Origin of the sequence: Stenotrophomonas sp. LC732, assembly GCF_052446685.1 — a bacterium.
In the GTDB taxonomy this organism is placed as follows: Bacteria; Pseudomonadota; Gammaproteobacteria; order Xanthomonadales; family Xanthomonadaceae; genus Stenotrophomonas; species Stenotrophomonas muris.
Genome location: NZ_CP199214.1, coordinates 1,170,051 through 1,395,222 on the forward strand (window position 1 = coordinate 1,170,051; position 225,172 = coordinate 1,395,222).

Annotated in this window: 199 protein-coding genes, 9 tRNA genes and 2 pseudogenes (2 of these 210 only partly in view); 108 read left to right on the plus strand and 102 right to left on the minus strand. The window is 67.1% G+C overall.

Features of this window, described 5'->3' with window-relative positions:
• On the plus strand, window positions 1-316 hold the 3' portion of the coding sequence (locus ACT6SE_RS05660) for a MerC domain-containing protein (protein ID WP_008264835.1). Its footprint begins 98 nt before the window's first position; 316 of the gene's 414 nt are visible here — the last part of the coding sequence; its start codon lies off the left edge, out of view; the stop codon is at window positions 314-316.
• 110 nt (window positions 317-426) lie between these two features.
• The gene (locus ACT6SE_RS05665; protein WP_004150462.1) at window positions 427-606 is read left to right on the plus strand and encodes a 30S ribosomal protein THX; all 180 of its coding nucleotides are present in this window, start codon (window positions 427-429) and stop codon (window positions 604-606) included.
• Window positions 607-736: 130 nt separating this feature from the next.
• Here ACT6SE_RS05665 and ACT6SE_RS05670 read toward each other — a convergent pair whose 3' ends face one another.
• From ACT6SE_RS05670 to ACT6SE_RS05680, 3 genes are all read right to left on the minus strand, one after another.
• Complete coding sequence (locus ACT6SE_RS05670; RefSeq protein ID WP_046429675.1) at window positions 737-1,987, minus strand: alkaline phosphatase family protein; 1,251 nt, start codon at window positions 1,985-1,987, stop codon at window positions 737-739.
• Window positions 1,988-2,091: 104 nt separating this feature from the next.
• Window positions 2,092-2,583 (minus strand): methylated-DNA--[protein]-cysteine S-methyltransferase, encoded by a 492-nt coding sequence (locus ACT6SE_RS05675; protein ID WP_014646457.1) that lies wholly within the window; start codon window positions 2,581-2,583, stop codon window positions 2,092-2,094.
• Window positions 2,580-4,058, minus strand: a complete 1,479-nt coding sequence (locus tag ACT6SE_RS05680) for a DNA-3-methyladenine glycosylase 2 family protein (protein WP_046429677.1) — start codon at window positions 4,056-4,058, stop codon at window positions 2,580-2,582. Before ACT6SE_RS05680 ends, ACT6SE_RS05675 begins: the two co-directional genes overlap by 4 nt.
• Window positions 4,059-4,528: 470 nt before the next feature.
• On the opposite strand from ACT6SE_RS05680, the gene ACT6SE_RS05685 reads away from it, so the two are divergent.
• From ACT6SE_RS05685 to ubiM, 4 genes are all read left to right on the plus strand, one after another.
• Entirely contained in the window at window positions 4,529-5,692 is a 1,164-nt protein-coding gene (locus tag ACT6SE_RS05685) for a hypothetical protein (protein ID WP_046429680.1), read from the plus strand.
• A gap of 58 nt (window positions 5,693-5,750) precedes the next feature.
• Window positions 5,751-6,296 carry a DUF4019 domain-containing protein gene (locus tag ACT6SE_RS05690; RefSeq protein ID WP_046429681.1) on the plus strand — a complete coding sequence of 182 codons (546 nt, stop codon included), beginning with the start codon at window positions 5,751-5,753 and terminating at the stop codon, window positions 6,294-6,296.
• A gap of 11 nt (window positions 6,297-6,307) precedes the next feature.
• Entirely contained in the window at window positions 6,308-6,697 is a 390-nt protein-coding gene (locus ACT6SE_RS05695) for an MAPEG family protein (RefSeq protein WP_046429692.1), read from the plus strand.
• Between the two features lie 79 nt (window positions 6,698-6,776).
• Window positions 6,777-7,955, plus strand: a complete 1,179-nt coding sequence (gene ubiM, locus ACT6SE_RS05700) for a 5-demethoxyubiquinol-8 5-hydroxylase UbiM (RefSeq protein ID WP_014646462.1) — start codon at window positions 6,777-6,779, stop codon at window positions 7,953-7,955.
• Between the two features lie 11 nt (window positions 7,956-7,966).
• On the opposite strand, the gene ACT6SE_RS05705 is transcribed toward ubiM, so the two are convergent.
• Window positions 7,967-8,188 carry an RNA-binding S4 domain-containing protein gene (locus tag ACT6SE_RS05705; protein ID WP_014036469.1) on the minus strand — a complete coding sequence of 74 codons (222 nt, stop codon included), beginning with the start codon at window positions 8,186-8,188 and terminating at the stop codon, window positions 7,967-7,969.
• 266 nt (window positions 8,189-8,454) lie between these two features.
• Between ACT6SE_RS05705 and ACT6SE_RS05710 the strand changes: the two genes are divergently transcribed.
• From ACT6SE_RS05710 to ACT6SE_RS05735, 6 genes and pseudogenes are all read left to right on the plus strand, one after another.
• Window positions 8,455-10,392, plus strand: coding sequence for a DEAD/DEAH box helicase (locus ACT6SE_RS05710; protein WP_046429684.1), 1,938 nt, complete (start codon window positions 8,455-8,457; stop codon window positions 10,390-10,392).
• 218 nt (window positions 10,393-10,610) lie between these two features.
• Window positions 10,611-13,034: pseudogene (locus tag ACT6SE_RS05715) on the plus strand (putative bifunctional diguanylate cyclase/phosphodiesterase).
• A gap of 109 nt (window positions 13,035-13,143) precedes the next feature.
• Complete coding sequence (locus tag ACT6SE_RS05720; RefSeq protein ID WP_088375491.1) at window positions 13,144-14,808, plus strand: sensor domain-containing diguanylate cyclase; 1,665 nt, start codon at window positions 13,144-13,146, stop codon at window positions 14,806-14,808.
• 34 nt (window positions 14,809-14,842) lie between these two features.
• Window positions 14,843-15,565, plus strand: coding sequence for a pseudouridine synthase (locus tag ACT6SE_RS05725; RefSeq protein ID WP_014646467.1), 723 nt, complete (start codon window positions 14,843-14,845; stop codon window positions 15,563-15,565).
• 117 nt (window positions 15,566-15,682) lie between these two features.
• The gene (locus tag ACT6SE_RS05730) at window positions 15,683-16,753 is read left to right on the plus strand and encodes a sensor domain-containing diguanylate cyclase (RefSeq protein ID WP_014646468.1); all 1,071 of its coding nucleotides are present in this window, start codon (window positions 15,683-15,685) and stop codon (window positions 16,751-16,753) included.
• 142 nt (window positions 16,754-16,895) lie between these two features.
• A complete protein-coding gene (locus ACT6SE_RS05735; RefSeq protein WP_444811113.1) occupies window positions 16,896-18,056 on the plus strand; it encodes an AAA family ATPase in 1,161 nt (386 codons plus the stop codon).
• A gap of 30 nt (window positions 18,057-18,086) precedes the next feature.
• Here ACT6SE_RS05735 and ACT6SE_RS05740 read toward each other — a convergent pair whose 3' ends face one another.
• Window positions 18,087-19,034: a DMT family transporter gene (locus ACT6SE_RS05740; protein ID WP_014646470.1), complete on the minus strand. Its 948-nt coding sequence runs from the start codon at window positions 19,032-19,034 to the stop codon at window positions 18,087-18,089.
• Window positions 19,035-19,113: 79 nt separating this feature from the next.
• Here ACT6SE_RS05740 and ACT6SE_RS05745 point away from each other — a divergent pair, with 79 nt between their 5' ends.
• A complete protein-coding gene (locus ACT6SE_RS05745) occupies window positions 19,114-19,728 on the plus strand; it encodes a Pr6Pr family membrane protein (protein WP_032956806.1) in 615 nt (204 codons plus the stop codon).
• Here ACT6SE_RS05745 and ACT6SE_RS05750 read toward each other — a convergent pair.
• On the minus strand, window positions 19,649-20,524 hold the full coding sequence (locus ACT6SE_RS05750; RefSeq protein ID WP_032956808.1) for a DUF72 domain-containing protein: 876 nt from the start codon (window positions 20,522-20,524) through the stop codon (window positions 19,649-19,651). The genes ACT6SE_RS05745 and ACT6SE_RS05750 overlap by 80 nt on opposite strands.
• Window positions 20,521-20,964, minus strand: a complete 444-nt coding sequence (locus ACT6SE_RS05755; protein WP_014646472.1) for a VOC family protein — start codon at window positions 20,962-20,964, stop codon at window positions 20,521-20,523. The genes ACT6SE_RS05750 and ACT6SE_RS05755 overlap by 4 nt, the downstream gene beginning before the upstream one ends.
• A gap of 110 nt (window positions 20,965-21,074) precedes the next feature.
• Between ACT6SE_RS05755 and ACT6SE_RS05760 the strand changes: the two genes are divergently transcribed.
• The gene (locus ACT6SE_RS05760) at window positions 21,075-22,637 is read left to right on the plus strand and encodes a serine hydrolase (RefSeq protein ID WP_041863194.1); all 1,563 of its coding nucleotides are present in this window, start codon (window positions 21,075-21,077) and stop codon (window positions 22,635-22,637) included.
• 156 nt (window positions 22,638-22,793) lie between these two features.
• Complete coding sequence (gene smrA / locus ACT6SE_RS05765) at window positions 22,794-24,626, plus strand: multidrug efflux ABC transporter SmrA (protein WP_014646474.1); 1,833 nt, start codon at window positions 22,794-22,796, stop codon at window positions 24,624-24,626.
• Between the two features lie 58 nt (window positions 24,627-24,684).
• On the opposite strand, the gene ACT6SE_RS05770 is transcribed toward smrA, so the two are convergent.
• The 4 genes from ACT6SE_RS05770 to ACT6SE_RS05785 all read right to left on the minus strand — a co-directional run bounded on the left by ACT6SE_RS05770 (window position 24,685) and on the right by ACT6SE_RS05785 (window position 27,658).
• Entirely contained in the window at window positions 24,685-25,755 is a 1,071-nt protein-coding gene (locus tag ACT6SE_RS05770) for a TraB/GumN family protein (RefSeq protein WP_158454136.1), read from the minus strand.
• A complete protein-coding gene (locus tag ACT6SE_RS05775; protein WP_164232874.1) occupies window positions 25,743-26,720 on the minus strand; it encodes an LpxL/LpxP family acyltransferase in 978 nt (325 codons plus the stop codon). The genes ACT6SE_RS05770 and ACT6SE_RS05775 overlap by 13 nt, the downstream gene beginning before the upstream one ends.
• Window positions 26,698-27,399 (minus strand): hypothetical protein, encoded by a 702-nt coding sequence (locus tag ACT6SE_RS05780; protein WP_141098659.1) that lies wholly within the window; start codon window positions 27,397-27,399, stop codon window positions 26,698-26,700. Before ACT6SE_RS05780 ends, ACT6SE_RS05775 begins: the two co-directional genes overlap by 23 nt.
• 85 nt (window positions 27,400-27,484) lie before the next feature.
• Window positions 27,485-27,658, minus strand: coding sequence for a hypothetical protein (locus tag ACT6SE_RS05785; protein ID WP_153643487.1), 174 nt, complete (start codon window positions 27,656-27,658; stop codon window positions 27,485-27,487).
• Between the two features lie 420 nt (window positions 27,659-28,078).
• Here ACT6SE_RS05785 and agp point away from each other — a divergent pair, with 420 nt between their 5' ends.
• On the plus strand, window positions 28,079-29,281 hold the full coding sequence (gene agp, locus ACT6SE_RS05790; RefSeq protein WP_414616892.1) for a bifunctional glucose-1-phosphatase/inositol phosphatase: 1,203 nt from the start codon (window positions 28,079-28,081) through the stop codon (window positions 29,279-29,281).
• A 9-nt stretch (window positions 29,282-29,290) separates the two neighbouring features.
• Here agp and ACT6SE_RS05795 read toward each other — a convergent pair whose 3' ends face one another.
• On the minus strand, window positions 29,291-30,289 hold the full coding sequence (locus ACT6SE_RS05795; protein ID WP_046429697.1) for a polysaccharide lyase: 999 nt from the start codon (window positions 30,287-30,289) through the stop codon (window positions 29,291-29,293).
• A 211-nt stretch (window positions 30,290-30,500) separates the two neighbouring features.
• On the opposite strand from ACT6SE_RS05795, the gene ACT6SE_RS05800 reads away from it, so the two are divergent.
• Window positions 30,501-30,737, plus strand: a complete 237-nt coding sequence (locus ACT6SE_RS05800; protein ID WP_046429698.1) for a hypothetical protein — start codon at window positions 30,501-30,503, stop codon at window positions 30,735-30,737.
• Between the two features lie 89 nt (window positions 30,738-30,826).
• On the opposite strand, the gene ACT6SE_RS05805 is transcribed toward ACT6SE_RS05800, so the two are convergent.
• Entirely contained in the window at window positions 30,827-32,635 is a 1,809-nt protein-coding gene (locus ACT6SE_RS05805; protein ID WP_032956825.1) for a DUF885 domain-containing protein, read from the minus strand.
• Between the two features lie 112 nt (window positions 32,636-32,747).
• Between ACT6SE_RS05805 and ACT6SE_RS05810 the strand changes: the two genes are divergently transcribed.
• Window positions 32,748-33,104, plus strand: coding sequence for a GFA family protein (locus tag ACT6SE_RS05810; RefSeq protein WP_046429700.1), 357 nt, complete (start codon window positions 32,748-32,750; stop codon window positions 33,102-33,104).
• Window positions 33,101-33,916: a DUF4349 domain-containing protein gene (locus ACT6SE_RS05815; RefSeq protein WP_032956827.1), complete on the plus strand. Its 816-nt coding sequence runs from the start codon at window positions 33,101-33,103 to the stop codon at window positions 33,914-33,916. The genes ACT6SE_RS05810 and ACT6SE_RS05815 overlap by 4 nt, the downstream gene beginning before the upstream one ends.
• Window positions 33,917-33,947: 31 nt before the next feature.
• Here ACT6SE_RS05815 and ACT6SE_RS05820 read toward each other — a convergent pair whose 3' ends face one another.
• A complete protein-coding gene (locus ACT6SE_RS05820; RefSeq protein WP_005408721.1) occupies window positions 33,948-34,241 on the minus strand; it encodes a hypothetical protein in 294 nt (97 codons plus the stop codon).
• A gap of 68 nt (window positions 34,242-34,309) precedes the next feature.
• A complete protein-coding gene (locus ACT6SE_RS05825) occupies window positions 34,310-35,254 on the minus strand; it encodes a LysR substrate-binding domain-containing protein (RefSeq protein WP_014646480.1) in 945 nt (314 codons plus the stop codon).
• A 115-nt stretch (window positions 35,255-35,369) separates the two neighbouring features.
• Here ACT6SE_RS05825 and ACT6SE_RS05830 point away from each other — a divergent pair, with 115 nt between their 5' ends.
• Window positions 35,370-36,242, plus strand: a complete 873-nt coding sequence (locus ACT6SE_RS05830) for a DMT family transporter (RefSeq protein WP_046429705.1) — start codon at window positions 35,370-35,372, stop codon at window positions 36,240-36,242.
• 588 nt (window positions 36,243-36,830) lie between these two features.
• Here the strand turns inward: ACT6SE_RS05830 and ACT6SE_RS05835 are convergent.
• A complete protein-coding gene (locus ACT6SE_RS05835) occupies window positions 36,831-37,733 on the minus strand; it encodes a peptidylprolyl isomerase (protein WP_046429707.1) in 903 nt (300 codons plus the stop codon).
• 136 nt (window positions 37,734-37,869) lie between these two features.
• Here ACT6SE_RS05835 and ACT6SE_RS05840 point away from each other — a divergent pair, with 136 nt between their 5' ends.
• A complete protein-coding gene (locus tag ACT6SE_RS05840) occupies window positions 37,870-38,235 on the plus strand; it encodes a PadR family transcriptional regulator (protein ID WP_046429709.1) in 366 nt (121 codons plus the stop codon).
• Window positions 38,232-39,221 carry a sensor domain-containing protein gene (locus ACT6SE_RS05845; protein WP_046429710.1) on the plus strand — a complete coding sequence of 330 codons (990 nt, stop codon included), beginning with the start codon at window positions 38,232-38,234 and terminating at the stop codon, window positions 39,219-39,221. The genes ACT6SE_RS05840 and ACT6SE_RS05845 overlap by 4 nt, the downstream gene beginning before the upstream one ends.
• Window positions 39,222-39,331: 110 nt before the next feature.
• Here ACT6SE_RS05845 and ACT6SE_RS05850 read toward each other — a convergent pair whose 3' ends face one another.
• Window positions 39,332-40,639, minus strand: coding sequence for a polyhydroxyalkanoate depolymerase (locus tag ACT6SE_RS05850; RefSeq protein WP_046429713.1), 1,308 nt, complete (start codon window positions 40,637-40,639; stop codon window positions 39,332-39,334).
• Between the two features lie 93 nt (window positions 40,640-40,732).
• Complete coding sequence (locus ACT6SE_RS05855; protein ID WP_046429714.1) at window positions 40,733-41,323, minus strand: class I SAM-dependent DNA methyltransferase; 591 nt, start codon at window positions 41,321-41,323, stop codon at window positions 40,733-40,735.
• A 149-nt stretch (window positions 41,324-41,472) separates the two neighbouring features.
• On the opposite strand from ACT6SE_RS05855, the gene ACT6SE_RS05860 reads away from it, so the two are divergent.
• Window positions 41,473-41,928, plus strand: coding sequence for a CopD family protein (locus ACT6SE_RS05860; protein ID WP_014646486.1), 456 nt, complete (start codon window positions 41,473-41,475; stop codon window positions 41,926-41,928).
• Between the two features lie 139 nt (window positions 41,929-42,067).
• Here the strand turns inward: ACT6SE_RS05860 and ACT6SE_RS05865 are convergent, their stop codons facing one another.
• The 24 genes from ACT6SE_RS05865 to ACT6SE_RS05980 all read right to left on the minus strand — a co-directional run bounded on the left by ACT6SE_RS05865 (window position 42,068) and on the right by ACT6SE_RS05980 (window position 70,215).
• On the minus strand, window positions 42,068-43,027 hold the full coding sequence (locus ACT6SE_RS05865; protein WP_014646487.1) for an acetyl-CoA carboxylase carboxyltransferase subunit alpha: 960 nt from the start codon (window positions 43,025-43,027) through the stop codon (window positions 42,068-42,070).
• Between the two features lie 113 nt (window positions 43,028-43,140).
• Complete coding sequence (locus ACT6SE_RS05870; protein ID WP_014646488.1) at window positions 43,141-44,010, minus strand: hypothetical protein; 870 nt, start codon at window positions 44,008-44,010, stop codon at window positions 43,141-43,143.
• Between the two features lie 64 nt (window positions 44,011-44,074).
• Window positions 44,075-47,665 carry a DNA polymerase III subunit alpha gene (gene dnaE / locus ACT6SE_RS05875; RefSeq protein ID WP_014646489.1) on the minus strand — a complete coding sequence of 1,197 codons (3,591 nt, stop codon included), beginning with the start codon at window positions 47,663-47,665 and terminating at the stop codon, window positions 44,075-44,077.
• 237 nt (window positions 47,666-47,902) lie between these two features.
• On the minus strand, window positions 47,903-48,562 hold the full coding sequence (locus tag ACT6SE_RS05880) for a ribonuclease HII (protein WP_014646490.1): 660 nt from the start codon (window positions 48,560-48,562) through the stop codon (window positions 47,903-47,905).
• Entirely contained in the window at window positions 48,559-49,761 is a 1,203-nt protein-coding gene (gene lpxB, locus ACT6SE_RS05885) for a lipid-A-disaccharide synthase (protein WP_134967132.1), read from the minus strand. The genes ACT6SE_RS05880 and lpxB overlap by 4 nt, the downstream gene beginning before the upstream one ends.
• A gap of 53 nt (window positions 49,762-49,814) precedes the next feature.
• Window positions 49,815-50,606 carry an acyl-ACP--UDP-N-acetylglucosamine O-acyltransferase gene (lpxA, locus tag ACT6SE_RS05890; protein WP_014646492.1) on the minus strand — a complete coding sequence of 264 codons (792 nt, stop codon included), beginning with the start codon at window positions 50,604-50,606 and terminating at the stop codon, window positions 49,815-49,817.
• Between the two features lie 16 nt (window positions 50,607-50,622).
• Complete coding sequence (gene fabZ / locus ACT6SE_RS05895; RefSeq protein ID WP_005415845.1) at window positions 50,623-51,081, minus strand: 3-hydroxyacyl-ACP dehydratase FabZ; 459 nt, start codon at window positions 51,079-51,081, stop codon at window positions 50,623-50,625.
• Entirely contained in the window at window positions 51,078-52,100 is a 1,023-nt protein-coding gene (lpxD, locus tag ACT6SE_RS05900) for a UDP-3-O-(3-hydroxymyristoyl)glucosamine N-acyltransferase (RefSeq protein ID WP_014646493.1), read from the minus strand. The genes fabZ and lpxD overlap by 4 nt, the downstream gene beginning before the upstream one ends.
• A 381-nt stretch (window positions 52,101-52,481) precedes the next feature.
• Window positions 52,482-54,845 carry an outer membrane protein assembly factor BamA gene (gene bamA, locus ACT6SE_RS05905; RefSeq protein WP_014646494.1) on the minus strand — a complete coding sequence of 788 codons (2,364 nt, stop codon included), beginning with the start codon at window positions 54,843-54,845 and terminating at the stop codon, window positions 52,482-52,484.
• Window positions 54,846-54,919: 74 nt separating this feature from the next.
• Window positions 54,920-56,278 carry an RIP metalloprotease RseP gene (rseP, locus tag ACT6SE_RS05910; protein ID WP_014646495.1) on the minus strand — a complete coding sequence of 453 codons (1,359 nt, stop codon included), beginning with the start codon at window positions 56,276-56,278 and terminating at the stop codon, window positions 54,920-54,922.
• Between the two features lie 55 nt (window positions 56,279-56,333).
• A complete protein-coding gene (locus ACT6SE_RS05915; protein ID WP_046429717.1) occupies window positions 56,334-57,524 on the minus strand; it encodes a 1-deoxy-D-xylulose-5-phosphate reductoisomerase in 1,191 nt (396 codons plus the stop codon).
• A 2-nt stretch (window positions 57,525-57,526) separates the two neighbouring features.
• Entirely contained in the window at window positions 57,527-58,363 is an 837-nt protein-coding gene (locus tag ACT6SE_RS05920) for a phosphatidate cytidylyltransferase (protein WP_014646497.1), read from the minus strand.
• Window positions 58,360-59,127 carry a polyprenyl diphosphate synthase gene (gene uppS, locus ACT6SE_RS05925; RefSeq protein ID WP_032956844.1) on the minus strand — a complete coding sequence of 256 codons (768 nt, stop codon included), beginning with the start codon at window positions 59,125-59,127 and terminating at the stop codon, window positions 58,360-58,362. The genes ACT6SE_RS05920 and uppS overlap by 4 nt, the downstream gene beginning before the upstream one ends.
• 5 nt (window positions 59,128-59,132) lie before the next feature.
• On the minus strand, window positions 59,133-59,687 hold the full coding sequence (gene frr / locus ACT6SE_RS05930; protein WP_014646499.1) for a ribosome recycling factor: 555 nt from the start codon (window positions 59,685-59,687) through the stop codon (window positions 59,133-59,135).
• A gap of 96 nt (window positions 59,688-59,783) precedes the next feature.
• Window positions 59,784-60,512, minus strand: a complete 729-nt coding sequence (pyrH, locus tag ACT6SE_RS05935; protein WP_014646500.1) for a UMP kinase — start codon at window positions 60,510-60,512, stop codon at window positions 59,784-59,786.
• Between the two features lie 121 nt (window positions 60,513-60,633).
• Window positions 60,634-62,172, minus strand: a complete 1,539-nt coding sequence (locus ACT6SE_RS05940) for a GGDEF domain-containing protein (RefSeq protein ID WP_046429719.1) — start codon at window positions 62,170-62,172, stop codon at window positions 60,634-60,636.
• Window positions 62,173-62,430: 258 nt separating this feature from the next.
• On the minus strand, window positions 62,431-63,306 hold the full coding sequence (gene tsf / locus ACT6SE_RS05945) for a translation elongation factor Ts (RefSeq protein ID WP_032956847.1): 876 nt from the start codon (window positions 63,304-63,306) through the stop codon (window positions 62,431-62,433).
• A gap of 125 nt (window positions 63,307-63,431) precedes the next feature.
• On the minus strand, window positions 63,432-64,238 hold the full coding sequence (gene rpsB, locus ACT6SE_RS05950; RefSeq protein ID WP_005408748.1) for a 30S ribosomal protein S2: 807 nt from the start codon (window positions 64,236-64,238) through the stop codon (window positions 63,432-63,434).
• A 220-nt stretch (window positions 64,239-64,458) separates the two neighbouring features.
• Window positions 64,459-65,157 carry a fimbrial biogenesis chaperone gene (locus ACT6SE_RS05955; protein ID WP_046429721.1) on the minus strand — a complete coding sequence of 233 codons (699 nt, stop codon included), beginning with the start codon at window positions 65,155-65,157 and terminating at the stop codon, window positions 64,459-64,461.
• On the minus strand, window positions 65,157-65,372 hold the full coding sequence (locus ACT6SE_RS05960; protein WP_032956850.1) for a hypothetical protein: 216 nt from the start codon (window positions 65,370-65,372) through the stop codon (window positions 65,157-65,159). Before ACT6SE_RS05960 ends, ACT6SE_RS05955 begins: the two co-directional genes overlap by 1 nt.
• A 152-nt stretch (window positions 65,373-65,524) precedes the next feature.
• Window positions 65,525-66,562, minus strand: a complete 1,038-nt coding sequence (locus tag ACT6SE_RS05965) for a Csu type fimbrial protein (protein ID WP_046429722.1) — start codon at window positions 66,560-66,562, stop codon at window positions 65,525-65,527.
• Window positions 66,559-68,928, minus strand: a complete 2,370-nt coding sequence (locus tag ACT6SE_RS05970; protein ID WP_046429724.1) for a fimbria/pilus outer membrane usher protein — start codon at window positions 68,926-68,928, stop codon at window positions 66,559-66,561. The genes ACT6SE_RS05965 and ACT6SE_RS05970 overlap by 4 nt, the downstream gene beginning before the upstream one ends.
• 7 nt (window positions 68,929-68,935) lie before the next feature.
• On the minus strand, window positions 68,936-69,685 hold the full coding sequence (locus ACT6SE_RS05975; protein WP_049403820.1) for a fimbrial biogenesis chaperone: 750 nt from the start codon (window positions 69,683-69,685) through the stop codon (window positions 68,936-68,938).
• Entirely contained in the window at window positions 69,685-70,215 is a 531-nt protein-coding gene (locus ACT6SE_RS05980; protein ID WP_032956855.1) for a Csu type fimbrial protein, read from the minus strand. Before ACT6SE_RS05980 ends, ACT6SE_RS05975 begins: the two co-directional genes overlap by 1 nt.
• Before the next feature lie 230 nt (window positions 70,216-70,445).
• Between ACT6SE_RS05980 and map the strand changes: the two genes are divergently transcribed.
• The 6 genes from map to dapE are packed head-to-tail and all read left to right on the plus strand — an operon-like array spanning window position 70,446 to window position 77,336.
• Window positions 70,446-71,231 (plus strand): type I methionyl aminopeptidase, encoded by a 786-nt coding sequence (gene map / locus ACT6SE_RS05985; RefSeq protein WP_005412748.1) that lies wholly within the window; start codon window positions 70,446-70,448, stop codon window positions 71,229-71,231.
• Window positions 71,232-71,233: 2 nt separating this feature from the next.
• Window positions 71,234-73,861 (plus strand): [protein-PII] uridylyltransferase, encoded by a 2,628-nt coding sequence (locus ACT6SE_RS05990; RefSeq protein ID WP_046429726.1) that lies wholly within the window; start codon window positions 71,234-71,236, stop codon window positions 73,859-73,861.
• Window positions 73,861-74,940: a 2,3,4,5-tetrahydropyridine-2,6-dicarboxylate N-succinyltransferase gene (dapD, locus tag ACT6SE_RS05995; RefSeq protein ID WP_014646511.1), complete on the plus strand. Its 1,080-nt coding sequence runs from the start codon at window positions 73,861-73,863 to the stop codon at window positions 74,938-74,940. Before ACT6SE_RS05990 ends, dapD begins: the two co-directional genes overlap by 1 nt.
• 2 nt (window positions 74,941-74,942) lie before the next feature.
• Window positions 74,943-75,809 carry a hypothetical protein gene (locus ACT6SE_RS06000; RefSeq protein WP_046429728.1) on the plus strand — a complete coding sequence of 289 codons (867 nt, stop codon included), beginning with the start codon at window positions 74,943-74,945 and terminating at the stop codon, window positions 75,807-75,809.
• 31 nt (window positions 75,810-75,840) lie between these two features.
• A complete protein-coding gene (locus tag ACT6SE_RS06005) occupies window positions 75,841-76,212 on the plus strand; it encodes an arsenate reductase (RefSeq protein WP_014646513.1) in 372 nt (123 codons plus the stop codon).
• Window positions 76,209-77,336 (plus strand): succinyl-diaminopimelate desuccinylase, encoded by a 1,128-nt coding sequence (dapE, locus tag ACT6SE_RS06010; protein WP_046429730.1) that lies wholly within the window; start codon window positions 76,209-76,211, stop codon window positions 77,334-77,336. The genes ACT6SE_RS06005 and dapE overlap by 4 nt, the downstream gene beginning before the upstream one ends.
• Before the next feature lie 120 nt (window positions 77,337-77,456).
• On the opposite strand, the gene ACT6SE_RS06015 is transcribed toward dapE, so the two are convergent.
• Window positions 77,457-78,335, minus strand: coding sequence for a tetratricopeptide repeat protein (locus ACT6SE_RS06015; protein ID WP_046429754.1), 879 nt, complete (start codon window positions 78,333-78,335; stop codon window positions 77,457-77,459).
• A 338-nt stretch (window positions 78,336-78,673) separates the two neighbouring features.
• Between ACT6SE_RS06015 and asnB the strand changes: the two genes are divergently transcribed.
• Both asnB and ACT6SE_RS06025 read left to right on the plus strand, forming a co-directional pair.
• Window positions 78,674-80,365, plus strand: coding sequence for an asparagine synthase B (gene asnB / locus ACT6SE_RS06020; RefSeq protein ID WP_046429732.1), 1,692 nt, complete (start codon window positions 78,674-78,676; stop codon window positions 80,363-80,365).
• A gap of 101 nt (window positions 80,366-80,466) precedes the next feature.
• Window positions 80,467-81,855 carry a cation:proton antiporter domain-containing protein gene (locus ACT6SE_RS06025; RefSeq protein WP_014646517.1) on the plus strand — a complete coding sequence of 463 codons (1,389 nt, stop codon included), beginning with the start codon at window positions 80,467-80,469 and terminating at the stop codon, window positions 81,853-81,855.
• An 82-nt stretch (window positions 81,856-81,937) separates the two neighbouring features.
• Here ACT6SE_RS06025 and ACT6SE_RS06030 read toward each other — a convergent pair whose 3' ends face one another.
• Window positions 81,938-84,265 (minus strand): penicillin acylase family protein, encoded by a 2,328-nt coding sequence (locus ACT6SE_RS06030; RefSeq protein ID WP_046429734.1) that lies wholly within the window; start codon window positions 84,263-84,265, stop codon window positions 81,938-81,940.
• 124 nt (window positions 84,266-84,389) lie between these two features.
• Here ACT6SE_RS06030 and bfr point away from each other — a divergent pair, with 124 nt between their 5' ends.
• Complete coding sequence (bfr, locus tag ACT6SE_RS06035; protein ID WP_005408763.1) at window positions 84,390-84,878, plus strand: bacterioferritin; 489 nt, start codon at window positions 84,390-84,392, stop codon at window positions 84,876-84,878.
• A 318-nt stretch (window positions 84,879-85,196) separates the two neighbouring features.
• On the opposite strand, the gene parC is transcribed toward bfr, so the two are convergent.
• Window positions 85,197-87,440 (minus strand): DNA topoisomerase IV subunit A, encoded by a 2,244-nt coding sequence (parC, locus tag ACT6SE_RS06040; RefSeq protein ID WP_046429736.1) that lies wholly within the window; start codon window positions 87,438-87,440, stop codon window positions 85,197-85,199.
• A 60-nt stretch (window positions 87,441-87,500) separates the two neighbouring features.
• The gene (locus ACT6SE_RS06045; protein ID WP_046429737.1) at window positions 87,501-88,382 is read right to left on the minus strand and encodes a helix-turn-helix domain-containing protein; all 882 of its coding nucleotides are present in this window, start codon (window positions 88,380-88,382) and stop codon (window positions 87,501-87,503) included.
• A gap of 172 nt (window positions 88,383-88,554) precedes the next feature.
• On the opposite strand from ACT6SE_RS06045, the gene emrR reads away from it, so the two are divergent.
• The 4 genes from emrR to emrB are packed head-to-tail and all read left to right on the plus strand — an operon-like array spanning window position 88,555 to window position 93,275.
• Window positions 88,555-88,998, plus strand: a complete 444-nt coding sequence (gene emrR / locus ACT6SE_RS06050) for a multidrug efflux system transcriptional regulator EmrR (RefSeq protein ID WP_014646521.1) — start codon at window positions 88,555-88,557, stop codon at window positions 88,996-88,998.
• The gene (gene emrC, locus ACT6SE_RS06055; RefSeq protein ID WP_046429738.1) at window positions 88,995-90,488 is read left to right on the plus strand and encodes a multidrug efflux transporter outer membrane subunit EmrC; all 1,494 of its coding nucleotides are present in this window, start codon (window positions 88,995-88,997) and stop codon (window positions 90,486-90,488) included. Before emrR ends, emrC begins: the two co-directional genes overlap by 4 nt.
• Window positions 90,489-90,499: 11 nt before the next feature.
• A complete protein-coding gene (emrA, locus tag ACT6SE_RS06060) occupies window positions 90,500-91,681 on the plus strand; it encodes a multidrug efflux MFS transporter periplasmic adaptor subunit EmrA (RefSeq protein ID WP_046429740.1) in 1,182 nt (393 codons plus the stop codon).
• Between the two features lie 7 nt (window positions 91,682-91,688).
• Window positions 91,689-93,275, plus strand: a complete 1,587-nt coding sequence (gene emrB / locus ACT6SE_RS06065; RefSeq protein WP_005408769.1) for a multidrug efflux MFS transporter permease subunit EmrB — start codon at window positions 91,689-91,691, stop codon at window positions 93,273-93,275.
• A gap of 153 nt (window positions 93,276-93,428) precedes the next feature.
• Here the strand turns inward: emrB and ACT6SE_RS06070 are convergent.
• Window positions 93,429-93,513, minus strand: a tRNA-Leu gene (locus ACT6SE_RS06070).
• Window positions 93,514-93,563: 50 nt separating this feature from the next.
• Window positions 93,564-94,463, minus strand: a complete 900-nt coding sequence (locus ACT6SE_RS06075; protein ID WP_046429741.1) for a LysR family transcriptional regulator — start codon at window positions 94,461-94,463, stop codon at window positions 93,564-93,566.
• Window positions 94,464-94,561: 98 nt separating this feature from the next.
• On the opposite strand from ACT6SE_RS06075, the gene ACT6SE_RS06080 reads away from it, so the two are divergent.
• Window positions 94,562-95,308, plus strand: a complete 747-nt coding sequence (locus ACT6SE_RS06080; RefSeq protein ID WP_014646526.1) for a sulfite exporter TauE/SafE family protein — start codon at window positions 94,562-94,564, stop codon at window positions 95,306-95,308.
• A 56-nt stretch (window positions 95,309-95,364) separates the two neighbouring features.
• Here the strand turns inward: ACT6SE_RS06080 and ACT6SE_RS06085 are convergent.
• Both ACT6SE_RS06085 and ACT6SE_RS06090 read right to left on the minus strand, forming a co-directional pair.
• Window positions 95,365-95,449 (minus strand) — tRNA-Leu (locus ACT6SE_RS06085).
• 207 nt (window positions 95,450-95,656) lie between these two features.
• Window positions 95,657-95,741, minus strand: a tRNA-Leu gene (locus ACT6SE_RS06090).
• Between the two features lie 128 nt (window positions 95,742-95,869).
• Between ACT6SE_RS06090 and rnr the strand changes: the two genes are divergently transcribed.
• From rnr to rlmB, 3 genes are all read left to right on the plus strand, one after another.
• On the plus strand, window positions 95,870-98,335 hold the full coding sequence (gene rnr / locus ACT6SE_RS06095) for a ribonuclease R (protein ID WP_046429742.1): 2,466 nt from the start codon (window positions 95,870-95,872) through the stop codon (window positions 98,333-98,335).
• Window positions 98,336-98,419: 84 nt separating this feature from the next.
• Window positions 98,420-98,902, plus strand: a complete 483-nt coding sequence (locus ACT6SE_RS06100; protein WP_014646528.1) for a GFA family protein — start codon at window positions 98,420-98,422, stop codon at window positions 98,900-98,902.
• 161 nt (window positions 98,903-99,063) lie between these two features.
• Window positions 99,064-99,807, plus strand: coding sequence for a 23S rRNA (guanosine(2251)-2'-O)-methyltransferase RlmB (gene rlmB / locus ACT6SE_RS06105; RefSeq protein WP_005408775.1), 744 nt, complete (start codon window positions 99,064-99,066; stop codon window positions 99,805-99,807).
• 77 nt (window positions 99,808-99,884) lie between these two features.
• Here rlmB and ACT6SE_RS06110 read toward each other — a convergent pair whose 3' ends face one another.
• The 3 genes from ACT6SE_RS06110 to ACT6SE_RS06120 are packed head-to-tail and all read right to left on the minus strand — an operon-like array spanning window position 99,885 to window position 104,517.
• Window positions 99,885-101,324 (minus strand): TolC family protein, encoded by a 1,440-nt coding sequence (locus tag ACT6SE_RS06110; protein WP_046429746.1) that lies wholly within the window; start codon window positions 101,322-101,324, stop codon window positions 99,885-99,887.
• Window positions 101,321-103,279, minus strand: a complete 1,959-nt coding sequence (locus ACT6SE_RS06115; protein WP_014646530.1) for a MacB family efflux pump subunit — start codon at window positions 103,277-103,279, stop codon at window positions 101,321-101,323. The genes ACT6SE_RS06110 and ACT6SE_RS06115 overlap by 4 nt, the downstream gene beginning before the upstream one ends.
• Window positions 103,276-104,517 carry an efflux RND transporter periplasmic adaptor subunit gene (locus ACT6SE_RS06120; RefSeq protein ID WP_014646531.1) on the minus strand — a complete coding sequence of 414 codons (1,242 nt, stop codon included), beginning with the start codon at window positions 104,515-104,517 and terminating at the stop codon, window positions 103,276-103,278. Before ACT6SE_RS06120 ends, ACT6SE_RS06115 begins: the two co-directional genes overlap by 4 nt.
• Before the next feature lie 204 nt (window positions 104,518-104,721).
• Between ACT6SE_RS06120 and ACT6SE_RS06125 the strand changes: the two genes are divergently transcribed.
• The 3 genes from ACT6SE_RS06125 (at window position 104,722) to ACT6SE_RS06135 (ending at window position 110,069) form a co-directional block, all read left to right on the plus strand.
• Complete coding sequence (locus tag ACT6SE_RS06125; RefSeq protein WP_041863210.1) at window positions 104,722-105,450, plus strand: response regulator; 729 nt, start codon at window positions 104,722-104,724, stop codon at window positions 105,448-105,450.
• A gap of 6 nt (window positions 105,451-105,456) precedes the next feature.
• A complete protein-coding gene (locus ACT6SE_RS06130) occupies window positions 105,457-106,866 on the plus strand; it encodes an ATP-binding protein (protein WP_032956880.1) in 1,410 nt (469 codons plus the stop codon).
• A 176-nt stretch (window positions 106,867-107,042) separates the two neighbouring features.
• Window positions 107,043-110,069: a ligand-binding sensor domain-containing diguanylate cyclase gene (locus ACT6SE_RS06135; protein ID WP_041864114.1), complete on the plus strand. Its 3,027-nt coding sequence runs from the start codon at window positions 107,043-107,045 to the stop codon at window positions 110,067-110,069.
• A gap of 161 nt (window positions 110,070-110,230) precedes the next feature.
• Here the strand turns inward: ACT6SE_RS06135 and rnt are convergent, their stop codons facing one another.
• The 11 genes from rnt to pstS (ACT6SE_RS06190) all read right to left on the minus strand — a co-directional run bounded on the left by rnt (window position 110,231) and on the right by pstS (ACT6SE_RS06190) (window position 119,826).
• Window positions 110,231-110,881, minus strand: a complete 651-nt coding sequence (rnt, locus tag ACT6SE_RS06140; RefSeq protein WP_032956522.1) for a ribonuclease T — start codon at window positions 110,879-110,881, stop codon at window positions 110,231-110,233.
• A 131-nt stretch (window positions 110,882-111,012) separates the two neighbouring features.
• Window positions 111,013-111,534 carry an HvfX family Cu-binding RiPP maturation protein gene (locus ACT6SE_RS06145; protein WP_032956524.1) on the minus strand — a complete coding sequence of 174 codons (522 nt, stop codon included), beginning with the start codon at window positions 111,532-111,534 and terminating at the stop codon, window positions 111,013-111,015.
• 24 nt (window positions 111,535-111,558) lie between these two features.
• The gene (locus ACT6SE_RS06150; RefSeq protein WP_046429749.1) at window positions 111,559-112,314 is read right to left on the minus strand and encodes an HvfC family RiPP maturation protein; all 756 of its coding nucleotides are present in this window, start codon (window positions 112,312-112,314) and stop codon (window positions 111,559-111,561) included.
• The gene (locus ACT6SE_RS06155) at window positions 112,307-113,182 is read right to left on the minus strand and encodes an HvfB family MNIO-type RiPP peptide maturase (RefSeq protein ID WP_046429752.1); all 876 of its coding nucleotides are present in this window, start codon (window positions 113,180-113,182) and stop codon (window positions 112,307-112,309) included. The genes ACT6SE_RS06150 and ACT6SE_RS06155 overlap by 8 nt, the downstream gene beginning before the upstream one ends.
• Window positions 113,169-113,522: an HvfA family oxazolone/thioamide-modified RiPP metallophore gene (locus ACT6SE_RS06160; RefSeq protein WP_014646537.1), complete on the minus strand. Its 354-nt coding sequence runs from the start codon at window positions 113,520-113,522 to the stop codon at window positions 113,169-113,171. The genes ACT6SE_RS06155 and ACT6SE_RS06160 overlap by 14 nt, the downstream gene beginning before the upstream one ends.
• A gap of 237 nt (window positions 113,523-113,759) precedes the next feature.
• Window positions 113,760-114,467, minus strand: coding sequence for a phosphate signaling complex protein PhoU (phoU, locus tag ACT6SE_RS06165; protein ID WP_005408787.1), 708 nt, complete (start codon window positions 114,465-114,467; stop codon window positions 113,760-113,762).
• A 76-nt stretch (window positions 114,468-114,543) separates the two neighbouring features.
• A complete protein-coding gene (pstB, locus tag ACT6SE_RS06170) occupies window positions 114,544-115,374 on the minus strand; it encodes a phosphate ABC transporter ATP-binding protein PstB (protein ID WP_005408788.1) in 831 nt (276 codons plus the stop codon).
• 19 nt (window positions 115,375-115,393) lie between these two features.
• Window positions 115,394-116,257 (minus strand): phosphate ABC transporter permease PstA, encoded by an 864-nt coding sequence (gene pstA, locus ACT6SE_RS06175; protein ID WP_014646538.1) that lies wholly within the window; start codon window positions 116,255-116,257, stop codon window positions 115,394-115,396.
• Window positions 116,257-117,225, minus strand: a complete 969-nt coding sequence (gene pstC, locus ACT6SE_RS06180) for a phosphate ABC transporter permease subunit PstC (RefSeq protein WP_005412771.1) — start codon at window positions 117,223-117,225, stop codon at window positions 116,257-116,259. Before pstC ends, pstA begins: the two co-directional genes overlap by 1 nt.
• Before the next feature lie 79 nt (window positions 117,226-117,304).
• Window positions 117,305-118,393 (minus strand): phosphate ABC transporter substrate-binding protein PstS, encoded by a 1,089-nt coding sequence (pstS, locus tag ACT6SE_RS06185; protein ID WP_046429759.1) that lies wholly within the window; start codon window positions 118,391-118,393, stop codon window positions 117,305-117,307.
• A 416-nt stretch (window positions 118,394-118,809) separates the two neighbouring features.
• The gene (gene pstS, locus ACT6SE_RS06190; protein ID WP_014646540.1) at window positions 118,810-119,826 is read right to left on the minus strand and encodes a phosphate ABC transporter substrate-binding protein PstS; all 1,017 of its coding nucleotides are present in this window, start codon (window positions 119,824-119,826) and stop codon (window positions 118,810-118,812) included.
• Window positions 119,827-120,380: 554 nt separating this feature from the next.
• Here pstS (ACT6SE_RS06190) and ACT6SE_RS06195 point away from each other — a divergent pair.
• Window positions 120,381-121,613 (plus strand): porin, encoded by a 1,233-nt coding sequence (locus ACT6SE_RS06195; protein ID WP_046429761.1) that lies wholly within the window; start codon window positions 120,381-120,383, stop codon window positions 121,611-121,613.
• Between the two features lie 81 nt (window positions 121,614-121,694).
• On the opposite strand, the gene nth is transcribed toward ACT6SE_RS06195, so the two are convergent.
• Genes nth through ACT6SE_RS06210 form a run of 3 tightly spaced genes read right to left on the minus strand, consistent with a single transcriptional unit; the run spans window position 121,695 to window position 123,527 of the window.
• The gene (gene nth / locus ACT6SE_RS06200) at window positions 121,695-122,387 is read right to left on the minus strand and encodes an endonuclease III (RefSeq protein WP_014646542.1); all 693 of its coding nucleotides are present in this window, start codon (window positions 122,385-122,387) and stop codon (window positions 121,695-121,697) included.
• Window positions 122,387-122,740, minus strand: coding sequence for a hypothetical protein (locus ACT6SE_RS06205; RefSeq protein WP_041863216.1), 354 nt, complete (start codon window positions 122,738-122,740; stop codon window positions 122,387-122,389). Before ACT6SE_RS06205 ends, nth begins: the two co-directional genes overlap by 1 nt.
• A gap of 4 nt (window positions 122,741-122,744) precedes the next feature.
• Complete coding sequence (locus tag ACT6SE_RS06210; RefSeq protein ID WP_046429765.1) at window positions 122,745-123,527, minus strand: enoyl-CoA hydratase/isomerase family protein; 783 nt, start codon at window positions 123,525-123,527, stop codon at window positions 122,745-122,747.
• Between the two features lie 167 nt (window positions 123,528-123,694).
• On the opposite strand from ACT6SE_RS06210, the gene ACT6SE_RS06215 reads away from it, so the two are divergent.
• From ACT6SE_RS06215 to ACT6SE_RS06225, 3 genes are all read left to right on the plus strand, one after another.
• Complete coding sequence (locus tag ACT6SE_RS06215; protein ID WP_014646545.1) at window positions 123,695-124,396, plus strand: FKBP-type peptidyl-prolyl cis-trans isomerase N-terminal domain-containing protein; 702 nt, start codon at window positions 123,695-123,697, stop codon at window positions 124,394-124,396.
• A 177-nt stretch (window positions 124,397-124,573) separates the two neighbouring features.
• Window positions 124,574-125,377 (plus strand): CoA pyrophosphatase, encoded by an 804-nt coding sequence (locus ACT6SE_RS06220; RefSeq protein ID WP_046429766.1) that lies wholly within the window; start codon window positions 124,574-124,576, stop codon window positions 125,375-125,377.
• Complete coding sequence (locus tag ACT6SE_RS06225) at window positions 125,374-126,276, plus strand: sulfurtransferase (protein ID WP_046429767.1); 903 nt, start codon at window positions 125,374-125,376, stop codon at window positions 126,274-126,276. Before ACT6SE_RS06220 ends, ACT6SE_RS06225 begins: the two co-directional genes overlap by 4 nt.
• 268 nt (window positions 126,277-126,544) lie before the next feature.
• On the opposite strand, the gene ACT6SE_RS06230 is transcribed toward ACT6SE_RS06225, so the two are convergent.
• Complete coding sequence (locus tag ACT6SE_RS06230) at window positions 126,545-127,111, minus strand: N-acetylmuramoyl-L-alanine amidase (protein ID WP_014646548.1); 567 nt, start codon at window positions 127,109-127,111, stop codon at window positions 126,545-126,547.
• Between the two features lie 72 nt (window positions 127,112-127,183).
• Between ACT6SE_RS06230 and ACT6SE_RS06235 the strand changes: the two genes are divergently transcribed.
• The gene (locus tag ACT6SE_RS06235) at window positions 127,184-127,711 is read left to right on the plus strand and encodes an alpha/beta hydrolase (RefSeq protein ID WP_046429769.1); all 528 of its coding nucleotides are present in this window, start codon (window positions 127,184-127,186) and stop codon (window positions 127,709-127,711) included.
• A gap of 145 nt (window positions 127,712-127,856) precedes the next feature.
• Window positions 127,857-129,995, plus strand: coding sequence for a bifunctional 23S rRNA (guanine(2069)-N(7))-methyltransferase RlmK/23S rRNA (guanine(2445)-N(2))-methyltransferase RlmL (rlmKL, locus tag ACT6SE_RS06240; protein WP_046429770.1), 2,139 nt, complete (start codon window positions 127,857-127,859; stop codon window positions 129,993-129,995).
• A 121-nt stretch (window positions 129,996-130,116) separates the two neighbouring features.
• Here rlmKL and ACT6SE_RS06245 read toward each other — a convergent pair whose 3' ends face one another.
• The 6 genes from ACT6SE_RS06245 to ACT6SE_RS06270 all read right to left on the minus strand — a co-directional run bounded on the left by ACT6SE_RS06245 (window position 130,117) and on the right by ACT6SE_RS06270 (window position 136,342).
• The gene (locus ACT6SE_RS06245; protein ID WP_046429772.1) at window positions 130,117-130,446 is read right to left on the minus strand and encodes a DUF3325 domain-containing protein; all 330 of its coding nucleotides are present in this window, start codon (window positions 130,444-130,446) and stop codon (window positions 130,117-130,119) included.
• Entirely contained in the window at window positions 130,443-132,080 is a 1,638-nt protein-coding gene (locus ACT6SE_RS06250; RefSeq protein ID WP_046429773.1) for a PepSY-associated TM helix domain-containing protein, read from the minus strand. The genes ACT6SE_RS06245 and ACT6SE_RS06250 overlap by 4 nt, the downstream gene beginning before the upstream one ends.
• Window positions 132,077-132,391: a DUF3649 domain-containing protein gene (locus tag ACT6SE_RS06255; RefSeq protein ID WP_046429774.1), complete on the minus strand. Its 315-nt coding sequence runs from the start codon at window positions 132,389-132,391 to the stop codon at window positions 132,077-132,079. Before ACT6SE_RS06255 ends, ACT6SE_RS06250 begins: the two co-directional genes overlap by 4 nt.
• A gap of 245 nt (window positions 132,392-132,636) precedes the next feature.
• Window positions 132,637-133,923 carry a DUF445 domain-containing protein gene (locus ACT6SE_RS06260; protein ID WP_046429775.1) on the minus strand — a complete coding sequence of 429 codons (1,287 nt, stop codon included), beginning with the start codon at window positions 133,921-133,923 and terminating at the stop codon, window positions 132,637-132,639.
• Window positions 133,924-134,047: 124 nt separating this feature from the next.
• Window positions 134,048-134,926, minus strand: coding sequence for a hypothetical protein (locus ACT6SE_RS06265; protein ID WP_014646555.1), 879 nt, complete (start codon window positions 134,924-134,926; stop codon window positions 134,048-134,050).
• 63 nt (window positions 134,927-134,989) lie between these two features.
• A complete protein-coding gene (locus ACT6SE_RS06270) occupies window positions 134,990-136,342 on the minus strand; it encodes an aspartate aminotransferase family protein (protein ID WP_014646556.1) in 1,353 nt (450 codons plus the stop codon).
• Window positions 136,343-136,445: 103 nt separating this feature from the next.
• Between ACT6SE_RS06270 and ACT6SE_RS06275 the strand changes: the two genes are divergently transcribed.
• On the plus strand, window positions 136,446-137,942 hold the full coding sequence (locus ACT6SE_RS06275) for an aldehyde dehydrogenase (RefSeq protein WP_046429777.1): 1,497 nt from the start codon (window positions 136,446-136,448) through the stop codon (window positions 137,940-137,942).
• 200 nt (window positions 137,943-138,142) lie between these two features.
• On the plus strand, window positions 138,143-139,444 hold the full coding sequence (locus tag ACT6SE_RS06280) for an MFS transporter (protein ID WP_032961593.1): 1,302 nt from the start codon (window positions 138,143-138,145) through the stop codon (window positions 139,442-139,444).
• Here the strand turns inward: ACT6SE_RS06280 and ACT6SE_RS06285 are convergent.
• From ACT6SE_RS06285 to ACT6SE_RS06295, 3 genes are all read right to left on the minus strand, one after another.
• Window positions 139,425-139,886 (minus strand): bacteriohemerythrin, encoded by a 462-nt coding sequence (locus ACT6SE_RS06285; protein WP_444811114.1) that lies wholly within the window; start codon window positions 139,884-139,886, stop codon window positions 139,425-139,427. The two genes, ACT6SE_RS06280 and ACT6SE_RS06285, sit on opposite strands and share 20 nt — an antisense overlap.
• An 85-nt stretch (window positions 139,887-139,971) precedes the next feature.
• Complete coding sequence (locus ACT6SE_RS06290) at window positions 139,972-141,315, minus strand: diguanylate cyclase (RefSeq protein ID WP_046429784.1); 1,344 nt, start codon at window positions 141,313-141,315, stop codon at window positions 139,972-139,974.
• Between the two features lie 96 nt (window positions 141,316-141,411).
• Window positions 141,412-142,974 (minus strand): MASE1 domain-containing protein, encoded by a 1,563-nt coding sequence (locus ACT6SE_RS06295; RefSeq protein ID WP_046429786.1) that lies wholly within the window; start codon window positions 142,972-142,974, stop codon window positions 141,412-141,414.
• Window positions 142,975-143,463: 489 nt separating this feature from the next.
• Between ACT6SE_RS06295 and ACT6SE_RS06300 the strand changes: the two genes are divergently transcribed.
• Window positions 143,464-143,922 carry a hypothetical protein gene (locus ACT6SE_RS06300; protein WP_230548564.1) on the plus strand — a complete coding sequence of 153 codons (459 nt, stop codon included), beginning with the start codon at window positions 143,464-143,466 and terminating at the stop codon, window positions 143,920-143,922.
• Window positions 143,923-144,080: 158 nt separating this feature from the next.
• On the opposite strand, the gene ACT6SE_RS06305 is transcribed toward ACT6SE_RS06300, so the two are convergent.
• Together ACT6SE_RS06305 and ACT6SE_RS06310 are read right to left on the minus strand one after the other, a co-directional pair.
• Window positions 144,081-145,673 (minus strand): MASE1 domain-containing protein, encoded by a 1,593-nt coding sequence (locus ACT6SE_RS06305; protein WP_046429789.1) that lies wholly within the window; start codon window positions 145,671-145,673, stop codon window positions 144,081-144,083.
• Window positions 145,674-145,898: 225 nt separating this feature from the next.
• On the minus strand, window positions 145,899-147,176 hold the full coding sequence (locus ACT6SE_RS06310) for an NAD(P)/FAD-dependent oxidoreductase (RefSeq protein ID WP_046429788.1): 1,278 nt from the start codon (window positions 147,174-147,176) through the stop codon (window positions 145,899-145,901).
• 161 nt (window positions 147,177-147,337) lie between these two features.
• On the opposite strand from ACT6SE_RS06310, the gene ACT6SE_RS06315 reads away from it, so the two are divergent.
• The 7 genes from ACT6SE_RS06315 (at window position 147,338) to ACT6SE_RS06345 (ending at window position 155,237) form a co-directional block, all read left to right on the plus strand.
• The gene (locus ACT6SE_RS06315; RefSeq protein ID WP_032960941.1) at window positions 147,338-148,099 is read left to right on the plus strand and encodes a gamma-glutamyl-gamma-aminobutyrate hydrolase family protein; all 762 of its coding nucleotides are present in this window, start codon (window positions 147,338-147,340) and stop codon (window positions 148,097-148,099) included.
• The gene (locus ACT6SE_RS06320; protein WP_046429791.1) at window positions 148,096-149,493 is read left to right on the plus strand and encodes a glutamine synthetase family protein; all 1,398 of its coding nucleotides are present in this window, start codon (window positions 148,096-148,098) and stop codon (window positions 149,491-149,493) included. Before ACT6SE_RS06315 ends, ACT6SE_RS06320 begins: the two co-directional genes overlap by 4 nt.
• A 92-nt stretch (window positions 149,494-149,585) precedes the next feature.
• Window positions 149,586-150,695 carry a polyamine ABC transporter substrate-binding protein gene (locus ACT6SE_RS06325; protein ID WP_014646565.1) on the plus strand — a complete coding sequence of 370 codons (1,110 nt, stop codon included), beginning with the start codon at window positions 149,586-149,588 and terminating at the stop codon, window positions 150,693-150,695.
• Between the two features lie 189 nt (window positions 150,696-150,884).
• Window positions 150,885-152,021: an ABC transporter ATP-binding protein gene (locus ACT6SE_RS06330; protein ID WP_014646566.1), complete on the plus strand. Its 1,137-nt coding sequence runs from the start codon at window positions 150,885-150,887 to the stop codon at window positions 152,019-152,021.
• Window positions 152,018-152,950, plus strand: coding sequence for an ABC transporter permease subunit (locus tag ACT6SE_RS06335; RefSeq protein WP_014646567.1), 933 nt, complete (start codon window positions 152,018-152,020; stop codon window positions 152,948-152,950). Before ACT6SE_RS06330 ends, ACT6SE_RS06335 begins: the two co-directional genes overlap by 4 nt.
• Complete coding sequence (locus tag ACT6SE_RS06340; RefSeq protein WP_005415928.1) at window positions 152,947-153,789, plus strand: ABC transporter permease subunit; 843 nt, start codon at window positions 152,947-152,949, stop codon at window positions 153,787-153,789. Before ACT6SE_RS06335 ends, ACT6SE_RS06340 begins: the two co-directional genes overlap by 4 nt.
• An 83-nt stretch (window positions 153,790-153,872) precedes the next feature.
• Window positions 153,873-155,237 (plus strand): NAD-dependent succinate-semialdehyde dehydrogenase, encoded by a 1,365-nt coding sequence (locus tag ACT6SE_RS06345; RefSeq protein WP_014646568.1) that lies wholly within the window; start codon window positions 153,873-153,875, stop codon window positions 155,235-155,237.
• A 166-nt stretch (window positions 155,238-155,403) separates the two neighbouring features.
• Here the strand turns inward: ACT6SE_RS06345 and ACT6SE_RS06350 are convergent, their stop codons facing one another.
• From ACT6SE_RS06350 to ACT6SE_RS06380, 7 genes are all read right to left on the minus strand, one after another.
• A complete protein-coding gene (locus ACT6SE_RS06350; RefSeq protein ID WP_014646569.1) occupies window positions 155,404-156,426 on the minus strand; it encodes a magnesium and cobalt transport protein CorA in 1,023 nt (340 codons plus the stop codon).
• A gap of 6 nt (window positions 156,427-156,432) precedes the next feature.
• Window positions 156,433-157,692 carry a lipoprotein N-acyltransferase Lnb domain-containing protein gene (locus tag ACT6SE_RS06355; protein ID WP_046429793.1) on the minus strand — a complete coding sequence of 420 codons (1,260 nt, stop codon included), beginning with the start codon at window positions 157,690-157,692 and terminating at the stop codon, window positions 156,433-156,435.
• Window positions 157,689-158,570: an HlyC/CorC family transporter gene (locus tag ACT6SE_RS06360; RefSeq protein ID WP_014036584.1), complete on the minus strand. Its 882-nt coding sequence runs from the start codon at window positions 158,568-158,570 to the stop codon at window positions 157,689-157,691. The genes ACT6SE_RS06355 and ACT6SE_RS06360 overlap by 4 nt, the downstream gene beginning before the upstream one ends.
• A 64-nt stretch (window positions 158,571-158,634) precedes the next feature.
• On the minus strand, window positions 158,635-159,201 hold the full coding sequence (locus ACT6SE_RS06365; protein ID WP_014646571.1) for a hypothetical protein: 567 nt from the start codon (window positions 159,199-159,201) through the stop codon (window positions 158,635-158,637).
• 77 nt (window positions 159,202-159,278) lie between these two features.
• Complete coding sequence (locus ACT6SE_RS06370) at window positions 159,279-159,854, minus strand: hypothetical protein (RefSeq protein ID WP_235319589.1); 576 nt, start codon at window positions 159,852-159,854, stop codon at window positions 159,279-159,281.
• 77 nt (window positions 159,855-159,931) lie between these two features.
• Window positions 159,932-160,417 (minus strand): rRNA maturation RNase YbeY, encoded by a 486-nt coding sequence (gene ybeY, locus ACT6SE_RS06375; protein WP_014036587.1) that lies wholly within the window; start codon window positions 160,415-160,417, stop codon window positions 159,932-159,934.
• Complete coding sequence (locus tag ACT6SE_RS06380) at window positions 160,414-161,400, minus strand: PhoH family protein (RefSeq protein WP_032960924.1); 987 nt, start codon at window positions 161,398-161,400, stop codon at window positions 160,414-160,416. Before ACT6SE_RS06380 ends, ybeY begins: the two co-directional genes overlap by 4 nt.
• Window positions 161,401-161,924: 524 nt before the next feature.
• Here ACT6SE_RS06380 and ACT6SE_RS06385 point away from each other — a divergent pair.
• From ACT6SE_RS06385 to ACT6SE_RS06395, 3 genes are read left to right on the plus strand one after another with little or no spacing between them, the layout of a single operon-like run.
• Entirely contained in the window at window positions 161,925-162,881 is a 957-nt protein-coding gene (locus tag ACT6SE_RS06385; RefSeq protein WP_046429797.1) for an HlyD family secretion protein, read from the plus strand.
• A gap of 20 nt (window positions 162,882-162,901) precedes the next feature.
• Window positions 162,902-163,825 (plus strand): ABC transporter ATP-binding protein, encoded by a 924-nt coding sequence (locus ACT6SE_RS06390; protein ID WP_046429798.1) that lies wholly within the window; start codon window positions 162,902-162,904, stop codon window positions 163,823-163,825.
• Entirely contained in the window at window positions 163,822-164,934 is a 1,113-nt protein-coding gene (locus ACT6SE_RS06395; protein WP_032960915.1) for an ABC transporter permease, read from the plus strand. Before ACT6SE_RS06390 ends, ACT6SE_RS06395 begins: the two co-directional genes overlap by 4 nt.
• An 88-nt stretch (window positions 164,935-165,022) precedes the next feature.
• Here the strand turns inward: ACT6SE_RS06395 and miaB are convergent, their stop codons facing one another.
• On the minus strand, window positions 165,023-166,441 hold the full coding sequence (miaB, locus tag ACT6SE_RS06400; RefSeq protein WP_014646577.1) for a tRNA (N6-isopentenyl adenosine(37)-C2)-methylthiotransferase MiaB: 1,419 nt from the start codon (window positions 166,439-166,441) through the stop codon (window positions 165,023-165,025).
• 187 nt (window positions 166,442-166,628) lie between these two features.
• Window positions 166,629-167,246 carry a glutathione S-transferase family protein gene (locus tag ACT6SE_RS06405; RefSeq protein ID WP_014646578.1) on the minus strand — a complete coding sequence of 206 codons (618 nt, stop codon included), beginning with the start codon at window positions 167,244-167,246 and terminating at the stop codon, window positions 166,629-166,631.
• Window positions 167,247-167,326: 80 nt separating this feature from the next.
• On the opposite strand from ACT6SE_RS06405, the gene ACT6SE_RS06410 reads away from it, so the two are divergent.
• From ACT6SE_RS06410 to ACT6SE_RS06440, 7 genes are all read left to right on the plus strand, one after another.
• The gene (locus ACT6SE_RS06410; RefSeq protein WP_014646579.1) at window positions 167,327-168,295 is read left to right on the plus strand and encodes a helix-turn-helix transcriptional regulator; all 969 of its coding nucleotides are present in this window, start codon (window positions 167,327-167,329) and stop codon (window positions 168,293-168,295) included.
• A 46-nt stretch (window positions 168,296-168,341) separates the two neighbouring features.
• Complete coding sequence (locus tag ACT6SE_RS06415) at window positions 168,342-169,247, plus strand: lytic transglycosylase domain-containing protein (protein ID WP_046429799.1); 906 nt, start codon at window positions 168,342-168,344, stop codon at window positions 169,245-169,247.
• A gap of 199 nt (window positions 169,248-169,446) precedes the next feature.
• Window positions 169,447-170,067, plus strand: a complete 621-nt coding sequence (gene petA / locus ACT6SE_RS06420) for a ubiquinol-cytochrome c reductase iron-sulfur subunit (protein WP_004151998.1) — start codon at window positions 169,447-169,449, stop codon at window positions 170,065-170,067.
• Window positions 170,067-171,326 carry a cytochrome b gene (locus ACT6SE_RS06425; RefSeq protein WP_014646581.1) on the plus strand — a complete coding sequence of 420 codons (1,260 nt, stop codon included), beginning with the start codon at window positions 170,067-170,069 and terminating at the stop codon, window positions 171,324-171,326. Before petA ends, ACT6SE_RS06425 begins: the two co-directional genes overlap by 1 nt.
• Window positions 171,319-172,068, plus strand: coding sequence for a cytochrome c1 (locus ACT6SE_RS06430; RefSeq protein ID WP_032960911.1), 750 nt, complete (start codon window positions 171,319-171,321; stop codon window positions 172,066-172,068). Before ACT6SE_RS06425 ends, ACT6SE_RS06430 begins: the two co-directional genes overlap by 8 nt.
• A gap of 134 nt (window positions 172,069-172,202) precedes the next feature.
• Complete coding sequence (locus ACT6SE_RS06435; protein WP_005408842.1) at window positions 172,203-172,838, plus strand: glutathione S-transferase N-terminal domain-containing protein; 636 nt, start codon at window positions 172,203-172,205, stop codon at window positions 172,836-172,838.
• Window positions 172,839-172,922: 84 nt separating this feature from the next.
• Window positions 172,923-173,375: a ClpXP protease specificity-enhancing factor gene (locus ACT6SE_RS06440; RefSeq protein ID WP_014646584.1), complete on the plus strand. Its 453-nt coding sequence runs from the start codon at window positions 172,923-172,925 to the stop codon at window positions 173,373-173,375.
• A gap of 104 nt (window positions 173,376-173,479) precedes the next feature.
• Here the strand turns inward: ACT6SE_RS06440 and ACT6SE_RS06445 are convergent, their stop codons facing one another.
• The 4 genes from ACT6SE_RS06445 to ACT6SE_RS06460 form a co-directional block, all read right to left on the minus strand.
• On the minus strand, window positions 173,480-173,830 hold the full coding sequence (locus ACT6SE_RS06445; RefSeq protein ID WP_046429800.1) for a DUF3301 domain-containing protein: 351 nt from the start codon (window positions 173,828-173,830) through the stop codon (window positions 173,480-173,482).
• Between the two features lie 67 nt (window positions 173,831-173,897).
• Window positions 173,898-174,899 (minus strand): DUF2272 domain-containing protein, encoded by a 1,002-nt coding sequence (locus ACT6SE_RS06450; protein WP_046429802.1) that lies wholly within the window; start codon window positions 174,897-174,899, stop codon window positions 173,898-173,900.
• Window positions 174,900-175,079: 180 nt separating this feature from the next.
• Window positions 175,080-175,931 (minus strand): carboxylating nicotinate-nucleotide diphosphorylase, encoded by an 852-nt coding sequence (gene nadC, locus ACT6SE_RS06455; RefSeq protein ID WP_014646586.1) that lies wholly within the window; start codon window positions 175,929-175,931, stop codon window positions 175,080-175,082.
• Entirely contained in the window at window positions 175,928-176,197 is a 270-nt protein-coding gene (locus tag ACT6SE_RS06460; protein ID WP_014036599.1) for a Trm112 family protein, read from the minus strand. The genes nadC and ACT6SE_RS06460 overlap by 4 nt, the downstream gene beginning before the upstream one ends.
• A gap of 58 nt (window positions 176,198-176,255) precedes the next feature.
• On the opposite strand from ACT6SE_RS06460, the gene purE reads away from it, so the two are divergent.
• From purE to ACT6SE_RS06475, 3 genes are all read left to right on the plus strand, one after another.
• Window positions 176,256-176,759 (plus strand): 5-(carboxyamino)imidazole ribonucleotide mutase, encoded by a 504-nt coding sequence (gene purE / locus ACT6SE_RS06465; protein ID WP_005412808.1) that lies wholly within the window; start codon window positions 176,256-176,258, stop codon window positions 176,757-176,759.
• Entirely contained in the window at window positions 176,756-177,904 is a 1,149-nt protein-coding gene (locus ACT6SE_RS06470; protein WP_444811115.1) for a 5-(carboxyamino)imidazole ribonucleotide synthase, read from the plus strand. Before purE ends, ACT6SE_RS06470 begins: the two co-directional genes overlap by 4 nt.
• Before the next feature lie 112 nt (window positions 177,905-178,016).
• Entirely contained in the window at window positions 178,017-178,358 is a 342-nt protein-coding gene (locus tag ACT6SE_RS06475; protein WP_004152082.1) for a carboxymuconolactone decarboxylase family protein, read from the plus strand.
• Between the two features lie 75 nt (window positions 178,359-178,433).
• Here ACT6SE_RS06475 and ACT6SE_RS06480 read toward each other — a convergent pair whose 3' ends face one another.
• Window positions 178,434-179,012: a superoxide dismutase gene (locus ACT6SE_RS06480; RefSeq protein WP_014646588.1), complete on the minus strand. Its 579-nt coding sequence runs from the start codon at window positions 179,010-179,012 to the stop codon at window positions 178,434-178,436.
• A 120-nt stretch (window positions 179,013-179,132) separates the two neighbouring features.
• Between ACT6SE_RS06480 and grxD the strand changes: the two genes are divergently transcribed.
• The 11 genes from grxD (at window position 179,133) to ACT6SE_RS06535 (ending at window position 192,518) form a co-directional block, all read left to right on the plus strand.
• On the plus strand, window positions 179,133-179,453 hold the full coding sequence (gene grxD / locus ACT6SE_RS06485; RefSeq protein ID WP_005415957.1) for a Grx4 family monothiol glutaredoxin: 321 nt from the start codon (window positions 179,133-179,135) through the stop codon (window positions 179,451-179,453).
• On the plus strand, window positions 179,450-180,226 hold the full coding sequence (locus ACT6SE_RS06490; RefSeq protein ID WP_049419100.1) for an SDR family NAD(P)-dependent oxidoreductase: 777 nt from the start codon (window positions 179,450-179,452) through the stop codon (window positions 180,224-180,226). The genes grxD and ACT6SE_RS06490 overlap by 4 nt, the downstream gene beginning before the upstream one ends.
• A gap of 250 nt (window positions 180,227-180,476) precedes the next feature.
• Window positions 180,477-183,677, plus strand: coding sequence for a TonB-dependent receptor (locus ACT6SE_RS06495; RefSeq protein ID WP_014646590.1), 3,201 nt, complete (start codon window positions 180,477-180,479; stop codon window positions 183,675-183,677).
• A gap of 252 nt (window positions 183,678-183,929) precedes the next feature.
• Complete coding sequence (ppnN, locus tag ACT6SE_RS06500) at window positions 183,930-185,318, plus strand: nucleotide 5'-monophosphate nucleosidase PpnN (protein ID WP_014036604.1); 1,389 nt, start codon at window positions 183,930-183,932, stop codon at window positions 185,316-185,318.
• 161 nt (window positions 185,319-185,479) lie between these two features.
• Window positions 185,480-185,995, plus strand: a complete 516-nt coding sequence (locus ACT6SE_RS06505) for a pilus assembly FimT family protein (RefSeq protein ID WP_041863227.1) — start codon at window positions 185,480-185,482, stop codon at window positions 185,993-185,995.
• Complete coding sequence (pilV, locus tag ACT6SE_RS06510; RefSeq protein ID WP_046429810.1) at window positions 185,992-186,489, plus strand: type IV pilus modification protein PilV; 498 nt, start codon at window positions 185,992-185,994, stop codon at window positions 186,487-186,489. The genes ACT6SE_RS06505 and pilV overlap by 4 nt, the downstream gene beginning before the upstream one ends.
• Window positions 186,490-186,497: 8 nt before the next feature.
• The gene (locus ACT6SE_RS06515; RefSeq protein ID WP_046429811.1) at window positions 186,498-187,655 is read left to right on the plus strand and encodes a PilW family protein; all 1,158 of its coding nucleotides are present in this window, start codon (window positions 186,498-186,500) and stop codon (window positions 187,653-187,655) included.
• A 5-nt stretch (window positions 187,656-187,660) separates the two neighbouring features.
• On the plus strand, window positions 187,661-188,182 hold the full coding sequence (locus ACT6SE_RS06520) for a pilus assembly PilX family protein (protein ID WP_046429812.1): 522 nt from the start codon (window positions 187,661-187,663) through the stop codon (window positions 188,180-188,182).
• 13 nt (window positions 188,183-188,195) lie between these two features.
• Entirely contained in the window at window positions 188,196-191,963 is a 3,768-nt protein-coding gene (locus ACT6SE_RS06525; protein ID WP_049407951.1) for a pilus assembly protein, read from the plus strand.
• A gap of 23 nt (window positions 191,964-191,986) precedes the next feature.
• A complete protein-coding gene (locus ACT6SE_RS06530) occupies window positions 191,987-192,394 on the plus strand; it encodes a type IV pilin protein (protein ID WP_014646597.1) in 408 nt (135 codons plus the stop codon).
• Between the two features lie 47 nt (window positions 192,395-192,441).
• A tRNA-Asn gene (locus tag ACT6SE_RS06535) sits at window positions 192,442-192,518 on the plus strand.
• Window positions 192,519-192,570: 52 nt separating this feature from the next.
• Here the strand turns inward: ACT6SE_RS06535 and ACT6SE_RS06540 are convergent.
• A complete protein-coding gene (locus ACT6SE_RS06540; RefSeq protein WP_046429819.1) occupies window positions 192,571-193,116 on the minus strand; it encodes a GspH/FimT family pseudopilin in 546 nt (181 codons plus the stop codon).
• Window positions 193,117-193,244: 128 nt separating this feature from the next.
• On the opposite strand from ACT6SE_RS06540, the gene uvrB reads away from it, so the two are divergent.
• The 3 genes from uvrB to ACT6SE_RS06555 all read left to right on the plus strand — a co-directional run bounded on the left by uvrB (window position 193,245) and on the right by ACT6SE_RS06555 (window position 195,623).
• The gene (gene uvrB, locus ACT6SE_RS06545) at window positions 193,245-195,269 is read left to right on the plus strand and encodes an excinuclease ABC subunit UvrB (protein WP_046429815.1); all 2,025 of its coding nucleotides are present in this window, start codon (window positions 193,245-193,247) and stop codon (window positions 195,267-195,269) included.
• A gap of 106 nt (window positions 195,270-195,375) precedes the next feature.
• Window positions 195,376-195,450, plus strand: a tRNA-Val gene (locus tag ACT6SE_RS06550).
• A gap of 98 nt (window positions 195,451-195,548) precedes the next feature.
• Window positions 195,549-195,623 (plus strand) — tRNA-Val (locus ACT6SE_RS06555).
• A 132-nt stretch (window positions 195,624-195,755) separates the two neighbouring features.
• Here the strand turns inward: ACT6SE_RS06555 and ACT6SE_RS06560 are convergent.
• Complete coding sequence (locus ACT6SE_RS06560) at window positions 195,756-196,058, minus strand: hypothetical protein (RefSeq protein ID WP_046429817.1); 303 nt, start codon at window positions 196,056-196,058, stop codon at window positions 195,756-195,758.
• A gap of 182 nt (window positions 196,059-196,240) precedes the next feature.
• Here ACT6SE_RS06560 and ACT6SE_RS06565 point away from each other — a divergent pair, with 182 nt between their 5' ends.
• The gene (locus ACT6SE_RS06565) at window positions 196,241-196,381 is read left to right on the plus strand and encodes a hypothetical protein (RefSeq protein ID WP_162838510.1); all 141 of its coding nucleotides are present in this window, start codon (window positions 196,241-196,243) and stop codon (window positions 196,379-196,381) included.
• A gap of 87 nt (window positions 196,382-196,468) precedes the next feature.
• On the opposite strand, the gene ACT6SE_RS06570 is transcribed toward ACT6SE_RS06565, so the two are convergent.
• On the minus strand, window positions 196,469-196,753 hold the full coding sequence (locus tag ACT6SE_RS06570) for a hypothetical protein (RefSeq protein ID WP_014646601.1): 285 nt from the start codon (window positions 196,751-196,753) through the stop codon (window positions 196,469-196,471).
• Window positions 196,754-196,782: 29 nt separating this feature from the next.
• Complete coding sequence (locus ACT6SE_RS06575) at window positions 196,783-197,550, minus strand: MipA/OmpV family protein (RefSeq protein WP_046429818.1); 768 nt, start codon at window positions 197,548-197,550, stop codon at window positions 196,783-196,785.
• A gap of 145 nt (window positions 197,551-197,695) precedes the next feature.
• Here ACT6SE_RS06575 and ACT6SE_RS06580 point away from each other — a divergent pair, with 145 nt between their 5' ends.
• The 13 genes and pseudogenes from ACT6SE_RS06580 (at window position 197,696) to ACT6SE_RS06640 (ending at window position 211,581) form a co-directional block, all read left to right on the plus strand.
• Window positions 197,696-198,367, plus strand: coding sequence for a response regulator transcription factor (locus ACT6SE_RS06580; protein ID WP_005415973.1), 672 nt, complete (start codon window positions 197,696-197,698; stop codon window positions 198,365-198,367).
• A gap of 1 nt (window position 198,368) precedes the next feature.
• Window positions 198,369-199,712: a sensor histidine kinase gene (locus ACT6SE_RS06585; protein ID WP_014646603.1), complete on the plus strand. Its 1,344-nt coding sequence runs from the start codon at window positions 198,369-198,371 to the stop codon at window positions 199,710-199,712.
• 59 nt (window positions 199,713-199,771) lie between these two features.
• A pseudogene (locus ACT6SE_RS06590) lies at window positions 199,772-202,280 on the plus strand (DNA internalization-related competence protein ComEC/Rec2); the annotation flags it as partial.
• On the plus strand, window positions 202,174-202,836 hold the full coding sequence (locus tag ACT6SE_RS06595; protein ID WP_046429823.1) for a MotA/TolQ/ExbB proton channel family protein: 663 nt from the start codon (window positions 202,174-202,176) through the stop codon (window positions 202,834-202,836). The pseudogene ACT6SE_RS06590 and the gene ACT6SE_RS06595, both read left to right, overlap by 107 nt.
• 3 nt (window positions 202,837-202,839) lie before the next feature.
• Window positions 202,840-203,262, plus strand: coding sequence for an ExbD/TolR family protein (locus ACT6SE_RS06600; protein WP_046429824.1), 423 nt, complete (start codon window positions 202,840-202,842; stop codon window positions 203,260-203,262).
• A complete protein-coding gene (msbA, locus tag ACT6SE_RS06605; protein ID WP_014646606.1) occupies window positions 203,259-205,007 on the plus strand; it encodes a lipid A export permease/ATP-binding protein MsbA in 1,749 nt (582 codons plus the stop codon). The genes ACT6SE_RS06600 and msbA overlap by 4 nt, the downstream gene beginning before the upstream one ends.
• Window positions 205,007-206,026, plus strand: coding sequence for a tetraacyldisaccharide 4'-kinase (lpxK, locus tag ACT6SE_RS06610; protein WP_046429826.1), 1,020 nt, complete (start codon window positions 205,007-205,009; stop codon window positions 206,024-206,026). The genes msbA and lpxK overlap by 1 nt, the downstream gene beginning before the upstream one ends.
• Before the next feature lie 75 nt (window positions 206,027-206,101).
• The gene (gene kdsB, locus ACT6SE_RS06615; protein WP_014646608.1) at window positions 206,102-206,875 is read left to right on the plus strand and encodes a 3-deoxy-manno-octulosonate cytidylyltransferase; all 774 of its coding nucleotides are present in this window, start codon (window positions 206,102-206,104) and stop codon (window positions 206,873-206,875) included.
• Window positions 206,872-207,360 carry a low molecular weight protein-tyrosine-phosphatase gene (locus ACT6SE_RS06620; protein ID WP_014646609.1) on the plus strand — a complete coding sequence of 163 codons (489 nt, stop codon included), beginning with the start codon at window positions 206,872-206,874 and terminating at the stop codon, window positions 207,358-207,360. The genes kdsB and ACT6SE_RS06620 overlap by 4 nt, the downstream gene beginning before the upstream one ends.
• A complete protein-coding gene (locus ACT6SE_RS06625) occupies window positions 207,357-208,769 on the plus strand; it encodes a hypothetical protein (protein WP_014646610.1) in 1,413 nt (470 codons plus the stop codon). The genes ACT6SE_RS06620 and ACT6SE_RS06625 overlap by 4 nt, the downstream gene beginning before the upstream one ends.
• Window positions 208,766-210,610 carry an excinuclease ABC subunit UvrC gene (gene uvrC / locus ACT6SE_RS06630; RefSeq protein WP_014646611.1) on the plus strand — a complete coding sequence of 615 codons (1,845 nt, stop codon included), beginning with the start codon at window positions 208,766-208,768 and terminating at the stop codon, window positions 210,608-210,610. The genes ACT6SE_RS06625 and uvrC overlap by 4 nt, the downstream gene beginning before the upstream one ends.
• An 18-nt stretch (window positions 210,611-210,628) precedes the next feature.
• Entirely contained in the window at window positions 210,629-211,255 is a 627-nt protein-coding gene (gene pgsA, locus ACT6SE_RS06635; protein ID WP_012510614.1) for a CDP-diacylglycerol--glycerol-3-phosphate 3-phosphatidyltransferase, read from the plus strand.
• A 250-nt stretch (window positions 211,256-211,505) separates the two neighbouring features.
• Window positions 211,506-211,581, plus strand: a tRNA-Gly gene (locus tag ACT6SE_RS06640).
• 67 nt (window positions 211,582-211,648) lie between these two features.
• On the opposite strand, the gene ACT6SE_RS06645 is transcribed toward ACT6SE_RS06640, so the two are convergent.
• Window positions 211,649-212,425, minus strand: a complete 777-nt coding sequence (locus ACT6SE_RS06645; RefSeq protein WP_136191672.1) for a hypothetical protein — start codon at window positions 212,423-212,425, stop codon at window positions 211,649-211,651.
• A gap of 294 nt (window positions 212,426-212,719) precedes the next feature.
• Here ACT6SE_RS06645 and ACT6SE_RS06650 point away from each other — a divergent pair, with 294 nt between their 5' ends.
• The 6 genes from ACT6SE_RS06650 to ACT6SE_RS06675 all read left to right on the plus strand — a co-directional run bounded on the left by ACT6SE_RS06650 (window position 212,720) and on the right by ACT6SE_RS06675 (window position 218,635).
• On the plus strand, window positions 212,720-213,826 hold the full coding sequence (locus tag ACT6SE_RS06650; RefSeq protein WP_046429874.1) for an NAD(P)/FAD-dependent oxidoreductase: 1,107 nt from the start codon (window positions 212,720-212,722) through the stop codon (window positions 213,824-213,826).
• A gap of 116 nt (window positions 213,827-213,942) precedes the next feature.
• A tRNA-Gly gene (locus tag ACT6SE_RS06655) sits at window positions 213,943-214,018 on the plus strand.
• A gap of 367 nt (window positions 214,019-214,385) precedes the next feature.
• A complete protein-coding gene (locus ACT6SE_RS06660; protein WP_032959318.1) occupies window positions 214,386-215,849 on the plus strand; it encodes an efflux transporter outer membrane subunit in 1,464 nt (487 codons plus the stop codon).
• Entirely contained in the window at window positions 215,846-216,985 is a 1,140-nt protein-coding gene (locus ACT6SE_RS06665; RefSeq protein ID WP_032959316.1) for an ABC transporter permease, read from the plus strand. The genes ACT6SE_RS06660 and ACT6SE_RS06665 overlap by 4 nt, the downstream gene beginning before the upstream one ends.
• A 10-nt stretch (window positions 216,986-216,995) precedes the next feature.
• A complete protein-coding gene (locus ACT6SE_RS06670; protein WP_032959314.1) occupies window positions 216,996-217,724 on the plus strand; it encodes an ABC transporter ATP-binding protein in 729 nt (242 codons plus the stop codon).
• Window positions 217,721-218,635 carry an HlyD family secretion protein gene (locus ACT6SE_RS06675; protein WP_014646637.1) on the plus strand — a complete coding sequence of 305 codons (915 nt, stop codon included), beginning with the start codon at window positions 217,721-217,723 and terminating at the stop codon, window positions 218,633-218,635. Before ACT6SE_RS06670 ends, ACT6SE_RS06675 begins: the two co-directional genes overlap by 4 nt.
• A 2-nt stretch (window positions 218,636-218,637) precedes the next feature.
• Here ACT6SE_RS06675 and ACT6SE_RS06680 read toward each other — a convergent pair whose 3' ends face one another.
• Together ACT6SE_RS06680 and ACT6SE_RS06685 are read right to left on the minus strand one after the other, a co-directional pair.
• Window positions 218,638-219,087 carry a hypothetical protein gene (locus tag ACT6SE_RS06680; RefSeq protein WP_014646638.1) on the minus strand — a complete coding sequence of 150 codons (450 nt, stop codon included), beginning with the start codon at window positions 219,085-219,087 and terminating at the stop codon, window positions 218,638-218,640.
• Window positions 219,080-219,481 carry a hypothetical protein gene (locus ACT6SE_RS06685; RefSeq protein WP_046429875.1) on the minus strand — a complete coding sequence of 134 codons (402 nt, stop codon included), beginning with the start codon at window positions 219,479-219,481 and terminating at the stop codon, window positions 219,080-219,082. Before ACT6SE_RS06685 ends, ACT6SE_RS06680 begins: the two co-directional genes overlap by 8 nt.
• Before the next feature lie 130 nt (window positions 219,482-219,611).
• Here ACT6SE_RS06685 and ACT6SE_RS06690 point away from each other — a divergent pair.
• Together ACT6SE_RS06690 and ACT6SE_RS06695 are read left to right on the plus strand one after the other, a co-directional pair.
• Window positions 219,612-219,687, plus strand: a tRNA-Gly gene (locus tag ACT6SE_RS06690).
• Between the two features lie 224 nt (window positions 219,688-219,911).
• Window positions 219,912-221,849 (plus strand): tyrosine-type recombinase/integrase, encoded by a 1,938-nt coding sequence (locus ACT6SE_RS06695; RefSeq protein ID WP_008264862.1) that lies wholly within the window; start codon window positions 219,912-219,914, stop codon window positions 221,847-221,849.
• A gap of 187 nt (window positions 221,850-222,036) precedes the next feature.
• Here ACT6SE_RS06695 and ACT6SE_RS06700 read toward each other — a convergent pair whose 3' ends face one another.
• Both ACT6SE_RS06700 and ACT6SE_RS06705 read right to left on the minus strand, forming a co-directional pair.
• Window positions 222,037-225,156, minus strand: coding sequence for an efflux RND transporter permease subunit (locus tag ACT6SE_RS06700; RefSeq protein ID WP_003109688.1), 3,120 nt, complete (start codon window positions 225,154-225,156; stop codon window positions 222,037-222,039).
• Window positions 225,153-225,172 carry the 3' portion of an efflux RND transporter periplasmic adaptor subunit gene (locus ACT6SE_RS06705; protein ID WP_003109689.1) on the minus strand. The gene runs 1,498 nt beyond the window's last position, so the window shows 20 of its 1,518 coding nt (coding positions 1,499-1,518); its start codon lies beyond the right edge, outside the window — the gene reads right to left on this strand; it ends in the stop codon at window positions 225,153-225,155. Before ACT6SE_RS06705 ends, ACT6SE_RS06700 begins: the two co-directional genes overlap by 4 nt.

Here is a 225,172-nt window from a genome sequence, read left to right on the forward strand (position 1 = left end):
GGCGGCGGCGCCGTCGCTGGGCCTGTCGTTCTGGCTGAGCGATGGCGTGGAACAGGCGCTGGTGGTGTTCGTGACCCTGCTCGGGCTGTTCAGCCTGGTCTGGGGCTATCGCCGCCACGGTGCGCTGCGTGCGCTCGGCTTCCTGATCCCCGGCCTGGTCGCGCTGTGGGCCGGCGTGCTGTACGACCCGCTGCACCACAATGCGGTGCCGCATGCGGTGGTGATGACCATCGGCGGCCTGCTGGTGGGCGTTGCCCACCTGGTCAACCTGCGCCTCAACCACGGCCACGTGCACGACGCAAGCTGCGCGCACTAGGCACGCCGTGATAGGATTTCCGATCGTGCGCGGGGGCGCCCAGCAAGGCGGCCCCGCCGAACCCGTGTCAGTACGGGGTAACCAGATTTCACACTTGAGGAGTTGAAGACATGGGTAAGGGTGACCGCAAGACCGCCAAGGGCAAGCGCTACAACGCCAGCTACGGCAACGCCCGTTCGCACACCGCGAGCAAGGTCGCCGTAGGCGCCGCCGCCCCGGTTGCCAAGAAGACCGTGGCCAAGGCTCCGGCGAAGAAGGCCGTGGCGAAGAAGGCCGTCGCCAAGGCCTGATCAGGCCGACCGACCGGTCCAAGGAAAACGCGGCGCCTGGCGCCGCGTTTTTTTATGCACGTTCCTGCAGGGCCGAGCCCATGTGCGGCTGGCGTAATGCAGCCGAGCATGGGCTCGCTCTACAGGGAATTCAGCGCAGGGTCTGCTTCAGCGTTTCCGGATTGCCATCGTTCGGCGCGGCCGGCACCTGCAGCAGGTGGGCCAGCAGCGGGTAGACGTCGACATTGTCGAAGCCGTCGATCACCAGGCCCTGGCGGAACGAGGGGCCGCTGGCCACGAACACTGCGCGCATGGAGGGCAGGGCGTTGTCGTAGCCGTGCGAGCCACGGTCCTGCTTCGCGCGCTTGGCGATCTTCTCGCGGTGCAGCGCATCCCAGCCTTCATCCATCGCACAGACGATGGCCGGAACCCGCGGATGCGTGCCGTAGTGCCAGCGCGCCGGCAGGTTCTCCTTCTTCCAGCACTCGTAGTGCGCATGGCGGCCGAGCAGGGCGCGTTCGGCCTCAGCCTCACGACCGGCCACTGGCGCGAAGCCCACCGACTGGCCCTGGCTGACGTTGCGCGCGATGGACGGGTCGGCCATCGATTCGGTGGCGATCACGTGGCCGTCGGCGACGCTGGCCATGCCGTGGTCGGACACCACGATCACATTGGTGGTGGCGGCCAGGCCGCGCTGCTGCAGGCCGTCGAGCACCTGCCCGACGATCAGGTCGGCGCGTGCGATGGCGTCGGCGTACTGCTTCGACCCGGGGCCGTAGTTGTGCCCGGCCTTGTCCACGTGCTCCATGTACAGCGTGGTCAGTCGCGGGGCATCGGCGTCGGTCTGTGCCAGCCAGTCGAGCACGATACCGGCACGCTGCTCCAGCGGTTCCTTGCCGTCGTAGATCCGCCACTGGCTGGGGCGCACACCACGGATTTCCGATTCACTGCCCGGCCACGACGTCGTGGCGGTGCGCACGCCGGCGTTCTCGGCGCCGACCCAGATCGGCTCACCGCCCCACCAGGCACTGGTGGTGACGGCCTCGCGGTTGCTCAGCTCGAAACGGCCCAGCGCTTCATCGTCCATGCTGTTGTTGACGATGCCATGGTGGTCCGGGCGCAGGCCGGTGACGATGGTGTAGTGGTTGGGAAACGTCAGGGAAGGATAGGACGGTGTCATCCAGCGGGCGCGCACGCCGCCGTCGATCATCCGCTGCAGGTTCGGGGTCAGCCCGCGGTCCAGCGCATCGGCGCGCAGGCCGTCGATGGAGATCAGCAGCAGCTTCGGCGGTGCGGCCGATGCGACGGACGTGGGAACGGAGGCGGTAGGGGCAGGCGCAGTGGTGCAGGCAGCCAATGGCAGCAGCAGCGCCAGCGAACAGGTCAGGCGTACGGAAGTCATCCGTGCATGATAAGCCGGTGCAATTACCGGCCCAAGACACGGCGCGCCAGGATCGCCCGGGGTCAGATCCCTTTTCCACGGGAAAAGGGATCTGACCCCGATGTTCAGGCGAACAGCGGGGCCTGGCGTTGTTCCAGCCGCAGCAGCGCCGCCTTGGTTTCCAGGCCGCCACCGAAGCCGGTCAGCGCGCCGTTGCTGCCGATCACGCGGTGGCAGGGCAGGATGATCGGCAACGGGTTGCGCCCGTTGGCCGCGCCCACCGCGCGGGTCGCGCTGGGCTGTCCCAGGTGTTGCGCCAGTTGCAGGTAGCTCCAGGTCTGGCCGAACGGAATCAGCGCCAGCGCCTGCCACACGCGCAGCTGGAACGGCGTACCACGCGGCGCCAGCACAAGGTCGAAGCTGTTGCGCTCGCCGTGCAGGAACTGCAGCAGCTGCTCGCGTGCTTCCGGCAAGGCATCCGGTGCGTAAAGCCAGTCATCACGCCCGCGCGCGGGGTGGCGGTTCTCCGGGAACAGCACGTGTGACAGGCCACGCTCGTCGCCGGCGATGGTCAACACGCCGATCGGGCTGTCGAAACGATCGAACAACAGTGTCATGTCGGTTCTCCAACGAATGTGCCGGACAGGTGCCACAGGTGCAGCACGGCGTAGGCGCGCCAGGGACGCCACGGTTGCGAGCGCGCTTCGGTTGCGCGTTCGCTCAGGCGCTGGCCCTGCGCGTGGCCGAGGACCTGCTGCAGTACAAGATCGCCGGCCGGGAAGGCATCGGGCTGGCCGAGGCCACGCAAAGCGATGTACTGCGCGGTCCATGGGCCGATGCCGGGCAGTGCCACGCAGCGGGCAACAAACTCTTCCAGCGCCTGGCCGGGCCCGAAGTCGAGCTGGCCGCTGGCGCAGGCGGTGGCCAGTGCACGCACGGTCGCGGCGCGGCTGCGCGGCAGGCCGATTGATTCCAGAGGCGCCTCGGCCAATACCTCGGGTGCCGGGAACTGGCGATCAAAGTCGGACGACATGCCCGGCAGGTGCGCGCCATAGGCATCGACCAGCCGCCGCGCGAAGGTGGTGGCGGCGGCAACAGTAACCTGCTGGCCGAGCACGGCGCGCACGCCCACTTCGAAGCCATCCCAGCCGCCGGGCACGCGCAGCCCCGGGCGCTCGGCGATGCCGCGCGCCAGCAAGGGTTCCTCACCCAATGCGGCGTGCACCTGCTGCAGGTCGGCATCCAGATCAAACACGCGACGCACGCGGCGCACGATGTCCGGGATCAGGCGCGGATCCACCGCACCCAGCTGCAGGCGCAGCTCCGGGCGCTTCGGGTCGGCAGTGACGCGCAGCAGGGTGGGGCGCTCCGGCGTGCCCAGCACGCGCTGGTAGCTGTCCTCGCCAATCAGTTCGATGCCGGGCAGGCTGCGCTTGCGCAGGAACGCCAGCATGCGCGGGAAGTCCAGCGGTGGACGGTAGCCCAGGCGCAGCACCAGGCCGCCATCGTCGGCGGCCAGCGGTTGATGCTGGCGGCGCAGTGCGGTGGGGGCCATGCCGCAGCCCTGCAGGAATGCGGTATTGAAGCGGCGCAGGCTGTTGTATCCGGCGGCCAGTGCGACGTCGGTCACCGCCAGCGTGGTCTCGGTCAGCAGTTGCTTGGCCAGCAGCAGGCGATGGGTGGCGTGGATCTGCCCGGGCGTCGCGCCCAGGCGTTCGACGAACAGGCGCTGCAGCTGGCGCGCGCTGAGGCCGAGCTTCGTAGCAAGATCGGCCACCGGCTGCTCCTGCAGGAAGCCGCCGTGGATCAGGGCCAGGGCGCGCCGTACGGTCTGCCCGGCCAGTGCCTGCTGGGCCTGTGGTGCCAGCTCCGGGCGGCAGCGCAGGCACGGGCGATAGCCGGCGGCGGCGGCGGCAGCGGCGGTCGGGTAGTAGGTGATGTTGCGCGGCTTCGGGGGCGGTGCGGGGCAGACCGGGCGGCAATAGATGCCGGTGCTGCGCACGGCGGTGAAGAACACGCCGTCGAAACGTGCGTCGCGGGCCAGGCGGGCGCGGTCGCAGGCGGCGGTGTCGAGGGCGAGGGCGGTGTCCATGGCGGCAGTCTAGGCGGGTGCGGGCGGGGATACTCGCCACATTCGGACATGGATGCTGAAGGGGGTCACGCCGGGCTGCGCCCGGACCCGCGGTAGTGCCGGCCGCTGGCCGGCAACAGCAACAGCAGAAGCGGGATTCCTGTGGGATGGCGTGGTGGGTCCGGTGGCAGGGGACGCCGTGAACCCCCAGACCGGCCCAGCCGCTGGCGGCTGTGCGTTCGGGCGCTTGCGAAGCAGTGCTTCGCAAGCAAAGCGCCCTCACCCCTGGGGACTTGGTCGCGGCATCCATGCCGCTCGCACCCCTGCCACCGGACCCGCCACGCCTTCGACAGGTTCCTGAGGCCGTTGGTAGGTGTCTACCTTGGTCGACACGCTTTCCCAAGGGTCAGAAGGGGTTCAGTGCCACGCGCTGAATGCGCGGCCTGGACGGGTAGACTGTGGCTCTTGGTCCCATGAATCCCGGTTGCCCGATGTCCGCCAAATTCCGCTGGTTGCCCCTGTTGTGCCTGGCCCTGGCGGGCTGCAGTCAGCTGGAGAATCCGGGCAACGTGACCGCTGCCGACAAGGCAGCGCGGGCGCCGGCCAGTGATGGCGAGAACATGGTTTCGATCAATGCCGCCGACGCGCCACCGGCACCGGCACCACCGCGCAGCCAGGCGGGTCGGCCGTGGCCGCAGGCGCAGTTGGAAAATGGGCGTGCGTGGGTCAGTTGCAGCACGGAATATGCGGGCGATGCCGGCGACGGTACCGAACTGGAAGGGCTGCGGCGCGAGCAGATCACCCAGGCCCTGGCGTCGTGCGCCGAACGTGGCCTGATGCGCGTGCGTTACGCCGGCAAGATCAATCCGGGCTTTGCCGAGATGATGTGGCGGTTGGCGGTGGTCGCTGACGAACTGAAGATCCACAAGCGCATCCTCGACCTGGACTCCAGTGGTGGCCAGGTGGAGTCGGCGATCGTGGCCGGTGACAGCATCGGTGAATCGGGCTGGACGATCTGGGTGCGCGAAGGCTCCATCTGCCACAGTGCCTGCGTGTTCGTGCTGGCCGCCGGTGACAACCGCCTGCTGTCGGGCAAGGTCGGCATCCACCGCATGATGCGGATCAGCTCCAAGGCCACCTCGCGCGCCGAGCTCAACCGCGAGCTGCACGAAGTCTACGACAACGTGAAGGATTACCTGCAGCGCAATGGCGTGGCGGTGGGCGTGGCCGATCTGATGATGACCGTGCCCAATCGCAGCCTGCGCCTGCTGACGCCGGATGAGCTGCGCCAGTACGGCCTGGATGGCACCAACGCGGTGCAGGACGATCTGGAACGGATCAAGCAGATGCGCGCCTGCGGCGATGACTTCGTGCAGCGCAAGGACGCGTTCCTGATCGCCTTCGACCAGCAGTGCAAGCGCGACGGCGCCGACATGGAATCGATCAACAGCTGCGGCCAGGCCCTGAAGCAGCGCTTCGGTTTCCCGGATGCGGTATGCCCGGACGAAAGCCCGCTGTCGGAGATCGATGTGGCGACGCTGCCACCGGCACCGTCGGAGCCGCCGCCGGTGGCCGAGCAGCCGCCAGCGAACACCGCCGCGCCCGCCGCGCAAGCTGATGCGGCAGCGGTGGAGGGCAACGCTCCGGCACGCTGACGGCGTAGTCACCGCGCTGGCGTAGACTGCGGTTCTCTCCAGAAAACCGGCGGTGTCCATGAAGCGCGTGCTCCTGCTGCTGTCCCTGCTGCCCCTGACCGTGTTGGCGCAGGCCCCTGCGCCGGCCACGCCTGCGCCGGCCCCGGCACGCCCGGCACCAGCCTCGCCGGCAGCTGCGAAGCCCGCTACCGCCGGTTCCCCTGCGTTGACCGCTGCTCAACAGGCGCAGGTGCAGAAACAGGACGCGGAAATGGGCGCCGCCGCAGTGAAGGCAGCGCAGCTGGTCGACGCCAACCGCGCCGGCGAATTGTGGGATGGCGCTTCGGCCGTCGCGCGTCGTGCGGTGCCGAAGGCCGCTTTCGTCAGCCAGTTGGCCGCCGAGCGTACGCGCCTGGGTGCGCTGGCCGGGCGTGGCCAGCCGACCATCACCCGCGTCAAGTACAGCGCCGGTGCAGCAGTGCCGGAAGGGCTGTACATCAACGTCAGCTTCCCGACCCGTTTCGCCAACAGCGCACAGCCGGTGCGCGAGCTGGTCTCGTTCCGTTTCGACGAGGACCAGGTGTGGCGCCTGGCCGGTTACAGCCTGCGCGCGTCGGCACCCTGAGGAGGTGAATGATGGCAACTGAACTGACGATGCTGGCCTGGTCGGTACTGCTGGGCTTCGTGTACATCTTCGCCACCTCCACGGTGGTCACCCGCGAGCGCGGGATGAAGTGGAATGCTTCGGCACGCGATGGCGATGCAAAGCCGCTCAGCCCGCTGGCCGGTCGCCTGCAGCGTGCGCAGGCCAACTTCCTGGAGACCTTCCCGTTCTTCGCCGCCGCCGCCATCGCAGTGGTCGTGGCCGGGCGCGGCAACGACACCACGGCGCTGGCCGCGCAGGCCTACTTCTGGGCGCGCGTGGTCTATCTGCCGCTGTATGCCGCGGGCGTGCCCTACGTGCGCAGCCTGGTGTGGCTGGTGTCGCTGTTGTCGATCCTGGCGCTGGTGTTCGCACTTCTGTAAGTCGGCCTGATCCAGATCAAGGCCGCTCAGGCGCGCGGCGCTATGCTGGCGCGGACTGGATCAACGGCAGGAGGCGCGCATGCGCAGGTTGGACGTGGTGGTGGTCGGCGCCGGACCGGCGGGCTTGTGTTTCGCGCGTGCGCTGGCGGGCAATGGCCTGCAGGTCGGGCTGGTCGAAGTGCAGCCGCGCCAGGCGCTGGCCGAGGCCGCCTTTGATGGCCGTGAGATCGCGTTGACCCATGCCTCGCGGCAGAGCATGGAGCAGCTGGGGCTGTGGCAGCGCCTGCCGCACGCTGAAATTGCTGATCTGCGCGATGCCAGGGTGATGAACGGCGGCTCGCCGTTCGCGCTGACCTTCGCCAGCAGCCAGGTCGACGGCCAGCCGCTGGGCTGGCTGGTACCCAACCATCTGATCCGTCGCGCCGCGTGGGATGCCGTGCAGGGCCAGGACGGCCTGGAGCTGTTCGACGGGCGCAAGGTGCTGGGCGTGCAGGCCGATGCGCAGGGCCACGTGGTCAAACTCGATGACGGCAGCCAACTGCATGCGCGGCTGCTGGTGGCCGCTGACAGCCGCTTCTCCGCCACCCGCCGCATGCTCGGCATCGGTGCGCAGATGCGCGACTTCGGCAAGTCGATGCTGGTGTGCCGCATGCAGGTCGAGCGCGACCATCACCACACCGCCTGGGAGTGGTTCGGCTACGGCCGCACGATGGCGCTGCTGCCGCTCAACGAGGGCCAGGCGTCGGCGGTGATCACGCTGCCGCCGCGGCAGATCGAGGCGCTGCTGGCGATGGACGAGGTAGCCTTCGGTGAGGCCATCAGTGCCTGCTTCGAACACCGCCTGGGCCGGATGCAGCCGGTGGCCACGCCGCAGGCGTATCCGCTGGTGGGTGTGTACGCGGATCGCTTCGTCGGCGAGCGTTCTGCGCTGATCGGTGATGCCGCGGTGGGCATGCATCCGGTCACCGCGCATGGCTTCAACCTGGGCCTGGCCAGCGCACAGCGGTTGGCGCAGGGCATCGTCGCGCAGCAGCGCCGTGGTGCCGACATTGCCGCCGCCGGCATGCTGGCCAGCTACCAGCGTGGTCATCGGCTGGCGTCGCGGCCGCTGTACGAGGCCACCAATGCGATCGCCAGCCTGTACACCGACGACCGTCGCCCGGCGCGCCTGCTGCGTGCGGCCGGCCTGCGCCTGGCGCAGGGCGTGGCACCGTTCAGGCAGCTGATTGCCTCGCACCTGACCCAGCGCGTGGCCTGAACAGCTTCAGATCAGCCTGCAGCCAGCACCCGGATCTGGCTGTCGGCGAATTCGACCACCTGGCCTGCGCGGATCTTGCAGGCCTTGCGCAGTTCCACTTCGCCGTCGACCCGTACCTGGCCCTCGCTGATGACCATCTTGGCCTCGCCGCCACTGGTGACCAGATCGGCCAGCTTGAGCAGCTGCTTGAGTTCGACGTAGTCACCGTCGAGGTCGAATTCGAGAATCTGCATGGAGCGGGGTTCCTGGGAAGAGGGCGCAGGCCAGCGGCCGGGCCGGGAAGAGGGCGCGTATTGTGCGCCAGCACGGGCCCGACGGCATCTGTGAGGAAAGCTGTATGCCTCGTTCAGCATCAATGCGGTATCATTCCGCTCTGAGCGAGTGAAATCTCCTCCGACCGAGCAGCGCCAGGGCACGCGATAAGAAGGGCGCCCAAAGCGCGGACCATCACCTTTTTTATCGCACTGCCAGGAAGACGGCAGTGCCTTCGGAGTTCCCCATGTCCCAAGATTCCCAAGCGCCGCTGCAGTTTGCGCAGCTCGGCCTGTCCGAGCCCGTGATGCAGGCCGTCACCGCCATCGGCTACGAAACCCCGTCGCCGATCCAGGCCGCCACCATCCCGGCGATGCTGGAAGGCCGCGACGTGCTGGGCCAGGCCCAGACCGGTACCGGCAAGACCGCTGCCTTTGCACTGCCGGTACTGTCCAACATCGACCTGCAGCAGATCAAGCCCCAGGCCCTGATCCTGGCGCCGACCCGCGAACTGGCCATCCAGGTTGCCGAGGCGTTCCAGTCCTATTCGTCGAAGATCCCCGGCTTCCGCGTGCTGCCGGTGTACGGCGGCCAGCCCTACGGCCAGCAGCTGTCGGCCCTGCGCCGCGGCGTGCATATCGTGGTCGGTACCCCCGGCCGCGTGATCGATCACCTGGACCGCAGCACCCTGGACCTGTCCGAGCTGAAGACGCTGGTGCTGGACGAAGCCGATGAAATGCTGCGCATGGGCTTCATCGACGACGTCGAAGCGGTGCTGAAGAAGCTGCCGGAGCAGCGCCAGGTGGCCCTGTTCTCGGCCACCATGCCGCCGCAGATCCGCCGCATCGCGCAGACCTACCTGCAGGACCCGGTGGAAGTGACCATCGCGGCCAAGACCACTACGTCGGCCAACATCCGCCAGCGTTACTGGTGGGTGAGCGGCATGCACAAGCTGGACGCGCTGACCCGCATCCTGGAAGTCGAGCCGTTCGACGCGATGATCATCTTCGCGCGGACCAAGGCCGGCACCGAAGAACTGGCCAGCAAGCTGCAGGCGCGTGGCCTGGCCGCTGCCGCCATCAACGGTGACATGCAGCAGGCCCAGCGTGAGCGGACCATCGCCATGCTGAAGGAAGGCAAGCTGGACATCCTGGTCGCCACCGACGTGGCCGCGCGCGGCCTGGACGTGGAGCGCATCAGCCACGTGCTGAACTACGACATCCCGTACGACACCGAAAGCTACGTGCACCGCATCGGCCGTACCGGTCGTGCCGGCCGCAGCGGCGAGGCGATCCTGTTCGCCACCCCGCGCGAGAAGGGCATGCTGCGCCAGATCGAGCGCGCCACCCGCCAGCCGATCGAAGAGATGCAGCTGCCGAGCGTGGAAGCGGTCAACGACACCCGCATCAACAAGTTCACCTCGCGCATCAGCGAAACCCTCGGCGCCGGTGGCCTGGACTTCTACCGCCAGCTGCTGGAGCGCTTCGAGAACGAGCAGAACGTGCCGGCCATCGAGATCGCTGCCGCGCTGGCCAAGCTGCTGCAGGGCGATACCCCGTTCCTGCTGCAGCCGCCGGTGCGTGCCCCGCGCGAAGAGCGCGCACCGCGCGAGCGCTTCGACCGTGGTGACCGCCCGGAACGTGGTGATCGCTTCGACCGCAACGAACGGGGTCCGCGCTTCGAGCGTGGCCCGCGCCGTGACGACGCCGAAGGTGGTTTTGAACAGCGTCCGCGCCGTGAGGTTCCGCCGCGTGGTGCACCGGAGCAGGGCATGGAGACCTACCGTATTTCGGTCGGTCACCAGCATGGCGTGAAGCCGGCCAACATCGTCGGCGCCATTGCCAACGAAGCCGGCCTGGAAAGCCGCTTCATCGGCCGCATCGACATCCACGACGACTTCTCGCTGCTGGACCTGCCGGCACAGATGCCGCCGGACGTGCTGTCGCACCTGCAGAAGGTCTGGGTGTCCGGCCAGCAGCTGCAGATGCGTGCGCTGGCTCCGGGTGAAGACACCAACCCGGCCCCGCGCCCGTTCAAGCCGCGCTTCGACAAGCGTGGCCCGGGCGGTCCGGGTGGCCCGCGTCGTGGCGGCCCGGGCGGCCATGGCGGCGACCGCGGCGGTGACCGCGACAGTCGCCCGCCGCGTCGTGACGGCTTCAAGCCGCGCGGCCCGCGCAGCTTCTAAGCCGCACCCGCAGCCGTCCAGACCACCGCCAGCCCCCGGGCTGGCGGACAGAAAAAGGGGACGGAGGGGATTAAGTCGTATCTGGCTGGTCATGCGCCTGTGCCAAGAACGACTTAATCTCCTCCGTCCCCTTTTTCGCATGGCCCACACATTGCCGGTCCTAGGCTGAGCCGGTTCCTAAGGAGGTTGTCACCGCAGCACATTCAGGGGGATCCGGGATGGGTAGGAGTGGCACGGACCAACACAGCCGGCGGGTGCCGATGACCCGGGGGCTGGGACTGCGATTTGCGCTGTTGACCGGCATGGCGATCGGACTGGTCGCACTGTCCGCCCTGATCCAGGAACTGCAGGCGGCCTCTACTGCCTGGATCGCCGGCCAGGGCTACTGGTCGCGTGGCCAGCAGGATGCCACTGCCGCACTCAGTCGCTACCTGGCGCGTGGCGATGCCGAGGACCTGGACGACGCACGCCAGGCCCTGCAGGTGCCGTTGGGCGATCTGCAGGCGCGACTGGCGCTGGAACAGGCCGAACCGGACGAGGAGAAGGCCAGGCAGGGCTTCCTGCAGGGCGGCAATGCGCGTGCCGACATCCCACGCCTGGTGTTCTCGTTCCGCTACGCGCGCGACATCGGTGCATTCCGCGAAGCGAGCGCGTTGTGGCGGCAGACCGATGGCGACCTGATGGCGCTGCAGCGACTGATCGATGAACTGCAGCTGCGGCACGACGGCAACCTGGTGCCCGTTGCCGCACGCGACCGCTACCTGCAGCAGCTGCGTGACCTGGACCAGCGGATGAAGGTGCAGAGCCAGGCGTTCTCGCAGGCGCTGCTGCGGATGGCGACGCTGGTGAGGCTGGCCACGTTGATGGTGGCGGGCCTGTCGGTGCTGGCGATCAGCCTGATGGCGGTCGCCCTGGCGCGCCGCGTCGGCAAGGACCTGACCGAACACGAGAGCCGTTTCCGCGCGGCGTTCTACCAGGCCAACGTCGGCATGCTCAAGCTCGATGCCGAAGGCAAGGTGATCGAGGCCAACCAGGCGATGGCCGATATCCTCGACCATCGTCGTGACATGCTGCTGCAGCTGTCGCTGGGCGACCTGCTGATGGACGGCGAGCTGGTGATCGATGGGGTGGGCCGCATCGATTGGGACCGCCAGCTGCGCCCGAGCGAACTGCGCTTCCGCCGTCGCGATGGCAGCCTTGTCTGGGGCCGCTGGAGCGGCACCGGCGTGCGCAGCACCGGCGGTGGCCTGTCGGTGTTCGCCATCATCGAAGACGTCAGTCAGAACCATGCACTGGCGCGCGAGATCGAGCACCACGCCAGCCACGACCCGCTGACCGGCCTGATCAATCGCCGCGAGATCGAACGGCTGCTGGAACGCGCGCTGCTGCAGGTGCGCAGCGAAGGTGGCACGCACGCGCTGTGCTACATCAACCTGGACCATTTCAAGCTGGTCAACGACAGCTTCGGTCACGCCGCTGGCGACCAGATGCTGCGCAGCTTCGCCGACTAACTGGTGGCGGCGGTGCGCGATGGCGACTGGGTGGGCCGGCTGGGCGCGGACGAGTTCGCCGTGTTCCTGGCCCATGCCGGGCAGGACGAGGCCAAGCGCGTGCTGCAGCGGGTAATCCGCAACCTGGGGCAGGCGACGTTCCCGGTCAGCGAAGGCAGCCCGCAGCTGAGCTGCAGCATCGGCGTGGTCGAGGTCAGCGCCGATGCGCCGGATGTGAACTGGCTGATGAGCGCCGCCGACAGCGCGTGCTATGCGGCCAAGCAGGCCGGCCGCAACCGCGTGCACTGCTTCAACGAGAACCGCATGGCGCTGGAGGAACGGCGCCAGGAAGCCGAGCGGCTGCAGGGCGTCAGCCTGGCCATGGCCGAAAACCGCATGGTGTTGTATGCGCAGCGCATCGCCCGCGTCGGCGATCCCTCCTACCTGCACTACGAGGTACTGGTGCGCATGCGTGGCAGCGATGGCAGCCTGCACCTGCCGGGCCAGTTCATGCCGGCGGTGGAGCGCTATGGCATGGCCGTGGCGCTGGACCGGCACGTGCTTGGCCTGCTGTTCCGGCACCTGCAGGTGTGCCCGGCACACGTGCGGCAGCTGGGCCTGTGCAATGTCAACGTTTCGGCGCAGTCGATCGCCGAGCCCGGCTTCCTCGCCTTCGTCTGCGACCTGCTGGAGCGCAACCGCGCGCTGGCCTCCAAGCTGTGCTTCGAGATCACCGAGACCGCTGCGATCAGCAACCTCAGCCAGGCGCGTGCCTTCATCGATGCAGTGAAGGCGCGTGGCTGCCGGATGGCGCTGGACGATTTCGGTTCCGGGCTGTCCTCGTTCGGCTACCTGCGCCAGCTGCCGGCCGACATCCTGAAAATCGACGGGGCCTTCGTGCGCGACATGGATATCGATCCGGTCAGCCATGCCACCGTGCGCGCGATCAGTGAACTGGGGCGCGAGCTGCAGATGGAGGTGGTGGCCGAATGGGTGGAGACTGCCGACGTCGCCGCCGCGCTGACCCGGCTTGGGGTGCAGGGCCTGCAGGGTTATGCGGTCGAGCGGCCGCAACCGCTGGAGCGGATGACCCTGGCCGACCTGCGGCCGGTGCGCCTGGTGGCGGTGAAAGGTCCGCCCGCCGCTGGCTGAACGCCCGTCGGCGACTTTGGTCTACACGTGGGCTGCAGCCGCGGCTGCGATAATGCCCGGCAGGGGCGACGCGCAGTGGGCGCGGGCGTAAGCAGGAACAGGACGTGGCGTGGGCGGCAGGCAGGGGCAGTACGGAACGGGAGCGGTGCTGGTCGTGCTGCTGGTGTGGTTGGCAATGCCGTGGCCGCTGTCGGCGGCCGTAGCCGAAGCCGGGCGTGACTACCTGCTGGTCGGTGCGGCGACCGATGAACCCACCCCGCATCGCGCATGCACGCCGGAGATGCTGGCGGGGCCACGGCAACACGTGCAGGTGTCCGCGCCAGCGGGCGGCTGGTCGGGCCAGCCGCAGGCACTGGACGTGTTCAATGTGTTCGCGGGCGAAGTCCGCGTGCAGCATGGGGATCGCGAAATCTGCGGCAACATGCACGATGCCCGTACCCGTGATTCCCGGTTCCGCGCAGGCATCGGCCTGGTCGCGGTGCCGCCGGCGGGCAGCCATGAACCGTTCCTGGTATCATGGCAGACGCCGCTGAAGGCGCGCTGGGTACCGACCCTGCGGCTGGGCGCGCCCAGTCCCGTGCAGCAGAACGATACCGCCCGCCTGCTGGTGCGCGCGGCCTGCATCGCCGTGGCAATCGCACTGGCGTTGTCGGCCCTGATGGCCTTCCTTACCACCCGCGACCGCAGTTTCCTGGTCTACATCGCCGGTACCACCGTGCTGGTGCTGTGGCAGGCCATTCTCGGAGGGCTGAGCGGCTACCCCGAGCCATGGCTGCCGGTGGGTGAGCGCAGCGCGTGGTGGCTGCTGTCGTTGACCGCTGCATCCCAGGCGCTGGTGCTGCCCGCGTTGTGGCGACTGAACGGCGGCGACCGCCTGCTGCCGCGATCGCGCCCGGTGCAGTTGCTGGCGCTGTGGGGATTGCTGGCGCTGGCCGCGTGGGTGCCCTGGCTGCAGCGGGACAGCCTGGTCTGGGTGGCGCAGGGCCTGCAGGTGTCCTACCTGCTGGGCTGCGGCCTGGCATTGATGGCCGGGGTGTGGGCATGGCTGCGCGGCGACCGCTGGGCGCAGGCGGGGTTGGCGGCGCTGGCACCGATGCTGGTGTTGATCCTGGCCGACGCCTGCCGCGCTGCGTGGTTGCTGGAGTACCGCGTGGAGGCACTGCAACTGTCGGTGACCTGGCTGCTGATGATGGCTGCCTATGCGCTGAACCAGCGGCTGGGCCGCCTGCGCCAGCAGCGCGATGAACTTCGCCAGCTGGCCGAGACCGATGGCCTGACCGGGCTGCCCAACCGCCGTGCCGGGCTGCAGCAGCTGGCACGGCACCTGGAACGGGTCGATCGCGAGCGCGGCCCGCTGGTGATCGGTTTCCTCGATATCGACCTGTTCAAGGACATCAATGACCGCCATGGCCACGCCGTGGGTGACCAGGTACTGGTGGCGGTGGCACGTGCATTGCGTGCCGCGGTCCGCAGCCAGGACCAGGTGGTGCGGATGGGTGGCGAAGAGTTCTTGCTGCTGATGCCGGGCATGCCGCGCGAGGCGGCATCGGCGCGCCTGGATCGCCTGCGCCAGCACCTCACCGAGGCGGCCCGGGCGCTGCAGGTGCCCGGTCTGGAGGTCACCGCCAGCATCGGCCTGGCGCAGTGGCGGCCGGGCGAGGATGATCTCGCCGCGCTGCTGCGCCGGGCCGACCACGCCATGTACGTGGCCAAGCGTGCCGGCCGCAACCGGGTATTCGACGGCGAAGAACTCGATCCGCCGCCCCCGGCATGAAGCGCAGCGGGCGGGGATGCCGGATAATAGGGCGATGACCACCCGACTCAACAAACATATCGCCGACACCGGCTTCTGCTCCCGCCGCGAGGCCGATCGCCTGATCGCCGCCCGCCGGGTCACCGTCAACGGCCATCCGGCCGGCACCGGCGCGGTGGTGGGCGAGGAAGACCAGGTGCTGGTCGACGGCCAGCCGCTGCGCGCGCGCGTGGCCCGCAAGCCCGGTGCCCGCCGCCATGTCTACATCGCGCTGAACAAGCCGGTCGGCGTCACCTGCACGACCGAGACCTCGGTCAAGGGCAACATCGTCGACTTCGTCGGCCATGAACAGCGCATCTTCCCGATCGGCCGCCTGGACAAGGAGTCCGAAGGCCTGATCCTGATGACCAGCAACGGCGACATCGTCAACCAGATCCTGCGCGCCGAGAATGGCCACCAGAAGGAGTACCTGGTGGCGGTGAACAAGCCGGTCACCGACGAGTTCCTGCGTGGCATGGCCCGTGGCGTTCGCATCCACGACCAGATGACGCTGCCGTGCAAGACCTCGCGCATCGCCAAGTTCGGTTTCCGCATCACCCTGCAGCAGGGCCTGAACCGACAGATCCGCCTGATGGCGGCCGAGTTCGGCTATCGGGTGACCCAGTTGCGTCGCGTGCGCATCGACAACATCAAGATCGGTGCGCTGAAGCCGGGCCAGTGGCGCAACCTGACCGAGCAGGAGCTGCAGGGCCTGCTGCCGAGGCAGCTGGACTGGTAAACGGCTTCTGTAGAGCCGAGCCCGTGCTCGGCTGCTCTTTTGTCCGGGTGCAGCCGAGCATGGGCTCGGCTCTACATCAGCTAGACTTCGCGGTGACCTGCCGGAACGTGACGCTGCATGATCAAGCCCGACAAGCCTGCCAATGAAGCCCTTCGGCTTGAGGCGCTGTACCGCTACCGTATCCTCGATTCGGAGCGTGAAAAATCCTTCGACGACCTGGTGGTGATCGCCAAGGCGGTCTGCGGCACCTCGATGGCGGCGGTGACCCTGATCGACGTCGAGCGGCAATGGTTCAAGTCGATCCAGGGCATCGATGCGGCAGAAAACCTGCGCAGCGAATCGATGTGCGGCCACGCGATCCTGCAACCGCAGCAGGTCATGGTGGTCGAGGACGCGCTGCAGGACATCCGCTTCCACGACAATCCGGTGGTGGTGGGCGATCCGCACATCCGCTTCTATGCGGGCGCGCCGCTGATCAGCTCCGATGGCCTGCCGCTGGGCACGCTGTGCGTATTCGATGCGCAGCCACAGCACCTGGCCAGCGACAAGGCTGAAGCGCTGGCGGCGCTGTCGCGGCAGGTGATGCTGGTGATGGAACTGCGCCGCTTCGCGCTCGACATCCAGAAACACATGCTGGAGCGCGATGACTACGAGCGACTGCTGTCTGAGTACCAGGACGTACTGCTCGCGCAGAATGCCGACCTGGCCGAACAGAGCCGCACCGACGCGTTGACCGGCCTGCCGAACCGCCGTGCGATGGCGGCAGCGCTGGAAGAGGCGGTGGCGGTGAACGGAGACCAGCCCGGGGTGGCCTGCGTCGCGCTGCTGGACATCGACCATTTCAAGCACATCAATGATTTCCAGGGTCACGCCACCGGTGACCGCGTGCTGGCCGAACTGGGCGTGCTGCTGCGTTCGCATTTCGCCGGTCGCGGCATGGCCGCGCGCTATGGCGGCGAGGAATTCGTGGCGGTGATGCCGGCTACCGACCTGCGCACCGCCGAACTGCAGTGCGAGTTCCTGCGCCTGGCCGTGGCTGATCTGCCGCTGGGATTCCCGGTCACGATCAGTATTGGAGTGGCCCAGCACCAGCCCGGTGAAAGCGTGGATGACACGCTGGCACGTGCCGACAAGGCGCTGTACCGGGCCAAGGGCAATGGCCGCAACCGGGTGGAAGTGGCCGGCTGAAGCATCTGCCACCCGCGCGGTAAACGGATGCCGCTCCAGTAGATCAACGCGACGCGTGGATGCTGTCACCGATTCACATCGCGTCGCAGCTCCTGCGATCAGAACCGGGCAGCATGATCCCCTGGTTCCCCGGACGCCGACCATGCTGCAGACCCTGGCCATCGCCCACTATCGTTCGCTGCACGGGCTCGTACTGCCGTTGCAGCAGTTGAATGTGGTGACCGGTGACAACGGCAGTGGCAAGTCCAGCCTGTACCGTGCCCTGCGCCTGCTGGCAGAGACCGCGCAGGGCGGCGTCGCGGCGGTGCTGGCCCGCGAAGGCGGGCTGGGCTCGGCGCTGTGGGCGGGTCCGGAAAAGATGGACCGTCGGGTTGCTGCCGGCGAAATCCCCCTGCAGGGCGGCCCACGCCAGGAATCGGTGGGATTGAAGCTGGGCTTCGCCACTGACGAATTCGGCTACGCCATCGGCCTGGGCTACCCGCCGCCCAGTCGATCGGCCTTCGCACTGGACCCGCAGATCAAGGCCGAGGCGATCTGGGCCGGCCCGTTCCTGCGCAGCGCCAACCTGCTGGTCGATCGTCGCGGGGCGATGGTGCGGCAGCGCCATGCGCGCGGCTGGGATCTCGTGGATGACCGGTTGTCGCTGTTCGACAGCCTGTTCACCCAGGTCGGCGATCCGCAGCGCCTGCCGGAAACCATCGCCCTTCGCGAGTACATCCGGCGTTGGCGCTTCTACGATCATTTCCGCAGTGATGCCGATGCCCCGGCGCGGCAACCGGCGATGGCCACGCGCACGCCGGTGCTGCATCACGACGGCCGGGATCTGGCGGCGGCCTGGGTCACCATCCTCGAGATCGGTGACCCGGTGGCGTTGGCACGCAGCGTCGACGATGCGTTCCCGGGCGCCACGGTCGGCTTCGAGGAGCTGGATGGACGCTTGGCGCTGCGTTTCCACCAGCCTGGGCAGCTGCGGCCCTTGTCGATGGCCGAACTGTCCGACGGCACGCTGCGCTTCCTGCTGCTGGCCGCTGCGCTGCACACGCCGCGTCCACCGCCGCTGCTGGTGCTCAACGAGCCGGAGACCAGCCTGCATCCGGACCTGCTGCCGGCGCTGGCGCGGCTGATCATCGCAGCCAGTGCGCGCAGCCAGGTATGGGTGGTGTCGCACGCCAGCCGGCTGATCGCGGCGCTGGAACAGGCGCCAGGGTGCCATTCGCTGCATCTGTACAAGGAACAGGGCCGCACGCTGTTGAGCGGGCAGGGCCTGCTGGATGCGCCGGCCTGGCATTGGCCGCAGCGTTGATGCGGCCATCCACGCCATGCGTGGATGCACTCAATCGGCGATGTTGCGCGCCTCGGCCGTGCCAAGAATCTCCGGATGCTGCACCGGCTTGCGGCGGTTCAGCAGCGGATGCAGGAACACGGCGCCTACGATGATCGCCACGCCGAGGTAGAACCACGGGGTGACTTCGTGCTGCTCGCGCAGCAGCACCACCGCCAGCACCACCGCATAGACCGGCTCCAGGTTGGTCACCAGCTGCACCGTGTAGGCGCTCAGGTGGCGCAGTGCGACCAGGGCCAGGGCAAACGGCAGCAGCGTGCAGAACCCGGCCAGCACCAGCAGCAGGATGCCGTCGTGCAGGTCCGGGACCACCCACAACGGGCTGGCCAGCGCAGGCAGCAGGTAGGGCATCAGCGGCGCCAGCAGGGTCAGGGTGAGGGTGCCCGCACCTAGCTCCAGCGCGGTGACCGTGAGCGGATCGGCGTGGCTGACCATGCGCTTGTTGAGCGAGCCGAACACTGCCACCAGCAGCGCCGAGATCGCGCCGATCAGCACACCCAGGCGCATGCCGTCGGGCACGCCACCGACCACCAGCGCGACACCCGGCAGCACCGCCAGGCCGAACGCCAGTTCACGCAGCTGGAATGGCCGCTTGGCCACCCACGGTTCGATGATCGAGGTGAACACCGGCGCCAGCGCGATGCAGGTGGCGGCCACCGACGCATTGGCCAGCTTTACCGCACCGTAGAACGTCAGCCAGTGCAGGGCGACCAGGGCGCCGATGCCGGCATAACCGGCCACCAGCCGCACTGGCAGCGTACGCAGTCCACGCCAGACCCGCGGCAGCAGCGCCAGCATCGCCGTCACCAGCAGCATGCGCCACCACACCAGCGGCAGTGCGGGCAGGGTGATCAGCTTGCCGAGGATGGCGGTGACGCCCCACAGCAGGACACAGAAGTGAATCTGCCACAACGCTTTGCGGGTGTCGGGTGTGCTCATCCGCCTATTGTGCGGCAATCGCACGGCCGCCGGCGATGCCTGTGGCATGCTCGCGGAAACTCGCCAGGGGAACCCCGCAATGGCTGCCAACCGTTCCGCCCAGCGTGCATGGGCAGCGCTGACTGCACTGATGGCGGCCACCTCGTTGCTGCTGCAATACCTGTTGCTGCTGCATGGCCCCGGGGCGGCTGCCGGGGTCGGCATGGCGACGCTGCGCTTCGTTGGTTACTTCACGATTCTCAGCAACCTGGCGGTGTGCCTGGGATGCGTCCGGCTGATCCGTGCGGGTGTGCTGAACGCGACTGTCGCCGCGGCGATCGCGTTGTGCATCGGGGTGACCGCGTGCATCTACGTGCTGGCGTTGCAGGGGCTGTGGCAACCCACCGGGCTGCAATGGTGGGTCGATGCCGGCCTGCACTACGCTGTGCCGGCGCTGTACCTGCTGGGGTGGTGGTGGCTGCTGCCGCATGGCGCGCTGCGCTGGCGCGCACTGGGCGGGGTGCTGCTGGTACCGCTGGTGTACCTGGGCTGGGCGATGCTGGTGGCCGAAGTGACAGGACAGGCGCCGTATCCGTTCCTCGAACTGCAACGCCTGGGGCTGGCGGCGTTCCTGCTCAACGTGCTGCGCGTTGCGAGCGTGTTCGTGGTGGGGTGGACCCTGCTGTGGGGGCTGGACCGCTGGCGCTGTCGATGAGGCGCTGCAGGGCCATCGCTGCCGCCGGGTTGCGTGCTTTGCCTGCGCCGATGCACAGCAGGTAGACCTCGCGCGGGGCCTCCGCAGCGGGCCCGGCCAGGCAGGGCAGGTCATCCACGGGTTCACCGCGTGACCAGCGGCGTGCGCGTTCGGCCCAGCGTTGCTGCACGGGCGCCGGCAGGCCCTCGTTCAAGCGGGCCTGGCTGCGCTTGATCCGCGCATAGACGAAGCCGGCACTGACATCACCGTGCAATGGCGCCTCGTCGCTGTCCTCGATCACCAGCGCCACGCCATGGCGGCGGGCGGCGTCGACCAGTGCCGGGCCATGTGCCTCGGCGTTGCGGACCTCCAGCGCATGCTGCAGCGGCACCCCGTCCAGCTGCTTAGGCAGCTGTGCCATCAGCGCCTCCAGTGCATCGGCGTCGGCCGGGTGGCGCGGATCGAACTGCCACAGCAATGGGCCGAGCCGGTCACCGAGCGCCAGTGCCGCCTGCAGAAACGGTGTGGCCGCTTCCACGGTGCTGGACAGGTCGCGTCGCTGCACCAGGTAGCGCGGCGCCTTCATCGAGAAGCGGAAACCGTCGGGTGTCTGCGCAGCCCATTGCGCGCACTGGGCCGCAGTCGGCGTGCGGTAGAACGTGCCGTTGATCTCGATGCAGCGCAGGGCGCGGCTGGCGTGGGCCAGTTCCTCCCGCTGCGGCAGGCCTGCTGGATAGAACACACCGCCGCGCCATTCGGGAAACACCCAGCCGCCGATGCCGCAGCGGATCTCTGCCTGCCGGCCGGCCGTGGTCACTGGCCGTGGTCCGTGCGCCACGGGTCGTAGCTGCCGAACCACCACAGGTAGCCTTCCGGGTCGGCGCAGGCGTAGCCGCGTCCGCCATAGTCCTGGTCGGCGATGTCGATGACGATGCGGGCACCGGCGGCCTTGGCCCGCGCGTAGTGCGCATCGGCATCGGTGACGATCACGCAGGCGCTCTGGGTCTGACGTCCGCCGACCTCGTCAGGCAGGGCAGCGTGTTTGCTCCACGCACTCTGGTTGCTGGCCGAGCCCAGCATGATCATGCCGCTGCCGAAGGTGAGCTGCGCATGGAAGACCGTATCGCCATCGGCGTAGACGGCCTGGGCATGGAAGCCGAAGGCGCGCTGCAGCCAGTCGATGGCGGCCTGCGCGTCGCGATAGCGCAGGCACGGAATGATCGTGGAGCCGCTGCTGGGTTGGCCGTTCTCGCCCATGACACCCCTCCTATGGCACAGGGCAGGATGCGCCGCCGGACGTTACCATCCCGCGAAACCCCGGTGACGGCCTGCACATGGCCGCCACCCCTGTTCGGAGATCGTGCTGGATGAAACCCTGGATCGGAGGAGCCGTGCTGCTGGCGTGCACGACCATGGCGAGCGCGGCGACCCCGCCGCCGCTGCAGGACCTGGATGCGACCGTCGAGCGCGTGCGCGCGCAGTTCGACGTGCCCGGCATTGCCGTAGCGGTGGTCAAGGATGGCGAGGTGGTGCTGGAGCGCGGCTGGGGCGTGCGCGAGCAGGGCAAGCCGGAACCGGTGCAGGCCGATACGCTGTTTGCCATTGCGTCCAACACCAAGGCGTTCACGGCCACCTCGCTGAACCTGCTGGCGGAAGAGGGCAAGTTGAAGATGGACGACAAGGTGATCGACCACCTGCCGTCGTTCCGCATGTCCGACCCGTTCGTGACCGGGCAGATGACGATCCGCGACCTGCTGTCGCATCGCAGCGGCCTGAGCCTGGGCGCCGGTGACCTGCTGTTCTGGCCAACCACGTCCTACAGCAACGCCGAAGTGGTGCAGCGGCTGGGCAAGGTGCCGCTGAAGGGCGGCTTCCGCGAAAGCTATGCCTACGACAACATCCTGTACGCGGTCGCCCAGCAGGTGATCGAGCACGTCTCGGGCGTGAGCTACCAGCAGTTCCTGCAGACCCGCATCTTCGACAAGGTGGGCATGGCCGGCACGCGCTACAACGCCGACCACCTGAAGCCAGGTGACACGGCGGCGGTCGGCCACGCCAAGTACGATTTCAAGGACCTGCGCACCGTCGCACCGCTGACCTGGTCGAACAATGCCGGCGCCGGTGGCATTTATTCCAGTGCGCACGACATGGCGCGCTGGATGCAGGTGCAGCTGGCCGAAGGCAAGCTGGCCGACGGCACTGCGCTGTTCAGCGAAAAGAGCCAGCAGCAGATGTGGCGGATGATCACCCCGCAGTCGATCCCGGCGCCGAGCGTGCCGGAGCTGGCACCGGCACGGGCCAACTTTGCCGGCTATGGCGAAGGCTGGAGCCTGAGTGACTATCGCGGCCGGAAACTGGTCTGGCACACCGGTGGCTGGCCGGGCATGGTCTCGCGCTTGACCCTGGTGCCGGGCGAGAAGCTGGGCGTGGTGGTGCTGACCAACCAGGAAGTGGGCGCGGCGTTCAACGCGATCACCCTGAGCGTGCTTGATGCCTATCTGGGCGGCGACAAGCACGACTGGGTGGACGCCTATGCCAAGGCCGTGGCCAAGGGCCAGGACAAGGCCGACGAGGCCTGGGCCAAGCATCAGAGCGCGCGCGACAAGGGCAGCAGGCCGTCGCTGCCGCTGGCCGGCTACACCGGCACGTTCCGCGACCGCTGGTATGGCGACATGCAGGTCAGTGCCGCAGGCAAGGGCCTGCGCCTGCGCTTCATGAAGACCGCGCAGCTGAGCGGCCGCCTGGAGCACTGGCAGCACGACACCTTCATCGTGCGCTGGGATGACCGCTCGCTCAACGCCGATGCGTTCGTGAACTTCAGCCTGGACCCGGACGGCAAGGTGCGCGAGGTGCGCATGCAGTCGATCTCCGACCTGACCGATTTCAGCTTCGATTTCCAGGACCTGCTGTTCACCCCGGTCAACGAATGAAGGTAGTGCCGGCCGCTGGCCGGCAACCTCATGATCTTCCGAAATGCCGCGAGGGTGCCGGCCAGCGGCCGGCACTACCGGAGCGGCGGCGATCATCGGCTGGCGTACACATCCGGCGTGGGATACTTCGCCGCTTGCAAGAGGCGAGGGAGTGCGATGTTCCGTTGGTTTGAATCCCTGATCCCGGTGTTCCCGCCCGTGGATGGGCGCATGCCACCGCGCAAGGTGCTGCCGTTCTACCTGCACTACCTGCGCCCGGTGTGGCCGGTGCTGCTGGCGACCCTGATCGCCGGCCTGCTGCTGGCGCTGGTGGAAGTGGCGATGTTCGATTACCTGGGCCGCATCGTCGACATGGTCGCCGAGCAACCGGGGGCCGATTTCTTCAAGCGCCATGCCAATGAACTGGGCTGGATGCTGTTCATCACGGTCATCGCGCGGCCGATCCTGGTCGGCCTTCACAACCTGCTGGTCAACCAGGCGATCGTGCCCGGCCTGAGCAACCGCTCGCGCTGGCTGATGCACAACTACGTGGTGCGGCAGAGCCTGAGCTTCTTCCAGAATGACTTCGCCGGCAGCGTCGCCAACCGGGTGATGCAGACCGGTACCTCGCTGCGCGAGTCGGCGGTGCAGATGGTCGACTCGCTCTGGTACATCGTGGTCTACACCGGCACCGCGCTGTACCTGTTCGCGCAGGCGGACTGGCGGCTGATGGTGCCGCTGATCCTGTGGCTGCTGGCCTATGCGGTGATCATGGTCTACTTCGTGCCGCGCGCGAAGGAACGGGCCTGGATTGCGTCCGAAGCGCGTTCCAAGGCGATGGGCCGCATCGTCGATGGCTACACCAACATTCCCACGTTGAAGCTGTTCGCCCATGGCGGGCGCGAGCAGGCCTATGTGGCCGAATCGATCCAGGAACTGGCGGTCAAGCACCGCGCGCAGACCCGGGTGACCACCGGCATGGACCTGACCATCGCCATCGTCAACGGTTTCCTGATTGCCGGTACCTGCGGGCTCGCGCTGTGGTTGTGGAATGGCGGCCACATCACCGTCGGTGCGATCACGCTGGCGACCGGCCTGGTGATCCGCATCCACAACATGTCCGGCTGGATCATGTGGACCATCAATGGCATCTTCGAGGACATCGGTACGGTGCAGGACGGCATCACCACCATCGCCCAGCCGCTGACCGTGCAGGACCGCGAGGACGCGGTGCCGTTGCAGGTGACCCGCGGTGGCGTGCACTTCCAGGACATCCACTTCCACTACGGCAAGAAGGGCGGCGTGATCGCAGGCCTGGACCTGGTGGTGAAGCCGGGCGAGAAGATCGGCCTGGTGGGTCCTTCCGGTGCCGGCAAGTCGACCCTGGTCAACGTGCTGCTGCGCCTGTACGACCTGGAAAGCGGCCGCATCCTGATCGACGACCAGGACATTGCCTACGTCACTCAGGAAAGCCTGCGCCAGCAGATCGGCGTGGTCACCCAGGACACCTCGCTGCTGCATCGCTCGATCCGCGACAACCTGCTGTACGGTCGTCCGGACGCAACCGATGAGCAGTTGCGCGCTGCGGTGGCCAAGGCGCGTGCCGAAGCCTTCATCGACACGCTGGTGGATGGGCAGGGGCGTCGTGGTTACGACGCACATGTCGGCGAGCGTGGCGTGAAGCTGTCAGGTGGCCAGCGCCAGCGCATCGCCATTGCCCGCGTGCTGCTGAAGGATGCCCCGATCCTGGTGCTGGACGAAGCGACCTCGGCGCTGGACTCGGAAGTGGAAGCGGCGATCCAGGACAGCCTGGATGAGCTGATGGGCGGCAAGACGGTGATCGCGATCGCGCACCGGCTGTCGACCATCGCACGCATGGACCGGCTGGTGGTGATGGACCAGGGCCGCATCGTCGAGACCGGCAGCCACGCCGAACTGATCGCCGCCGGTGGCCTGTACGCGCGCTTGTGGGCGCGACAGACCGGGGGATTCGTGGCTGCGGAGCAGTAATCCCCAGGGGTGTGTATCGCGACGTGTCACAGTCCACTTCCATGGGTCTGGCCGAACATCAGTTCACGCTGGTCGGATAGCTTGGAAATGGCTGATCGCCAGCGATTGCTCCAGCATCGGAAGTGTATCCTTCTTCCATAAGCGCTGCGGCCATGCCTTTTGAATGGAGAAGGTCCTCCAATGGCAGGGTGGTGAAAACGATGTTGTGGCGGGAAGTGGTAGAGCGAAGCGCTTCGAGCCAGTGAGTTCGGCTCTCGACATCAAGGTTCAGGTTCATCGTGTTGGCGATTGCATCATTGGTTAGGCGGACCCAACACCGAGAGGGTGATGATGGAGCGTGCAGAAGTACGTCTGCTTCAATGTCTCCGTCCGCCCATGCACGACCGATTTCGTCGACCCGATCGAGCCAAGGCTGCAGGCTTGAAGTGGCATCTACGAAACACCTGCGGTCGAGCGCAGGATCAATGTGGAAACGTTGAATCGTCTGTTTGGCGGCCTTTACAGGCACAGAGAAGCGAGCATCGACAATAGGCTTCCGGTGCCTTCGGGCTGCCTGAAGGATAGCCTTGGAAAGATGGCTGTCGGTCCTGATTTCGCTGGTCCTCAGTGCGGTGTCATGAGCCTTCCAGGCCGCGTACATCGGGCGCATTCTCTCAATGCTGGCGTCGCGCAGATGGTAGCGATGCTTGAGCTCGTTCCATCTCGCATACTCGGCGCCCGTAAGTGCGTCACGCAGCGTTCTGTCGCCATCGAGGAACTTGAGTTTGCGGATGGAGGGCCACAGCAAGAGGCCGCCAAAAAATCCGCCATCGTGTTCGATTGTCACCCCTGGCGAGCTTAGAACCACGTCGGATGCTGAAATTGCGGCCTCCACGCTGCGGGTATCTATGAATAGGCCCTTCCTGAGAGGTTGAACCGTGCCCAGGACCAGCACGGTTGAATATCCCTTCGTGAACTTCCAGATGCGTGGCCCTGGCCTCGGAGGGGTCGCATGGACGGTGCGAAGGGGAGTAATGCTGGGCTCTTCTTGATCTCTGGCGTATCCATCGGCGGAAGAAAGCGCAATGAGAATAAGGCCTATCAAGCCGATTGACGAGGTGCGTAGTCCACCCATGTTCAATCCAGGCATGCTGTGAACATGGGGCGCGGATGGGTTCGCTGGTCTTTCGAAAACATGTTCCATGCCGCATCAACTGTGTCGGGGTGAAAGTGCGGGAACCTCGATCTCTGCAGGAGATGCTGTCGGATGTACTGCCAATAGATGATCTGAGGACCCATCTCGCGTTCCAGAAAGCGGAAAATCTCCAATGTGGTCCAGTAGTCAGAAACGTCTGATGGAACCGGCGCTGGCGTGTGGCTCGGATTGATCAGGTCCCCGAGAACAGCGGTTGCCTGAAAATCGTGGTCAACGAGGGATACGACCGGCAGGATGCAACTCCCGGTTCTTCGCGCCATAGCGGCGGTGCCTAGCATGACGTCCAGGCGGCGGCCAAGAAATGGAATGCAAAAGGCTTCTTCGCGCAGGCGGTGAACGTCGGGCATCATGATGACAGCTGCCCCGTTCTTCAGGGCGCGAAGTGCTGTGGCGATTCCTTTTGCATTCGAGTGGACAATTCCAGCGCGACATCCGGCGCGATCGAACAGTCGTCGATAGAGATCGTCGAATAGCTCGTTGCCGGAGTGGTTAGTTGGATCACCGTAGAAGATGTGAACATCACGATGGTGGCGAATGCTCTCCATCAGGCGGATGGCAGACAGGATGTAGTGGCCATGATGCGGAAGGGCGATCACAACTCCTCTGTCGCTCGGGAGTCTTGCATTGATTGACGAATAGTCGGAGCGATCAATGCAACGGATGCCTTCGAGAAGTGAATGGCGGTCAAGCTGTGCCAGTTGGGAGCTGATGGTGCTTTTCTGTCGATACCATCGATAGTATGAGTCCAGATCGAGTCCGCTCATTCTGCATGCCGAGTGGATAGCGACCCTTTCACTGTCGGAGAGATGCAGGCCAAGCTGCTGCTCTGTCTGGATATCGTGTCGAATGGTCGCCATCGGGGCGTACTGATTAATCTCACAGGCCTGGCTGTTGCGCATCGCCGGGTTCCTTTCGTGGTTCCGATGCACGGTAAAAACTCTTCAGTTCTCCGTGGATCTGGTCAAATTTCATGGGATTGAAGTCTGGATGCTTCCAGTACATGTGCATCATGGCCGAGTGGAAAACGCGCTGGCGGATTCTGCTTTCGGAGAGTCGTGTGCCCGGCCGCCGCTGGATCTGTGCTGCTTCTGCGAGCCAGTTGCTGCCTATTCGGCGATTGGCATCCAGATGGTCCGAAAGGACGCGCAGCACGGAAACAAGAGGGGAGCCGGGAGGCAACGATATTGCGCCTTCATGCGTGCATGCAATGAGGCGAAATCCGTGAAGGTTGTTCAGAATCGCCTCGACCAAGGATAGGAAACGCTGCTCACCTCGGCGTGATGTCAGGACAGGCGCGTCAACGCTGGATGTAAGTTGGTCGCTGAACACAACGATGATGTGGCGTCCCGGTTTGCGCTCCAGCTTGTGAAGAGCCTCGGATGGCGCTATCGAGTATGCCGAGTCAGCACCAATGATCCCGGTGACCATTCCTCTGTTTGATAGGTCAATGGCACGGTCGATGCTGGAACGGGTCGTCGCCACAATGATGGCGGTCGACGATGTGCTATCCGTTGGGTACGGGAATATCGCATCACATGGGATATCGGGCTGCTGGGGTGTTGATGCTCTGGTGCTCATTTTGTCTCAGCTGCGTGTGATCTCGAGCCTGAATCCGGCAGGTTGGGTTGATGGCACACGTACGAGCCGTGTGCCATCACCTTCCTTATCGCGGATCTTCGTAATTGTTGGACCCGCAGCAGTCGCTGCTGAATGTCGCAACTTTGATGTCATCAACTTCGGCTTCAAAGATGGTATCCAGCGCGTTTGCGTTTGCGCTGGAGAATTTCATCCACGTTGCGACGGTTTTCGGATCTGAGAGGGTGGTGGATACATTCATGACGTAGTCCCTTTGTCGAAGATAGGTAGAAGACCGGGAGCTATTTCTCGGTCGGCATCAAGAATGTGCCGTGCGCGTGGCGCTTGGCTGTCGGTAACCGCAGTCCTGTGTCGTAGGAATTTCACTCGGAACTTCGTGTGGGCCGAGCAGATGATCTGCTGCTCGACGTTTCGAATCCGTTGATTGATCAATGCCAGGGGCCGATCTGGACAGCGGTTGAAGTCGGAACAGTTCGGCTCTCTTGAAGCTGCCGGTCGGCGGCGCGGCAGGTCTGCTGGCAATCGCCGTGGAGGTGCACAATGCAGAGATGCATCCGCAGGGTCTGCGATACGCTTCTCACCGGAGCAGTGGATAATGCAGGCTCATCCGTTCCAGGTCACCGCAATGAATTTCTGCCGATTGCGTCGTCTACCGTTGGTGATGATGCTGGTCGTGGCTGCGCCGTGCATGGCAGCGAGTGGAGCGGCGGATGGTGTAGGTAATGACCAGCTCGAACAGGTCGTCCTGCTCAGCCGCCACAACCTGCGCGCGCCGGTGGTGGCGTCGGGCGCCCTTGCCCATGCCACGCCGGAACGCTGGCCACGCTGGGATGTAGGCCCCGGCGAGCTGACCACCAAGGGCGGCGTGCTGGAAGTCTACATGGGGCGCTACATCGGCCAGTGGCTGCGCCAGGCGCAATTGTTGCCGGCGTCGGGTTGCCCGCAGCCGGCTGACTTCCACGCCCATGCCAACAGTCTGCAGCGTACCCAGGCCACCGCGCAGTTCTTCATTGCCGGTGCGTTTCCGGGCTGCCATGTTGCGGTCGAACAGCGCATGGCGCTGGGGACGATGGATCCGCTGTTCGACCCGGTGATCCACAACGATGACGCGGCATTCCGCAAGCGCGCGCTGGCGGCAATGCAGCAGGCGCTGACAGCATCGGATCTGGCACCCGCACTGTCCGTGGTGGAGGAAATCACCCGTTACCCGCAGTCGGCGGCCTGTACGGGGCGCAGCGACTGTCATCTGGTGCTGGGCGACACGACCTTCAATGCGGAGCCGGGCAAGGAGCCACGCGCTACGGGTTCACTGGCACTGGCCAGCGGTCTGGTCGATGCCCTGCTGATGGAGCATTACCAGGGAAGTGGCGTTCCACGCGAAGGTTGGGGCCGCTTGAACACGGAAGGCCAATGGATGGCGTTGGCGCAGATCCGCAACCGCTACCAGGACATCCTGTTCGGAACACCCGCGGTGGCGCGTGACGTGGCCGCTCCGCTGTTGGCGCGCGTGGATGCGTCGTTCGGTGATCCGGCGTCGCCGAAGGTGATCCTGCTGGTCGGCCATGATTCCAATATCGGTTCGGTGCTGGCGGCGATAGGAATCGGTGACTACAGCCTGCCAGGCCAGTTCGAGAAGACGCCGATCGGTGGCCTGCTGCAGTTCGAGCGTTGGCGTGACCGCCAAGGCGGTGGCGAGCGTTTCCGCCTGGCCTACGTCTATCCGACCACCGCGCAGCTGCGCGATGCCGTGCCGCTGACCGAGGCGCAGCCGCCGGGACGCGTCGCACTGCCCTTGCCGGGCTGTGACCGGCAGGGCTGCAGCCGTGCGCAGTTCCAGCAGCTGCTACAGCGGGCCCGTCGCTGAAACAAGGGGCTATCGCAGCGGCGTGCGCACGATGCCCTGCGCAGCCATCAACGTAAGGTCGCCGCCCAGCCGTGGGGAACGGAACGGTCCGCGTGCATGCGCGGCATCGAACAGGCCGCCATCGGGTGAGCGCAAGCGGTAGAACTCGACCCAGCCGCTGGCCTGCAGGGGCAGCTGTGCAACGCCGGTGTGTTCGTTGAACCATGCAGGGTCCTTGCTGCCTTCGATGACGCGGCGGGCAAGACGGTCAATGGCGTGATCCCTGCTGGCGTACCAGTCCTGGCCGCGCAGCCGTGCCAGCTCGGCCATCATCACCAGCGGCGCCAATGCGTAGTCGTGGTAGTGCAGGGCGCGTTGCCCGCGCGCCATCTCCAGCGGCAGGCTGCCATCGTCCTGGATGTCATCGACGCCCTTCTGGAAGGCGGCGTGGCCGGCTTGCCACAGGGCATCGTCGTCGGTGGCCAGTCCGGTGGCCAGCACGCCCAGACCGCCCCAGTAGTAGTGGTTGTTGCGGCGCCGTTTCGGATTGTTCCAGTACGCCAGGTTGGCCCGGGCCAGCCTCTGCAACCACGGATCGATGCGCGCGCGCTGCCGGGCATCTGCCTGGTCGTGCACCTTCAGGTAGGCCATCGCTACCGCATCGAGCATCCACTGCCGCATGTAGAACGACTGGTTGTTGTTGACCCGGATCATCTGCCCGAGCATGGCGCCGTCGTCGGCCCACGCACCCAGCCAGTTCAGCGTGCACTGTGCGGCTGCCGGGTCACCGTCGCGCAGGTAGTCGTCGCTCATGCGCGCCACGTCGGCGGCATAGCGGTCCAGCGGCGCAGTGGCGTCCTTGTTCTGCTGGCGAAGTGCCGGGTCGATCACCGAACCAGCCTTGTCGGTGTAGTAGCCCAGGGCACGGATGTCGGGCTGTCCCGCCGGTGGCGGCGGGCAGGCAGCGTAGGCAGGAGTGCTGGCCAACAGCGCGGGCAGCAGCGCAAGACGCAAGAGGGGGAGAGACATGGACGCCGGCGGAAGGGGGAACCTGGCGAAAGATGCGCCCGGAGTTGTTCGCCAGGTGTGAGGTCACGCACGCCCGATGTGCAACGGTTCAGGACCGGAGCGGCTCCAACGTGGCGGGAAGGATGCGTTGCCCTGTAGGCGACGCGTGCCCTTCTGGGCTGCGGGGTTGCGATGTAGTCTGCGGGTGATTCACCTACTCTGGAGATCGACCATGAAAATCACGGACTTTCTGGTAATGGATCACTATGGCGACCAGATCGACGCCGATCCCCATGGCAACAACATTGCATTCTGCTGTTTCGACTGCGGGCATCCCATACTGGCCGTCGCGCTGGAGAACCAACGTGGGTTTGATGAAGTGCATCCGGCGGCATGCCGGGGCTGCAAGGTGAAGTACTTTCTTGATATCCGCAGCAATGCCGGGAAGCTGTACATACACCGGATGTGAGGCCGTCGGGCGCTTCAAACGAGAACGGCCCGGGAAGCCCGGGCCGTGAGGTGCTGCCAGAGCCGCGGGGCATTCAGCCCCGCAGCCGATCACTCGATCGGCTGGTCCAGCATCAGCTGGCGTGCGAAACGCACCGGCGGTGCGCCGTAGGACAGTACCTGGTCGTGGTACGCCTTCAGGTTGAACTTGTCGCCCAGCTTTTCCTGCACCGCCTTGCGGGTGTCGAAGTGTTCCTGCGCACCCACGAAGTAGGTCGGCAGCTGCGCCGAGGTCAGCTGCGCGCGCACCCACTTGCCGGCCGCTTCGCTTTCCTGCTGGAACGCGTCGTGGGTCATCAGGTGCATCGCCTTCTCGCGATCCCAGTTGTCCACGTGCACGCCCTGGTCGAGGATCGCGTTGGAGATCGTGCGCAGGTAGAACTTCAGCTGCACCAGGTGGAACAGCGGGTCGTTGTCGAGGTAGCCCTGCTCCTGCATCATGCGCTCGGTATAGACCGCCCAGCCTTCGGCGAACAGGCCCGAACGCAGCACCGCACGCAGGGTGGAGGGGAACTTGGCCGAGTGCCAGCCTTCCAGGTAATGGCCCGGGGTGCCTTCGTGGATGCTCAGCAGGTGGATCATGCGCGAGTTGTATTCACGCAGGAACGAGTCGACCTGCTTCTCGTTCCAGTCGTCCGGAATCGGCGACACGGCGTAGAAGGTCTTCAGGTTCTTGTCCAGCGGGCCCGGAGAGTCGCAGTAGGCCACGGCCACGCCACGCTGGAATTCCGGCATCAGGATGATGTCCACCGGCGCGTCGGGCAGGGTCACCAGGTCGTGCTCGCGCACGAACGCGGTGGACTGCTCCAGCGCGGCCTTGGCATCATCAACCACCTTGTCGCGCGCCGGCTTGTCGGCGTAGGCCAGTTCCAGTGCGGCCTCGATCGCCTTCTGCTGCTGCTCGTCGGTCGGCTGGGCCGGCATCTCCGGCGCACCCGGCTTGTCCTTCAGTACGGTCTGCGCGATGCCGTACATGTCCTCGCGCACGCGCTTGAGTTCGGCGCGTGCACGCTCACCGATCTCCTGGCGCGACAGCGAGGAGCTCAGCGCGAACTTCAGCTTCTGGTCGTACTTTTCCGCACCAATGCGGAAGTCGCCCTTGGCGTTCGGCACCAGGGTCTTGTCCAGCCAGGTCTGCTGCTCGTCCACGGCCTTCTTCAGGCCGTCGATGGCGGCCTGCAGGCGCTGCTGGTCGGCCTGCGGCAGTTCGCCGATGTGCGGGGTGATGAAGGTATCGACGATGCTGAGGATGCCCTTGTTCTGCTTGGCCACCGTCTCGGCATGGATCTTCGGAACGCGGGCCGGATCCAGGTTCTCGCGTGCCTGGGCGAAGATCGCCGGCAGCTTTTCCATGCGCGCGGTCGCCGACTTCAGGCGTTCCGGCAGCGGCGCGAACTCCCGGGCCATCAGGCCATAGATCGCGCTGCCGGCGATGCCGTTGTACAGCTGCGGGTCCCACTTGCCGGACTGGAGCACTTCGGCGTTCCAGATTTCCGACTGCAGCTGGTTGCGCAGGATCGCCGCGTCCACCTGGTTCTCGCGGCCCAGCTTGGCCACCTCGATCTTGTCCAGCTCGCCCAGCAGCGCCTTGTAGGCGGCCACGGTCTTCTGCTGGCCGGCGGCGCTCAGGTCGTCCAGTTCGCTGTCGTAGCGGTGGTCACCGATCTGGGTGGCGCTGACCGGCGACAGCTGCATCCAGGTGTCCAGGGCGCGCTTGGACAGATCGGCGAAGGCGGCATCGACCGCCGCGTCACCGGCCTGCTGGCTGGTGGCCGGGGTGGAAGCGTTGGTCGGGGCGTCGGCAGGCTGGCAACCGGCCAGCGCAGCGACCAGGGCGAGGGCAAGAAGATGCGGGCGCATCGGCATTCCTGTACGGGGTCAAACCCTGAGCATAGGGCCCCGTCGCTGCTTTGTCCCCGTGCCATAGGATTACCATGGGCGGTTTCAAGGACCCTCCAAAGGAGCGCAGGACATGGAATACCAAGGAAGCTGCCATTGCGGCATGATCGCATTCACCGTACAGGCCGAGGCGCCGATCAGCGACGTCATCGACTGCAACTGCTCGATGTGCCGCCGTCGCGGCAGCCTGCTGTGGTTCGCCCCGCGCGAGGCGTTCCAACTGGCCACCGATCCGGCTGACGTGGCCACCTACCACTTCAACAAGGCGCATATCGACCACCACCACTGCCGCCAATGCGGTATCGCCCCCTACAGCGAAGCGATCGATCCGCGTACCGGCACACCGATGGTGGCGGTGAACGTTCGCTGCGTGCCGCAGGTCGATCTGGCCGGTCTTTCGGTGACCTCCTACAACGGAGCCGCGCTGTGAGGCCGCTGTGCGCGTGGACGCGCACGCTGGCAGTGCCGGTGCTGCTGTTGGCACTGGCAGCCTGCGCCAAGAACGGTGAGCGCGCTGCAGAGGCGGGCGCGACCGCGGCCGATGCCGCTGTTGCTTCGCCGGAAGGCGCATTCCTGGCCTACGAACATGACGTGCAGGTGCAGCTGGAGGCGGCGCAGATCGCACCGCGCATCCAGCAGATCGCCCAGGCCTGCCAGAGCGCGAAGTTCGGCGACTGTGCAGTGTTGCAGGTCGACCAGCGCGGCGGCGAGCAGCCCAGCGGTGAAGTGAAGGTGCGCATCGCGCCGAAGGGCACCGAGCCGCTGATCGCGATGGCCGGTGAGGGCGGCACGCTGCAGTCGCGCAACACGCGCGCGGAGGACCTCGCGCAGGAAGTAGCGGACACCGCGCTGACCAAGTCCCGGCTGGAGAAGGAACACGCGCGGCTGTTGTCCTACCAGGACCGCAAGGACCTGAAGATCGAGGACCTGATGGCGATCACCACGCGGCTGTCGGAGATCGAAGCAGGCGTCGAGCAGGCCAACAAGGATGCCGCACAGCAGCGTCGGCGCATCGATACCCAGCTGGTGACGATCCACTTCGACACCACCTCGGGCCAGCGCAGCCGCAGCGAGATCGGCGAGGCGCTGAGCGAGTCGGGCAGCATCCTCAGCGGCAGCATTGCGTTCCTGATCCGCGCCGTCGCCGCGTTGCTGCCGGTAGGTGTGCTGGCCCTGGTCGTGGCCTGGGGTGTGCGGGCGTGGTGGCGTCGCCGCCGTCGCACGCTGCCGCCCACCCGCTGAGGTGACGGCTGATGCCGGCAGGGAGCCGGCGTCAGCCCTCGTCGGTCTCGTACTCGACGAACACATCCAGCTCCAGCGCCAGTTCCTGCACCGCGTCGCGCACCTTCTGCGCGGTGCTTTCATTGCCGACTTCCACTTCCAGCTCGTGGATGCCCGGGCCGATGTCATCGGACAGCCCGGCCGAACTGGAATCGTCGTCGTCCATGTGCGGCATCAGGTCGTCGGTTTCCTCGACATGTTCGATGCCCTCCAGGCCGAGCAGCAGGTCGCTGATGGCGCGGGCGTCGTCTTCGGTTCCGGTGATGCGCAGTCGCAGCATGGCCATGGCGTAGGTACGTTGTGGAGTTGCCTGCAGCCTAGCCAGCGCCGGGCAAAGAACGGGTGAGGGCGCAGTCAGGCGCGTGTGGCCGGGCGTCCGAGCAGGCTGTCCGGCAATGCGGGAATCGGCGTGCGTTCGTCCTGCGCCTGCTCCAGCAACCAGTCGATGAACAGGCGTGCGGCCGGGCTCGGCGGTTGTCCTTCGGCATGCACCACGTGATACGCATAGCGCGCCTTCAGCGCCGGGCCGGGCAGGCGTACCACCTCGTAGCGCTGCAGGTAGGGCTGCGCGATGTGGGTACGTGCCAGCACCGCGCCCATGCCGTACACCGCTGCACGCATCGCATCGGTGCTGTCGGCGAAGGTGTGCATCGGCGGCAGCGGCGAGGGCGGGCGCACGCCGGCATGACGGAACCAGTCGCGCCAGCCCTGCGGCGACAGGTCGGTCAGCAGCGGCAGGTCGGCGATGCGCGCCGGATCGACCAGTGCTTCGACCCCGGCCAGCGCCGGCGAGGCCACCGGGAACAGGTAGTCGTCCATCAGGTGCTGCGCACGCAGGCCCGGCCACTGGCCCAGACCGTAGCGGATGCCGACTTCCGGCCCATTGTCGTCGTAGCGATCCAGGCCGCTGCCGGTGTGCAGCTCGATGCGGATGTGCGGATGGGCCTGGGTGAAGCGCGGCAGCCGTGGCAGCAGCCAGCAGTAGGAGAGCGAGCGCAGCGTGGTGATCCGCAACGGCACGCTGTCGGCATCCGGCTGCAGGTGATGGGCGACGGCCGCGACATCGGTGAAGGCGGCGCTGGCGGCGTCGGCCAGTTGCCGGCCCTCGGCGGTCAGGCGCACGCCGCGGGCGTGGCGCAGGAACAGGCGTACTTCCAGCACTTCTTCCAGCCGGCGCACATGGTGGCTGACCGCGCTGGCGGTCAGGTGCAGCTCCTGCGCGGCCTGGGCGAAGTTCTGGTGGCGCGCGGCGACCGCGAACACGGCCAGTGCGGGGAGCAGGGAAGGGCGTAGCTGCATGTCGAGCCTCAAACCATATTTGTGGCTGGCAGCGATACTACGCGCTTGTGCGGCAGGCGTCTGCGCCCGATCCTGTCTGCCTTGACGAGGAATTGACGATGGACGGAGGCGAGGCATGAATGCGGTCCCACAGGCAGCCGAGCGCGACTGGCGCACACCGCTGGAGTTGACCCTGCTGGGCGCCATCTGGGGCTGCTCGTTCCTGTTCATGCGGGTGGCGGTGCCGTCGTTCGGTCCGTTCGCGCTGGTCGAGGTGCGGCTGGTGCTGGGCGCGCTGGTGCTGCTGCCGTTCCTGTGGCGTGCCCGCGCGCAGTTCCCACCGCGGCGCTGGCTGTGGCTGGCGCCGATCGGGCTGATCAACTCGGCGCTGCCGTTCGTGCTGTTCGCCTACGCGGCCGAGCGAGCCCCTGCGGCGATCGGCGCCATCTGCAATGCGATGACCGTGCTGTTCGCCGCGCTGATCGCGTTCCTGTTCTTCGGTGAAAAGATCGGCATGCGCCGTGCGGGCGCGCTGCTGGTCGGCTTCGCCGGCGTGGTGGTACTCGCCACGGCCAAGGTCTCGGGCCTGAGCATCGGCACTGCAGTGCTGGCTGGTGCTGCGGCTTCGTTGCTGTACGGCCTGGGCGTGAACCTGGTGAAGCGGCACATGACCGGCCTGCCTTCGGCGGCGGCCGCTGCTGCAACGCTGTCGTGTGCCTCGCTGTGGATGCTGCCGATGGCGGTGACCCACTGGCCGCAGGCGGCGATTCCGCTGAAGGCGTGGGGCGCGGCGATTGCCTTGGGCGTGGCCTGCACCGGGCTGGCGTTCCTGATGTTCTACCACCTGATCGGTCGTATCGGGCCGTCGCGGGCGTCGACGGTGACCTACCTGATTCCGCTGTTCGGCGCGGCGTTTGCGTGGTTGTTCCTGGGTGAGCCGGTGACGTTGCAGATGTTGATTGCCGGTGTGTTGATTCTGGGCAGCGTGGCGGTGAGTCAGAAGGGCTGAGCGCGCCGACGCACTGGTAGTGCCGGGCGCTGCCCGGCAGCTCTTTTCCACGCCTGCGGAGAGGTGTCACTTTCTTTGCTCGTGCAAAGAAAGTAACCAAAGAAACACGCCGCCAGGCCGCGAGCCGGTGCTGCGCACCGGTGCCCTGCGCTCCTCGGCCCGTCGAGGGACGGCGCGGGAACTCGCTGCGCTCAGACACCCGCGCCTCTTCGCCCTCGCCAGACCTGCGGTGCTCGGCTCGCTCAAGGCGGACTGGAAGGTCAAGATCAACAGCAAAAGCATCCACGCATTGCGTGGATCTTCTGGATGCAGCTGTGGCCTTTGAACTGGGTCCGCCTTGAGCGACCCGAGCATCGCAGGGGAATCAGGGGCGAAGAGGTGCCGATGTCCTGTAGAGCCGACTGCTAGTCGGCTGCCTTGTGCACACCGTCCCCTGATTCACCGAGAAGCGCAGGGGACCGACGTGCGAAACACGGCGGCTCGCGACCTGGCGGCGCGTTTCTTTTGGTTACTTTTCTTTGCGTACAAAGAAAAGTAACGCCCATGAACAGTGAAGCACCTTCAGCACGCGTCACGCGCAGGAAACCATCAGCGAACCGGCACCGGAATATTGCACAGATCGATATGCCCGGCCGGGCGCTTGTAGAAATCATCCACGCGGTTGCGCCGCGCCTCCACCGTATCGGCGAAGGTCTTCGAGTCGGTACGCAGTACCTGGATCGGCGTGCGCTCGGCTGCCGGCACGTCGCTGGCGCGGCGGATCGACACGATCGGCGTGCGCAGTGTCGGGTCGGTGTAGAAGCCCATCGGCGCCGGCCCGCGCGGCGTCGCGCTGAGCAGCTCCATGCCCTTCAGCACGCGACCGACCAGGGTGATGTTGCGGTCCAGCTGGCGCGGCGACTGTCCGGTCACCACGTACAGTTCGGCACCGATGCTGCTGTCTTCCTCGTTGCTGCGGCCCGCGCCCAGCATGCCGTAGCAATGTGCCAGCCAGGCCTTGCCGGCCTGTGGGTCCTGGCCGACCGGGAAGCCGTCGACAAAACCGGTCTGCGCGGCCCAGCCATCGCGGTCCGGCAGCACGGTGACCTTCAGGTCGGCGCTGGCGCGCTCGAACTCGGCCGGCAACTTGCGCGCGGCGCTGCCGAACGGCTTGGCCTTGGCTGCGTCATCGGCGTCGGCATCGCCGAACTGCACCACGAAGTTGTCCTGCGAGCGGTAGATGCTGGTGCCGTCCCAGAAATGCTCGTGGGCGAAGGTCTGGATGTTGGCGACATGGCGCGGGGCGAACTGCGGTGCCAGCTCGATGATGACCCGACCGGCCGGCAGGTCCATGTACAGCAGGTTGGCCGGGTCCGGGGTGCGCCAGTCGCTGGCCGCCGAGGCGTCGAGGATCTGCTGAGGGCTGCGGTAGGGCGTGGCCGCGCTGGCCAGGGCGGGCAGCAGGCAGGCCAGGGCGAGGGCGGTCAGGGCAAGGCAACGGCGGTGCGGCATGGGAACCCCGGAACATGAACGAGGCTTCGATTCTGCGCGAGCCGCGCAGCGGCGCCAACCGGGAGAGTGACTAACGACACATTCGCTATACCGAACTTCGCACTACTGTGGACTTCAACGTAGTGGAGGGCCGGTCATGTCCGAGGACGATGTCCACCTGAAGAAGTTCCAGAAGGAGCTCAGCGCCGGAACGGTGTCGCTGGCCCTGCTGGCGGTGCTGGCCCGGGCCGGGGCGCCGCTGTACGGCTACCTCATTGCCAAGGAGCTGGAGCGGGTGGGCGAGGGCGTGCTGAGCGGCAAGCAGAGCGCGCTGTACCCGGTACTGCGCAACCTGGAGGGCGCCGGCCTGCTGGAAAGCCATGTGGAACCTTCCAGCAGCGGGCCGCCGCGGCGCTACTACCGCATCAACGAACGTGGCCGCGAGGTGCTGGCGCAGTGGCGCCAGGCCTGGCAGGCCACCCGCGATTCCGTCGATTCCGTGTTGGAGGGGGTACCGCAATGAACGACCCGAGCCTGGCAGGCCGCGCCCTGCCTACGACCATCCCGCAGTACCTGGCGCAGCTGCGCGCGGCGCTGGAAGGTGCCGATCCGGCGATGGTGCAGGACGCGCTGTACGACGCCGAGGAATACCTGCGCTCGGAGCTGGCGGCGCAGCCCGGCCGCAGCGAGGCCGAGGTGATCGCCGATGTTGCCGGCAGCTATGGCGCGCCGGACGAAGTGGCCGAGATCTACCGCGAGACCGAAGTGACGGTGAACCGCGCGCTGCGTACGCCGCGTGCGGATACCGCGCCGATGCTGCGTGCAGCGGCGGAAGCCAGTGGCGTCGAGCCGGCCGCACCGCCGCAGGCGCCGGTGCAGCGTTCGCTGCTGGCGCGCTTCTTCGGCGTGGTGACCGATCCGCACACCTACGGTGCGCTGTTCTACATGCTGCTGTCGCTGGCCACCGGCATCTTCTTCTTCACCTGGGTGGTGACCGGCCTGTCATTGTCGCTGGGCCTGCTGATCCTGATCATCGGCATTCCGCTGACCGTGCTGTTCTTCGGCTCGGTGCGCGGGCTGGCGCTGCTGGAAGGACGGCTGGTGGAAGCGCTGCTGGGCGAGCGCATGCCGCGCCGCCCGCGTTACACCGACCGCAGCCGCACCTGGCTGCAGCGCATCGGCGACATGTTCACCGATGGCCGTACCTGGCTGACGCTGTTGTACTTCGTGCTGATGCTGCCGCTGGGCGTGATCTACTTCACCATCGCGGTGACGCTGCTGTCGCTGTCGCTGAGCCTGATCTGGGCGCCGGTCGCGGCGATCTTCAGTGGTGACATCCCCGGCGTGTACATCAACGACGTGAATGTGCTGCCGATGGCGGCCTCGCCGCTGGTGGCGATCGCGGTTGCTGCGGCGGGCGCACTGCTGCTGGTGCTGACGATGCACCTGGCACGCGGCATCGGCAAGCTGCATGGGCTGATTGCCAAGAACCTGCTGGTGCGGTTGTAACAGGCCAGGGGTCGGATCCCTGTTCGCAGAACAGGGCTCTGACCCCGGATCCCATCATGCTGGGGTCAGAGCCCTTTCCGTTGGAAAGGGATCCGACCCCGGGCGGGGCATTACCCCGCCTTGCGCCGCAACGGGGTGACGTTGCTCTTCTTCTTCGCGGCCTTCGCCGCCGGGGCTTCGGCATGCGCGGCGAAGAAGTCGCGCACCTTCGGGTACACCACCTCGCGCCAGCGACGGCCGCTGAAGATGCCGTAGTGGCCGGCACCTTCGACGATGAAATGCTCACGGCGGTCCGCAGTGATGCCGGTGCACAGCGCCTGCGCGGCTTCGGTCTGACCAAGGCCGGCGATGTCGTCCAGCTCGCCTTCGATGCTCAGCAGCGCGGTATCGCGGATCGCCGACGGATCGACCTTCTCGCCGTTGACCACCCACTCGCCACGCGGCAGCAGGAAGTCCTGGAACACCACGCGGATGGTATCGAGGTAGTACCTGGCCGGCATGTCCAGCACCGCGTTGTACTCGTCGTAGAAACGACGGTGCGCGTCGGCGTCTTCCAGGTCGCCCTTGACCAGGTCGGTGTAGAAATCCCAGTGCGAGCTGAAGTGGCGGCTCGGGTTCATCGACAGGAAGCCGGCGTGCTGCAGGAAGCCCGGGTACACGCGGCGGCCGGCACCCGGATAGCTGGCCGGCACGGTGTGGATGACGTTGTTCTCGAACCACGACAGCGGGTTCTGCGTGGCCAGGTTGTTCACTGCGGTCGGGCTGCAGCGCGCATCGATCGGGCCACCCATCATCACCAGCGTGCGCGGCGTCGGTTCACCACGGCTGGCCATCAGTGAAACCGCGGCCAGCACCGGTACGGTCGGCTGGCACACGCTCACCACGTGCAGGCGTTCGACGCCGAGGTGGCGGATGAACTCCTGGATGTAGGCGATGTAGTCATCCAACCCGAACTCGCCTTCGCTGGCCGGCACCATGCGCGCGTCGATCCAGTCGGTGACGTACACGCGGTGGTCGCGCAGCAGCGTGCGCACGGTGTCGCGCAGCAGCGTGGCGTGGTGGCCGGACAGCGGCGCCACCACCAGCACGAACGGCTGGTTGAGCATGGTGTGCAGCTGGTCGGCTTCATTGCTGTGGCGCTTGAAGCGCAGCAGCTTGCAGAACGGCTTGCTCACTTCCTCGTGCACGACGATCGGCACGCGCTCGCCATCGACGTCGATTTCGTTGATGCCCCACTCGGGCTTCTCGTAATCCTTGCCGATGCGGTGGAAGAGTTCATTGACCGCCGCCAGGCGATCAGCACCGGGCATCTGCGACCACCAGTGGCCCTGGTTGGCGAAGAATCTGGCGTTGGCCTGGGCCTGGTGCACCCAGGGGGCGAGCAGGTTGCGGGTCAGTTCGTGCAGTTGATAGAGCATGACGACCGAATATGTATGGTCATATGTTGCCGCGCAGCATATCCCATCCGGGGGTCCCGCAGGTTAAGTCGGCTGAAAATAATGAATCCGGATTCACATCCGTTCCAGCGCGGCCGCATCGCCTGCCAGGGCGGGGCCGAGCCAGCAGTGCGACCCTACCGGCTGCAGGCCCTGGCGGGCCAGCGTGCGGCGGTACCAGCGCGCCGGTCGGGCCTGGAAGCCGTCGTGGTCGCCTTCGAACGCGTCCTCGGCGGCGAAGGTCTCCAGGAAGGCCACGCCGCCGGTCAGCTCGGCCACGCCGGCCAGTCCTGCACGCAGCTCGCGGTCGGGCACGTAGTGCATCACGTCCGAACACACCAGCAGGTCAACCGGGGCACAGGGCCGCAGCCAGGCGAAGTCGCCGAAGCGGGCCAGGTGCAGGTTGCGGGTCTTGCCGTAGCGGCGCACAGCGTACTCGCTGCTGTCGAAGCCGAGATATTCGACCTTCGGACGCAGCTTCAGCAGCGGCGCGCGCCAGGCGCCTTCACCGCAGCCGATATCCAGCACGCTGCGGATCGGCCGCTCCAGGTAGTACTCGGCGCTGGCCACGGCCAATGCCACCTTGCGCGCCAGGCGGGCGCTGCCGCCGATGTCGGCACGGCGGTACCAGCGTTGGAAGTAGGCGGCGTCGTAGGTCTTGTCCATGGGGCGGTGCGCGATCGGGGAAAACGGCGCCTATCGTACGGTGTTGCGGCGCGCCATGCGTCGATGTGTCGCGGCGCGCGTGCCTGCGGCGGCTTCGCCACGGCATGCGAGAATGGCCGCCAACCTACGCCAGCCGCCGGAGCGAGCGCATGCAGAGCTACTACTGGGTCAAGACCTTCCACATCGTGTTCGTGGTGGCGTGGATGGCCACGGTGTTCTACCTGCCGCGCATCCTGGTGAACCTGGCCGAGACCGCGGGCCAGCCGGCGGTGACCGAGCGCCTGCAGCTGATGGGCCTGCGCCTGTACCGCTTCGGCCACTCGATGTTCGGCCTGGCGTTCCTGCTCGGCCTGGTGCTGTGGCTGGGCTACAAGGTCATCCCCGATTTCCCGACCATGGTGGCGCCGGGAGCTGCCGGCTGGCTGCACGCCAAGCTGGGGCTGGTGGTGGTGCTGCTGGTGTACTTCGGCTGGACCGGCCGCCTGCTCAAGGGCGTGGCCAAGGGCCGGGCGCTGCCGTCGTCGCGCGCGCTGCGCTGGATCAACGAGATCCCGCTGCTGGCGTTCATTCCGATCGTGTGGCTGGTGCTGGCCAAGCCGTTCTGAGGCGGGGTCACCTGCGTCCGGTAGATCCACGCCATGCGTGGATGCTGTCAGGGCGCAAACGAAGGAGCCGGGCAAATGCCCGGCTCTTTCATTTCTGCAATCACCTCGTGTTGCCGGCCAGCGGCCGGCACTACCGGGCTTAGGCTGCTTCGTACGTGCCGTAACTGCGCAGGCGCGTGTAGCGCTGTTCCAGCAGCTGTTCGGTGGACAGCTTGTCCAGCGCGTCCAGTTCGTTCAGCAGCACGGCCTTCAGGCGCTTGGCCATCTGCGTCGGGTTGCGGTGGGCGCCACCGGTCGGCTCGCGCACGACCTTGTCGACCAGGCCCAGGCTCTTCAGGCGCGGCGCGGTCAGGCCCAGCTGTTCGGCCGCTTCCTTGGCCTTGCCCGCGTCCTTCCACAGGATCGAGGCGCAGCCTTCCGGGGTGATGGTCGAGTACACCGCGTATTCCAGCATCACGGTGCGGTCGCCCACACCCAGTGCCAACGCACCGCCGGAGCCGCCTTCACCGATCACGGTGCAGATGATCGGCACCTTCAGCTCGGCCATCTCGATCAGGTTGCGCGCGATCGCTTCGGACTGGCCGCGCGACTCGGCGTCGATGCCCGGCCAGGCGCCGGCGGTGTCGATCAGGGTCAGCACCGGCAGGCCGAAGCGCTCGGCCATCTTCATCAGGCGCAGTGCCTTGCGGTAACCCTCCGGCTTGGGCATGCCGAAGTTGCGCTTGATCTTTTCCTTGGTGTCGCGGCCCTTCTGGTGGCCGATCACCATTACCGCGCGGCCATTGATGCGGGCCAGGCCGCCCATGATCGCCTTGTCGTCGGCGAAGGCGCGGTCACCGGCCAGCTCCTGGAACTCATCGAACATGACGCGGAGGTAGTCGGCGGTGTACGGGCGCGACGGGTGGCGGGCCAGCTGCAGCACCTGCCACGAGGTCAGGTTGCGGAAGATCTGCGCGGTGCGCATGCGCAGCTTGTCCTGCAGCGCGTGCACTTCCGCCTCGACATTGACCGCCGGCCCGGCACTGGCGTTGCGCAGCTCCTGGATCTTGGCTTCCAGGTCGGCGATGGGTTGCTCGAAGTCGAGGTAGTTCGGATTCATCGGAAGCCGTCGTGTAAAGAAGGGGGGAATTCTAGCCGAATGCGTGCAAACCACCCGTACGCCTTCGTCTGGAAGGCGACGGTAGCGCAGCCGGGCAGGGGGCGCCAGTCAGCTCAGGGCACCACCAGGGCGCTGCGGCCCATCAACTGGCTGCGCTGGGAGACGAAGTCGTTGTAGGCCTCGTTGGCTTCCCGGCCAAGGCCGCTTCCCAGGGTGGCAGTGGCCGAGGTGAAGGCCATCTGCGCGGCGAAATCCTGCTTGCGCAGGGCCTTCTGTTCATCGGCGGTGGTGGCCTTCAGCCAGCGCGCGTAGACCTCGCGCAGGGGCGCGGCGTGGGCCTCGAAGGCCGGCACCAGCGCCGGCAGGCTGGCCGGGGCCGGTTCCAGGCTGTAGGCCGGGGCCACGTAGCCACCTGGTTGCTCGCGCTTGAACGCGCCGGGCTCGCCCATGCCTTCTTCCACGTAAGCGATGAAGTCGGGAGCGGTGAACACCTTGGCCACGATCTGGCCGCCGCTGGAATCAACGTGGGCCACCACCTTTTCCTTGGGGAAGGGTTCGCGCACGCCGTAGGTCCAGGTCTTGTCGATGAACAGGTCGTGGCGCTTCTCGAACGGGCCTTCGAAGTCGACGCCGCCGAGCTGGATACCGCTGTTGCCGACGCCGAAGTTCTTCACCTTGCTCTCGTCGGTGACGTAGATCTCGCGGGCGATCACGTACTCGCTGAGGGTCGGATTGATCAGCCCGCCACGACCGTCGACGTAGACGATGAAGCGCACATCACCGAGCTTGTCGGTATGCAGGCGATGCTCGCCGACAGCGAGCGAGACCGGGCGAGAGCCCTGTGCGGCCACCGGCAGGTCCTGGCCGTCGATGCTCAACGCCAGCGGCGTGTCGGTCGGGTTGTCGATCTGGAACTCGATCTTCGACGGGGAGCAGGCGGCCAGGGCCAGTGCGGCAGCGAACGGGAACAGCAGGGTCTTCATCGGCAATCGTCCTTGATACTTGGAACGGGGAAACAGGGGAGACAGGACAGCGAGGGAGCCAGCCTCAGCTGGCCCATGGCGGGCTGTAGCGCACCTTCAGCGTGCGCACGGCCGGGTCGGCGCGCAGCGCCTCCATCAGCTTGGAATCGATGCGTACCGCGCTCTGCCCGGACACATCGAGCATGCCGGCGACGCCGCCGTGCGGCCCCTTCAGCAGCAGGTCCAGGCGCAGTGGCGTCCGTCCCGGGCGATGGCGGTCGAGCAGCGCATCGATGCGCTCCCAGACCGGGCGCTGCTGGCGCAGGTCCAGGCGCAGCGACAGCCGCGTGGCGTAGTTGGCGCAGACCTCATCGAAGTCCCAGCACTGGCGGATGCGCAGCGCGAAGCCGCCGTTGAACTCGTCCTCGCGCAGGCCGCCCTTGACCACCAGGATGCGGTCCTTGGTCATCAGGTGGCCGAACTCGGCCATCGCGTCGGAGAACGCGCTGCACTCGACGCGGCCACGTCCGTCCTCAAGCTGGATGAAGATCTGGCTTTCGCCCTTGCGGCGCACGCCGACCACCTGGCCGGCCAGCACCGTCTGCACTTCCGGGCGCCAGCGCTTTTCGCCGCCGCCGCCACCACCGCTGTTGGCGCTCCAGATCTTCTCCACCGAACCCAGGTCATTGCCGACCAGGTCGCGCACATCGTCGCGCCAGGGATCGAACGGGTGGCCACTGAGATAGAAGCCCAGCGTGTCGCGCTCGCCGTTCAGGCGCTGCAGCAGCGGCCACTCCTCGGCTTCGGGCAGGTCCAGCTGGATCGTGGTCGCGCTCGGGTCCGGGCCACCGAACAGCGAGTTCTGTCCCGAAGCCCGCTCGCGGGCCATCTGGTCGGTAGCCTTGATCACCTCCGGCAGCTGCAGCATCAGCGAGGCACGGTTGCGGCCGAGCTCGTCCAACGCACCACAGTTGATCATCGCTTCCAGCGTGCGCCTGTTGAGCTTGGCCGAACCAACGCGCGTGCAGAAGTCGAGCAGGTCCTTGAACGGGCCGCCCTTCAGCCGCTCCTCGACCACCGCCTCGCAGGCACCCTGGCCGACGCCCTTGATCGCCCCGAGGCCGTACTGGATGGTGTCCGGCGTCACCGCTTCGAACATGAAGGCCGACTGGTTCACCTTGGGCGGCAGCACGGTCAGGCCGAGGTTGCGCACCTCGTCGAGGAAGCCGACCACTTTGTCGGTGTTGTCCAGATCGGACGACAGCGTGGCCGCCATGAACTCAGCCGGGTAATGGCGTTTCAGCCAGGCGGTCTGGTAACTGACCAGCGCGTAGGCAGCGGCGTGCGACTTGTTGAAGCCGTAGCCGGCGAACTTCTCCATCAGGTCGAAGATTTCGTCGGCCTTGGGGCCATCGACGCCGCCCTTGGCTGCACCTTCGCGGAAGATCTCGCGGTGCTTGGCCATTTCGGCCGGCACCTTCTTGCCCATCGCGCGGCGCAGCAGGTCGGCGCCGCCCAGCGAGTAGCCGCCGACGATCTGCGCCATCTGCATGACCTGCTCCTGGTACACCATGATGCCGTAGGTGTCCTTCAGGATGGCTTCGGTGCGCGGATCGGGATAGATGATCTCTTCCTGCCCGTGCTTGCGCGCATTGAAGGAGGGAATCAGGTCCATCGGGCCGGGGCGATACAGCGACACCAGCGCGATCAGGTCTTCGAAACGGTCGGGGCGCGCATCCTTCAGCAGGCGGCGCATGCCGGAGGATTCGAACTGGAACACCGCGCCGGTGTTGCCGTTGGCGAAGATGTCCCTGTAGGTGGGCGTGTCGTCCAGGGGGATCGCGGCGATGTCCACCGGCGGGATGCCGGCGCGCTCATGGCGCTTGTTGATCGCCTTCACCGCCCAGTCGATGATGGTCAGCGTGCGCAGGCCCAGGAAGTCGAACTTCACCAGGCCCACTTCTTCCACGTCGTTCTTGTCGAACTGGGTGACCGGGTTCTTGCCGAGGCCGTTCTCGTCGTGTTCGGCGTACAGCGGGCAGAACTCGCTCAGCGGCTCGGGCCCGATCACCACGCCACCGGCGTGCTTGCCGGCGTTGCGGGTCAGGTCTTCCAGCTGCAGCGCCAGGTCGATCAGGTCGCGGACATCGTCCTCGGTCTCGTAGCGCTGGATCAGTTCGGCCGACGCCATCTCAGAGCTCGGGCCTTCCTTGCCCTTGCCCAGCGCATCTTTCAGGTGGATGCCCAGAATGTTCGGGATCAGCTTGGAGACGCCGTCGACCAGGCCGTACGGGAAGCCGAGCACGCGGCCGGAGTCGCGCACCACCGCCTTGGCGGCCATGGTGCCGTAGGTGATGATCTGGCTGACGCGCTCGCGCCCGTACTTGCGGGCGACGTAGTCGATCACCTCGTCGCGGCGGTCCATGCAGAAGTCGATGTCGAAGTCGGGCATCGACACGCGTTCCGGGTTCAGGAAGCGCTCGAACAGCAGGTTGTACGGCAGCGGGTCCAGATCGGTGATCTTCAGCGCCCACGCCACCAGCGAACCGGCACCCGAACCACGGCCGGGGCCGATCGGAATACCCTGGTTCTTGCCCCACTGGATGAAGTCGGCCACGATCAGGAAGTAGCCCGGGAAGCCCATCTTGATGATGGTGTTGAGCTCGAATTCCAGGCGCTCGAAATACTCTTCGCGGGTCTTGCCCGGCGCCAGCGGATTCTTCTCCAGGCGCTCTTCCAGGCCATCGCGCGACATCTTCTGGATCCAGGTGTCCAGCGTCTCGTCGTCCGGCACCGGGTAGTTGGGCAGGAAGTAGGTGCCCAGCCGCATCTCGATGTTGCAGCGCTCGGCCAGCGCCAGCGTGTTGTCGATCGCATCGGGGATGTCGGCGAACAGCGCGCACATCTCCTCGGCCGACTTCAGGTACTGCTGGTCGCTGTATTCGCGCGGGCGCTTGGGGTCGTCCAGCACGCGGCCGGTGGAAATGCACACGCGCGCTTCGTGCGCGCTGAAGTCCGACGGCGACAGGAAGCGCACGTCGTTGCTGGCCACCACCGGCAGGCCACGCTGGCCGGCGGCCATCAGCGCGAACTGGTTGAAGGTTTCCTCGCCCTCGCGGCCGGTGCGGGTCAGCTCCAGGTGCAGGCCATCGCCGAACACGCGCTGCCAGTCGGCCAGCTGCTGCTCGGCCAGTTCATGCTTGCCGTCCAGCGCCAGGCGCCCGGCCAGGCTCTGCCGCCCGGCCAATGCGAACAGGTTGGCGTTGCCGGCCTTCAGCCAGTCCGGGTGCACGGCCACGCCGCCCTCGGGGCGATGGCCTTCCATCCAGGCGCGGGTCAGCAGCCGCGACAGGCTCAGGTAACCCTCGCGGTCGCGGCACAGCAGGGTCATCCGCCACGGGTCCTGGCCTTCCTCGGCGATCAGCACGTCGGCACCGGCGATCGGCTTGATGCCCACGCCTTCGGCGGCCTTGTAGAACTTGACCAGGGCGAACAGGTTGTTGAGGTCGGTCACCGCCAGCGCGGGCAGGCCGAGTTCGACCGAGCGCGACAGCAGGTTGGCCTGCTTGGCCTTCTTCGGGTCCGCCTGGTCCGGTTTGGCCGGCACACGGATGGTGGAGTCCGCCAGCGAGAACTCGGTGTGGACGTGGAGATGTACGAAGCGGGAGTTGGACATGCCGGACCAGGTTGGAGCGCGCGGGCCCCGGGTGCTGACGGACGATCGTCGCCGGGGTCGGGAAGCGCTGGAATGCCCGGTCAGGGTAGCGAGGGCAGGGGGTTGCCACAAGGCTTGACAGGGGCACGGCGTGGCGCCGGATTCAGGCGTGCGGGAGGCCGCCTTCTGTAGAGCCGAGCCCATGCTCGGCTGTCCACAGCAGCCGAGCATGGGCTCGGCTCTACAACTCCAGCAGGCTCAGGCGATGGCCGCCGCCTGCGTCAGGCCCAGGCACTCACGCACCGGGGCGAAGCTGCGCCGGTGCTCCATGCAGGGGCCGTGCTCGCGCAGGGCGGCCAGGTGGGCCGGGGTGCCATAGCCCTTGTGCTGTTCGAAGCCGTACTGCGGGTGGCGGGTATGCACGTCCTGCATGTAACGGTCGCGCGAGACCTTGGCCAGGATCGAGGCGGCCATGATCGCGCGGTCGATGCCATCGCCGCCGACCAGCGCCTGCGCCGGCAGCACCAGGCCCTTGGGCACCACGTTGCCATCGATGCGGGCGAAGCCGGCCACATGGGCAACCGCTGCAACGACGTCACGCATGCCCTGCAGGGTGGCCTGGTAGATGTTCAGGCGGTCGATGGTGTCCACGTCCACCAGCACCACGTGCCAGGCCAGGGCACGCTCGATGATGCGGTCATGCAGCTGTTCGCGGCGGGCCGCCGTCAACTGCTTGGAATCGTCCAGGCCGTTGATGCGTGGCCGTGACGGATCGAATACCACCGCCGCCACCGCCACCGGCCCGGCCAGCGGGCCACGTCCGGCCTCGTCGACGCCAGCGACCAGGCGTTCCGGCTCGACCACCGTCGCGCCGTCGAACAGGGCCAGGCTGGCCGCTGCGGCGTGACGGCGGCTCATGCCTGCGCCTGGTCGCGCATCAGCAGTTCGCCGACGGCATCGGCGGCACGCGCCGAAGCATTGCGGCGCAGGCGCTCGTGCAGTCGCACGTACGTGTCCTGCAGGTCGATCACCCGCTGCGGGTGGTCGAACCATTGCTGGATGGCCGCGGCCAGCCTGTCCGGCGTGCAGTCGTGCTGCATCAGCTCCGGCGCCAGGTCCTGGCCGGCCAGGATGTTGGGCAGGGCGAAGCGGTCGACCTTGATCAGGCCCAGCGCCTTGACCAGGCGATAGGTCAGTTCGTTGACGCGGTAACCGACGACCATCGGCCGCTTCACCAGCATGGCTTCCAGGGTCGCGGTGCCGGAGGCCAGCACCACCACGTCGGCGGCGATCATCGCGTTGCGCGCCTGGCCATCCAGCACGTGCGAGTAGGCCACCGGCAACGCCGAGCGCGACAGCTGTTCTTCGATCAGCTGCCGGCAGGCCGGGTTGGCGGCAGGCACCACCACATGCAGGCCCGGAATGCGTTCAGAGACCTGCCAGGCGGCTTCGAAGAAGGGTTCGCCCAGGCGCGAGATCTCGCCGAGGCGGCTGCCCGGCAACACCGCCAGCACCTTGGCCGAGGTCGGCAGCCCGAGCGCGGCACGGGCTTCCTCGCGGTTGCCCTGCAGCGGAATGTCATCGGCCATCGGGTGGCCGACGAAGCGTGCGTCGATGCCGTGCCTGGCATAGATCGGCGGTTCCATCGGGAACAGGCACAGCACCAGGTCCGCGCTGCTGCCGATCTTCTCGGCGCGCTTCTCGCGCCAGGCCCAGACCGAGGGACTGACGTAATGCACGGTGCGCACGCCGCGTTGCTTCAGCCAGCGCTCGATGCCCAGGTTGAAGTCGGGTGCGTCGATGCCGATGAACACGTCCGGCTGCCATTCCAGGGCGCGCTGGCGGAACGCCGAGCGCAGCTTGAGCAGCCGCGGCAGGTGGCGCAGCACTTCGGTCAGGCCCATCACCGCCAGCTCGCTGGCATCGTGCCAGGTCTGGCAGCCGGCGCTGCGCATGGCATCGCCGCCAATGCCGGCGAACTCGGCATTCGGGAAGCGCGCCTTCAGTTCACGCACCAGGCCCGCACCGAGCAGGTCGCCGGATGCTTCGCCGGCAACCAGCGCGATCCGCAACGGGCGCTCGCTGAGCACCCGCTGTGCGGGAACGCTGCCGGCCATCGAGGCCAACGGAATCACCGCGGCGCCGGCCGCCGCCTGGCCGGTCGTGCTGCTCATCGCAGCAAGGGCCTCTCGGCGTGCTCGATGAAGTCCAGCATGGCCTTCACGTCATTGCTGTCACGCGCCTGTTCGGTCAGCTGCTGCTTGGCTTCGGCCAACGGCAGGCCGGCCACGTACAGCGTGCGGTAGGCACGCTTGATGGCCGAGATGCGGTCGGCGTCGAAGCCGCGGCGCTTCAGGCCTTCGCTGTTGATGCCGCGCGGGCGGCCCAGCGAATCGGTACCGACCATGGTGAACGGCGGTACATCGCCATTGGTCAGCGCGCCCATGCCGAGGAAGGCATGCGCACCGATGCGGCAGAACTGGTGGGCACCGGCGAAGCCGCTGATGATCACGTAGTCGCCCACGGTCACGTGGCCGGCCAGGGTGGTGTTGTTGGAGAACACGCAGAAATTGCCGACATGGCAGTCGTGCGCCACGTGCGTGTAGGCCAGCATCCAGTTGTCGTTGCCGATGGTGGTGATGCCGCCGCCGCCGCCGGTGCCACGGTTGAGCGTGACGAACTCGCGGAACACGTTGCGGTCGCCGATCACCAGTTCGGTGCGCTCACCGGCGAACTTCTTGTCCTGCGGCTCGCCACCGATCGCGGCATGACCGACGAAGCGGTTGTCGCGGCCGATCCGGGTCGGGCCGTGGATGCTGCAATGGGGGCCCACCACCGTGCCGGCGCCGATTTCAACATCGGGGCCGATCAGGGTGAAGGCGCCCACCTGCACATCGTCGGCCAGGCGCGCGGCCGGATCGATGACGGCGGTGGGGTGGATCCGCGGTGCGTTGTCAGTCATTGCTGCCTCCAGTGGATCAGCCCTTGGCGCCGGCGCACATGACCTCGGCCGACGCGACGACTTCGCCGTTGACCTTGGCTTCGCCGTAGTACCAGCCCATGTTGCGGATCAGGCGCTTCATCTGCACGTCCAGCATCAGCACGTCGCCGGGCACGACCTGCTTGTTGAAGCGGGCGTTTTCCACCTTGACCATGTAGAACAGCTTGGACTGCGCATCGCGGCCGAGCGTGAGCTGGGTCATGACGCCGCCGGCCTGCGCCAGCGCTTCGATGATCAGCACGCCGGGCATGATCGGGCGGCCCGGGAAGTGGCCCTGGAAGAACGGCTCGTTGATGCTGACGTTCTTCTGCGCCAGGATGCGCTTGGCCTCGACGTCGAGTTCAAGCACCCGGTCCACCAGCAGGAACGGGTAGCGGTGCGGAAGCAGTTCCTGGATCTGGCAGACATCGATCGGAAGCTGCAGCGAATCGTTCATTCTTTCTCCTTGCCAGCAGCCAGGACGCGGCGAGCCAATGCGTCCAGCTGCTTGAAGCGCGCGGCGTTCTTGCGCCACGTGCGGTTGTCGGTCAACGGGGTGCCGGACGAGTACTCGCCTGGCTCATGGATGGAGTTGCGGACCACCGACTTGCCGGTGATCACGACCTTGTCACAGATTTCGAGGTGGCCGACCACGCCAACGTGGCCGCCAAGCAGGCAGTAGCGGCCGATCTTGGCGCTGCCGGCGATGCCGGTGCAGCCGGCGATGGCCGAATGCGCGCCGATCTGCACGTTGTGGGCGATCTGCACCAGGTTGTCCAGGCGCACATCCTCGTCCAGCACGGTGTCTTCCAGCGCGCCGCGGTCGACGCAGGTATTGGCACCGATCTCGCAATCGTCGCCGATGCGGACGCCGCCGAGCTGCGGCACCTTGATCCACTTGCCAGCGTCCATCGCCAGGCCGAAACCGTCGGCGCCGAGCACGGCACCGGGATGCACGCGCACGCGCTTGCCCAGCGTGACCCGGGTGACCAGGGTCACGCGGGCGATCAGTTCACATCCGGCATCCAGGCTGCAGTCCTCGCCGATCACGCTGCCGGTGCCGATGATGCAGTTCTCGCCGACCACGCTGCGCGCACCGACCGAAACGAACGGGCCGATATGGGCGCTGGCGGCCACCTGGGCGCTGGGGTCGATGACGGCGCTGGGGTGGATGCCCGGCGGGCGGGTCGGCGCGATGTCGAACAGCGCGGCGATCTTGGCGAACGCGGTGTACGGGTCCTTGGCGACGAGCGCAGTGCCCGGGGCGGCCTCGGCGTCGTCGGCACGCAGGACCACCAGCGAGGCCTGGCTGTCGGCCAGCTGGGCGCGGTAGCGCGGGTTGGCAAGGAAGGTCAGCTGGCCAGGGCCGGCATGGGCGAGGGTGGCCACGCCATGGATGGCGGTGGCGGGGTCGCCATGGACCTGCAGGCCGAACTGCTCGGCGAGTTGCTGGGCGGTGTAGGTGGGAGTATTCACGGCGGGAGTTTAACGTGTGACGCCATTTCGGTCATGCGGGGGCAGGGCTTGGCGCCTGCCTGGTACGGGCGGGAGGCGGCGGGTGGCCCTGGCCAGGACACGCAAAACCCCCTCCATGGTGCTCGATGGCGCCATCCATGGCGCCAACGGTCCTGTCCAGGGCCACCCGCCGCCTCTGGACAATTTCCCGCGAGCGCGGCCAAAAGCCCGTGCCGTGCAGTGTCATCTGCAAAACGAAAACGCCGGGCAATGCCCGGCGCTTCGCACCCCGTCTGGTGGAGAGCCCCCCTTTGTTAAGGGGGGCGCGCCAGCGGCGCGGGGGATAGGTGAAATGCGCGGGCAATTCACCGGAGGTGGATCAGTTCTGAGGAACAACGTTCCTCAGAACTGGCCACCGAACGTGAATTGCAGACGCTCGATCTTGTCATCGTCTTCCTTCTTCAGCGGGAAGGCGTAGCTGATCGAGATCGGGCCGACCGGGGCGCGCCACAGCAGGGCCACGCCGGTGGACACGCGCAGCTCGTTGGCCTTGAAGTTCTGGGTGCCATTGTAGACGTTGCCGAAGTCGACGAAGGCCGACACGCGTGCCGACGGGCTGTCGAACAGGCGCGGGAAGTAGGCCTCGACCGAACCGACGGTCTTCAGCGAACCACCCAGCGGCTGGCCTTCCGGATAACCGGTGGTGACTTCGCGCGGGCCGAGGGTGTTGTCCTCGAAGCCGCGCACCGAATTGGTGCCACCGGCGTAGAAGTTCTCGAAGAACGGCAGGCCGCTGGCGGTGACGGTGCGGGTGGTGCCATCCGGATTGGTCAGCGTACGGGTGTAGTCGTTGCCGTAGGCATCGCCGTAGCCGATTTCCGCGCGGGTGTTGATCACCAGCGACGGCATGATCGGCCAGTACTTGCTGATCTGGTAGTTCAGCTTGTAGTACTCGATGGTCGAACCCGGCAGCGTGGTTTCCAGGCCGACGCGCTGGTAGGTGCCGCGGGTCGGCATGAAGTAGTCGTTGCGCGAGTCGCGCGCCCAGCCCAGCTCGGTGCGCCAGGCGTGGAAGGTGCGCTTACCGACCGCGTTGATGTAGTCGATGATCGACTGCGGGGTCGAGCCCTGGTAGGTGGTGATCTGGTTGCTGTCGATGCCGAACATCAGCGAGACGGTATCGGTCTCGGTCAGCGGCACGCCGAACACCACCTGCGCCGAACCATTGGTGCTGTTGTACTGCGCGGTATTGAAGTCGGAGTAGTCCAGTTCGCGCCAGGACAGGTTATAGCCCAGCGACACGCCGTCATCGGTGAAGTACGGGTTGGTGTAGCTGAAGCCGTAGCGCTGCAGGTAGCTGCTGCGCGAGGCTTCGACCGACACGCGGTTGCCGCCGCCAAGGAAGTTGTTCTGCGACAGCTGCACCGAGGTGGTCATGCCGTAGGACTGCGAGTAGCCCAGGCCGAACACGAAGCTGCCCGAGGTGGTTTCCTTGACGTTGTAGACGACGTCGACCTGGTCGTTGCTGCCGCTGACGGCCGGGGTCTCCACTTCCACCGATTCGAAGTAGCCCAGGCGCTGCAGGCGGATCTTGGAGCGGTCGATCGCGGCCTGCGAGTACCAGCTGTTCTCGAACTGGCGCATTTCGCGGCGCATCACCTCATCGGAGGTGCGGGTATTGCCACGGAACAGGATGCGGCGCACCGACACGCGCGGGCCGGGCACGACCTGCATGTTGATGGCGACGGTCTGCTCGGCGCGGTTGGTGGTCGGGATCGGGTTCACCTTGGCGAACGCGTAGCCGATGTTGGACAGCGAATTGGTGATGGTGTCCGAGCTGAATTCCAGCAGGGCACGCGAGAACGTGTCGCCGGACTTCTGGATCACCATGCGCTCGACGTCCTCCTGCGGGAGGATGGTGTCGCCGCTGACCTTGATCTCGGAGATCTTGTACTGCGCACCCTCGGTCACGCCCGCAGTCAGGAACATGTCGCGCTTGTCGGGGCTGATCGAGACCTGGGTGGAATCGATGCTGAAATCGACGTAGCCGCGGTCCAGGTACCAGGAGTTGAGCTTTTCCAGGTCACCGGACAGCTTTTCCTTGGAGTACTGGTCGTCACGGCGGTACCACGACGCCCAGTTGTGCTCCTTGGACTCCCAGGTCTCCAGGATGTCCTTGCTCTCGAACTTTTCGGTGCCGACCAGGTTGACGTGGCGGATCTTGGCCGCCTTGCCTTCCTTGATGGCGATGGCGATGTCCACGCGGTTGCGGTCCAGCGGGCTCACCGTCGGGGTGATGTCGACGTTGTATTTGCCACGGTCGTTGTACTGGCGGCGCAGTTCCTGGGTCACGCGGTCCAGGCTCAGGCGATCGAAGGTGCCGCCCTCGGTCAGGCCGATGTCGGACAGGCCCTTGAGCAGCTGGTCGGACTTGATGTCCTTGTTGCCGGTCACGGTCAGCTTGTTGATCGCCGGACGTTCCTTGACGGTCACCACCAGGATCGTGCCCTGGCGGTCCAGCTGCACGTCTTCGAAGAAGCCGGTCTTGTACAGGGCGCGGATCGTCTCGCCGACCTTGTTGTCGGTGACCGTCTCGCCACGTTCCACCGGCAGGTAGGTGAATACCGTGCCCGAGCTGATGCGCTGCAGGCCATCGACGCGGATGTCGCTGACAGTGAAGGGCTCGGCTGCCTGGGCCAGGGCGGGAGCGCCGGTGACGGCGGCGAGGGCGAGGGCCAGCAGGCGGCGATTGGGGAGTCGCGTCATGTCACGTCCGGTAGGAAGGTCGATTTCATTGGTGCGGGATGCCGACGCTGTAGACGGCAACAACATGGAAAAGTTCATCGCGGGACCAGGCCGAGGATGTCGTTGTAGAACGCCAACCCCATCAGCCCGGCCAGCAACGCCAGGCCGATGTATTGGCCGGCGGCGATGGCACGCTCGCTCAGCGGGCTGCCCTTGACCAACTCGATAAGGTAATACAGCAGGTGGCCGCCGTCCAAGATCGGGATCGGCAGCAGGTTGATGATGCACAGGCTGAGGGACAGCAGGGCAAGGAACTGCAGGAACCAGTCGAGGCCGCGCTTGGCCGAGACATTGGCCACGCGGGCGATGGTGACCGGCCCGGAAACGTTCTGCAGCGAGGCCTTGCCGGTGACGATGCGGCCCATCATGCCCAGCGAGTCGGCCGCCAGGCGGCCGGTTTCGCGTACCGCGACGGTGACCGAGTCCAGGGGGCCGTAGCGCAGGAGGGTGTCGTAGGGGGGGCTGAACTTGGTCGGGAACTGAACGCCGATCTGCCACGTGGGGCCGCCCTTGGCGTCCTGGCCCTTGCGTGGCGTCACTTCCAGCGCCAGGCGCTCGCCGCCACGCAGGACCTCGATCATGCCCGGGCCACCGGCACGGCCCAGCGCCTGGATCTCGCCGATCACCTGGTCGGCGCCGTCGATGCGCTGGCCGTCAATGGCCACGATCAGGTCGCCCGGCTGCAGTTGCCCGGCCACCACGGAGTCCGCGGTGAGCGACTCGACCAGCGCGGGCTGCAGCCACGACTGCCAGTACATGCCAGCCAGGATCGGCACCCGCCGCTCATCGAAACCCGCCGGCAGCTGCGACAGCGGCAGGGTGCGCGTGCGCACCTGGTCGGCCGTATCCAGCACTTCCAGCTTCACGTCGCGGCGGTCCATCGCGGCCGCGGTCAGTGCCATGCTGGCCTCGCCGAGGGTGACCACCTGGCGGTCGTCCACGCGCAGCACGCGGTCGCCGCTGGCCAGGCCGGCACTGGCGGCGATGCCGCTGACGCGGCCGACGGTGGGCGAGTAGTCCTGCTTGCCGATCACGAACATCGCCCACAGCAGGAGGATGCACAGCAGCAGGTTGGCGATCGGGCCGGCGGCAACGATCGCGATGCGCTGCCAGACGGTCTTGTGGTTGAAGGCCTGGCCGCGCTCGTGCGGGTGGACTTCGACCTCGCGTTCGTCGAGGAACTTCACGTAGCCACCCAGCGGAATGGCGGCGATGGCGAACTCGGTACCATGCCGGTCGCGGCGCGACCACAGCGGCCGGCCGAAGCCGACCGAGAAACGCAGGATCTTGACCCCGCACAGGCGCCCGACCCAGTAATGCCCGAACTCGTGGAACGTGACCAGCAGCCCGAGGCTGACAATCATCCACCAGACCGATCCGATGAAGTCAGTCATGCAGGCTCACAGTGGCGGGCAGGGGCGGCGGCGTCATGCTGGGCGAGGCGGTCGTTCAGGCGGCGTCGATGGCGTTCAGGGTGAGCTGGCGTGCCCGCTGGTCGGCGGACAACAGGACCTCCAGTGTATCGGCTGCTTGCGTCGGCAGTGTTGAAAGAGCGTTAGCAACCAGCGCCGGGATCGTCAGGAAACCGATCCGGCCCTGAAGAAACGCTGAAACCGCCTCCTCGTTGGCAGCATTCAGCACCGCCGGTGCGGTGCCGCCGGCCTGCATGGCCTGCCAGGCCAGGGCCAGGCAGGGGAAGGCGTCGGTGTCCGGGGCCTCGAAATCCAGCCGGCCCTGGGCCAGCAGGTCCAGCCCGGCCACGCCTGATTCGATGCGCTGTGGCCAGCCCAGGCCAACGGCGAGGGTGGTGCGCATGTCCGGCAGGCCCATCTGCGCCAGGGTCGAGCCGTCGACGAACTCGACCAGCGAATGGACCAGGCTCTGCGGGTGCACCAGCACCTCGATGCGTTCACCGGGCACGCCGAACAGGTGGTGGGCCTCGATGACTTCCAGGCCCTTGTTCATCAACGTCGCCGAATCGACCGAGATCTTCGGTCCCATCGACCACTTCGGGTGGGCAACGGCCTGGGCCGGGGTGACCCGGGCCAGTTCGGCGCGGCTGCGGCCACGGAACGGGCCGCCGGAGGCGGTCAGCAGGATCCGGCGCACGCCGGCGCCGTCGACGCTGGCGTCGCGCGAGCGCAGGCACTGGAAGATCGCGCTGTGTTCGCTGTCGATCGGGATGATTTCGGCGCCGGCACGTTCGGCGGTACGGGTCAGCAGTTCGCCGGCCAGCACCAGCGATTCCTTGTTGGCCAGCAGGATGCGCTTGCCGGCGGCGGCCGCGGCCAGGGTCGAGGACAGGCCGGCAGCGCCGACGATGGCCGCGACCACGGTATCGCAGGCGTCGCTGGCGGCCAGCTGGTCCAGCGCGGCATGGCCGGCATGGGCTTCGGTGGCCAGTCCGGCGTCGCGCAGGCCGTCACGCAGTTCGGCGAACAGCGATTCGTCGGCGATCACCGCGTGCGCGGGCTTGTGCTGGCGGCACAACGCCAGCAGCCCCTGCACCTGGCGTCCGGCGGCGAGCACGGTCGCCTGGTAGCGCTGCGGGTGGCGGGCGATCACGTCCAGCGTGGAGGCACCGATCGAGCCGGTGGCGCCGAATACGGCGACCCGGCGCAGGTCTGCAGCAGCATTCATGGTCAGAACCCGAAGATTTCCTTGCCCAGCGCGAACACCGGGACGGCGGCGAGGACGCCGTCGACCCGGTCGAGCACGCCGCCATGGCCCGGGATCAGGTGGCCCGAATCCTTGGCGCCCGCGTGGCGCTTGATGAGGCTCTCGAACAGGTCACCCAGCACCGAGGCGAACACGGCCACGACCGCGGTGATCAGCAGGCCCGGCAGGTGTGCGGTATCGATCCCGGCCAGCCAGCCCAGGCCGACGGCCACGGCGACACCGGCCAGCAGGCCGCCGAACAGGCCTTCCCAGGTCTTGTTGGGGCTGATCCGCGGGGCCAGCTTGTGCTTGCCGAAATGGCGGCCGGCGAAGTAGGCGCCCGAGTCGGCCGCCCACACCAGTGCCAGTGCAGCCAGCAGCCACAGGTGGCCCTGCTTGCCCGGCGGATCGCCACCGGCATGGATCAGCACCAGCGCGGCCCAGGCGGGCACGATGGCAAGCGTGCCGGCCAGCATCTTCAGGATGCGCGAGGGCGCCGACGGCTGTGCACCGAAATTGAAGAAGCGCAGCCAGACCAGCGCGGCCAGCCACCAGGCAACGCCGGCCAGCGTGGTTATCTGGAACAGCACCAGCGTACTGCCATCGGCCCAGACCAGCAGCACCATCAGCAGCAGGTTCAGCACCAGAAGTACGGTGCGTGCCAGGGTGTCTTCGATACCGGCCAGCTTCAGCCATTCCCACAGGCCGATCAGCAGCACCGCAGCGGCGGCGGCGGCCAGCCATTGCGTGGGCAGCAGCAGGATCGCCGCAATGGCAACCGGCGCCATGATCAGCGCGGCGAGGACTCGGGTCTTGGTCATGGGCTGGAAGTCTCGGTGGCCAGTGCGGCAATCTGGGCGCTGGTCAGGCCGAAACGACGCTCGCGGCCGGCATAGGCGTCCAGCGCCTGCTGCAGCTGCCCGGCATCGAAGTCCGGCCACAGGGCCTCGGTGAACCACAGCTCGGTGTAGGCCAGCTGCCACAGCAGGAAATTGCTGATGCGGGTGTCGCCGCCGGTGCGGATGAACAGGTCCGGCGGCGGCAGGTCGGCAAGGGCGACCTGGCTGCCCAGCAGCGATTCGTCGATCTGCTCGGGCAACAGGCGACCGGCCGCCACTTCGACGGCCAGGGCGCGCGCAGCGCGGGCGATGTCCTGGCGGCCGCCATAGCTGGCCGCGATCGACAGGGTCAGGGTGGTGTTGTCGGCGGTGCGCTGTTCGGCCAGCTGCATGCGGCTGACCAGCCCGGCACCGAAGCGCTCGCGTTCGCCGATGAAGCGTACGCGCACGCCGCGCCGGTGCAGCTCGTCCACCTCGCGGTCGAGCGCGCCGAGGAACAGCTTCATCAATGCATCCACTTCCTCCTGCGGCCGGCCCCAGTTCTCGCTGGAGAAGGCGAACAGGGTCAGCGCCGGAATGCCCAGTTCAAGGCAGCGCTCGATGGTGCGGTTGACCGCGCGCGCGCCGGCACGGTGGCCGATCACGCGGGGGCGACGGCGCTGCTGTGCCCAGCGCCCATTGCCATCCATGATGATGGCAATGTGGCGGGGCAGGGCGGCCGGTAACGGAGGCGGGGCTGAAGGCATCGACTTCAGACCGACAGCAGTTCTTTTTCCTTGTCGGCGACGACCTTGTCGACGTCCTTGATGTTGGCGTCGGTCAGCTTCTGGATGTCGTCTTCGCCGCGCTTCTTCTCGTCTTCGCTGATCGCCTTGTCCTTGACCAGCTTGGCGATTTCCTTGTTCGCGTCCTGACGGATGTTGCGGATCGCGATCTTGGCGCCTTCACCTTCCTTCTGCACCTGCTTGGCCAGCTCCTTGCGGCGCTCTTCGGTCGGCGGCGGCATGTTGATGCGGATCGCGGTGCCGAGGGTGTTCGGGGTGAACTCGGCGTTGTAGAGACCCTTTTCGATCTCCTTGATCATGCCCTTGTCGAACGGCGTGACCAGCAGCGAGTGCGCGTCGGCGTTGGAGATCGAGGCAACCTGGTTCAGCGGGGTGCTGGCGTTGCCATAGGCACTGACCGTCACGCGGTCCAGCAGGGCAGGCGTGGCACGCCCGGTCCGGATGGAGGTGAGGGTGTGCTTCAGAGCGTCGATGCTCTTGGCCATGCGCGTCTGCGCGTTGTTCTTGATGTCGTTGAGCATCGCCCGGTCCTGGATGTATCTGGAATCGGGCGATTATAGGCGAATACGGGACGCTGCCGGGCCTGAATCGGCCCGATCGCCGCTTTGCGCTCAGGCTCAGGCCGGGTCGCGGCCCTGGACCAGGGTGCCGATGTTCGCGCCGTTGAGGATCTTCAGCAGCTCGCCCGGCTGGCCCATGTCGAACACGCGCATCGGCAGGTCGCTGTCGCGGGCCAATGCGAAGGCCGCCGTGTCCATCACTTCCAGGCCGCGGCGGATCACTTCGTCGTAGCTCAGGCTGTCGAAGCGGACCGCATCGCTGTGCTTGTTCGGGTCCTTGTCGTACACGCCATCGACCTTGGTGGCCTTCAGCAGCAGGTCGGCGCCGATCTCGATCGCGCGCAGGGCGGCGCCGGAATCGGTGGTGAAGAACGGGCTGCCGACGCCGGCGGCGAAGATCACCAGGCGGCCCTTTTCCAGGTGGCGGATGGCGCGGCGGCGGATGTAGTCCTCGCACACGTCGTTGATCTTGATCGCGCTCATCACGCGGGCCTTGGCGCCCAGCTTCTCGAGGGCATCCTGCATGGCCAGGGCGTTGATGACCGTGGCCAGCATGCCCATCTGGTCGCCGGTGACCCGGTCCATGCCGCCGGCGGCCAGGCCGGCGCCGCGGAAGATGTTGCCGCCGCCGATCACCAGCGCCACTTCGGCACCGGCCTGCTGGGCTTCGATGACCTCGCGGGCCAGGCGATTGATGACCTTCGGGTCGATGCCGTAGTCCTCGTCTCCCATCAGCGCCTCCCCGGACAGTTTCAGAAGGATGCGGCGATAGGCGAGCTTGGACATGAGGACCTCGGGTGCGTGGAAATCGCGGGCGATTCTACGCGCATGCGGCGTCGTGCCAAAGTGTTTTGTGCACTGCGGCGCAGAATCCGGTCGTTCGCCCCGGTCAAACGGGGCTTCCCGTTCAGCCCAGCTCGGCGCCAGCGGTGGCCGACAGCTCGTCATGGCCGAGGGCACCTGGCGAGCGGGCGATCACCCGGTTGCGGCCCAGGTTCTTGGAGCGGTACAGCACGTCGTCGGCTGCGCGCAGCAGGTCCTGCACGTCGGCGAAGCGCTCGTAGCCACCCTGGGTGGCCACGCCGGCGGAGAAGGTGACGAACAGCGGCCCGCCCTCCAGCTCGGCCATCGGCGTGGCGACGATATTGGCCAGCACCCGGCGGATCACGTCCAGGGCCACGCTTTCGCTGGTGTTTGGCAGCAGCGCGACGAATTCCTCGCCGCCGAAGCGGGCGACGGTGTCACTGTTGCGCAGCTGGCCCTGCAGCTTGCCGGCGAAGGCGCGCAGTACCTCGTCGCCGGTCAGGTGGCCGTGGGCGTCGTTGATCTTCTTGAAGTCGTCCAGGTCGATGAAGGCCACCGACAACGGCCAGCCCTGGCGGCCGGCGCGCAGGAATTCCTGCTCCAGCACCGCTTCCAGCTGGCGGCGGTTGAGCACGCCGGTCAACGCGTCACGATGGGCCTGGTCGGCGAGGCGCTTGGCGCGCGCCTCGAACTCGTCGGCGCGGCGTCGTGCCTGGTCGGCGTCCTGCAGTTCGCGCAGGTTGCGCAGCGTGGCCAGCTCCTGCGCGTGATCGATCAGCTCGCGCACCCGCGCCGGGGAATTGAGGCCGGCATCAAACAGGCTGGCGATGTCGGGCAGGGCTTCACTGATGCGGGCGAGGACCTGGTCGAAGCGCGCGCTGTCCAGCTCCAGGCGGTCGTGCACCTGCTGCAGGGCGCGCTCACGCGCGGCGTCGGCGTCGCTGTCCAGCCAGATGTCGGCCACCGCGCCGGACAGCTGCACGCAGGCCTGGAACGGCGATTCGGCGGCGTCCTCGTCCTCGCTGTGGCTGATGCTCTCCACCAGGTAGCGGGGCAGGCCCCATTGCTCGGCCACCCACGCGCCGACCTCGGCATGGCTGCAGCCCAGTTCCTCGCGTTCGCGGGCGACCAGGTCGATGTTGTCGCGTGCCTCGCGCAGCAGCGGCAGGTAGCGCTCCGACTCGGCCTGGGCCAGGCACAGTACGCCCAGGTCCTGCAGCAGGCCGGCCAGCATCAGTTCTTCCAGCCGGCGCAGGCCGCGCGCCTGGCCCAGCTGGCTGGCAGCCAGGGCGCTGAGGATGCTGCGCTTCCACGCGCGCTGGCGCAGGTCGTGGTCGGCGCCGGTGCCGCCGGTCAGGCCCTGGGTGACAGTGAAGCCGAGGGCGAGGCTGATCGTGGCGTTCAGGCCCAGCATGGTCAGCGCCTGGCCGAGGTTCTCGATCCGGCGGCGGCTGGCGTACAGCGGCGAATTGGCGATGCGCAGCATGCGAGCGCTCAGCGCCATGTCGATGGCGATGATGTCGGCAGCGGTGGCGATGTCCGCTTCCGGGTCCTGGGCCAGTTCGATGATGCGCAGGGCAATACCGGGTGGCGAAGGCAGGTTGCGGCAGAGCGCCAGGGCAGCTGTCAGCTCGGGAGGCATGTCGGGTCGTTCAATTCCATTAGGACAAGAATACCTAGGAATGCATCACAGTCCGCGATTTTCGTTCCTGCTAAATGACTGTGGATTCCCTGCGCCGAGTATCGGCTTGATTCGCGCGCAACGCAAAGGTGCCGGTTGTGCGCACCAACGATGCGCACCCACCGGTGGGCCATGGGTTGATCCCTGGGCCCATGCATAAAAAAAGAGCCGCGGTTTCCCGCGGCTCCTTCTGGTCGCTTCACAGCCGGAAGGCTGGAATCAGACCTGCATCGCCTTGGCAACTTCGGCGGCGTAGTCTTCCACCACCTTCTCGATGCCTTCGCCGACGATCAGCAGCTTGAAGCCTGCCACGTCGGCGCCGGCGGCCTTGACCACCTGCTCGACGGTGGTGTCGCCCAGCACGTAGGTCTGGCCGTACAGGGTCACGTCGCTGACGATCTTGTTGATCTTGCCGCTGATGATCTTTTCCAGGATGTCGGCCGGCTTGGCCTTGTCCTTATCGGTCATCTTGGCCAGCTCGATTTCCTTTTCCTTCTCGACGAACTCGGCCGGGACGTCCGCAGCCTTGTTGTGCGGCGGCTTCAGCGCGGCCACGTGCATGGCCAGGCCACGGGCCAGCTCGACGTCGCCGCCGATCAGGTCGACCAGCACGCCGACCTTGCCGTTGGTGTGGACGTAGGCGCCGATGTTGCCGGTGGTGTCGACCTTGACCATGCGGCGGATCTGGATGTTCTCACCCAGAGTCTGCACGGCGGTGGCGCGGGCTTCCTCGACGGTACGGCCGTCGGCCAGAGTGGCGGCCTTCACGGCTTCGACGTCGTTGGCGCCCGATGCCAGGGCAGCAGCGGCGACGGCGTTGACGAAGGACTTGAAGTTGTCATCGTTGGCGACGAAGTCGGTTTCCGAGTTGACTTCGACCAGCACGGCCTTGCCGCCGTCCTGGGCCAGGCCCAGGCGGCCTTCGGCGGCCACGCGGTCAGCCTTCTTGTCGGCCTTGGCGGCGCCGGACTTGCGCATGGCTTCAGCAGCGGCGTTGATGTCGCCGTTGGCTTCGGTAAGCGCCTTCTTGCATTCCATCATGCCGGCGCCGGTGCGCTCGCGCAGTTCCTTGACCAGGGAAGCAGTGATTTCCACGGGATTACCTCACGAAAGAAAGGGGTTGGGCCGGCATGGTGGCCGGCCCGTGTGACACGGTCCTGTCACGCGCCGATGGCTGCGTGCAGGGAGGGTGGACGCCGGGCGTCCACCCGGGGCCTGGATCAGGCCTGGGCGTCGTCGCCCTTCTTGGCAGCCTTCTTGGCCGGAGCGCGGCGGGCCGGCTTCTCTTCGCCTTCAGCAGCGGCTTCAGCGAATTCTTCCTCGCGCACCGAAGCGGCGTGCGGGGCAGCCGCCTTGCCTTCCAGCACGGCGTCGGCAGCGGCGCGGGCGTACAGCTGCACAGCGCGGATGGCGTCGTCGTTGCCCGGGATGGCGTAATCAACCAGTTCCGGGTTGTAGTTGGTGTCGACCACGGCGATGACCGGGATGCCCAGCTTCTTGGCTTCCTTGATCGCGATGTCTTCGTGGCCGATGTCGATCACGAAGATGGCGTCCGGCAGGCGGTTCATGTCCTTGATGCCGCCCAGCGAGGCTTCCAGCTTGTCGCGCTCGCGACGCAGGCCCAGCACTTCGTGCTTGACCAGCTTCTCGAAGGTGCCGTCGGTTTCACCGGCTTCCAGTTCCTTCAGGCGGGCAACCGACTGCTTGACGGTACGGAAGTTGGTCAGGGTGCCGCCCAGCCAACGCTGGTTCATGAACGGCATGCCGCAACGCTCGGCTTCTTCCTTGATGGTTTCGCGGGCGCTGCGCTTGGTGCCCAGGAACAGGACGGTGCCGCGCTTCTGGGCAACCGACGAGATGAAGTTCATCGCATCGTTGAACAGCGGGACGGTCTTTTCCAGGTTGATGATGTGGATCTTGCCGCGGGCGCCGAAGATGTACGGAGCCATCTTCGGGTTCCAGTAGCGGGTCTGGTGGCCGAAGTGGACGCCGGCTTCCAGCATCTGACGCATGGTGACCTGGGGCATTGCAATACTCCTGATATGGAACCAGCGATTCCGCCCGCGGGGATAGGTATGCGGGACGCGTGGAAGCGCGATCGGTTCCGGGGTTGGGCTTCCCTGTTGCCTCCGTGGCCGAACTCCTTGCGGAGCACCCCGGCACGGATGGGGGCAGCAGGTGTGGATTCACCGGTGACGTCCGGTGTGGACGGGTTCGCGCGCACGCTGGCGGCAGGAATCCGGTCGATTATAGCCCGCTGGGGGCGCTTGCTGCAATTGCAGGGTCAGTTACGGCCAGATCGACCTCGCGGCCGTCCTGCAGGCGTGCCTGGAAGCGGCCGCCTGCATAGCCATCGGCGCGGGCAGGCAGGGGCCAGCGGCGTTCATGGCCCGCCAGAATGTAGCCGGCCAGGCCAGCCGTCAGCAGCGTTGCCTGGCCGTCCGCCGTGATGAAGCGCAGATCGTGCAGGCGGCCGTGCAGGGTACCGGCATTGCTGAGTCGCAGTACGGCCAGAGACCCGTGGGCCTCGACGCGGCCCAGCAGCCGGGCCTGCAGTGCTGGCCCCGCTGGCCCGCGGAAAAGCGGCAGCGAATAGCGCGGCAACCCCGGCAACGTCGGTGCCAGTACGACCCGATAGGCCTGTTCAGCGGCCGCCGCTGCCGGATCGCCCGGCAACAGCCAGACGCGCTGGGTGCTGCCGGGGGCCAGGTCCAGCCGCGCCGGGCTGACCCGGATCTGGTCGCTGGGGTGCAGTCGTTCGGCGTCCAGCTGCTGATCCCACGCCAGCACCTGCACCTGGCCCTGCCAGCGGCCGGGCCCGGGGTTGTGCAACCACAGTTCGGCGCTGCCGCCCTGTGCCGGCAGCTGCAGGGTGGTCGGCAACAGCTCCAGCGCTGCGGCAGGCAGTGCCAGCAGCAGTGCCAGCAGGATCAGCAACGCGCGCATCAGTAGATGAGGGTCACGGAGGGTGTTGCGTTCCCGTCCGTCGCCGGTGGTGCGAGCTCGCGGACCTGGCGCGGCGCTTGGGGTGCGTCACTGCGCTGGTGCGGTGCCGGGCAGCGGATGCCGCCGCCATCGTCGCTGCAGGATTCAACCACGGTCAGCCGGATCTGCAGGGGGCTGCTGGGTTCGGCCCATGCCGGCAGGCTGGCGACCAGCATTGCCCCGATCAGGAATGTGCGAACCACCTGCCATCCACCATGCTGAAAGACTTGCTGCGCGGTATCGGCGGGATGTGCCGGAACTGTAGCGCCGAGCCGGCGCTCGGCACGGCCTTCGTCCGGTGGGTGCCGACCGTTGGTCGGCACGCCGGTCAGTAGGTGATCGTCACCGTCACCAGGTCGTTGTAGGTGCCGGCCGGCGGCTGGCCGCTGACCGGTGGCACCCGGCCATAGATGGTCAATTGCTGCGCGCTGCCGGTACCGGTGCCGCTGGCCGTGTCGACGGTCAGGGTATTGCCCCAGCGCAGGCTCCGCGCCGCGTCCCGGTAGAGCTCGTAGGCGAGGTAATAGGTGCTTCCGCCGAGGGTGGTGGCCATGCGCCGGGTGGTGGTGGCGGTGGGATTGTTCTGGCCGTTGTTGAGGCCGACCTGGAAGGCAGTGTTCTTCAGGCAGGTCAGGGTGAGGGTGGCGGTCCGGTCGATGTTGGCCGGAATGCCGCCGGTGACGTTGCCGAAGTCCATGGTGGTGGTGACGTAGCTGCCACATTGCGGCAGCACGTTGGCGGTGGCGGTGAAGCTGAAGGCTGCACTGGCGCTGTTGGTGCCGGTGGCGCCGCCATTGCAGGTGGCGGGCACGGTGGCGGTACCGAGCAGGACTTCGTTCCAGGCCCAGGTCAGGACCACGTTGGCCCCGCTGAAGGTGCTGCTGTACGCGCCGGAGGCCAGGATCTGGTTGGCCGGGATCTGCCCGAACAGCTGTATGGACTGCGCACCGCTGCCGCCCGTCACCAGCGGCACGTTGTAGGTCATGGTCAGTTCCTGCGCAGGTGGCGTGCCGCGCGGCACCAGTCCGGTGACCTGGCCGAAGCTGGCGTTGTTGTACAGCTGGAAATTCAGGGTGTCACTGCTGGAGGTGGCCATCGTGCGGAAGGTGGAACTGCTGCCGCCGCCACTGCCTGCGCCGATGCCCACGCAGACGCGCACGCCGGTGGTGGCCAGCAGGCTCAGCGCGGCGGTGGTGCAGGTCACCGTGATGTTGAGGTTGGCCGTACTCGGGCCGGGTGCATTGCTGTTGATGTTGCCGAACGGCAGGGTCGGATTGGCGACCGCCGTGCAGACCGCGGTGGCACCGGCGGGCGCCGCTGCCAGCAGGCCGGCCCAGAGCAGCAGGACGAGCAGCAGCACCCTCATGGCGCCACCTCCGGTATGCACTGCTGCGGCGCCGGCTTCGGCCGTGCGCCGGACGCCACCACCTTGGGCAGGTCCGGCACTTTCACGCGGCAGGGGCCGCGGCTGGTGGTGACGTACAGCACGCTGCCGGCGGCAACGTCTTCCAGATAGAGCAGGCCGTCGTAGCCGACCGTGGCCTGGCGGCCATCGGGCAACCGCACCTCGCTGCCGACCTCCAGAGGCTGGCCGTCCATTGCCAGCAGGGTCAGGCTCAGTGACGGCCGCGAGCGCAGCTGGAAGGTCACGCGGGTGCCGGCGCGCTGGCGCGGGGTCACCCAGTCCTCGATGCGGTCGGCGCGCATGTCTTCGGGCAGGTCCAGGGTGTCGATCGAGACCCGGTTGCGCTGCCAGGACAGCAACGGACTGACCAGCAGCAGGCCGCGATCATCGGTGACGCCGATCAGGCGGTTCTCCAGCCGCACCGGGACGCCGCCCACCCCATTGGTGCTGATCACCGCGAACGCATCGGACACCTCGCGCGTGGCGAAGGTGTGCCCGCCCATCCACACCAGGCTGCCGCTGGCGCTGGCGTAGGCATAGTTGAGTCCACCCTGGCGCGAGGCGCCGAACGAGTAGCGACCGACATCGTTGAGGATGCCGACCTCGGCCAGGCCGCCGTTGCCGTCCTCGCCGTGGCGCAGCTGCGCGCGCCAGCCGACGCCGCCGGCGCTGCCATCGCCCGGCACTGGCTGGGTCACGTCCGCCACCCAGCTCTGGCTGTCGCCGTTGCGCTGGCTCGAAAGGCTGGCCTGGCGGTTGTTGCCCAGGCTGGCAGTCACCGACAGGTAGATGCTGCGGTCGTCGCTGCGGTCCAGGTTCTGGTTTACCGAAAGATAGGCCGACCAGCGCTGGCTCCAGGTACGTGACCAGAACAGGCTGGCATAGCGGTTGTCGTCTCCATCCGGGTAGCGCAGGCGCAGATAGCTGGCGCTGAGCGTGCCCAGCCGCAGCAGGTCCAGGCCCAGCGTGGCCTGCTCGCTGATGCTCGGCGGCAGGTTGCCCTGCAGCGCACCCAGGTCGCGGTAGTCGCCGTGGCTGCGCACGCTGCGCAGGTTGACGTTGAAGCGGCGGTTGTTCCAGCTGTAGCCCAGCGCCCATTGCCCACCCTGCAGGCCGTGGTAGCCGCTGTGCGCATAGGCGGCATTGAACACGCCAGCGGCGCCGAGCAGCCACCAGCCACCGACACCGGCCTGGGCCAGGCCGCCGCCGCCTTCGGCATGCGCCTCGCCAGTGAAGGTATCGCTGATGCCTCCGCGCCAGCTGGCACTGGCCACGGTGCGATCGTCGTAGGCGAAGGAGCGCTGGCCGAAGTCCTCGCGCAGGTGGCCGACGCCGGCCGACCAGTCCGAAAGGCCCTTGGCCAGGAGCTGCTGGGTGCCATAGAAACTGAAATCCAGCGTCTGCATGCGGCCGAAGGCATCGGTTACCACCACCTGCGCGTTACCGGTGCCGCTGATGCCGGGCTGCGCCGCCAGCTGGAAGGGCCCGACCGGCACCTGGCCGCTGTACTGGCGCAGGCCATCGACATACAGCTCGACCGTGGAGGGCACCACCGCCTGGCCGAGGAAGCTCGGCGTGGGCGTGAGCACGCGGTAGGGCTGCAGGCCGTAGTTGCGGCCGATCTGCAGGCCGCCCAGGCGCACCGGGCGGGTCCAGTCGACGAAGCCGCTGTAGAAGTCACCGACCTCCAGCGTGGTTGCACTGTCCGGGAAATCCAGGCTCCAGCGTGTGTCCAGGCGCACGCTCTCGCCGCGCCAATGGCGGTCGCCGGGTTGCTGGTAGCGGCGGCTGATGGCGGTGTTTTCGAAGGTGCCGTTGCCGATACCGAACACCCGCAGCTCCGCGCTCAGGCTGAGGTTGCCGAGCGTGTCCACCCGGCTGCCGTAGACGTCGTAGTTGAGCAGCGCGCCGGGCGAGGCGTTGCCGGTAGGCGCGCGCGTCTGCGGGCGGCTGAGCACGGTGGTGGGCAGGATGAGCTGGTCCAGCGGCACGTCCAGTGCCAGGGTCTGCATGTGCGCGTCATAGCGCACCACCGCACCGCTGATCTGGTCCAGGTAGACCGGCGCATCGCCGCTGGCGTTGAAGCCAAGCTGGCGCAGCACTTCGGGGCTGGCCTGCAGCCGGCCGCGGTTCTCGGTGAATGGCAGCAGGCCGCGCGGGGTGCTGTTGAGCGACACATCCAGGTACAGCGCCTGGCTGGCGGTCAGCGGGGTCGGGGGAGGCAGGATGGCATCGGCCGACACGCCGGATACATCAACGGCCGCCACGCCGGACACATCGGCGGCCTCGGTCGCCGCGGGAGCCAGGGCCGCCAACAGCGCGCCCATCAACGCCTCAGCGAGCCGGTGGGGGCGACAGTGGCGTCTGTTCCGACTCGCCATTGAGCTTGGCCGTGATCTGGTCGTTGTCGCGGTCGATCGCCGTGCGTTCGATCGGCCAGCGCATCACCTGGCCCGGCAGCACGTAGCCCAGCAGCCCGGGATGGACAATGCGCGGGCGCGCGGCGCTGCCCAGCGCAAGATCGGCGATCTGTGCGTAGCTGTCGCCCGTATTGGCGACTTCCACGCCATTGCGGCCGTCCGCCAGTTTCACCAGGTGCGCCTGCAGCCGTGGGGCCAGGCGGCCGGCCGAAGGCTGCACGAATACCGGGATCGAATAGCGCAGCACGAACTGCATGCCCTCGGCACGGGTGGCCAGGTCGGGTACCTCGTCCACGATCAGCCGGTAGTGCCGCTGTGCAGGCGGTGGCTCGCTGTCCGGACGCATCACCCGCACCAGCTGCTGCTGGCCGGCGGCCAGTTCCTGCATCGGCGGCGTGGCCATCACTTCATCGGTGGGCAGCAGCTGTTCCTGGCCGTCCTGCTGCACCCAGCGGAACACGCGCACCTGCAGCGTCACCGGTGAGGTGCCGCTGTTGGTCAGCCACAGCTCGCCGGCACGCTGGCGGGCTTCCAGCTGCAGGCTGGTCGGGGCGACCTGCAGGCTGGTGGCGCCGGCACCGGCGGGGGCCAGCAGGTACAGGGCGAGCAGCGCCACGCCGGTGGCGCGCCACGGGCGGGGTCCGGCCATGCGGGCGTGCTCCATCAATAGGTGATCGTGGCGGTAACCGTATCCAGGTAGTTACCGGTGGCCGGGTTGTTGGTGCTCAGGTTCAGGATCTGGCCATAGACGATGTAGGGCACGGCCAGGCCAGTGCCGATGCCGGCCTGGGTATTGGTGCCGGTTGTGGCGCCCCAGACCAGGGTATGTGCGGCATCCTGGTAGAGCTGGTAGCCGACATAGTTGTTGGCGGTCACCGCGGCATTGGTGTTCTTCATGCGCCGGGTGGTGACGTCGTTGGCGGTGCCGGCGTTGGCGCCCGCGTTCAGCGCAATCGTGTAGGGCGTCAGTGCCGAGCACTGCGCGGTCACCGTACCCTGGCCCAGGGTGGGCGTGGCGGTGGTCGAGGCCGCCGTGCCGAAGTCGACGTTGGTGGCGGCCGCCGCCGTGATGGTGCAGGCCTTGGTGACCACCAGGGTGACGTTGAAGGTGGTGGTGTCGGCGGCCAGCGCCGGGCTGGAAAGCAGCAGCCCGGCCATGACCCATGTCAGCGGGGATCGAACTGGGGATCGCATGGACAACCTCCCTGACCCGAAGGTCCGTTGAACAAGGCGAAGACGGCACGTTCGGCGCCGCTTTGACGACAGTGGGTCCAGCTTAGGAGGCGTAAGTGTCTGTAATCCGTGATAAATAGGCAGGCGCAAGAGTGGAGGCCATCACGCTTTCACTTTCCTTGCCGGAATCGTGCATGGCCCGGATCGCCAGTTGGGCGGCGTTCGTTCAGATTGCGGCCGGATCGGCGATAATGGGTGCCATGAGCGTGAATCTGAAAACCCCGCAGGAAATCGAGATGATGCGCATCGCCGGCCGCCTGGCCAGCGAAGTGCTCGACATCGTCACCCCCCACGTCAAGCCCGGTGTCACCACCGAGGAACTGGACCGCATCTGCCACGACCACATCGTGAACGTGCAGGGTGCCATTCCGGCCAACGTCGGCTACCGCGGCTTCCCGAAGACCGTGTGCACCTCGGTCAACAATGTCATCTGCCACGGCATCCCCAGTGAAGGGAAGGTGCTCAAGGATGGCGACATCATCAATATCGACGTCACCGTCATCAAGGACGGCTGGCACGGCGACACCAGCCGCATGTACTTCGTCGGCACCCCGTCGGTGATGGCCCGCCGCCTGGTGGAAACCACTTACGAAGCGATGTGGCGCGGCATCCGTGCGGTGCGTCCGGGCGCCACCCTGGGCGACATCGGCCATGCCATCCAGAGCTACGCCGAAGGCGAGCGTTTCAGCGTGGTGCGCGAGTACTGCGGCCACGGCATCGGCAAGGTCTACCACGACGAGCCGCAGGTGGTGCATTACGGCCGCCCGGGCCAGGGCCTGGTGCTGCAGCCCGGCATGACCTTCACCATCGAGCCGATGATCAACGAGGGCACCCGCTACAACAAGGTGCTGCCGGATGGCTGGACCGTGGTGACCAAGGACCGCAAGCTGTCGGCGCAGTGGGAGCACATGATCGCGGTCACCGAGACCGGCGTGGACGTGCTGACCCTGTCGCCAGGCGAGTCGCAGGTTTCCTGAAGATGCTGCCGGCGAGTTCGCTGCTGGACACGCCGGCCGCGTCGCTCAACGACCCGGATTGGGCTGCTGCCGCGCGCCAGGCGCTGCAGCAGGCCGACGCGCGCCTGTACCGCCGCTTCGACCAGGGCGACAACATCGAGCGCCTGCTGGCGTTGCGCGCGCGCGCTGCCGACCATCTGATCCGCCTGGCCTGGCAGCGCTGCCTGCCGGCCGACAGCGGCCTGTCGCTGTTCGCGGTCGGCGGCTATGGCCGCGGTGAACTGTTCCCGCGTTCGGACATCGACCTGCTGGTGTTCGGCGATCCGCCGGCACAACTGGCGCACGAGGCGGCATTGGCGCGCCTGTTCGCGCTGCTGTGGGACTGCGGATTGGCTGTCAGCCATGCGGTGCGTTCTGCATTGCAGTGCCGGGAGGCGGCGGCTGACCAGACCGTGCTGACCGCGTTGATCGAGGCGCGCCCGATCCTGACCGATGATGCTGCGCGCCGCGCGCTGCGCGAGGCGATCGACGACCGCGAACTGTGGCCGGCACGCGCCTTCTTCCTGGCCAAGCTGGAAGAGCTGCGCAACCGCCACCAGCGCTTCGGCGATACCGCCGACAACCTGGAGCCGGACCTGAAGGATGGCCCCGGCGGCCTGCGTGATCTCAATACGCTGGGCTGGATGGCGTTGCGTGCCTTCGGCGTGCGCGACCTGGAGGCCCTGGTCGGGCTCGGCCACCTGGGCGCCGACGAAGCCGCGGCGTTAAAGCGCGAACGTGCAGTGCTGGCGCGGTTGCGCTTCGGCCTGCACCTGGTCGCGCGCCGTCCGGAAGAGCGCCTGCGTTTCGATTACCAGAAGACCCTGGCCGCGCGGCTGGGCTTCGAAGACGATGCCGAGAACCTCGGCGTCGAGAAGATGATGCAGGGCTTCTACCGCGCCGCGCTGGTGGTGCGCCGGATCAGCGACCGGCTGCTGCAGCGCTTCGAGGAACAGTTCGACGGCGAGGCCCAGCCGGAGCCGCTGACCGTGGGTTTTTCCCTGCGCCGTGGTTACCTGGCCGCCAACGAGGCCGACTGGCCACGCGGCGACATCGGACAGGTGTTCGCCCTGTTTTCCAGCTGGGCCAACAACCCGCAGGTACGCGGCCTGCATTCGCTCACTGCGCGTGCACTGGCCGAGTCGCTGCCGCTGCTGCCGGCCTATGACCAGGCCGATGCCGATGCACGCGAGCAGTTCCTGGCCCTGCTGCGCGGCCAGCGTCCGGTCGATACGCTTTCGCGCATGGCGCGGCTGGGCGTGCTTGGCCAGTGGATTCCCGCGTTTGCCCAGGTCAGCGGGCGCATGCAGTTCGACCTGTTTCATGTCTATACGGTCGACCAGCACACGCTGATGGTCCTGCGCAACATCGGCCAGTTCGCCAGCAGCCGCGCCGACGAGCGCTTCTCGATCGCGCACGAAGTGTGGCCGCGCCTGCGCAAGCCGGAACTGCTGCTGCTGGCCGGCCTGTTCCATGACATCGCCAAGGGCCGCGGCGGCGACCACTCGGAGCTGGGCGCGGTGGACGCGCGCGCGTTCTGCCAGGCGCATGCGCTCAGTGGCACCGATACCGAGTTGGTGGCATGGCTGGTCGAACAGCACCTGCGCATGTCGGTGACCGCGCAGAAGCAGGACATCGCCGATCCGGTGGTGATCCATCGCTTCGCCACCCTGGTCGGCAGCCGCGACCGCCTGGATTACCTGTACCTGCTGACCTGTGCCGACATCGCCGGCACCAGCCCGAAACTGTGGAATGCCTGGAAGGACCGCCTGCTGGCCGATCTGTACTTTGCCACCCGGCGCGCGCTGCGCGAGGGGCTGGAGCACCCGGTACCGGCCGCCGAGCGCGTGGCCGAGGCACGTGACAGTGTGCGCGCACTGGTGCGCGAGCAGGGTTACGACGATGCCACCATCGACCGCCAGTTCGCGGTGATGCCGGATGAGGGCTTCATCCGCCTGCGCCCCGAGCAGCTGGCCTGGCAGGCCGCCGCACTGGTGCCGGTGAAGCAGGGCCAGGCGCTGGTGAAGGTGCGCCGGATCAGCGTCGACGACCCGGCGCTGGAAGTGTTCGTGCACTCGCCCGACCGTGATGGCCTGTTTGCCGCGATCGTGATGACCCTGGACCGCAAGGGCTACGGCATCCATCGCGCGCGCGTGCTGGACGGTCCGGCCGACACCATCTTCGATACCTTCGAAGTGAACCCGGCCGACACCTTTGCCGATGGCAGCAGTGCCAACCTGGAAGCGGCACTGCGCGAGGCACTCAGCGGTGACCTGTCGCGCCTGCGGCCGTCGCGCCGGGTGGTACCGCGGCAGCTGCGGCACTTCCGCTTCGCCCCGCGCATCGAGTTCCGCGATGAACCGGGCGCAACCCGTTTTGCCCTGGTCGCCCCCGACCGTCCCGGCCTGCTGGCCGATGTGGCGTTCGTGCTGCGCAACCAGGGCCTGCGCGTGCATGATGCGCGCATTGCCACGTTCGGCGAACGCGCCGAAGACACCTTCGTGATCAGTGACGAACACGACCTCCCCCTGACTGAACCTGCCCGGCAGCAGCTGCATGACGCGATGCTGGCCTGCCTGGACCCTGATCGAAACGCCGGAGACCCCGCCTGATGGCCACCAAGCCCGCCAAGAAGACCGCCGCGACCCCCAAGAGCGCAGCGGCCCGGAAACCCGCTGCTGCCGCACCGGCCGCGAAGAAGACCCCTGCGCCGAAGAAGGCCGCTGCGGTGAAGGCCCCGGCGAAGAAAACGGCTGCAGTGAAGCGTGCTGTGAAGAAGCCGGCCCCGGCCAGGAGCGCCGAAGCCGTCCGCGCCGAAACCATCGCCCGCAAGTCGCTGCGCAAGCCGTCGGCACCAGGCGTGGAAGAACTCAAGTTCGGCATCGAGAGCGCCTTCGAGCGCCGCGCCACCTTGACCCTGCACGAGCTGGAAGGGTCGACCAAGCCGCTGGTCAACCGCGTGATCGACGGCCTGGAGAGCGGTGAGTTCCGCGTCGCCGAGCCGGACGGCCAGGGCGGCTGGAAGGTCAATGAGTGGCTGAAGAAAGCCGTGCTGCTGTATTTCCGCGTCAACGACATGGCGGTGGTCGATGCACGCCCGGCGCCGTTCTGGGACAAGGTCGAATCGCGCTTCGCCGGCTATGACGAAGCGAAGTTCCGCCGTGGTGGCGTGCGCGTGGTGCCGGGCGCGATCGCCCGCCGCGGTACCTACTTCGGCAAGGACGTGGTGCTGATGCCGAGCTTCACCAACATCGGCGCCCATGTCGGCGAAGGCACCATGGTCGACACCTGGGCCACCGTCGGTTCCTGCGCGCAGATCGGCCAGCACTGCCATCTGTCCGGCGGCGCCGGCATCGGTGGCGTGCTGGAGCCGCTGCAGGCCAGCCCGACCATCATCGAGGACCACTGCTTCATCGGTGCGCGTTCGGAAGTGGTGGAAGGCGTGGTGGTCGGCCACCACAGCGTGATCGGCATGGGCGTGTTCCTCAGCCAGAGCACCCGCATCTACAACCGTGCCACCGGCGAGGTCACCTACGGCTACATTCCGCCGTACAGCGTGGTGGTGTCCGGCTCGCTGCCGAGCAAGGACGGTACCCATTCGCTGTATTGCGCGGTGATCGTCAAGCAGGTTGATGCCAAGACCCGCAGCAAGACCAGCGTCAACGACCTGCTGCGCGGCCTGGCTGACTGAAGATGACGGCGCCGGAGGATCTGGCGCAGTCCGCGATCTACCAGCATCCGTCCGACACCCTGTTCGGGCGGATGCTGCCGCGCCTGCTGCACGCTCCACGCTGGACCCGGCTGCGCCGCGCGCTGTCGCGGCGCTGGCCGATGCCGGCGCTGCTAAGCGATGTGCGCGACGTGGTCTACGTGAGCTGGTGGGTCGACGTACGCCAAGCGCCGATGCCACCACCAGGCCATCACTACGTGGTCCATGCCGGACGCACGCCCTACACCATCCTCAGCTACCGGCACGGCCACTTCGGGCCCGCGCTGGCCGGGCCGCTGCGCTCGCTGATGCCGTCTCCCAGGCAGAGCAACTGGCGCTGGTACCTGCGTCGTGACGACGATCGGGACGGGACGCCGGTGGTGCTGTTTGATCGCAACGTGATGGACCAGCTGGCTTTCGTCGCCGGCGCGCGCGCTTTCAGCGATGCCATGCAGCCGCATCTGTCGGTGCGCTTCGCGCACGTGGTGCGCGCCGATGGCGGTGGGTACACCCTGATCGAGGGCGGGCAGGGCAGTGCGCCGGCGCTGCACCTGCAGTGGCAGGGCGCTGCGGGCTGGGACGATGCCGGGTGGGCGGCGGCCTTCGGCGGCTACCAGGCCCTGCTGCGCTTGCTGACCTGCCAGGACGAGGCCATCGCCCGCACCTGCGACCAGCGCTGGGCCAGCACCCGCATTGCTCTGCCGGTGGACATCGCGCAGCTGCAACCGCTGCAGCTGGAAGGCGAACAGCAGTGCCCGCGCCTGCAGGCGATGGGCGTGGCGCTGCACGAGGGGCTGGCCTTCCAGCTGCCAAGAGTACCTTTCCGGGTCGTGTCCGAGCGCCTGTTGTGAGATTCTGGCCCTCTGTTTTCCAGCATCACAGATGGCCATGAGCACCACTGTCTACGGTTTGAAGAACTGCGATACCTGCAAGAAGGCGACCAGGTGGCTGGACCGCTTCGGCGTGCCGTACACCTTCGTCGACTACCGCGACAACAAACCCAGCCCGGAAATGCTGCTGGCGTGGGCCGCGCAGCTGGGTGGCCTGGCCGCGATGGTCAACAGGTCCTCCACCACCTGGCGGCAGCTGCCGGACAACCGCAAGGCCGCCGATTCCGAGGCCGAATGGAAGCTGCTGCTGCGCGAGTACCCGCAGCTGATCAAGCGCCCGCTGGTGGTCACGGCCGATGGCACGGTCAGCCAGGGCTTCAGCGACAACGGCTTCAAGGCCCGCTTCGGCGTGGGTGACGCATGAGCGCGGTGCTCGACCTGACCTGCGAGCTGATCGCGCGGCCCTCGGTGACGCCCGATGATGCCGGTTGCCAGGCGCTGCTGGCGGCACGCCTGAAGCAGGCCGGGTTCCAGTGCGATCACCTGCGGCTGGGTGAGGTCGACAACCTGTGGGCGACCCACGGCCAGGGCGCGCCGGTACTGGTGCTGCTGGGCCATACCGACGTGGTGCCGACGGGCCCGCGTGAGGCCTGGGCCAGCGACCCGTTCATGCCGCAGATCCGTGACGGCGTGCTGTACGGCCGTGGCACCGCCGACATGAAGGGCAGCGTGGCGGCGTTCGTGGTGGCCGCCGAGCAGTTCGTTGCCGCGCATCCTGATCATCCCGGCACGCTGGCGGTGCTGCTGACCAGCGACGAGGAAGGCGACGCCATCGATGGCGTGCGCCACGTCGCACGCCTGTTCGCCGAACGCGGCCAGCGCATCGACTGGTGCATCACCGGCGAGCCGTCCTCGACTGCGACGCTGGGTGACCTGCTGCGCGTGGGGCGTCGCGGCAGCCTGTCGGCCAAGCTGCGCGTGCAGGGCGTGCAGGGCCACGTGGCGTATCCGGAGAAGGCACGCAACCCGATCCACCAGGCGGCGCCGGCCCTGGCCGAGCTGAGTGCGCGGCGCTGGGATGACGGCTACGAGAGTTTCCCGCCGACCAGCCTGCAGGTCTCCAACATCCATGCCGGTACCGGTGCCAACAACGTGATTCCCGGCGAGCTCGAGGTGGATTTCAACATCCGCTACAACCCGCACTGGGATGCATCGAAGCTGGAAGCGGAGATCACCGCGCTGCTGGAACGGCATGGCCTGCAGTACACGCTGAAGTGGCACCGCAGCGGCGAGCCGTTCTACACCCCGGAGGGCACGCTGCGCGCCACCGCGCGTGCGGTGCTGGCCGAGCACATCGGCCGTGCACCGGAAGAAAGCACCGGCGGCGGCACCTCCGATGCCCGCTTCATCGCGCCCTTGGGCGCGCAGTGCATCGAAGTGGGGCCGGTCAACGCCAGCATCCACCAGGTGGACGAGAACGTGCGCGTGGCCGATCTGGAGGCATTGCCCGGGCTGTACCAGCGGCTGGTGGAGCGGCTGCTGGCGTGAACCTGCGACGCTGGGTGCCGACCGTTGGTCGGCACGCCTTTCGCCGGCATTGCTTTCCTGTAGAGCCGAGCCATGCTCGGCTGCTTCTGCAGGGAATGCCCAGCCGAGCGTGGCTCGGCTCTACTCAGAAAAAATGAAGAACGGCGGCTTGATCGCTTTTTCCCAGTAGCTCGGCGCCGCCATGTAGAAGCGCTGCGCCTCGGCCCGGGCGAACCAGCGTGCGGCTGCGTCGGTGTCCTTCTCCACGCCCGGTGCACCGCGGCCCAGCAGCAGTCCGGCGAAGTACTGGCCGAACACATTGCCCTTCTCGCCGGCACGCTGGTACAGCTGCAGCGCACGTGCGGGATCGCGCGGCAGTCCCATGCCCTTTTCCAGCAGCGCGCCCAGGTCTACCTGCGCTTCGGCATCGCCACGCTCGGCGCGGCGCTGGATCTGCGCAACCAGTGGATGCACGGTGCCATCCTGTGCGGCCACCGCATCCGGTAGCCGTGACGACGAACTCGGGTAGCGCTCGTAGATCATTCCGCGCAGGTCCCAGCGCAGCGCCTGTTGCGCGTCGCCTCGCTGACGATAGGCCTTGGCGAGTTCGTAGAACGCATAGGGATTGCCGTGGTAGGCCGCCGCCAGGTAGGCACGTTCTCCGCGTCGCCAGGACGCACGCAGCACCGGCGCCGGATTGATGTGGGGGCTGTCGGCATGCCGCAGCGTGCCGGAGATCCAGATCCTGCCCAGTGCTTCTTCCGCCTTGGTGTTGTGGAAGGTCCAGGGTGTGACCGCGGCGGCGCGCTCGTAGTAGGCGATGGCGCGCGGATCGTTGAAGCGTTCGAAGGTTTCCGCGGTATCGAAGGCACCCTCGAAGCTGCCGTCGGTGCCGCGTTGTTCCAGGCCCTGCAGCTGGGCCGGTGGCAGGGGCGAGGGTGGGGCCAGGGTCTGGCAGGCGGCCAGGCCCAGGCAGAACAGGGCGGCCAGCGCCGCGTTGCGTCCAGTGCGGTGTTGCATTTCCATTACACGTTTCACGGCCGGCCATTATGCGCGCCGGGGAGTGGTTGCCAACGCAACGGTTGCACCATGCCGGAAACCGGGGTAGGGTCAATGCCATGTCGATCCGCCTGGCCACCGCCGTCAATAACAACAACCGCAATAATCTGCGCGCGAATAATCGTGCGCGGCCGATGCGGGACTGCGCCCTGGGTAGATAGACAGCAACACACGCCCGGACACCAGAAAACCCGCATCGGTCGATGCGGGTTTTTTTGTGCCCGGGCGTAGTCCCACCCGGGCCTGGATGGCCGGTCGAACACCCTCCCACCCGTGAAATCCCCAACAGGAGCTCCCCCATGTGTTCGATCTTCGGAATCTTCGGCCTGCAGGCCGGTGACGATCTTCCCACCCTGCGCCGCCACGCGCTGGAACTGTCGCAACGCCAGCGCCACCGTGGCCCGGACTGGAGCGGCGTGTACCTCGACGAAGGTGCGCTGCTGGTCCATGAACGGCTGGCCATCGTCGATCCGGCCGGTGGTTCGCAGCCGCTGCTGTCGGCCGATGGCCAGCTGGCGCTGGCGGTGAACGGCGAGATCTACAACCACCAAGCGTTGAAGGCGGCGCTGACCACCACCTACGACTTCCAGACCGGCTCGGACTGCGAGGTGATCAACGCGCTCTACCGCCAGGGCGGCGCGCCGGCGCAGTGGCTGGAACAGCTCAACGGCATCTTCGCCTTCGCGCTGTGGGACCGTGACAGTGGACGCGTGCTGGTGGCGCGCGACCCGGTGGGCGTGGTGCCGCTGTACTGGGGCCACGATGCCCAGGGGCGCTTGCGCGTCGCCTCGGAAATGAAGGCGCTGGTCGATACCTGTGCCGATGTCGCGCAGTTCCCGCCGGGCCACTATTTCGACAGTGCCAGCGGTGAGCTGGTGCGCTACTACCAGCAACCGTGGCGCGACTACGCCGACGTGCAGGGCCGCCAGGCCGATCTGGCTGAACTGCGCCAGGCGTTCGAGCATGCGGTGGAGCGCCAGCTGATGAGCGATGTGCCTTATGGCGTGCTGCTGTCCGGTGGCCTGGACTCGTCGCTGGTGGCGGCGGTGGCCGCGCGCTATGCACGTCGTCGCATCGAGGATGGGGGACAGACCGAAGCCTGGTGGCCGCGCCTGCACTCGTTCGCGATCGGCTTGAAGGGCTCGCCCGATCTGGCCGCCGCAGCGATCGCCGCCGAAGCGCTGGGCACCGTGCATCACGGTTTCGAGTACACGTTCGAGGAAGGCCTCGATGCGCTGCCGGAGGTGATCCGCCACATCGAGACCTACGACGTCACCACCATCCGCGCATCGACGCCGATGTTCCTGCTGGCGCGGCGGATCAAGGCGATGGGCGTGAAAATGGTGCTCTCCGGCGAGGGCAGCGACGAGATCTTCGGTGGCTACCTGTACTTCCACAAGGCACCGGATGCGCGTGAATTCCACGACGAGCTGGTACGCAAGCTCGACGCCCTGCACAACTACGACTGCCTGCGCGCCAACAAGTCGATGATGGCCTGGGGCGTGGAGCCGCGCGTGCCGTTCCTCGACCGTGAGTTCCTCGATGTGGCGATGCGCTTCGATGCCGCGCACAAGATGGTCGGTGCCGGCTTTGGTGGCCGCCGCATCGAGAAGGCGGTGCTGCGCGAGGCGTTCGATGGCTACCTGCCGGACAGCATCCTGTGGCGGCAGAAGGAACAGTTCAGCGATGGCGTGGGCTATGGCTGGATCGATGGGCTGAAGGCACATGCCGAGGCGCAGGTGAGCGACCGTGTACTGGCGGCCGCCGACAAGCGCTTCCCGCACAACCCGCCGCAGACCAAGGAGGCGTACTACTACCGCCACCTGTTCGAGCAGTTCTTCCCGAGCCGGGCAGCGGCCGAGACCGTGCCGGGAGGCAAGTCGATCGCCTGTTCGTCGCCCGCGGCCATCGCCTGGGACGCCAGCTTCGCCGCGGCGGCGGATCCGTCGGGTCGCGCGATCGCCGGCGTGCACGAGCAGGCACTGGCCTAAGCACCCCCAAAAGGGGACGGAGGGGATTAAGTCGTTTGTGCCATTAACGCCTTAATCCCCTCCGTCCCCTTTTTGTATGATCGCCCCCTGCACATTGGGGAATGTTCATGGACGTACAGGCAGGCGGCAACGCGCCGCCCACGAAATGGGGATGGCGCTACCTGGCCTGGGCCGGGGTTCCGTTGCTGGCTGGCGTGCTGCTGGCGCGGTATGCCGGGCCGGCGGCGCCCGAGGCGGTTGCCCGTGCCTCCGTCGCCGCCGAAGGCGGCTGGGTGCAGCATCTGGCGTCTCCGCTGGGCCTGTTCCTGCTGCAGCTGCTGGTACTGCTGCTGGTGGCCAAGGGCGCGGGGGCGCTGCTCAAGCGCATGGGACAGCCGGCGGTGATCGGCGAAATGGCCGCTGGCCTGATGATGGGGCCGCTGGTGCTTGGCAGCCTGCTGCCGCAGCTGCATGGTGCGCTGTTCCCGGCCAGTTCGCTGGGCCCGCTGGGCATGCTCAGCCAGCTGGGCGTGCTGATGTTCCTGCTGGTGGCCGGTGCCGAACTGGACCTGGCGGCGCTGCGTGGCCGCCGGCGTTTCGCCTTTACCGTCAGCCATGCCGGCATTGCAGTGCCGTTCGTGCTCGGCGTCGCCTTGGCGATCTGGCTGTATCCGCAGCACGGCCCACAGGGTGTGGGCTTCACCGCATTCGCACTTTTCGTAGGCATCTCGATGAGCATCACGGCCTTCCCCGTGCTGCTGCGCATCCTGGCCGACCGCGGGATCACACAGACGCCGCTGGGGCAGACCGCGATCGCCTGCGCTGCCTTGGGCGATGCCACCGCGTGGTGCCTGCTGGCGCTGATCGTGGCTGCCGCCCAGGCCAGCGGCTGGTTGCCGGCCAGCCTCAACCTGGTGTGCGTGGTCGCGTTCGTGGCGCTGATGCTGGGGCTGGTGAAGCCGTGGTTCGCGCGCCGGCAGATTGCGCCGGGCCGCGAGGGGCGCTGGCTGCTCGGCATCCTGCTGCTGTCGCTGGGCAGTGCGCTGGTCACCGAGATGCTGGGCATCCACGCGCTGTTCGGCGCGTTCGCTGCGGGTGTCGCGGTATCGTCCAACGCGCAGCTGCGTGACCTGCTGATGGCCCGTGTCGAGCCGTTCGCGGTCACGCTGCTGCTGCCGTTGTTCTTCGCCATGACCGGACTGCGCATGCGCGCCGATGCGCTGCAGGCCAGCGACATCGTGCTGTGCGTGGTGGTGATCGCGGTGGCCACGACGGGCAAGCTGCTGGGCACCTTCAGTGCCGCGCGCAGTGCCGGCATGCCCACGCGCGAAGCGTGGCGGCTGGGCGCGCTGATGAACACCCGCGGCCTGATGGAGCTGATCGTGCTCAACCTGGGGTATGAGCTGGGCCTGCTCGGTGACCGCCTGTTCGCGGTGCTGGTGATCATGGCGCTGGTGACCACGGCGATGACCGGGCCGCTGCTGAACCTGATCGAACGGCGCAGGGCCTGAACGTTGAACGGTAGTGCCGGCCGCTGGCCGGCAACCTGATGATGCTGGACACACCTGCATGGATGCCGGCCAGCGGCCGGCACTACCGCGCTGGCACCAGTGTCATCACGTGCTGCGTCTTGCCCGGCAGGAACGGTGTCGGGCGCCCATGCACCCAGTCCTCGTGGCCGGCACCCCAGTACGGTGACAGCGGATGGCCGCTCTGGCCGCCGGGCATGTGCACGATGCCGTCGGCCTCGTGGCCGGGCGAGACCACCATGCGCTCGGAGGCGCCGAAGTTCGGCGTCTGCACGCGCGGCATGTCCCGGTCGCCGGGCAGGCGGTCGGCGGGCATGCACAGCCAGCGCTTGGCGATGTCCGGCAGCGCCCGTGCGATGGGGTGGCAGATCGCCGCGGTATTGCGTTCACCCCAGCTGCGCTTGGCCAGCGGCCCCTGCTTGGCCAGCTCACCCTCGGTACGGCGGGCGGCGTCGATCAGCAGCGCATCCCAGCTGTCGAAGGCCGGTGGCAGCAGGTTGGCCGGGCGCTGTTCCAGCATCGGCCAGGCCACGCCTTCCAGCTGTGCCAGGCGTGGGTCCAGGTAGGCATCGCCCAGCTGCGCGTTGGCCGGGGCCAGCAGTGCATCGGACAGCGTGGCCATGACCTGCGTGCGGAATTCACGCACCACCCGGTAGCTGACCGAACTGGCCGAGGCGCGCCCGCCCCATTGATGGCTGGCCTCCTTCAAACGCTTCAGCGCAGGGTCGTCACTGCGTTCGATGACGTCGTGCAGCAGAGCCCACCAGCGCTGCAGGAACACCGCGCGGTCGTCGAGCTGGATCGCCAGCAGGTCGTGCTCGTCGAAGCGCTCCTGGATTGCCAGCAGGTCGCGGATCTGCCGCGCCCGCGCACCCAGGTCATAGCCGCCGTTGCCGACGCTGGCGAGTGCCTCGCCGTCGAGGACGCGTCCATTGGCGGTCCACAGGCGATGGTTGGGGGGATCGATCAATGCCGGCGAGGCATCGCTGCGGATCGGCCACGGCGCGCAGCCCTGGTTGCTGGCGGCATTGAAGCCGGCCGGTGCACAGCCGGGGCCGCGGTCCGGGCGAGCGCCGATCAGGCGCCAGGCAATGCGCCCGCTGCGATCACCGACCACCAGGTTCTGTGCGGGGATGCCGGCACGGTCGGCGAAGTGCAGTGCACCGTCGAGGTCACCGGCGCGGGCCAGGTCAGCGAAATCCAGGCGTACGGCACCGGGCAGGTGTGCGACCCAGCGCAGGGCGTCGCCACTGCCATCGGCATGGGTATGCAGGATCGGCCCCCAGTCGGTTTCGCGCACCGCGAACAGCACGTCGGCCTGGCCGGCCACGGCGATGCGCTCTTCGTGCACGGTCACGGCGGCGTTGGCCGGTTCCGTGCGATAGTCCGCCGTGTCGATGTAGCTGTTGGTGAAGCCCCAGGCGACGTGCCCGTTGCTGCCGACGATCACCGCCGGCAGGCCCGGCAGGGAGAAGCCGGTGACATCGACCTGGCCGCCGGCGGCCTGCGGGTCGGGGTAGCGCAGGCGCACGCGGAACCACAGGCCGGGTGCACGCAGGCCCAGGTGCATGTCGTCGGCAACGATGGCGCGGCCGTCGGCGGTAAGCGCCCCGGCCACCGCGAAGTTGTTGCTGCCGATGACGTCGCCCTCTTCCTGCTCAGTGCCCGTTTTTCCCTTCAATGTGCGCAGGTCCAGCTGGCTGGCATCGGGCAGGGCGGCGTTGCCGGTGGGTTCGCCAAACAGCGGCGCATCCCATTCGGTGCCGTCGTGGGCGATCAGCGCGTACAGCGCCGGCGGCACCACTGCGCGGATGCGGCTGAGCGCAAGCTCGGTCTGGTTGCCGGGGTCCTGCAGGTCGGCATACATGGCCAGCCCGGTCAGCACGCTGTCGCTGGCCTGCCACGGTTGTGGTGATTGCCGCAGCAGCAGGTAGGCCCATGGGCGCACGGAGAGATCGGCCAGGCCTTCGTTGACGCCATCCACGTAGGCGCGCACGGCCGTGCCGTTGTCGCCCAGTGCGGCCTGCAGATTCGCCTCGGTGCGTGCACGCAGCCGGTGCACGCGCATGCGCTTGTCGGCGTCGATGGCCTTCGGCCCGAACAGCGCCGACAGCTCGCCAGCGGCACTGCGGCGCATCAGGTCCATCTCGAAATAACGTTCCTGCGCGTGTACGCGGCCGAGCGCACGCATCGCGTCGGCCTGGCTGCCGGCAGTGATGGTGACCACGCCCAGCCCATCGCGCTCGATGGTGACCGGCTTGGCCAGCCCCGGCAGCGCATGCTCGCCGTCCAGGTCGGCCAGGCTGCCGCGCAGCAGCAGCCACAGCACCAGTGCGGTGACCAGCACGATGGCGATCAACACGCCCAGCACCCAACGCCATGTACGTCGCATCGCACGTCCTTTCCGAACTCGTGGGCCGATTGTAGCCGCAGGCGCAACTGCGACTGATTCCGATTAGATCACCGTATTTTGAAATGCGGCACCCTATGCCGCATCGATTCACAGGAGCCCCCCCATGAAAGGCAACCCGGACGTCATCGCCTGCCTGAAGGAACTGCTGCGCGGCGAGCTTGCTGCGCGCGACCAGTACTTCATCCATTCCCGCCGCTACGAGGACCAGGGCCTGTTCGCGCTGTACGAGCGCCTGAACCACGAGATGGAAGAGGAAACCCAGCATGCCGATGCGCTGCTGCGCCGGATCCTGTTCCTGGGTGGCGACCCGGACATGCGCCCGCATGCCACCGAGCCGGGCAAGACCGTGGAGGAGATGCTGCAGAAGGATCTCGATACTGAATACGCCGTTCGGAACAATCTCGCCGCCGGCATGAAGCTGTGCGAGGAGAAGGGCGATTACGTGAGCCGCGACATCCTGCTGGCGCAGCTGAAGGACACCGAGGAAGACCACGCCTGGTGGCTGGAGCAGCAGCTGGGCCTGATCAAGCGCATCGGCCTGGAGCTGTACCAGCTGAGCAAGATCGACGGCAACGGCGCCCCGGCGCACTGAGCGGGCATCGTTTTTGTAGAGCCGAGCCAATGCTCGGCTGCCTTCCGGTAGAGCCGACCGCTGGTCGGCTGCTCTGCAGAAAGCAGCCGACCAGCGGTCGGCTCTACCAGGAGCCAAAAGCAGCCGACCAGCGGTCGGCTCCACCAGCAGCACAGCGTTCTGTCGCCCGCCAGCACCGGAGCACCGCCAGCCAGCCTTCGCCCGCCAGCCGCTCCACCGCCCGCCAGCCGACAACGAAAAAGCCGGGGAATGCCCCGGCTTTTTCGTGCCTGGGGTCAGAGCCCTTTCCCATGGAAAGGGATCCGACCCCCGTACCTCTTATTCCACCGACAGCCCTTCCACCTTCTGCCAGCCGCGCGGCAGCAGGTGGCCGCGGGTGGCACGGGCGCCGAGGTAGGCGTCGAGCTCGTTGAACTTCAGGCCCATGGTGCGCTGGCCGCTGCGCACCTGCAGGGTCTGCCCCGGGCTGATCGCCACGATGGCGACCACGCGTTCAGTGGCGAGCTTGGCCTTCGGGATCTCGATGATCTTGTTGCCCTTGCCCTTGTCCAGTTCCGGCAGGTCGTTGGCGGCGATCGCCAGCAGGTTGCCGGAACTGGTCACCGCCACGATGCGGTCGGTGGCCACGTTGGCGACCATCGACGGGGTGAGCACCGACGAGCCGGACGACAGGTTCAGCATCGCCTTGCCGGCCTTGTTGCGACCGATCAGGTTCTCGAAGCGGGTGACGAAGCCGTAGCCGTGGCTGGAGGCCAGCACGAAGCGGGCATCCGGCTCGGCACTGGCCAAGGTCACGAAGCTGGTACCGGGAGCCGGCGAGAAGCGGCCGGTCAGCGGTTCGCCATTGCCACGCGCGGAGGGCAGGGTATGCACCGGCGTCGAGTAGGCGCGGCCTTCGCTGTCGAGGAACGCGACCTGCTGGGTGCTGCGCGCACGCACTGCGCCCTGCAGGGCGTCGCCGTCGCGGTAGGACAGGGCGGACGCATCGACGTCGTGGCCCTTGGCCGCTCGGATCCAGCCCTTCTCCGACAGCACCACGGTCATCGGCTCGCTCGGCACCAGCTCGGTCTCGTCGATGGCCTGCGCGGCCTGGCGCTGCACCAGCGGCGAGCGGCGTGCGTCGCCGAACTTCCTGGCGTCGGCGGTCAGTTCGTCGCGGATCAGCTTCTTCAGCTTGGCCTTGCTGTCGAGGATGCCGAGGATCTTCTCGCGCTCCTTGGCCAGCTCGTCCTGCTCGCCACGGATCTTCATCTCTTCCAGGCGGGCCAGCTGCTTCAGCTTGGTTTCCAGGATGTACTCGGCCTGTTCCTCGGACAGGCCGAAGCGCGCGATCAGCGCCGCCTTCGGTTCGTCCTCGGTACGGATGATGTGGATCACCTCGTCCAGGTTGAGGAAGGCGACCAGCAGGCCTTCCAGCAGGTGCAGGCGGCGCTCGACCTTCTGCAGGCGGTGCTGCAGGCGGCGGGTGACGGTGTTGCTGCGGAAGGTCAGCCATTCGCTGAGCAGCATCTTCAGGTTCTTCACCTGCGGACGGCCGTCCAGCCCGATCACGTTGAGGTTGACGCGGTAGCTGCGCTCCAGGTCCGTGGTCGCGAACAGGTGGCCCATCAGCTGGTCCGCGTCGACGCGGTTGGAACGTGGCACCAGCACCACGCGCACCGGGTTGGCGTGGTCGGATTCGTCGCGGATGTCTTCCAGCCACGGCAGCTTCTTGGCGCGCATCTGCGCGGCGATCTGCTCGATCACCTTCGACGGCGACACCTGGAACGGCAGCGCCGTCACCACGATGTTGCTGGCCTCCTTGGTGAAGGTCGCACGTGCACGCACGCTGCCGTTGCCGGTCTCGTAGATGTTCCGCAGGTCGTTGGCCGAGGTGATGATCTCGGCGCTGGACGGATAGTCCGGGCCCTGCACGTGCTCGCACAGGTCGCGCACGCTGGCATCGGGGTGGTCCAGCAGGTGCAGCAGTGCGCTGACGATCTCGTTGAGATTGTGCGGCGGCACGTCGGTGGCCATGCCCACGGCGATGCCGGTGGTGCCGTTGAGCAGCAGGTGCGGCAGCCGTGCCGGCATCCAGGTCGGCTCCTGCAGGGTGCCGTCGAAGTTCGGTGCCCAGTCGGTGGTGCCCTGGCCCAGTTCGCCCAGCAGCACTTCGGCGATCGGGGTCAGCTTGGATTCGGTGTAACGCATCGCCGCGAACGACTTCGGGTCGTCGCTGGAGCCGAAGTTGCCCTGGCCCTCGATCAGCGGATAGCGGTACGAGAACGGCTGTGCCATCAGCACCAGGGCCTCGTAGCACGCGCTGTCGCCGTGCGGGTGGTACTTACCGATGACGTCACCGACGGTGCGCGCGGACTTCTTCGGTTTGGACGCGGCATTCAGGCCCAGCTCGCTCATCGAATAGATGATGCGGCGCTGCACCGGCTTCAGGCCGTCGCCGATGAACGGCAGGGCGCGGTCCAGGACCACATACATCGAGTAGTCGAGGTAGGCGCGTTCGGCGTACTCGCGCAGCGGCAGTTGTTCGAATCCGTGGAACACGGGGCGGGCAAGTTCGGTCATGCGGCGTTGTTACCTGTTGTCGGGAGGCGGCGACGGCGGTCGCCGCTCGCAATCCTGTGATTATCCGGATGCGGCGGGGGATGCCAAGCCGCGCGCAGGGTCCAGCCCGGTTTCCAGGCCGTGCCCGGCCCGTGCCAGGTAGCGACCGGGCGGCAGCCCGAAGTGGCGGCGGAACACGGTAACGAACGCGCTGGCGCTGCTGAAGCCCAGCGCGTGGGCGATGTCGGCCACGCTGCGGCCGTCGGTCAGCTGGCGCAGAGCCTCTGACAGGCGCGCCTGCTGCCGCCACTGGGCGAAGCTGAGCGTGGTCTCGTCGCGGAAGTGACGGGTCAGGCTGCGCGGTGACAGACCGGCCCAATGCGCCCATTCGGCCAGGCTGCGTTCGTCGGAGGGGTCGGCCAGCAACTGCGAGGCGATCTTCAGCAGGCGCCGGTCGTGCGGCATCGGCAGGTGCATGCGCTGGCGCGGCGCGGTGCGGATCTCGTCCAGCAGCACGTCGATGATGTGCTGGCGCTCGGGCGTGGTGTCATGGCCGAGCGGCCATTCGCAGATGCGGTCGGCCAGCGCCTGCGCCAGCTTGGACAGGCCCAGCACGCAGGGGTCGGCGGGCAGGGTGGCGCAGGCCGGTGCAGCCAATGCCATGCCCCAGCCGCGCAACGGGCCGTCGAGGGTGACGGTGTGCGGTTCCAGCGGCGGCATCCAGCCGGCCGAGCCCGGCGCCAGCGACCACGTGCCATGCGAGGTGCGGGTGGTCAGCAGGCCGCGTTCGACGCAGATCAACTGGGCACGCTGGTGGTGGTGCCAGTCGACCTCGCGGGCCAGGCCCTGCTGGCTGTCGAAGCGGAAGGCGATGACCGGCGGGCCGTCGTTGCGCTCGAACCAGTCCAGTGCCTCATCTCTGAGTAGGCGTTTGGGAACCTGAATTTCTGCCTTGTTCATCATGTCCGCTGGCTGAAATGTGACATCCATTGGCTGGATTGTACTACCGGGCCACCTGACCAGATCATTAAGGTAGGCGCCTTCACTGATCGAGCCCGCTGCTGCAACACAGCATTCGATGCCAGATCGAATATTTCCATTGAGAAATATTTTTTTTGGAAGAGAATGCTCCCCCATGATCTGTCCTGCAACCACTCCCCCCAGCTTCGGCCTGCTGCTGCGCCAGGTGCGCGACGGCCTGGTGCGCCAACTCGACGCGTCCATGGCGGAAGAAGATCTGGGAATCGGCTTCACCCATTACATCGGGTTGAAGGTGCTTTCCCACATGGCGCCCTGCACCGCCAACGAACTGGCCCAGGCCATCGACCAGGTGCCCAGCGCGGTCACCCGCCTGCTGGACAAGCTGGAGGCGCTGGGCTGCGTCCGCCGCGAGGCGCATGCGCAGGACCGGCGGGCACTGCAGATCGTGCTGACCGACGAAGGCCGTGCGTTGTGGGCGCGGCTGAAGCTGCGCGGCGACGCGGTGATGGATTACGCGCTGCGTGATCTTTCCGCCGACGAGCGCACGCTGCTGCTGTCCCTCCTTACCCGAATCCGCGATTCACTGACGACCCCATGAACCCGATCCCGCATTCCACTCTCCGCCGGTCCGGGCGCGCGCTGCTGGTGTCAGCGCTGGCGCTGGCCCTGGCCGCCTGCGCCAGCAGTCGTGGCCTCAACCCGCAGGGCCACGTGCTTGACGTGGACAGCCTGCACAGCGAACGCACCCTGGCTGACACCGACCTGAGCGCCGCCGGCTTCCCGGCGCAGGACTGGTGGAAGGCACTGGGCGATGCGCAGCTGGACGCACTGGTCGCCGAAGGCCTGGCCGGTCATCCGAGCCTGGACGCCGCCGACGCGCGCCTGCGCCAGGCCCAGGCCCAGGTCGGTACCGCGCGCGCCGACGAGCTGCCCAGCCTGTCGGTGTCCGGCGGCTACACCGGCCTGCGCCTGCCCGAGTCGATGGTCGGCAGCGAGATGGGCGGCCGCTATGGCGGCAGCAGCCAGGTCGCCTTCGATTTCAGCTACGGCGTGGACCTGTGGGGCGGCAAGCGCGCTGCCTGGGAAGCCGCCGTGGATGGCGCGCATGCCGCCACCGTTGAAGCCCAGGCCGCACGCCTGAACCTGTCCACCGGCATTGCCCAGGCCTATGCCGACCTGGCCTACGCGTGGCAGCTCAACGACGTGGCCGAGGAAGAACTGACCCGCTCGCAGAAATCGCTGCAGCTGACCCGCCAGCGCCGCAGCGCCGGCATCGACAGCGATCTGCAGGTGCGCCAGGCCGAGGCCCGCGTGCCGGCCGCGCAGCAGCAGGTGCTGGCCGCGCAGCAGCGCATCGACGCCGCCCGCACCGCGCTGGCTGCACTGGTCGGCAAGGGGCCGGACCGTGGCCTGTCGATCCAGCGCCCGCAGCCGTTGAACCCGATGGCACTGCAGCTGCCGGGCGTACTGCCCAGCGAACTGCTCGGCCGTCGCCCCGACATCGTGGCTGCGCGCTGGCGCGTGGAAGCGGCCGACAAGCAGATCAAGGTCGCCAAGACCAAGTTCTACCCGAGCTTCAACCTGACCGCGCTGGCCGGCGTGGTCGCCCCGAACGTGGGTGACCTGCTGAAGAGCAGCTCGACCTTCGCCTACATCGGCCCGGCGTTGAGCCTGCCGATCTTCGAAGGCGGCAAGCTGCGCGCCAACCTGGCCAACACCGACGCGCAGTACGACCTGGCGGTGGCCAACTACAACCAGGCCGTGCTCGATGCACTGCGCGACGTCGCCGACCAGGTCAACGCGGTGCGCTCGCTGGCGCAGCAGGCGCACGCGCAGCAGCAGGCAGTGGACACCGCACGCTCGGCCTTCGACCTGGCCCAGCAGCGCTACCGCGCCGGCATCGGCAGCTACCTGGACGTGCTGACCGCGCAGTCCACCCTGCTGCAGTCGCAGCAGCAGCTGGCCGGCCTGCAGTCGCAGCAGGTGCAGACCTCGGTGCGCCTGAGCAAGGCGCTGGGCGGTGGTTTCCAGCCCGCCGACACCGACCGCGCACCGATCGCCTCCCATTCCGATTCCTCGCATTCCTGAAGACGCCCGCCATGAGCCAGACCCAAGACACCGCGGCCCCGGCCGCCTCCAACCGCCGCGGCAACCTGCTGCGCGGCCTGTTCGTGATCGTCGTGCTGCTGCTTGCCGCCCTGGCGCTGTGGTACTTCATGTTCGGCCGTTGGTTCGAAGAGACCGACGATGCCTACGTGCAGGGCAACCAGGTGCAGATCACCCCGCTGGTGGCCGGTACCGTGGTCGCCATCAATGCCGATGACGGCATGCGCGTGGAGCGCGGCCAGCTGCTGGTGCAGCTGGACCCGTCCGACACTTCGGTGGCGCTGCAGCAGGCCGAAGCCAACCTGGCCAAGACCGTGCGCCAGACCCGTGGCCTGTACCGCAGCGTGGAAGGCGCGCAGGCGGACCTGAACGCCCGCCAGGTGACCCTGAAGCGCGTGCGCGAGGACTTCGCCCGCCGCAAGGATCTGGCCGCCACTGGCGCCATTTCCAACGAAGAACTGGCCCACGCCCGCGACGAGCTGGCTGCGGCCGAAGCGGCCGTTGCCGGTTCGCGCGAGACCGTCGAGCGCAACCGCGCGCTGGTCGACGACACCGTGATCGCCACCCAGCCGGACGTGCAGGCCGCCGCCGCGCAGCTGCGCCAGGCCTTCCTCAACAACGCCCGCGCCGGCATCGTCGCGCCGGTCACCGGCTACGTTGCCCGTCGTTCGGTGCAGGTGGGCCAGCGCGTGCAGCCGGGCAATGCCCTGATGGCCGTGGTGCCGACCGAGCAGATGTGGGTCGAGGCCAACTTCAAGGAAACCCAGCTGCGCCATATGCGCCTGGGCCAGGAAGTGGAGCTGAAGTCGGACCTGTATGCCGGTGACGTGAAGTACAAGGGCCGCATCCAGAGCCTGGGCCTGGGTACCGGCTCGGCGTTCTCGCTGTTGCCGGCGCAGAACGCCAGCGGCAACTGGATCAAGATCGTGCAGCGCGTGCCGGTGCGCATCGCCATCGATGCCAAGCAGCTGGCCGAACACCCGCTGCGCATCGGCCTGTCGATGAAGGCCGAAGTGAGCCTGCGCGACCAGAAGGGTGAAGTACTGCCGAGCACCCCGGCCAAGGGCACCGTGTTCGACACCGACGTATATGCCAAGCAGCTGCATGATGCCGATGAGGTGATCCACACGATCATCCAGGGCAACCTGCCGCAGCAACAGGCAAAGGTGGGCTGAGGTCGCCATGTCCGCACAAGCTCCAGCCGCACCCGGCGCTCCGGGTGCACCGGCGGCGCCGGGTGCGGCCTCCGGGTTCCTGCCACCCAGCGTCGCCCTGTGCACCGTGGGCCTGGCGATGGCGTCGTTCATGCAGGTGCTCGACACCACCATCGCCAACGTTTCACTGCCGACCATCGCCGGTAATCTCGGCGCCAGCTCGCAGCAGGCGACCTGGGTCATCACTTCGTTCGCGGTCAGCACGGCCATCGCGCTGCCGCTGACCGGCTGGCTCAGCCGTCGCTTCGGCGAGCGCAAGCTGTTCGTCTGGGCCACGCTGGCCTTCGTCATCACCTCGCTGCTGTGCGGCCTGGCGCAGAGCATGGGCATGCTGGTGCTGTCGCGTGCGCTGCAGGGTTTCGTGGCCGGCCCGATGTACCCGATCACGCAGTCGCTGCTGGTCTCGATCTATCCGCGCGAGAAACGCGGACAGGCATTGGCGCTGCTGGCGATGATCACGGTGGTGGCGCCCATCTGCGGTCCGATCCTCGGTGGTTGGATCACCGACAACTACAGCTGGGAATGGATCTTCCTGATCAACGTGCCACTGGGCATCTTCGCCGCGCTGGTGGTGGGCAACCAGCTGAAGGGACGCCCGGAGCAGATCGAGAAGCCGAAGATGGACTACGTCGGCCTGGTCACCCTGGTGATCGGTGTCGGTGCCCTGCAGCTGGTGCTCGACCTGGGCAACGACGAGGACTGGTTCTCGTCGATGAAGATCGTGGTGCTGGCCTGCGTGGCGGTGGTGACGCTGACGGTGTTCCTGATCTGGGAGCTGACCGACAAGGATCCGATCGTCGACCTGAAGCTGTTCCGGCACCGCAACTTCCGCGCCGGCACGCTGGCGATGGTGGTGGCCTACGCGGCGTTCTTCAGCGTGGCGCTGCTGATCCCGCAGTGGCTGCAGCGTGACATGGGCTACACCGCGATCTGGGCAGGCCTGGCGACCGCGCCGATCGGCATCCTGCCGGTGATCATGACGCCATTCGTCGGCAAGTACGCATCGCGCTTCGACATGCGCATGCTGGCCACGGTGGCCTTCATCGTGCTGTCGATGACCAGCTTCCTGCGTTCGAACTTCAACCTGCAGGTGGACTACATGCACGTGGCCGGCGTGCAGCTGATCATGGGCATCGGCGTCGCGCTGTTCTTCATGCCGGTGCTGCAGATCCTGCTGTCGGACCTGGATGGGCGCGAGATCGCGGCGGGCTCCGGCCTGGCCACGTTCCTGCGTACGCTGGGTGGCAGCTTCGCGGCGTCACTGACGACGTGGCTGTGGGCGCGGCGTACCCAGGTGCACCATGCCGACCTGACCGAGCACATCTCGGCCTATCAGCCCGGCATGCAGGACCAGGTGACGGCGATGGGGCAGGGCGACCTGCAACACGGTGCAGCGGTACTGAACAACATGATCAACCACCAGGCATCGCAGATGGGCTTCAACGACATCTTCTTCCTGCTGGGCTGGATCTTCCTGGCGATCATCACGTTCCTGTGGCTGGCCAAGCCGCCGTTCGGCGCGGGTGCAGGTGCTGCCGCCGGCGGCGGGCACTGACCGTTCATTGCTGTTGAAACGCAGAAACCCCGCCGCAAGGCGGGGTTTTTCTTTTGGTGGATCCACGCCACGCATGGATGGATCTCGGGGCGTGAATTCCCAGACCCCGGAAACGAAAAAACCCGCTTTCGCGGGTTTGATCATCTTGAGTCGTGGTGCCCAGGAGAGGACTCGAACCTCCACGGTTTTACCCGCTAGTACCTGAAACTAGTGCGTCTACCAATTCCGCCACCTGGGCGACTCAGGAGATGAATTATGGGGAGCCACAGAAGATGTGTCAACAACATTTCACACTTTTTTCTGGGGCTGCACGCCCAGGTGATGCAGCAGGCTGCGCATCGCCGGTGACAGTCGTGTCCACTCGGCAAAGCACGCGCACAGGCGTCGTTGCGCCCACGCATCGGCGAGCGGTACGGCGACGGTGTGCGTGCTGCGCCGATGCTGGCGCGCGATGGTCCGCGGCGCGATGCCGACGCCGATGCCGTGGCCGACCATGATGCACACGCCTTCGAAGGTCTTCATGCGGATGCGTACATCCAGGCGGCGCCCGATGTCGCGCGCCTGGTCCTCGATGTAGGTCTGCAGTGCATTGCCATCGGCCAGGGCAACGAAGGTCTCGCCGGCAACCTCGACGAAGGTCACGCTGCGCCGCGAGGCGAGGCGGTGATCGGCCGGCAGCAGCATCACCAGCGGGTCTTCGGCAACCACATGCTGCTGCAGGCCGGCAGCGTCGACCGCATCGCTGATGATGCCGGCTTCGGCCTGGCCGGCACTGATCGCGCGTACGACTTCGGGGCTGGTGCGCTCCAGCAGTTCCACATGCAGGCGTGGGCGTCCGGCCAGCCACGGCGCGAGCCGCGAGGGCAGGTAGTTGGTCAGCGCGGCGGTGTTGGCATACAGGTGCAGGGTGCCGCGCGCACCCTGCGCGAACGCCTGTAGTTCGCCACGCAGCTGTGCCTGCTGCTGCAGGATCAGGCGTGCGTGGTGGGCGAGGGCGGCGCCGGCCTCGGTCAGGCTGACGCCGCGTGGGTGCCGGTGCAACAGCGCGGTGCCGGCATCGGCTTCGATCGTGCGCAGGCGCTCGCTGGCTGAACCCAATGCCAGGTTTGCCTGTGCCGCGCCGGCGGTGATGCTGCCGGCTTCGGCGATTGCCAGGAACAGGCGCAGGTCGGCGATGTCCATCCGCATGTCGTGCCTCATTGCTGATCCGGCGCCTTCGGGTCAGCCGAAGGCTGGGCCGGGAAGACCGCATTGTGCGCCTAGCGAGGGCCCGGTCCAATGAAGCCATGCATGAATCGACATACTTCTATTTGCTGCTGGTGGTGGTGTTCGTGCTGGCCGGCGTGGTCAAGGGCGTGACAGGGATGGGGTTGCCGACGGTGGCGATGGGCCTGCTGGGCAGCACCCTGTCACCGGTGGCGGCGGCGTCGATGCTGTTCATTCCAACCTTCGTCACCAATGCGTGGCAACTGCTGTCCGGGCCGTCGCTGGGCCACATCGTGCGGCGTTTGTGGCCGATGATGCTTGCCGTGGTGGTGGTGACGCTGGGTTCGGCCGCACTGCTGGTGCGGGTCGATCGCACCTGGTCGCGCGTTGCGCTGGGCGTGGCATTGGTGGTCTATGCCGCCTATGCGTTGCTCGCGCCGGTGTTCCGCGTGCCGCAGCGGCGCGAGCGCTGGCTGGGGCCGCTGGTGGGTGCGCTGTCCGGCGTGGTGACGGGGGCGACGGGTGTGTTCGTGATGCCGGCGGTGCCGTACCTGCAGTCGCTGGGATTGCAGCGCGAGGAGCTGGTGCAGGCGCTCGGGCTGGCGTTCACCGTGTCGACGATTTCGCTGACCACCGGTCTGGTGCTGCACGGTGCGTTCGGCATCCAGCAGCTGGGGCTGAGTGCGCTGGCGGTGCTGCCGGCGCTGCTGGGCATGTGGCTGGGCCAGGTGATCCGGCAGCGCATCAGCGCGCGCGTGTTCCGCGCCTGCTTCCTGGGGTTCCTGCTGCTGCTCGGGCTGGAACTGGTGCTGCGGCCGTTGTTCTGATGCCGGATCCGGGGCATGAAAAAACCCGCCTTCGCGGGTTTTTCTCATTCTCGACGTGGTGCCCAGGAGAGGACTCGAACCTCCACGGTTTTACCCGCTAGTACCTGAAACTAGTGCGTCTACCAATTCCGCCACCTGGGCGTCGAGGAGCGAGATTATGGGGTGCCGTGACGGGGGTGTCAACACTTTTTGCTGATCCCGGGTCGGTTGCCGTTGCGCATGCGAAACGGGCTCTGCCCCCCATCTCACTCGCTTGGGGCCAGAGCCCTTTCCTCTGGAAAGGAATCCGACCCCGGCTGCCGGATCACAGGCAAAAAAAATCCCCGCCGAAGCGAGGAGTTTTTTCGTTGGTGCCCAGGAGAGGACTCGAACCTCCACGGTTTTACCCGCTAGTACCTGAAACTAGTGCGTCTACCAATTCCGCCACCTGGGCGTTCCAGAGGCGCAATTGTGAAGATGAATCCGCAGGCTGTCAACGACTTCCTGAATGTTTTTGACGCGATCGCTTGAAGGCGACCGCTGACCCGTTCTGCACGCCGCCAGCGGCTACCATGTAGGGCGATGACTACCAAAAAACCAAGCAAGGGCGGGAGCAAGTCCCGCAGCCAGGCCCCGAACAAGGGCGCCAAGGCGGGGGCAGCCCGCACCACCAAGCCGGGCAAGCCGCTGCCGGGCTGGTTCCCCGAATTGAATGAAGGCGGTGTACCGCCACGCGGCCGCAAGGTCCGCAGTACCGATGCACCGGGCCCGGCCCCGGGCCGCAAGCTGCCGCCGGCCGGCAAGGTGATCGACGATCCCTATGCCGCCCGCGAAGCGGAGAAGTACGAACAGCCCATCGCCAGCCGCGAGGCCATCCTGGCCCTGCTGGAGCGCTGCGAAGGGCCGCAGACCGCCGAGGAACTGGGCGCGCGCCTGGGCCTGACCGCTCCGGACCGGGCCGAAGCGCTGTCGCGCCGGCTCGGTGCGATGGTCCGCGACGGCCAGCTGGTGCAGAACCGTCGCGGCGGTTTCGCCCCGATCCAGACCCTGAACCTGGTCACCGGTGTGGTGATCGCCAACCCGGAAGGGTTCGGCTTCCTGCGCCCGGTCGAGGGCGGCGACGACCTGTTCCTGCCGCCTTATGAAATGCGCAAGGTCATGCACGGCGACAAGGTGCTGGCCCGCGTGACCGGCATCGATCACCGTGGCCGTCGCGAAGGCAGCATCGCCCGCGTGCTGGAGCGCGGCATGACCCGCCTGATCGGCCGCTTCAGCATCGAGATGGGCATCAACTACGTGGTGCCCGACGACAAGCGCGTGCAGCGCAACGTGCAGGTGCCGCCGGACCAGACCGGTGGTGCGCGCGACGGCCAGCTGGTGGTCTGTGAACTGACCCAGGCGCCGGACAGCCGCCGCCCGCCGATCGGCCGCATCATCGCGGTGCTCGGCGACAAGCTGACCGCGTCGCTGGTGGTGGAGACCGCCATCCATGGCCACGAGCTGCCGTTCGAGTTCCCGCAGGAGGTGCTGGACGAAGCGGCCTCGGTGCCGCTGGTGGTCGAGCCGGCGATGATTGGCGACCGTGTCGACCTGCGCAGCACGCCGCTGGTCACCATCGATGGCGAGGATGCCAAGGACTTCGACGACGCGGTGTACTGCGAGCCGAATGCCGAGGGTTTCCGCCTGGTGGTGGCGATTGCCGACGTCTCGAATTACGTTCGCCCTGGTACGCCGCTGGATGAAGAGGCGCAGAAGCGTGCGACGTCGGTGTACTTCCCGGGCTTCGTGGTGCCGATGCTGCCGGAGACACTGTCCAACGGCATCTGCTCGCTGATGCCGAAGGTCGACCGCATGTGCTTTGTCTGCGACATGCAGATCGACCGCGATGGCCTGGTCACGCATTCGCGCTTCTACGAGGCGGTGATGAACTCGCATGCGCGCCTGACCTACACCCAGGTGTGGAAGGCGGTGGGCGAGGACGATGCCGATACCAAGGCCTGGATGGGCGACCTGCTGCCGCAGGTGCAGCGCCTGCACCAGCTGTACAAGGTGCTGTCCAAGGCACGCGCCAAGCGCGGTGCCATCGAATTCGAAAGCAGTGAAGTGCGCTTCGTGCTGGACAACCGTGGTGAAGTGACCCAGGCCGGCATGCTGGTGCGCAACGACGCGCACAAGCTGATCGAGGAGTGCATGATCGCGGCCAACGTCGAGGCCGCCAGATACCTGCTGTCGCGCCATGTGCCGGCGCCGTACCGCATCCACGAGAAGCCGCCGGAAACCAAGTACGCCGACCTGCTGGAATTCCTCAAGGAGTTCAAGCTGAGCCTGCCGCCGTGGTCGAAGGTGCGCCCGGGCGATTACACCAAGCTGCTGAAGAAGATCCGCGACCGCCCCGATGCCACGCTGCTGGAATCGGTGTTGCTGCGCAGCCAGAGCCTGGCGATCTACAGCCCGGAGAATCACGGCCACTTCGGCCTGGCGCTGGAGGCGTACGCGCACTTCACCTCGCCGATCCGCCGTTACCCCGACCTGCTGGTGCACCGTGCGATCAAGCATGCGTTGTCCGGCAAGCCGCTGGACAAGTTCACCTACAACGCGCGCGAAATGGCGGCCCTGGCGCTGCAGTGTTCCGAGCGCGAGCGCCGTGCCGACGAAGCCGAGCGCGAGGTCGACGAGCGTTACCGCGCGGCGTGGATGGAAAAGCACGTGGGCGGCCAGTTCGACGGCGTGATCAGCGGCGTGACGAGCTTCGGCCTGTTCGTGGAACTGGACGAGTCCAAGGTGCAGGGCCTGGTGCATGTGACCCAGCTGCCGCAGGACTATTACAAGTTCGACGCCACCCGCAAAACGCTGACCGGCGAACGCCGCGGCAGCAGCTACCGGCTGGGTGACCGCGTGCGGATCCTGGTGCTGAAGGCCAGCATGGAAGAGCGCAAGATCGACTTCCGCCTGGTCGAGCACAAGGGCGAGGACGAGGGCGATGGCGATGGCCTGCCGCCGCCGCCCGAGCGGGGCAAGCCGGCCAAGCGCACCAAGAAGAAGTATTGAAAGGTGTGCCGACCAACGGTCGGCACCTACCGCAACTGGTAGGTGCCAACCTTGGTTGGCACGACGTTCCGGAGGAACCCCAGCATGCAAGGCCAACCCGAATACAGTGGCGGCTGCCAGTGCGGCGCGGTCCGCTTCCAGGCGCGTGGCGAGCTCACCGACAGCTCGATCTGCCATTGCCGGATGTGCCAGAAGGCGTTCGGTGCCTATTACGCGCCGCTGGTATCCGTGCGCGGCGTGCAGTTCAGCTGGACCCGCGGCCAGCCGCGCTATTTCCAGTCGTCCAACGTGGTGCGGCGTGGTTTCTGCGCCGACTGCGGTACACCCCTGACCTATGAAGCCCCGGATGGCGTGGCCGTGGCTGCCGGCGCCTTCGATGAGCCGGAACGCCTGCCACCGACGATCCAGTACGGGGTGGAGCGCAAGCTGCCGTTCGTCGACAGCCTGTCCGGCCTGCCGGCGCGGCGCACCGAGGACGACGTCGCCGCGCTGGAGTTCCTGGCCACCATCGTTTCCCACCAGCACCCCGACCACGACACCCCGCACTGGCCGCCGCGCAGTCGGTAACGCCCCTCTAGCGCCGAGCCCACGCTCGGCTGCTCCGGGTTCAGGCTTCATCGGCCCCCCGCCAGCCGAGCATGGGCTCGGCGCTACAGAGGGGCGGCCGGTCGCAGCGCCCGGCCTGCCGATGCTCTACCATAGCCACCCCCTTTCCGGTCCCCGCCCGCATGAGCAAGAACAGCCAGTGGATTGTCGGCGTCAACGCCGTCGCCTCCTCCATCGAGAACGACGCCGAGAACGTCCGCGAAGTGCTGGTCGAGGCCGGTGCGAAGAACCCGCGCCTGACCGAGATCGAAGAGAACGCCCGCCGCAAGGGCATCGATGTGCGCAAGGTGAACAGCCAGGCGCTGGACGGTGTTGGCGGTTCGGTGCGCCACCAGGGCGTGGCCGCGCGCTACGCCGCCGCCCGTACCTACAGCGAGAACGAGCTGGAAGGGCTGGTCACCGCGGCCGAGGGCAAGGCCCTGCTGCTGGTGCTCGACGAGGTGCAGGACCCGCACAACCTCGGCGCCTGCCTGCGCTCGGCCGCTGCCGCCGGGGCGACCGCGGTGATCATCCCGAAGGACAAGTCGGCCACGGTCAATGCCACTGTGCGCAAGACTTCGGCCGGTGCCGCCGACCTGATCCCGGTGGTGGCGGTGACCAACCTCTCGCGCTGCCTGAAGGACCTGCAGAAGCAGGGCGTGTGGATCTACGGCCTGGCCGGTGAAGCCACGGCCTCGCTGTACCAGCTGGACCTGAAGGGCAACATCGCGCTGGTGCTGGGCGGCGAAGCCGATGGCCTGCGCCGCCTGACCCGCGAGAACTGCGATGGCCTGGTCAAGATCCCGATGCCGGGCGAGATCGAGAGCCTGAACGTCTCCGTCGCCGCCGGCGTCAGCCTGTTCGAGGCCGTGCGCCAGCGCGGTTGATCGGCCAGCGCGATGTGATCGGGGTCAGATCCCTTTTCCAATGGGAAAAGGGATCTGACCCCGTTTCATGTCCCGCCTCACCCCGCGCTGCCGCCCAACGCCTTGAACAGCGTCACGTCGTTGTTGAGCTGGCCCTGGCGCGCACGTGCCAGCGACAGTTCGGCATCACGCCGGGTCTGCTGCGCTTCCAGCCAGGTGCGCAGATCGGTGGCACCCACGCGGTAACGCACTTCCTGCGCGCGTTCCACTTCCACCGCTTCGTCGTATGAAGCCTGCGAGGCCGCCACCTGGCGCGCCAGCTGCTCGCGCGCCGACAGTGCGTTGTCCACTTCCGAGAGCGCGGTATACAGCGTCTTGCGGAAGTTGCTGGCGGCGATCTGGTAGGCGGTGCCGGCGATATCGGTATCCAGCTGCGCACGCTGCAGGTTGAGGAACGGCAGCGACAGGCCGGCGCCCAGCGTGGCCACCGGGTTGCGCAGTACATCGCCCAGCGAGGTCGCGCTTGAACCGAGGCTGCCGGTCAGGCTCAGCGCAGGGTAGTACTGGGTGGCGGTGACCTTGATGGTCTTCAGGCTGTTGCGCAGGCGAAGTTCGGCCGCGCGCAGATCGGGGCGGCGGCCGAGCAGATCGGTCGGCAGGCCTTCGCTGATGGCTGGGCTGCGTGCGCCCAGCAGGTCCTGTGGTTCGTCCTGCTGGGGCCAGGGCGTGCCGTCCAGCAGCACGGTCAGCGCGTTGCGCACCTCCACCCGCTGCTGTTCCAGCGCGCTCTGCGAGGACCGCTGCGACTGCAGGTTCTGCAGTGCCTGGCGCACTTCCAGGCGCGATACCGCACCGGCGTCGAAGCGGGCCTGCACCAGTTCGCGGGTGCGTTCCAGGCGCTCCAGGTTGGCCTGGCCGGTGGCGATCGACTGGTTGAGGTAGGCCAGGTTCCAGTACTGGGTGATGGTGTCGCTGATCACCAGCAGCGCGGTGTTCTGCCGGTCTTCCTCGCTGGCCTCGGCTTCCCAGCGGGCGATGTCGCGCTGGGTGCGCAGGCGGCCCCACAGGTCCACTTCCCAACCCAGCGAGACGCCGGTGGAATAGCTGCGGCGCCAATCATCAGACTGGTCGGTGGCGCGGCTGGCGCTGCCGCTCACGCCGGATGACGAGGGCTGCGGCCACAGTGCGTTGCTGGCCAGGCCGGCCTGCAGGCGCGAACGCTGCACGGCCAGGCCGGCGGCGGCCAGATCGCTGTTGGCGGCCAGCGCCTGCGCCACCAGGCGGTCCAGGCGTTCATCGCCGAAGCCGGTCCACCAGGTGTCCTGGCGGATGTCGCGGCCCGGTGTATCCAGGCTGCTGCGCGGGTCATCGGCTGGCGCGTTGAGGGTGGCATCGCCACGTCCATACTGCGCCGCCACGGCCGGGTCGTGCACCGGGTAGCGGCCGACCGACGCGCAGCCGGACAGGGCGAGTAGAACGGCACCGGCCAGCAGCAGGTGCCGGGGAGCGGGGAAGGGCAGTCGGGTCATCATCTTCATTCGCGGGCCAGGGCCTCCACCGGGTCGAGCTGCGCGGCGTTGCGCGCTGGCAGGAAGCCGAACGCAACGCCGATCAGGGTCGAGCAGGCAAACGCGGCGACGATCGAGGCGGTGGAGAACAGCACCTGGAAGTCGCTGGCGAAGCGGCCGATCATCGAGCCCAGCAGCAGGGCCAGGCCGATACCGAGCACGCCGCCGAGCAGGCAGACCAGCACCGCTTCGATCAGGAACTGCTGGCGGATATCACTCTGCCGTGCACCGACGGCCATGCGCACCCCGATCTCGCGGGTGCGCTCGGTCACCGATACCAGCATGATGTTCATCACGCCGATGCCACCGACCAGCAACGCGATGGCGGCGATGGCACCGATCAGCAGGGTCATCGTGCGCGTGGTCTGCTCGATGGTCTCGCGGATCTCGGCGCTGTTGCTGAGGAAGAAATCCTCGGTGCCATGGCGCAGGGTCAGCAGGCGGGTGATCGCTTCCTGCGCGGCGTCCATCGGCGTGTCATCGTCCACGCGCACGGTGATGCTGGACACGTGGCTCTGGCCGAGCATGCGCGACATCACCGTGGTGTACGGCACCCACACGCTGAGGCTGGTGCTGCCGCCGAAGCCGAAACTCTGCCGCTTGGCCACGCCGACCACGCGCGCCGGCACGTTGCCGAGCAGGATCACCTGGCCGACCGGGTCGACATCGGGAAAGAACTGGGACTGGGTGTTCTCGTCGATCACCGCCACCTGGCCCAGGCCCTTGACCGCATCGGCATCGAAGAAGCTGCCGCTGAGCAGGGTCACGCCCTTGACCCGGAAGAACTGCTCGCCAACGCCGCTGACCTGGGCGGTGGACGACTGGTTGCGGTAACGCGCGGTGACCGAAGTCGATACGCTGGGGGTGGCGCTGTCTACGTAGCTCTGCCTTGCCAGTGCATCGGCATCGCTGGCCTTGAGCGTCTGTACGCGCGCCGAGCGCATGTCGCCGAAACCGCGGCCGGGATAGACGTCGATGGTATTGGTGCCGAGCGCGCTGATGTTCTGCAGGATCTGCTGCTGGGAGCCATTGCCCAGCGCCACCACCGAGACCACCGAGGCGATGCCGATGATGATGCCGAGCATGGTCAGGAAGGTTCGCAGCCGATGTGCGTTCATCGCCAGCAGCGCCATGCGGAACGCTTCGGTGAAGCGGTCGCGCGCGGCCCGCCAGCTGTTGCCGCGGGCGACGCCGGTACTGGCCTCGCGCTGCGCACGGTAGGTCGGCGCATTCGGGTTGGCGCGGTCGGCGATGATCTCGCCATCGCGGATTTCGATGATGCGCTGCGCGTGCTCGGCCACGCTCATGTCGTGGGTGACGATGATGATGGTGTGGCCTTCGGCATGCAGTTCGCCGAGGATCGCCATCACTTCCTCGCCGGATTTCGTGTCCAGCGCGCCGGTCGGTTCGTCGGCCAGGATCACCTCGCCGCCGTTCATCAGGGCGCGTGCGATCGACACGCGCTGCTGCTGGCCACCGGACAGCTGGCCCGGCTTGTGATGCATGCGGTCGCTCAGGCCCAGCCGCTGCAGCAGTTGCTCGGCACGCGCGTTGCGCACCGGGCCGGGGCTGCCGGCGTACACCGCCGGCACTTCCACGTTGCCGCGCGCATCCAGGTCGCCGAGCAGGTGGTAGCGCTGGAAGATGAAACCGAAATGCTCGCGGCGCAGTTCGGCCAGTTCGTCCGGTTGCATCTTCCCGGTTTCGCGGCTGGCCACCTGGTAGCTGCCACGGGTGGGACGATCGAGGCAGCCGAGGATGTTCATCAGCGTCGACTTGCCCGAGCCGGACTGGCCGACGATGGCCACCATCTCACCGGCGTGGATGTCGAGATTGACGTCGCGCAGCACGGCGATCACATCATCGCCGGCCGGGAATTCACGTCGCAGGTCGCGCAGGCGCAGCAGCGGCGCCGTCGTGCTCATCGGCGCCCCATGCCCGGGCCGCCAACCCGCATCTGCATGCCGCCGCGGTTGCCGCCGCCGGCGCTGGCACCGGCCGCACCCGCTTCGCCAACCACCACGCGCTCGCCTTCCTTCAGCCCGGACAGGATCTCGGCCGAGGCGCCATTGTTGATGCCCACCGTGACCTTGCGCGGCTGCGGCTGGCCCTTGTCGTCCAGCACCCGCACCATGCGCTCGTCGCCACGGCGCTTCGGCCCCAGCGCCACTGCCGGCACCATCAGCACGCCCTTGGCCTGCTTGAGCAGCACCGAGACCTGCGCGGTCATGTCGATGCGCAGCGTGCCATCCGGGTTCTCCACGTCGAACAGCGCGTTGTAGTAGACCGCGCTGCTGGAACTGGAACTGGAGGAGCTGCTGGAGCTGGATGAATTCTCGTTGGCGATCGAGGCTGGCGCCGGATTGATCTGGCGCAGCGTGGCGTGGTACTTGCGGTCCGGGTCGCCGAGCGTGGTGAAGTACACCGGCATGCCGGCCTTGATCTTGACCACGTCGGCCTCGGAGATCTCCGCATTGACGGTGACCACGTCCAGCCGCGCCAGCATGACGATGGTCGGCGCGGTCTGGTTGGCGTTCACCGTGCGGCCTTCCTCGGCCACCACCGCCACCACGGTGCCGTCCATCGGCGCGGTAATGCGGGTGTAGGCCAGGTTGGCGCGGGCGGTGCCCAGCTCGGTTTCGCGGCCCTTGATCTGCGCCTCGTAGGACTGCAGCTGGGCACGGGCGGTCTTCAGCTGCGCCTCGGCGGCATCGTATTCCTGGCGCGAGGTGGCCTCGGCAGCCAGCATCTGCTGCTGGCGCGCGAATTCCAGTTCGGCCTGGCGCAGGGTGGCCTGCTGGACGGCGCGCTGGGCGGTGACCTGGTCCAGCGAGGCCTGCGCGTTGAGCACCTGGTTCTGCTGGGTGGTGGCGTCGATCTCGGCAATCAGGTCGCCTTCCTTCACGGTGTCGCCCAGCTGCACCTTCAGCGACTTGATCTGGCCCGAGGCCTGCGCACCGACGCTGACCAGCTTGTAGGCATCGATCACGCCGGTGGCGTCCACCGTCTGCTCGATGTCACCGCGGCTGACCGGCGAGGTGGCCACCGCCGGCGCGGCGGGCTTGCGCAGCAGCCACCAGGCGGTCGCGGCGACGATCAGGGCAAGCAGGGCGATCAGTATCAGGCGACTCCGGCGGGTCGCGGGCAGCAGGCGGAACGTCACGTCGTGGCTTCACTCTCGGGGCCGCGCGTGCGGCGTTGGCGGGCATTGTGAAGACCGGGCGATGGACGGCTCAATCCTCGGGGTATGTCTGTATGTAACACTGTCGGTGAATACGCGTAACCACAGGTATCCCGCCCGTGGGTGGATACACTGGTACGCATTGCCCCGGATGCGGTTCAGCTGCCGACACGGGATGATCGCGACATGGAGACTGAAAACCCGATGCATCGACTGCTGATCGTCGACGACGACAACGACATCCGCACGCTGCTGGCCGAGCAGCTCGGCCGCGCCGGTTACCTGGTGAGCACGGCGGCCGATGGCACCGCCATGCGCCAGCTGCTGGACCGCGAGCACGTGGACCTGATCGTGCTCGACCTCAACCTGCCGCGCGAGGATGGCCTGACCCTGTGCCGTGACCTGCGTGCGCGTTCGAACACGCCGGTGATCATGCTGACCGCACGCGCCGAGCCGATCGATCGCGTGCTGGGCCTGGAAATGGGCGCCGATGACTACCTGGCCAAGCCGTTCGAACCGCGCGAGCTGCTGGCACGCATCCGCAACGTGCTGCGCCGGACCGAGGCGCTGCCGGCCAACCTGGAGCCGCTGGCGGTGCGCCGTGCGCGCTTCTCGCGCTGGGTGTTCGACCTGGAGCATCGCCACCTGGTCGATCCGGATGACCGCGTGGTGGTGCTGTCCGGCGCCGAGTTCCGCCTGCTGCGGGTGTTCATCGCGCACGCCAACAAGGTGCTGTCGCGCGAGCAGCTGGTCGCGCTCAGCAGTGGCCGCAACTACGAGGCACAGGACCGCGCGATCGACCTGCAGGTCAGCCGCCTGCGCAACAAGCTGGGCGACGACGGTGGCCCGGACGGACTGATCAAGACCGTGCGCAACGAGGGCTACGTGCTGGCCTCCGCGGTCAACCTGGAATAAGCCGCGATGAAGCGCCTGCGCCATTTCCTGTCCTCGATGGTCGGGCGGTTGTTCGTGATCCTGCTGCTGGGCATGGCGGTGGCTGCGATCGGCGCGACCATGCTGGCCACTTCCAAGCGCCAGCAGGAGTTCGAGCGGCAGAACCTGAACCGCATCGCCGACCGCCTGCAGGGCTACGTCAACCTGCTGGACGGCAATCCGGAGCTGCGCGAGCGCCTGCTGGCGATCGGCGGGCCGAGCGTGCGCGCGCTGCAGCCCGGAGCCCGCCTCGGGCGTGCCGACACGGCGCTGATGGAAGTGCTGGAAGACCGCCCCGGACCGGTGTCGCGCGCGCATGTGCACTTCGCTTCGTTCCGCTCCTGCATTCCCAAGCTGCAGGACCTGCTGCCGCCGCCACCGCCGGGTCACCGGCGGCCGCCGCGCGAACGCGACCCGGCGTTCATCCCGCCCAAGTGCCGCGCGGTGGACGTGACCCTCAACGACGGCACGCTGCTGAAACTGGCGCTGGACTCGCCGGCGGTGGCGCACAACGGCATCCTCGCCGTGGACCCGTGGTTCCTGACCCTGCTGGTGCTGGCGATTGCCGTGCTGGCCTATATCGTTGCGCGCATGGCCAGTGCGCCACTGCAGGAACTGGCCGCCGCTGCCGAGGATCTCGGCGACGATCTGCAGCGCGACCCGTTGCCATTGCGCGGGCCGCGTGAAGTGCAGCGCGCCGCCGAAGCCTTCAACGCCATGCAGCACCGCCTGCAGCGGCACCTGGCCGAACGCACGCAGATGCTGGCGGCGATCACCCATGACCTGCAGACGCCGCTGACCCGGTTGCGCCTGCGCCTGGAGAATGTCAGCGACGAAGCCCTGCGCGAGCGCCTGATCGGTGACCTGGCGGCGATGCAGGCGCTGGTGCGCGAGGGCCTGGAACTGGCCCGCAGTGCCGAGAGTGCCGAACAGCGCGCCGCACTCGACCTGGATTCACTGCTGGAGAGCATCGTCGAGGACACCGCCGAAGGCGGCGCCGACGTGGTCTTCGAGGGGGGCAGTGGTTCGGTGCTGATGCTGCGTCCGCTGGCCATGCACCGCCTGTTCTCCAACCTGGTGGACAACGCGGTGATGTACGCGCAACGGGCGCGGGTACGGGTCGAGCGCAGCGGCGGTGCGATCACCGTAGTGGTGGCCGATGACGGCCCCGGCCTGGCCGAAGAGCAGCTGGAGGCGGTGTTCGATCCGTTCGTGCGGGTGGAAACCTCGCGTTCGCGCCAGACCGGCGGGGCCGGCCTGGGCCTGACCATCGCCCGCGCCCTGGCCGAGAAGGACGGCGCGCGGCTGTGGCTGCGCAACCGGGCCGAAGGTGGCCTGGAGGCGGTGGTGCAGTGGCCGGCCAGTGCCCAGGTGGTGGCGCCCGGCCGCGCCGGCTGAGCCGGCGGGCCGCGGACGGTGACGCCGGGGCCGGGGTTTGGCCTATCATCTGCCCATCTCCCCAGTCTCCCCTCGATGAGCCAGCCCGTTCCCGCCGGCATGCCAGTGCGCGCTGCCCGGCTGTTCCCGCACGCTGCCGCGCCCTGCAGCCGCACCTGGCCGCCGCTGCTGCGGTGATGGGCGGGCAGGGGGACGAGGGGCGCTGGGTGGAGCGCCGCGCATCAGGATTCAGGCGGGCACTGCGGCAGGGCCTGCTGTGGTTGCTGCTGGCCCTCGCGCTGCCGCTGGCGGCACAGGAGGGCGCGCCCCCGCTGCGCGACTACGCCATCGATGTATGGACCTCGCGCAACGGCCTGCCGCACAACTCGCTGCGCGACATCGCACAGACGCCGGAGGGCCACCTGTGGTTCGCCACCTGGGAAGGGCTGGTGCGCTACAACGGCCTGGACTTCACCGTGTTCGACCGCAGTACGCGCCCGGGCCTGCGCGACAACGGCATCGGCGCACTGTTCGTCGACCGCCAGGGCGGGCTGTGGATCAGCGATTCGCGCGGCAACGTCAGCCACCGCGGCAGCGACGGCCAATGGCGGGTCTGGGAGCACCAGGCCGGTACACCGCAGGTGCTGATCCAGTCCATGCAGATGGACAGCCAGGGCCGGCTCTGGCTGCTGTACGAAGGCAAGGGCATCGGCTACCTGACGCCGGATGCCGGCATCGTCTACCAGGCACCGGCGGCGGACCTGCCGATGGCGATGAGCTTCACCAAGCTGGTGGTCGATGCACAGGACCGGGTATGGGTCGGCACGCTCGACGGGCTGGTGCTGCGCGACAACGACGGCGTGCTCAAGCGCGCGCCCGCCGCGTGGGGGCTGGGCGCCGGCAGCGGCCTGTCGTGGCCGTACCGGGCACCGGATGGCGCGCTGTGGATCGTCGCCGGCGAGCGCCTGTACCGGGTGGAGGACGACCAGCTGGTGCTGGTGCACCGCCTGCCGGGCCAGCTGCACATGACCTCGATGCTGCAGGACCGGCATGGCGATCTGTGGCTGGGTACCGAGAACCAGGGCCTGCTGCGCATTTCCGCCCATGGCCTGGAGCGGCTGCCGGCCGGCCTGAACCTGCCGGGCGGACGCGTGGTCAGCCTGCGCGAGGATGCCGAAGGCAGCATCTGGGTGGGAGCCAATGGGGGCCTGTACCGCCTGCGCGAAACACTGTTCAGCAGCTTCACCGAGCGCGATGGGCTCAGTGGCGACTACGTGCGCACGGTGTTCGAGGATCGCGACCGCCAGCTGTGGGTCGGCAGCGCCAGCGGCCTTGACCTCCAGACCCGCGACGGTCGTTTCCGCGCGGTGCCGCTGCACAACCGCGGCGGCAAGGCGCCCTCGGTACTGAGCCTGGCACAGGGGCCGGACGGTGACCTGTGGGTGGGAACCTTCGGCGACGGCGTTTACCGGCTGGGTCGCGATGGGGGCCTGCGCCACAACTATGCGGCGGCTGACGGCATGCCGGGCGGCAACATCCGTGCGATCACCGTTGACCCGCAGGGCGTGGTCTGGGCCGGCACGCAGAAGGGCGTGGTGCGCATCGACGGCGACCGGGTGCAGGTCTCGAACGTGCCGGGCATGCCCGGCGGCCTGATCACCGCGCTCGAGCATGATCACCAGGGCAACCTGTGGATCGGCACCATCGAAGGCATCCGCGTGCTGCGTGGCGACCACGTGCAGTCGATCGACCTGGCCCCGCTGGGGGGCGGCCGCAGCGTGTTCGGCTTCCACCAGCTGGGCGATGCGATGTGGATCAGCAGTGATCGTGGCCTGTACCGCTGGCGCAACGGTGCGCTGGCGCGGGTCGGCCTGGAGCAGGGCATGCCGGTGGACGCGGTGTTCCAGCTGGTGCCGGACCGCCTCGGCAATGTCTGGATCAGCAGCAACCGTGGTGTGCTGCGCACCGACATGGCTACCCTCAATGCGGTGGCCGATGGCCGCACGCCGCGGGTGGTGCTGGAGCGCTACAACGAGATCGACGGCATGGCCAATGCACAGGCCAATGGCAGCTCCAGTCCATCGGCGATCCTGCGCCAGGATGGCACGTTCTGGGTGGTCACCGCCGGTGGCCTGAGCACGGTCGACCCGCAACGCCTGCAGCGTTTCCGCGAGCGGCCATCGCCGCCGGCGGCGATCGAGAGCGTGCAGGTGGATGGTGCGCCGGTGCACTGGGAGGGACCGGATCGCAATTACATTCCCGGTGGCCGCCGGTTGGCGGTGAGCTATGTCGGCCTGAGCTACCTGATGTCCGACCGGATCCGCTACCGCACGCGGCTGGATGGCCTCGATGCCGGCTGGGTCGAGCGTGGCCCGCAGCGCAGCGTCGAGTTCGTTGGCCTGCCGCCGGGCGACTACACCCTGCATGTGGCTGCGGCGCATCCGGGCGGCAGCTGGGGCCAACAGGAGGCGGTGTGGAGCTTCAGCGTCGAGCCGTTCTGGTGGCAGCGGCGCAGCGTGCAGGCGCTGGGCGGGCTGTTGCTGCTGGCCGGCCTGGTGGCACTGTACCGCCTGCTGCTGCAGCAGCTGAAGGCCAGCAACCTGCGCCTGGCGCGGCGGGTGGACGACGCGACCTTCGACCTGCAGGCCAAGACCGTGCACCTGCAGGCGCTGAACCAGGAAAAGACCGAGCTGGCCGAACGCCTGGCGCGCCAGGCCGAAGCCTTCGAGCGCCAGGCCCGTGAGGATGCGCTGACCGGGCTGGCCAACCGCCGCGGCTTCGACGAGACGCTGGCGCGTGACTTCGCCCGTTCGCAGCGCAGTGGTCATCCACTGTGCCTGGTGGTGCTGGACATCGACCATTTCAAGGACGTCAACGACCGCCACAGCCACAGCATCGGCGATGCCGTGCTGGTGCAGGTGGCGACGCTGATCGCAGCCGCCAGCCGCGACTCCGACCTGCCGGCGCGCACCGGCGGCGAAGAGTTCGCGCTGCTGCTCAACGACACCCGCCTGGAGGAAGCCGCGCAGCTGTGCGCGCGCCTGCGCGGCCTGTTCCATGACCACCCCGACTGGGCCGGTGTGGAAGGCCTGCGCGTGACCTTCAGTGCGGGGCTGGTGGAGCTGGATGCCGACGACCGCACCCCGGCGCTGCTGTACCAGCGCGCAGACCGCGCGCTGTACCGCGCCAAGAGCGACGGCCGCGATCGCACGAGCATTGGTTGATCGCATCCACGCATGGCGTGGATCTACTGTGCGGCGATGATTCGCCACCATGCATCGATGGAACGACGTCGGCCTGTAGAGTCGAGCCGTGCTCGACTACCGCGCGACAGCGCGGAAAAAGGTGCAGCCGAGCATGGCTCGGCTCTACAGAAAGCGCTGTCTTACCGCGGCCAGGCGTTGGCGATGGTGCAGAACAGCCGCGCGGTCTGCTCGGTGTCATATACCGCGCTGTGCGCTTCATTCGCATCCCAACCCAGCCCGGCGGCAGTGGCCGCACGCGCCAGCACGGTCTGGCCGTAGGCGATACCGGCCAGGGTGACCGTGTCGAACACGCTGAACGGATGGAACGGGTTGCGCTTGTGGCCGGTCCGCGCCACGGCCGCGTTGACGAAGCCGAGGTCGAAATGGGCATTGTGGCCAACCAGGATCGCGCGCTGGCAGCCGTACTTCTTCATCGCCGCACGCACCGGAGTGAAGATGTGGTCCAACGCCGCTTTTTCTTCCTTGGCCAGCCGGAACGGATGGTCGAGGATGATGCCGGTCACTTCCAGCGACTTCGGGTCGATCTCCAGGCCCTCGGCCGGGACCACGTGGGCACTGGCGGTCTGGCCGGGGTAGAGCAGGCCGTTCTCGTCCATCTCGATCGGCACCGCAGCGATTTCCAGCAGCGCGTTGCGCTGGCTGTCGAAGCCGCCGGTTTCCACATCCACCACCACCGGCAGGAAGCCGCGGAAGCGTTGTGACATCGCGCGCTGCGCCTGGGGAAGTGCGGAATCGGGAACGGCGGCAGGTGCGGGGATGGGGTCAGTCATGCGTGAATTCTATCAGAGCGGCCCTGAGCGCCCGGCCACGCAGCCCATGCCAGCCACCGTGGTGGCACGAACGCAGAACCCGGTAGGTGCCAACCTTGGTTGGCACATGACGCGCCGACCAAGGTCGGCATCTACCGAACCGCTGGCCGCGCAGGTGTGGCCGAGGGAGACCACCGCGCCAACCAGGCGTCCACGCTCAGCTTGCCGGCGCCGGTGAAGATCAGCGGCAGCAGCATGGCCATGAACAGCACCGGCAGCTTGAAGTTGCCGAAGCCCTGGTCGCTGATCGCATAGCCCATGGCCAGGTCGGCCAGCGAGTTCCACTCCATCGGCCAATGCACCGCATAGGTGGCCACCACGGTCAGCACCAGCAGGCTCGCGGCGGCGAAACGGGTGCCGAAACCGAACAGCAGGCAGGCCGCCCCGAGCAGTTCGAACCAGGTCGCCAGTTGCCAGTTCAGGGTGGCCGGCAACTGGTCGAACGGGAATGGAAAGGCGTCCTGCAGGTCGGCGAACCAGTTCTGGCCGCGCAGCTTCTCGCGGCCGGATTCGAAGAATTCCCAGGCCAGCAGCAGGCGCAGGCCGAGCGGGGCCAACCAGGGGGCGAGACGGTCCAGCTGGTCACGCGCGGCGGCCAGGGTCGGAAGGTTCATCAGGGGATCTCCGCAAATGGGGTGTCAGGGCGGGGCGGTGAGCGGGCCGATCACGCCGGCCTGCAGGAACTGCCGCAGCAGCGCGGCACCGGGGCCGGCCAGCGCGTCTTCGGCCAGCCCATGCGTGGTGGCGAGGCGTTGCAGGTACGTACGGCCTTCCAGCCCAGGCTGTTGACCGATGCTGGACAGCAGGTGCACCGCCAAGGGGCTGAGCGCGGCGAATCGCACTTCACCGTCGGCTTCGCGGCGGACCAGCAGGCCGGTGGGTTCTGGGAGGGGCTGGGTCGGCGCATCCTCTGCACCGAGACGGTGCACCGGCCACTGGTACAGCAGCGGCCACGCCAGCGGCGAACGCTGCAGCGGCACCCGCAGCGGATCGACATCGCCAGGCGCAGGAAGTGGCTCGGCCTGCAACTGGTACAGCGCGGTTTCCACCCACTCGTAGTGGGCCAGTTCGGCCAGCGCCGGGTGCGGCAGCTGCGGCTGTGCCTGCAGCCACTGCACGAACTCGGCGGCCAGCTCGGTGAACAGGGGGGTCTGGCAGCGATGGGTGGCGAAGTAGTGGCGCACCAGCGCGCTCCATGCCGGTTCGCCGAGCAGGCGGACGCAGACCGGGAAACCGTTGCTCAGGAGCCCGAGCAGGTTGTTGAACAGCAAGTGCTGGTACACCGCCAACCGGCGTGCATCCAGGCCGGCCGGTGCCGGCACCGCCTGTGGATCGCGCAGGTGCGCGGTGAACGCGTGCTGCTGCGCGCGCAGGGTGTCGATAGCGTCAGCCATGTGCAGCCCCGGCGTGTGCGGCCTGCAGGCGGCGGATGGTCTGCAGTTCGCCCTGCAGTTCCGCATAGGGCGGGAAATTGAAATCGCGTTCGAGCAGGGTGGGGCGTGGGCCGATGCGAGCATAGGTACGCGCCAGCAACTCCCAGACCGGATCAATCACCGCGCTGCCATGGGTATCGATCTTCAGGTCGGGTGCCTCGTCCAGGTGCCCGGCCACGTGCAGGCAGACGATGCGCTGCGCGGGCAGGCCGGCGATGAAGGCATCGGCATCGTAGCCGTGGTTGCAGGCGTTGACGTAGACGTTGTTGACGTCCAGCAGCAGGTCGCAGTCGGCTTCGGCGAGCACCGCATTGGTGAACGCCAGCTCGTCCATCGCCGGTTCCGGCGCCAGGTAGTAGGACACGTTCTCCACCGCGATGCGGCGGCCGAGCAGGTCCTGCACGCGGCGGATGCGCTGCGCGGTATGGCGCACGGCTTCGTCGGTGAAGGGGATCGGCAGCAGGTCGTACAGGTGGCCGTCGTCGCTGCAGTAGCTCAGGTGCTCGCTGTACAGCGGCACGCGGTGCTTTTCGAGGAACCGGCCGACCTGCTCCAGCAGCGGGATGTCCAGGGCGGCACTGCCGCCCAGCGACAGCGACAGGCCGTGGCAGCTCAGCGGATGGCGGTGTGCCAGTTCGGCCAGGGCATCACCGGCCGGGCCGCCGACATGGATCCAGTTCTCCGGCGCGCATTCCAGGAAGTCGAAGTCGCCTGCCGGAGCGTCACGCAGATCCTGCAGCAGCGCCCGGCGCAGGCCCAACCCTGCAGCCGCCGCGCGAAGCGGCGACTGCGGGTGGACGAGGCTGGCGCGGACGTCAGTGCTTGCCACCGCACTTGCCTTCGCCGCACTTGCCTTCAGCCGACTTCGTGTCGCCGGTCTTGGCCTTGGCGCCCGCTGCGCCGGCAGCCTTGCCCTTGTCGGCACCGCACTTGCCTTCGCCGGTCTTGCCGTCGGCACCACACTTGCCTTCGGCGTGCTTGGTCGCGTCGGCTGCCATCTTGGTATCGGCGGCCTTGGCATCGGTGCTGGCCTTGGCTGCCTGGCCGGCCACCAGGTAGCCCTGGGCGAGGTCGCTCATGCTCAGCGCCGAGGCGCTGGCGGTCATGCCCAGGCCGGCGGCCAGGGCGGTAGCGGTCAGCAGGGACAGGGTCTTGTTGGAACTGCTCATCGGTCTTACTCCTGGGTGGTGGGCAGGTGCCCGGGGTGAATCGATGGTGCAGCGATCCTACTCAACGAATCCTCGCCAAGAACTCAAATTTTCGTGAGATCTGTTACAGAAGCATCCGGCAGGTCCGCACCGGGCACGCGTGGCGCCCAAAATGCGGATGAAACACCCCAAAAAAGAAGGCCGCTGTCACCAGGACAGCGGCCACCTTGGAGTCGACTCCGGTGTTGCAGTGCAGCGTCAGGGCTGGCCGGTGCTGGAGGTCTCGTCGCGCTTTTCACGCGGTGGCAGCGGCTGCTCGCCATGCACCAGGAACCATACGTTCTCGGCGATGTTGGTGGCGTGGTCGCCCACGCGCTCCAGGTTCTTGGCCATGAACAGCAGGTGCGTGCACGGGGTGATGTTGCGCGGGTCTTCCATCATGTAGGTCAGCAGCTCGCGGAACAGCGCGGTGTACTGCGCGTCCAGGCGGGCGTCGTCCTCACGCAGTTCCAGCGCGGCATCAGCATCGTTGTCGCGGTAGGCGGCAATGGCACGCCGGACCTGCTGCGCGGCCAGGCGGCCCAGTGCACGCAGGCCCTGGATCTGCGGCAGCGGCGGCACCTTGCCCAGCGCGATCGAGCGCTTGGCGACGTTGGCAGCGTAGTCACCGATGCGCTCGATGTCGGCCGGAATGCGCAGGCCGGCAAGGATCTCGCGCAGGTCGCGCGCCATCGGGCCACGCAGCGCCAGGCGCATCACGTCGTGGCTGATCTGCTGTTCCAGCGCATCGATCGCCTCGTCGTTGGCGATGATGCGATGGGCAGCGTTCTCGTCGCGCTTCTCGATCACGTCCATCGACGCTTCGAGCTGGGCGACGGCCATCTCGCCCATGCGCACGATCTCGGCCACCAGGCGCTGCTGCTCTTCGTCGTAGCTCTTGACGATGTGGTCGTTGGGAAGGTTCATGGTTGTTCCACTCTGTAGAGTCGAGCCACGCTCGACTGATGGTGTCTGCAGGGTCGAGCCGTGCTCGACTGACGTTTCAGCCGAAGCGGCCGGTGATGTAGTCCTCGGTCTGCCGCTGCGACGGCTGCGAGAAGATCACTTCGGTGCGGTCGTGCTCGATCAGGTCGCCCAGGTACATGAAGGCGGTGTAGTCGGACACGCGTGCGGCCTGCTGCATGTTGTGGGTGACGATCACGATGGTGTACTCGTGCTTGAGTTCTTCCACCAGCTGCTCGATGCGGCTGGTCGAGATCGGATCCAGCGCCGAGGTCGGCTCGTCCAGCAGCAGCACCGACGGGCGCAGGGCCACGGCACGGGCGATGCACAGGCGCTGCTGCTGGCCGCCGGACAGGCCCAGTGCGCTCTGCCCCAGCTTGTCCTTCACTTCGTCCCACAGCGCGCCCTGGCGCAGCGCCTGCTCGACGCGGTCGGCCATGTCGGCCTTGCTCAGCTTCTCGTGGTGGCGGATGCCGTAGGCCACGTTCTCGAAGATGGTCATCGGGAACGGCACCGGCTTCTGGAACACCATGCCGACCTTGCTGCGCAGGCGGTTCATCGGGTACTTCGGCGACAGGATGTTCTCGCCGTCCAGCAGCACTTCACCGCGCGCTTCCAGCTTCGGGTACAGCGCGTAGATGCGGTTGAAGATGCGCAGCAGGGTCGACTTGCCGCAACCGGAAGGACCGATCAGCGCGGTCACGCGCTTTTCCGGGATTTCCAGGTTGATGCCCTTCAGGGCGTGGAACTTGTCGTAGTAGAAGTCCAGTCCACGCGCAGCCAGCTTCACCGGCGACGGCGTGTGCAGGCTCTCGTGCGAGGACGGCACGGCGATGCGCTGCATCGGCACGGCGTTGGAAAGGTCGTTCATGGCGTTATCCACGGAAAGGTCAGTCATGGGAGATACGGTTGCGCAGCAGGATGCCGCGGGCGGCAAGGCTGACCAGCAATACGAAGACAGTCAGCACCAGGGCACCGGCCCAGGCCAGCACCTGCCAGGATTCATACGGGCTGCCGGCGAACTGGTTCATCACCACCGGCACCGAGGCCATCGGCTGGAAGATGTTGTTGTTCCAGTACTGGTTGCCGAAGGCGGTGAACAGCAGCGGTGCGGTCTCGCCGGAGATGCGGGCCAGTGCCAGCAGGATGCCGGTGATGATGCCGGCCGAGGCACTGCGGTACAGCACCTGCACGATCACCTTCCACTGCGGGATGCCCAGCGACAGGGCCGCTTCGCGCATCTGCGAGGGCACCAGGCGCAGCATCTCGTCGGTGGTGCGTACCACCACCGGCAGCACGATGAAGGCCAGCGACAGCGCACCGGCGAACGCCGAGAAGTTGCCGCCGGTCTGCATCACGTACAGGGTGTAGACGAACAGGCCGAGCACGATGGACGGGGCCGACAGCAGGATGTCGTTGACGAAGCGGACCACGGTGCCGGCCTTGCGGGCGTTGCCGTACTCGGCCAGCCAGGTGCCCGCCAATACGCCCAGCGGGGTGCCGATGCCGATGGCCAGCGCACACATCACGGCGCTGCCGAAGAACGCGTTGGCGAGGCCGCCTTCCTGCATCGGCGGCGGCGTCATCTTGGTGAACAGATCCAGGTTGATGCCGGCCAGGCCCTTGGAGGCCAGGGTGAACAGGATCCAGCCCAGGAAGAACAAACCGAACAGCGCGGTGGCGCAGGAGGCGGTGATCGCAACGACATTGCCGATGCGGCGGCGCAGGTACAGGGAGTCAGCGGTGCTGGACATCAGTTGCCCTCCTTGCGGGACAGGCGCATCAGCATCAGGCGGGCGATGGCGAGCACCACGAAGGTGACGATGAAGAGGACGAAGCCGAGCAGCAGCAGGGCCGAACGGTAGGTTTCAGTGGCTTCACCGAAATCGTTGGCGATCAGCGCAGCAATGGTGGTGCCCGGTTCCAGCAGCGACGGCGACAGGCGCACGCTGTTGCCGATCACGAAGGCCACCGCCATCGTCTCGCCGAGGGCGCGGCCGAGGCCGAGGAAGATGCCGCCGATCACCGCCGAGCGGGTGTAGGGCAGCACGATGTCCCAGCTCACTTCCCACTTGGTGGAGCCCAGCGCATAGGCCGATTCCTTCAGGCGGGTCGGCACGGTCAGGAACACTTCGCGCATCACCGAGGAGATGAACGGAATGACCATGATCGCCAGCACGAAACCGGCGGTGAGCATGCCGATGCCCAGCGGCGGGCCCTGGAACATCGGGCCGATGATCGGCCATTCGCCCAGGGTCTCGTTGAGGAACGGCGTGACGTACTCGGTCATCACCGGCACCAGCACGAACAGGCCCCACATGCCGTAGATGATCGAGGGAATGCCGGCCAGCAGTTCGATGGCTGTGCCGACCGGGCCACGCAGCCAGCGTGGTGCGACTTCGGTGAGGAAGAAGGCGATGCCGAAGCTGACCGGCACGGCGATGACCATCGCGATGACGGCGGTGACCAGGGTGCCGTAGATCGGGGCGAGCGCGCCGAATTTGTTTTCGACCGGATTCCAGTCGGCGGAGAAGAAGAAGCTCAGGCCCTGCATCTGCAGGGCATGGCGGCCGCCCCACAGCATCGACAGCGCGGCGCAGGCCAGGGCGATCAGGACGAAGATGACGGTGCCGACCAGCACCCATCGGAACAGTTTGTCGTTGCGGGCATCACGCGCATCACGCGTGGACGGGGCGGCTACAGGCTGGGCGATGGCATTCATGGGGACGGCAGGGCCAGGAAGGGGCGGGGCGGCACGGCGTGGAAGCGGTGCCCGCGCGGGGCGGGCACCGTCGAGTCCGTCACTTCAGGTCGGTCGCCCAGTAGGCCTCGATCTGCTTGACCAGTTCGGCCGGCAGCGGCACGTAGTGCAGCTCGTTGGCCTGGGCTTGGCCGTTCTCGAAGGCCCACTTGAAGAAGGCCAGGGTGTCCTGGTTGCGCTTGGCGTCCTTCGGCTGCTTCTGCATCAGCATGAAGTTGGTGGCGGTGATCGGCCACGCCTGCTCGCCCGGGGCGTTGGTGATGACCAGGTTGAAGTCCTTGGCGCTGGCCCAGTCGGCGCTGGCGGCCGCCGCGGCGAAGGTTTCCGCGCTGGGCTCGACCCAGTTGCCGGCGGCGTTCTGCATGGCGGTGTACGGCATGCCGTTCTGCAGCGCGTAGGCCAGCTCGACGTAGCCGATGGAGCCCTTGATCTGCTTCACGTACGAAGCGACGCCTTCATTGCCCTTGCCACCGACGCCGTCCGGCCACTGCACCGAGGTGCCTTCGCCGACCTTGCTCTTCCACTCCGGGCTGACCTTGGACAGGTAGTTGGAGAAGTTGAAGGTGGTGCCGGAACCGTCCGAACGGTGGACCAGGGTGATCTTGCCGTCCGGCAGCTTCACGCCCGGGTTGGCGGCGACGATGGCCGGATCGTTCCAGGTCTTGACCTTGCCCAGGAAGATGTCGGCCAGCAGGGCGCCGCTCAGGCGCAGCTTGCCGGCTTCCAGGCCTTCGATGTTGACCACCGGCACCACGCCGCCGATGGCCGACGGGAACTGGGCCAGGCCGGCCTGTGCCAGCTCTTCGCTGCTCAGCGGCTTGTCGGAGGAGCCGAAGTCGACGGTGCCGGCCTTGATCTGGGCGATGCCGCCGCCGGAGCCGATCGACTGGTAGTTGATCTTGGCCCCGGTGGTGGCGTTGTAGTCGGCCGACCACTTGGAGACCAGCGGGAAGATGAAGGACGCGCCCGCGCCGGACACTTCGGCGGTCACCTTGGCACCGGCAGCGGCCGGGGCAGCGGCACCGTCGGCCGCCGGCTGCTGCGCGGCCTGCTTGTCGCCACCGCAGGCCGACAGGCCCAGGGCGATGGCCAGGGAAAGGGCGGCAACGCCGGCCGAGTGCAGTTTCATGGTCACTCCATAGCGGGGAAGAGCCGACGTGGTCGGCGGATGCGGCTATGAAATGATGTTTTTGTTACAGCCGTATTACGACCATGACAGAGGTGTCCTGGATCACGTTCTGACAAGGGTTTCACCGGGTTGGCCCCCATCCGGCAGAGCCCCGGAGACCCCGGATCTGCGCACCGGTATGGCGGCAGGTTGGCCCTTGTGGAGTCAAGCCATGTTCGACGGCTCCCTGCCCTCGGTAGGTGCGGACCGTCGGTCCGCACGCTCCAGCACCCAGCCGAGCGTGGGCTCGGCGCTGCAGAGGCAGATACATGCATCCCCGAAAACAAGAAGAGCGCGAGATCTCGAGGATCTCGCGCCCGGTTGGGGCCGGCGGGGGAGAGAGGACCCGCCGGCCCCGTTCCTGCGGGGGAACGTGCTTACTTCAGGTTCTGCGACCAGTAGGTCTCGATCTGGCGGACCAGGCTGTCCGGCAGCGGCACGTAGTCCAGCTGGCGGGCCTGGGCGTCGCCGCTCTTGTAGACCCAGCGGAAGAACTCCTGGGTGGCCTTGCCGTTGGCAGCGTTCTTCGGCTTCTTGTGCACCAGGATGAAGTTGGTGGCGGTGATCGGCCAGGACTCGGCGCCCGGGGCGTTGGTCATCACCAGGTAGAAGTCCTTGGCGCTGGCCCAGTCGGCGCTGGCGGCAGCGGCGGCGAACGATGCATCGCTCGGCTGCACGAACCTGCCGGCAGCGTTCTTCATCGCCGTGTACGACAGCTTGTTCTGCAGTGCGTAGGACAGTTCGACGTAGCCGATGCCGCCCTTGATCTGCTTCACGTAGGCAGCAACGCCTTCGTTGCCCTTGCCGCCGATGCCGGCCGGCCACTGGACCGAGGTGCCTTCACCGACCGAGCTCTTCCACTCCGGGCTGACCTTGGACAGGTAGTTGACGAAGTTGAAGGTGGTGCCCGAACCATCCGAGCGGTGCACGACGGTGATCTTGGCGCTCGGCAGGGTCACGCCCGGGTTCAGCGCGGCGATGGCCGGGTCGTTCCAGGTCTTGATCTTGCCCAGGAAGATGTTGGCCAGCACGGTGCCGTCCAGCTTGAGTGCGCCCGGGGCGATGCCGGCCACGTTGACCACCGGCACCACGCCGCCGATCACCGACGGGAACTGGGCCAGGCCCGAGGCGGCCAGTTCTTCCGGCTTCAGCGGTGCATCGGAAGAGCCGAAATCAACGGTCTTGGCCTTGATCTGCGCAATGCCGCCGCCGGAACCGATCGACTGGTAGTTGACCTTGTTGCTGGTGGCAGCGTTGTAGTCGGCCGACCACTTCGACATCACCGGGTAGATGAACGAGGCGCCCGCGCCGGTGATTTCAGCGGCGTTGGCGGCGAACACGGACGACGCTGCGAAGACGGCAACGGCAACGCGCGACTTGAAGGCGTGGATCACGGGGTGGCTCCTGGGTTGATTGGAATGCGGGGTTACCCGCCCGGCGCACATTCCATAACGGTTCGATGACAGCGCGGGGACCGTTGTATGACGCATCCGTTACAGCGCTGGCTGGCGCTTGCGCAGCGCGGGCCGTGAAGGTTTCGCGCAGCGGCTGAGGCGGTCGTGCGGGCACAAGGGAGGTGCGCCGGCGCCGGTTGCGGTCACCTTGCATAGGTGGCCGGTGAGATGACGGCTGCCTCCCTTCGCGCGGTCTGCGCCTGGCGTTGCGCAGGGATTCCGCGTCATCCGCGCGAAGCCGGGCGGTGCGGACCAGGGTCACCCGGCGGCTTGCCCGCGTGTCGGTGCCGATACACCACGCCATGGGGCGCAACGGATCGATAAGCATGTGCGCGCAAATGAGTCGTACGCATGACCGCACGAAGAAATCTGGGGTTGGTGCTCAATCTGTCATTCGGCTGTCATGGTTTTAACGGAACGTTCGCAAAACGCTTGACCGGCCTGCCGGCGTGGCGTTCTGCCCAAGCCATTCCAACCCTCTGGAGAAATCCAAAATGCGTTCCCATTTGCTCGCCGCCGCGGTCGTTGCAAGCCTCGGTCTGGTTTCCGCCGACGCCTTCGCAGCCCCCGCCAGCTCGGGCGTGTCCCAGGCACAGTTGCAGCAGCTGCAGGCACAGATCGCTGCGCTGCAGGCCCAGGTCCAGCAGTTGCAGAACGATTCGCAGGCGCTGCAGGCGCAGTCCGACGCGCAGTCCGAAGTGAACATCACCCAGGCGCAGGCCCTGGAAGGTGCGCAGAAGACCCAGACCAGCGTCGACAAGCTGGCCAAGCTGGTCAATGACAACAAGATTGGCGGTCGCATGTTCTTCGACCTGACCAACATCGACAAGACCAGCAACGGCAAGGACACCGCCGCCAGCGGCACCGGCCTGGACGTCAAGCGCTTCTACCTGACCATCGACCACAAGTTCAACGACATCTGGTCGGCCAACCTGACCACCGACTTCCAGTACAGCTCGGCCATCGGCAACACCGAACTGTTCGTCAAGAAGGCCTACGTGCAGGGCAGCTTCGACCCGGCCTTCAACCTGCGCGTCGGTGCCGCCGACATGCCGTGGATCCCGTACGTCGAGAAGTTCTACGGCATGCGCTATGTCGAGAACACCCTGACCGACCGCCTGAAGTACGGCAACTCGTCCGACTGGGGCCTGCATGGCTTCGGCAACCTGGGCAACAACTTCAACTACGCCGTCTCGGTCGTGTCCGGCGCCGGCTACAAGAACCCGACCCGCAGCAAGGGCATGGACGTGGAAGGCCGCGTGGCCTACACCCCGAACGAGAACTTCGTGGTCGCCGTCGGCGGCTACAGCGGCAAGCTGGGCAAGGAAACCGACATCCAGAGCGCCGAGAACACCTACACCCGCGCCAACGCGATGGTGGCCTACGCCGACAGCAACTTCCGCGTCGGCGGCGAGTACTTCCAGGCCAAGAACCTCAACAACGTGCTGACCGTTGCCACCGACAAGACCAGTGGCTGGTCGGTGTGGGGCAGCGTGCGCGTGACCGACGGCGGCATCAACGTGTTCGGTCGTTACGATGACACCGACGTCAGCAAGACCCTGGACCCGACCCTGAGCGACAAGTACTGGAACGTCGGCGTCGAGTTCCCGGTCATGAAGAACCTCAAGCTGTCGACCGTGTACAAGTACACGCACCTGGCCAACGCCAGCGACAAGAAGAACGACAAGACCAAGGAATTCGGCGTCTGGGGCGACCTGTCGTTCTGATCTCCTGAAGCACCCTTGTCCATACACGCGGACGGCGGGCCTGGTGCCCGCCGTCTTCGTTTCGTCACAACACGATCCGCGTCACGTCTCGGCTGTGGTCTTTTCCTTGAACCGGCACAGGTCGGCGATCACGCAGCCCGGGCAATCCGGCTTGCGCGCCTTGCACACGTAGCGGCCATGCAGGATCAGCCAATGGTGCGCGTCGAGCAGGAACTCGGCCGGAATCACCTTCACCAGCGTGTCCTCCACTTCGCGCACGTTCTTGCCGGGGGCCAGGCCGGTACGGTTGGAGACGCGGAAGATATGCGTATCCACCGCCATCACCGGCTCGCCGAAGGCGGTGTTGAGCACCACGTTGGCGGTCTTGCGGCCCACACCGGGCAGCGCTTCCAGCGCTTCGCGGTCGCGCGGCACTTCGCCGCCGTACTTCTGCAGCAGGATCGCGCAGGTGGCGATCACGTTCTTCGCCTTGGCGTTGAACAGCCCGATGGTGGCGATGTACGGCTTCAGGCCATCCTCACCGAGCGCGAGGATCTTCGCCGGCGTGTTGGCGACCGGGAACAGGCGGCGGGTGGCCTTGTTGACGCCGACGTCGGTGGCCTGGGCGGACAGCGCCACGGCCACCAGCAGTTCGAACGGCGAGCTGTACTCAAGCTCGGTCTTCGGGTGCGGATTGAGCTCGCGCAGGCGGGTGAACATTTCCACCACGTCGGCGCGCGGCATGCGGCCGCCGCGCCGCGCCGGTGCGCGGGCAGTCTTCTTCGCGGTGGCCATTACGGCTCCTTGCCGGTGACGCGGGCCTTGGCCCGGGCGAGAATCGCGGCCGCCGCGGCGGGCAGGGGGGGCTTCACGTCCGGCGCCGGGGGCGGGGTGCGACGTGCATCGCGCTCGGCTTCGCGGCGGGCCAGGCGCACCGCGCGGGCGCGATAGCGTTCGCGTGCGGCCCAGGCCGTACGCAGTTGCTGCTGGGCCTGCTGCAGCCGCTGCGGAAGGTCCGGGTGGCCAGACAGCAGCTGTTCGTCGCCGGCTCGGGCGACGTAGTCCATCAGCCCCGCCTGCAGGGCGCCATCGAGATCGTCTGCCTGGACCCGGGCGAACAACTGCGCGGGGTTGGGTCGGGATGCCATGGCGTCAGCGGCGCTGGAAGGCCGGCGGGCGGCGCTGCAGGAAGGCACTGGTGCCTTCACGCATGTCCTCGGTGGCGAACAGCAGGCCGAACTGCGCACTTTCGTATTCCAGCCCGGCCTCCAGGCTGCACTCGCCGCCCACGTGCACCGCGTCGAGCAGGCCACGCAGGGCCAGCGGTGCTGAGCGTGCCAGCTGGCGGGCGACGTCCTGCACGCGGTTGTCCAGCGCGTCAGCCGGCACGACTTCGTTGACGATGCCCAGCTCCAGCGCACGCGCGGCGTTGATCGGCGCCCCCAGCAGGCACAGCTCCAGGGTGGCGGCGCGGCCACACAGGCGCAGCAGGCGCTGGCTGCCGCCGAAGCCGGGAATCAGGCCGAGATTGATTTCCGGTTGGCCGACCTTGGCGGTATCGGCGGCGATGCGCAGGTGGCACGCCATCGCCAGCTCAAGCCCGCCGCCCAGCGCGAAACCGTTCACGCGCGCGATGACCGGCTTGGGCATGCGTTCGATCTGGCGCATCAGGGCCTGGCCCAGCAGCGAGAAATCACGTCCCTGAACGGCGCTGAGGGTGTTCATTTCCGCGATGTCGGCACCGGCCACGAAGGCCTTCGGGCCCGCCCCGGTCAACACCACCACGCGCACCTCCGGATCGGCAGCGGCGTCCCTGAAGGCATCGGTCAGCGCCTGCAGGGTCGCGGCGTTCAGGGCATTGAGCTTGTCCGGGCGCTGGACGGTCACGGTGCGGATGGCGCCTTCGTCGGCAACAGCGATCAGGGCATCGGCCACGGGGAAACTCCTGGAACGTTAAAAAAAAGTGATATTGAACTCTGCAAACGCAGACGGGTCATAGCCTGCATCGTGAGTAGCGGTTACACGTTGCGCCCGTTATCCTAACCCGTCGCCTCAGGGCGGCGAAGAACGTCCCTGAGTTACCACCCCTGGAGAACTGTTTGATGAAGTTGCGTTCTATCGCGGTCGCCGTCGCGGCCCTGGCCCTGACGGGCAATGCCTTCGCCCAGGACATCGCGTCCGAGAAGGGCAAGCTGAGTTATTACTTCGGTTACGACTACGGCAACAACCTGGCGGAGCTGACCGGTCGCGGTGAGCAGCTGGACATCAACTCGGTGGTGAAGGGCCTGCAGGATGCCTACGCCAAGAAGCAGCCGGCGATCACCGCCGAGCAGCTGAAGCCGGCCGTTGAAGCGTTCCAGAAGCGCGAGCAGGGCCGTGCCCAGGCTGCCAAGGCCGAGTACGAAAAGGCGGCTGCCGAAAACAAGACCAAGAGCGATCAGTTCATCGCGGCGAACAAGGCCAAGGCCGGCGTGCAGTCCCTGCCGAGCGGCGTCCAGTACCGCGTGATCGAAGCCGGCAAGGGCGCCAAGCCGACCCAGGCCAGCACCGTGCAGCTGGAAGTGGCCGGTCCGTTCCCGTACGGCCAGCGCCCGACCGAAGCCCGCCCGGCCCAGCAGATCCCGTCGATCAAGGTCAGCGAAGTTGAAATGAAGGCCATGCGCGAGACCCTGCTGCAGATGCCGGCCGGCTCGAAGTGGGAAGTCACCCTGCCGCCGGACCAGGCCTACGGTGCCGACCCGCGCACCCCGTTCCCGCCGAACGTGGCTGTGCAGTTCGAGATCAAGCTGGTCAGCGTCAAGTAAATCGAAACAGCAAACGAAACGCGCCGGTGATCCCACCGGCGCGTTTCTGTTTGTGCAGCCCCTGGCGGTGAAACGCCCGCGCTGCGCGCGAGCGTCGACTGACAGTCGACTCTACCGTTGGGCCGGGCCACCCGCGCAAATTCAGCCCGATCGCGCTACTGTTGCCGGGTGCAAACAATGGAAGAAACGGCGCGTGTTGTCGCAAGTCCCTGCATCGGAGTGTGCACGCTGGATCCGTACCGGCAATGCACCGGCTGCGCGCGGCATATCGATGAGATCGCGCGGTGGTCGTCGATGAGCAACGAGGAACGCAGCCGCATCCTGCACCGCGTGCAGCCCCTGCGCGAACAACTGCAGCAATCGCTGCGTGGCTCGCTGGCCGACCACGAGCGACTGATGCGCGCGCTGCACCCCTTGGCCCAACCGCCGGCCGGCGACGGCTGGAACCGCAGTGAGCTGATCGACCTGCTGCCGCCCGGGCCTCCGGTGGAGGCTGCGGTGCTGGCCGGCATCGTCCCGCGCGCCAACGGCGCACAGGTGATCCTGACCCGCCGCACCGAAACCCTGCGCACGCACGGGGGCCAGGTCGGATTCCCCGGCGGCCGCACCGAGCCCGATGACCGTGACGCATTGGCGGCCGCGCTGCGCGAGAGCCAGGAAGAAATCGCATTGGCGCCCGGCCAGGTGCAGGCGCTGGGGTATCTCGATCCCTTCGTCACCATCACCGGCTACCGGGTCACGCCGGTGGTGGCGGTGGTCGACCCGGATTTCGTGCCGGTGCCGCAGCCCAGCGAAGTGGCCGAAGTGTTCGAGGTGCCGCTGGATTATCTGATGGCGCCCGACAGCCTGCGCCAGGTCGAAATCACTCATCGCGGCCGGGTCCGCCACGTCCTGGAGTATGGCTGGCCGGGGCAGCGCATCTGGGGCGCGACCGCCGCCATTCTCTACAACCTGCGTCGTCGCCTGGAGCAAGTGCAATGAAGCCGATCGATCCGCCGTGGACCACCCTGGTCGATGTCACCACCCTTGCCGCTGCGCTGGGCGCAGGCGTGCGCGTCGTCGACGCGCGTGCCACCGCCAGCACCGCCGTGCGCGTGGTCGATGCGCGTGCTTCGCTGGCCGATCCGCAGGCGGCGGGCGGCCAGTATCTGGCAGGGCACATACCGACTGCGGTGCATGCCGATCTCAACCGTGATCTGTCGGATCTGACCCGAAGCGGCCATGGCCGGCACCCGCTGCCGGACAGCGATGCGTTCGCCGCGAAGCTCGGTACGTGGGGCATCGGTCCCGAAACCCAGGTGGTGGTCTACGACGGCAGCGACGGCAGCATGGCCGCCTCGCGCCTGTGGTGGCTGCTGCGGCTGATCGGGCACACCCGGGTGGCCGTGCTCGACGGCGGTATTGCCGCCTGGCAGGCCGCCGGTCACGCGCTGGCGAGCGGGCCGACTGAAGTGACGGCGTTACCTGCCTACCCGGGCCGTTTCGACACCACCCAGATCGCCAACGCCGATGAAATCAGCGCACGGCTGAAGCACGCGCCGGGCTGGTTGGTCGACGCGCGCGCGGGTGAGCGCTTCCGCGGTGACGTCGAGCCGCTGGACCCGGTCGCCGGCCACGTGCCGGGCGCGGTCAACCGCCCGTTCGCCTTGAACGTACTCGATGGCCACCTGCGCGACCCACAGGCGCTGCGCGCCGAACTGCAGGGCGTGATCGGCAACCGCGATCCGCAGCAGGTGGTGCTGATGTGCGGCTCCGGCGTGACCGCCTGCCATCTGCTGCTGGCGATGGAAACGGCCGGCCTGTCCGGCGCGCGCATCTACGCCGACTCCTGGAGCGGGTGGGTCAGCGACAGCAGCCGCCCGGTGGCGACCGGCGCCTGAGCCGCGCGGGGTCGGATCCGTTTTCCAACGGAGAATGGTTCTGACCCCATCAACCGAAAATCGGGTCAGAGCCCGTTGCGTAGCAACGGGATCCGACCCCGTGTCGATTCGAAGGATCGCGGAGAACTGTCGAAGGCGGGGTGGGGCCGGTTGCGGGGGTGTCCGCAACCGGACCCACCCCGCCATCCCACGGAATGCCAGCGTTTGACGTTGACGTTGACGTTGACGTTGCCGTTGCCTCTGCGGGTGCAGGGCGCAGCCCTGCCGCTTACCCAACCGGCTGCAACGGCACCTTCGCCAGCACCCGCGCCCACGGGAACAGCGGCCCCGGATCGCGCTTGCGCGCCACCGTCAACGTCGCATCGTCGCTGGCCGGCACCCGTTCCAGGTCCAGCTGGTCATGCCCGGCAATCCGTCGCAGCGACGGGTAGTGCGCCACCAGCGCCAGCAGCAGCTGTTCCAGCGCCTGCAGCTGTGCCTCGGTGTAGGCCTCGTCCATCGCCTGGTGGCGGCTGTCGAACCAGTCCGGATAGCGCCCGGTATTGACCAGCTCGATGCCCAGCGTATGCGCGTTCATGCCGCGCACGTGATGGGCCACGCGTTCCGGTGCCACGTACTGCACCACGCTGCCATCGCGGTCGATGTAGAAGTGCCCGCTGTTGCCGGCGCCGCTGTCGTACAGTACGCGCTCGCCGTACTCGCGGGCCGTCGCCAGATCGGGCAGTTCGGTGCAGTGGATCACCACCATCTCCAGCGTGGCCGGGTCGCGCAGCGGCAGACGGTCTTCGTAGGGCAGGGGCTGCAGCTGCAGGCCGGGCAGGAGCGGGTTGGGCATCCGGCGATGCTAGCATTGCGGCATGAACCTGCCTTCTCTTTCCTCGTTGGCCCGCTCGCACGGAGCACGTGCATGAGCCGCGGCCACTGCATCCTGTCGCATGGCTTCGAGAGCGGCCCGGAAGCGACCAAGGTCACCGCGCTGGCCGACGTGGCGCAGCGCCTGGGCTGGACCCATGAGCGCCCGGACTACACCGACCTGGACGCGATGAGCGAGGTCAGCCGGGTAGGCGACGTGCCGACCCGCCTGCGCCGCCTGGTCGAGCGCGCCGCCATCGCGGCCCGGCAAGGGCCGGTGGTGCTGGCCGGCTCCAGCCTGGGCGCCTACATTTCCGCCATCGCCTCGTTGCAGGTACCGGTGGCCGGCCTGTTCCTGATGGTGCCGCCGACCACGATGGGCCCGATGCCGGCGCTGGACGCCGCCGCCGTGCCGACCACCGTGGTCCAGGCCTGGCATGACGACGTGGTGCCAGCAGCGGGAGTGATCGCGTGGGCGCAGGCGCGCTCGGCGCAGCTGCTGCTGGTCGACGACGGCCACCGCCTCGAGCGCCACGTGGCGGCTTCCGCGCAGGCCTTCGAACGCTTGCTGCGGCAACTGTGAAGCCCGGGCGCACGGCGCGCCCGCCCGCATTGACTACAATGGCAGCCCCGCCGCCCCCGGCGCGGGCCAGCCGGCCGTGCCTACGGCCCTCCTTTCCGACCGGCCCGGCCCCTGTGCCGCGCCCGACCACCTGCGAACCGATCCCGTGAAATTCTTCGTCTCCTGCGCCAAGGGCCTGGAATACCTGCTTGCCGATGAACTGTCGGCCCTGGGCCTTGGCAAGGCCACTGCCACCATTGCCGGCGTCAACGCCGAGGGCGAACTGGCGCAGGCGCTGCGGATCGTGATGTGGTCGCGCCTGGCCAGCCGCGTGCTGTGGCCCATCGACGAGTTCGAGTGCCCGGATGAGCAGGCCCTGTATGACGGCGTGCGTGCGCTGCCGTGGCACGAGCACATCACGCCGGAGATGACCCTGGCGGTGGACGCGCACGTGTCCGGCGACAAGATCACCCACGCCCGCTTCGCCGCGCAGCGGATCAAGGACGCCATCGTCGACCGCATGCGCGATGAAGGCCTGGAACGCCCCTCGGTCAACACCGATCTGCCCGACGTGCGCGTCAACCTGTCGCTGCGCAAGGGCCGTGCCTCGTTGTCGATCGATCTCGGCGGCGGCCCGCTGCATCGCCGTGGCTGGCGTGGTGCTGCCCACGAGGCACCGCTGAAGGAAAACCTGGCCGCCGCGCTGCTGCTGCGCGCGCAATGGCCGCGCCTGCACGCTGCCGGTGGTGGCCTGCTGGATCCGATGTGCGGCAGCGGTACCCTGCTGATCGAAGGTGCGCTGATGGCCGCCGACGTCGCTCCCGGCCTGATGCGTCATGGCAGCCTGCCGCCGAGCCGCTGGCTGGGCTTCGACAAGGCCGCCTGGAAGTCCATCCAGAGCGAAGCACGTGAGCGCGAAGCGGCCGGCCTGGCCGCGCTGAAGCCAGTCATCCACGGCAGCGACATCGATCCGACCGCGATCCAGGCGGCACGCGAGAACGCCGAGGTCGCGGGCGTCGCCCACGCGATCCGCTTCACGCGCGCCGACGTGGCCGACCTGTCCGCGCCGGAGCAGGAGATCGGTGCGGTGGTCTGCAACCCGCCGTACGACGAACGCCTGGCCGCCGATCCGGCGCTGTATCGCGCGCTGGGCAACGCCCTGCAGAAGGCGGTGCCGCAGTGGCGCGCCAGCCTGCTGTGCGGCAACGACGAACTGGCCTTCGCCACCGGCCTGCGCGCCGGCAAGAAGTACCAGATGTTCAATGGTGCGCTGGAGTGTGCGCTGATCGTCTGCGACCCGATCGCCGTGCCGGGCCGTGATCCGGCACAGCCGCGCGAGCTGAGCGAAGGCGCGCAGATGGTGGCCAACCGCCTGCGCAAGAACCTGAAGAAGTTCAAGAGCTGGCGTGCCCGCGAAGACATCACCTGCTTCCGCGCCTATGACGCCGACCTGCCGGAGTACGCGGCCGCCATCGACGTCTACGAGGAAGACGGCGGCAAGCGCCGTACCTTCCTGCACGTGCAGGAATACGCCGCACCGGCTGCCATTCCCGAGAACGACGTGCGCCGCCGCCGCAACGAGCTGCTGGCCGCTGCGCGCGAAGTGTTCGGCGTGCCGCCCGAGCAGGTCTCGATGAAGTCGCGCGAGCGCGGCAAGGGTGGCAGCAAGTACGGCCGCTTCGAGCAGCGTGACGAGTTCATCGTGGTGCGCGAGAACAATGCACTGCTGCAGGTGAATCTGTTCGACTACCTGGACACCGGCCTGTTCCTCGACCACCGCCCGCTGCGCCGGATGATGGCCGAGCAGGTACGTGGCAAGCGCTTCCTCAACCTGTTCTGCTACACCGGCGTGGCCAGTGTGCAGGCGGCGGTGGCCGGTGCCGCCAGCACCACCAGCGTCGATCTGTCGGCGACCTACCTGCAGTGGTGCTACGACAACCTGGCGTTGAACGGGCAGGGCGGCAACCAGCACCTGCTGGTGCAGGCCGACGCGATGGCGTGGCTGGAGGGCGACCGTGGCCAGTACGACGTGATCTTCTGTGACCCGCCGACCTTCTCCAACTCCGCGCGCGCCGATGACTTCGACGTGCAGCGCGAGCAGATCAAGCTGCTGCGTGCAGCCGTGGCGCGGCTGGCGCCGGGCGGCGTGCTGTACTTCTCCAACAATTTCCGCCGTTTCAAGCTGGAAGAGAACGCCATCGCCGAATTCGCCCAGTGCCGCGAGATCACCGCGCGCACCATCGGCCCGGACTTCGAGCGCAACGCGCGCATCCACCGCGCGTGGGAATTGAAGCGGTTGGGGTAATCGCGACGCCCGGGGTCGGATCCCCTGCGCGAAGCGCAGGGGCTCTGACCCCATCCGGATCTACGCACCAGGGGTCAGAGCCCTTGCGCTTCGCGAAAGGGATCCGACCCCGGTGGCCCGGCTACAGCACCGCCACCACCAGCCCCAGCACCGGCAGCACGATCGCCAACGCCGCGATCCACTTCGGCCGGTACGGGTACAGCCCGAACGACAGCGCCAGACCGCCCAGTGTCATCGTGCCCAGCCACAGCACCGGGCCCATCGCCCAGCCGTGGTCGATCACGCACAGCGCGAACGCCACCGTCAGCAGGGCCCAGCCCAGCACGCGCCACTGGGTGCGCCGTGCGGGCGTGGCTGCGGCGCTGCCGTGCAGGTCGTGCTGGTGCTTTTCCATCGCCAGCGACAACGCGGTGAACGCGGAGAACGACAGGGCCAGTGCCAGCAGCATCATGCGCTGGCCTCCGCTTCGGCGGTTTCCGCAGCGTCCACCGGGGCCCTGGGTGCTGCTGCGGCGGCGGCGCGCTTCTTCTTCTCGGCCGCGCTCAGCGGTGGCGTCCAGCGCTGCATGCGCCAGCCGCACAGCGCCAGCATCGCACCGAACGCGATCATCGACAGATCGACGCCAGCCAGTACCCAGTCACCGCTGCGCAGTGTGATGCCAAGATGCGCGTGCGTGGTCAGCGCGTTGACCACCGGTACCAGCGCGAACGCAGCCGCACCCAGGTACAGCTGCCACGCCCACATCATCCGCTTCGGCCAGATGAAGGCGGCCAGCAGCGCGCCGCCCCAGGCGTAGAAGAACACGCTGGCCTCCGCACTCGCGCGCCCGGCGATGTCCAGCGGCAGCAGGCGGTTGCCCCAGAAGTAGGCCGCGAAAGCGATCGGCAGGCCGGCCACGGTGCCGATGTTCAGCGCATCGACCAGGCGCAGGCCGAAGCCGGTGCGCCCACTCTTGGCATGCTTCGGCCGTTCCTTCACCGCCCACAGCACCACGCCGCTGGCCACCATCAGGCAGCCGACCAGGCCGGACAGGAAGAACAGTGCACGCAGGCCCCAATCGGCGAAGCGCGCCAGGTGCAGGCCGTACAGCACGCCACGGGTGGCGGTGGCGCCGCCGGATGGAGGCGTTTCCTCCAGCAACGTGCCGTTGACCATGTTGTAGCGAACGGCGGGAGTGTCGGTGGACAGGCGCTTGCCGTCGCGTTGGCGGATGTCGATCACCGCATTGGCCGCCCCCGGGTTGGACACGGTGAAGCCGGCCACTTCCACGCCGTGCCAGTGCGCACGTGCGCTGTCCAGCAGCTGCGCGATCGGCAGCGGCGTGGCGCGTCCTTCGGCCGGCGCGGTCACCTCCGGCATGCCACCGAAGGCTTCGCTGAAGAACTTGTCTTCGTCCTGCGGGTAGGCGACTTTCACCCCCCACGGCAGGTACATGACCATCAGGGTGACGATGCCGGTGTAGGTGATCATCGCGTGGTAGGGCAGGGCCATCACCGCGCTGACGTTGTGGAAATCGAGCCAGGAACGCAGGCCCTTGTCCTTGCGGAACGTGAAGAAGTCCTTGAAGATTTTCTTGTGGGTGATGACGCCGGTGATGATCGCCACCAGCATGAACATCGCGCAGAAGCCGACCAGGTAGCGCGCCCACAGCACCGGGATGTAGTGCAGGTCGAAATGCAGGCGGTAGAAGAAATCACCGCCCCGCGTTTCGCGTGCCTTCAGTGCCTGGCCGGTATTCGGGTCCAGCGTGGCTTCGCCGAAGCCACCGCGACGGCCGCGACTGGGATCGGCCAGCTCCGGTGGCAACCGCCAGAACATCTGCATGGCCGGGTTGCGCGGCTGCGGCAGGGTGACGAACCAGTTCCCGGCCTGCGCCGCATTGGCCTGCAGGTAATCCACGGCGCGCTGCGCGGCGACATCGATGCTGACCTGGCTGGACGGAAGTTCCGGTCGCATCCAGCGGCTGATTTCCTCGCGATAGTAGCTGGCGGTGCCCGCCATGAAGATCAGCAGCAGCAACCAGCCGACCAGCAGGCCGGTCCAGGTATGCAGCCAGGCCATCGACTGGCGGAAGCCGTTCTTCATGCCCAGGCCCCCAGCAGGCGCGCAATGGCGGCCATCAGCAGCGCGGGCGCGAGGATGCCCACCCAGGCGCGCAGCGCGCTGCGGGTCGCGAACGCCCACAGCGCTGCGCAGGCGGCCACCAGGATGGCCAGCAGCATGCCGGTCAGCACGGCCTGGCCGCGCGCACCGGGCAGCGCCACCGCGCAGAACACGCTGGTGGCCGAAGCCAGCGCGTAGCCGCCGAAGATCGCGGCCAGCGAGCGTGACAGCACGCCCCAGCGTGGATTGGAGAAGAAGGTGCGGGGGCTGGCGGTTGCGGGCGAGCGGTCCACGGCGTTCCTGCAGGTAGGGGAGGGGATGGAACGCGTCCGCGGCCCCCTTGCGCCCTGCGCATGTCGCCCAGCGTGTCCCATCGACGAAGCACTGCCCGCGCAGGCGGGCAATCCAGAGGTCGGGGATGTACACGGGCGATGGGCGCGTCTTCCGCGCCCGCTTGGCTAAGCGTACAACCGATCAGTAAATGATAGGCATTCGCATTTTATGAATCAAGCATGATGATCCGGGGGCGCACCGGGGCCTAGAACCTGAACACCACTGTCGCCGCATGCAGCAACAGGCCGATCAGCCCACCCACCAGCGTGCCGTTGAAGCGGATGAACTGCAGGTCGCGGCCCACGCTCAGTTCCAGCTGTTCGACCAGATGGCGCTCGTCCCAGCCCTTCACGGTCTGCGCGATATGCGTGGTCACACCCTCGCGCAGGCGGCCGGTCAGGCGTTGCGCACCTTCCAGCAGGTGCTGGTTGAGGGCCTCGCGCAGGGCCGGGTCGGCCTGCAGGCTGGCGCCCAGCGAGGCGAGGCTGCGCTGCAGGTGTCCGACCAGCGCCGAGTCCTCGCGCTGCAGGTCGTCGCGCAGGCTGGCGTGGATGCGCGCCCACAGCCCTTGCACGTAGTCCTGCAGGGCGGGGTGGTCGATCATTTCCCGCTTGAGCTGTTCGATGCGCTCGGCCAGGGCCGGGTCCTCGCGCAGGCGCTGCACGTAGTTCTGCAGCCAGGTCTCGTAGTCCTGGCGCAGCGGATGCTGCGGCTCGGCCAATACCTGCTGCAGTTCTTCCAGCACCGCCCGCGCCAGGCGCTCGGCCAGGCTGTCGCCGATCTCATCGATCGGCTTCACCCAGTTCACCGTGCTCGACAGCGTCGGCCATTCGCGCTGGATGTAGCGCACGATCAGCTGCGAGGCGCGTTCCTTCACTTCTGGCTGTTCCAGCCAGCGGCCGAGCCGCTGCAGGCCCTCGTCCAGCACGCGCTGGTGGCGCCCGTCGGCGGTCAGCAGGGCCAGCAGCTCACCGGCGGTGGCGGCGGCATTCCACTGCCGCAGCTGCTGCACCACGAACGCATGCAGCTGCCGGCGCACCGCTGTCTCGTCGAAGAAGTCCAGTGCCTGCAGGGCCCAGCCGCGTGCCATGTCCGCCAGCATCCGCGAGCGCGCCGGGTCGGCCAGCCAACTGCCGAGGCGGCTGGCCGGATCGAACACCTGCAGCTTGGCCAGCAGCACCTGCGGTTCCAGGAACTGGTCACGCACGAACAGGGCGAGGCTGTCGCCGATGCGTTCCTTGCTGCGCGGGATGATCGCAGTGTGCGGAATCGGCAGGCCCATCGGGCGCCGGAACAGCGCGACGACGGCGAACCAGTCGGCCAGTGCGCCCACGGCTGCGGCCTCGCAGAACGCCGAGACCCAGGCCCAGATGCCGCGTTCGCCCTGCCAGTGGCTGACCGCGAATCCGGCCAGCATCAACAGCAGCAGGCCCAGTGCGAGGGCTTTCAGGCGTCGCAGCTGAGCGCGGCGCGGATCGTGGGCAGGCGTCATGCCGGAAGTCTAACCGCAGCCCGGTGACGCCTGTCTGTAGAGCCGAGCCCATGCTCGGCTGCCTTGCGCGTGGCAAAGAGCAGCCGAGCATGGGCTCGGCTCCACAGAAGCGCGTCGAGAGCGCTTACAGCGCTTCCAGTTGCTTGCGCAACGCAGCCAGCTGCGCGCGCAGGGTGTCGTTCTCGCGGGTCAGCGCGACGACGCGGCGGCGCAGTGCCGGGGCATCCTCGCCCAGTTGTTCCAGCGCCGACAGCACTTCGGCGTCGCGGCTGGCGATCTGCTCCTCGTCCGGTTCCTCGAAGTCCATCTCGGCCGCTTCCGGCTTCGGTGCGCGCGGCTTGCGCTTGGACTCGCGCACGCGCTTGGCGGCCTGCTTCAGCTCGTCCTTGCCACCGGCGGCGGCGGCGCGCTGCTCTTCTTCCGGCAGGTCGGCCACGGCGGCGGCGGCGCTGATCGAGATCACGCCGGCCTTGACCGCTTCCACCACCTCGGCGGCGGCCTGGGCGTGGATGCGCTCGATCATGCCGACCTGGCTGGTGCTCAGCTTGGCTTCGCGCGCCAGCTCGGCGCGGCTGATCTTCGGTGCCGGTTCCCACGGCGGACTGTCTTCACCGGTCTCATCGGCGACGTCGGCGGTGCCATCGCTCTCGCGCTGCAGCTGCGCCTGCTCGACCTGCTTGCGGGCGGCCAGGATGTCGCGCTTGCGCAGCGCCAGCACGCCGCGCTGGAAGTCGGACACGCTGCGGCGGCCCAGATGCTGTTCGATCATCCACAGGTGCACGTCTTCCATGCTCTGGAAGCGGGTGTTCTGCACGGTATTGAAGGGCAGGCCATGCTTCTGGCAGATGCCGAAACGGTTATGGCCATCGACCAGTACATTCCCCCACAACACCAGCGCATCGCGGCAGCCTTCGGCCAGGATGCTGCGCTCCAGCGCGTCATGTTCGTCCGCGGTCAGCGGGTCGATGTAGGCCTTGAGTTCTTCTTTGACGACGATATCCATGGGCACGGCAGCGAGCAGGAGCGGAACCGCCCATTGTACCCGCTCGCCACCACCGGCCCGGGCTCAGGCGGTGGCCCGGATCATCTCGCCCAGGGTGCCGGTGATCTGGTCGATCTGCGCCTTGTCCACGATCAGCGGCGGCGACAGCGCGATGATGTCGCCGGTGCAGCGCACCAGCAGTCGGCCGTCGTGGAAGCAGCGCCGGTAGACCTCGTAGCCCCGGCTGCCCGGCGCATCGCGGCGAGGCGCCAGCTCAACCGCGCCGACCAGGCCGAAGTTGCGGATGTCGATCACGTTGGGCAGGCCCTGCAGCGCATGCAGTCGTTCCTGCCAGTACTCGCCCAGCTCGATGGCGCGCTCGAACAGACGCTCCTCGGCATAGACCTCCAGCGTCGCCAGCGCCGCGGCGCAGGCCAGCGGGTGCCCCGAACAGGTATAGCCATGGAAAAGCTCGATGGCCTGTGGCGGTGCCTGCATCAGGGTTGCATGCACGGCGTCGCTGGCCAGCACGCCACCCAGCGGTACCGCGCCGTTGCTGACCGCCTTGGCGAAGGTCAGCAGGTCCGGGGTGACCCCGAAGCGCTGCGCGGCGAAGGGCATCCCAACCCGGCCGAAACCGGTGATGACCTCGTCGAACACCAGCAGGATGCCGTGCTGGTCGCACAGTTCGCGCAGGCGCTGCAGGTAACCCGGTGCGGGCAGGATCACCCCGGCTGAGCCGGCAATGGGTTCAACGAATACGGCGGCAATCGTCGAGGCATCATGCAGCGCGATCAGCCGTTCCAGGTCATCGGCCAGCTCCGCGCCCTGGCGTGGCAGGCCCCTGCTGAACGCATTGCGCGGCAGGTCCAGGGTGTGGCGCAGGTAGTCGACGCCGCCCAGCTGCAGGCCGAACGGCTTGCGGTTGTTGGGCAGCCCGCCCAGCGCCATGCCGCCGAAACCCACCCCGTGGTAGGCCTTCTCGCGGCTGATGAAGCGGGTGCGCTGGCCCTCGCCGCGCTGGCGGTGGTAGGCCAGCACGATCTTCATCGCGGTATCCACCGCCTCGGAACCGGAGCTGGTGAAGAACACATGGTTGAGCGGGCCCGGCGCCAAGGCGGCCAGCCGCTGCGCCAGCGCGAAGGCCGGCGGCGAGCCCATCTGGAAGGCCGGCGAATAGTCGAGCGTGCGCGCCTGCTCGACGATGGCCTCGACGATGCGCGGCCGTGCATGGCCCGCGTTGCAGCACCAGAGGCCGGCGGTGCCATCGAGGATCTGGCGGCCGTCGACATCCTCGTAGTGCATGCCCTCGGCACGCACCAGCACACGCGGCGCGGCCTTGAACTGGCGGTTGGCGGTGAACGGCATCCAGTACGCCTCCAATGACTCCGGGCGTCGGGTGGCCAGATCGTGCAGGTCGCTCGCGGAACGCTTCATGCCAGCTCCATCGGGTCCGATGGGGGAAATGTAGCGCAGCCACGTCACGGTGGAGTCGCGGCCGCGCCGGTATAACCGGGGAAACTGTTCCGAGGAGCCCGACATGGCCGACTTTCCCGACCGCAGCCACTGGCAGGCACTGGCCCAGCAGCTTTCGATACCCGGACAGGCCTTTATCGAGGGTCGTTACACCCACGCTGCCAGCGGCGCGCGCTTCGACTGCATCAGCCCGATTGATGGTCGCGTGCTGGGGGTGGTCGCCGACTGCGATGCACAGGACGTGGAGCGCGCAGTGGGCGCGGCGCGGCGTGCCTTCGATGCGGGCCACTGGTCACAGGCCAGCCCGGCCCATCGCAAGCGCGTGCTGCTGGCGTTGGCGGCGTTGGTGGAAAAACACGCGGACGAGCTGGCCCTGCTGGAAACCCTGGACATGGGCAAGCCGGTGCGTGATGCGCGTCGTATCGACCTGCCCGGCGTGGTGCGCTGCCTGCGCTGGACGGCCGAAGCGGTGGACAAGCTGTACGGTGAGGTCGCGCCCACCGGCCCGCATGAGCTGGGCCTGGTCACGCGCGAGCCCGCCGGCGTGGTGGCGGCGATCGTGCCGTGGAATTTCCCGTTGCTGATGGCGTGCTGGAAGATCGCGCCTGCATTGGCCATGGGCAACTCGGTGGTGCTCAAGCCTTCCGAGCGCTCGCCCCTGAGTGCGTTGCGGCTGGCGGCGCTGGCCGCCGAAGCGGGCCTGCCGGAGGGCGTGCTGAACGTGCTGCCGGGCCACGGTGCGCGCGTCGGTGAGCCGTTGGCCCTGCACATGGATGTGGACGTGCTGGCGTTCACCGGCTCCACGGCCACCGGCGCGCGGCTGCTGCAGTATTCAGGGCGGTCCAACCTCAAGCGGGTCTGGCTGGAGTGTGGTGGCAAGAGCCCGCACGTGGTGTTTGCCGATGCCCCCGATCTGGATGCCGCTGCGAAGGCGGTGGCACGGGGCATCTTCTTCAACCAGGGCGAGGTCTGTACTGCCGGGTCACGGCTGCTGGTGCAGCGCTCGATCCGCGAGGATTTCGTGCACCAGGTGGTTGCCTACGGCCAGCACATGCAGCCGCGCCACCCGCTTGACGCCGACGCACCGATGGGCGCGCTGGTGGATGCCGCGCATCTGGACAAGGTGATGGGGGATATCGTGCGTGCCGAAAGCGAGGGCGCCCGCCTGCTGCTGGGCGGTCATCGCGCCGATGTCGAGGCGGGCGGTTGTTATGTGCAGCCCACGGTGTTCGATCAGGTGAGCCCCGACCAGGCATTGGCGCGCGAGGAAGTATTCGGGCCGGTGCTGGCGGTGCTCGGCTTTGACGACGAAGCCGAAGCGGTGCGCCTGGCCAATGACAGCCGCTACGGCCTCGCCGCCGGCCTGTGGACGCGCGATCTTGCCCGCGCCCATCGCGTCGCACGCCAGCTGCGCGCCGGCAGCGTCTGGGTGAACGGCTGGGATGGCGGTGACATGACCGCCCCGTTCGGTGGCTACAAGCAGTCCGGCAATGGGCGCGACAAATCGCTGCATGCGTTCGACAAGTACAGCGAGATCAAGGCCACCTGGATCCAGCTGTAACGGCGTCGGGACTTGCGCCCACCTGTGGAGCCGAGCCGATGCTCGGCTGCATTTCGTGGAATGTGGTCGAGCAGGGGCGAGAACCTGCAGAACAATGGCGCCTGCCACCCTCGTTGGCATCGGTGTCGGCTGAAACCATCGTCCCGTGCGGCCACCGGCCCGTGGCAGAATCGGGCGATCCGCCGTTACCCGTGTTGCCGATGTCGACGATCACCGCTGCCGCACCGCCCGTGAACTCTCCCCGCCGCGTCCTGTTGGCCAGCCTGATCGGCACCACCATCGAATTCTTCGATTTCTACATCTACGCCACGGCCGCGGTGCTGGTGTTCCCGCACCTGTTCTTCCCGGACAGCAGCGAACAGGCGGCGCTGTTGCAGTCACTGGCGACCTTCGCGGTGGCGTTCATCGCACGGCCGGTCGGCTCGGCGGTGTTCGGCCATTTCGGCGACCGCATCGGCCGCAAGGCCACCCTGGTCGCCGCGTTGCTGACCATGGGCCTGTCCACGGTGCTGATCGGTCTGCTGCCGACCCACGCGCAGATTGGCCTGTGGGCGCCCGCGCTGCTGGCGCTGTGCCGCTTCGGCCAGGGCCTGGGGCTGGGCGGCGAGTGGGGTGGGGCGGTGCTGCTGGCCACCGAGAACGCGCCGCCGGGCAAGCGCGCCTGGTACGGCATGTTCCCGCAGCTGGGCGCGCCGATCGGTTTCCTGTTGTCGGCGGGCATTTTCCTGGCGCTCGGCCGCTGCCTGAGCCAGGACGACTTCCTGCAGTGGGGCTGGCGTATTCCGTTCGTGGCCAGCGCGCTGCTGGTCGGCCTGGGCCTGTGGGTGCGCCTGAACATCCATGAGACGCCCGACTTCAAGCAGGCACTGGAGCGCAAGGCGCCGGTGCGGCTGCCGATGTGGACGGTGCTGCGTGACCATCCGGTGGCGATGCTGCTGGGCACGCTGGGGGCGTTCGCCACCTTCGTGCTGTTCTACCTGATGACCGTGTTCAGCCTCGGCCATGGCACCGCCGTGCTGGGCTACAGCCGCGAGCAGTTCCTGCTGATGCAGATGGCCGGCATGCTGTTCTTCGCGCTGGGCATCCCGTTGTCGGCGCGCTATGGCGACCGCTGGGGCACGCGTCGCACGATGATCGTGGCCAGCGTGCTGATCATCGGCTTCGGCGTGCTGTTCGCTCCGCTGTTCCAGCCGCACAGTCCCTGGCTGGTCACGGCGTTCCTGTGCCTGGGCCTGTTCCTGATGGGGCTGACCTACGGCCCCTGCGGCACCTTCCTGGCCGAGATCTACCCGGTGGAAGTGCGCTACACCGGCGCCTCGCTGTCATTCAACCTGGCCGGCATTCTGGGTGCGGCGCCGGCGCCGTACCTGGCCACCTGGCTGGCGGAACGCTTCGGCCTGGTCGCGGTCGGCTACTACCTGTGCCTGACTGCGGCAGCGACCCTGTGCGCGCTGGTGGCCCTGCACCGGCGCGCGCTGCGGCTCAGCCAAAGAAGCGCTTGAGCGTGCGCCCCAGCCAACCGCCGCCCTGGTGTTCGCGGGCGAACTGGTTCAAGTGCGCCTTGACCTGTTCGGCGTAGGCCTGGTCATCGCCGCGGATGTGGTTGAACAACCAGCGCGAGAGCATGGTGCGCAGTTCATCGCTGATGTCCTCGCCGGCCTGGAGGCGCATGCGGTACTCCGATACCCGCTTGATGAAGACTTCATGCACGCGCTTGTGCGCGGCACAGAACGGATAGCCCGCTTCCTCCATCAGTTCTTCCTCGAACGCGAAGTGCGACATGGTGTAGTCCACCACTTCGTCGATCACCTCGCCCACTGCCGCACGCTGCATGCTGGCCTGGGCCACGTGCAAATGGTTGAGCATCTCGATGATGCGGCGGTGTTGTTGGTCGATCACATCGATGCCGATGTTCAGATCGTCCTGCCAGACCAGTAGTGCCATCCCCGGCTCCCCTTCATGCGTATGTCGGGGCTGACTGTAGAGCTGCCGCGCTGGCGCGGCGTTGATCTGGATCAAGGCTGCCCGGTCAGGTCAGCGCGGACTCGCGCGGGCGCAGCGGGCTGGCCACCGTGGTGCAGCTGACCCGGTTGCGGCCGCCGGCCTTGGCCAGGTACAGCTGGCGGTCGGCTTCGGAGATCAGCCGATGCAGTGCATCGCGCTGCGGGCGCAGGCAGCACAGGCCGATGCTGACCGTCATGCGCAGGGTGGCAGTGCCGATGTCCACTTCCAGCGCGGCGATGCGCTGGCGCAGTTCCTCGAAGTACAGCAGGGCCTCGTCCTGCTCCATGTCCGGCACCAGCAGGCAGAACTCCTCGCCGCCGAAGCGGGCGGTCAGGTCGTGGCTGCGGGCATGCGCGGCCACCGCACCGGCCACCGCGCGCAGCGCGTCATCGCCGGCTTCGTGACCGTAGGTGTCGTTGATGTGCTTGAAGTGGTCGATGTCGATCATTGCCACCGCCACGCACTGGCCATGCAGCTGCAGTTGCGGCAGCTGGCGCTGGCTCTGTTCCAGGAAGCAGCGACGGTTGGGCAGGCCGGTGAGGAAGTCGCGGGTGGCCAGGTCCTGCAGCGTGCCGATCAGCTCCAGCTGATCCACGTTCTGCGAGACCCGGCAGAAGAACTCCTCGCGCGAGAACGGCTTGCGCAGGAAGTCGTTGGCGCCGTTCTTCAGGAAGCGCGGGATCAGCGAGGCATCGGTATTGCCGGAAATGCCGATCACCGCCACCTTGTCGCGCGAGCGCAGGGTGCGCAGGCGGCGGGTGAACTCCACGCCCTGCATGCCCGGCATTTCCTGGTCGACCACGGCCAGGCGGATCGCAGGATGCGCGTCGATCGCGGCCAGGCCCTCGTTGCCGTCAGCGGCCTCGTGCACCTCGTGGCCATACATGCGCAGCAGGGCGGCGGCATAGCCGCGCGCGGACGGCGAGTCGTCCACCACCAGTGCCGCAATGCGCCGGTTGCGCTCCAGGCGCTGCACCAGCCACACCAGGTAGTCGATGCTGCCCGGCGTGTTCTTCAGCACGTAGTCGATGATCTGCTGCTGCAGTACGCGCTTGCGCAGATCCTCGTCGTAGACGCTGCTGACCACCACGGTGGGCAGGCCGCGCCTGAGGAAGAACTCGACCACCGCGTCGCGGTCGCCGTCGGCCAGCACCAGCCCGGTCAGTACCAGGAACCAGCCCCCATCCTCGCTCAGCAGGCGATCGGCCTCGGCCAGGGTGGAAGCGATCACCACCGGCAGTTCCAGGCGCTGCTCGATGGCCTCGCGCAGCATGCCGGTGAACGCACGGGAGTTTTCGACCAGCAGGATCCGCTGCGGCAGCGGATCGGCCAGGTCGCCATCGACGGCGGCCTGCGGCAGGACGGGCATGATGCGGTGGCTCACGAGGGAGGGACTCGGCACGGATAGCGGCGGTTTCGGGTGCAACTTTAGCCGGAGCAGCGTGCCCTGCGCGTCGTTCACCGATCAGGCAGGCGATGCGAATGCCGCCGCTGTACCCGCAAGCGATTCGTGCAGGACGAGCCGGAGCCGGTTGCCACGGCAATGCACCGTGCCGCCGTAGGCCATTATCCGGCCGGCCAGACGCTCGATGGCCTGCTGAACGGTCCGGTTCGACAGCGTGCGACCGCGGTCAAGCAGGCCAACGACCACCACGATGCCGCGCCGGTCGCCCGCCTGGCCGCTCCGGGCGCGCACGCTGACCTGTCCCGACTCCAGTTCCAGCAGCAGCGACACCGCCTCGATCAGCGAGCGATAGATGGCGAGCTGCAGGTCGACAGTCAGCAGGCAGGGGTTGCCCTCCAGCCGGGGCGGAATCACGCGATGGGAGTTGTCCCAGCTTTCGCATGCGCCGCTAACCCGCAGCGCGATATACAGCCCAACCTGCTCCAGCCCCGTGGGGTAGACCAGACTGGCCTGTTCACGGAACAGCCGCGAGTGCACGGATGAGGCGTGCTGCAGGCTGTTGGCCACCGCATGATGCCCCTGCGCCTTCAGCCAGCTGACCATCTCGCCGAGCGAGCTGTCCATGCCTTCGCCGAGTTGCTTGAGATGGGAGGCGCGCTCGCGAAGCTCACGCTCACGGGTCTGGTGCGAACTACGTGCCAGGCGCAACGCGGTTTCCTCTGCCAGTCCACGGCACCGTGCACGCTCATGGTGATAGCTGATGCTGGACCCCAGGGCGAGCAGTGCGACACTCATCACGGCCATGTTCTGCTGGGTGGCGAAGGTGCCCAGGTCGAACGAGGACGGTAGGCCGGTGCTGGGTGTGGCGAAATGGAGTGGAAGGTTCAACAGCGGAATCGCGATGGCAGCGCCACGCCACCCATGCATGAAGGTCAGGGCGATCGCTGGGAGGGAGGACAGCAGTACCAGGTGGGTGCGTGTGGTGTGGGCGCTGATGGCCGTAAGCTGCATGCACAGGCCCAGGACCAGCATCACCAGGATGGCCGTGACCGTAGGCGCAGCAAAGCGGCGCGTCCAATTGGGGGCCGCGTGTCGTCGCGACCAGAGGAATGCCAACGGCACGAGGGTGATGATGGCGGCGAAGTGGCCGAAGATCGTGCGATCAACTGCGCTAAGCAGGTTGCTCGGCGGTGGGTTCGACCACAGAGCAAATGAAATGCCCATATTGAGAGCCGGGACGAACAACGCCATGCAGAAGGTCAACGACAGCAACCAGAGGCCGGTGGCGGACTCCGATGGCATTCTAATGCGATGCAGGTAGACCACCAGCATCGCCACCGGCATCAGCAGCGTCGAGGCCAGGATGACCCAGGCCAGGCCGTAGCTGTCGATCATGGGAATGCGCAAGGTTGCGAAGTACGCGTACTCGCCAAGCAGCAGGTAGGGCCACAGGCGGGTCGGGACGATCAGTAGTGCCGCTGCCCGGATGCCCGCGGGCAGGAAGAACTGATCCAGCGAGAACTGACGCGAGGCAAGGCAGCCCAGGGCGTAGACGGCCGCGAGTGCGATTCCGACGGGTCGGATCCGGAAGCTCAGTTCAATTGCTTCTTTGAATCGGTCCAAGCCCGCGCCTCTCATCTCCCGGCCAATGATGACTGACCACTTCCGCAGACACTATCGACAGTTGGAGATGGGTGCAATCGAGGTGTCTGGCCTCCCTTTGCGCTGCAATCGGCGGCTTCCCATGCTTCGAGGCCCTACATGCCCGGCAGTGCGGCGGCATAGCCACCAGAGGACGGTGAATCATCCACAATCAGTGCGCCCATGTGTCGATCGCGTTTCAGCCGTTGCACCCGCCACGTTCGGCGGTTGATGCTGTCCGCTGTGTTCGCCGTCACACAATCGACGACATCCTGCTGTTGCACGCGCCTGTCCAGGTCCTTGTCGCAGATGCCGCTGACCCGCACCGTGCGCGGGTTTCGCCGCGGGTATTGGCGATTTCGGAGGCAGCTTCGGCGTGGCATGGGTTTGCATCGATCCAGTGGATTATCTCCGACAGGCACTGCGGAGTCCGCCCGGTATATGCTGATGCGATTGGCGGTAGCATCCTTCTTGATCCGTATCGCATCCAACCTGGAGGTCAGTGTGAGAAGTTTCCGAATTCATGCATTTGCTGGTGCATTGATGTTGGTGCCGGTATCCGTTTTTGCTTTTGCCCCGAGTGACGACCATGGAATCAAGTTGGCCGGCCAAGGACTCGGCCAGTCGACTCCTCAAGCACAAGACCTGAGCGTGGATCCCGGCTGGTTGGTCTATGGGTTCGAGCGCGATGGCATGGATTATTTCCAGGTAAACGATCTCGCAGGGCACGTGCACATCGTGATCGGCAATGCTGCCGGCACGTTCTGGGTGCTGCCGGCAGGTGACCCGTCTGCGAAGGTGTCGTTGCCGGAGCAGCGCCTGCCTGTTCCCGCCAAGGCCACCAGAACGGTTGTCTATCGGGCCCCCGCATTCACGCTGGTCAGATATGCAAGCGGAGCTGATGTGTTGTGGGCAGTAGAGGCACCCTGATACTGACAGTTGCCGGGATATCGGCCAGCTTCAGTATCAGACTGCATGGGCACCCGGTGTTCGCCGGGTGCCCATGACGCCCTGGGCCAGGGGGACGAGCGGGACGTTATGCGATTCTGCTGTGTTGGTTCGATCCGGTCGCTTGACTGTGAAATGCACTACTGCAGCGCAGAGGGTGCGGGGCAGCCGTACCGCGATGGAGTACTGGCTACTGCCTCCAGTCTGGTTTCGCGGTCGAGGAACAGAATCCTGACCCGGTTGCGATAGCAGTCAACGGTCCCGTCATAGGGGAGGGTTCGCCCGGTCAGTCGCTCGAACGCTGCCATCGTTGTCTGCTTGGAAAGGCGTCTGCGCTGTTCCAGCAGTGACACGACCATGAGGATTCCGCGCCTGGAGCCCATTCCGCCGCACCTTGCACGAATGCGAATCTGACCACCTTCATGCTTGAGAAGAATGGAGACCGCATCAATCAGTGTCCGGTAAGCGGCCAACTGCAGTTCCACGCTCAGGTTGCAGGGGTCGCCTTTCAGATCCGGGCGGAGAACGCGCTCCGTCAGCTTCCACGACTCACGGATGCCACCCGCCTGCAGGGCCACGTAAAGCCCAAGATGCTCCAGGCCCGAGGGATAGACCATGCTTGTCTGTTCGCGAAAGAGCCGCGAATGTACATTCGAGGTATGCAGAAGGCTGTTGGCCACTGCGTGATGTCCCTGGGCCTTGAGCCATTCGGCCAGCTCAACCAGCGACGTATCAATGCCGTCGCCGAGCTTGCGAAGGTGCAGGGCACGTTCACGCAGCTCCATCTCGCTGGCCAATTGCGAGCTCCTCGCCAGATGGATGGCGTCCCTTTCCCCCATCTCGCGCAGCCTGTAACGGTGGTAGAAGTGGGTGATGCGTGATCCGAGCAGCAGCAATACGATGCCGCTGATCGCCATGATCTGCTGGGTGATGAAGGCCGCTGGATCGAATGCGGTGGGATGGGTGTTGGGCGTGGTCAGGCCGATGACCATGTTGAGCACCGGCACTGCAAGGGCAGCCCCCTTCCAGCCATACAGGCAGGTAAGCGCGGCCGCGGGGAGTGCCAACAGCAGCAGGAACGTTGCCTTCAATGCAATCCAGTCTGCGGGCAGTTGAGTCGCTGCTATCCCGATCAGCAGCATCGATGAAAGTGCTGCCAGCATCGGGGTCTTTCGTCGAGCGTTCCACTCCTGCCCCACGTCCTGCCGCGCCCACAGCATGGCGATGGGGGCCACCGTCAGAATGCCGATGAAATCACCCACGCTGAAGCGCGCGGCATTGGTCAGGAAGGGTGTGGAAGGAGGTGTTGGCCAGAGCAGATGGGAAAAGCTGAGGTTGAGCAGAGTAATAACGACGCTGGAAGCGGCGGCAATCAACAAGAGGCCGATCGTCTGCGACTCCGCCATCAGTCGCCGTTGCAGCTTCACAATCAGCATCACCGCTGGCATGAGGAATGCGGAGGCAACAATGACCCATGTCAGGCCGTACTTCTCGATCATCGGCACGCGGGACTGTGCAAAGTATGCATATTCGCCCAGCAGCAGGTAGGGCCACAGGCGCGGCGGGCACAACAGCACGGCTGCCACCCGGATGCCGGCTGGCAAATAGAACTGATCCAGCGACAGCTGTCGGGTTGCCCAATAGGCCACTGCATAAAGCAAGGCAATCATCAGGCCAGCCGGACGAATGCGCACCTTCAGCAACAATCCTTCTTTCCACCAGTCCAATCGCACGTCCCCCTCTCCTACGTGTCCCCTGTCAGCATCCATTCGCCGCGGGGCCCGGTTTCTCAGGACGGTATCGGTCTGCGAACGATTATGCAATTGCATAGCTGCGCATTTAGGAAATTGTCCAGCCATCCATCACAGATGTCGCGTGAAAATCTGTGACGTGTGCAGCACGATCAGCGCTGCGGTACGTTTGTCAGAACGTTCAATACAGGTGGAGATGCAGAATCTTCACCACAACGCATCCCGCAGCTTGTACCAGGACATCGCCGCCACCAGCAGCGGCGTGCGCAGCAGCCGGCCGCCGGGGAAGGGCGCATGCCGAAGGCGCTGGAACACGTCCAGGCGCTCGCTCTGGCCGGCAATGGCGGCGGCGATCACCTCGCCGGCCAGCCCGGCGGCGGCCACCCCATGGCCGGAGAAGCCCTGCGCGAAGTACAGGTCGCCGTCCAGCCGGCCCCAATGCGGGGCGCGGTTGCGGGTGATGTCGACGTAGCCGCCCCATACCTGGTCCAGTGCCACGTCGGCCAGCTGCGGGAACACCTGGTGCATGCGCCGTTGCATCACCCCACGCAGGCCGGGTGGGGGCAGCGCCGAGTAGCTGGCGCGCCCCCCGAACAGCAGGCGGTGGTCGTGGCTGAGGCGGAAATAGTCCAATGCCCAGGCGGTGTCGGCCACGGCCATGTCGTTGCCGATCAGGGCGCGGGCGCGCTCGGCCCCCAGCGGCGCGCTGGCGCCGATATAGGTGCCGACCGGCATGATCCGCCGTTCCAGCTCGGGCAGCAGGCCCTGCAGCCAGGCATTTCCGGCCACCACCAGATGCGCGGCGCGTACGCTGCCGTGGGCGGTGTGCAGGGTCGGCTGCGGTCCGCGCTGCACGCGGGTTACCGCCGAATGCTCGTGGATCACCACGCCGGCCGCGCGCGCCGCATCGGCCAGACCGCGCGCATAGGCCAGCGGGTGCAGGTGCGCGCTGAGCGGATCGAACATCGCGGCACGATAGCGCGGGCTGTCCAGCTGCGCGCGCAGGGCGTCACGGTCCCACCATTGCATGGGGTAGTCGTAGTGGCGTTGCAGGTGCTCGCAGTGGACGCGCAGCTCCCGTTCATGGCGTTCGCGGATGGCGACGCTGGCGTGGCCTTCCACCCAATGGCAGTCAATGCCGTGGCGATTGATGCGGGCGCGCATCGCCTGCACCGCGTCGCGCGACCAGTCGAACAGGTGGCGCGCATCATCACGACCGAGCTGACGCTCCAGTTCGTCCACCTCGCAGCCATAGCCGACCAGCGCCTGCCCGCCGTTGCGGCCGGACGCGCCCCAGCCGATCCGCTGCGCTTCCAGCACTACCACGCGCCGGCCACGTGCCGCCAGTTCCAGGGCTGCGGTCAGGCCGGTATAGCCGGCGCCCAGCACCGCAACGTCGGCCTGCACATTACCCTGCAGCGGGGGCAGTGCGGGCGGTTCGGGCAGGCTGGCGGCGTACCAGCTGGGCGGGAACGCGGCGCTCACTGCAGGCCTCGCGGGTGCAGGGCGGGAGGGCGGAGCGGGGCAGGTCGATCGGCGTTCACCCCGGTAGTTTCGCCGATGCGTGACGGCTGTGGTGTGACGGCACCGACTTGCCGCCTTCGCCGGGCGACGGGTAACGTGTCGGCACGCCAAGGAGTTTTCCCATGCGCCGCCTGCCCTGGGTGGGCCTGCCCACCGACAGCACCGTGCTCGGCCATCACCGTTTCGTGGTGGCCGGCGAGAAGTACGTGCGCGCGCTGGCCGAGGCGGCCGAGGTGACTCCGGTAGTGTTGCCGAGCCTGCAGCCACCGCTGCCGGCCGGCGACTGGCTGCAGGGGCTCGATGGCCTTCTGTTGACCGGTGCAGTCAGCAATATCGAACCGCAGCACTATGAAGGTGGTCGCAGCTGGCCAGGCAATCCACATGACCCGGCCCGCGATGCCAATGCCTTTGCGTTGCTGCACGAGGCACTGGCGCTGGACCTGCCGGTGCTGGCGATCTGCCGCGGCTTCCAGGAGTTGAACGTCGCGCTGGGCGGCAGCCTGCATCCGCAGGTGCACGCGGTGCCTGGCCTGGCCGACCATCGCGAAGAACCGCAGGCGCCGGTGGAGGTGCAGTATGGGCCGGCGCACGCGGTCACGCTGGCCGCCGATGGCTGGCTGGCGCAGTGGCACGGCAGTGGCCGCGCGCAGGTCAATTCGGTACACGGGCAGGGTGTCGCCCGCCTGGCGCAGGGGCTGCAGGTCGAGGCCGTGGCCGACGATGGGCTGGTCGAAGCGGCACGCAGCCTGCACCATCGTTTCGTGCTCGGCGTACAGTGGCACCCGGAGTGGCGTGTCATGCAGGCGCCGTTCTATCACGCTATTTTCCGTGCGTTCGGCCAGGCTTGCCGGCAGCACCAACAGAACCGACTGGATTCCCGATGAGTTCCCGAACGCGCCCGCGCAAGACGGCCACGCCCCCCGCACCGCAGGAAAGCACGCTGCTGCGCTGGCTGAAGGAGCGGCGCATCACCGAGGTGGAATGCCTGGTGCCGGACATCACCGGCAACGCGCGCGGCAAGATCATTCCCGCCGACAAGTTCTCGCACGATTACGGCACGCGCCTGCCTGAGGGCATCTTCGCCACCACCGTCACCGGCGAGTTCCCTGACGATTATTACGAGCTGACCTCGCCGTCGGACTCGGACATGATGCTGCGCCCCGATCCGGACACGGTGCGCATGGTGCCGTGGGCGGCCGACGCCACCGCGCAGGTCATCCACGATTGCTACACCAAGAGCGGTGAGCCGCACGAACTGGCGCCGCGCAACGTGCTGCGCCGCGTGCTGGCAGCCTACGCCGAGCTGGGCCTGCGCCCGGTGGTGGCGCCGGAACTGGAGTTCTTCCTGGTGCAGAAGAACACCGACCCGGACTTCCCGCTGCTGCCACCGGCCGGCCGCTCCGGGCGCCCGGAGACCGCGCGGCAGTCGTACTCGATCGATGCGGTCAACGAGTTCGACCCGATCCTCGACCTGATGTACGACTACGCCGATGCGATGAAGCTGGACGTGGACACGCTGATCCACGAGTCCGGCGCGGCGCAGCTGGAGGTCAACTTCACCCATGCCGATGCGATGGACCTGGCCGACCAGGTGTTCCTGTTCAAGCGCACCATGCGCGAAGCGGCGATGCGCCACGGGGTGTATGCCACGTTCCTGGCCAAGCCGATGGAAAACGAGCCGGGCAGTGCCATGCACATCCACCAGAGCCTGGTGCGGGTGAGCGATGGCAGCAACGTGTTCGCCGGCGAGACCGATGCCGAGGGCGAGTTCAGCCCGGTGTTCGGCCACTACCTGGGCGGCCTGCAGAAGTACGCACCGCAGGCGATGGCGTTCTTCGCGCCGAACGTGAACTCCTACCGCCGGCTGGTGTTCGGCGAAGTCTCGCCGAGCAACGTCCACTGGGGCTTCGACAACCGCACCTGCGGCCTGCGCGTGCCGCTGGATACGCCGGAGAACATGCGCGTGGAGAGCCGTTTCGCCGGGTCCGATGCCAATCCCTACCTGGCGATGGCCGCGACCCTGGCCTGCGGCCTGCTGGGCATCCGCGAGCGGCTGGCACCGGATGCGCCGGTGACCGGCAGCGCCAAGGAACTGGGCTACGACCTGCCGCGCTCGCTGGGCGAGGCGCTGGACGGGCTGGAGCGGTGCAGCGAGCTGCAGGCCCTGCTGGGCGAGCGCTTCTGCCGGGCCTACATCTCGGTCAAGCGCAAGGAATACGAGACCTTTTTCCGCGTCATCAGCTCGTGGGAGCGCGAGTTCCTGCTGCTGAACGTCTGAGCATCCGGAATAGAAAAATCCGCCGCCGGGGGGTAGGCTGGCACCCGTCGCCGGCCCCGCCGGCCCCCCCTTCCCGCATTCTGGAGCACCCGATGAAGCTGCGTATCCTCACGCTCGGCCTGGCCTCCGCCATGCTCGCCGCCTGTGGCGGTGGCAATGGCGGCGCGCAGGACAGCCAGGTCCTGAACGTCTACAACTACAGCGATTACATCGCCGAGGACACCATTCCGACCTTCGAGAAGGAGAGCGGGATCAAGGTGACCTACGATGTGTTCGACAGTGACGAGATGGTCGAGACCAAACTGCTGGCCGGCAACAGCGGCTATGACGTGGTGGTGCCGACCCTGAACTTCTTCGGTCGCCAGATCCAGGCCGGTGTGTTCCTGCCGCTGGACAAGAGCAAGATCCCGAACCTGGCCAACCTCGATCCGGCGGTGATGAAGCGCATCGCCACCCAGGACCCGGGCAACCAGTACGGCGTGCCGTACATGATCGGCACCACCGGCATCGGCTACAACGTGGACATGCTGAAGCAGCGCTTCGGCGGCAGCGCCGACATCGCCAACAGCTGGGACCTGGTGTTCAAGCCGGAGAACATCAGCAAGATGAAGGACTGCGGCGTGACCATCCTGGACACGCCGGCGGACATGATCCCGATCGCACTGCATTACCTGGGCCTGGACCCGCACAGCGGCGACCCGGCCGAGCTGCAGAAGGCCGCCGACCTGCTGAAGTCGATCCGCCCGTACGTGCAGAACTTCCACTCCTCGCAGTACGTGGGTTCGCTGGCCAACGGCGGTACCTGCCTGGTGGTCGGCTGGTCGGGTGACATCATCCAGGCCCGCGACCGCGCCGAGGAAGCCAGCAATGGCGTGCACGTGGCCTATTCGATCCCGAAGGAAGGCGCACCGCAGTGGTTCGACATGCTGGCGATCCCGAAGGACGCCAAGCATCCGGAAGCCGCGTACGCCTTCATCAACTACCTGCTGCAGCCGAAGGTTGCCGCGGCCAACACCAACTTCATCCACTACGCCAACCCGGTGCCGACCGCGACCCCGCTGGTGGACGAGGCGATCCGTACCGACCCGACCATCTACCCGCCGGCCGACGTGGCCGAGAAGATGTTCACCTACTCGATCAACACGCCGGAGACCGACAAGCTCTACACCCGGCTGTGGACCGAGGTGAAGACCGGGCGCTAAGGGCTGGCTGGCAGGTGGGTGCCGACCGTTGGTCGGCATGCTTTTCCGGCGGGGCCGACCAACGGTCGGCCCCCACCAGATCTGCAGATCCCCCCGGCCCGGTGGGTGCCACCCGTTGCCGTCATATCCCCTGCAGCCCCCGGCCGTTAGAATGGCGGCCGCTGTCCACCGCCCGCTCCCGGAGCCCCCATGCCCGTTGAAGCCCAGCCGGTAGCCGCCGTCGTCGACACGACCGGTGCGCCCGGCTATCTCTCCATTCGTGATTTGCGCAAGGAATTCGACGGTTTCGTCGCCGTCGACGACGTCAATCTGGACGTGCGCAAGGGCGAGATCTTTGCCCTGCTCGGAGGCTCCGGCAGCGGCAAATCGACCCTGCTGCGCTGCCTGGGCGGCTTCGAGACGCCCACCAAGGGCAGCATCACCGTCGATGGCCAGCGCCTGGACGCGCTGCCGCCGTACCAGCGGCCGGTCAACATGATGTTCCAGTCCTATGCGCTGTTCCCGCACATGACGGTCGAACAGAACATTGCCTTCGGCCTGAAGCAGGATGGCCTGGGCAAGGACGCGATCAGCAAGCGCGTCGGCGAGATGCTCGACCTGGTGCAGATGGGCCACCTGGGCAAGCGCAAGCCGCACCAGCTGTCCGGTGGCCAGCAGCAGCGCGTGGCGCTGGCGCGGTCGCTGGCCAAGGGGCCGAAGCTGCTGCTGCTGGACGAGCCGATGGGCGCGCTGGACAAGAAGCTGCGCTCGCAGATGCAGCTGGAACTGGTCAGCATCATCGAGTCGTCGGGCGTGACCTGCGTGATGGTCACCCACGACCAGGAAGAAGCGATGACCATGGCCACCCGCATCGCGGTGATGGATGCCGGCTGGATCCAGCAGGTCGGCAAGCCGGACGAGGTCTACGAGCAGCCGGCCAACCGCTTCGTCGCCGAGTTCATCGGTTCGGTCAACCTGTTTGACGGGGTGATCGACGAGGACCTGCCCGAGTACGTGACCGTGCGCTCGCCGCTGTTCCCGGCACCGATCTACATCGCCCATGGCATCACCTGTTACGAAGGGCAGCCGGTCGCATTCGCGCTGCGCCCGGAAAAGGTGATGATCGGCAAGGACGAGCCGGAAGGGCACACCAACAAAGCGCAGGGCGTGATCGAGGACATCGCCTATTTCGGCAGCCATTCGGTCTACCACGTGCGGCTGCCCAGCGGCGCCAAGGTGCTGGCCAACTTCGCCAACTCGCAGCGCTGGGCCAGCGACGGCCTGACCTGGGGTGACAGCGTGTGGGTGCACTGGCGCGACAACGACGGCGTGGTGCTGACCTCATGAGCGTCGCCGGCCTGAAGCGCTGGCTGCCGGGGCTGCGTGCCACGGTGATCGGCATTCCGTACCTGTGGCTGCTGCTGTTCTTCGCAGTGCCGTTCCTGATCGTGCTGATGATCAGCTTCTCGCTCAGCCGGGTCGGCTCGCCGCCGTATACCTGGCTGCTGCAGTACGCCGACGGCGGCTTCTCGCTGAAGCTGAACCTGGAGAACTACCTGGCGCTGTTCCGCGATTCGATCTATGCGCAGGCGTTCCTGAGCTCGATCAAGATCGCGGCGATCTCCACCTTCTTCACCCTGCTGATCGGCTATCCGATGGCCTATGCCATCGCGCGCCTGTCGCCGGCCGCACGCAATGTGGCGATGATGCTGGTGGTGCTGCCGTCGTGGACCTCGTTCCTGATCCGCGTGTATGCGTGGAAGGCAATCCTGGACCGCAATGGCCTGCTCGACCAGTTCCTGCAGTTCACCGGCCTGCAGACGCTGATGACGTCGATGGGGCTGCCGAAACTGCAGCTGATCGATACGCCGACCGCCGCCTATATCGGCATCGTCTACTGCTACCTGCCGTTCATGGTGCTGCCGCTGTACGCCAACCTGGTCAAGCATGACCACCGCCTGCTGGAAGCGGCCTACGACCTCGGCGCCAAGCCGTGGCAGGCGTTCCTGCGCATCACGTTGCCGCTGTCGAAGGCCGGCATCATCGCAGGCTGCATGCTGGTGATGATCCCGGCGGTGGGTGAGTTCGTGATCCCGGAAATGCTCGGTGGTTCGGAGACGCTGATGGTCGGCCGCCAGCTGTGGAACGAGTTCTTCAACAACCGCAACTGGCCGGGCGCTTCGGCGATGGCGGTGGCGATGATCCTGTTGCTGCTGGTGCCGATCCTGCTGTTCAACCGTTCCCAGCAGCGCCTGCTGGAAGGGAAGCAGGCATGAGCCCGCGTACCGCCAAGGGCCTGGGGCTGGGCGTGCTGCTGCTCGGCTTCGCCTTCCTGTACCTGCCGATCCTGTTGTTGATGTTCTACTCGTTCAACAGCTCGCGGCTGGCGATGGTCTGGGCCGGGTTCTCCACCCGCGCCTACAGCGACCTGTTCGCCGACCGCGCGCTGATGGACGCGATGTGGACCAGCCTGGTGGTGGCGTTCTGGACCGCCTGTACCGCCACCGTGCTGGGTACGCTGGCGGCGATGGTGATGACCCGCTTCAAGCGATTCCGTGGCAAGCCACTGTTCGGCGCGCTGGTGACCGCGCCGCTGGTGATGCCGGACGTGATCCTGGGCTTCTCGCTGATGGCGCTGCTGGCATCGATGGGCGCGATTCCCGGCTTCCCGGCGCGTGGCCTGGCCACCATCTGGATCGCGCACGTGACCTTCACCCTCTGCTTCGTCACCGTGGTGGTGTCCTCGCGCCTGCAGGAAATGGACCTGTCGCTGGAAGAAGCGGCGATGGACCTGGGCGCCAGCCGGTTGACCGTGTTCACCCGCATCACCCTGCCCATCATCGCGCCGGCGCTGGTGGCGGGTTGGCTGCTGGCCTTCACCCTGTCGCTGGATGACGTGGTGGTGGCCAGCTTCGTGGCCACGCCGGGCTCGACCACGCTGCCGATGAAGGTGTTCGCTTCGGTGCGCATGGGCATCAGTCCGAAGATCAACGCGTTGGCCACATTGCTGGTGTCGGCGGTGTCGATCGCTGCGGTGATCGGCTGGTACATCAACGCCCGCGCCGAGAAGCGGCGCCAGCGCGACCTGCAGCTGGCGCGGCAGGACAACGGCTGAGTACACGGCCTGTCGACAGCGCCGGCAACACCCGGCTCACGGACAGCGGCGCACAATGGGGGTCTTCCAGATGGAGATCCCCCATGACCGTCGAGATCATCGACCCGGCCACCGGCCAGGTGACCTACCGCCATGAACTGATGGGCGCTGCTGACATCGAGCAGCGCCTGCAGGCCGCCGCCGATGCCTTCCCCGGCTGGGCCGATCGCTCGCTGCAGGATCGCGGCGCCGTCCTTCGCCAGATCGCCGCGCAGCTGCGCACGCGTCGCGACGACCTGCAGCAGGCGATGACCCATGAGATGGGCAAGCTCAAGGCCGAGGCGCTGGCCGAGGTCGACAAGTGCGCTGCCGCCTGCGAGTACTACGCCGACCACGCGGCCGACTATCTCAAGCCGCAGCTGATCGATACCGAAGCCCAGCGCAGCTACGTGCGTTACGAGCCGATCGGCTGCGTGTTCGCGGTGATGCCATGGAATTTCCCGGTCTGGCAGGTGTTCCGTTTCCTGGCCCCGGCGTTCATGGCTGGCAACGTGGCCCTGCTCAAGCACGCCAGCAACGTGCCGCAGTGCGCCGACCTGATCCTGACGGTGTGTCGTGACGGAGGCCTGCCTGAGGGCGTGTTCGACGTGCTGCACATCGACAACGACCAGGCTGCCGAGGTGCTGCGCGACGCACGGGTGAAGGCGGTGACGCTGACCGGCAGCGAACGGGCAGGGCGCTCGATCGCGTCCACTGCAGGCAGCCAGCTGAAGAAGTCGGTGATGGAGCTGGGTGGCAGCGATGCCTTCGTGGTACTCGACGATGCCGACCTCGACAAGGCCGTGGCGGCGGCGGTGAAGTCGCGTTTCGACAACAGCGGGCAGACCTGCATTGCGGCCAAGCGCTTCATCGTGGTCGATGCGGTGGCCGATGACTTCACCCGACGCTTCGTTGAAGCCGCGGGCCAGCGCCAGTATGGCGATCCCAGTGAGCGTGGCACCACGCTGGCGCCGATGGCCCGTGCCGATCTGCGCGACGAACTGCACAAGCAGGTGCAGGCCAGCGTCGCCAAGGGCGCGCGCGTTCTGGTCGGCGGCGAGCCCATTGCCGGCACCCATGCGGGCTATCCGGCGACCGTGCTCGATCAGGTCGGCCCAGGCATGCCTGCCTACGACGAGGAGCTGTTCGGGCCGGTGGCTGCGGTGATCCGGGTCAAGGATGAGGCCGAGGCGCTGCGCGTGGCCAACGACACCCGCTTCGGCCTGGGCGGCAGCGTGTGGACGCGCGACCCGGTGCGCGGCGAAGCCTTCGCGCAGCGCATGGAATGCGGCGCCGCGTTCGTCAACGCCATCGTCAAGAGCGACGCTCGGCTGCCGTTCGGTGGCAGCAAGCAGTCCGGCTTCGGCCGGGAGCTGGCCGACCACGGCATCCACGAGTTCATGAACATCAAGACCGTCTACGTGGCTTGATGCCGAAGGGTAGTGCCGGCCGCTGGCCGGCATTGCCCTGGTTGCCGGCCAGCGGCCGGCACTACCAGAAGCGGGGCATGTGCCACGACCAACGGTCGCGGCCTACCGTATTGCTGGGTATCGACGCCCCCGTGCATGGTGGGTATCGACCGTTGGTCGATTCGCGCTACAGCCACTTCGCGCGCTTGAACAACCGGTACAGGCCCACGCACACACCGCCCACGCCGACAATCATCAGCGGATACGACCACGGCTGGCTCAGCTCGGGCATGTGGCTGAAGTTCATGCCGTACCAGCTGGTGATCAGCGTCGGCGCTGCCAGCAGTGCGGCCCATGCACCCAGGCGCTTGACCGTCTCGCCCTGCGCCAGCGTCACCAGCGACAGGTTCACGCTCAGTGCGGTGCCCAGCATCTCGCGCAGGGTGTCGATCACATCGCTGATGCGTACCGCGTGGTCATGCACGTCGCGCACGTAGAGCTTCACTTCATCGGGAATCAGGTCACCCTGGTAGCGGCGCAGCTGCGCCAGCACATCCTGCAGCGGTGCCACCGCCATCCGCATCTTGTTCAGTTCGCGCTTGAGCTCGTAAAGCCGTACCACCGTGCTGCGCTTGTAGCTGTCGGCAAAGATGTCCTTTTCCAGCAGGTCCAGGGTGTCGCGGAAGCGGTGCACGATCGGCAGGTAGTTGTCGACCACGAAGTCGGTCACCGCGTACAGGCAGTACGACGGGCCCATCTTCAGCAGCTGCGGTTCACGCTCGACCCGTGCACGCACCGGGGCGTAGGACAGCGAGGCGCCGTGGCGCACCGTCACCAGGAAACGCGGGCCGAGGAAGGCGTGGGTTTCGCCGTACTGGATGCGTTCGTCCACCATCTGCGCGGTGGTCACCACCACGAACAGCGAATTGCCGTAGGTCTCGACCTTGGGTCGCTGGTGCGCATTGCGCGCGTCCTCGATGGCCAGGTCGTGCAGGCAGAACTCTTCCTGCAGTTTCAGCAGCACATCGTCGTTGGGGTCGTACAGGCCGACCCAGACGAAGCCGTTGCCACTGGCAATGACATCGCTGATGGCATCCAGGCTGATGTCGTGGCGTTTGCCGTCGTCATCGTAGTGGACGCAGTTGATGACGCAGGCGGGATTGGCCGAGGCAGGGGCGGAAGCGGAGGCGGGCAATGACATGCCCGCCATCGTGCGTCAGTGCCGTGTTTCGGACAAGTGAGGACGGCGCCCCAGTACCCATGCCAGCGCGACGTGGACGGGCAGCAGAAGCACGATCCACTGCACGTTGTACTGCGCCTGCAGGCTCAGCCAGTGCAGCACCAGCGCCGCCACGGCCTGCACCGCCAGCAGCCACAGCACGACCCTGAACATGCGGCCCGGCGCGCGCCGGCGCAGCAGCGCGATCGCGCCTGGCAGCAACAGCACGGCCAGTGGCGAAAGCAGCAGCAGGTTGCGGTTGGCCCAGGCGGCGTAGTGGGTGCTGAAGCCCCACAGGAACACCAGCAGGCTGCCGGCGATGGCACACAGCAGCCAGAACGGCAGGGCCAGCCCGGCAAGCAGGCGCGGCCGGCTGCGCAGCGCCAGTATGCCGGCGGCGATCACCAGGCCACACAGCAGCCACGGCCACCAGCGGCGCGCGAACTCCTTCGGCTCCGGGTCGATGCGGTGCGGCAGCAGTTCCTGTTCGGACTGCACCAGCGGCCGGCCGTCGCTGTTGCGTGCCTGGCGCAGTGCATCGGCCAAGCGCATCGGCACGAAGGCTTCCTGCCAGCGCGACAGCGGCTGGTCGGCGAACGGACCGAGGCCGACATCGAAGCCCAGCCACATCCACGGTGCCGGCGAGGCCAGGCGCACCGACTCGCTGCGATAGGTGTTGCCGCGCGAACGCCCCGACAGCTGCGACTGCAGGCCGCCATCCAGCGCCTTGTCCACCGTGTCGCGCACCATCGTGGCGCAATTGGCGGTGTAGTAGTCGTAGTGGTAGCGCGCGTTTTCCGGCTTGGCGCGCTCGGCCAGGTCAGCGGCCAGGGCGCGTGCCTGATCGGGGCGCAGGTCCAGCCACTGCACGCTGGCGCCGCGGCCGGTCTCGTCGTAGTACGACAGGTCCTGCTGCAGCGGCAGCGCCACCAGGTAGTACATCATGTCGCCGCGCACGAAGCGGCTGATGAAATCGTCCTCGGACGGATCGAAGTAGCCGAAGTTGTACGAGGTCGCTTCGCCACTGAGCGGATCGATCACGACGATGGCGTCATGGCCGAAGCGCTCGAAGAACACGGTGCCCGGCTGCATGGTCACCACCCCGATGCGCGGGGCGGGAGCCTCGGCGCTGGTGGCGGGTGCAGCAGGAGCGGGTGCCGCCGGCTGCGCGAAGGCGGCCAGCGGCAGGGCCGTGGCCAGCACGCACAGTGCCAGCCACAGCCTCAGGCGCAGTGCCAGGAGGGCGCCGCGCTTCAAGCGTCGTCCTGCGCGTCCGGCGGCAGCACGGTCACGTGGAAGGCCTGGACCCGGCGCGCATCGGCGCGGGCCACGCGGAACATGAAGCGGTCCAGCGCCAGCTCGTCACCGACTTCCGGCAGGTGGCCCACGGCCTCGGTGACCAGGCCACCGATGGTGTCGTAGTCCTCGTCGGAGAAGGTAGCGCCGAAGCGTTCGTTGAAGTCGCCGATCGGGGTCAGCGCGTCGACCACGTACTGGCCGTCGGACTGGATGGCGATCTGCGCCGACGGATCCTCGGCCTCGTCATGCTCGTCGTCGATCTCGCCGACGATCTGTTCCAGCACGTCCTCGATGGTGACCAGGCCGGCGACACCGCCGTACTCGTCGACCACGATGGCCATGTGGTTGCGTGACAGGCGGAATTCCTTCAGCAGCACGTTGAGCTTCTTCGCCTCCGGGATCAGCACTGCCGGGCGCAGCAGCTCGCGCACGTTGGCCGGGCCGTTGTCGGCGACCACGCCGCGCAGCAGGTCCTTGGCCAGCAGGATGCCAAGGATGTCGTCCTTGTTCTCGCCGTGCACCGGGAAGCGCGAATGGCCGGATTCGACCACCTGCTTCATCAGTTCCAGGAAGGGCGCTTCGACCGGCAGCGAAACCATCTGCGAGCGCGAGATCATCACGTCGCCCACGGTCAACTCGGCCACCGAAATGGCGCCTTCCATCATCTTCAGGGTATCGGCGGCGATCAGGCCCTCTTCCTGCGCGGTGTGCAGGACAGCGACCAGCTCGTCGCGGGTATGGGGTTCGCCGGAGAAGGCGGAGGTCAGGCGTTCAAGCCAGCCGCGCTTCTTTTCACTGGGCTCCTGTGCGGAGCTACTACTGTCGTCTTCTGACATCTCTGGAAAAAGGGCACCCGGCAAGCCGGGCGTTGGCCCAAGTCTAGCAGGATGTGGCGGCCTGTCAGTGACCGTCGCTGCCCGGTCCGGTGATCGGCGGCGGGGCCAGTTCAGGCCGGGCGGGGGCTTCTTCCTCGGGCAGGTCCAGGCTGTAGGTGCAGCCGGCCAGGGTTTTGCCGGGATGGGAGGCCACGGTGGAGACGCTGAGGATGATCGACTCGATCCGGGCCTCGCCGGTCTTCGGATCGGTCACGTCGCGGCTGACCAGCTCGCGGCCGGCCATGAACTTGCCGTCCTGGTCGTAGCCGGTCTCCAGCCCCAGCTGCCTGGCCAGCGGCCGCGGATCGGCCTGGTCGAGGATCGCCATGACGCTGGACCCGGCCACGGCGACCCGTTCGGTGCGGGCGCCGAACACGCTGATCGGCTGGGCCAGCCGGTACTCGCTCATGAACTGGTTGCCCTGCGGCAGCGGCTGCAGGCCGTGGGCGACGGCTTTCAGCGGATCAGCCAGCAGGGGCGCCAACGCGGCCTGCTCGGCCACGCCCTGGCGGCATTCAATCAGGGCCGGCAGGTCCAGGGCAGCGGCCGGGGCGGACACGGCGAGCAGCAGGGGCAGGGCAATACGCAGCACGGGCACGGGATCCGCAACGGAAGGCAGGCCGGTGATCGTACCGGTCCCGGCCAGCCATCGCGAGCGCCCCAAGGCAATCAGGGCGGATGCCTGCGCGTGGGCGCTGGGTACCAGCGCAGCCTGACCGGGTAGCCCAGTTGCACTTGCAAGTGGTCGCGCACGGCCGCCGCCGTCGCGCGGTTGGCTGGGGTATCCCGCAGCTCAACCTCCAGTTCCCCGGTCGTGACATCCAGGCTATAGCCGAACAGGTCGGGCAGCTGGGCCAGCAGCCAGTCCCGCTGTGCGTGCAGGCGGCGCTGCATCTCCGCTTCGGTCATCGCGGCGCCGGTGATGTAGCGCACGCGTTGCGGGCCATCCGCCCCTGGATGTGTCTCATCGGCCGCGGGTGCTGGGCCAGTCAGTCGAACGACGACGTTCCAACCTGCCGCGTTGTCCACCCAGATTCCGGCGAGGCGTGCCGCGTGGCGCGCTTTCAAACGTTCCATCAATGCGTGCTGCTGCGCCTCGGCGACCGCCTGGCGCGCCGTCTGTTGGCTGACGTCAAAGAACGCCTGCACCTCGGCGACCTTGGCGGCAATGTCGGCGGCGCTGTCGCTGGCCGGGAACGGCGACGGTCGTTCCCGGCCGGGGTCGATGCCCGGGGCAGTGGTCACCTGCAGAAGAGCGGCGATGAGTGCGGGCAGCAGCGCGATGGGCGCGTCCTCCGTGAAGATCCCGGTGTGCGTGGGCCTCAGCGCTCGCCGGCGTAGGGGTCGGCGATGCCGAGCTCGGCCAGGATCTCGCGCTCCAGCTGTTCCATGGCGTCGGCTTCCTTGTCGTCCTCGTGGTCCCAGCCGAGCAGGTGCAGCACGCCGTGCACGGTCAGGTGTGCGTAGTGGGCGTTGAGCGCCTTGCCCTGTTCATCGGCCTCGCGGGCCACCACCGGTGCGCAGATCACCAGGTCGCCCAGCAGCGGAAACTTCACGCCCTTGGGCAGCCCTTCGGGCACTTCGGCCGGGAAGCTGAGCACGTTGGTCGCGTAATCCTTGCCGCGATAATGGCGGTTCAGTGACTGCCCTTCCTTGGCATCGACCACGCGGATGGCCAGGTCGGCCTCGCGGATGCGGCCTTTCAGCGCAGCAGCCACCCACTTGCGGAAGCTGACCGCCGCCGGCAGGCCGGTGCGCGGCAGGGCATAACTGACGGCGACGTCCAGTCGCACGGGACCACGGGTCATGGAGTAGCTCCAGGTTGGATCTGATGCAGGTCACGGCGATCGTAGGCGCTGACGATGCGCGCCACCAGCGGGTGGCGGACCACGTCGCGCGACTCGAAGAAGGTGAAGCTGACGCCCTCGACCTCGCGCAGCACGTCGATGGCATCGCGCAGGCCGGACTTCACGTGCTTGGGGAGATCGGTCTGGGTCAGGTCGCCGGTGACCACGGCGGTGGAACCGTAGCCGAGGCGGGTCAGGAACATCTTCATCTGCTCGATGGTGGTGTTCTGTGCTTCGTCCAGGATCACGAAGGCATCGTTGAGCGTGCGGCCACGCATGTAGGCCAGCGGCGCGATTTCGATGACGTTCTTTTCCAGCAGCTTGACCACCTTCTCCACGCCCATCATCTCGTAGAGGGCGTCGTACAGCGGTCGCAGGTAGGGGTCGACCTTCTGGCTCAGGTCACCGGGCAGGAAGCCCAGCTTCTCGCCGGCCTCCACCGCCGGGCGCACCAGGATCAGGCGCTGCACCCGTGATTCGTTCAGCGCTTCGACCGCGCTGGCCACGGCAAGGAAGGTCTTGCCGGTGCCGGCCGGGCCGATGCCGAAGTTGATGTCATGCGTGGCGATCTGGTGCAGGTAGCGGCCCTGGTTGGCACCGCGACCGCGCACCGTGCCGCGCTTGACCTTGATCGCCACCTCCTGCGCTTCGTAGGAGCGTTCGGCGATCTGCTCGACGTTGGCCTGCGCCAGGCGCAGGTGGATGGCGTGGTTGTCGAAGGTGGTTTCGCCGGCTTCGGCGTACAGCGCTTCAACCAGCTTCTGCGCCTCGACGATGGCTTCGTTGGGCCCGCTGATGCGGAACACGAAACCGCGGTTGGCGATCTCCACGCCGAGCTTCAGCTCGATCTGGCGCAGGTGCCCATCGAAGGGGCCGCACAGGTTGGCCAGCCGCTCGGTGTCTTCCGGCGACAGGGTGAAGTCTCGATGTTCGATGCTTTTCATTGCCTTGGGTGGGGCGGAAGCCTTCCACCGCAGTGTATTCAGGGAGGACAAGGGTAGCGCGCGCAGCGGGCGCGCGGCCAGCACGGGGTCGATACATGCTTTTCCACACCCGGTGTGGACGGGGGCTGCGGAAACCTGTGGATAGACCTCTACAGTGCTTGTGCCACAAGCGTCATGAGGGGGTGGTGAAAAAATCGTCACGGACCCGGGCGTGCCGGCACCCGCAGGACGGGCGGACCGGGAGGGAGGGCACGTCGCAGCGCGTGGCCGAGAACTTCCCGGGCACGCCGGCGTTCTTCGTGATCGCAGCGCAGGTTCCGCTGCCAGGCGAGCAACAGGATCCCGTGTTGCCGGTTTTCCACACCGGTTGTGGAATGATGCCGAATCAACCTGTGGATAGGTGGCGCGGAGCCTTGCAGCCAAAGGCTCGCCAACGCGTGGTGAAAAAACCGTCAGGGCTGATCGGAATCATAGAGGGTGCACGGGGCGGATGGCACCGTGGCGCCGTCGCAGGAGGGGATGGCATGGGCATCGGCAATGGGATGCGTGGAATCGGATTGGTGGGTATCGGCCTGCTGGCCGGGTGTGGGCAGGCGCCGCCTGCAGCGCTCGGCACGCTGGAGTGGGACCGGATCACGGTGCCGGCGCCGGCGGCCGAAGTGATCGCCACGGTGGAGGTGCGCGAGGGGCAGCAGGTCAAGGCCGGAGCAGTGCTGATGCAGCTCGACCCCGCCCGCGGCGACGCGCAGTTCGCCGCGGCGCAGGCCGACACGGTGCGCGCGCAGGCCCAGTTGGAAGAACTGAAGATCGGCCCGCGCCAGGAACAGATCGCGCAGGCCCAGGCGCAGCTGGCCGCGTTGCGCGCGCAGTCCGCTGAAGCCACGGCCTACTACCGTCGGGTGCAACCGCTGGCACGCCAGCGCCTGATCGCCGCCGCCGAGCTGGACCGTGCACGGGCGGCTGCCGGCAATGCCGAGGCCAGCGTGCGGGCCGCCGAGCAGGTTTGGCTGGAGCGGGTGCACGGCAGTCGCGCGCAGGACATCGCCCAGGGCCAGGCGGCCGCCGACGCCGCACAGGCGCAGCAGGTGGTGCAGGGCGTCAACCTGCAGAAGCTGCAGCTGCGCGCACCGCGCGATGGCGTGGTCGATGCCTTGCCCTACCGGCAGGGTGACCAGGCACCGATCGGGGCGCCGCTGGCGGTGATGCTGGTTGGCGAGCGCCCCTATGCACGCGTCTACCTGCCGCAGCCGCTGCGCCTGCAGGTCAAGGTCGGGCAGGCCGCGCAGATACAGCTGGAAGGCGGCAGCACCGTGCTGAAGGGGCACGTGCGCTCAATCCGCAGCGAGCCCTCGTTCACCCCGTACTACGCACTGACCGGTGATGACGTCGAGCGCCTGAGCTATCTGGCCGAGATCGAAGTGGACACGGCCACCGACATGCAGAAGCTTCCGGCCGGACTGCCGGTGCAGGTGCGCTTCTGAACACCGGCGACGACATCGCGGTGCATGCGCAGGGCTTGACCCGCCGCTTCGGCGATCTTCTGGCTGTGGACAATGTCGACCTGACCGTGCCGCGCGGGCAGGTGTACGGCTTCCTGGGGCCGAATGGATCCGGAAAGTCGACCACCATCCGCATGCTGTGCGGCCTGCTGGAGCCGAGCGCTGGGCAGATCCAGGTGCTGGGGCTGGCGGTTCCCGAGCAGGCCGAAGCACTGCGCCGGCGCATCGGCTACATGACCCAGCGCTTCTCGTTGTATGAGGACCTGTCGGTGCGCGAGAACCTGGAATTCCTCGCCGCCATCCAGGATCTGCCACGCGCGCAGGCCCGGCGGCGGGTCGACGAGCTGCTGCAGCAGTACCGTCTGCTGGACCGGCAGCCGCAGCTGGCCGGAACCCTCAGCGGTGGCCAGAAGCAGCGCCTCGCCCTGGCCGGCGCCGTCGTGCACGCGCCCGAGCTGCTGTTCCTGGACGAGCCGACCAGCGCGGTCGATCCGGAATCGCGCCGTGATTTCTGGGAAGCCCTGTTTGAACTTGCCGACGCCGGTACCACCGTGCTGGTGTCGACCCACTACATGGACGAGGCCGAGCGCTGCCACCGGATGGCAATCCTGGATCGTGGTGCACTGGTTGCCGATGGCACGCCGGCTGAGCTGTGCGCACGATTGGACGGCCGCACGTTGCAGGTCACGCCGTCGCAGCCGCGGCAGGCCAGCCGCGCACTGTCTGAGCTGCCCGGTGTGCTGAGCGTGGCGCAGATCGGCACCCAGCTGCGCGTGCTGTGCAATGAGGGCGCAGCGGACGTCGCAGTGCTGGCCCGTGCACTTGCCAACGCTGACCCGCAGGCCCGTATCGAGACGGTGGCGCCGAACCTGGAAGATGTGTTCGTGGCCGCCACCCGTGGCCGCGGCCGGGAGCCGGCGGCATGAACCTGCGCCGGCTGTGGGCGATCATGCTCAAGGAGCTGCGGCAGCTGCGCCGCGACCGCATCACGCTGGCGATGATCGTTGGCATTCCGGTGATGCAGCTGTTGCTGTTCGGCTATGCGATCAACCTCAACCTGCGTCATCTCGATGCGGGTGTCGCCGATCAGGCCAACAGCGCCGCTTCGCGCGCGCTGGTGCAGGACATGGTGGCCACCGGCGTGATCACGCCGCGCAGCGAAGCCTACACGCCTGCCCAGCTGATGCAGGCGCTGCGCCGTGGCGAGATCAGTGTCGGCATCGTGGTGCCGGCCGACTTCGAGCGTCGCCGCTTCGATGGACGCGAGGCGGTGCAGGTGCTGGTCGATGGCAGTGACACCGTGGTGCAGAGCGCGGCGATCCAGCTGGCGCAGGTGCCGCTGGACACGCGCCCGACCAGCAACACCCGTCCCCTGCGCGAAGGCAGCATCGCCAGTGGTCCGGTCAGCGTGACCAGCTTCTACAACCCGCAGCGGCGCTCGGCGGTGAACATCGTACCGGGCCTGATCGGGGTGATCCTGACCATGACCCTGGTGATGTTCACGGCGGTAGCGGTGGTGCGCGAACGCGAGCGCGGCAACATGGAACTGCTGATCGCCACGCCGGTGTCGCGCAGCGAGCTGATGGTCGGCAAGGTGCTGCCCTATGCGGCCATCGGCCTGCTGCAGACCACGCTGGTGCTGGTGCTGGGCACCTGGCTGTTCCAGGTGCCCATTCGCGGCAGCCTGCTGGACATCTATCTGGCCGCGGTGCTGCTGGTGCTGGCCAACCTGGCGCTGGGCCTGCTGATCTCCACGCGTGCGCGCTCGCAGTTCCAGGCGATGCAGATGACGCTGTTCCTGTTCCTGCCGTCGATCCTGCTGTCGGGCTTCATGTTCCCGTTCGCAGGCATGCCGCGGCCGGTGCAGTGGCTGGCCGAGGTGCTGCCGCTGACCCACTTCCTGCGCCTGGTGCGCGGCATCATGCTGCGCGGCGCCTCATTGTGGGAGCTGTGGCACGACGCGCTGGCGCTGCTGGCCTTCATCGTGGTGATGATGACCCTGGCCATCCTGCGTTTCCGCAAGCGCCTGGATTGAAGGCAGGGGGTCGGATCCCCGCAGGGGCTCCGACCCCAATTTATCGAGCCGGCGGGTCGGAGCCCCTTTGGGGCTCCGACCCGAAGATTCATTCCGCCACCACCCGCGCGCGCAGCGAATTGGTCAGCGCTTCGGTGATCACCACATCCACGAACTGGCCGATCAGGCGCGCCGGCGCCGGGAAGTTCACCGAACGCATGTTCTCGGTCTTGCCGGTCAGCTCGTTCGGGTTCTTGCGCGAGGGCCCTTCCACCAGCACGGTCTGCACGGTGCCGACCATCTTCTCGGAAATGCCGGCGGCATGCGCATTGATGCGCTCCTGCAGGCGCGACAGGCGCGCGTGCTTCTCGGCATCGCTGATCGTGTCCTCCAGGTCCGCGGCTGGCGTGCCCGGGCGCCGCGAATAGATGAAGGAGAAGCTGTGGTCGAAGCCGATGTCCTCGATCAGCTTCATGGTCTTCTCGAAGTCGGCATCGGTCTCGCCGGGGAAGCCGACGATGAAGTCCGAGCTGATCGAGATGTCCGGGCGCACCGCACGCAGCTTGCGGATCTTCGACTTGAATTCCAGCGCGGTGTAGCCGCGCTTCATCGCTGACAGCACGCGGTCGCTGCCAGCCTGTACCGGCAGGTGCAGGAAGTTGGCCAGCTGTGGCACGTCACGGAACGCATCGATCAGCGAATCGCTGAACTCCAGCGGATGCGAGGTGGTGAAGCGGATGCGGCCGACGCCATCGATCTCGGCGATGGTGCGGATCAGCAGGCCGAGGTCGGCGAACTCACCGTCACCATAGGGCCCGCGATACGCGTTGACGTTCTGCCCGAGCAGGTTGATCTCGCGCACGCCCTGTGCGGCCAGCTGCGCCACCTCCACCACCACGTCCTCGAACGGGCGGCTGACTTCGGTGCCGCGGGTGTAGGGCACCACGCAGAACGAACAGTACTTGGAACAGCCTTCCATGATCGACACGAATGCCGAGGGTCCTTCGGCGCGCGGCTCGGGCAGGCGATCGAATTTCTCGATCTCGGGGAAGCTGATGTCGACCTGCGGGCGCTTCTGTTCGCGGCGTGCGCGGATCAGCTCCGGCAGCCGGTGCAGGGTCTGCGGGCCGAACACCAGGTCGACGAACGGCGCGCGCTTGATGATCGCTTCGCCTTCCTGCGAGGCGACGCAGCCGCCGACGCCGATGATGACTTCGCGGCCCTTGTTCTTCAGGCCCTTCCACACGCCCAGCTGGCTGAACACCTTCTCCTGCGCCTTCTCGCGGATGGAGCAGGTGTTGACCAGGATGACGTCGGCGTCGTCCGGGCTGTCGGTCAGTTCCAGGCCATCGCTGGCGGCAAGCACGTCGGCCATCTTGGCCGAGTCGTACTCGTTCATCTGGCAACCGTGGGTCTTGATGTACAGCTTGCCTTTCACCTGGTCGGGCTTGCGCGGACCAGCGGGCAGGGCAACGAGCGGGGTACCGCCCGGTGTGGTGGGCGGAAAGACGTCTGGCGTCCCGGTCATGGCGCTTAATCCATTCGGGTGGCGGGAAAGCGGGCAATTCTACCCGCATCCCACGCCAGCCGCCGCGCCCGTGCAACCGAGCCCATGCCCAGCGTGGCCATCACTGTAGAGCCGAGCCCGTGCTCGGCTGCCTTTGCAAGGCGGAGGAGCAGCCGAGCGTGGGCTCGGCTCTACAAGGGGCCGCTGCTTACGCCGCCAGCTCCGCATCGATCTGCCGCGAACGGTCGAAGGCGGTCATCGCGCTCATCCGTGCGATGTAATCGGCCGTGGCCGGCGCGGGCTGCACCAGGCCGAAGGCCGTGGTCCAGGCCAGCGCATTGCCCCACAGCACGTCGGCGGCGCTCATCGTCTCGCCGAGCAGGTAGGGGCCCTGCGCCAGCTGGGCCTCGATCACCTGCAGCACGGTCTCGGCGTCGTTGTACGGCGACATCAGGCGCGGCGGCGGCTCGCGGTGCATCGCCTTGTCGATCATCGCCGGCTCGAAACAGGCGCCATAGAAGGCCATCCAGCGCAGGTAGGGTCCGCGCAGGGCGTCGCCGATCGGCGGTGCCAGGCCGGCCTCCGGATACAGGTCGGCCAGGTACAGATAGATCGCCACCTGCTCGGTCACCAGCGCACCGTTGTGGACGATCGCCGGCACCTTGCCCATCGGGTTGATGGCCAGGTAGGCCGGGGCCAGGTTGGCGCCCGCCTTCAGGTCCAGCACCTGCATGCGGTAGTCGGCACCCAGTGCTTCGAGCAGGGCCACGGCGCCGCTCGAGCGCGAACGGGCGGCGTGGTACAGGGTGATCTGGCGTGAATTCATGGCATTGCTCCTTGCGGTGGGTGGTGAACTGGAGGCCATCCTGGGGCACTATTGCGGACGACTTCTGTCCTCGATCCTTCATGCGCCATACCGCCCATCGACTGCTGCGCCTGATCGCCCTGCTGCAGGCCCGTCGCCAGTGGTCCGGGGCCGAGCTCGCCGAGCGCATGGGCGTGGACCGGCGCAGCATCCGCCGTGACGTCGAGCGCCTGCGCGAGCTGGGTTATCCGGTCCGGGCCTCGTCCGGGGTTGGCGGCGGCTACCAGCTGGGGGCAGGGGCGCCGGTGCTGCCGATGCTGCTGGACGAGGAGGAGGCGACCACCCTGGCCATCGCCCTGCGCGCGGCCTCGGCGACCGTCGCCGGCATCGACGACACCGCGCGCGGCCTGTTGTCCAAGCTCGATCCGCTAGTGCCGACCCGTCGCCGCCAGCAGGCCGGCGAGGTGCATGCCGCCACCGCCACCCTGTCCGACCTTCCGTCCACCGACGCACGCCTGCTCGGGCAGCTGGCCCAGCACTGCCGGCAGGCGTCACGGCTGGCCTTCGAATACCGCAGTGCCCAGGAAGCGGTGACCCAGCGCGAGGTCGAGGCGCAGCACCTGGTCAACTACGGGCGGCGCTGGTACCTGCTGGCCTGGGACCTGGGCCGGCAGGACTGGCGCACCCTGCGCGTGGACCGGATGGGCGCGGTGCGCGAATGCGCCGAGCCGGGCATGCACCGCCGTACGCCCGCACCGCCGGATGTGATGGTGCGGCAGGCGGTCAGCCAGGCCCCGTTCGCCCTGCAGGCCATCGTCCGCCTGGCCGGCAGCCGCGCCGAGCTGGAAGGCCGCATCCCGCCCTGGTGTGGTGTGCTGGAGGACGATGGGCCCGACCATTGCCTGCTGCGCATGGGCGCCGAGAGCCGCGGCATGATGCTGGCGCAGATCCTCAGCCTGGACCGGGTGCCGGTGGCGGTGTGGACCACGCCGCCGGGCCTGCGCGATGAACTGGCACAGCGTCTGGCCGGATTGGGGCAGGTGCTGGCTGTGCCGCCGGTCACAGGCTGAGCCGCGTCGCTTGGCAAGCCCCGGCGAAGCTGGGACACTCGCCGGCATGAAGGGGATACTGGGGACAACGGCGATCATCATCGCTGCGCTGACCGCTGCGCCGGCCAGCGCGGGCACCCTGTTCAAGTGCCAGGGCGCCGACGGGGTCACCAGCTATGTCAGCAAGCGCCTGGCCGGGGCCCGCTGCAGCGCCATCAGCTACAGCCGCGACCTCCGCCCGGCACCGCGCCCGGTGGTGGCCGCGCCGAAGCCGGCGCCGACCACCGTGGCCAGCATCGAGCGCAACCCGGTGGCGGTGGCGGCCAGCACTGCGGCGCCGGCGGCTGCGCCAGCCGCCGTACCCGCGCCCCCGGTCGCCTCGCGCAGCGGGCGCATGGTCAGCGGCCAGGTCTATTCCTTCATGAAGGACGGCGTGCGCCACTACACCAGTGCGCGCCCGACCCAGGTCGCCAACCTCGGCCCGGTGCGCACCATCCGCTACAGTTTCATGGAGCGCTGCTACGCCTGTGGCGTCAACCCGCGCGTGGACTTCGGTTCGGTGCGGTTGAACACTACCGCGTTCCAGACCGAGATCAGCTCGGCCGCGCGCGAGTTCGGCGTCGACGAAGCCGTGGTGCGCGCCATCATCCACGCCGAGTCGGCCTACAACCCGACCGCGCTCAGCCGCGCCGGCGCGCAGGGCCTGATGCAGCTGATGCCGCCAACCGCGGCCCGTTTCGGAGTCAGCGATTCCTACGATGCCGGGCAGAACATCCGCGGTGGCGTGCAGTATCTTGCGTGGTTGTTGAAGCGTTTCAATGGCGACCTGACCCTGGCCGCGGCTGGCTACAACGCGGGCGAAGGCGCGGTTGACCGCCACGGTGGCGTGCCGCCCTACAGCGAGACCCAGTACTACGTGCGCCGGGTCGGGCAGCTGGCCGAGCGTTACCGCACCGCATTGACGCACCAGTAGTGCCGGCCGCTGGCCGGCAACCTTGGGCAATGGCCGGTACCGACCGGCCACTGGCTGGCAGCCCCGTAATCAATGTTGTTGCAATGCGTTGTGTGGCGCTCGACGGTTCCGCTACACTCGCCCATGATTCAATGCGGCTCTGGCCCCCACCGGATCCGCTGGCAGCCTTAAAGCTACCTAATCAATATCGGAGTGCCGGATGGCCAACGATGGGGTACACGATCCAGTCAACACCGGACGTCGGCGTTTTCTTTCTGCCACCACAGCCGTGGTGGGCGCCGTCGGCGTCGGATTCACCGCTGTTCCTTTCATCAAATCCTGGAACCCCAGTGCCCGTGCCAAGCTTGCCGGCGCACCGGTGGTGGCCGACATCAGCGCCCTGCAGGAAGGCCAACGCCTGATCGTGGAATGGCGTGGCCAGCCGATCTGGATCGTCAAGCGGTCCAAGGCGATCCTCGATGCACTGCACGGGCTCGATGGCCGCCTCAAGGACCCCGAGTCCGGCGAGAAGGACCAGCAGCCGGACTACGTGCTGAAGCAGAACCCCGAGCTGCGCTCGATCAAGCCGGACATTTCCGTGCTGGTCGGCCTGTGCACGCACCTGGGCTGTTCGCCGGAAATGGTCGCCGAGATCCGGCCTGAACCCTATGACCCGCAGTGGAAGGGCGGCTACTTCTGCCCCTGCCACAAGTCGCGCTTCGACATGTCCGGCCGCGTCTTCAAGGACGTGCCGGCGCCGATCAACCTGAAGGTGCCCGCGCACCATTACCAGGACGACAACACCATCATCATCGGTGTCGATCCGCAGGGGGCAGCCTGATGGCCAATATCCTCGCTCGTACCGCCAGCGGCGTGGCCGACTGGGTCAATGCCCGCGCGCCGGGCCTGATGCCGGTCTACCGCAAGCATGTCACCGAGTACTACGCGCCGAAGAACTTCAACATCTGGTACTACTTCGGTTCGCTGGCGCTGCTGGTGCTGGTCAACCAGATCGTCACCGGCATCTTCCTGACGATGCACTACAAGACCAACGCCGCCGAGGCGTTCGGCTCCATCGAATACATCATGCGTGATGTGGAGTGGGGCTGGCTGATCCGCTACATGCACTCCACCGGGGCCTCGCTGTTCTTCATCGTGGTCTACCTGCACATGTTCCGCGGCCTGCTGTACGGCAGTTACCAGAAGCCGCGCGAGCTGGTGTGGATCCTGGGCATGCTGATCTACCTGGTGCTGATGGCCGAAGCCTTCATGGGCTACGTGCTGCCGTGGGGGCAGATGTCGTTCTGGGGCGCCAAGGTGATCATTTCGCTGTTCGGCGCGATACCGGTGATCGGCAACGGCCTGACCGAGTGGATCATGGGCGACTACCTGCCCAGTGACGCCACGCTCAACCGCTTCTTCGCGCTGCACGTCATCGCACTGCCGCTGGTGCTGCTGTTGCTGGTGGTGCTGCACCTGGGCGCGCTGCACGAGGTGGGGTCGAACAACCCCGATGGCGTGGAGATCAAGAAGGGGCCCAAGGGCAACCGCTGGTCGCCGAACGCCCCGGCCGACGGCATTCCGTTCCATCCGTACTACACGCTCAAGGATGGCGTCGGTGCCGGCTTCCTGCTGATCATCGCCGCCTTCATCATCTTCTTCGCCCCCGGTTTCGGCGGCCTGTTCCTGGAGCACGACAACTTCACCGAAGCCAACCGCCTGGTGACCCCGGAACACATCAAGCCGGTCTGGTACTACACGCCGTACTACGCGATGTTGCGCGTGGTGCCGAACAAGCTGGGCGGCGTGCTGGTGATGTTCTCGGCCATCGCGATCCTGTTCCTGGTGCCGTGGCTGGACAAGGCGAAGGTGAAATCGGTGCGCTACCGCGGCTGGATCTCGAAGGTGATGCTGGGCGTGCTGGCGGTGTGCTTCGTGTGGCTGGGCGTGATTGGTTCCGGCCCGGGCACCGATGTGCACGAGACCTACATCGGGCGGGTGTTGACCTTCCTGTACTTCGCGTTCTTCATCACCATGCCGCTATGGACAAGGTTGGACAGGACCAAGCCGGTACCGGAGAGGGTGACCACGCATGACTGAGCGCTGGATGGTCCGGCTGGCCCTGGCGGCCACCCTGATGCTGGGCAGTTTCCTGGCCTCCGCCGCCGAAGGCGGCACCCCGCTGCTGCAGGCCGGCAACGACCTCGGTGACCGCGCCTCGCTGCAGCGCGGCGCGCAGCTGTACATGAACTACTGCTCCGGCTGCCACGCATTGAAGTACCTGCGCTATTCGCGGATGGCGCAGGACCTCGGCCTGACCGAGGAAGAGGTGATGAACAACCTCAACTTCACCGGCTCGGCGATCGGCGACCCGATCCCGGTGGCGATGCCCAAGGAGAACGCGGAGAAGTGGTTCGGCAAGATGCCGCCCGATCTCAGCCTGATCTCGCGCGTGCGGGGCAGTGACTGGGTCTACACCTATCTCAAGTCGTTCTATCTGGACAGCAGCCGCCCGCTGGGCTGGAACAACGCGCTGTTCGCCAATGCCTCCATGCCCAACCCGCTGTGGGAGATGCAGGGCCTGCAGCATGCGGTGCACGGCAAGGCGGAAGCGCCCGGCATGGACCCGCCGGTGACCGGCCTGAAAATCGAAACGCCCGGGTCGGTCGATGCCGGCCAGTACGATCAGGCCGTTCGGGACATCACCAACTTCCTCGAATACGCCGGTGAACCGGCCGCGCTCAAGCGCCAGCAGCTGGGCGTATGGGTGATCCTGTTCCTGGCCCTGCTGACTTTCCTGCTGTACCTGCTGAAGAAGGAATACTGGAAGGACGTCCACTGATTCTGCCGCCGGCCATCGCCCGGGCCTATTGGCTTTTGTGATGGTCGGTTGCACACTCGGGGTGGAGTCGACCGCTGGCACGGTGCCGGCGGCGCCGATGCGGCAGGCGGTCTCCTGTCGTGGGAGAGCCTTTGATGGCGGCGAGCGTACGCATGCGCAATACACTGACGCTGTTTTCCTCGAACGACGACGTACTGTGCCACCGGGTACGCCTGGTGCTGGCGGCCAAGGGGGTCACCTTCGACTTTGTCCCGGTCGATCCGCAGAACCCGCCTGAAGACCTGATCGATCTCAATCCGTACCACTCGGTGCCGACCCTGGTCGAGCGCGAGCTGGTGCTGTACGCCGCGTCGGTGGTCAGCGAATACCTGGACGAACGCTACCCGCATCCTCCGCTGATGCCGGTCGATCCGCTCTCGCGTGCGCGTATCCGCTTGGCCATGCTGCGCATCGAGCACGACTGGGTACCGCAGGTGCAGGCCATCCAGCTGGGCAACAAGACCCAGGCCGAGGCCGGCCGCAAGCGCCTGAAGGAACTGCTGACCGCCTCGCTGCCGCTGTTCAAGGCCAGCAAGTTCTTCCTCAATCCGGAAATGAGCCTGGCCGACTGTGCAATGGCACCGATCATCTGGCGCCTGCAGTCGCTGGACGTGCCGCTGCCGAAGGACGGCAAGGCGATCGAGGACTATGGCAACCGCATCTTCCGTCACCCGGGTTTCGTCCGCAGCCTGACCGACCAGGAAAAGAAGCTGCGCGATCTGCCGGTCTGATCCGACCTTGCGTAACCCGTCTGCACGCCGACCGGCGTGCAGGCGATCCGCCCCGGCGGGGCGCCGGGCGCGTACACTTCACGCATGACCGAAGACTTCTTCCACATGACCAGCCACCGCCCGTACCTGCTGCGGGCGCTGGTGGAATGGATCAACGACAACCAGCTGACCCCGCACATCCTGGTCGACGCCGGCGTCCCCGGCGTGCAGGTGCCGCCTTCGGCGGTCAAGGATGGCCGGGTCGTGCTCAACATCGCCGAACGCGCCGTCGTGCGGCTGATGATCGACAACGAAATGGTGAGCTTCTCGGCCCGCTTCTCCGGCACCAGCTACCCGGTGCAGGTACCGATCAGCGCCGTGCTGGCGGTCTATGCCCGCGAGACCGGGCAGGGCATGGCGCTGCCGGATGACATTCCGGGCAGCGAGACCGCGCCGACCAGTGACGAACTGCTGCACGAGGACGGCACGCCGCCGGACGATACGCCACCGGCCAGTCCGCCGCCCAAGGGCCGCCCGAACCTGCGCGTGGTCAAGTAACCATTCCGACGCCGCCCCGATGGGCGGCGTCTTCCTTTGCAGGTTTTACCGGTGGGTGCCGGAATTGTGTGGGTGCCGACCGTTGGTCGGCACACCTTCAGTTCTTACACATCCTCGGCATCCTCCACATCCGGCCGGATCTGGCTGATCCGCGCGGCACCGGGGCCGGTGAACGAGATCAGCTGGTCGCCGCGCAGCACCATGCGGCCCACGTGGCGATCGATGCCATCGTAGGAATACTCGAACTTGAAGGTGCGCTCGAAACCGAGCCGTCCGTCCTCGCCACGCGACAGTCGCAGGCCGGTGGCATGTACCGCCTGATCCAGCCACTGCACGTCGGCAGCGCGGCAGGCATTGCGGCCCAGCTCGACCGCGCGCTCGGCGGCCGAACGCGCCGCATTCCAGAAGAAATAGATGATTCCGCCGGCCATCAGCAACAACAGCAGGGTGGGCATGGCGTCAGCCGTCAGAGGTGGATCCGGCAAAGATGGCGGCGAACGCGCGCTGGATCAAGCGCTGCACTCACCGCCGTGGCTGCGGTTCGCTGGACATCGGTGATGCGGGCACGTTAGACGGCGCCGTCGCCGGCACCGTCTGCATCGGCGCGGCGGAGGGCGAAGGCATCACCAATGGCGCGGTCGCCGTCAGCTGCAGCAGCGCTGCCCAGTCCTGGCGGTTGAAGCTGCATTCGTCCTCGCGGCCCGGCGTGCAGCTGGGCTCGATGCCGGTGCTGTTGCGTTCGCGCGCCGGCGGCAGCTTGATCAACCCGGTGCGGTCCAGCGGCAGCAGTCGCATCGCCACCGTGTTCATCACGTTGCCGCCCACCAGGTACAGGGTCTGGTCGCCCCCCAGGTTGGCGGCCACCACTACTTCGCAATGTGATTTCCAATGGGCCACCGAACCGTTGCCCAGTGCCTGCACCAGCCCACTGTAGCTGAGCGTGGTGCTGCGATCGCGCAGGAAGCACAGCAGGTCGCCCGGTGCGGGCTTTGCGGTCGCGGGATCGACCAGCCGGTACGGCACGCCCGAGGGTCCGCCCTGGTACGCGGCACGGATGTAGTCGATGTGGCGTGGCGACGCGTTGAAGCCGGGGACGCCGGACTGCACCATCACCCAGGAAATGAACGCGGCCGACCACGGGTTGTCGATCAGGAAGGTGCGGCAGTCGCTGTCGGTGTAGCGCGTGCCCAGTGGTGCCAGACAGCTGCTGGCGCCGGCGATGCTGCCCATCGCGTTGAGCGTGCCGCTGTTGCGCCAGTAGCCGGCCACGCGCTGCCAGGCAATCAGCCCGTTGTCGGCCAGATGTTCGTTCTCGGCCTCGGTAACACTCAGGCTCGCCGCGCGGCCATCGCGATCGATGAAAGGCCGGAACCAGAGCCGGTGTTCATTGCAGGCAGTATTGCGGATGGCCACCGCCAATGGGCTCAGGCCGAAACGGGGCGGTACATCGCAGGCTTCGGCGGCCGCTGCGGACAGGGGGGCCGCGGCCAGCAGCAGACAGGCAGGCAAGAGCATCCGGCGCATGCGCGGCTCCTGTGGGGGATGCCGGCAGCGTCGCAGAGGCGGCCGTAGCCGAGCCGTGAAGGCGTCCCGGGTCGTGTAGAGCCGAGCCCATGCTCGGCTCATCGCGCGAAGCGCGCGCAGGGCGTGCCGCAAATCGACAAGCAGCCGAGCGTAGGCTCGGCTCTACAAGTCCTGCAGGCCTCAGCCCGGCGGTGGGCCGAGCTTCAACGACAGATCGATGGCCTGCACGTGCTTGGTCAGGCCGCCGATGGAGATGCAGTCGACGCCATCCTCGGCGATCGAGCGCAGGCCACCCAGGCCGACGCTGCCGGACACTTCCAGCGGAATGCGGCCGGCCGTGATGCGTACCGCCTCGCGGCGCAGGTCGGGGCTGAAGTCGTCCAGCAGGATGCGTTCGCAACCAGCGTCGAGCGCCTGGCGCAGCTGCGCCAGATCCTCGACCTCGACCACCAGCGGCAGCGCAGGCCACTGCCGGCGTGCGCCCGCCACGGCGTCGGCCAGTGAACCGGCAGCGCGGATGTGGTTTTCCTTCAGCATCACCGTGTCGTACAGGCCGAAACGATGGTTCTCGCCACCGCCGCAGCGCACCGCGTACTTCTGCGCCAGGCGCAGGCCGGGCAGGGTCTTGCGGGTGTCGAGGATGCGCGTGCCGGTACCGGCCACCGCCGCCACGTAGCGGGCGGTGGTGGTTGCCGTACCGGACAGCGTCTGCAGGAAGTTGAGCGAGGTGCGTTCGGCGCTGACCAGGCTGCGGCTGCGCCCATGCAGCAGGGCCAGCACGGTGCCTGCGGTGACCGCGTCGCCGTCGGAAACCTGCCATTCGATGCGTACGTCCGGGTCGAGCGCGCGGTGGGTGGCGTCGAACCAGGGGCGGCCGGCGATCACCCCGTCCTGCTTGCACAGCAGGTAGGCGCTGTCGGCCTGGTCGGGCAGCAGGGCGGCGGTGACATCACCGCTGCCCAGGTCCTCGGCCAGTGCACGCGCGACATCGGCGGCGACAACGGCCGCATCCGGCGTCGGCAGCGTGCTCATGCGGTCGGGAAATCGGCGATCTGGGCGGTCGGGATGGCTTCCTCGGCCAGCAGCACCGGGATGCCGTCGTCGACGCGGAAGACCTGCTTGCGGTCGCGGGTGACCAGCGCTTCGCGCAGCGGCTGCGCCAGCGGGTTGCCATCGGCCTTGTTCACCGCGCCGGCGGAAATGGCCTTGTTGAGGGCTTCCAGGCCCTTGCCATCCAGCAGGGACAGGGGCTGGCGGGTGTCCGGCGACACCAGCAGGTCGAGCAGCTTGCGATCCATGGTTCTTCGTCTTGCGTGGAAGATGGCTAGAATACGTCTTTAAGGCAGGTGACGGCCAATGACCCCCAACCCGATCGCGCCGCTTGTCGGCATCGTCATGGGTTCCCGTTCCGACTGGGAAACCATGCAGCACGCCGCCCAGAAGCTTGAAGCCCTGGGTGTTCCGTTCGAAGTGAAGGTGGTGTCCGCGCATCGGACGCCGGATGTGTTGTTCAGTTACGCCGAGCAGGCGGGCCCGCGTGGCCTGCGCGCGATCATCGCCGGTGCCGGCGGGGCCGCCCACCTGCCGGGCATGATCGCCGCCAAGACCGCCGTGCCGGTGCTGGGCGTGCCGGTGCAGTCCAAGGCCCTCAACGGCATGGATTCGCTGCTGTCGATCGTGCAGATGCCGGCCGGCATCCCGGTCGCCACCTTCGCCATCGGCAATGCCGGCGCGTCCAACGCGGCGCTGTTCGCCGCCGCGATGCTGGCCAGCGACCAGCCGGCGATCGGCCAGGCGCTCGACGCCTTCCGTGCACGCCAGACCGAAGACGTGATGGCCCACGACGATCCGCGCCAATGAGCCTGACCGTCGGCATCCTGGGCGGCGGCCAGCTCGCCCGCATGATGGTCCTGGCCGGTGCGCCGCTGGGGCTGCGCTTCGAGCTGTATGACCCGGCGGCCGACGCCTGCAGCGGCCCGCTGGCGCCGCTCACCGTGGGCGCCTTCGACGACCGCCAGGCGCTGGCGGACTTCGCTGCCAAGGTCGATGTGGTCACCTTCGATTTCGAGAATGTGCCCGCTGATAGTGCGCAGTTCCTGGCCGACCGCGTGCCGGTCTACCCGCCGCCGGCCGCGCTGGCGGTGGCCCAGGACCGGTTGAGCGAGAAGACCCTGTTCCAGCAGCTGGGCATCCCGCTGCCGGCCTTCGCTGATATCCGCAGCCGCGACGAGCTGGCGGCGAAGGCCGCCGAATTCGGCCTGCCGTGCATCCTCAAGACCCGCCGCCTGGGCTACGACGGCAAGGGCCAGTTCCGCCTGCGCAGCGAGGCCGACATCGACTCCGCCTGGGATGCGCTGGGTGCGCAGGTCGAGCGCACCGGACTGATCCTGGAGGGCTTCGTGGCCTTCCAGCGCGAGGTCAGCGTGGTGGCGGTGCGTGGCCGCGATGGCAGTTTCGAAGCCTGGCCGATCACCGGCAACTGGCATGTCGACGGTGTGCTGTCGGCCAGCGTGGTCCCGGCCGTGCTGTCCGCCGCCGAGCAGCAGGCAGCCATCGGCTATGCACGCCGTGTCGCCGAACACCTGCAGTACGTCGGCGTGTTCGCGCTGGAACTGTTCTGCCGCGATGGCGAGCTGCTGGCCAACGAGATGGCGCCACGCGTGCACAACTCCGGGCACTGGACCATCGAAGGCAGCGAGACCTCGCAGTTCGAGAACCACCTGCGCGCCGTGCTGGGCCTGCCGCTGGGCAGCACCCGCATGCTCGGCCATGCCTGCATGCTGAACTGGCTGGGCCGGATGCCCGACCCGCTGCCGGTGCTGGCCCAGGCCAGTGGCCACTGGCATGACTATGGCAAGGAGTCGCGCGAAGGCCGCAAGGTCGGCCATGCCACGTTGCGCGATGACGATGCCGCAGCACTGGCCGACGCGTTGGACCAGGTGGGCCTGGAACTGGACCGCCAGGCCCAGGTGGCACCGGCGGTGCACGCGCTGCGCAACCGCTGAGTCCGGTAGTGCCGGCCGCTGGCCGGCAGTGCAACGGTGTGGCGCACCGGTGCAGCCATCGGTGCAACATTCCCGGTGGTAGCGTGGAGCTCCTTTCACAGGAGTCACGACCATGCTCGACTGGAATGCCTACCGCAAGGAACTGAAGGGCCGCATCGGCGAGATCGGCAAGCTCTCGCCGGATACGGTCAAGGGCTACGCCACCCTGGCCAATGCCGGTGCCCAGACCAACCACCTGGATGCCAAGACCCGGGAGCTGATCGCGCTGGCGGTGGCGGTGACCACCCGCTGTGACGGCTGCATCACCGTGCACGTGGACGCGGCGCTGAAGCATGGCGCCAGCCGCGAGGAAATCGCCGAGGCGCTGGGCGTGGCGGTCTCGCTCAACGCTGGCGCCGCGCTGGTGTACTCGGCGCGGGTGATGGATGCGGTGGCCGCGCATGAGAGCGCGTGAAGCTTCATCTGTAGAGCCGAGCCCATGCTCGGCTGTTGTCCGGCCAGCCGAGCATGGGCTCGGCTCTACAGGGGGTCAGCGCAGCTGGCTCTCGGCGAATTCCCAGTTGACCATCTGCCAGAACGCGTCCAGGTAACGCGCGCGGTCATTCTGGTAGTCGGTGTAGTACGCGTGCTCCCACACGTCGCAGCACAGCAGCGGGGTGCTGTCGCCGGTCAGGGGCGTGCCGGCGTTGCGGGTGGCCTGTATGCCCAGCTGGCCGCCCGGGTGCTGCACCAGCCACACCCAGCCCGAGCCGAACAGGCCCAGTGCAGTGCGGTTGAATTCCTCGCGCAGGCGCTGCGCGTCACCGAACTGGCGCTTGACCAGCTCGCCCAGCCGGCCCTGCGGTTCGCCGCCGCCGCGCGGGCGCAGGCACTGCCAGTAGAAACCGTGGTTCCAGGCCTGGGCGGCCGCATCGAACAGCGTGCCCTGGGCATGGCGCACGATCTCTTCCAGCGACGCCTCCTCCCACTCGGTGCCGAGGGTGCCGGCGTTGACCGCGTCGACATAGGCGCGGTGGTGGCGGCCGTGATGCAGTTCCACGGTCTGCGCGGACAGGTGGGGCTGCAGGGAGCCGGAGAGGTAGGGCAGGGCAGGCAATTCGACAGGCATGTGCAGGTTCGTGGCCAGGGGACGGCGGCAGCCTGTTCCATCCGCTTACAATGGCGGCTACCGTGGGCAGTCTAGCCGACCATCACGGTCGGGTTGTCCGGCGAAGCAAGGAGTGTGGTTGTGGCGGTAATGCAGCAAATCCAGGCCGAGGTCGATCGTTACCCGCTCGTGCTGTTCATGAAGGGCACCCCGCAGTACCCGATGTGCGGCTTTTCCAGCCGCGCCGTGCAGGCGTTGATGGCTGCCGGCGCCGTCACCCTGCGCACCGTCAACGTGCTCGAAGAACCGGAGATCCGCGCCAACCTGCCGCGCTTCTCCAACCTGCCGACCTTCCCGCAGCTGTTCATCAACGGCGAGTTGATCGGCGGCTGCGACATCGTCATGGAACTGTTTGAATCCGGCGAGCTCAAGCGCATCGTCGAAGAGGCGACCCAGGGATGAGTGCCTGGCCGTCGACGTCACCGACTGACGGGGCGCTCGATGGCCGCCCGTTGCAGGACCGCGTGGTGCTGGTTGCCGGTGCCGGCGGCGGGCTGGGCAGTGCGGCGGCGATTGCCGCTGCGGCGGCCGGGGCTACGGTGGTCCTGCTGGGGCGCAAGCCGCGCCGGCTGGACCGGGTCTATGCCCAGGTCCAGGCGGTCGGCCCGGAACCCCTGCTGTACCCGATGGACCTGGAGGGTGCCGGCCCCGATGACTATGCCGAACTGGCCCAGGCCCTGCAGCGTGAGCTGGGGCGGCTGGATGGCCTGCTGGTCTGCGCCGCGCATTTCCCCGGCCTGACCCCGTTCGAGCTGGCCGACCCGGCCAGTTTCGCCCGCGCGGTCCATGTCACCCTGACCGCCCCGGCCTGGCTGGCCCAGGCCTGCCTGCCGCTGCTGCGGCAGCGCGAGGATGCTGCCCTGGTGTTCGCGGTCGATGCCCCCGAACGGGTGGGGCAGGCCTACTGGGGCGGGTATGGCGTGGCCCAGCACGGCCTGCGTGGCCTGATCGGCAGCCTGCACGATGAGCTGGGTCGCAGCCCGGTCCGGGTCAGTGGCCTGTACCCGGGGCCCCTGCGCACGGCACTGCGCGCCCGAGCCTATTCCGTCGATCAGGACCCGGCTGCGCAAGGGCCCGAAGCGGCCGCCGCTGCGGCCGTCATCCTGTTGTCCCCGGCCGGCCATGCCTGGCGGGGGACGATTCTCGATGCCAGCGAGGCAGTTCCCCGCGAGTGAGCCCCGGGGAAAGGCGGAGTGAAGAACCCGTCACGATTGCGTTGCGAACCGGTGCCGTTTGTCGCACAACCGTCACATTGATGGCGTAGCGTGTTAATCTAGTGTTAACCGTTATGGCTGCCTTCAGCCAAGCGGTAGGGAACCCCAGATAACTCTCCGACCAGCCACCCGCAGGGCTGTTTGGATGCGCTTTTTTTCCGCCATCGCCAACTCGCATCGAGGCTACCGAAAAATGACCCACCCACTCCGGATGTCCAAGCTTACCCTTGGTCTCGTGGCTGCACTTGCTGCCGCTCCCGCCTTCGCCCAGACCACCACTGCCGGTGTCGGCGGCCAGGTCGTGACCAGCGGCGGCCAGCCCGTCGCCGGTGCTGAAGTCACCATCACCCACACCGAGTCGGGCACGGTTTCGCGCGCTACTACCGACGCGGCGGGTCGCTACAACGCGCGCGGCCTGCGCGTGGGTGGTCCCTACACCATCACCATCACCAAGCCGGGTGAAGGCACCAAGACCGAAGATGGTGTCTACCTGGGCGTGAACCAGACCGGCACCATCAATGCCATCCTGACCGGTGACGTGGCCAAGGCCACCAACCTGGACACCGTGCAGGTCACCGCCGTCGGCGGCGGCTCGGAGGTGTTCAGTGCCACCAAGATGGGCTCGGGCACCAACATCAGCCAGGAGCAGATCGAGATTGCGCCGTCCATCGGCGGCAACATCCAGGATCTGATGCGCCTGGATCCGCGCGTCACCTTCATCGATCGCGCCTCGGGCTCGATCTCGGCCGGTGGCCAGAACCCGCGCTACAACTCGATCAACATCGACGGCGTCTCGGCCAGCGACACCTTCGGCCTGGAAGGCAACAACATGCCGACCCGCCGCCAGCCGGTCGCGATGGAAGCCATCGAAGCGCTGGACATCAACCTGTCCAACTACGACGTCAGCATCGCTGGCGCTGCCGGTGCCACCGTCAATGCGGTGACCAAGTCCGGTACCAATGAATTCCACGGTTCGGTGTACGGCACCTACCGTGACGGTGACTGGTTCGGCAAGAACCCGGAAGGCAAGAAGTTCAACGGCTTCAATGACGAAAAGACCTACGGCATGACCCTGGGCGGCCCGATCGTCAAGGACAAGCTGTTCTTCTTCGCCAACTACGAGAAGTTCAAGCAGTCCGCGCCGGGCGCCGATCTGTCCAGCACCGCGCTGGGCAAGGCCAATGCCGACTACAGCATGGCTGACGTGACCCGTGCCCAGGAAATCGCCAAGGGTTATGGCTTCGATGCCGGCGGTATCGAAAGCAACGGCAACACGGATCTGGAAGAGTACGCGCTGAAGCTCGACTGGAACATCAACGAGAACCACCGCGCCAACATCCGTTACAGCAAGCTCGAGCAGAGCAAGCTGCGCATCAACGGCATGGGCTCGACCTCGCAGGCTTCGCTGAGCTCTTACTGGTACCAGCACGTCAAGACCAACGAGAGCTACGTCGCCCAGGTCTTCAGCGACTGGACCGACACCTTCTCGACCGAGTTGAAGGCTTCGTACCGCGAGTACTCGGCCGTCCGCGAGGTGCCGACCAATGCCCCGAGCATCCGCATCTACTTCCCGCGCGGTGGCGATGTGACCACGCCGGAAGGCGACTCGCTGTTCCTGGGTACCGAGACCAACTCGCAGAACAACGTGCTGGAAACCAAGGCGTGGAACTACTACGCCGCCGGTACGCTGACCTTGGGTGACCACGACCTGAAGTTCGGTGGTTCGTACGACACCAACGATGTCTACAACTACTATGGCGCTGGTTCGTGGGGTGCTTACACCTTCTATGGCCTGGACAATTTCGCCAAGGGGCAGTGGCAGACCTACCAGCTGAACAAGGAAAAGAGCGCGAACTCGATCGCGGCTGACTACAAGTACAGCAACCTGGCCCTGTTCGTGCAGGACACCTGGTACGTCAACAGCAACCTGACCCTGACCATGGGTCTGCGTGGCGACCGACCGAAGGTGAGCCCGGCGCCGGCGTACAACCAGAAGGCGCAGACTGTCTTCGGTTATGACAATAGTGCGGTGTTCCCGAGCAAGTTCCTGATCCAGCCGCGCTTCGGCTTCAACTACACCTTCGACACCGAGCGCCCGACACAGCTGCGCGGCGGCATCGGCCTGTTCCAGGGTGATGCACCGCAGGTGTGGATCAGCAACAGCTACTCCACCACCGGCTTCAACTACGACTCGTACAACATCAGCCGCTACAACGGCCAGAAGTTCAATCCGGACAAGGACAACCAGCCGGTCCCGACCACTCCGGGCAGCGCGCTGCAGAACGTCAACTTCGTCGGCCGCGACTTCAAGCTGCCGTCGCTGTACAAGGCCAACCTGGCCTTCGATCACGAGCTGCCTTGGTACGGCATGGTCGCCTCGGCCGAGCTGCTGGTCACCAAGGTTAAGGATGGCCTGTACTACCAGCACCTGAACCTGGGCAAGGGCCGTCAGGTCGGTGCCGATGGTCGCGTGAACTACTACGTGCCTTCGGCTGACGGCAGGGCGTGGGGCACCAACGATGCGCGTAATGGTTACGCCGCACAGGGCTTCAACAACGTCTACCTGATCGACAACACCGATCAGGGCCGCACCTCGCAGTTCACCGTCTCGCTGAGCAAGCCGTGGAGCGCGAGCAGCGACTGGTCTTGGAACCTAGGCTACACCTACACCGATGCCAAGGAAGTGGGTAGCCTGACCAGCTCCACCGCCAGCTCGGGCTGGGGCTACCAGTATGCCTTCAATGCCAACGAGGAAATGCTGAACACCTCGCGCTACCAGATCCGAGACCGCCTGTCGGGCTCGCTGAACTGGAAGCACAAGTTCTTCGGCGACTACGAGACCAAGGTGGGTCTGGTGTACGAAGGCCGCAGCGGCCGCCCGTACAGCTACATCTATGTGAACGACGCCAACGGCGACGGCCGTTCGGGCAACGACCTGTTCTACGTGCCGCGTCGCGGCGAGGTCCTGTTCGGTACCCTGTCCAACAACGGCAAGTTCACCGCCGATGCGGCGATGGAGAAGTCGTTCTTCGACTGGCTGGCGGCCAACCCGCAGCTGGCCAAGTACGAAGGCCAGGTGGCTCCGGCCAACCAGTTCCGTACCGGCTGGATCAACACCTTCGACATCCGTATCAGCCAGCAGCTGCCGGGCTTCATGAAGGGCCACAAGTCGGAGATCTGGCTGGACATCCAGAACGTCGGCAACATGCTCAACAAGAAGTGGGGCAACATCTACGACTACGGCTTCTACGCCAACGCTCGTGTTGCCAGCCTGCAGGGCCTGTACAACGGCAAGTACGTCTACAACTACCGTGGCGCGGACCTGCCGAGCGTCGCCAACTCCGATGCTGACGGCTTCGACGTCGGTGTCTCGCAGTGGTCGATGCAGCTGGGCTTCCGCTACCAGTTCTGATGCACTGACGTAGCGCTGCTGTAAACGGAAACGGCCGGGGAAACCCGGCCGTTTCCCGTTCAGGCGAAAGTCCTTGCGGGGCGCTGGGCAACGGCGTAGCATCTGGAAATGTGCGCGGCGTCAACGCCGCCCAGGCGTTCCCGGCAGGCGAACGCGGGCAGCACACATCCAACGGTCGGGCTTCCCGGCCGTTTTGCTTTTTAAGGGGGCGGCAGTACAGTCGGAAACCTTGAAGGAAGCGAAAAATTGGATATGACCACGAACGAAAAATCAGCCCGTGCACTGCCGGTGCAGGATGCGCGGATCTACCCGCGCGGTGGGCTGGATGTGCTGTCGCGGGCCGAGGTCGCACGCCTGCGCGATGCCTCCGCCGGCGGCATGCATGAGCTGCTGCGCCGCTGCGCGCTGGCTGTGCTGACCAGCGGCAGCGCTTCGGACGATCCGCGCGCGGCGCGCGACCTCTACCCTGATTTCGACATCCAGGTGGCGCAGCAGGATCGCGGCGTGCGCATCGACCTGGTCAACGCACCGGCGATGGCCTTCGTCGACGGCGAGATCATCCGCGGTGTCGCCGAACTGCTGTTCGCCGTCGTGCGCGACCTGGCCTACATGGCCATCGAGATGGGCCCGGCCTACGCGGCCGAGCTGGAGTCGTCCGAGGGCATCACCAACGCGGTGTTCGGCCTGCTGCGCAATGCGCGCATCCTCAACCCGGGCGATCCGAACCTGGTGGTGTGCTGGGGCGGCCATTCGATCTCGCGCGACGAGTACCTGTACACCAAGCAGGTGGGTTACGAGCTGGGCCTGCGCGGCCTGGACATCTGCACCGGCTGCGGTCCGGGTGCGATGAAGGGCCCGATGAAGGGCGCCACCATCGCCCATGCCAAGCAGCGCCGTACCGTGACGCGCTACATCGGCCTCACCGAGCCGGGCATCATCGCGGCCGAGTCGCCGAACCCGATCGTCAACCACCTGGTGATCATGCCGGACATCGAGAAGCGCCTTGAGGCCTTCGTCCGCATCGGCCACGGCATCATCGTGTTCGCCGGTGGCGTCGGCACTGCCGAAGAGATCCTGTACCTGCTCGGCATCCTGCTGCGCGAGGAGAACAAGGACCTACCGTTCCCGCTGATCCTTACAGGCCCGACCGTGGCGGCGCCGTACTTCGAGCAGATCGACCGCTTCATCCGCCTGACCCTGGGTGATGAGGCTGCCGAGCGCTACGAGATCATCATCGGTGACCCGGTCGCGGTGGCCAAGAAGATGGCCAACGGCATCAAGCGCGTGCGCGAGCACCGCCTGGCGCAGAAGGACTCGTTCTTCTTCAACTGGTCGATCGAGATCCCGTGGGAGTACCAGCAGCCGTTCGTGCCGACCCACGAGGCGATGGCCGCGCTGGACCTGCACCACGGGCGTGCGCCGCACGCGCTGGCGGCCGACCTTCGCCGGGCGTTCTCGGGCATCGTGGCCGGCAACGTGAAGGAGGACGGCATGCGCCGCATCGAGCAGTTCGGGCCGTTCCAGATCCACGGGGACCCGGACATGATGCAGGCGCTGGATGCGCTGCTGCGCGCCTTCGTCGAGCAGCGCCGGATGAAGATCTCCGGCGAATACCAGCCCTGCTACCAGGTGCTGGCCTGAACCCGGGCCGGCGCGATGGGGATCGCGCCGGCACTGGCAGGGGAGGGCGGGTCGTCAAGCCTTTGACGCCCGTCGCCCCGGATTGACCGTTCATCCTGCCGCCGCTTGCCGGTGGCGGGGCGATGGCCCATCGTGGCCACCAACACGCTGGGGAGCGTCCAATGTCTTTGCGCCGGCAAAACGGTTTCACGCTGGTTGAACTGATGGTCACGCTGGCCGTCTTCGTGATCCTGGCGTCGATCGCCTATCCGAGCTTCCGCGGGATGATCCGCTCGAACCGGCTGGCGACCGCCAACAATGAACTGATCGCGCTGGCCAACCTGGCCCGCAGCGAAGGCATCCGCAACAGCAACGGTGGCGGTGTCTGTGGCAGCGCCGATGGCAAGGCCTGTGATGGCGACTGGTCCAAGGGTGTACTGGCCTGGTCGGACCTGGATGGCGACGGCCAGATGGGCAGCAATGACGTCGCGCTGCGCTTTTCTCAGGGCAATCCGCAGCTGAGCGTAGTCGGCCCACCGGGCGCGGTCATCGCCTTCGACGGGCGCGGCCGGCGCAGGGCGGTCGCTGATCAGACCCTGGTGCTGTCGCCGGATGCGTGCAAGGCCGGTGAATCGAAAAGCACGTTGACGATCAACCAATCCGGCCAGGTCCGGGTGACCAAGGGAGCCTGCTCATGAGCCGCCGCAACCTGGCCCGCCCGCGCTCGTCGCAGGGTGGCTTCAGCCTGATCGAAGTGATGGTGGCGGTGCTGATCCTGGCGTTCGGGCTGCTGGGCTTTGCCTTGCTGCAGACCACCAACGTCCGCTTCGTGCAGAGCGCAAACTACCGCACCCAGGCGACCAACCTGGCCAACGACCTGATCGAACTGATGCGCGCCCAGCGCACCGATACCCTGGCCGGTGGCGCCTACTCCTCGGCCTCGTTCTCGGCCGGCTCGGTGAAGCCCAGCGGCGTCTGCGCCTGGCCGACCGGCGCTGCCGTGACGCCGAAGACGAACGTGGCGCGCTGGCAGTGTGAGGTCGCGCGCACGCTGGGCGAGAAGGCCAGCGCGCAGGTGACCTTCGTGCAGAGCACCGGCCAGGTCACCGTGGCAATCAGCTGGGGTGACCAGCGCTGGGATCCGAAGGATCCCGACAGCCTTACCACCTTCGGCCTGACGACCTTCCTGTGAACGCGCCCATGAGTCCAATTTCGCGAGCCCGAGGCCTGTCGCTGATCGAACTGATGATCGCCATGGTCATCGGCCTGGTCCTGATGCTGGGCGTCACCCAGATCTTCATCGCCTCGCGTGCGGCGTCGCGGCTGTCCGAAGGCGCGGCCCGTACCCAGGAGAACGCGCGCTTCGCGCTGGATTTCCTGCAGCGTGACCTGCGCATGGCCGGCCACTTCGGCTGCGTCAACGACCAGGCCCACGTGGTCAAGAACACCGGCGATATCGGCTATCACCTGGGCATCAGCTCGGGCAGTGGCGACCCGCAGGATTTCTCGGTTCCGGTGCAGGGGTATGAGGCAGCAGGTACGGCGCCGGGCGCCACGCTGACACTGGGCCGTGCGTGGAGCGCGGCGCAGTCGGTACCGAAGAGCATCACCAACCTCAAGCCGGCGCCGTTGCCTGGCAGCGACATCCTTGTGCTGCGCCTGATGAGTCCGGAAGGGGCCGTGGTGACCGGCATCTCCGTGGCCGCGGGTGCGACCACGCTGACCGTCTCCAGTGATGGCATGGCCCGACTGAAGGCCAACGCCGCAGGTACGCCGACAGTCTTCGGCATAGCCGACTGCACCCGTGCCGACGTCTTCCCCGCCACCATCAGCGGTTCGACCTTGAAGGTGGACAAGGTCGACCTGAGCAACTATTCGATCAACAACGCGATGACCATGCTGTATCGCGCCGATGGCATGGCGTACTACATCGCGACCAATCCCAATGGCGAGCCGGCGCTTTACCGGGCACGCGCGAATGGCGCCGGCGGCTACGCCGATGGCGAGGAGCTGGTGGAAGGCATCGAGAACATGCAGTTCCTGTACGGACTGGATGCCACCCCGGATATCGCCCTGCCCACGCCGCCGACCGGTCGCATCGTCGACCAGCGCGTGGCCAGTGCGGTCAGTACCGGTACCGATGCCACCGCCGCAGGGCAGTGGCGCCGCGTCGGCATGGTGCAGGTCGGCCTGCTGGCGCGCAGTCCGCAGCGTGCGTCGGCCGAAGCGCCGGGCAGTGCGGCCACGTATCCGGCCATCCTCGGGGTGGGCTTTGCCCCGGCCGATCCTTACGACCAGCGCCATCGTGGCGCCTATGAAGCGTCCGTTGCGCTGCGCAACCGCTTGTTCGGGAACTGACGACCATGCGCACTCATCCTTCCTCCCGACGCCGTCCCTTCGTTGCCCAGGCACGACAGCAGGGTGCCGTTCTCTATGTCGCGCTGATCATGCTGGTGCTGCTGGCCCTGCTGGGCGTGATCGGCATGCAGGTGGCCGGCATGCAGGAACGCATGGCGGCCGGCTACCGGGCGACCAACATGGCGCTCCAGAACGCGGAAGGCGCGGCACGCAGCGCCGAGAACGCCGTGGAGAACATCGCCAACCGCAAGGATGCCGGCGCCAATCCGGCCGTGGCCTCCTCCGACATCAACCAGCAGTGCGATGACGGCTTCGACCCCTCGGCCTGGGTCGCGAAAACCAAGCTGGGCAGCAAGCCGGCCATCTATGTCCGTGAGATCCAGGGCTGCATCCAGGGGGAGGGTGCGCTGGACATGGGCAAGTCGGTGGAGAAGCCGACGCCGGTCTACCAGATCACGACCTATGCCGGTGATACCACCAGTGATGCGACGTCGCGTGCGGCGATCGATACCGTATTCAAGCTGTGAGGGTGGGGAGCCCATGAACACTCGCAACCGCAGGATCCTGGCAGGCGTTGGCCTTGCCGTCTTGGCCGCTGGCGGCTATCTGGCGCATACCTTGTTTGCCGCACAGGCGCAGGGCGTGCTGGCACAGGAGCCGATGAACGTGCAGACGCGCGCGACACCGGCGTTCATCATGGCGGTGGACGATTCGGGTTCGATGAACTTCGAACGCATGTTCCCCGGTGGTGACGGCCGCATGCGCTGGAACAGCAACACCAACAGCTTCTTCAACAACGATGGAAGCTTCTTCAGCGTGGGCTCGGCGTGCGCCAGCAACTCGGTGGACTGTTACCTCTACCTGTATCCGCACGCGGAGTTCAACAAGGAATACTCGCCAGGCCGCGCCATTCCGCCGCTGGATATCTACGGCTTCGCGCGTTCGCATGTCTACAACGCCAGTTACTTCAACCCGGCAGTGACCTATCGGCCGTGGACCAATGCCGATGGCACGCTGTGGGCAGATGCCTCCATCACCCAGACCCGCGCCGATCCCCGGTCCGGCCAGCGCGGCTACAACGCCGTGTACAACATGACCGTCAATCGGGCCGACACGTCGGAAAAGTTCCAGTTCGTCAACGGTATGCGGATTCCCGACCTTTCCGGTACCGGCAATGAATACTATGTCGACAGCTGGTGGGATGGTGGATGGAAGACCGCCGCGATCAGCAACACCGGCAATACCACATACTCCATCAGTTATTTTCCGGCGACCTTCTACCTGCCGGCTGCAGCGCCTGCACCGGACGGATACAAGACCGACGACGCCAGTCGCCCGGTGATTACCGGTGCCTGTGGTCCGGGCTGCAACCTGCGTCGCTACCAGATCAAGCCGGGCAATTACTCGAGTCCGGCCGCCTACAACGCCGCGATCCAGAATTTCGCCAACTGGTTCCAGTATCACCGCAACCGCGTGCTGGCCATCGTCGGTTCGTCGACCGCCGCCCTGGTGAGCGTGGATACGATGCGGGTGGGCTACTTCACCATCAACAAGCTCAGCAACGCGACCATGTATGACATGGTCACCAACCGAGCTGACCTCTACAAGCAGATTTATGCGCTGACGGCCAACGGCGGCACGCCCAACCGTCGCGCGGTGGAGTATCTGGTCGACCAGTTCCGTCGTACCGACGCCGATGCCCCCGTGCAGCTGGCCTGCCAGCGTAATGGCGGCATGCTGTTCACCGATGGCTACACCAACTCCGGCAATGCACCGAGCGCGTCCTTCGGTGACGCCGACTCGGTGAACTCGACCCACCTGCCGTCCATTCCGTTCTCCGACGGCTACAGCAATACCATCGCCGACATCGCCGCGGCGGCTTATGCAGGCGCCCGGACCCCCCTGCGCACCGGGACCAGCTTCCCGGCGGGGCAGGTGCCGGTCAGTGACAAGTGCAGCTCCCTGGACAAGAGCAGCCCGGACTGGAAGCGCCTGGACTGCCAGACCGACCTGCACATGAACTTCTACGGCGTGACCCTGGGCGCGCAGGGCAAGATCTACGGCGTCAACCAGGCCGCAACCGCCGATCCGTACAAGACGGCGCCGAACTGGGCCGGCAATGGCAATCCGCTGGACGTCGATGACGGTACCGTCATCGATGAGCTGTGGCATGCGGCCGTCAACAGCCGTGGCGAATTCATCAACGCGCAGACCCCGGCGGACGTCACCGAGGCCATGCGTCGGGTGCTGTCCTCGATCAGTGGTGGTGCGTCGCCTTCAGGCACGATCGGTATCAGTGGTGCGCGCATCGGCACCGGCTCACTGGCGGTCACCCCACGCTATGACATCACCAACAGCGGCACCGACTGGTCGAGCAAGCTGACTGCGGCCAGCGTCAAGGTCAACGCCGACCAGGTCGCGGAGCTCACCGAGGTGTGGGAAGCCTCCAGCCGCCTGACGTCGTCCGGCCGCCGGATCGTGGCCAACAAGCTGGGTTCGCCGGTGGACTTCAACAGTGCCCGTATCAGCCTGCAGGATCTGTGCAGCAAACCCGACGGCAAGTACGCGTCGATGCTGGTCTGCTCCACCGACAAGCTGACGACGATCAAGGCCGATCTGGCCAGTGCCATCAACTATCTCAGTGCCGACAGCTCCACCGAGGTCCGCAACGGCGGCAAGTATCGTGACCGGACCACGCCGCTGGGTGACATCGTCAATTCGGCGCCGGTGGTCAGCTCGCCGCTGGACGACTACGGGTACCGCCAGCTCGGCGGCACCTACGCCAAGAGCTACACCGACTACCTGGCGACCAAGGCCAAGTCCCAGCGGTACATGGTCTATGTCGGTGCCAATGACGGCATGCTGCACGCCTTCGATGGCGGCATGAAGGCCGATGCCAAGCAGGACGGCACCGGCGGCACGGAGAGCTTTGCCTACATCCCGGCCACCGCGCTGGGGCACATGGCCAACCTGCTGTTCCCCTACAAGTCCGATACGGCCGACCAGACCTTCCGCCACCGCTATTACGTCGATGGCCCGATTGCCGTGGCCGATACCTACAACGGCACCGCGTGGCAGACCAGCCTGGTAGGCACCACGGGTGCAGGTGGCCGTTCGGTGTTCGCGCTGGACGTCACCACGCCGGGCAGCTTCGGCACCGGCAACGTGCTGTGGGAAATCAGCGACATCAACGCGTCGCTGAGGGACGAGGTGCGCAACAACATCGGATTCGTGCTGGGCAAGCCGGTGATCGTGCCGGTGAAGAGCGGCACCGGCGTCGCCTGGAAGGCGATCTTCGGCAATGGGTACGGCAGCGCCAATGGCAAGGCGGTGCTGTTCGTGGTCGACATGGCCAGTGGCGACATCCGGATGATCGAAGCCGTCGAGGGTACGTCAGGCGCCGGCATCTCCGGGAGCAACGGACTGGGCAATGTTGTGGTTGTCGATCGCTGGACCGGTACCAACCAGGATGCGCGCGGCCGTGATGGACTGGCCGACACCGTCTATGCCGCCGATCAGCGTGGCGCCGTGTGGAAGTTCGACCTGACCAGCAGTGCGAACACCACGCTGACCGTGCCGATGTTCACCAGCCAGGTTGCCCAGGACTCCTCCACCAAGACCTACCGCCAGCCGATCACCGGTGGCATGACTGCTGCCACCGGTCCTTCGGGCGGCGTGATGCTCTATTTCGGCACCGGCAGCTTCTCCTTCACCAGCGACAAGGATGACAAGGCGCAGCAGGCGCTGTACGCCGTGAACGATCTGTCGGGGAAGACAGTGACCTCGACGGTGACCGCTGCCAACCTGGTCCCGTACACGGCCGCGGCCGCCACTGCAGGCGTTGATGAACGCAAGATCACGGCGGGGACGGCCCCGGCAAATGCCCGGGGCTGGATGATCCAGCTGCCTGCCGGCAATGGCGAGCGTGCGGTGGGCAACCCGATCCTGGTCAGTGGCATCGTCTTCATGCCGACCTACGTGCCCAACATGCAGTCGGTGGGCTGTTCGACCAGCGGTTCGAACTGGCTGTTCGGGCTGTCGTCGATCAGCGGCTTGCCGATGTTGGAGAACGTGCGCTATGGCTCGCCGACCGGCAGCCGGCCCGGGGCAGCGACCGCCGCCATCGCGTTGAAGACCGGAGGAACTGCGCCGGTCCGTGACGTTTCGCTGTCGGTGCTGCCGCGTCCGACGGACAACAAGGCGCCGCCCGGAGGCAGCTCCTGCTGGATGGCCGTCGGCGCGGCGGGCAGCCAGTCGCTGTATCTGCCTTACCCTTGCGGTCGCCAGTCCTGGCGCCAGCTCCAGTAACCCCAGTGCGAGGATCCACGCTCATGCTGCACACTCACATGCCTCGCCGCGCGGCTGGCTTTACGCTGATCGAATTGATGATCGTGGTGATCGTCATCGGCATCCTGGCGGCGATCGCCATTCCGTCCTATCAGGAATACGTGCGCCGATCGCATCGTGCCGTGGTGAAGGCGGACCTGGCTGAGTACGCACAGCGCGCCGAGCGCTACCACACCAGCAACAACTCCTACACCGGCTACGCGCTGCCGACCAAGGTGTCGCCCCGTGATGGCGGTACCGTGCGCTACAACCTGGACTACAAGGGGGATGGCACCAGCTTCACCATCACCGCCACCCCGCAGGGCACGCAGGCCAAGGACAGCTGCGGCACGATGAGCGTGGACCAGGCCAACCGCAAGACGGCCGACGGTGGCGTTGCCAGCTGCTGGTGAAACAGGTGTTGATCTTCCTGTAATCGACCAGTACAATGCGCCTCCCCGCCCGAATAGCTCAGCCGGTTAGAGCACTTGACTGTTAATCAGGGGGTCGTTGGTTCGAGTCCAACTTCGGGCGCCAGACACTGCAAAAGCCGCGAGAAATCGCGGCTTTTGCTTTTCTGCGCAGGCAGTCAGCAGGGCGTATCGCGGTCCACGCGTTCACTCCGCACGCGGCCGCCATTGTTGACGATCAACGCACCGTGCAGCCCGTTGCCCGCGCAGATGCGCAGGGTCAGGTTGGCCCCTGGGCTGCGTCCGTCTGCCTGGAAGAACAGCTGGGGCCGCCCGCTGCTGGCCTGGGCAAGGATCGATATGTCCGAGCGCCCGGTGTGATGGTTCAGGATCGCCTCCGGCGACGTTGGCTCCCCGCGCTGGTCGCCACTGCGGTAGATGATCCAGCCGGCGCTCCAGTCGTCGCTGCAGTGCAGGCCGTCGATACTGGCGCAGAGGCCGATCAGCTCGCGTCTGCGCAATGCCTCGCTGCGCGCGCCGGCCAGGCTGGCGTGCAGGGTCAGTTGTAGTGCATCGGCGCGTTGCCGCAGCAGCAAAGGCTGCAGCGCCGGCCAGGACGCCGCCAGCAGCACCGCCAGCACGGCGATGACCACCAGCAGTTCGGTCAGGTGCACGCCCCGCGCAGAGCGGGGGCCGAGGGGGCAGGGGGCATGGGTCGGGTGCATGCATCCAGCCTCCGCGCCCGGCTGCGCGGCCGCCATCGGGAATTCCCGTGGCGGGCTGCCCGGCCACCCCTCAGCCAGCCGTCACCCCTCGCCCCGTATACTCATCCTTCCCGGGAACTGGCAACACCATGAGCGACAGTTTTGAACTTGTCTCGCCGTATTCGCCGGCGGGCGACCAGCCCGATGCCATCGCGAAGCTGACCAGCAACTTCGAGGCCGGCATCGCCAAGCAGACCCTGCTGGGCGTGACCGGCTCGGGCAAGACCTACACCATCGCCAACGTCATCCAGAACATTCAGAAGCCGACGCTGATCATGGCGCCGAACAAGACGCTGGCGGCGCAGCTGTATGGCGAATTCAAGGCGTTCTTCCCGCACAACGCGGTGGAGTATTTCGTCAGCTATTACGACTACTACCAGCCGGAAGCCTACGTGCCGTCGTCGGACACCTTCATCGAGAAGGACAGTTCGATCAATGAACATATCGAGCAGATGCGGCTGGCCGCGACCAAGACCCTGCTGTCGCGCCCGGACGCGATCGTGGTGGCGACGGTGTCGGCGATCTATGGCCTGGGCGCGCCGGAAGACTACCTGTCGCTGCGCCTGATCCTGTCCAAGGGCGAGCGCATCGACCAGCGCGACCTGATCAACCACCTGACCCAGCTGCAGTACACGCGCAATGAGTACGAACTGCAGCGCGGCACCTTCCGCGTGCGCGGTGAAGTGATCGACGTGTTCCCGGCCGAGTCGGACAGTGAAGCGCTGCGCCTCGAGCTGTTCGATGGCGAGGTCGAGAAGATCACCCTGTTCGATCCGCTGACCGGCGAGACGCTGCGCAACATGCAGCGCTTCACCGTGTATCCGAAGACCCACTATGCGACCACGCGCGAACGCGTGCTGGCGGCGATCGAGACGATCAAGGTGGAGCTGAAGGAGTGGCTGGAGCAGCTGTACGCGCAGAACAAGCTGGTGGAGGCGCAGCGTTTGGCGCAGCGCACCCAGTTCGACCTGGAGATGATGGCCGAGGTCGGTTACTGCAACGGCATCGAGAACTACTCCCGGCACCTGACCGGCAAGGCCGCCGGCGAGCCGCCGCCGACCCTGTTCGACTACCTGCCGGCCGATGCGCTGCTGGTCATCGACGAATCGCATGTGACCATTCCGCAGATCGGCGCCATGTTCAAGGGCGATCGCTCGCGCAAGGAAACCCTGGTCGAGTTCGGCTTCCGCCTGCCGTCCGCGCTGGACAATCGTCCGCTGCGTTTCGAGGAATGGGAGGAGCGTTGCCCGCGCAGCATCTACGTGTCGGCCACGCCGGGTCCGTATGAATACCGCGAGGCCGGAGACGAGATCACCGAACTGGTGGTGCGCCCGACCGGCCTGATCGACCCGGTGGTGGAGATCCGGCCGGTGGGTACCCAGGTCGACGACCTGATGAGCGAGGCCAACGCGCGCATCAAGGCGGGCGACCGCGTGCTGGTCACCACGCTGACCAAGCGCATGGCTGAAAACCTCACTGAATACCTCACCGAGCATGGCATCCGCGTGCGTTACCTGCACTCGGACGTGGACACTGTCGAGCGTGTGGAGATCATCCGCGACCTGCGCCTGGGCAAGTTCGACGTGCTGGTCGGCATCAACCTGCTGCGCGAAGGCCTGGACATGCCCGAGGTATCGCTGGTGGCGATCCTGGACGCCGACAAGGAAGGCTTCCTGCGCTCCACCGGCTCGCTGATCCAGACCATCGGCCGCGCCGCCCGCAACGTGCGCGGCAAGGCGATCCTGTATGCCGACCGGATCACCCGTTCGATGCAGGCGGCGATCGATGAAACCGACCGCCGCCGCGCCAAGCAGGTCGAGTACAACGAAGAACATGGCATCGTGCCGCGTTCGGTGGCGCGCCCGATCGTCGACGTCCTCGAGGGCGCGCGTTCGGATGCCGCGGAGAAGGAAGCCAAGAAGGGCAAGGGCAAGGGCCGGGCGGGCGTGGCCGAAGAGGCGACCGACTATCGTTCGCTGTCGCCGGCGCAGCTGGCTGTCCGTCTCAAGGCGCTGGAACAGCAGATGTACCAGCACGCCAAGGATCTGGAATTCGAGGATGCCGCGCGCGTGCGTGACCAGATCCGCCAGCTGAAGGAAGCCAGCCTGGGCTGAACGCGGCAGTGCAGCATCATCTTCACAAAAGTGTTGCGCTTCCCTGCCGGCATCCGTAATATACGCGGCCTGCACCGACGCAATCGCGGAAATGCAGAAGCAAAACGGGCGGTTAGCTCAGCGGTAGAGCACTACCTTGACATGGTAGGGGTCACAGGTTCGAACCCTGTACCGCCCACCACGAAGTCCTCGCAAAAGGGCTCTCGTGAACTGCAAAGCCCGGCCCTGGCGCCGGGTTTTTACGTAACAAGGCCAGCCTTCGGGCGGCAAGAACAAGATGGGCGGTTAGCTCAGCGGTAGAGCACTACCTTGACATGGTAGGGGTCACAGGTTCGAACCCTGTACCGCCCACCACCTGTTCCCGGCGTTGCCGGTGAAGCGGTGGAAACGATGAAAGCCGGCCCTGGGGCCGGCTTTTTTTCTTTCCAGGGGCAGGACCCCGGCGTTCCCGCGAAGCCACATTCCTGCAGGTTCAGTGGCGTGAAATCAGTGGGTGATGGTGATCGAACGCTGGATCCGCCAGTGGCCATCGACGCGTTCCCACAGCTGCGCTACACCTGCCCGGGCCAGCGCAGCATGCGGGCTGCCGCCATGGTCGCCTGCCAGTTGCTGGCTGCCCAGGCGCAGCACGCGGTCCTGGCGCAGGTGATAGAGCTGCAGGGGCAGCGCTTCATGCGTGTCCTGCGGTCCTTCGGTGCGCAGGATCTGGCTGCGCAGGGCATCCTCGGTGGGCCCGCTGCCGTCGCCGAACAGGCTGGAGAACAGCAGGACCAGGGCAAGCATCGGCATGGCACGGTGCTCCAGCGGGAAAGTGCGTGCAGGCTGGCATGGCCGGCCGGGCACCGCAGCCGGCCTGCGACGAAGACGGGGATTGCGCCGCCAAAGGCGGGCAGGCGGCGATGAATCCGGGACGCGCAGGCGTAGACTCGGCGCTACTGCGCAACCGCGCCGTCACTTCAACGAGCTGCCGCATGAGCGATCACGTCCCGGTGTCCAGGCCCAATCCGTTCCTGGAACGCCTGTTCGGCGGCAACATGCTGGAAGGCACGTTCAAGGCAGTGATCTGGGTGGCGATCCTGTGCGCGCTGCTGGCGTGGACCACGCTGCGCTGAGCGACGCTACCGCGTGGGCTTGGCTGCTGATGCAGTGAATACGGGTGCCGCGGCAAGGGTGCGGCGGCAGTGTCCGTGCATGTGCCGTCAGGCGCTGAAGGCCTGGCGCAGGCTGCGCAGGGTTGCCTGGCGGTGTTCCCTGGCCGTCGGCTCGCCCATCTCCAGTTCCTGCAGGCGCAGTCCAACCAGGGTCATCGACAACGCATAGCCGCGTGCCGCGTCGGCAACGCGTGACAGGCCCACTGCACGGCGTGCCAGTGCATTCACATGTTCAAGGTCGGGCATCAGTCCCAGATAGACGCGCTCGGCGCTGTCCAGGTCGGGCGCGCGCAGGATCGCGTGGGCTTCGGTGGCGGAGGAGACGGAGGCCATGGGGGTCCTTGTCCGTAGGGGGCGCTCGCTCAGAACGAGCGCATCAGGGAAACGAAGGCCGACGTCTGCGTGCCACGTCGTGCCATCGGGCTGTCCTTCACTGCATCACCGAACCACTGGTTGGCCACCACGCCGGTGGCGCGCCATTTGGTGCCCAGTGGCGTGCTGACCGCGATCTGCAGGCTCGGTGACGTGGTGCTGCCGGGGCGGTAGGCGGCAAGGCCCGAGCGCAGGGCTTCTTCATCGCTGATGCCGTAGTAGTAGTCGAGCAGCCGTGCACTGGAGTGCACCACGCCCGCCCGCGGCACCCAGGTGAAGCGACCCGCCTGGATCGGGTAGCTGTAATGCAGGCGCGACTCGAAACCGCCGCCATGGCCGGTCACTTCGCGCATCACGCTGGCCTCGACCATGCCCCAGTCGGCGCCGTACTCGCCGTTGATGCCGGCCATGGCCGACATCTGCCGGCTGTGCAGGCGGCGCAGCTGAGCATCGTTCACGTCGTCGGTCTTGAAGCGCAGCGTGTAGGGCGTGACCGCCGCCGACAGGCGCAGTCCCTGGCCCTTGTAGAGGTACATGCCCAGCGAGCCGGGGCTGGCGAAGAAGCGCTCGCCCTGCCAGGCAATGGCCGGTACCACCAGCGGTTTGACGTCGTAGTGCGCGTACGCACCGGAGGTCGCGCCAGCGCTGATGCCGGCCTGTACGCCCGGGTTCTGCTCGGCAGCGTGGGCGAGCAACGGCACGCCGAGGGCAGCGGTGAACAGCAGCGGGCGCAGCAGGGTCGGGGACAGCGACGGCATCGATCAGCCACGTTGCGGAGGATGGCTGCGCATGGTGAGGGGGCAACATTGTCAGAACATTGCGCCCGCGTGATCGGCACGCATGGGCGCAAAACCCTGGCGCCAGGCACTATGATCGGCAGCGTTTCCGGCAGACGAGTTCCTGATGCGCATCCTCCTGGTCGAAGACGATCCTGATCTGTCCCGCGCCCTGCAATCGGGCCTGGAGCGGCAGGGCGTGGTCGCCGACGTGGTCGGCAGCCTGGCCGAGGCCGCGCTCGCGTTGCGCGAACCGGTGCACCAGCTGCTGCTGCTCGATCGCCAGCTGCCCGATGGCGATGGCGCCGGATTCGTCGCGACGGCGCGTGCGCTGCGGCCGAACCTGGCGGTGATCATGCTGACCGCCAAGGGCACGCTGTCGGACAAGGTCGAAGGCCTGGACGTCGGTGCCGATGACTATCTGGTCAAGCCGGTGGCGATCGAGGAACTGATGGCGCGCATCCGCGCGGTATCGCGCAGGCCTTCGGCGATGGTGACACCGAGCCTGCGGCTGGGGCGGCTCGAGTTCGATTTCGAATCGCTGCAGGCGCAGGTGGAGGGCCAGCCTCTGGCGCTGCCACGTCGGCAGGTACTGGTGCTGCAGGCATTGGCGATGCGGCAGGGGCGCACGGTCACCCGCAGTGCGTTGGAGGCTGCGGTGTACGGTTTCGACGATGAGATCCAGTCCAATGCGCTCGACGCGCACATCTCCAAGCTGCGCAAGGCACTGCAGCAGGCCGGTGCCGGCGTCGAGATCCACGTGATACGGGGCGTCGGCTACCTGCTGGCGGAGGCCTGAGATGGCCCGTCCGATCCGTTCGATCACCCTTGGCCTGGCCTGGCGCCTGTTCCTGGCGCAGGCCTTCACCGTACTGTTCGCGGTGGTCGCGCTGATCCTGACCTGGGGTGACAAGGACTCCTGGGGCATGGACATGTTCGTTGCCGAGGCGGTGGCCAAGGCGGTGCACAGCGAAGACGGCCGCCTGGTGCTGGACCAGGCGCGCTGGGACAAGCTCGATGCCAACGCCGGGGGAAATCTCTGGTTCGCCGCGGTGGATGACAAGGGTATGTGGCTCGAGCGCGGCACCATCCCCGCGATCCACGCGCCGATGCTCGCGCGGCTGCCGACCGTGGGTGCCACCGAGCTGGGTTCGCTGGTACCGCCCTACCTGGACGTGGCGCGGGTGATGATCCGCAACGAGGATGGGCGCCGCATCACCGTGATGGTCGGTGGAGCACCCAAGGGCGGGCTGCTGGACGGTGCGCTGATGGTGTTGCGCCTGATCGGCCTGTGGTTCTTCCTGCCACTGATCGTGGTCACCCTGCTGGTGATGCCGACCGTGATCCACCGTGCCATGCGCGGTGTGCGCCGTTCCGCGCAGCAGGCCAAGGAGCTGGACATCGGCCAGCCCGGTGCGCGGCTGGATGCGCGGCTGGTCTCCACGGAAGTGGCGCCGCTGGTGGAAGCGTTCAACGATGCCATCGACAAGGTGCAGCAGGGCTACGCCGCGCGCGACAAGTTCCTTGCCGACGCAGCGCACGAGCTGCGCGTGCCGATCGCCGTGGTGCAGGCGCGCCTGTCGCAGCTGCCGCAGGGCGAGCTGAAATCGCAGTTGCTGACCGACGTGGCGCGGCTGGGCAATGTTGCCGAGCACCTGCTTGATCTGCAGCGGCTTGACCGCAATGTCGGCGCATTGCAGCGGCTGGACCTGGCCCTGCTGGTGCGTGAGGCAGCCGCGGACCTGGCGCCGTTGGTGGTGGGCGCCGGCTATGGATTCGAAGTGGACGCGCCGGAAGCGCCGGTGTGGATCCACGGTGACAGCCTGGCGCTGGGGCGGGTGATTGCCAATCTGGTACACAACGCGATCGTGCATGGTGGTGGCCGTGGCACCATCTGTGTGCGGTTGGACACGCGCGGGTTGCTGGAAGTCAGCGACCAGGGCGCGGGCATTCCAGTAGGCGACCGCGAGGCGATCTTCGAGCCGTTCCATCGCCTGCGCGCGGCGGGCAGCGGCAGTGGCCTTGGCCTCCACCTGGTGAAGGAGATCGTGCAGCACCATGGCGGCTCGGTCAGTGTCGGTGAGGCCGCGGGCGGCGGCGCAAGCTTCCGGGTCAATTTCCATCGCGGCAGCGCCCGGCGCTGACGCGTTTGCGGGGCAAGTCCCGATAGGCAACCTGCCGTCGGCAGCGGCAGGCTGGCCTCATGGCCATCGAGCGTTCCCCGTCTCCCTTGCTGGGCAGTGGCACCGCTGGGGCGCTGACACTGGGGGCGTTGGGCTGCGTGCAGCTGTCGCAGCTGCCGCCGCTGTGGGTCTGCACGGTAATGATCGTGCTTGGCATGGCAGGGTGGGGCCTGCGATGGCGGGGGCGCCTGCCGGCGGTCATGCTGCTCGGTGCCGGATGGACGTCGATGCACGGGTACTGGGCAATGCAGGACCAGCTGCCACCGGGCCAACCGGCTCGGGATGTAGTGGTCAGCGGCCGGGTCATCGATCTGCCGGATCATCGGGCCGCGCACACCCGCTTCCTGCTGCAGGTCAGCGAGAGCCGCGAACTGCCATCGCTGCGCGGCAAGCGCCTGCAGGTCACCTGGAACGACGGCTGGCAAGGCAGGCCCAGCGCCGCTGCCGAGGGGCGGCGCAGGCAGGTCCTGGCCGGTGCGCAGTGGCAGCTGGCGCTGCGTGTGCGGGCCCCTCGCTCGCGGATCAATCCCGGGGGTTTTGACAGTGAGCGTCATGCGCTGCTGCGTGGCGTAACCGGCACTGGAACGGTGAGGGTGCCGGCCAGTGCGCGTGAGCTGCAGGCCGGACATGGCCTGCCGGCATGGCGTGAGCGCACCAGCGCCGCCATCGCGATGCAAGTGGCCCATCCGGCCGCACGCTTCGTGCAGGCGCTCGCCCTGGGCGACACGCGTGGCCTGTCCGACACCGATTGGGATCAGCTGCGGGCGCTGGGGCTGACCCATCTGGTGGCCATTTCCGGATTTCATGTCGGGGTGGTGGCGGGGCTGGGGGCGATGCTGTGCCGAGGACTGTGGTGGCTGTGCCCCCTGCTGGCCCGGCATTGGCCACGTCCACAGGCGGCAGCCTGCGCCGCGGCCCTGTCCGCAGCGGGCTATGCGGTGCTGGCCGGTGGTGAGTTGCCGACCGTGCGCACGGCACTGATGATCGGGCTGGTGGCCCTGGCGCGCAGCGGGCGGCGCCCGCTCGGTCTCGTGCAGGGGCTTGCGCTGGCGGCGCTGGCGCTGCTGCTGCCGGCGCCCCTGTCGGTGCTGTCAGCGGGCTTCTGGCTCAGCTTCGGCGGCGTACTGTGGCTGGTGTGGTGCTTGCCGCAGGACGTCCGCGCGGGGTGGCCGCCAACCTGCGCGGGTTCCTGGCCGCACAAGGGGTGGCCAGCGTCGGCCTGTTGCCGCTGGGCATCGCCTTGTTCGGTGGCACCGCCTGGCTGGGGCCGCTGGTGAACCTGCCGGTCATCCCGTGGTGGACATTGCTGGTGGTGCCCCTGTCGCTGCTGGGCACCGCCCTGCAGGCGCTGCACGAAGGTGCTGGGTGCTGGGCGTGGCGCGCGGCGGCGTGGCTGTTCGAGATCAGCTGGCAGGCCCTGCAGCCACTGGCGGCGCACCCGCAGGCGATGTGGTGGTTGGCCGAGGCGCCGGCCTGGGCAGTGCCGGCGGCGCTGCTGGGGGTGTTCTGGTGGCTGCTGCCACGGGGTGCCGGGGGCGGGCTGGCTGGCCTGCTGCTGTGCCTGCCGCTGCTGTGGCCGGCGCGTGAGCGCCCGGCCGAGGGGGAGCTGGAGCTGCTGGTGCATGACGTCGGCCAGGGCACGGCGGTGTTGCTGCGTACTGCGCGGCATGCCCTCTGGTATGACGTGGGGCCGCCGAACGGGGGCGAGGGCAGCGAGCGGATCCTGGTTCCGTCACTGCGGGCCCTGGGCCAGGCGCCGCCCGAGCGGGTGCTGCTCAGCCACGACGATCTCGATCATGCCGGCAACCTGCCGAGCCTGCGTCTTCAGCTGCCGGGGCTGCCATTGCTGGCGCCGCCGGGAAGTACGATCGCCGGGGCCGGCCGTTGCCAGCGCGGCCTGCGCTGGCACTGGGATGGCGTCGATTTCCAGGTGCTGCACCCGGATGCCGGCAGCCAGCGGGCCGAAAACGAAGACAGCTGCGTGCTGCGCGTGGCCGGTGCCCATGGCGTGGTCCTGTTGCCGGGGGACATCGGCCGTCCGGCCGAACAGGCGCTGTTGCGGGCGTCTGCGGCGGCGCTGAAGGCGGATGTGGTGCTGGTGCCGCACCATGGCAGTGGCGGCAGCTCCAGCGCGCCCTGGGTGGCGGCGGTGTCAGCCCGGCTGGCATTGGTCTCGGCCGGCCACCAGAACCGTTTCGGCCACCCGCGCAAGGACGTGGTCCGGCGCTGGCAGGCGCAGGGCGCCGAGGTGGTGTCCACTGCGGAGTCCGGGGCGATCCGCGTATGGCTTGGCGCACAAGGGCTGCAGCTGCGTGAACAGCGCATCCATGCATCCCGGTGGTGGGATGCCGCTGGGCGGGCGCGGTCGGCTGCTATCCTATCGCCGATCGAACAAGCGGCCGTTGGGCCGGAGGGTTGAAACGTGTGGGAACTGGTCAAGGCCGGTGGCTGGCCGATGGTGCCGCTGCTGCTGTTGGGCGTACTGGCTTTGGCGATCATCCTGGAGCGTTTCTGGTCCCTGCGGCGAACGGAGGTGCTGCCGCCCGGCCTCGGCCAGGAAGTGCGCAACTGGGCCGCGCGCGGCAAGCTTGACCCGGCGCACCTGCAGACCCTGCGTGCCAACTCGCCGTTGGGTGCGTTGCTGGCGGCCGCGCTGGAAGCCCGCAACCGCCCGCGCGACCAGATCCGCGAGCGCATCGAGGATACCGGCCGTCACCTGGTGCACCGCATGGAGCGGTTCCTCAACGCGCTGGGCACCATCGCTTCGGCCGGCCCGCTGTTGGGCCTGCTGGGCACCGTGATCGGCATGATCCAGATGTTCCTGGGCATCCTCGACCATGGCGTGGGTGATGTGAACCAGCTGGCCGGTGGCATCGGCAAGGCCCTGGTGTGCACCGCCACCGGCATGATCGTGGCCATCCCGGCACTGATGTTCCATCGCTACTTCAAGGGCCGCATCCACGGCTACGTGGTGGACATGGAACAGGAGGCCAGCGCCCTGCTGGATACGCTCGACGGCCGCCCGGGGGTGATGAACCCGTCCCCGTCGGCGCGCCCGGCCAACGCCGCTGCGGCGAAGGCCTGATCGATGCGTATCGGCGATGACCGATCCCAGGATGAGCCGCATATCGATCTGGTCCCGCTGATCGACGTCATCCTGGTGCTGATCATCTTCTTCGTGGTCACCACCACCTTCGATGCGCGCTCGACGTTGCAGGTGCAGCTGCCCACCGCCAGCCAGCAGCCCAACAACGAACCGCCGCGTTCGCTCAGCGTGCTGATCAACGCCGAAGGTCGTTATTTCATCAATGACCAGGAAGTGCTGCGCAGCGATGTCGAGTCCGTCAAGCAGACCATCGCCGCCGTCGCCGGCAGTGATCGCAGCCAGCCCGTGCTGCTGCGCGCCGACGCGCGTACTCCCTACCAGGCCGTGGTGACTGCGCAGGACGCGCTCGGTCAGCTCGGTTTCCGTCGTATCGCCATTGCAACTGCGCCAGAGGTGCGTCCATGAGTTCCCATCACGCGCCGGTGTGGCCGATCTACAAACGTCTGCTGGGCTACACCCGCACCTACTGGGTGTTCATGGTCGGCGCGGTCATCGCCATGGTGGTCGAAGCCCTCGCCGGCTACCACTTCACCAAGCTGATGGAGCCGCTGGTCAACGAAGGTTTCGTCGATCCGCAGCCGCGCGCGGCCGTGGTGCTGCCGCTGACCATCCTCGGCCTGTTCCTGATGCGCAGCCTGGCCACCTGGGTCAGCGACTACACGCTGGCCAAGACCGGCCGCAGTGTGGTCCGCGACCTGCGTGAGCAGGTGCTGCAGAAGTACCTGCACCTGCCGTCGTCGCACTTCGATACCGAAGCGACGCCGGTAATGGTCAGCCGCCTCAACTTCGATACGGAACAGGTCACCCAGGCCAGTGCCGACGCGCTGAAGACCGTGGTCGCCGATACCCTCACCATCATCGCGATGCTGGCGGTGATGCTGCAGATGAGCGTCAAGGTGACCCTGGCGATGCTGCTGGTGGTGCCGCTGATCGGCGGCATCGTGTCCTACGTGGGCAAGCGCTACCGTCGCATCAGCCGCGGCATCCAGGACGGCATGGGCACGATGGCGCAGACTGCCGAGCAGTCGCTGGCCGCGCAGCAGGAAGTGAAGGTGCACGGCACCCAGCAGCATGAGATCTCGCGCTACTCGCGCCTGGCCAACCGCATGCTGGCGCTGAACATGAAGGTCGAGGTCACCCGCGCCGCCGCGTCCAGCGTGGTGCAGTTCCTGGCCGCACTGGCGCTGGCGGTGATTGTCTGGGTGTCGACCCGCGAAGCCCTGGCCGGCCGCCTCAATGCCGGCCAGTTCATGGGCCTGATGACCTCGATGATGGCCATCATTCCCTCGCTGCGCCGACTGACCAGCGTACAGACCTCGATTTCGCGCGGCGTCTCCGCCGCCGAGCGCCTGTTCGGCATCCTCGACATGCCGGTGGAGCGTGATGAGGGCCAGCACCGCGTGCAGCGCGTGCGCGGCGAACTGGCGTTCGACCACGTCATGCTGCGCTACCGCGAAGACAGCGGCATTGCCCTGGACGACATCAGTTTCGTTGCCAGGCCGGGCACGGTGACGGCCATCGTCGGCCGTTCCGGCAGCGGCAAGACCAGCCTGATCCGGCTGGTTCCGCGCTTCTACGAGCCCAGTGGCGGCGTCATCACCCTCGATGGCGTGGCCCTGGATGACTATCCGCTGGCCGACCTGCGCCGGCAGGTGGCGATCGTCGGGCAGAAGGTGATGCTGTTCGATGACACCATCGCGGCCAACATCGCCTACGGCATGGAGGCGACCGATGAGCAGATCCGTGCGGCGGCCGAAGCGGCCAATGCCTGGGAGTTCATCGCACGCATGCCGCAGCAGCTGCAGACCCCGGTCGGCGAGAATGGCGCGCTGCTGTCCGGTGGCCAGCGCCAGCGCCTGGCGATTGCCCGCGCGATCCTGCGCGACGCGCCGATCCTGATCCTCGACGAAGCCACTGCGGCGCTGGACAACGAATCCGAGCGCCTGGTGCAGGATGCGCTGCAGCGCCTGATGCCGGAACGCACCACGCTGGTCATCGCGCACCGCCTGTCGACCATCGAGCATGCCGACCAGGTGCTGGTGATGGACCATGGCCGCATCGTTGAACGTGGCACTCACAAGGAGCTGCTCGAACTGGGCGGCCTTTACCAGCATCTGCACAGCATGCAGTTCCGCGAAAGGCAGGACTGATGGCCGGCAAGGGTACCCAGACCCCGGCGTACTGGTACGACGGCAGCCCCGTTCCGTGGACGATGCGCCTGCTGGCGCCGCTGTACGCAGGTGTCACCGCGCTGCGCCGGCGCGCCTATCGGCGTGGCTTGCGCAAGCGCCACTCGCTGCCGGTGCCGGTCATCGTGGTCGGCAACATCACCGCCGGTGGTACCGGCAAGACGCCGCTGACCATTGCCCTGGTCGAGCGCCTGCGCGCGGCCGGCTGGAAGCCGGGCGTGGCCAGCCGCGGTTATGGTCGCGAAGACGCCGACAAGCCGCTGTGGGTGCAGGCCGATACGCCAACTGCCAAGGGCGGTGACGAGCCGGTGCTGATCGCCTGGAAGACCGGTGTGCCGGTGCGCGTGGACCGCGACCGTGTCGCCGCCGGCAAGGCGCTGATCGAGGCCGGCTGCGATGTGATCGTCTGCGACGATGGCCTGCAGCACTACCGCCTGGCGCGCGACATCGAGATCGAAGTGGTCGATGCGCAGCGTCGCTATGGCAATGGCCGGATGATTCCGGCCGGGCCGTTGCGCGAGCCGGTCAGCCGCGCCAGCGAATGCGATTTCCGGGTGGTCAACCTCGGCCAGGCCGATGAGGAAACCGCAGCGCAGGCCTGTGGCTTCGGCCAGTGGCCGATGGCGCTGCACATCGACAGTGCACAGCCGCTGGCCGGTGGCCGCGCTCGCCCGCTGGCGTACTTCAAGGGCCAGCGCGTGCATGCGGTGGCCGGCATTGCCCATCCCCAGCGCTTCTTCGACATGTTGCGCGCGCGCGGGATCGGCGTGGTGCCGCATGCGTTCGCCGACCACCAGGCCTACCAGCCGCAGGACCTGTCCTTCGGCAGCCAGCTGCCGGTATTGATGACCGAGAAGGACGCGGTGAAATGCCGTGCGTTCGGCAACGACTGGCACTACGCGGTTCCGTTGCGCGCCGAGCTGCCCGCGGCGTTCTGGGTGGCGCTGACCGATCGCCTGGACAAGCTGCGGCCGAACTGAGTGGCGCGGCGGCGCTTGCATTCACGCGCTGCTGCCCGCATTCCCGTTGTAACGAGCCTGCCGAGTACCGCCTGCATGACTGAATTCGTCGTCGCCATTCCGGCCCGCTATGCCGCCTCGCGGCTGCCGGGCAAGCCGTTGCGCCCGCTGGGCGGCGAGCCGCTGGTGCTGCATGTGGCGCGCCGCGCGCTGCAGGCCGGTGCCCGTGAAGTCTGGGTAGCGACCGACGATCAGCGCATTGCCGATGCGCTGTCCGGGCTGGCCGAAGTGAAGGTGGCGATGACCGCGACCACGCACGCCTCCGGCACTGATCGCCTGGCCGAATGCGCACGCATTGCCGGCTGGGCCGATGACACGGTGGTGGTCAACCTGCAGGGCGACGAACCGTTCGCACCGGCGGCCGGTATCCGTGCGGTGGCCGATGCGCTGGTCGCAGGCACTGCGACGATGTCGACTCTCGCCACGACCGTCGAGGACGCGCACACCCTGTTCGACCCGAACGTGGTGAAGCTGGTGCGCAACGTGCGCAACGAGGCGATGTACTTCAGCCGCGCGCCGATCGCCTGGCACCGCGACGGCTTCGCACGCAGCCGCGACACGCTGCCGGACGGCCACCACTGGTTGCGCCACATCGGCATCTACGGCTATCGCGCCGGCTTCCTGCAGCAGTTCGCGGCGATGCCGCCGGGCCAGCTGGAGCAGGTCGAATCGCTGGAGCAGCTGCGCGTGCTGGAAGCGGGCTATCCGATCAGCGTGGCGATCTCGCCCGAGCCGTTCCCGCCGGGCATCGACACGCCCGAGGACCTGGAGCGCGCCGAGGGGCTGCTGCAGGCGATGGCGCCGCGATGAGGCTGCTGGTCGTCTGCCTCGGCAACATCTGCCGTTCGCCGATGGCCGAAGGCGCGCTGCGCGCACGCCTGGATGCCTCGCCGCTGGCCGGGCGGGTGCAGGTTGATTCGGCTGGCACCGGCGACTGGCACGTGGGCGAGCCGCCGGACCGCCGCGCGATCGCCTGCGCGGCCGGGCACGGCGTGGACATCGGCGGCCTGCGCGCACGCCAGCTGCAGGCCGTGGATTTCGACCGTTTCGACTGGATCCTGTGTGCCGACGAGGCCAACCTGCGTGATGCCGGGCGCCTGGCGTCGGCGGCCCAGCGTGAACGGCTGGCGTTGTACCTGCCCTGGTCGGGCGTTCAGGGGCGGGTAGCCATCCCCGACCCCTACACCGGCGGCAGCGATCATTTCGAACAGGTCTGGTCGCTGGTCGACGATGCTGCAAAACGTGCGGTGGCACGACTGTTGCATGACGCCGACTCCGGCATAATCGGGTCATGAACGTCCAGCCCGTCCCGGACCTGCCCGAGTTCGCCACCTGGCTCAATGCCACCCCTTGCACCCTGACCGAACTGCGCGGCCGGCCGGTCGCGCTGCTGTTCGTCAATGCGGCCTCCGCCTGGAGTGCGCAACGCCTGGCCGAGTTCGGCCAATGGCTGTCGCGCCACCCCGGCAAGCTGCAGCCGCTGGTGCTGCAGGTGCCGCGCTTCGATTTCGAGCGCGACGCCAGTGCCGCACTGAAGCTGCTGCGCCGCCAGGGTCTGGCCATGCCCGTACTGCTCGATGCCGATTGGGATGGCTGGCGCCGCTTCGGCGTTACCGCCTGGCCGACCGTGGTGCTGCTGGACGCGCAGGGTCGCGAGCAGCAGCGGCTGGTCGGGCAGGGAGCACCCGGTGAACTGGAGCGCGCCCTGAACACGCTGTGCCAGGGCGCGCCTTCGGCGCCGCCGCGCGGCGGCAGCGAACTGCATCCGGAACCACGCCAGGCGCTGCGGTTCCCGCTGGGCCTGGCGGTCAGCACCGAACGCCTGTACATCGCCGACAGTGGCCACCACCGCATTCTCGAATGCAGCCATGGCGGCCGCATCCTGCGCCAGTTCGGCCTCGGTACCGCCGATTTCATGGACGGCAACCTGGCCGAAGCGGCGTTCCACCGCCCGCAGGCGCTGGTGCTGGAGCGCGATTCGCTGTACGTCGCCGACACCGGCAACCATGCGGTGCGCCGCATCAACCTGCTGACCGGCATCGTCGACACGCTGTGTGGCAACGGACGTCCCGGTGCGCCGATGGAAGGTCCGGTGGCGCAGGCGCGGCAGGTCTCGCTGGACCATCCTGTCGGCCTGGCCATCGCCGACAACCAGCTGCACATCGCGATGGCCGGCGACAACCGCATCTGGAGCTACCACCTGGGCCAGCGCAGCCTGCAATGGCGCGCCGGCAGTGGTTCCATCGACGAGCGTGACGGCAGCGGCCACCTGGCTGCCTTTGCCCAACCGACTGCGCTGGCCGTGGTGCAGCAGGTGTTGTACGTCGCCGACGCCTTGGGATCCTCGATCCGTGCACTGCAACTGCGCGGCGACCTGGTGCAGACGCTGGTCGGGCAGGGGCCCTGGCGCTTCGGCAGCGAAGACGGCCCGCGTGCGCAGGCCAGCCTGCAGTATCCGCAGGCTATCGCATTGAGCGCGGACGCTCCGCTGCTGTGGATTGCCGATACCGGCAACGGTCGCCTGCGCACGCTTCGCCTGGGCGGCGGTGAACTGACCACCCAGCCGCTGCCGCGCCGCCTGCATGGCCCGGCCGGATTGGCGGTGGGCGCCGGTGCGGTGTGGATCGCCGAGACTGACGCCCATGCCGTGCTGCGATTCGACCCCGACAGCGGCGTGCTCAGCGAAGTCCCGATCAGCGAATGACCGACGTTCCCGCCCCGGCCTTCGACGGCAAGGCCTTCGCGGCCCAGCTCAGCACCGCCCCTGGCGTGTACCGCATGTACGCCGCCGACGACACCCTGCTGTACGTGGGCAAGGCGCGCGCGCTGCGCAACCGTGTCGGCAGCTATTTCAACGGCAGCCCGAAGAACGCGCGGATCATGTCGATGATCTCGCAGATCACGCGCATGGACGTGACCGTGACGCGCTCGGAAGCCGAGGCGTTGCTGCTGGAAAACCAGTTGATCAAGTCGCTGTCGCCGCGCTACAACGTCTCGCTGCGCGATGACAAGACCTATCCGCATGTGCTGCTGACCCGCGAGGACTGGCCACGCATCGCGCTGCATCGTGGTCCGCGTGCCATTCCTGGGCGCTACTTCGGGCCGTATCCCGGCGTCACCGCCGTGCGCGAGACGCTGAACCTGATGCACAAGCTGTTCAAGCTGCGCAGCTGCGAGGACAGCGTGTTCCGCAACCGCTCGCGGCCGTGCCTGCAATACCAGATCGGGCGTTGCAGCGCGCCGTGCGTGGAGCTGGTCCCGGCGCCGGAGTACGCCGAGTCGGTGCGCCGCGCCGCCCTGTTCCTGGAAGGCAAGAGTGACGAGCTGACCCGCGAACTGGGCGAGCAGATGCAGGCCGCCAGCGAGGCGCTGGAGTTCGAGCAGGCCGCGCGCCTGCGCGACCTGATCTCCTCGCTGCGCAGCATGCAGACCCGCCAGTACGTGGATGGCCGCGCCGCGGACCTCGATGTGCTGGCCGTGGCCATGCAGGGCTCGCAGGCCTGCGTGCTGCTGCTGGCCTTCCGTGATGGCCGCAACCTCGGTACCCGCCCGTTCTTCCCGCGCACCAATGGCGAGGAAAGCCCGGAGGAAGTGCTGGCGGCCTTCGTTTCGCAGTACTACATCGAATTCGAGCCACCGCGCGAAATCCTGCTGGATCGCGAGATTCCCGATGCCGACCTCCTTGTCGCCGCGCTGTCGGCCTCGGCCGAGCGCAAGGTGCAGCTGAAGTGGAACGTGCGCGGCGAGCGCGCCGGCTATGTGGAACTGGCCAGCCGCAACGCGCAGCTGACCCTGGCCACCGAACTCAACAGCCGCAATGCGCAGCACGCGCGCAGCGATGCGCTGCGCGAGATGCTGGGCCTGGCCGAGCCGGTCAAGCGTGTCGAGTGTTTTGATATCAGCCACACCCTGGGCGAGGCCACCGTAGCCTCGTGCGTGGTGTTCGACGCCGCCGGCCCGGTGCGCGCGCAGTACCGCCGCTTCAACATCAGCGGCATCGAGCCGGGCGACGACTACGCCGCCATGCGCCAGGCCATCGACCGCCGTTTCCGCCGCGCAGTGGAAGAGCAGGGCGTGCTGCCGGACGTGCTGCTGATCGACGGTGGCGCCGGCCAGCTGTCGCAGGCCCAGGCCGCACTGGCCGATCTGGGCGTGGAAGGCGTGCTGCTGGTGGGCGTGGCCAAGGGCGTGGAGCGCCGTGCCGGCCACGAAGCGCTGGTGATGCCCGATGGCCGCGAGCTGCGCCCGGGCGCGGCCAGCCCGGCGCTGCAGTTCATCCAGCAGGTGCGCGACGAGGCGCATCGCTTCGCCATCACCGGCCACAGGGGGCGCCGCCAGAAGGCGCGGATGACCAGCAAGCTGGAGGATATCCCCGGCATCGGGCCGCGCCGCCGCGCCAGCCTGCTCAAGCATTTCGGCGGCCTAGTGGGCCTGAAAGCCGCTGGCGAAGCGGAAATCGCCAAGGTGGAAGGCATCAATGACGCCCTCGCGGCACGTATCTACGCTAACCTGCACGGGTTGGCCACGCCTGATGCGGCCGAGTAGAGAGAGAAGCACGCAAGCATGAAGTTGACCCTGCCCACCTGGCTGACGTTGTTGCGGATCGTGATGATCCCGGTGCTGGTGCTGGTGTTCTACCTGCCCTACACCTGGACCAACTTCGCTTCGGCGGCGATCTTCGGCCTGGCCGCGATCACCGACTGGCTTGATGGCTGGATCGCACGCCGTTACCAGCTGGAGTCGGCCTTTGGCGCCTTCCTCGACCCGGTCGCGGACAAGCTGATGGTGGCGGTGGCGCTGTTCCTGATCGTGCAGGGTCATCCGACGCCGTGGATGGCGTTCTGGGCGGCGGTCATCGTCGGCCGCGAGATCGCGGTGTCGGCGCTGCGCGAATGGATGGCCGAGCTGGGCCAGCGCGCGAAGGTGCGCGTGGCGATGATCGGCAAGGTCAAGACCACCGCGCAGATGGTCGCGCTGTTGTGCCTGCTGTATTCGGTGGCCCCGAACGTGCCGGTGGAAGACATCTGGATGGGCTGGCCGGTGTTCCATATCGGCGACTGGACTCTGGCCATTGCCGCCGTGCTGACCCTGTGGTCGGGCCTGCAGTACCTGCACGCCGCGTGGCCGAGCCTGCGCGACGATGAGCGCGCGGCGCGCGAGCGTGCGCGGCAGAAGAAGCTGGGCAACTGAGCCCGGGGTCTGAGCCCCGGGGTCGGATCCCTTTCCGAAGGAAAGGGCTCTGACCCCATCGATGCGCCTATCCCCGCATGGCGTGGACCTACTGGAAATGCCGCATCCACGGAGGGGGCGTATCCATCAGTTTGCGGAGACGCCGTAGTAGATCCACGCCATGCGTGGATGGGCGGTGCAAGACGCCTCGCAGACCCTGAAAAAAAGCGCTTGACGCCATGCTTGGAATAGGTAAAATTTCGCCTCCCAAGCGGGAATAGCTCAGTTGGTAGAGCGCAACCTTGCCAAGGTTGAGGTCGCGAGTTCGAGTCTCGTTTCCCGCTCCAGATTCAAGAAGAACGCTCCCGGAAAGGAGCGTTTTTCGTTCTGGTTTGAATCTGTCCTTTCAACGTTCTAGATCGCCGCAAGGATCTGATCGATGTGACCAGCGGCGTCAGCATCGCGATCGTCCAGCCTCAAGTGCGCCTCGGTCGCGATGAACTTGCTGATCAGTCCAAAGCAGGCTTCGCCAAGTCGCGCTCTCCACAGTGAGAGAAAATCGAATCGAACAGTGAATGCCTGCACGTCGTTAAACACGTACACGGGCGCATCGTCAATTCCATCCATCAACGAAGCAATGTAACGATCCTGCTCGGACTGCGAATGGGTCCAGGCTGCATGCCAATCCACGCAGGGCGGCTCGCGTTGCAGGCCAAGCGGTTCTATCACGGCGATCGCATCAACGAGCTCCGCTGTAATCGGATTGCATAGAGCCTTGCTTTCCAGCCAGAAGAGGTAGCTGGCGATGGACGTGATCGTATCGCACGCGCGGATCGTTGCTGCTCCGGGAGTTGGTAGTGCTTGAATCACAAGTGCAACGTGGTTCTGTAATCGGGCGGAGGCGCCAAGCGAGCGAAGATCGTCGAAGAATGCATCATGAGTGCTTCCTATCCTTGCTTCGCTGAAGCTGGCGCACAGGTAGTAGTTATCTCCTCCATCGACCAGCTGGCTCACTGTCCGCTGTGCTGCAAGCCGCGCAGCTTCAGCATCGCTTCTCGGAAATGTTGAAAGGAGGACCTCCCTGAAACAGTCGGTGGCCAGCAGAAACACGATTTGATCGACTGGAATCGCCATCGTTGAATGCGCGAGGAAGGGGCATGCACCATCAGGCTTTGATGTGGCGCGGTCCATGCAATTTTTCCGAAATGGAAGCAGTGGCTTGGTATTCCTGCCGGAGCTGGCCGCTGGTTTGGGTGACGGTGCCACTCATACATTACGCAGTCAGCTGCTTCAACCGCTACCTTGCCAAGGTTGGGACCGTGGATTCGAGTCTCGTTTCCCGCTCCAGATTCAAGAAGAACGCTCCCGCAAGGGGGCGTTTCTCGTTTGCGTGTTCTACGCTTCATCCCCACTTCATCGCCACCCCATCACCCCGCCACGCTACCGTTCGAAGCTGCATCTCCGTTCCTCCAGGACGATGCAGCAATGCCTCACACTCCCTCCGCCTACGACCACGATGTGGTCATCGTCGGCGCCAGTTTCGCCGGTGCCGCCTGCGCCTTGGCCGCCGCGCAGTACGGTCTGCGCGTCTGCGTGCTGGAACGCAAGGTCGACCCCGGCGAGCGCCTGCACACCACCGGTATCGTGGTGAAAGAAGCGATGGAGGAGACCTGGCTGGGGCGCATGCCCGAACATCTGGTGGACCGGGTCGCAAACGTGCGCCTGTATGCGCCGAACCTTCGCAGCGTGTTGCTGGCCGCACCGGGCTATTACTTCCTCACCACCGATACGCCGAACCTGATGCGCTGGCTGGCCAGCGAGCTGCATGCGAACGGCGTCGACCTGCGCCTGCAGCAGTCCTTCACCGACGCTCGTCGCTGTGGTGACGGCTGGCAGGTGGAAGGGGCAGGGCGCTGCGCCTATCTGGTCGGCGCCGACGGCGCACGCTCACGCGTGGCCCAGCGCACCGGCCTTGGCCAGGTGCGCGACACCCTCTACGGCGTCGAGCGCGAGTTCGCCGGCCTGCAGGTGGCGCAAGGCAATGCGCTGCATTGCTTTGTCAGCAAGCGCTTTGCGCCGGGCTACATCGGCTGGGTCGCGCAGAATCCGACCGGGCTGCAGGTGGGATTGGCGCTGCGTCATGACCCGCAACAGGTACGGCCGCCGGATATCGATGGCTTCCTCGACCACGTGCGCAATGTGGTCGGCATTCCGCCTTCGGCGCGTCCCTCGGCCACCCGCGCCGGTCTGGTCCCGTGCGGCCGGCCGGATGGGCCCTTCACCGGCCAACGCGTGATCCTGACCGGCGACGCGGCAGGCATCGTCTCGCCGCTGTCCGCCGGCGGCATCCACTCCTCGTGGCGGCACGGCTGGGCGGTCGGCGAGGCGATCGCCCGGCATCTGCGCGGCCAGGGGCCGGACGCCGAGCGGGTGGCGCGGCGGGTGGCGCCGGCATTCCATGGCAAGCGCCTGCTGCGCTGGGCGATGGACCATCTCCAGGCCGACTGGCCGCTCAACGCACTGCTGCACACGGGGGCCACGCGGCGCATCGCCGAGCAGGTCTACTTCCACCGCCGTGGCCTGCGCACGTAAAGCGAGCAGGCAGGGGCGCCTGAACGCCGTCCTTCGGTTCACGTGAAAATTCCTGTTGACGCCGTGCAGCAATATCGACACAATAGCGCTCCTTCGACGCAGGTCGAACGGAATCTGCGGGAATAGCTCAGTTGGTAGAGCGCAACCTTGCCAAGGTTGAGGTCGCGAGTTCGAGTCTCGTTTCCCGCTCCAGAATCAGAAAAACGCTCCCGCAAGGGGGCGTTTTTCGTTTGTCATGACGTTGGCCAGGCGGGTCGCTACAGGCGGGCCACGACATTTTCATGGTGGGCGTGGTAAGTCTGCAGCTGGGGGCGATTCCGACATTGGTGTCGCAATCGGCATGACGGGGGGGCGCAGCGATCGTGGGGACGATCGGAAGCACCTGGCACGAGGGGCTGCAACAGACGCAATGACCTGGAATCCGCACCAGTGTTCCGCCTGCTGCAGGCACTGAAAGGCTGGCGAAAGGCCTGCGCCGGCGTTGCCTGAACCGCACGCGTGCTGTGACCTTTTTCGGACCATTTCTCCATGTTCGCTCCACAATCGCAGGGTAGCCTTCATGCTCCTTCTACACGTTGGCGGGCTGGTGGTCAGGCGTATCACTTCAGTGGCAGTGCCCAGGACGGGGCGCGGACTCTCCCTGCAGGCAGTGCTGCGACCCGGCGCGCTGCTCGCAAGTCTCGCATTGGCGGGCTGCATGTCGGTGCCGGTTCCGGATCTGCCTGATCGCACGCCCAGCACCTGGACCCAGGTGCCGCAGGGCCAAGGCGTGGCGGTGGACGCCAAACAGTGGTGGAAAGTGTTGTCCGACCCAGCGCTGGATGGACTGGTCGATCAGGCCATCGCCGGCAACCTCGACCTGCAGCAGGCCACGCTGCGCCTGCAGGCCGTGCGGATTGTCGCCGGCACGTCCGATTCGCGCTTCCTGCCGGAAATCACGGCCAGCGCCAAGCAGGTGCAGGATGCCGCTGCGGTCGACACCTACTTCCACGCGGGTATCGAAGCGATCTGGGACCTGGGCCTGTTCGGCGCCGCCGAGAGCGCGCAGTTGAGCGCGCAGGCGTCGGCCGGCAACGCCGAGGCGCTGCGTGGTGCCGCGCAGGTCGCGGTGATCGCCGACGTGGTGCGCAGCTATCTGGATCTGACCGTGGCGCAGGCCCAGCAGGACCTGTTGGCCCGCCAGCAGGCGGTGGACGATCGCGGCGAACAGTTGGCCCTGGTACGCCAGCGCCTGCGCCTTGATGAGCCCGGCGAACTTGATCGCCTGCGTGCACGCCAGGCCGCCACCCGCGCGGCCACGGCGCAGGCACGGGAAAACGCGGACAACGCTGCCCGTGCGTTGGCTTTGCTGCTGGGACGCGATGGCCCGGACCCGGCCTGGCGTGCCTATCGCACGCCGCCGACGCTGGGTGCCTTCTCGCTGCAGCAGGTCCCGGCCGATCTGCTGCGCCATCGGCCGCAGATCCTGCTGGCCGAATCGGAGGTGATGCAGGCTGCTGCCAGCAAGGGTTCGGCACGCGCCGCGATGTATCCGCGTGTCAGCCTCGGTGGCTCCATCCTGTACGCCTACAACCTCACCCAGAACGCCCGCTCCAATTCCGATTCGAGCCCGTCGATCGGCCCGTACATCGATATTCCGCTGTGGGACTGGGGCCAGCGCCGCGCACGCTTCCATGCCGATGAAAAGCAGCTGGATGCCGCCTTGCTGGGTTACCGCAAGGCGGTGCTGGAAGGCGTGAGCGAAGTGGAAGGCGCGCTCGGCAGCCTGGCGCGCCAGGACAGCAGCATCCAGTCGCTGCGCGCGGCCGATGATGCCGCCGGGCAACAGGTCAAGCGGCAGGCGCGGCAGGTGCAGCTGGGGCTGTCCAGCGAATTCGACGGGCTTGACGGGCAGCGTGCGGCACTCGCCGCGCAGGCCGACCTGATCGGTGCACAGGGTGCGCGCGTGCTGGCCTTTGCGTCGCTCTACCGCGCCCTCGGTGGTGCTCCGTTGCCTGTCGAGGGTGAGGGCGAATCGCAATGATCGCGCTGGCCCGCAAGACCCTGGCCTATGAGTGGCGCCGGTTCCTGCCGGTGGTGCTGGCGATGTGCTTCGCCGGTGTGCTGTTGATCGTGCAGGCGGCACTGGTGCTGGGCATCTTCGGTACCGCTGCGATCTACGTGAAAGCGTCCTCGGCCGACATCTGGGCCGGCTTCCCCGGCACCCAGAGCGTCAACTACGGCCATGCGATCAGCGCCGACGTCGAAAGCCACCTGCGCATGGACCCGGATGTCACCCGCGTCGAACCCTACGAGTGGGTCGATGGCGAATGGCGCTCGGGCGCGCAGGGTACCGGCAACGTGTCGGTGTACCTGTCCGGCATCTCCACCGGCGATGACGCAATGATGTTCGCGCGCATCCTGCCTGCCGACCTGCGCGCGCAGCTGCGCGAGCCGGGGGCGGTGATCGTCGACAGCGCCGACCTGGATACGCTGGGCGTGGACCTGCAGAGCAACCGTGCATGGATCAATGGCAAGGCGGTGCGCGTGGTCGCCGCGCAACCGGGCCTGCGTGGCCTCGGTGGCGTCAACGTGCTGGCCTCGCTGGATACCGCGCGTGCCATCGCCGGTACCGATCCGCACGAGGGCAGCACCTATTTCGTGGCGGGCCTGCGCTCGCCGGACCTGGCCGACCGCGTGCGCGACCGCCTCGCTGCGTCGATGGGCCAGGCCACGCCGGTCGAGTTCTGGACCGCGCCGGCGTTCGCCAGCCGTTCGCAGCAGTACTGGTTGTTCGACACCGGCGCCGGCATCGCGGTGCTGTTCATGGCGGTCATCGTCTGCTTCGTCGGCGCGGTGATCACCAACCAGTCGTTCGCCTCGGTGGTGGCTGGTTCGGTGCGCGAGTACGCCACGCTCAACGCGCTCGGCGCAGGTCGCTACGCGCTGGCACGGGTGGTATTCGAGCAGGCATTGCTGATCGGTGGCGTGGGCATGTTGCTGGCAGCGGCGTTCAGTACCGTCGTGCTGTTGATCGCACAGTCCCAGCGCGTGCCGGTGCAGCTGACGCCGATGGTCATCATCGGCTGCGTGGCGCTGGTCGCGGTGATGGCCATGCTGTCAAGCATCATGGCGGTACGCAGTGTGGTCCGCTCCGATCCATCGTTGCTGCTGCGTTGAGGACCGGCCGATGACCTCCAAACATGCCGTCGCCCCCACGTTGCAGGCCGACGCACTGGAAAAAGGCTTCATGTCCGGCGATGTACAGGTGCCGGTGCTGCGCGGCCTGTCGCTGGACATCTATCCGGGCGAGTTGACCCTGGTCTCGGGCCCTTCGGGGTGCGGCAAGAGCACGCTGCTGTCGCTGCTGTCCGGCCTGTCCGCGCCGGATGGCGGTCGCGTGCACGCGCTGGGCCAGGACGTGGGCCACATGACCCGCGGCGAGGTGGAGCGCTTCCGCCTGCACCATGTCGGCTTCGTGTTCCAGGGCTTCAACCTGTTCCCGGCGTTGACTGCGCTGGAGCAGGTGCAGTTGCCGCTGGGCTACCGCGGCATGCGCAATCGCGAAAGCGAGCCGCTGGCGCGCAAGGCGCTGGAAGAAGTGGGCCTCAGCCACCGCAGCCACATGCGTCCGGCGCAGCTGTCCGGCGGCGAGAAGCAGCGCGTGGCGGTGGCCCGTGCCTTCGCCAAGTCGCCGACGCTGATCTTCGCCGACGAACCCACCAGCGCGCTGGACGCCGAGAACGGCCAGCGCGTGATCGACATCCTGCACCGCTACGCACGTGCGCATGGCGCCACCGTGCTGTGCGTGAGCCACGATCCGCGCCTGATCCGGCATGCCGATCGGGTGATCGCCATGGAAGACGGCATGGTCCGTGATGACCGCCGCCAGAACGAAACCGTAGAGTCCGCCCCATGACCAAGACGTCGCACCTGCTTCCCCTCAGCCTGGTACTGTCCGCGGCACTGCTGCTTTGCGCCTGTTCCAGGGACGCGCCCGCCCAGGCACCTGCAGGTAAAGCCAGCACTGCCACCGCCGGCAAGGTTGCGGTGGCGCGCGGCATCATCGATGTCGAGGGTGGCCTGATCGCGCTGGCGCCGCCGGTGGATGGTTCGATCACCGCCGCGCTGGTGAAGGAGGGCGCCACGGTGAAGAAGGGGCAGCTTCTGCTGTCGCTGGACGGTGCGCTGCTGCAGCAGGAAGTGGCGATGGCCACCGCTGATCTCGCACTGGCCAATGACCGCCTGAAGGGCAGCCAGGCGCAGCTGCGCGAACTGGAGCGCAATGCCACCCGCCTGTCCACGGGTGCGAGCGAAGGCGTGTCGTCCAACCAGCAGGCCGATGCGGCCAAGCAGCAGTTGGCTGGCGTACGCGCCGATGTCGACGTGGCCGGTGCGCAGGTCGACATGGCCCAGCACAAGCTGGAACACGCCAGGCTGAAACTGCAGCAGATGTCGCTGAGCGCGCCGGAAGCCGGCACCGTGGTCGGCCAGGTGCCGGGCCTCGGCGCCTTCGTGCAGGCCGGCAAGCCGGCGATATCACTGCTGCCGGCGCGCCCGCTGCAGGTACGTGCCGAACTCAGCGCGGCCTACGCCGATGCCGTGCAGGTGGGCATGAGGGCCACCGTGGTGCCAGACAGCGATGGTGCCGAGAACGCCAGCACGCTGCCGCCCGCACGCGTGGTACGCATCAGCCCGGTGTTCGCGCAGGCTCGCCTGCCTGAAGACGCGGGGCGTGGCGTGGCCAAGGTGGTGGAGTGCGTGCTGGAGTTCGATGGCGAGGCCAAGGCGCGCTTCGGCCAGCATGTGCGGGTGGAGTTCCGGAAGTAGGCCTAGTGCTGCAACGGGGGCGCATCCGCGCGCCCTCGACGCCTGAACGCCCGCCACGCGCTCACCGCCGACACCATGCACAGCGCCAGCAGCAGGCCCACGTCCAACAGCAGCAGCCACAGCAGATGCATGCCTTGTACCGGCGGCTGATGCATCGCCGACAGCATCCACGGCACCGACCACAGCAGCAGAAGGGCGAAGGCGATCAGCAGGCGCAGCCACAGGCGTTTCAGTCTCCACGGCCGCACGATCAAGGCGGCTACCACCAGTTCGACCGTGCCCAGCAACGCGAAGACGATGACGGTGCTGGTCGGGTAGGGCAGTTCGGCGCCTTCCAGGTGGTGCAGCAGCCAGTAGTCCGGAGTGAAGCCGGCATTGACCAGTGCGGCGATCAGCGCCAGCCAGGTCAGCGCGACCAGCAGCCAGAACAGGCGGATGTAACGTCTAGGCATCGGTGGTGTCCGTGGTGTAGCGGGAGGTTGCCCGCGACGAATAGCGCAGGCTTGCGGCGATTGCGGCCAGTGCCAGCAGGCCAGGTCCAACGGTGAAGTACACCAGGCGCAGCGGATGGTCGTGCATCAGCGTCCAGCTGGCGAACGCCAGCGGCGCCGCCAGCACCAGCAGCTTGGCGAACAATGGCCGCAACACTGCGATCAGCAGTTGGGCGCCAATGAACATCCAGAACAGATGGAACTGGGCGATGCCCAGGCCGATGTCGCGATGGGCGGTGAAGCCGAAATGGTCGCGATACCAGTTCATTCCCAGCGGAATCAGTGCCCAGTACAGCAGCGCCACCAGCAGATGCAGCAGCAGGGCGATCAACAAGGGTTTGCCGCGAAGGAACATGGGCGCATGGGGCTGGGCGGGGCAGCGTACCCCAGTGCGGACGCCCGTGACCGCATGATGTGAAGACTGTTGACGGCGTGAAGGAATTTGGACACAATAGCGCTCCTTCGACGCAGGTCGAACGGAATCTGCGGGAATAGCTCAGTTGGTAGAGCGCAACCTTGCCAAGGTTGAGGTCGCGAGTTCGAGTCTCGTTTCCCGCTCCAATTTATGATCTACAGACTTCCACTGACGTCTGTAAGTCGTTGAAAAGAGGAGCTTCGGCTCCTTTTTTCATTCCAGCGAAAGCCACGGAAATCCACTGACAGCCAGCGTTTTTGAGGCCAAAAACAAGGCCAAAGAATGCGGGTGGTGCCGGTTCCGGGTTGTTGCTGGGGTTGGATCGGGATGACAAGCAGCATCGGGCCTAAGTCCAAGACTTAGGAGCTTGATGATGGCACTCTCTGATCTGACCGTGCGGCAAGCCAAGGCTGCCGAAAAAACCTACAGCATCCCCGATACCGATGGCCTCGGCTTGGTGGTTGCCCCCACTGGCGGCAAGTCCTGGCACTTGCGCTACTACTGGCTCGGTAAGCAAAAGCGCATCTCCCTCGGGAACTACCCCGAGATCGGACTGCGCGAAGCGCGCGCCTTGCGCGACGAAGCCCGCACGCTCCTGGCCAAGGGCATCAACCCCCATACCGATCGCAAACAGAAGCGACACGCGGTCAAGCTGGCGGCCGACTACACCTTCAAGGCGGTCTTCGATGCGTGGGTCGAGCATCGCCGCAAGGAAATCAAGGAAGGCAGGAACAGCACGCTGTCGCAGATCCTGCGGATCTTCAACAAAGACGTGCTGCCCAGCCTGAAGCAGATGTCGATCTACGACATTCGCCGGCCCCAGCTTCTGGGCGTCCTGACGAGGATCGAGGAGCGCAAGGCGTTCACCACTGCCGAGAAGGTCCGCACCTGGCTGGGGCAACTGTTCCGCTATGCCCTCGTCATTGTGGAGGGGCTGGAAGCCAATCCCGCCTCTGACCTGGACGTGGTGGCCGAGCCCAAGCCCCCAGTGAACCACAACCCCTACCTGCATCTTCCGCAGCTTCCCGAGTTCCTGCGCAAGCTCAGGCTCTACAACCCTCGTGGTTGGCAGACCCAGCTCGGCATCCGGCTGCTGTTCCTGACCGGCGTGCGTACCGGCGAACTGCGGCTGGCGACCCCGGACCAGTTCGATCTCGACCGTGGCCTGTGGATCATCCCGCCGCAGATCGTCAAGCAACTCCAGGACGAGATGCGCAAGGCCGGCAAGCGCCCGCAGGACGTGCCGCCCTATATAGTGCCGCTCTCCGTCCAGGCCATCGAGATCGTGCGCTACCTGTTGGGTGTGATGAGGCAGGCCCAGGTCCATCTGCTCACGCACCGCAGCGAACTCAAAAAGCGCATCAGCGAGAACACCCTCAACGCCGCTTTGAAACGAATGGGTTACGAGGATCAACTGACCGGGCACGGCATCCGCGGAACCATCTCGACGGCGCTCAACGAGATCGGCTATCCCAAGATTTGGGTGGACGCGCAGCTTTCGCACTCTGATCCGAACAAGGTGAGTTCGGCCTACAACCACGCCAAGTATGTCGAGCCGCGTCGTCGGATGATGCAGGACTGGGCAGATCGCCTCGACCTGCTCGAACAGGGCCAGGTCGAAGCGGCCAGCGCCCACCTCACCATCCATATCGAGGGCGTGCCAGCCATCGCAGGGGAGGACAACCCCGACGCCATCGTTGCAGGCACTTCTGCGGCTTCGGTTCCGCCCGTGGTGGTCACCCCCATTGTCGTGACGCCAAACGACGCGGGAATCACCTTCCAGCGGCTGTCGCAGGTGCCACCGCCCCCGACGCATGCGCCGGCGCCGGAAGTATCCGCCATCCAGCGCGAGCGCGAGGAAATGCTCGCCATCTACGAATCGCCGAGCAGTTTGCCGGTCCCGCTGTTCGGCAAGCTTGCCGGGAAGTCCAAGGACCAGATAAACCGCGAGCTGAAGGCGGGCAAACTGCTGTCCATCAGCTTAGGCAATCGCGGGCAACGTGTGCCCGACTGGCAACTGGTGCCGCTCAAGCACAAACTGGCCCAGGTGCTTATGAACCAGTGTCCGCACGCGGATTCGTGGGACCTGTACCGGATGCTGACCCGCCTACACCCGGATCTGGGTGATCGCGCGGCCATCGACATCGTGACACCCGGAAATTTGGGCATGGTCGTGCGGGTCATCATGGGTACCCAGCAGCAGCCACATAGGCCCGGACCTGTTTCGTCTGCGCAAGGTATTCCAGTGGAGGCTCGGCAGAGCATTCAACGGTTGATAAATGACGCTGCGATGCTCGAATGTGCCTGACTCTGGCCTACGGCCAAAGAAGGATGCTTTGGCCGTCGGAAGTGAGATGCGCAGCGAGCGTATAGCATCAAGATCAGTTCTTACGCCGGCTAAAGCGCATGTGTCGAATGGTTATTTACTTGGGGTGCCAATAGGCCGCACCGGAAACGGCAGGGCCTTGGTTATGAGACCCTGCCGCGTTGCAACGTTAGCGTGGCTTACGCATCAGCAGGTAGGCAGCCGGAATCACGAACAGCGACAGCAACGGTGCGGTCACCATCCCGCCGAGCATCGGGGCTGCTATGCGGCTCATGACTTCAGAGCCCGTGCCGCTGCTCCAAACAATGGGTACCAGGCCCGCCAGGATGACCGCAACGGTCATCGCTTTTGGGCGCACGCGCAGCACCGCCCCTTCCCGGATCGCATCGAGCAGTTCTTCTCGCGTCGGTTCGCGTCTATCGGGGCAACGTTCCGCCAAGGCCTGCTTCAGATAAATGAGCATCACTACGCCGAACTCCGCCGCCACACCTGCCAGCGCGATGAATCCCACGCCGGTGGCGATGGACAGGTTGTAATTCAGCAGGTACAGGAACCAGATGCCCCCCGTGAGCGCGAAGGGCAAAGTCGCCATGATCAAGCCCGCTTCGTCCACACGCGCGAAGGTCAGGTACAACAGAACGAAGATGATCAACAGGGTGGCAGGCACTACAACCTTCAGGCGTGCATTGGCCCGCTCCATGTATTCGAACTGCCCGGAGTAGGTGATGCTCACACCTGGCTCCAGCTTGACCTGCTGCCCGATTGCATCGCGCAGTTCGTTGGCCACCGAGGCTAGATCACGGCCGCGCACATCGACATAGACCCAACCGGAGGGCCGTGCGTTCTCGCTCTTGAGCATGGGCGGCCCATCGGTGATCGCGATGCGTGCCACGGTCCCCAACGTGATCTGCTGACCCATCGGCGTGAAGATGGGGAGTTCTGCCAGCCGTTGTGGTGAATCACGCCATTCTCGCGCGTAGCGCAGATTGATCGGAAAGCGGGCAAGCCCCTCGACCGTTTCCGAGACGTTTTCGCCACCCACCGCGCCGGCGATGACCGCCTGGACATCGGCGATGTTCAGGCCGTAACGACCGGCGGCTACGCGGTCGATCTGAACATCCACGTAGCGCCCGCCCGTCAAGCGCTCCGCGAGTGATGACGTCACGCCGGGAATGCCCTTGGCGACCTGCTCGACCTCTGCAGCGATGCGATCGATCACGCCCAGGTCGTTGCCGGTCACCTTCACCCCGATCGGGCTCTTGATGCCGGTAGCCAGCATGTCGATGCGATTGCGGATAGGGGGAATCCAGATATTGGACAGGCCCGGGATCTTCACGGCACGATCCAGCTCTTCCACGAGCTTCTCGGGCGTCATGCCTGGACGCCATTGTTCCCTGGGCTTGAGCTTCACCGTGGTCTCGAACATCTCCAGGGGCGCCGGATCGGTCGCAGTTTCGGCCCGTCCTGCCTTGCCGAACACCTTGTCCACTTCAGGTACGGTCTTGATCATGCGGTTGCTCAGCTGCAGCAACTCCGTGGCGCGCTGCGCCGAGAGTCCCGGCAGGGCCGAGGGCATGTAGAGCAGGTCCCCTTCGTCCAACCTCGGCAGAAACTCACCGCCAAGCCGCGCCAAGGGCCAGGCCGTGGTCGCCAAGGCCAGCACGGCGATCAGCAGCGTCGCCTTGGGCCGGCGCAGTACCCACTCCAGGGCTGGCCGGTAGGCTGCAATCAGGATGCGGGTGATGGGGTTCTTCTGCTCATCCGGGATACGCCCGCGAATCCAGTAGCCCATGAGTACGGGAATCAGCGTCACCGACAGCCCTGCGGCCGCGGCCATCGCGTAGGTCTTGGTGAACGCCAGCGGGCCGAACAGCCGGCCTTCCTGCGCTTCTAGGGTGAAGACCGGGATGAACGAGAGCGTGATGATGAGCAGCGAGAAGAAGAGCGCAGGACCGACTTCCTCCGCGGCCTGTGTGATCACGTCCCACCGTTCCTTGCCCTGCAGCCGTTGATCCAGGTGCGCGTGCTGCCAAGCTTCCAGCTTCTTATGGGCGTTCTCGATCATCACCACCGCTGCATCCACCATCGCCCCCACGGCAATGGCAATCCCTCCCAGCGACATGATGTTGGCGTTGATGCCCTGGTAGCGCATGACCAGGAACGCCGTCATCACGCCCAGAGGTAGCGAGATGATGGCCACCAGCGCAGAACGAAGATGCCAAAGGAACAGTGCGCAGACCAGCGCCACCACCAGAAACTCTTCGCCCAGCTTGGTCGTGAGATTGCGAATGGCCCGCTCGATCAGCGCGCTGCGGTCGTAGGTGGTGACGATCTCGACGCCCGGCGGCAGGCTGCCCTGCAGCTCCGCCAGCTTGGCCTTGACGGCAGCGATCGTCTCCTGGGCATTCTTGCCGGAGCGCAGCACCACCACGCCGCCGGCGACCTCGCCTTCTCCGTCGAGTTCGGCAATGCCACGTCGCATCTCCGGGCCTATCTGGAGCGTAGCCACATCCCCCAGCCGCACCGGCACACCGCCGCGTGCCGTCAAGGGGATCTCCCGGAACTCGTCCAGGGTCTTGAGGTAACCGCTCGCGCGGACCATGTACTCCGCGCCTGACAATTCCAGGACCGAGCCGCCGGTCTCCTGGTTGGCCCCCATCAGGGCATCGCGGACTTGAGCCTGACTGAGCCCATAGGACGCCAGCTTGATCGGGTCGAGCACGACCTGGTACTGCTTGACCATGCCCCCCACCGATGCTACTTCGGCCACGTTGGGCAGGCTCTTGAGTTCGAACTTGAGGAACCAGTCCTGCAACGCACGCAGTTGCGCCAGATCGTTCTCGCCCGTGCGATCCACGAGCGCGTACTGGAAGATCCAGCCGACGCCCGTGGCGTCCGGACCCAGGGCCGGCTTCGCCGTGGCGGGCAATCGGCCCTGGACCTGGTTCAGGTATTCGATTACCCGTGAGCGGGCCCAGTACAGGTCGGTTCCGTCCTCGAACAAGACATAGACGAACGAGTCGCCAAAGAACGAGAAGCCGCGCACGGTCTTGGCCCCTGGCACCGACAGCATGGTGGTGGCCAACGGGTAGGTCACCTGGTTCTCGACGATCTGCGGCGCCTGTCCAGGGTAGTTGGTGCGAATGATGACCTGCACGTCTGACAAGTCCGGCAGCGCATCCACGGGCGTGCTGCGAACGCCCCACACGCCCCATGCCGTGAGCATGGCGGTGGCCAGCAGCACCAGGAAGCGATTGGCCACCGACCATCGAATCAGTTTGGCGATCATGGCTGCACCTTTTCAA

Excerpts from the sequence above, each read along its gene's own strand:
- ACT6SE_RS05665 (WP_004150462.1), top strand. The coding sequence starts at position 427 with ATGGGTAAGGGTGACCGCAAGACCGCCAAGGGCAAGCGCTACAACGCC.
- ACT6SE_RS05670 (WP_046429675.1), bottom strand. The coding sequence starts at position 1,987 with ATGACTTCCGTACGCCTGACCTGTTCGCTGGCGCTGCTGCTGCCATTG.
- ACT6SE_RS05675 (WP_014646457.1), bottom strand. The coding sequence starts at position 2,583 with ATGACACTGTTGTTCGATCGTTTCGACAGCCCGATCGGCGTGTTGACC.
- ACT6SE_RS05680 (WP_046429677.1), bottom strand. The coding sequence starts at position 4,058 with ATGGACACCGCCCTCGCCCTCGACACCGCCGCCTGCGACCGCGCCCGC.
- ACT6SE_RS05685 (WP_046429680.1), top strand. The coding sequence starts at position 4,529 with ATGTCCGCCAAATTCCGCTGGTTGCCCCTGTTGTGCCTGGCCCTGGCG.
- ACT6SE_RS05690 (WP_046429681.1), top strand. The coding sequence starts at position 5,751 with ATGAAGCGCGTGCTCCTGCTGCTGTCCCTGCTGCCCCTGACCGTGTTG.
- ACT6SE_RS05695 (WP_046429692.1), top strand. The coding sequence starts at position 6,308 with ATGGCAACTGAACTGACGATGCTGGCCTGGTCGGTACTGCTGGGCTTC.
- ubiM (WP_014646462.1), top strand. The coding sequence starts at position 6,777 with ATGCGCAGGTTGGACGTGGTGGTGGTCGGCGCCGGACCGGCGGGCTTG.
- ACT6SE_RS05705 (WP_014036469.1), bottom strand. The coding sequence starts at position 8,188 with ATGCAGATTCTCGAATTCGACCTCGACGGTGACTACGTCGAACTCAAG.
- ACT6SE_RS05710 (WP_046429684.1), top strand. The coding sequence starts at position 8,455 with ATGTCCCAAGATTCCCAAGCGCCGCTGCAGTTTGCGCAGCTCGGCCTG.
- ACT6SE_RS05725 (WP_014646467.1), top strand. The coding sequence starts at position 14,843 with ATGACCACCCGACTCAACAAACATATCGCCGACACCGGCTTCTGCTCC.
- ACT6SE_RS05730 (WP_014646468.1), top strand. The coding sequence starts at position 15,683 with ATGATCAAGCCCGACAAGCCTGCCAATGAAGCCCTTCGGCTTGAGGCG.
- ACT6SE_RS05735 (WP_444811113.1), top strand. The coding sequence starts at position 16,896 with ATGCTGCAGACCCTGGCCATCGCCCACTATCGTTCGCTGCACGGGCTC.
- ACT6SE_RS05740 (WP_014646470.1), bottom strand. The coding sequence starts at position 19,034 with ATGAGCACACCCGACACCCGCAAAGCGTTGTGGCAGATTCACTTCTGT.
- ACT6SE_RS05745 (WP_032956806.1), top strand. The coding sequence starts at position 19,114 with ATGGCTGCCAACCGTTCCGCCCAGCGTGCATGGGCAGCGCTGACTGCA.
- ACT6SE_RS05755 (WP_014646472.1), bottom strand. The coding sequence starts at position 20,964 with ATGGGCGAGAACGGCCAACCCAGCAGCGGCTCCACGATCATTCCGTGC.
- ACT6SE_RS05760 (WP_041863194.1), top strand. The coding sequence starts at position 21,075 with ATGAAACCCTGGATCGGAGGAGCCGTGCTGCTGGCGTGCACGACCATG.
- smrA (WP_014646474.1), top strand. The coding sequence starts at position 22,794 with ATGTTCCGTTGGTTTGAATCCCTGATCCCGGTGTTCCCGCCCGTGGAT.
- ACT6SE_RS05770 (WP_158454136.1), bottom strand. The coding sequence starts at position 25,755 with ATGCCTGGATTGAACATGGGTGGACTACGCACCTCGTCAATCGGCTTG.
- ACT6SE_RS05775 (WP_164232874.1), bottom strand. The coding sequence starts at position 26,720 with ATGCGCAACAGCCAGGCCTGTGAGATTAATCAGTACGCCCCGATGGCG.
- ACT6SE_RS05780 (WP_141098659.1), bottom strand. The coding sequence starts at position 27,399 with ATGAGCACCAGAGCATCAACACCCCAGCAGCCCGATATCCCATGTGAT.
- ACT6SE_RS05785 (WP_153643487.1), bottom strand. The coding sequence starts at position 27,658 with ATGAATGTATCCACCACCCTCTCAGATCCGAAAACCGTCGCAACGTGG.
- agp (WP_414616892.1), top strand. The coding sequence starts at position 28,079 with ATGATGCTGGTCGTGGCTGCGCCGTGCATGGCAGCGAGTGGAGCGGCG.
- ACT6SE_RS05795 (WP_046429697.1), bottom strand. The coding sequence starts at position 30,289 with ATGTCTCTCCCCCTCTTGCGTCTTGCGCTGCTGCCCGCGCTGTTGGCC.
- ACT6SE_RS05800 (WP_046429698.1), top strand. The coding sequence starts at position 30,501 with ATGAAAATCACGGACTTTCTGGTAATGGATCACTATGGCGACCAGATC.
- ACT6SE_RS05805 (WP_032956825.1), bottom strand. The coding sequence starts at position 32,635 with ATGCGCCCGCATCTTCTTGCCCTCGCCCTGGTCGCTGCGCTGGCCGGT.
- ACT6SE_RS05810 (WP_046429700.1), top strand. The coding sequence starts at position 32,748 with ATGGAATACCAAGGAAGCTGCCATTGCGGCATGATCGCATTCACCGTA.
- ACT6SE_RS05820 (WP_005408721.1), bottom strand. The coding sequence starts at position 34,241 with ATGGCCATGCTGCGACTGCGCATCACCGGAACCGAAGACGACGCCCGC.
- ACT6SE_RS05825 (WP_014646480.1), bottom strand. The coding sequence starts at position 35,254 with ATGCAGCTACGCCCTTCCCTGCTCCCCGCACTGGCCGTGTTCGCGGTC.
- ACT6SE_RS05830 (WP_046429705.1), top strand. The coding sequence starts at position 35,370 with ATGAATGCGGTCCCACAGGCAGCCGAGCGCGACTGGCGCACACCGCTG.
- ACT6SE_RS05835 (WP_046429707.1), bottom strand. The coding sequence starts at position 37,733 with ATGCCGCACCGCCGTTGCCTTGCCCTGACCGCCCTCGCCCTGGCCTGC.
- ACT6SE_RS05840 (WP_046429709.1), top strand. The coding sequence starts at position 37,870 with ATGTCCGAGGACGATGTCCACCTGAAGAAGTTCCAGAAGGAGCTCAGC.
- ACT6SE_RS05845 (WP_046429710.1), top strand. The coding sequence starts at position 38,232 with ATGAACGACCCGAGCCTGGCAGGCCGCGCCCTGCCTACGACCATCCCG.
- ACT6SE_RS05850 (WP_046429713.1), bottom strand. The coding sequence starts at position 40,639 with ATGCTCTATCAACTGCACGAACTGACCCGCAACCTGCTCGCCCCCTGG.
- ACT6SE_RS05855 (WP_046429714.1), bottom strand. The coding sequence starts at position 41,323 with ATGGACAAGACCTACGACGCCGCCTACTTCCAACGCTGGTACCGCCGT.
- ACT6SE_RS05860 (WP_014646486.1), top strand. The coding sequence starts at position 41,473 with ATGCAGAGCTACTACTGGGTCAAGACCTTCCACATCGTGTTCGTGGTG.
- ACT6SE_RS05865 (WP_014646487.1), bottom strand. The coding sequence starts at position 43,027 with ATGAATCCGAACTACCTCGACTTCGAGCAACCCATCGCCGACCTGGAA.
- ACT6SE_RS05870 (WP_014646488.1), bottom strand. The coding sequence starts at position 44,010 with ATGAAGACCCTGCTGTTCCCGTTCGCTGCCGCACTGGCCCTGGCCGCC.
- dnaE (WP_014646489.1), bottom strand. The coding sequence starts at position 47,665 with ATGTCCAACTCCCGCTTCGTACATCTCCACGTCCACACCGAGTTCTCG.
- ACT6SE_RS05880 (WP_014646490.1), bottom strand. The coding sequence starts at position 48,562 with ATGAGCCGCCGTCACGCCGCAGCGGCCAGCCTGGCCCTGTTCGACGGC.
- lpxB (WP_134967132.1), bottom strand. The coding sequence starts at position 49,761 with ATGGCCGGCAGCGTTCCCGCACAGCGGGTGCTCAGCGAGCGCCCGTTG.
- lpxA (WP_014646492.1), bottom strand. The coding sequence starts at position 50,606 with ATGACTGACAACGCACCGCGGATCCACCCCACCGCCGTCATCGATCCG.
- fabZ (WP_005415845.1), bottom strand. The coding sequence starts at position 51,081 with ATGAACGATTCGCTGCAGCTTCCGATCGATGTCTGCCAGATCCAGGAA.
- bamA (WP_014646494.1), bottom strand. The coding sequence starts at position 54,845 with ATGACGCGACTCCCCAATCGCCGCCTGCTGGCCCTCGCCCTCGCCGCC.
- rseP (WP_014646495.1), bottom strand. The coding sequence starts at position 56,278 with ATGACTGACTTCATCGGATCGGTCTGGTGGATGATTGTCAGCCTCGGG.
- ACT6SE_RS05915 (WP_046429717.1), bottom strand. The coding sequence starts at position 57,524 with ATGAATGCTGCTGCAGACCTGCGCCGGGTCGCCGTATTCGGCGCCACC.
- ACT6SE_RS05920 (WP_014646497.1), bottom strand. The coding sequence starts at position 58,363 with ATGACCAAGACCCGAGTCCTCGCCGCGCTGATCATGGCGCCGGTTGCC.
- uppS (WP_032956844.1), bottom strand. The coding sequence starts at position 59,127 with ATGCCTTCAGCCCCGCCTCCGTTACCGGCCGCCCTGCCCCGCCACATT.
- frr (WP_014646499.1), bottom strand. The coding sequence starts at position 59,687 with ATGCTCAACGACATCAAGAACAACGCGCAGACGCGCATGGCCAAGAGC.
- pyrH (WP_014646500.1), bottom strand. The coding sequence starts at position 60,512 with ATGTCCAAGCTCGCCTATCGCCGCATCCTTCTGAAACTGTCCGGGGAG.
- ACT6SE_RS05940 (WP_046429719.1), bottom strand. The coding sequence starts at position 62,172 with ATGCCTCCCGAGCTGACAGCTGCCCTGGCGCTCTGCCGCAACCTGCCT.
- rpsB (WP_005408748.1), bottom strand. The coding sequence starts at position 64,238 with ATGCCCCAGGTCACCATGCGTCAGATGCTGGAAGCCGGCGTCCACTTC.
- ACT6SE_RS05955 (WP_046429721.1), bottom strand. The coding sequence starts at position 65,157 with ATGCGCGCGTTGCTGATCCTGCTGGCACTGCTGCTGGCACTGCCTGCC.
- ACT6SE_RS05960 (WP_032956850.1), bottom strand. The coding sequence starts at position 65,372 with ATGCTGGTCGCCAGCCTGCCGGCATGGGCCGAACCCAGCAGCCCCCTG.
- ACT6SE_RS05965 (WP_046429722.1), bottom strand. The coding sequence starts at position 66,562 with ATGAGGGTGCTGCTGCTCGTCCTGCTGCTCTGGGCCGGCCTGCTGGCA.
- ACT6SE_RS05970 (WP_046429724.1), bottom strand. The coding sequence starts at position 68,928 with ATGGGCGCGCTGTTGGCGGCCCTGGCTCCCGCGGCGACCGAGGCCGCC.
- ACT6SE_RS05975 (WP_049403820.1), bottom strand. The coding sequence starts at position 69,685 with ATGGAGCACGCCCGCATGGCCGGACCCCGCCCGTGGCGCGCCACCGGC.
- ACT6SE_RS05980 (WP_032956855.1), bottom strand. The coding sequence starts at position 70,215 with ATGCGATCCCCAGTTCGATCCCCGCTGACATGGGTCATGGCCGGGCTG.
- map (WP_005412748.1), top strand. The coding sequence starts at position 70,446 with ATGGGTGCCATGAGCGTGAATCTGAAAACCCCGCAGGAAATCGAGATG.
- ACT6SE_RS05990 (WP_046429726.1), top strand. The coding sequence starts at position 71,234 with ATGCTGCCGGCGAGTTCGCTGCTGGACACGCCGGCCGCGTCGCTCAAC.
- dapD (WP_014646511.1), top strand. The coding sequence starts at position 73,861 with ATGGCCACCAAGCCCGCCAAGAAGACCGCCGCGACCCCCAAGAGCGCA.
- ACT6SE_RS06000 (WP_046429728.1), top strand. The coding sequence starts at position 74,943 with ATGACGGCGCCGGAGGATCTGGCGCAGTCCGCGATCTACCAGCATCCG.
- ACT6SE_RS06005 (WP_014646513.1), top strand. The coding sequence starts at position 75,841 with ATGGCCATGAGCACCACTGTCTACGGTTTGAAGAACTGCGATACCTGC.
- dapE (WP_046429730.1), top strand. The coding sequence starts at position 76,209 with ATGAGCGCGGTGCTCGACCTGACCTGCGAGCTGATCGCGCGGCCCTCG.
- ACT6SE_RS06015 (WP_046429754.1), bottom strand. The coding sequence starts at position 78,335 with ATGCAACACCGCACTGGACGCAACGCGGCGCTGGCCGCCCTGTTCTGC.
- asnB (WP_046429732.1), top strand. The coding sequence starts at position 78,674 with ATGTGTTCGATCTTCGGAATCTTCGGCCTGCAGGCCGGTGACGATCTT.
- ACT6SE_RS06025 (WP_014646517.1), top strand. The coding sequence starts at position 80,467 with ATGTTCATGGACGTACAGGCAGGCGGCAACGCGCCGCCCACGAAATGG.
- ACT6SE_RS06030 (WP_046429734.1), bottom strand. The coding sequence starts at position 84,265 with ATGCGACGTACATGGCGTTGGGTGCTGGGCGTGTTGATCGCCATCGTG.
- bfr (WP_005408763.1), top strand. The coding sequence starts at position 84,390 with ATGAAAGGCAACCCGGACGTCATCGCCTGCCTGAAGGAACTGCTGCGC.
- parC (WP_046429736.1), bottom strand. The coding sequence starts at position 87,440 with ATGACCGAACTTGCCCGCCCCGTGTTCCACGGATTCGAACAACTGCCG.
- ACT6SE_RS06045 (WP_046429737.1), bottom strand. The coding sequence starts at position 88,382 with ATGATGAACAAGGCAGAAATTCAGGTTCCCAAACGCCTACTCAGAGAT.
- emrR (WP_014646521.1), top strand. The coding sequence starts at position 88,555 with ATGATCTGTCCTGCAACCACTCCCCCCAGCTTCGGCCTGCTGCTGCGC.
- emrC (WP_046429738.1), top strand. The coding sequence starts at position 88,995 with ATGAACCCGATCCCGCATTCCACTCTCCGCCGGTCCGGGCGCGCGCTG.
- emrA (WP_046429740.1), top strand. The coding sequence starts at position 90,500 with ATGAGCCAGACCCAAGACACCGCGGCCCCGGCCGCCTCCAACCGCCGC.
- emrB (WP_005408769.1), top strand. The coding sequence starts at position 91,689 with ATGTCCGCACAAGCTCCAGCCGCACCCGGCGCTCCGGGTGCACCGGCG.
- ACT6SE_RS06075 (WP_046429741.1), bottom strand. The coding sequence starts at position 94,463 with ATGCGGATGGACATCGCCGACCTGCGCCTGTTCCTGGCAATCGCCGAA.
- ACT6SE_RS06080 (WP_014646526.1), top strand. The coding sequence starts at position 94,562 with ATGCATGAATCGACATACTTCTATTTGCTGCTGGTGGTGGTGTTCGTG.
- rnr (WP_046429742.1), top strand. The coding sequence starts at position 95,870 with ATGACTACCAAAAAACCAAGCAAGGGCGGGAGCAAGTCCCGCAGCCAG.
- ACT6SE_RS06100 (WP_014646528.1), top strand. The coding sequence starts at position 98,420 with ATGCAAGGCCAACCCGAATACAGTGGCGGCTGCCAGTGCGGCGCGGTC.
- rlmB (WP_005408775.1), top strand. The coding sequence starts at position 99,064 with ATGAGCAAGAACAGCCAGTGGATTGTCGGCGTCAACGCCGTCGCCTCC.
- ACT6SE_RS06110 (WP_046429746.1), bottom strand. The coding sequence starts at position 101,324 with ATGAAGATGATGACCCGACTGCCCTTCCCCGCTCCCCGGCACCTGCTG.
- ACT6SE_RS06115 (WP_014646530.1), bottom strand. The coding sequence starts at position 103,279 with ATGAGCACGACGGCGCCGCTGCTGCGCCTGCGCGACCTGCGACGTGAA.
- ACT6SE_RS06125 (WP_041863210.1), top strand. The coding sequence starts at position 104,722 with ATGGAGACTGAAAACCCGATGCATCGACTGCTGATCGTCGACGACGAC.
- ACT6SE_RS06130 (WP_032956880.1), top strand. The coding sequence starts at position 105,457 with ATGAAGCGCCTGCGCCATTTCCTGTCCTCGATGGTCGGGCGGTTGTTC.
- ACT6SE_RS06135 (WP_041864114.1), top strand. The coding sequence starts at position 107,043 with ATGGGCGGGCAGGGGGACGAGGGGCGCTGGGTGGAGCGCCGCGCATCA.
- rnt (WP_032956522.1), bottom strand. The coding sequence starts at position 110,881 with ATGACTGACCCCATCCCCGCACCTGCCGCCGTTCCCGATTCCGCACTT.
- ACT6SE_RS06145 (WP_032956524.1), bottom strand. The coding sequence starts at position 111,534 with ATGAACCTTCCGACCCTGGCCGCCGCGCGTGACCAGCTGGACCGTCTC.
- ACT6SE_RS06150 (WP_046429749.1), bottom strand. The coding sequence starts at position 112,314 with ATGGCTGACGCTATCGACACCCTGCGCGCGCAGCAGCACGCGTTCACC.
- ACT6SE_RS06160 (WP_014646537.1), bottom strand. The coding sequence starts at position 113,522 with ATGAGCAGTTCCAACAAGACCCTGTCCCTGCTGACCGCTACCGCCCTG.
- phoU (WP_005408787.1), bottom strand. The coding sequence starts at position 114,467 with ATGAACCTTCCCAACGACCACATCGTCAAGAGCTACGACGAAGAGCAG.
- pstB (WP_005408788.1), bottom strand. The coding sequence starts at position 115,374 with ATGAACGACCTTTCCAACGCCGTGCCGATGCAGCGCATCGCCGTGCCG.
- pstA (WP_014646538.1), bottom strand. The coding sequence starts at position 116,257 with ATGTCCAGCACCGCTGACTCCCTGTACCTGCGCCGCCGCATCGGCAAT.
- pstC (WP_005412771.1), bottom strand. The coding sequence starts at position 117,225 with ATGAATGCCATCGCCCAGCCTGTAGCCGCCCCGTCCACGCGTGATGCG.
- pstS (WP_046429759.1), bottom strand. The coding sequence starts at position 118,393 with ATGAAACTGCACTCGGCCGGCGTTGCCGCCCTTTCCCTGGCCATCGCC.
- ACT6SE_RS06195 (WP_046429761.1), top strand. The coding sequence starts at position 120,381 with ATGCGTTCCCATTTGCTCGCCGCCGCGGTCGTTGCAAGCCTCGGTCTG.
- nth (WP_014646542.1), bottom strand. The coding sequence starts at position 122,387 with ATGGCCACCGCGAAGAAGACTGCCCGCGCACCGGCGCGGCGCGGCGGC.
- ACT6SE_RS06205 (WP_041863216.1), bottom strand. The coding sequence starts at position 122,740 with ATGGCATCCCGACCCAACCCCGCGCAGTTGTTCGCCCGGGTCCAGGCA.
- ACT6SE_RS06215 (WP_014646545.1), top strand. The coding sequence starts at position 123,695 with ATGAAGTTGCGTTCTATCGCGGTCGCCGTCGCGGCCCTGGCCCTGACG.
- ACT6SE_RS06220 (WP_046429766.1), top strand. The coding sequence starts at position 124,574 with ATGGAAGAAACGGCGCGTGTTGTCGCAAGTCCCTGCATCGGAGTGTGC.
- ACT6SE_RS06225 (WP_046429767.1), top strand. The coding sequence starts at position 125,374 with ATGAAGCCGATCGATCCGCCGTGGACCACCCTGGTCGATGTCACCACC.
- ACT6SE_RS06230 (WP_014646548.1), bottom strand. The coding sequence starts at position 127,111 with ATGCCCAACCCGCTCCTGCCCGGCCTGCAGCTGCAGCCCCTGCCCTAC.
- ACT6SE_RS06235 (WP_046429769.1), top strand. The coding sequence starts at position 127,184 with ATGAGCCGCGGCCACTGCATCCTGTCGCATGGCTTCGAGAGCGGCCCG.
- ACT6SE_RS06245 (WP_046429772.1), bottom strand. The coding sequence starts at position 130,446 with ATGATGCTGCTGGCACTGGCCCTGTCGTTCTCCGCGTTCACCGCGTTG.
- ACT6SE_RS06250 (WP_046429773.1), bottom strand. The coding sequence starts at position 132,080 with ATGAAGAACGGCTTCCGCCAGTCGATGGCCTGGCTGCATACCTGGACC.
- ACT6SE_RS06260 (WP_046429775.1), bottom strand. The coding sequence starts at position 133,923 with ATGACGCCTGCCCACGATCCGCGCCGCGCTCAGCTGCGACGCCTGAAA.
- ACT6SE_RS06265 (WP_014646555.1), bottom strand. The coding sequence starts at position 134,926 with ATGGATATCGTCGTCAAAGAAGAACTCAAGGCCTACATCGACCCGCTG.
- ACT6SE_RS06270 (WP_014646556.1), bottom strand. The coding sequence starts at position 136,342 with ATGAAGCGTTCCGCGAGCGACCTGCACGATCTGGCCACCCGACGCCCG.
- ACT6SE_RS06275 (WP_046429777.1), top strand. The coding sequence starts at position 136,446 with ATGGCCGACTTTCCCGACCGCAGCCACTGGCAGGCACTGGCCCAGCAG.
- ACT6SE_RS06280 (WP_032961593.1), top strand. The coding sequence starts at position 138,143 with ATGTCGACGATCACCGCTGCCGCACCGCCCGTGAACTCTCCCCGCCGC.
- ACT6SE_RS06285 (WP_444811114.1), bottom strand. The coding sequence starts at position 139,886 with ATGGCACTACTGGTCTGGCAGGACGATCTGAACATCGGCATCGATGTG.
- ACT6SE_RS06290 (WP_046429784.1), bottom strand. The coding sequence starts at position 141,315 with ATGCCCGTCCTGCCGCAGGCCGCCGTCGATGGCGACCTGGCCGATCCG.
- ACT6SE_RS06315 (WP_032960941.1), top strand. The coding sequence starts at position 147,338 with ATGCGCCGCCTGCCCTGGGTGGGCCTGCCCACCGACAGCACCGTGCTC.
- ACT6SE_RS06320 (WP_046429791.1), top strand. The coding sequence starts at position 148,096 with ATGAGTTCCCGAACGCGCCCGCGCAAGACGGCCACGCCCCCCGCACCG.
- ACT6SE_RS06325 (WP_014646565.1), top strand. The coding sequence starts at position 149,586 with ATGAAGCTGCGTATCCTCACGCTCGGCCTGGCCTCCGCCATGCTCGCC.
- ACT6SE_RS06330 (WP_014646566.1), top strand. The coding sequence starts at position 150,885 with ATGCCCGTTGAAGCCCAGCCGGTAGCCGCCGTCGTCGACACGACCGGT.
- ACT6SE_RS06335 (WP_014646567.1), top strand. The coding sequence starts at position 152,018 with ATGAGCGTCGCCGGCCTGAAGCGCTGGCTGCCGGGGCTGCGTGCCACG.
- ACT6SE_RS06340 (WP_005415928.1), top strand. The coding sequence starts at position 152,947 with ATGAGCCCGCGTACCGCCAAGGGCCTGGGGCTGGGCGTGCTGCTGCTC.
- ACT6SE_RS06345 (WP_014646568.1), top strand. The coding sequence starts at position 153,873 with ATGACCGTCGAGATCATCGACCCGGCCACCGGCCAGGTGACCTACCGC.
- ACT6SE_RS06350 (WP_014646569.1), bottom strand. The coding sequence starts at position 156,426 with ATGGCGGGCATGTCATTGCCCGCCTCCGCTTCCGCCCCTGCCTCGGCC.
- ACT6SE_RS06360 (WP_014036584.1), bottom strand. The coding sequence starts at position 158,570 with ATGTCAGAAGACGACAGTAGTAGCTCCGCACAGGAGCCCAGTGAAAAG.
- ybeY (WP_014036587.1), bottom strand. The coding sequence starts at position 160,417 with ATGACCCGTGGTCCCGTGCGACTGGACGTCGCCGTCAGTTATGCCCTG.
- ACT6SE_RS06380 (WP_032960924.1), bottom strand. The coding sequence starts at position 161,400 with ATGAAAAGCATCGAACATCGAGACTTCACCCTGTCGCCGGAAGACACC.
- ACT6SE_RS06385 (WP_046429797.1), top strand. The coding sequence starts at position 161,925 with ATGGGCATCGGCAATGGGATGCGTGGAATCGGATTGGTGGGTATCGGC.
- ACT6SE_RS06395 (WP_032960915.1), top strand. The coding sequence starts at position 163,822 with ATGAACCTGCGCCGGCTGTGGGCGATCATGCTCAAGGAGCTGCGGCAG.
- miaB (WP_014646577.1), bottom strand. The coding sequence starts at position 166,441 with ATGACCGGGACGCCAGACGTCTTTCCGCCCACCACACCGGGCGGTACC.
- ACT6SE_RS06405 (WP_014646578.1), bottom strand. The coding sequence starts at position 167,246 with ATGAATTCACGCCAGATCACCCTGTACCACGCCGCCCGTTCGCGCTCG.
- ACT6SE_RS06410 (WP_014646579.1), top strand. The coding sequence starts at position 167,327 with ATGCGCCATACCGCCCATCGACTGCTGCGCCTGATCGCCCTGCTGCAG.
- ACT6SE_RS06415 (WP_046429799.1), top strand. The coding sequence starts at position 168,342 with ATGAAGGGGATACTGGGGACAACGGCGATCATCATCGCTGCGCTGACC.
- petA (WP_004151998.1), top strand. The coding sequence starts at position 169,447 with ATGGCCAACGATGGGGTACACGATCCAGTCAACACCGGACGTCGGCGT.
- ACT6SE_RS06425 (WP_014646581.1), top strand. The coding sequence starts at position 170,067 with ATGGCCAATATCCTCGCTCGTACCGCCAGCGGCGTGGCCGACTGGGTC.
- ACT6SE_RS06430 (WP_032960911.1), top strand. The coding sequence starts at position 171,319 with ATGACTGAGCGCTGGATGGTCCGGCTGGCCCTGGCGGCCACCCTGATG.
- ACT6SE_RS06435 (WP_005408842.1), top strand. The coding sequence starts at position 172,203 with ATGGCGGCGAGCGTACGCATGCGCAATACACTGACGCTGTTTTCCTCG.
- ACT6SE_RS06440 (WP_014646584.1), top strand. The coding sequence starts at position 172,923 with ATGACCGAAGACTTCTTCCACATGACCAGCCACCGCCCGTACCTGCTG.
- ACT6SE_RS06445 (WP_046429800.1), bottom strand. The coding sequence starts at position 173,830 with ATGCCCACCCTGCTGTTGTTGCTGATGGCCGGCGGAATCATCTATTTC.
- ACT6SE_RS06450 (WP_046429802.1), bottom strand. The coding sequence starts at position 174,899 with ATGCGCCGGATGCTCTTGCCTGCCTGTCTGCTGCTGGCCGCGGCCCCC.
- nadC (WP_014646586.1), bottom strand. The coding sequence starts at position 175,931 with ATGAGCACGCTGCCGACGCCGGATGCGGCCGTTGTCGCCGCCGATGTC.
- ACT6SE_RS06460 (WP_014036599.1), bottom strand. The coding sequence starts at position 176,197 with ATGGATCGCAAGCTGCTCGACCTGCTGGTGTCGCCGGACACCCGCCAG.
- purE (WP_005412808.1), top strand. The coding sequence starts at position 176,256 with ATGACCCCCAACCCGATCGCGCCGCTTGTCGGCATCGTCATGGGTTCC.
- ACT6SE_RS06470 (WP_444811115.1), top strand. The coding sequence starts at position 176,756 with ATGAGCCTGACCGTCGGCATCCTGGGCGGCGGCCAGCTCGCCCGCATG.
- ACT6SE_RS06475 (WP_004152082.1), top strand. The coding sequence starts at position 178,017 with ATGCTCGACTGGAATGCCTACCGCAAGGAACTGAAGGGCCGCATCGGC.
- ACT6SE_RS06480 (WP_014646588.1), bottom strand. The coding sequence starts at position 179,012 with ATGCCTGTCGAATTGCCTGCCCTGCCCTACCTCTCCGGCTCCCTGCAG.
- ACT6SE_RS06490 (WP_049419100.1), top strand. The coding sequence starts at position 179,450 with ATGAGTGCCTGGCCGTCGACGTCACCGACTGACGGGGCGCTCGATGGC.
- ACT6SE_RS06495 (WP_014646590.1), top strand. The coding sequence starts at position 180,477 with ATGTCCAAGCTTACCCTTGGTCTCGTGGCTGCACTTGCTGCCGCTCCC.
- ppnN (WP_014036604.1), top strand. The coding sequence starts at position 183,930 with ATGACCACGAACGAAAAATCAGCCCGTGCACTGCCGGTGCAGGATGCG.
- ACT6SE_RS06505 (WP_041863227.1), top strand. The coding sequence starts at position 185,480 with ATGTCTTTGCGCCGGCAAAACGGTTTCACGCTGGTTGAACTGATGGTC.
- pilV (WP_046429810.1), top strand. The coding sequence starts at position 185,992 with ATGAGCCGCCGCAACCTGGCCCGCCCGCGCTCGTCGCAGGGTGGCTTC.
- ACT6SE_RS06515 (WP_046429811.1), top strand. The coding sequence starts at position 186,498 with ATGAGTCCAATTTCGCGAGCCCGAGGCCTGTCGCTGATCGAACTGATG.
- ACT6SE_RS06520 (WP_046429812.1), top strand. The coding sequence starts at position 187,661 with ATGCGCACTCATCCTTCCTCCCGACGCCGTCCCTTCGTTGCCCAGGCA.
- ACT6SE_RS06525 (WP_049407951.1), top strand. The coding sequence starts at position 188,196 with ATGAACACTCGCAACCGCAGGATCCTGGCAGGCGTTGGCCTTGCCGTC.
- ACT6SE_RS06530 (WP_014646597.1), top strand. The coding sequence starts at position 191,987 with ATGCTGCACACTCACATGCCTCGCCGCGCGGCTGGCTTTACGCTGATC.
- ACT6SE_RS06540 (WP_046429819.1), bottom strand. The coding sequence starts at position 193,116 with ATGCACCCGACCCATGCCCCCTGCCCCCTCGGCCCCCGCTCTGCGCGG.
- uvrB (WP_046429815.1), top strand. The coding sequence starts at position 193,245 with ATGAGCGACAGTTTTGAACTTGTCTCGCCGTATTCGCCGGCGGGCGAC.
- ACT6SE_RS06560 (WP_046429817.1), bottom strand. The coding sequence starts at position 196,058 with ATGCCGATGCTTGCCCTGGTCCTGCTGTTCTCCAGCCTGTTCGGCGAC.
- ACT6SE_RS06565 (WP_162838510.1), top strand. The coding sequence starts at position 196,241 with ATGAGCGATCACGTCCCGGTGTCCAGGCCCAATCCGTTCCTGGAACGC.
- ACT6SE_RS06570 (WP_014646601.1), bottom strand. The coding sequence starts at position 196,753 with ATGGCCTCCGTCTCCTCCGCCACCGAAGCCCACGCGATCCTGCGCGCG.
- ACT6SE_RS06575 (WP_046429818.1), bottom strand. The coding sequence starts at position 197,550 with ATGCCGTCGCTGTCCCCGACCCTGCTGCGCCCGCTGCTGTTCACCGCT.
- ACT6SE_RS06580 (WP_005415973.1), top strand. The coding sequence starts at position 197,696 with ATGCGCATCCTCCTGGTCGAAGACGATCCTGATCTGTCCCGCGCCCTG.
- ACT6SE_RS06585 (WP_014646603.1), top strand. The coding sequence starts at position 198,369 with ATGGCCCGTCCGATCCGTTCGATCACCCTTGGCCTGGCCTGGCGCCTG.
- ACT6SE_RS06600 (WP_046429824.1), top strand. The coding sequence starts at position 202,840 with ATGCGTATCGGCGATGACCGATCCCAGGATGAGCCGCATATCGATCTG.
- msbA (WP_014646606.1), top strand. The coding sequence starts at position 203,259 with ATGAGTTCCCATCACGCGCCGGTGTGGCCGATCTACAAACGTCTGCTG.
- lpxK (WP_046429826.1), top strand. The coding sequence starts at position 205,007 with ATGGCCGGCAAGGGTACCCAGACCCCGGCGTACTGGTACGACGGCAGC.
- kdsB (WP_014646608.1), top strand. The coding sequence starts at position 206,102 with ATGACTGAATTCGTCGTCGCCATTCCGGCCCGCTATGCCGCCTCGCGG.
- ACT6SE_RS06620 (WP_014646609.1), top strand. The coding sequence starts at position 206,872 with ATGAGGCTGCTGGTCGTCTGCCTCGGCAACATCTGCCGTTCGCCGATG.
- ACT6SE_RS06625 (WP_014646610.1), top strand. The coding sequence starts at position 207,357 with ATGAACGTCCAGCCCGTCCCGGACCTGCCCGAGTTCGCCACCTGGCTC.
- uvrC (WP_014646611.1), top strand. The coding sequence starts at position 208,766 with ATGACCGACGTTCCCGCCCCGGCCTTCGACGGCAAGGCCTTCGCGGCC.
- pgsA (WP_012510614.1), top strand. The coding sequence starts at position 210,629 with ATGAAGTTGACCCTGCCCACCTGGCTGACGTTGTTGCGGATCGTGATG.
- ACT6SE_RS06645 (WP_136191672.1), bottom strand. The coding sequence starts at position 212,425 with ATGGACCGCGCCACATCAAAGCCTGATGGTGCATGCCCCTTCCTCGCG.
- ACT6SE_RS06650 (WP_046429874.1), top strand. The coding sequence starts at position 212,720 with ATGCCTCACACTCCCTCCGCCTACGACCACGATGTGGTCATCGTCGGC.
- ACT6SE_RS06660 (WP_032959318.1), top strand. The coding sequence starts at position 214,386 with ATGCTCCTTCTACACGTTGGCGGGCTGGTGGTCAGGCGTATCACTTCA.
- ACT6SE_RS06665 (WP_032959316.1), top strand. The coding sequence starts at position 215,846 with ATGATCGCGCTGGCCCGCAAGACCCTGGCCTATGAGTGGCGCCGGTTC.
- ACT6SE_RS06670 (WP_032959314.1), top strand. The coding sequence starts at position 216,996 with ATGACCTCCAAACATGCCGTCGCCCCCACGTTGCAGGCCGACGCACTG.
- ACT6SE_RS06675 (WP_014646637.1), top strand. The coding sequence starts at position 217,721 with ATGACCAAGACGTCGCACCTGCTTCCCCTCAGCCTGGTACTGTCCGCG.
- ACT6SE_RS06680 (WP_014646638.1), bottom strand. The coding sequence starts at position 219,087 with ATGCCTAGACGTTACATCCGCCTGTTCTGGCTGCTGGTCGCGCTGACC.
- ACT6SE_RS06685 (WP_046429875.1), bottom strand. The coding sequence starts at position 219,481 with ATGTTCCTTCGCGGCAAACCCTTGTTGATCGCCCTGCTGCTGCATCTG.
- ACT6SE_RS06695 (WP_008264862.1), top strand. The coding sequence starts at position 219,912 with ATGATGGCACTCTCTGATCTGACCGTGCGGCAAGCCAAGGCTGCCGAA.
- ACT6SE_RS06700 (WP_003109688.1), bottom strand. The coding sequence starts at position 225,156 with ATGATCGCCAAACTGATTCGATGGTCGGTGGCCAATCGCTTCCTGGTG.